This is a genomic window from Actinomyces timonensis DSM 23838, assembly GCF_000295095.1.
GTDB lineage: Bacteria > Actinomycetota > Actinomycetes > Actinomycetales > Actinomycetaceae > Actinomyces > Actinomyces timonensis.
The window spans coordinates 228,156-400,141 of record NZ_JH806634.1 but is presented as its reverse complement, the minus strand read 5'-3'; the positions used below and the strand labels follow the sequence as shown (position 1 = coordinate 400,141).

At 72.3% G+C, this 171,986-nt stretch carries 145 protein-coding genes, 1 tRNA gene and 2 pseudogenes; 77 read left to right on the top strand and 71 right to left on the bottom strand.

Going from position 1 to position 171,986, the window contains the following annotated elements:
* Positions 1-1,255: Nramp family divalent metal transporter (locus A1QA_RS0112065; RefSeq protein ID WP_017179166.1), on the top strand; the 1,255-nt coding region annotated here is incomplete at its 5' end.
* A gap of 55 nt (positions 1,256-1,310) precedes the next feature.
* Positions 1,311-1,386, top strand: a tRNA-Arg gene (locus tag A1QA_RS0112060).
* A 476-nt stretch (positions 1,387-1,862) separates the two neighbouring features.
* Here the strand turns inward: A1QA_RS0112060 and A1QA_RS0112055 are convergent.
* The 4 genes from A1QA_RS0112055 to A1QA_RS0112040 all read right to left on the bottom strand — a co-directional run bounded on the left by A1QA_RS0112055 (position 1,863) and on the right by A1QA_RS0112040 (position 6,927).
* The gene (locus A1QA_RS0112055) at positions 1,863-2,624 is read right to left on the bottom strand and encodes a glycerophosphodiester phosphodiesterase family protein (protein ID WP_026048919.1); all 762 of its coding nucleotides are present in this window, start codon (positions 2,622-2,624) and stop codon (positions 1,863-1,865) included.
* Entirely contained in the window at positions 2,621-4,261 is a 1,641-nt protein-coding gene (locus A1QA_RS16600; RefSeq protein WP_017179164.1) for a peptidoglycan DD-metalloendopeptidase family protein, read from the bottom strand. The genes A1QA_RS0112055 and A1QA_RS16600 overlap by 4 nt, the downstream gene beginning before the upstream one ends.
* Before the next feature lie 183 nt (positions 4,262-4,444).
* Positions 4,445-5,572, bottom strand: coding sequence for a hemolysin family protein (locus A1QA_RS0112045; protein ID WP_017179163.1), 1,128 nt, complete (start codon positions 5,570-5,572; stop codon positions 4,445-4,447).
* Positions 5,569-6,927: a hemolysin family protein gene (locus A1QA_RS0112040; protein WP_017179162.1), complete on the bottom strand. Its 1,359-nt coding sequence runs from the start codon at positions 6,925-6,927 to the stop codon at positions 5,569-5,571. The genes A1QA_RS0112045 and A1QA_RS0112040 overlap by 4 nt, the downstream gene beginning before the upstream one ends.
* Positions 6,928-7,197: 270 nt before the next feature.
* Here A1QA_RS0112040 and A1QA_RS0112035 point away from each other — a divergent pair, with 270 nt between their 5' ends.
* The gene (locus A1QA_RS0112035) at positions 7,198-10,914 is read left to right on the top strand and encodes a multifunctional oxoglutarate decarboxylase/oxoglutarate dehydrogenase thiamine pyrophosphate-binding subunit/dihydrolipoyllysine-residue succinyltransferase subunit (RefSeq protein WP_017179161.1); all 3,717 of its coding nucleotides are present in this window, start codon (positions 7,198-7,200) and stop codon (positions 10,912-10,914) included.
* Positions 10,915-11,001: 87 nt separating this feature from the next.
* Here the strand turns inward: A1QA_RS0112035 and A1QA_RS0112030 are convergent, their stop codons facing one another.
* A complete protein-coding gene (locus tag A1QA_RS0112030; protein ID WP_017179160.1) occupies positions 11,002-11,610 on the bottom strand; it encodes a TetR/AcrR family transcriptional regulator in 609 nt (202 codons plus the stop codon).
* Between the two features lie 79 nt (positions 11,611-11,689).
* Between A1QA_RS0112030 and A1QA_RS0112025 the strand changes: the two genes are divergently transcribed.
* The 3 genes from A1QA_RS0112025 (at position 11,690) to A1QA_RS0112015 (ending at position 14,984) form a co-directional block, all read left to right on the top strand.
* Positions 11,690-12,616, top strand: a complete 927-nt coding sequence (locus tag A1QA_RS0112025; RefSeq protein ID WP_043508581.1) for an ABC transporter ATP-binding protein — start codon at positions 11,690-11,692, stop codon at positions 12,614-12,616.
* Positions 12,613-14,250, top strand: a complete 1,638-nt coding sequence (locus A1QA_RS0112020) for an ABC transporter permease (RefSeq protein WP_017179158.1) — start codon at positions 12,613-12,615, stop codon at positions 14,248-14,250. The genes A1QA_RS0112025 and A1QA_RS0112020 overlap by 4 nt, the downstream gene beginning before the upstream one ends.
* A gap of 119 nt (positions 14,251-14,369) precedes the next feature.
* Positions 14,370-14,984 carry a GDSL-type esterase/lipase family protein gene (locus A1QA_RS0112015; protein WP_017179157.1) on the top strand — a complete coding sequence of 205 codons (615 nt, stop codon included), beginning with the start codon at positions 14,370-14,372 and terminating at the stop codon, positions 14,982-14,984.
* A 102-nt stretch (positions 14,985-15,086) separates the two neighbouring features.
* On the opposite strand, the gene A1QA_RS0112010 is transcribed toward A1QA_RS0112015, so the two are convergent.
* Complete coding sequence (locus tag A1QA_RS0112010) at positions 15,087-16,361, bottom strand: NlpC/P60 family protein (RefSeq protein WP_154652400.1); 1,275 nt, start codon at positions 16,359-16,361, stop codon at positions 15,087-15,089.
* 313 nt (positions 16,362-16,674) lie between these two features.
* Here A1QA_RS0112010 and A1QA_RS14695 point away from each other — a divergent pair, with 313 nt between their 5' ends.
* Positions 16,675-17,232, top strand: coding sequence for a hypothetical protein (locus tag A1QA_RS14695; RefSeq protein ID WP_017179155.1), 558 nt, complete (start codon positions 16,675-16,677; stop codon positions 17,230-17,232).
* Positions 17,233-17,273: 41 nt separating this feature from the next.
* Here A1QA_RS14695 and A1QA_RS16240 read toward each other — a convergent pair whose 3' ends face one another.
* From A1QA_RS16240 to A1QA_RS14690, 4 genes are all read right to left on the bottom strand, one after another.
* The gene (locus tag A1QA_RS16240; protein WP_017179154.1) at positions 17,274-17,420 is read right to left on the bottom strand and encodes a DUF6290 family protein; all 147 of its coding nucleotides are present in this window, start codon (positions 17,418-17,420) and stop codon (positions 17,274-17,276) included.
* A gap of 130 nt (positions 17,421-17,550) precedes the next feature.
* Complete coding sequence (locus tag A1QA_RS16830) at positions 17,551-17,625, bottom strand: 50S ribosomal protein bL37 (RefSeq protein ID WP_370427841.1); 75 nt, start codon at positions 17,623-17,625, stop codon at positions 17,551-17,553.
* Between the two features lie 161 nt (positions 17,626-17,786).
* Positions 17,787-18,200 carry a mycothiol system anti-sigma-R factor gene (rsrA, locus tag A1QA_RS0111995; protein ID WP_017179153.1) on the bottom strand — a complete coding sequence of 138 codons (414 nt, stop codon included), beginning with the start codon at positions 18,198-18,200 and terminating at the stop codon, positions 17,787-17,789.
* Positions 18,200-18,811: a sigma-70 family RNA polymerase sigma factor gene (locus A1QA_RS14690; RefSeq protein WP_082181262.1), complete on the bottom strand. Its 612-nt coding sequence runs from the start codon at positions 18,809-18,811 to the stop codon at positions 18,200-18,202. The genes rsrA and A1QA_RS14690 overlap by 1 nt, the downstream gene beginning before the upstream one ends.
* 664 nt (positions 18,812-19,475) lie before the next feature.
* On the opposite strand from A1QA_RS14690, the gene A1QA_RS15145 reads away from it, so the two are divergent.
* The 8 genes from A1QA_RS15145 (at position 19,476) to A1QA_RS0111950 (ending at position 27,661) form a co-directional block, all read left to right on the top strand.
* Positions 19,476-19,922 carry a PadR family transcriptional regulator gene (locus A1QA_RS15145; RefSeq protein WP_017179151.1) on the top strand — a complete coding sequence of 149 codons (447 nt, stop codon included), beginning with the start codon at positions 19,476-19,478 and terminating at the stop codon, positions 19,920-19,922.
* 1 nt (position 19,923) lies between these two features.
* Positions 19,924-20,694 (top strand): DUF5808 domain-containing protein, encoded by a 771-nt coding sequence (locus A1QA_RS0111980; protein WP_017179150.1) that lies wholly within the window; start codon positions 19,924-19,926, stop codon positions 20,692-20,694.
* The gene (locus A1QA_RS14680) at positions 20,691-20,972 is read left to right on the top strand and encodes a hypothetical protein (protein ID WP_017179149.1); all 282 of its coding nucleotides are present in this window, start codon (positions 20,691-20,693) and stop codon (positions 20,970-20,972) included. Before A1QA_RS0111980 ends, A1QA_RS14680 begins: the two co-directional genes overlap by 4 nt.
* Before the next feature lie 7 nt (positions 20,973-20,979).
* The gene (locus tag A1QA_RS14675) at positions 20,980-22,032 is read left to right on the top strand and encodes an ABC transporter ATP-binding protein (protein ID WP_017179148.1); all 1,053 of its coding nucleotides are present in this window, start codon (positions 20,980-20,982) and stop codon (positions 22,030-22,032) included.
* Complete coding sequence (locus tag A1QA_RS0111965) at positions 22,029-22,880, top strand: hypothetical protein (RefSeq protein WP_017179147.1); 852 nt, start codon at positions 22,029-22,031, stop codon at positions 22,878-22,880. The genes A1QA_RS14675 and A1QA_RS0111965 overlap by 4 nt, the downstream gene beginning before the upstream one ends.
* Positions 22,881-22,993: 113 nt before the next feature.
* On the top strand, positions 22,994-23,500 hold the full coding sequence (locus tag A1QA_RS0111960; RefSeq protein WP_017179146.1) for a DoxX family protein: 507 nt from the start codon (positions 22,994-22,996) through the stop codon (positions 23,498-23,500).
* Positions 23,501-23,589: 89 nt separating this feature from the next.
* Positions 23,590-25,935 (top strand): NADP-dependent isocitrate dehydrogenase, encoded by a 2,346-nt coding sequence (locus tag A1QA_RS0111955; protein ID WP_017179145.1) that lies wholly within the window; start codon positions 23,590-23,592, stop codon positions 25,933-25,935.
* A gap of 124 nt (positions 25,936-26,059) precedes the next feature.
* On the top strand, positions 26,060-27,661 hold the full coding sequence (locus tag A1QA_RS0111950) for an OmpA family protein (protein ID WP_017179144.1): 1,602 nt from the start codon (positions 26,060-26,062) through the stop codon (positions 27,659-27,661).
* A gap of 44 nt (positions 27,662-27,705) precedes the next feature.
* Here the strand turns inward: A1QA_RS0111950 and A1QA_RS0111945 are convergent, their stop codons facing one another.
* Positions 27,706-28,134 carry a type II toxin-antitoxin system VapC family toxin gene (locus tag A1QA_RS0111945; RefSeq protein ID WP_017179143.1) on the bottom strand — a complete coding sequence of 143 codons (429 nt, stop codon included), beginning with the start codon at positions 28,132-28,134 and terminating at the stop codon, positions 27,706-27,708.
* Positions 28,131-28,385 (bottom strand): type II toxin-antitoxin system prevent-host-death family antitoxin, encoded by a 255-nt coding sequence (locus tag A1QA_RS0111940; protein WP_017179142.1) that lies wholly within the window; start codon positions 28,383-28,385, stop codon positions 28,131-28,133. The genes A1QA_RS0111945 and A1QA_RS0111940 overlap by 4 nt, the downstream gene beginning before the upstream one ends.
* Positions 28,386-28,511: 126 nt before the next feature.
* Here A1QA_RS0111940 and aroA point away from each other — a divergent pair, with 126 nt between their 5' ends.
* Both aroA and rsgA read left to right on the top strand, forming a co-directional pair.
* Positions 28,512-29,969 (top strand): 3-phosphoshikimate 1-carboxyvinyltransferase, encoded by a 1,458-nt coding sequence (gene aroA / locus A1QA_RS0111935; RefSeq protein ID WP_017179141.1) that lies wholly within the window; start codon positions 28,512-28,514, stop codon positions 29,967-29,969.
* Complete coding sequence (rsgA, locus tag A1QA_RS0111930; RefSeq protein WP_017179140.1) at positions 29,969-31,108, top strand: ribosome small subunit-dependent GTPase A; 1,140 nt, start codon at positions 29,969-29,971, stop codon at positions 31,106-31,108. The genes aroA and rsgA overlap by 1 nt, the downstream gene beginning before the upstream one ends.
* 174 nt (positions 31,109-31,282) lie before the next feature.
* Here rsgA and A1QA_RS0111925 read toward each other — a convergent pair whose 3' ends face one another.
* Positions 31,283-31,795 carry a transposase family protein gene (locus A1QA_RS0111925; protein ID WP_017179139.1) on the bottom strand — a complete coding sequence of 171 codons (513 nt, stop codon included), beginning with the start codon at positions 31,793-31,795 and terminating at the stop codon, positions 31,283-31,285.
* Positions 31,796-32,233: 438 nt separating this feature from the next.
* On the opposite strand from A1QA_RS0111925, the gene A1QA_RS15140 reads away from it, so the two are divergent.
* From A1QA_RS15140 to A1QA_RS0111910, 3 genes are all read left to right on the top strand, one after another.
* On the top strand, positions 32,234-32,878 hold the full coding sequence (locus A1QA_RS15140) for a hypothetical protein (protein ID WP_082181244.1): 645 nt from the start codon (positions 32,234-32,236) through the stop codon (positions 32,876-32,878).
* A gap of 45 nt (positions 32,879-32,923) precedes the next feature.
* Positions 32,924-33,622: a GNAT family N-acetyltransferase gene (locus A1QA_RS0111915; protein ID WP_051000657.1), complete on the top strand. Its 699-nt coding sequence runs from the start codon at positions 32,924-32,926 to the stop codon at positions 33,620-33,622.
* A 72-nt stretch (positions 33,623-33,694) separates the two neighbouring features.
* Positions 33,695-34,456 carry a helix-turn-helix transcriptional regulator gene (locus tag A1QA_RS0111910; RefSeq protein ID WP_017179136.1) on the top strand — a complete coding sequence of 254 codons (762 nt, stop codon included), beginning with the start codon at positions 33,695-33,697 and terminating at the stop codon, positions 34,454-34,456.
* 58 nt (positions 34,457-34,514) lie between these two features.
* Here A1QA_RS0111910 and A1QA_RS0111905 read toward each other — a convergent pair whose 3' ends face one another.
* Genes A1QA_RS0111905 through A1QA_RS0111895 form a run of 3 tightly spaced genes read right to left on the bottom strand, consistent with a single transcriptional unit; the run spans position 34,515 to position 38,699 of the window.
* Entirely contained in the window at positions 34,515-36,032 is a 1,518-nt protein-coding gene (locus A1QA_RS0111905; protein ID WP_017179135.1) for a multicopper oxidase domain-containing protein, read from the bottom strand.
* Positions 36,025-37,548: a hypothetical protein gene (locus tag A1QA_RS14665; protein WP_208853922.1), complete on the bottom strand. Its 1,524-nt coding sequence runs from the start codon at positions 37,546-37,548 to the stop codon at positions 36,025-36,027. The genes A1QA_RS0111905 and A1QA_RS14665 overlap by 8 nt, the downstream gene beginning before the upstream one ends.
* A complete protein-coding gene (locus tag A1QA_RS0111895; protein ID WP_017179133.1) occupies positions 37,545-38,699 on the bottom strand; it encodes a hypothetical protein in 1,155 nt (384 codons plus the stop codon). The genes A1QA_RS14665 and A1QA_RS0111895 overlap by 4 nt, the downstream gene beginning before the upstream one ends.
* Positions 38,700-38,859: 160 nt before the next feature.
* Here A1QA_RS0111895 and A1QA_RS0111890 point away from each other — a divergent pair, with 160 nt between their 5' ends.
* The 3 genes from A1QA_RS0111890 to A1QA_RS0111880 all read left to right on the top strand — a co-directional run bounded on the left by A1QA_RS0111890 (position 38,860) and on the right by A1QA_RS0111880 (position 40,844).
* Positions 38,860-39,162 carry a DUF2249 domain-containing protein gene (locus A1QA_RS0111890; protein WP_017179132.1) on the top strand — a complete coding sequence of 101 codons (303 nt, stop codon included), beginning with the start codon at positions 38,860-38,862 and terminating at the stop codon, positions 39,160-39,162.
* Between the two features lie 130 nt (positions 39,163-39,292).
* On the top strand, positions 39,293-40,450 hold the full coding sequence (gene moaA, locus A1QA_RS0111885) for a GTP 3',8-cyclase MoaA (RefSeq protein WP_026048913.1): 1,158 nt from the start codon (positions 39,293-39,295) through the stop codon (positions 40,448-40,450).
* Positions 40,451-40,538: 88 nt separating this feature from the next.
* Entirely contained in the window at positions 40,539-40,844 is a 306-nt protein-coding gene (locus tag A1QA_RS0111880; protein WP_017179130.1) for a MoaD/ThiS family protein, read from the top strand.
* Between the two features lie 10 nt (positions 40,845-40,854).
* Here A1QA_RS0111880 and A1QA_RS0111875 read toward each other — a convergent pair whose 3' ends face one another.
* Positions 40,855-41,331: a molybdenum cofactor biosynthesis protein MoaE gene (locus tag A1QA_RS0111875; protein WP_017179129.1), complete on the bottom strand. Its 477-nt coding sequence runs from the start codon at positions 41,329-41,331 to the stop codon at positions 40,855-40,857.
* Positions 41,332-41,433: 102 nt separating this feature from the next.
* Between A1QA_RS0111875 and A1QA_RS0111870 the strand changes: the two genes are divergently transcribed.
* From A1QA_RS0111870 to mobA, 3 genes are read left to right on the top strand one after another with little or no spacing between them, the layout of a single operon-like run.
* Positions 41,434-42,882 carry a molybdopterin molybdotransferase MoeA gene (locus A1QA_RS0111870; protein ID WP_043508680.1) on the top strand — a complete coding sequence of 483 codons (1,449 nt, stop codon included), beginning with the start codon at positions 41,434-41,436 and terminating at the stop codon, positions 42,880-42,882.
* A 14-nt stretch (positions 42,883-42,896) separates the two neighbouring features.
* Complete coding sequence (gene moaC / locus A1QA_RS0111865) at positions 42,897-43,382, top strand: cyclic pyranopterin monophosphate synthase MoaC (RefSeq protein WP_017179127.1); 486 nt, start codon at positions 42,897-42,899, stop codon at positions 43,380-43,382.
* The gene (gene mobA, locus A1QA_RS0111860) at positions 43,379-44,071 is read left to right on the top strand and encodes a molybdenum cofactor guanylyltransferase (RefSeq protein ID WP_017179126.1); all 693 of its coding nucleotides are present in this window, start codon (positions 43,379-43,381) and stop codon (positions 44,069-44,071) included. The genes moaC and mobA overlap by 4 nt, the downstream gene beginning before the upstream one ends.
* Positions 44,072-44,143: 72 nt before the next feature.
* Here the strand turns inward: mobA and A1QA_RS0111855 are convergent, their stop codons facing one another.
* Positions 44,144-44,638 (bottom strand): MogA/MoaB family molybdenum cofactor biosynthesis protein, encoded by a 495-nt coding sequence (locus tag A1QA_RS0111855; RefSeq protein ID WP_051000672.1) that lies wholly within the window; start codon positions 44,636-44,638, stop codon positions 44,144-44,146.
* A 462-nt stretch (positions 44,639-45,100) separates the two neighbouring features.
* On the opposite strand from A1QA_RS0111855, the gene A1QA_RS0111850 reads away from it, so the two are divergent.
* The 7 genes and pseudogenes from A1QA_RS0111850 (at position 45,101) to A1QA_RS0111820 (ending at position 56,526) form a co-directional block, all read left to right on the top strand.
* Positions 45,101-46,432 (top strand): MFS transporter, encoded by a 1,332-nt coding sequence (locus A1QA_RS0111850; RefSeq protein ID WP_017179124.1) that lies wholly within the window; start codon positions 45,101-45,103, stop codon positions 46,430-46,432.
* 142 nt (positions 46,433-46,574) lie between these two features.
* Positions 46,575-50,314: pseudogene (locus A1QA_RS14660) on the top strand (nitrate reductase subunit alpha).
* Entirely contained in the window at positions 50,314-51,990 is a 1,677-nt protein-coding gene (narH, locus tag A1QA_RS0111840) for a nitrate reductase subunit beta (RefSeq protein WP_017179123.1), read from the top strand. Before A1QA_RS14660 ends, narH begins: the two are co-directional and overlap by 1 nt.
* Complete coding sequence (gene narJ / locus A1QA_RS14655; protein ID WP_017179122.1) at positions 51,987-52,748, top strand: nitrate reductase molybdenum cofactor assembly chaperone; 762 nt, start codon at positions 51,987-51,989, stop codon at positions 52,746-52,748. The genes narH and narJ overlap by 4 nt, the downstream gene beginning before the upstream one ends.
* Positions 52,745-53,536, top strand: coding sequence for a respiratory nitrate reductase subunit gamma (narI, locus tag A1QA_RS0111830; protein WP_017179121.1), 792 nt, complete (start codon positions 52,745-52,747; stop codon positions 53,534-53,536). Before narJ ends, narI begins: the two co-directional genes overlap by 4 nt.
* A 192-nt stretch (positions 53,537-53,728) precedes the next feature.
* Positions 53,729-54,559, top strand: coding sequence for a molybdate ABC transporter substrate-binding protein (gene modA, locus A1QA_RS0111825; protein WP_017179120.1), 831 nt, complete (start codon positions 53,729-53,731; stop codon positions 54,557-54,559).
* The gene (locus tag A1QA_RS0111820) at positions 54,556-56,526 is read left to right on the top strand and encodes an ATP-binding cassette domain-containing protein (protein WP_017179119.1); all 1,971 of its coding nucleotides are present in this window, start codon (positions 54,556-54,558) and stop codon (positions 56,524-56,526) included. The genes modA and A1QA_RS0111820 overlap by 4 nt, the downstream gene beginning before the upstream one ends.
* Positions 56,527-56,677: 151 nt before the next feature.
* Here A1QA_RS0111820 and A1QA_RS0111815 read toward each other — a convergent pair whose 3' ends face one another.
* Together A1QA_RS0111815 and A1QA_RS16595 are read right to left on the bottom strand one after the other, a co-directional pair.
* The gene (locus A1QA_RS0111815; RefSeq protein WP_017179118.1) at positions 56,678-57,706 is read right to left on the bottom strand and encodes a FecCD family ABC transporter permease; all 1,029 of its coding nucleotides are present in this window, start codon (positions 57,704-57,706) and stop codon (positions 56,678-56,680) included.
* A gap of 59 nt (positions 57,707-57,765) precedes the next feature.
* Positions 57,766-58,743 (bottom strand): FecCD family ABC transporter permease, encoded by a 978-nt coding sequence (locus A1QA_RS16595; RefSeq protein ID WP_051000653.1) that lies wholly within the window; start codon positions 58,741-58,743, stop codon positions 57,766-57,768.
* A 126-nt stretch (positions 58,744-58,869) separates the two neighbouring features.
* Between A1QA_RS16595 and A1QA_RS16590 the strand changes: the two genes are divergently transcribed.
* From A1QA_RS16590 to A1QA_RS0111790, 4 genes are all read left to right on the top strand, one after another.
* Complete coding sequence (locus tag A1QA_RS16590) at positions 58,870-59,733, top strand: ABC transporter substrate-binding protein (RefSeq protein ID WP_017179115.1); 864 nt, start codon at positions 58,870-58,872, stop codon at positions 59,731-59,733.
* Entirely contained in the window at positions 59,730-60,623 is an 894-nt protein-coding gene (locus A1QA_RS0111800; RefSeq protein ID WP_017179114.1) for an ABC transporter ATP-binding protein, read from the top strand. Before A1QA_RS16590 ends, A1QA_RS0111800 begins: the two co-directional genes overlap by 4 nt.
* Positions 60,624-60,728: 105 nt before the next feature.
* Entirely contained in the window at positions 60,729-61,790 is a 1,062-nt protein-coding gene (locus A1QA_RS0111795) for a zinc-binding dehydrogenase (protein ID WP_017179113.1), read from the top strand.
* A gap of 143 nt (positions 61,791-61,933) precedes the next feature.
* Entirely contained in the window at positions 61,934-62,311 is a 378-nt protein-coding gene (locus A1QA_RS0111790; RefSeq protein ID WP_017179112.1) for a DUF2255 family protein, read from the top strand.
* A gap of 53 nt (positions 62,312-62,364) precedes the next feature.
* Here A1QA_RS0111790 and A1QA_RS0111785 read toward each other — a convergent pair whose 3' ends face one another.
* Positions 62,365-62,907, bottom strand: a complete 543-nt coding sequence (locus A1QA_RS0111785; protein WP_017179111.1) for an NAD(P)H-dependent oxidoreductase — start codon at positions 62,905-62,907, stop codon at positions 62,365-62,367.
* 228 nt (positions 62,908-63,135) lie between these two features.
* Complete coding sequence (locus A1QA_RS0111780) at positions 63,136-64,206, bottom strand: hypothetical protein (protein WP_017179110.1); 1,071 nt, start codon at positions 64,204-64,206, stop codon at positions 63,136-63,138.
* A gap of 318 nt (positions 64,207-64,524) precedes the next feature.
* Between A1QA_RS0111780 and hisN the strand changes: the two genes are divergently transcribed.
* The 3 genes from hisN to A1QA_RS0111765 all read left to right on the top strand — a co-directional run bounded on the left by hisN (position 64,525) and on the right by A1QA_RS0111765 (position 67,548).
* Entirely contained in the window at positions 64,525-65,337 is an 813-nt protein-coding gene (gene hisN / locus A1QA_RS0111775) for a histidinol-phosphatase (RefSeq protein WP_017179109.1), read from the top strand.
* Between the two features lie 95 nt (positions 65,338-65,432).
* Entirely contained in the window at positions 65,433-66,557 is a 1,125-nt protein-coding gene (locus A1QA_RS0111770) for an ATP-binding protein (protein ID WP_026048905.1), read from the top strand.
* Positions 66,558-66,711: 154 nt separating this feature from the next.
* Positions 66,712-67,548 carry an undecaprenyl-diphosphate phosphatase gene (locus A1QA_RS0111765; protein ID WP_017179107.1) on the top strand — a complete coding sequence of 279 codons (837 nt, stop codon included), beginning with the start codon at positions 66,712-66,714 and terminating at the stop codon, positions 67,546-67,548.
* Positions 67,549-67,614: 66 nt separating this feature from the next.
* Here the strand turns inward: A1QA_RS0111765 and A1QA_RS0111760 are convergent, their stop codons facing one another.
* Both A1QA_RS0111760 and A1QA_RS0111755 read right to left on the bottom strand, forming a co-directional pair.
* Positions 67,615-67,869 (bottom strand): type II toxin-antitoxin system RelE family toxin, encoded by a 255-nt coding sequence (locus tag A1QA_RS0111760; RefSeq protein WP_017179106.1) that lies wholly within the window; start codon positions 67,867-67,869, stop codon positions 67,615-67,617.
* 25 nt (positions 67,870-67,894) lie between these two features.
* The gene (locus A1QA_RS0111755) at positions 67,895-68,143 is read right to left on the bottom strand and encodes a type II toxin-antitoxin system Phd/YefM family antitoxin (protein WP_017179105.1); all 249 of its coding nucleotides are present in this window, start codon (positions 68,141-68,143) and stop codon (positions 67,895-67,897) included.
* 125 nt (positions 68,144-68,268) lie between these two features.
* Here A1QA_RS0111755 and A1QA_RS0111750 point away from each other — a divergent pair, with 125 nt between their 5' ends.
* Both A1QA_RS0111750 and A1QA_RS0111745 read left to right on the top strand, forming a co-directional pair.
* Positions 68,269-69,636, top strand: a complete 1,368-nt coding sequence (locus A1QA_RS0111750) for an exonuclease SbcCD subunit D (RefSeq protein WP_017179104.1) — start codon at positions 68,269-68,271, stop codon at positions 69,634-69,636.
* Complete coding sequence (locus tag A1QA_RS0111745) at positions 69,633-72,803, top strand: AAA family ATPase (RefSeq protein WP_017179103.1); 3,171 nt, start codon at positions 69,633-69,635, stop codon at positions 72,801-72,803. The genes A1QA_RS0111750 and A1QA_RS0111745 overlap by 4 nt, the downstream gene beginning before the upstream one ends.
* 58 nt (positions 72,804-72,861) lie before the next feature.
* On the opposite strand, the gene A1QA_RS0111740 is transcribed toward A1QA_RS0111745, so the two are convergent.
* The 3 genes from A1QA_RS0111740 to A1QA_RS0111730 are packed head-to-tail and all read right to left on the bottom strand — an operon-like array spanning position 72,862 to position 75,542.
* Positions 72,862-73,332 carry a DUF6912 family protein gene (locus tag A1QA_RS0111740; RefSeq protein ID WP_017179102.1) on the bottom strand — a complete coding sequence of 157 codons (471 nt, stop codon included), beginning with the start codon at positions 73,330-73,332 and terminating at the stop codon, positions 72,862-72,864.
* 16 nt (positions 73,333-73,348) lie between these two features.
* Positions 73,349-74,776 (bottom strand): CpaE/TadZ family protein, encoded by a 1,428-nt coding sequence (locus A1QA_RS0111735; protein ID WP_017179101.1) that lies wholly within the window; start codon positions 74,774-74,776, stop codon positions 73,349-73,351.
* A 1-nt stretch (position 74,777) separates the two neighbouring features.
* Positions 74,778-75,542: a hypothetical protein gene (locus tag A1QA_RS0111730; RefSeq protein WP_017179100.1), complete on the bottom strand. Its 765-nt coding sequence runs from the start codon at positions 75,540-75,542 to the stop codon at positions 74,778-74,780.
* A gap of 114 nt (positions 75,543-75,656) precedes the next feature.
* Here A1QA_RS0111730 and A1QA_RS0111725 point away from each other — a divergent pair, with 114 nt between their 5' ends.
* Positions 75,657-75,878 (top strand): helix-turn-helix domain-containing protein, encoded by a 222-nt coding sequence (locus A1QA_RS0111725; protein WP_026048904.1) that lies wholly within the window; start codon positions 75,657-75,659, stop codon positions 75,876-75,878.
* Between the two features lie 16 nt (positions 75,879-75,894).
* Here the strand turns inward: A1QA_RS0111725 and A1QA_RS0111720 are convergent, their stop codons facing one another.
* Complete coding sequence (locus A1QA_RS0111720; protein WP_244266152.1) at positions 75,895-76,428, bottom strand: Fis family transcriptional regulator; 534 nt, start codon at positions 76,426-76,428, stop codon at positions 75,895-75,897.
* Between the two features lie 149 nt (positions 76,429-76,577).
* Between A1QA_RS0111720 and A1QA_RS16065 the strand changes: the two genes are divergently transcribed.
* Positions 76,578-77,501: a LysM peptidoglycan-binding domain-containing protein gene (locus A1QA_RS16065; RefSeq protein ID WP_017179097.1), complete on the top strand. Its 924-nt coding sequence runs from the start codon at positions 76,578-76,580 to the stop codon at positions 77,499-77,501.
* Between the two features lie 99 nt (positions 77,502-77,600).
* Positions 77,601-78,131: an Rv3235 family protein gene (locus A1QA_RS16585; protein WP_244266151.1), complete on the top strand. Its 531-nt coding sequence runs from the start codon at positions 77,601-77,603 to the stop codon at positions 78,129-78,131.
* Positions 78,132-79,043: 912 nt separating this feature from the next.
* On the opposite strand, the gene secA is transcribed toward A1QA_RS16585, so the two are convergent.
* Positions 79,044-81,878: a preprotein translocase subunit SecA gene (gene secA / locus A1QA_RS0111705; RefSeq protein ID WP_017179095.1), complete on the bottom strand. Its 2,835-nt coding sequence runs from the start codon at positions 81,876-81,878 to the stop codon at positions 79,044-79,046.
* Between the two features lie 322 nt (positions 81,879-82,200).
* Between secA and A1QA_RS14635 the strand changes: the two genes are divergently transcribed.
* Together A1QA_RS14635 and hpf are read left to right on the top strand one after the other, a co-directional pair.
* Positions 82,201-83,115, top strand: coding sequence for a ComF family protein (locus tag A1QA_RS14635; RefSeq protein ID WP_017179093.1), 915 nt, complete (start codon positions 82,201-82,203; stop codon positions 83,113-83,115).
* A gap of 261 nt (positions 83,116-83,376) precedes the next feature.
* A complete protein-coding gene (hpf, locus tag A1QA_RS0111690) occupies positions 83,377-84,006 on the top strand; it encodes a ribosome hibernation-promoting factor, HPF/YfiA family (protein ID WP_017179092.1) in 630 nt (209 codons plus the stop codon).
* 93 nt (positions 84,007-84,099) lie between these two features.
* Here the strand turns inward: hpf and A1QA_RS0111685 are convergent, their stop codons facing one another.
* From A1QA_RS0111685 to mtrA, 3 genes are read right to left on the bottom strand one after another with little or no spacing between them, the layout of a single operon-like run.
* Positions 84,100-85,830 carry an LpqB family beta-propeller domain-containing protein gene (locus tag A1QA_RS0111685; protein WP_026048902.1) on the bottom strand — a complete coding sequence of 577 codons (1,731 nt, stop codon included), beginning with the start codon at positions 85,828-85,830 and terminating at the stop codon, positions 84,100-84,102.
* Positions 85,827-87,638, bottom strand: coding sequence for an MtrAB system histidine kinase MtrB (gene mtrB, locus A1QA_RS0111680; protein ID WP_051000652.1), 1,812 nt, complete (start codon positions 87,636-87,638; stop codon positions 85,827-85,829). Before mtrB ends, A1QA_RS0111685 begins: the two co-directional genes overlap by 4 nt.
* Before the next feature lie 3 nt (positions 87,639-87,641).
* A complete protein-coding gene (gene mtrA, locus A1QA_RS0111675; RefSeq protein ID WP_017179089.1) occupies positions 87,642-88,322 on the bottom strand; it encodes an MtrAB system response regulator MtrA in 681 nt (226 codons plus the stop codon).
* A gap of 190 nt (positions 88,323-88,512) precedes the next feature.
* On the opposite strand from mtrA, the gene A1QA_RS0111670 reads away from it, so the two are divergent.
* From A1QA_RS0111670 to A1QA_RS0111650, 5 genes are all read left to right on the top strand, one after another.
* Entirely contained in the window at positions 88,513-89,697 is a 1,185-nt protein-coding gene (locus A1QA_RS0111670; protein WP_017179088.1) for a DUF7847 domain-containing protein, read from the top strand.
* A gap of 31 nt (positions 89,698-89,728) precedes the next feature.
* Positions 89,729-90,448 carry a DUF4129 domain-containing protein gene (locus A1QA_RS0111665; RefSeq protein WP_017179087.1) on the top strand — a complete coding sequence of 240 codons (720 nt, stop codon included), beginning with the start codon at positions 89,729-89,731 and terminating at the stop codon, positions 90,446-90,448.
* Complete coding sequence (locus A1QA_RS0111660) at positions 90,445-91,668, top strand: DUF4350 domain-containing protein (protein WP_017179086.1); 1,224 nt, start codon at positions 90,445-90,447, stop codon at positions 91,666-91,668. The genes A1QA_RS0111665 and A1QA_RS0111660 overlap by 4 nt, the downstream gene beginning before the upstream one ends.
* A complete protein-coding gene (locus A1QA_RS0111655) occupies positions 91,665-92,708 on the top strand; it encodes an AAA family ATPase (RefSeq protein ID WP_017179085.1) in 1,044 nt (347 codons plus the stop codon). Before A1QA_RS0111660 ends, A1QA_RS0111655 begins: the two co-directional genes overlap by 4 nt.
* Positions 92,709-92,781: 73 nt before the next feature.
* Positions 92,782-94,074, top strand: coding sequence for a DUF58 domain-containing protein (locus A1QA_RS0111650; RefSeq protein ID WP_017179084.1), 1,293 nt, complete (start codon positions 92,782-92,784; stop codon positions 94,072-94,074).
* A gap of 110 nt (positions 94,075-94,184) precedes the next feature.
* Here A1QA_RS0111650 and A1QA_RS0111645 read toward each other — a convergent pair whose 3' ends face one another.
* Positions 94,185-95,198 carry a stage II sporulation protein M gene (locus tag A1QA_RS0111645; protein WP_026048901.1) on the bottom strand — a complete coding sequence of 338 codons (1,014 nt, stop codon included), beginning with the start codon at positions 95,196-95,198 and terminating at the stop codon, positions 94,185-94,187.
* A gap of 15 nt (positions 95,199-95,213) precedes the next feature.
* Between A1QA_RS0111645 and A1QA_RS0111640 the strand changes: the two genes are divergently transcribed.
* Positions 95,214-96,095 (top strand): RDD family protein, encoded by an 882-nt coding sequence (locus tag A1QA_RS0111640; protein ID WP_017179082.1) that lies wholly within the window; start codon positions 95,214-95,216, stop codon positions 96,093-96,095.
* Positions 96,096-96,188: 93 nt separating this feature from the next.
* Here A1QA_RS0111640 and A1QA_RS0111635 read toward each other — a convergent pair whose 3' ends face one another.
* Positions 96,189-96,632, bottom strand: a complete 444-nt coding sequence (locus tag A1QA_RS0111635) for a DUF3499 domain-containing protein (RefSeq protein WP_026048900.1) — start codon at positions 96,630-96,632, stop codon at positions 96,189-96,191.
* Positions 96,633-96,831: 199 nt separating this feature from the next.
* Here A1QA_RS0111635 and A1QA_RS0111630 point away from each other — a divergent pair, with 199 nt between their 5' ends.
* Positions 96,832-97,188 (top strand): metallopeptidase family protein, encoded by a 357-nt coding sequence (locus A1QA_RS0111630; protein ID WP_017179080.1) that lies wholly within the window; start codon positions 96,832-96,834, stop codon positions 97,186-97,188.
* 62 nt (positions 97,189-97,250) lie between these two features.
* Here the strand turns inward: A1QA_RS0111630 and A1QA_RS0111625 are convergent, their stop codons facing one another.
* The 3 genes from A1QA_RS0111625 to A1QA_RS0111615 are packed head-to-tail and all read right to left on the bottom strand — an operon-like array spanning position 97,251 to position 103,020.
* Positions 97,251-98,768: a DUF5719 family protein gene (locus A1QA_RS0111625; RefSeq protein WP_017179079.1), complete on the bottom strand. Its 1,518-nt coding sequence runs from the start codon at positions 98,766-98,768 to the stop codon at positions 97,251-97,253.
* Positions 98,765-102,769 carry a glycosyltransferase gene (locus tag A1QA_RS16715; protein ID WP_017179078.1) on the bottom strand — a complete coding sequence of 1,335 codons (4,005 nt, stop codon included), beginning with the start codon at positions 102,767-102,769 and terminating at the stop codon, positions 98,765-98,767. The genes A1QA_RS0111625 and A1QA_RS16715 overlap by 4 nt, the downstream gene beginning before the upstream one ends.
* Complete coding sequence (locus tag A1QA_RS0111615; protein WP_188640695.1) at positions 102,766-103,020, bottom strand: WhiB family transcriptional regulator; 255 nt, start codon at positions 103,018-103,020, stop codon at positions 102,766-102,768. The genes A1QA_RS16715 and A1QA_RS0111615 overlap by 4 nt, the downstream gene beginning before the upstream one ends.
* A gap of 271 nt (positions 103,021-103,291) precedes the next feature.
* Between A1QA_RS0111615 and A1QA_RS0111610 the strand changes: the two genes are divergently transcribed.
* Complete coding sequence (locus A1QA_RS0111610) at positions 103,292-104,026, top strand: TIGR03089 family protein (RefSeq protein WP_017179076.1); 735 nt, start codon at positions 103,292-103,294, stop codon at positions 104,024-104,026.
* A 20-nt stretch (positions 104,027-104,046) separates the two neighbouring features.
* On the opposite strand, the gene manA is transcribed toward A1QA_RS0111610, so the two are convergent.
* Positions 104,047-105,240 carry a mannose-6-phosphate isomerase, class I gene (gene manA / locus A1QA_RS0111605; RefSeq protein ID WP_017179075.1) on the bottom strand — a complete coding sequence of 398 codons (1,194 nt, stop codon included), beginning with the start codon at positions 105,238-105,240 and terminating at the stop codon, positions 104,047-104,049.
* Positions 105,241-105,309: 69 nt separating this feature from the next.
* Here manA and rfbA point away from each other — a divergent pair, with 69 nt between their 5' ends.
* From rfbA to A1QA_RS0111585, 4 genes are all read left to right on the top strand, one after another.
* Complete coding sequence (gene rfbA / locus A1QA_RS0111600; RefSeq protein ID WP_017179074.1) at positions 105,310-106,182, top strand: glucose-1-phosphate thymidylyltransferase RfbA; 873 nt, start codon at positions 105,310-105,312, stop codon at positions 106,180-106,182.
* A 108-nt stretch (positions 106,183-106,290) separates the two neighbouring features.
* Positions 106,291-108,117: an NTP transferase domain-containing protein gene (locus A1QA_RS0111595; protein WP_017179073.1), complete on the top strand. Its 1,827-nt coding sequence runs from the start codon at positions 106,291-106,293 to the stop codon at positions 108,115-108,117.
* A 1-nt stretch (position 108,118) separates the two neighbouring features.
* Positions 108,119-109,120, top strand: coding sequence for a DMT family transporter (locus tag A1QA_RS0111590; RefSeq protein ID WP_017179072.1), 1,002 nt, complete (start codon positions 108,119-108,121; stop codon positions 109,118-109,120).
* Positions 109,121-109,137: 17 nt separating this feature from the next.
* A complete protein-coding gene (locus tag A1QA_RS0111585) occupies positions 109,138-110,016 on the top strand; it encodes a LicD family protein (protein ID WP_017179071.1) in 879 nt (292 codons plus the stop codon).
* On the opposite strand, the gene A1QA_RS0111580 is transcribed toward A1QA_RS0111585, so the two are convergent.
* From A1QA_RS0111580 to A1QA_RS14625, 3 genes are read right to left on the bottom strand one after another with little or no spacing between them, the layout of a single operon-like run.
* The gene (locus tag A1QA_RS0111580; RefSeq protein ID WP_017179070.1) at positions 109,986-111,269 is read right to left on the bottom strand and encodes a lipopolysaccharide biosynthesis protein; all 1,284 of its coding nucleotides are present in this window, start codon (positions 111,267-111,269) and stop codon (positions 109,986-109,988) included. The genes A1QA_RS0111585 and A1QA_RS0111580 overlap by 31 nt on opposite strands.
* Before the next feature lie 7 nt (positions 111,270-111,276).
* The gene (locus A1QA_RS0111575; RefSeq protein WP_017179069.1) at positions 111,277-112,209 is read right to left on the bottom strand and encodes a glycosyltransferase family A protein; all 933 of its coding nucleotides are present in this window, start codon (positions 112,207-112,209) and stop codon (positions 111,277-111,279) included.
* Positions 112,199-113,044: a LicD family protein gene (locus A1QA_RS14625; protein ID WP_017179068.1), complete on the bottom strand. Its 846-nt coding sequence runs from the start codon at positions 113,042-113,044 to the stop codon at positions 112,199-112,201. The genes A1QA_RS0111575 and A1QA_RS14625 overlap by 11 nt, the downstream gene beginning before the upstream one ends.
* A gap of 220 nt (positions 113,045-113,264) precedes the next feature.
* Here A1QA_RS14625 and A1QA_RS0111565 point away from each other — a divergent pair, with 220 nt between their 5' ends.
* A complete protein-coding gene (locus A1QA_RS0111565; RefSeq protein ID WP_017179067.1) occupies positions 113,265-114,374 on the top strand; it encodes a glycosyltransferase family 4 protein in 1,110 nt (369 codons plus the stop codon).
* A gap of 71 nt (positions 114,375-114,445) precedes the next feature.
* Here the strand turns inward: A1QA_RS0111565 and A1QA_RS14620 are convergent, their stop codons facing one another.
* The 4 genes from A1QA_RS14620 to A1QA_RS0111545 all read right to left on the bottom strand — a co-directional run bounded on the left by A1QA_RS14620 (position 114,446) and on the right by A1QA_RS0111545 (position 118,899).
* Entirely contained in the window at positions 114,446-114,901 is a 456-nt protein-coding gene (locus tag A1QA_RS14620; RefSeq protein ID WP_017179066.1) for a DUF2304 domain-containing protein, read from the bottom strand.
* Positions 114,898-115,668 (bottom strand): glycosyltransferase family 2 protein, encoded by a 771-nt coding sequence (locus A1QA_RS0111555; protein WP_017179065.1) that lies wholly within the window; start codon positions 115,666-115,668, stop codon positions 114,898-114,900. The genes A1QA_RS14620 and A1QA_RS0111555 overlap by 4 nt, the downstream gene beginning before the upstream one ends.
* Positions 115,658-117,328 carry a DUF2142 domain-containing protein gene (locus A1QA_RS14615; protein ID WP_167320660.1) on the bottom strand — a complete coding sequence of 557 codons (1,671 nt, stop codon included), beginning with the start codon at positions 117,326-117,328 and terminating at the stop codon, positions 115,658-115,660. The genes A1QA_RS0111555 and A1QA_RS14615 overlap by 11 nt, the downstream gene beginning before the upstream one ends.
* Positions 117,329-117,468: 140 nt before the next feature.
* Entirely contained in the window at positions 117,469-118,899 is a 1,431-nt protein-coding gene (locus A1QA_RS0111545; protein WP_017179063.1) for a sugar nucleotide-binding protein, read from the bottom strand.
* 264 nt (positions 118,900-119,163) lie between these two features.
* Between A1QA_RS0111545 and A1QA_RS0111540 the strand changes: the two genes are divergently transcribed.
* A complete protein-coding gene (locus tag A1QA_RS0111540; protein WP_017179062.1) occupies positions 119,164-120,081 on the top strand; it encodes a glycosyltransferase family 2 protein in 918 nt (305 codons plus the stop codon).
* Between the two features lie 75 nt (positions 120,082-120,156).
* On the opposite strand, the gene A1QA_RS0111535 is transcribed toward A1QA_RS0111540, so the two are convergent.
* The 6 genes from A1QA_RS0111535 to A1QA_RS14610 all read right to left on the bottom strand — a co-directional run bounded on the left by A1QA_RS0111535 (position 120,157) and on the right by A1QA_RS14610 (position 127,637).
* On the bottom strand, positions 120,157-122,220 hold the full coding sequence (locus A1QA_RS0111535; protein ID WP_017179061.1) for a glycoside hydrolase family 99-like domain-containing protein: 2,064 nt from the start codon (positions 122,218-122,220) through the stop codon (positions 120,157-120,159).
* A 16-nt stretch (positions 122,221-122,236) separates the two neighbouring features.
* Positions 122,237-123,106 (bottom strand): rhamnan synthesis F family protein, encoded by an 870-nt coding sequence (locus A1QA_RS0111530; protein ID WP_017179060.1) that lies wholly within the window; start codon positions 123,104-123,106, stop codon positions 122,237-122,239.
* On the bottom strand, positions 123,103-123,342 hold the full coding sequence (locus A1QA_RS0111525; protein ID WP_017179059.1) for a hypothetical protein: 240 nt from the start codon (positions 123,340-123,342) through the stop codon (positions 123,103-123,105). Before A1QA_RS0111525 ends, A1QA_RS0111530 begins: the two co-directional genes overlap by 4 nt.
* Positions 123,339-124,700 (bottom strand): ABC transporter ATP-binding protein, encoded by a 1,362-nt coding sequence (locus tag A1QA_RS0111520; protein WP_244266150.1) that lies wholly within the window; start codon positions 124,698-124,700, stop codon positions 123,339-123,341. The genes A1QA_RS0111525 and A1QA_RS0111520 overlap by 4 nt, the downstream gene beginning before the upstream one ends.
* A gap of 1 nt (position 124,701) precedes the next feature.
* Positions 124,702-125,535, bottom strand: a complete 834-nt coding sequence (locus A1QA_RS0111515; RefSeq protein WP_017179057.1) for an ABC transporter permease — start codon at positions 125,533-125,535, stop codon at positions 124,702-124,704.
* Between the two features lie 128 nt (positions 125,536-125,663).
* Positions 125,664-127,637, bottom strand: a complete 1,974-nt coding sequence (locus A1QA_RS14610) for an N-acetylmuramoyl-L-alanine amidase (protein ID WP_017179056.1) — start codon at positions 127,635-127,637, stop codon at positions 125,664-125,666.
* Positions 127,638-127,979: 342 nt separating this feature from the next.
* Between A1QA_RS14610 and rfbB the strand changes: the two genes are divergently transcribed.
* A complete protein-coding gene (gene rfbB, locus A1QA_RS0111505) occupies positions 127,980-128,975 on the top strand; it encodes a dTDP-glucose 4,6-dehydratase (RefSeq protein ID WP_017179055.1) in 996 nt (331 codons plus the stop codon).
* A 143-nt stretch (positions 128,976-129,118) separates the two neighbouring features.
* Here rfbB and A1QA_RS0111500 read toward each other — a convergent pair whose 3' ends face one another.
* The 4 genes from A1QA_RS0111500 to A1QA_RS0111485 all read right to left on the bottom strand — a co-directional run bounded on the left by A1QA_RS0111500 (position 129,119) and on the right by A1QA_RS0111485 (position 136,879).
* A complete protein-coding gene (locus tag A1QA_RS0111500; protein WP_017179054.1) occupies positions 129,119-131,278 on the bottom strand; it encodes a DUF6541 family protein in 2,160 nt (719 codons plus the stop codon).
* The gene (locus A1QA_RS0111495; RefSeq protein WP_017179053.1) at positions 131,275-133,383 is read right to left on the bottom strand and encodes a DUF6541 family protein; all 2,109 of its coding nucleotides are present in this window, start codon (positions 133,381-133,383) and stop codon (positions 131,275-131,277) included. The genes A1QA_RS0111500 and A1QA_RS0111495 overlap by 4 nt, the downstream gene beginning before the upstream one ends.
* A 112-nt stretch (positions 133,384-133,495) precedes the next feature.
* Positions 133,496-135,487 carry a DUF6541 family protein gene (locus A1QA_RS14605; protein ID WP_017179052.1) on the bottom strand — a complete coding sequence of 664 codons (1,992 nt, stop codon included), beginning with the start codon at positions 135,485-135,487 and terminating at the stop codon, positions 133,496-133,498.
* Between the two features lie 69 nt (positions 135,488-135,556).
* A complete protein-coding gene (locus A1QA_RS0111485) occupies positions 135,557-136,879 on the bottom strand; it encodes a nucleotide sugar dehydrogenase (RefSeq protein ID WP_017179051.1) in 1,323 nt (440 codons plus the stop codon).
* A gap of 144 nt (positions 136,880-137,023) precedes the next feature.
* Here A1QA_RS0111485 and A1QA_RS0111480 point away from each other — a divergent pair, with 144 nt between their 5' ends.
* Positions 137,024-138,238, top strand: a complete 1,215-nt coding sequence (locus A1QA_RS0111480) for a glycosyltransferase (RefSeq protein ID WP_017179050.1) — start codon at positions 137,024-137,026, stop codon at positions 138,236-138,238.
* A gap of 71 nt (positions 138,239-138,309) precedes the next feature.
* A complete protein-coding gene (gene wecB, locus A1QA_RS0111475; RefSeq protein WP_017179049.1) occupies positions 138,310-139,377 on the top strand; it encodes a non-hydrolyzing UDP-N-acetylglucosamine 2-epimerase in 1,068 nt (355 codons plus the stop codon).
* A 91-nt stretch (positions 139,378-139,468) separates the two neighbouring features.
* On the opposite strand, the gene A1QA_RS0111470 is transcribed toward wecB, so the two are convergent.
* The 4 genes from A1QA_RS0111470 to A1QA_RS0111455 form a co-directional block, all read right to left on the bottom strand.
* On the bottom strand, positions 139,469-141,562 hold the full coding sequence (locus A1QA_RS0111470; protein WP_017179048.1) for a DUF6541 family protein: 2,094 nt from the start codon (positions 141,560-141,562) through the stop codon (positions 139,469-139,471).
* On the bottom strand, positions 141,559-142,653 hold the full coding sequence (locus tag A1QA_RS0111465; RefSeq protein WP_043508649.1) for a glycosyltransferase family protein: 1,095 nt from the start codon (positions 142,651-142,653) through the stop codon (positions 141,559-141,561). The genes A1QA_RS0111470 and A1QA_RS0111465 overlap by 4 nt, the downstream gene beginning before the upstream one ends.
* A 32-nt stretch (positions 142,654-142,685) precedes the next feature.
* A complete protein-coding gene (locus A1QA_RS14600; protein WP_017179046.1) occupies positions 142,686-143,981 on the bottom strand; it encodes a glycosyltransferase in 1,296 nt (431 codons plus the stop codon).
* Positions 143,982-144,075: 94 nt separating this feature from the next.
* Complete coding sequence (locus A1QA_RS0111455) at positions 144,076-145,365, bottom strand: lipopolysaccharide biosynthesis protein (RefSeq protein ID WP_051000650.1); 1,290 nt, start codon at positions 145,363-145,365, stop codon at positions 144,076-144,078.
* A gap of 90 nt (positions 145,366-145,455) precedes the next feature.
* Here A1QA_RS0111455 and A1QA_RS0111450 point away from each other — a divergent pair, with 90 nt between their 5' ends.
* Positions 145,456-147,054 carry an asparagine synthase-related protein gene (locus tag A1QA_RS0111450; protein WP_017179044.1) on the top strand — a complete coding sequence of 533 codons (1,599 nt, stop codon included), beginning with the start codon at positions 145,456-145,458 and terminating at the stop codon, positions 147,052-147,054.
* An 85-nt stretch (positions 147,055-147,139) separates the two neighbouring features.
* On the opposite strand, the gene A1QA_RS0111445 is transcribed toward A1QA_RS0111450, so the two are convergent.
* Complete coding sequence (locus A1QA_RS0111445; RefSeq protein WP_017179043.1) at positions 147,140-148,174, bottom strand: glycosyltransferase family protein; 1,035 nt, start codon at positions 148,172-148,174, stop codon at positions 147,140-147,142.
* Between the two features lie 303 nt (positions 148,175-148,477).
* Between A1QA_RS0111445 and A1QA_RS15135 the strand changes: the two genes are divergently transcribed.
* The 4 genes from A1QA_RS15135 (at position 148,478) to A1QA_RS15120 (ending at position 151,638) form a co-directional block, all read left to right on the top strand.
* The gene (locus tag A1QA_RS15135) at positions 148,478-149,284 is read left to right on the top strand and encodes a PrsW family intramembrane metalloprotease (protein WP_017179042.1); all 807 of its coding nucleotides are present in this window, start codon (positions 148,478-148,480) and stop codon (positions 149,282-149,284) included.
* A 45-nt stretch (positions 149,285-149,329) separates the two neighbouring features.
* Entirely contained in the window at positions 149,330-149,977 is a 648-nt protein-coding gene (locus A1QA_RS15130) for a hypothetical protein (protein ID WP_154652398.1), read from the top strand.
* Between the two features lie 69 nt (positions 149,978-150,046).
* Positions 150,047-150,688 carry a hypothetical protein gene (locus A1QA_RS15125; RefSeq protein ID WP_154652397.1) on the top strand — a complete coding sequence of 214 codons (642 nt, stop codon included), beginning with the start codon at positions 150,047-150,049 and terminating at the stop codon, positions 150,686-150,688.
* A gap of 305 nt (positions 150,689-150,993) precedes the next feature.
* The gene (locus A1QA_RS15120) at positions 150,994-151,638 is read left to right on the top strand and encodes a hypothetical protein (protein ID WP_017179039.1); all 645 of its coding nucleotides are present in this window, start codon (positions 150,994-150,996) and stop codon (positions 151,636-151,638) included.
* Positions 151,639-151,838: 200 nt separating this feature from the next.
* Here the strand turns inward: A1QA_RS15120 and A1QA_RS0111420 are convergent, their stop codons facing one another.
* The 4 genes from A1QA_RS0111420 to A1QA_RS0111405 are packed head-to-tail and all read right to left on the bottom strand — an operon-like array spanning position 151,839 to position 155,905.
* Entirely contained in the window at positions 151,839-153,074 is a 1,236-nt protein-coding gene (locus tag A1QA_RS0111420) for a glycosyltransferase (protein WP_154652396.1), read from the bottom strand.
* On the bottom strand, positions 153,071-154,117 hold the full coding sequence (locus A1QA_RS0111415) for a Gfo/Idh/MocA family protein (RefSeq protein WP_017179037.1): 1,047 nt from the start codon (positions 154,115-154,117) through the stop codon (positions 153,071-153,073). The genes A1QA_RS0111420 and A1QA_RS0111415 overlap by 4 nt, the downstream gene beginning before the upstream one ends.
* Position 154,118: 1 nt before the next feature.
* The gene (locus A1QA_RS0111410; RefSeq protein WP_017179036.1) at positions 154,119-155,240 is read right to left on the bottom strand and encodes a DegT/DnrJ/EryC1/StrS family aminotransferase; all 1,122 of its coding nucleotides are present in this window, start codon (positions 155,238-155,240) and stop codon (positions 154,119-154,121) included.
* Complete coding sequence (locus A1QA_RS0111405) at positions 155,240-155,905, bottom strand: acyltransferase (protein ID WP_017179035.1); 666 nt, start codon at positions 155,903-155,905, stop codon at positions 155,240-155,242. Before A1QA_RS0111405 ends, A1QA_RS0111410 begins: the two co-directional genes overlap by 1 nt.
* A gap of 210 nt (positions 155,906-156,115) precedes the next feature.
* Between A1QA_RS0111405 and A1QA_RS0111400 the strand changes: the two genes are divergently transcribed.
* Positions 156,116-156,820: a glycosyltransferase family 2 protein gene (locus A1QA_RS0111400; protein ID WP_051000649.1), complete on the top strand. Its 705-nt coding sequence runs from the start codon at positions 156,116-156,118 to the stop codon at positions 156,818-156,820.
* 47 nt (positions 156,821-156,867) lie between these two features.
* Positions 156,868-157,236 (top strand): DUF2304 domain-containing protein, encoded by a 369-nt coding sequence (locus A1QA_RS0111395; protein WP_017179033.1) that lies wholly within the window; start codon positions 156,868-156,870, stop codon positions 157,234-157,236.
* A gap of 46 nt (positions 157,237-157,282) precedes the next feature.
* Here A1QA_RS0111395 and A1QA_RS0111390 read toward each other — a convergent pair whose 3' ends face one another.
* Entirely contained in the window at positions 157,283-158,251 is a 969-nt protein-coding gene (locus A1QA_RS0111390) for a glycosyltransferase family 2 protein (RefSeq protein WP_017179032.1), read from the bottom strand.
* A gap of 130 nt (positions 158,252-158,381) precedes the next feature.
* Between A1QA_RS0111390 and A1QA_RS0111385 the strand changes: the two genes are divergently transcribed.
* Both A1QA_RS0111385 and A1QA_RS15570 read left to right on the top strand, forming a co-directional pair.
* Positions 158,382-159,668 (top strand): LCP family protein, encoded by a 1,287-nt coding sequence (locus A1QA_RS0111385; RefSeq protein WP_026048897.1) that lies wholly within the window; start codon positions 158,382-158,384, stop codon positions 159,666-159,668.
* Between the two features lie 291 nt (positions 159,669-159,959).
* Positions 159,960-161,222, top strand: coding sequence for an LCP family protein (locus A1QA_RS15570; protein ID WP_017179030.1), 1,263 nt, complete (start codon positions 159,960-159,962; stop codon positions 161,220-161,222).
* Positions 161,223-161,348: 126 nt separating this feature from the next.
* Here the strand turns inward: A1QA_RS15570 and A1QA_RS0111375 are convergent, their stop codons facing one another.
* Complete coding sequence (locus tag A1QA_RS0111375; RefSeq protein WP_017179029.1) at positions 161,349-161,987, bottom strand: response regulator transcription factor; 639 nt, start codon at positions 161,985-161,987, stop codon at positions 161,349-161,351.
* Entirely contained in the window at positions 161,984-163,210 is a 1,227-nt protein-coding gene (locus A1QA_RS16060; protein ID WP_017179028.1) for a sensor histidine kinase, read from the bottom strand. The genes A1QA_RS0111375 and A1QA_RS16060 overlap by 4 nt, the downstream gene beginning before the upstream one ends.
* 143 nt (positions 163,211-163,353) lie before the next feature.
* Between A1QA_RS16060 and A1QA_RS0111365 the strand changes: the two genes are divergently transcribed.
* From A1QA_RS0111365 to A1QA_RS0111355, 3 genes are read left to right on the top strand one after another with little or no spacing between them, the layout of a single operon-like run.
* Positions 163,354-164,451: an ABC transporter ATP-binding protein gene (locus tag A1QA_RS0111365; protein WP_244266149.1), complete on the top strand. Its 1,098-nt coding sequence runs from the start codon at positions 163,354-163,356 to the stop codon at positions 164,449-164,451.
* Position 164,452: 1 nt separating this feature from the next.
* Positions 164,453-165,640 carry an ABC transporter permease gene (locus A1QA_RS0111360; protein WP_017179026.1) on the top strand — a complete coding sequence of 396 codons (1,188 nt, stop codon included), beginning with the start codon at positions 164,453-164,455 and terminating at the stop codon, positions 165,638-165,640.
* Entirely contained in the window at positions 165,627-166,844 is a 1,218-nt protein-coding gene (locus A1QA_RS0111355; protein ID WP_017179025.1) for an ABC transporter permease, read from the top strand. Before A1QA_RS0111360 ends, A1QA_RS0111355 begins: the two co-directional genes overlap by 14 nt.
* Before the next feature lie 154 nt (positions 166,845-166,998).
* Here the strand turns inward: A1QA_RS0111355 and galE are convergent, their stop codons facing one another.
* The 4 genes from galE to A1QA_RS0111335 all read right to left on the bottom strand — a co-directional run bounded on the left by galE (position 166,999) and on the right by A1QA_RS0111335 (position 171,121).
* The gene (gene galE, locus A1QA_RS0111350; protein WP_017179024.1) at positions 166,999-167,988 is read right to left on the bottom strand and encodes a UDP-glucose 4-epimerase GalE; all 990 of its coding nucleotides are present in this window, start codon (positions 167,986-167,988) and stop codon (positions 166,999-167,001) included.
* A 168-nt stretch (positions 167,989-168,156) separates the two neighbouring features.
* The gene (locus A1QA_RS0111345) at positions 168,157-169,200 is read right to left on the bottom strand and encodes a PH domain-containing protein (RefSeq protein ID WP_017179023.1); all 1,044 of its coding nucleotides are present in this window, start codon (positions 169,198-169,200) and stop codon (positions 168,157-168,159) included.
* A 64-nt stretch (positions 169,201-169,264) separates the two neighbouring features.
* Positions 169,265-169,819 carry a 5-(carboxyamino)imidazole ribonucleotide mutase gene (gene purE / locus A1QA_RS0111340; RefSeq protein WP_017179022.1) on the bottom strand — a complete coding sequence of 185 codons (555 nt, stop codon included), beginning with the start codon at positions 169,817-169,819 and terminating at the stop codon, positions 169,265-169,267.
* A gap of 72 nt (positions 169,820-169,891) precedes the next feature.
* Positions 169,892-171,121 (bottom strand): 5-(carboxyamino)imidazole ribonucleotide synthase, encoded by a 1,230-nt coding sequence (locus tag A1QA_RS0111335; RefSeq protein WP_017179021.1) that lies wholly within the window; start codon positions 171,119-171,121, stop codon positions 169,892-169,894.
* Positions 171,122-171,179: 58 nt separating this feature from the next.
* Here A1QA_RS0111335 and A1QA_RS16235 point away from each other — a divergent pair.
* A pseudogene (locus tag A1QA_RS16235) lies at positions 171,180-171,986 on the top strand (hypothetical protein); the annotation flags it as partial.

Below are 171,986 nucleotides of genomic sequence, written 5' to 3'. Positions count from 1 at the left end.
CCGGCTCCTGGCGCTGCTGGGCCCGGCCTTCGTCGCGGCGGTGGCCTATGTGGACCCGGGGAATGTGGCCGCCAATATCACCGCGGGGGCGCGTTACGGCTACCTGCTGGTGTGGGTACTCCTGGCGGCCAACACCTTCGCCATCCTCATCCAGTACCAATCGGCCAAACTCGGGATCGTCACCGGGCGCTCGCTGCCCGAGCTCCTGGGTGCCCGGCTGTCGCGCCCTGTCCGCCTGGCCTACTGGGCGCAGGCCGAGCTCGTGGCGGCCGCCACCGACCTGGCGGAGATCATCGGCGGGGCCATCGCCCTCCACCTGCTGACCGGGATGTCGCTCATCGCCGGCGGCGTGACCATCGGCGTCGTCTCCATGGCACTGCTCGCCCTCCAGGAGAGGCGCAGCCAGCGGACCTTCGAGGGCGTTGTCATGGGGCTCCTCGTGCTCGTGACCATCGGCTTCGTGGGCGGGCTTATGGTGGCGCCGCCGGACTGGGGCGCCACGGCCAGCGGGATCGTGCCGCGCCTGGAGGGCAGCGGAAGCCTGCTGGTGGCGGCCTCCATGCTGGGGGCCACGGTCATGCCCCACGCGATCTACCTGCACTCCTCCCTCGTGCGGGACCACCACCGCGAGCTCGGCGCCGGGAGCCGGGGCGCCAGTGGGGAGGCTCACGAGGGCGTCCGCGGTGGCGGCGATGGGGACGCCCCGCGCACCCGGCGCCTCATCCAGGCCACGCGCGTCGACGTCGTCTGGGCCCTCGCGGTGGCGGGAAGCGTCAATATCGCGCTGCTGCTCCTTGCGGCCTCAGCGCTTGCGGGCGAGGAGGGGACGGACACCATCGAGGGCGCGCACGCCGCCATCGCCGCGCACCTGGGGCCCGTGGTCGGCGTCGTCTTCGCCGTCGGGCTGCTGGCCTCGGGGCTGGCGTCGACGTCGGTGGGCGCGTACGCGGGCAGCGAGATCATGGCGGGGCTGCTGCGCCTGCGGGTCCCCCTGCTCGCCCGGCGGGCCGTCACCCTCATCCCCGCGCTGCTCATCATCGGGGCGGGGGCAGAGCCCACGTGGGCGCTGGTGCTCAGCCAGGTGGTGCTCTCCTTCGGGATCCCGCTGGCGATCGTCCCGCTCATGCGCCTGACGGGCTCGAAGGAGGTCATGGGCGCCTGGCGCGACGGCGCCGCGCTGCGCTGGTCCTCCCGCGCCGTCGCCGCGCTCATCATCGTCCTCAACGCGGCGCTCGTGGTCCTCACGCTCGCCTGATACGCGCGCCGTCGGTTTCTCCCCGGGGCCGGGCGCTGGTACAGTCGCGCATCGGGCCCCGGTAGCTCAGTGGATAGAGCGTCTGCCTCCGGAGCAGAAGGTCGCAGGTTCGAATCCTGTCCGGGGCACCAGTTCCCGCCGTCGGCCCGCTGGAGTCATCGCGGAAGACACAGCGGGAGAAGAGAGTCGAAGGCCCGTGGGCCCAGGCTCTCGCCCGGGCCCACGGGCCCTTCGCTCACGAGGCCGCTCGACTCCCCCGGTTCCCATGACAAGGGAGGAGCGGTCCTCCTTCACCGAAGCGACCAGGACGGGCTCCCTAAGACCCGCACCGATCTCGATCCGAAGCGGTCGCGGGGTTCCCCAACCCTCACGCCCCGCACCGTTCGGCGGCAGTGACTATGTAACTCGTCGGACCTGGGAGCACACCCCCTGTTGCACTGGGAAGCACCTGGGAAATGACGGCGGGCGGTGATGGGGCGGCGCACGGCCGTGACTGAGAAGCTCGGGCGCGGAACCACAGGCCCGCTCGCGCCGTCGCGACGGCCCGTCCGGTGGAGGGCGGACCGGTCTCGGCGTGCTGTTCGCCCGGTCTCGGCGAGAGGGAGGGTCAGAGGGAGCGCAGGGCCAGGGAGGGGCGGTCGGTGATGATCGCATCCACGCCCAGGCCGGCCAGGCGCCGCATCTCGTGCGGCTCGTCGACGGTCCACACGTGGACCTCCATGCCCGCGGTATGGGCGGCGGCGATGAGGCGCCGGGTGGTCACGGGCACTCCCCAGTGCGCCACGGGGATCTGGACGGCGTCGGCCCGGGCGCCGTGGGAGAGGCGGTCGAGGACCGCGCGCCGCACCAGCCGGCTCGGGAGCGCGGCCTCGGCGGCCAGGAGCAGCGCGGCGATCTCCCGCGTCCCCAGGGAGGAGCGGATGGAGGGCTCCAGCGCCCGGGCCCGGCCGAGCCTGCGCGAGGAGAAGGAGGAGAAGCGCACCCGGTCGAGCGCCCCGGCCCTCCTCACCGTGGCGATCGCGGCCTCGACGACGCCGTCGGCCTTGAGATCGGTGTTGAGGGCGAGGCCCGGGTGCTCCTCGAGGGCCTCGTCGAGGCGCACGGGCGGGCGCCCGTCACCGGCGTCGACGGCGGCCAGGTCCGCCCAGCGCATCTCCTCGATCCGCCGGGGATCGCCCGTGGTGCGCTCCAGGCCCGGGTCGTGGGCGAGGACGACGACGCCGTCGGAGGTGGCGCGCAGGTCCGTCTCCATCCAGTCCAGACCGAGTTTGGCCGTGTGCTCCAGGGAGGACCAGGTGTTCTCCGGGGCCTCGCCTCCCCCGCCCCGGTGAGCGATGACGGCGCAGCGGCGCCGACGACGAGGCCTCACGAGCAGTCCGTGGTGAGCTCGGCCGCCTGGTTCTGCTGGAGCCAGGTCCACGGGTTGACGGTGGAGGAGTCCGCGGTGTCGTTCTTCGTGCGGATCTCGAAGTGGAGGTGCGGGCCGGTGGAGTAGCCGGTGGAGCCCACGCCGGCGATGAGCTTGCCGGCCTCGACGGTGTCGCCCTTCTTGACGTAGATCCCATCCTCGTACATGTGCAGGTAGGAGGAGTACCAGGTGGTGCCGTTGATGCTGTGCTCGATCGTCACGGTGCCGGTGCCGTCCACCATGCCGGCCTCGACCACGGTGCCCGCGGCCACCGCGTAGATGGGCGTGCCCACCGGGGCGGACATGTCCTGGCCGGCGTGGAGCTTCTGGTAGCCCAGGGTGGGGTGGATGCGGTAGCCGTAGTCGGAGGAGAGCTCGTAGGTCCCCGAGACCATCGGGTAGAAGATCTCCGGCGCCTTGGTGAAGGCGCTGGTGTTCCCGGAGGCGCCGGAGGACTGGGCGGCGCAGGTGACGGCGGCGTTGTCGTAGGCCTCGCGGATACGGGCCAGGGTGGCGGCGTCAGGGGCGTTGGACAGCTCGGCGTCCGTGCCGGGTGTCAGGTCGGCGTCGGAGCCCAGCACTCCGGCGGAGACCGACGACGGGGTGCCCGCGACGCCCGGGTAGGTGGGGGCCACTGCGGAGGCTGAGGAGGCGCCGATCCCTCCTCCGAGCACGCGGGCCTCCATGGGTGCGACGACGGTAACGACGGCGAGGACGGCGAGGACGGCGACGCGGCTCGTGGTGCCGCGCAGAGTGCTGCGGCTGGCTCGTGCCGGCGCGCTGAGGGCCTCTGCGTCGTCAGGGTCCCCCTCGAAGTCGGCGGGGGTGGGCTGCTCGGAGGCGGGGATCTCCACCGTGGGACCGTCGGAGCCGCGGCGCGGGCGCTCGGCGGGGGCCGCGGGGGCCACTTGGGCGTCAGTGCCCGGCGAGTCCCACGAGTCCTCGGCGGGCGCCCTCAGGGGCTCGAGGGCCTCGAGCGCGGCGGGCTCGGGGGCGTCGCGGTGGGCGACCATCGCGGGGGCGTCGTCGACGGCGGACAGGGAGCGCCAGCTGGGCCGACCAGCCTCGGCCCGCGGCTCCCAGCGCTCGGGCGCCCAGGCCGCGGACGATGGCGCCTGCTGAGGCGCGCGAGGCTCCCCTGTCTGGGGCATCGCGGCCTCGGGCAGGGCCGCGACGGGCTCGTTCGCGCTGGCGTACAGGGGTGAGTCGGGGAACTGGAGGGCGGCGTCGGCGGTGCGCGCGGTGTGGAGGGCGCCAGCGGCGCTGAGCGCGGTGCTCGCGGCCTCCCGCTCGGCCTGGAGGCGCGCCTGCCGCAGGCGCTCGCTGCGGGTGAGAGGGGCATGGGGCGCCGCGGGGGCGGCATGGGCGGACGCGCCCGGCCCGGAGGCGGCGGTGAGGGTGGGGACGCTCGGGGAGGCCGCCGCTGGTCCCGCGGAACGGTGCGCCATAGGTCCCATCGAGGCGATCGAGGCGCTGGCGGGGCCGTCGGCGTCGGGGATGGTGTCCTCGACCTGGCCGCCCCCGGAGCCCGCGAGCGCGGCCTGAGCAGCCCGCTCCGCATCGCGGCGCTGGCGGCGTGTCAGGGGAGGCTGGCTCACGCGGGATTCTCCAGATCGTTTCGGGGATATCCCCGGTCACTACCGGGGGAGGCAGAGGTCGGGTCGGGCCGACGATCGGCTCGGCCTCATTCACCTTAGCGAGCCAGCGCCACAAGCGCCACGTGGGGTACGGCACGGGCGGATCCGGGCAGGTCAGTGGTCCTCAGTGGTCCTCGGCGGCCTTCAGTCGCGATCCCTGCGCTGGTACCCCTCGCGCTGCATGGCGTCGTTCACCTCGCCGACGAGTTCCTCGAGGATGTCCTCCAGGAAGACCACGCCGATGGTCCGCCCGCCGCGCCCCGGCCCGGCGGGCTCGAGGACGCGCCCGAGATGCGCGCCGGTGCGCTGCATGGCGGCGAGCACCTCCTCGACCTCGTCGTCGGCGCGCACGGGGACGAGGGCCCGCGAGCGCCAGGCGGGGACGGGCTGGTGGCGCTCGTGCTCCTCGGCGCCCAGGATGTCCTTGAGGTGGATGTAGCCGGTGATGATCGGATTGGCGCCGCTCGCGGCAGCGCCGTCGGGCCGATCAGCGCTCCCGGGCCCGCCCGCCTGGGTGATCGGGAAGCGGGAGAACCCGGTGGAGGCGACCAGCCGCTCCACGTCCTCCGGGGTGCCATCCTGGGGCAGGGTGACGAGCTCGCCGAGCGGCACCATGGCCGAGCGCGCGGTCTCCTCGGAGAACTCGATCGTGGAGCTCAGCAGGCCGGTGTCGTCGTCGAGCACGCCCTCGGCGGTGGAGCGCTCGACGATCGCGGCGACCTCCTCGACGGTGTAGACGGCGGCGACCTCGTCGCGCGGCTCCATGCCGAGCGCGCGCAGCACCCCGTTGGCGATCCCGTTGAGGCCTGTGATGATGGGGCCGAAGAGGCGGGAGATGGCCACGAGCGGCGGGGCGAGCCAGCGCACGGCGGACTCGGGCGCGGCGATGGAGAGGTTCTTGGGGACCATCTCACCGGTCACGACGTGCAGGAACACGACGATGACGAGGGCGACGACGACGGCCGCGGCGTGGGCACCGGACTCCCCCACGCCGATGGCGAGCAGTGGCCCGGCGAGCAGGTGGGCCAGGGCGGGCTCGGCGATGACGCCCAGTCCCGTGGAGCACAGGGTGACGCCGAGCTGGGCGGTGGCGAGCATGGCGGAGATGTGCTCGAGGGCCCAGAGGGCGGTGCGGGCGCGGGCGTCGCCGGACTCGGCCAGGGGCTCCAGGGCGGCGCGCCGGGAGGAGGTGACGGCGAACTCGGCGCCGACGAAGAAGGCGTTGCCCACGAGGAGGGCGACGGCGATGACGAGGGCGAGTGGGGTGCTCATGCGCGCGCTCCCCCATCGGCCGCGCCGTCGGCGGGCTCGCCGGAGGACGCGGGGGCGGGCCGCGTGGGGCGCACGCGCAGGCGGGTGATGCGGCGCCCCTCCATGGCCTCGACAACGAGCTCGGCCCGGGGCAGCGCCAGGCGGTCCCCGATGGCTGGGATGCGGGCGAGCTCGGTCATGACCAGGCCGCCGAGAGTCTCGTAGGGGCCGTCATCGGGGACGTGGATGCCGGCGCGGGTGGCCAGCTCGTCGGGGCGCATCCATCCCGGGACGATCCAATCCCCGGAGGCTTCCAGGTGGGCACCGCCCCGGCGCCGGTCGTGCTCGTCGGCGACATCGCCCACGATCTCCTCGACGGCGTCCTCCAGGGTGACCACCCCGGCGGTCCCGCCGTACTCGTCGACGACGAGGGCCATCTGGGCGCCCTGGGCGCGCAGCTCGACGAGGAGTGAGGCCAGGGGCATCGTCTCGGGCACGCGCGGGGCGGGGGTCATGAGGGAGGACGAGGCCACGGGCACCTCGGCGCGCTTGGCGTAGGGCACGCCGATGGCTCGGCGCAGGTGGACGATGCCCTGGATGTCGTCGACGTCGTCGCCGGTGACGGGGAAGCGGGAGTGCCCGGTGGCCCGGGCGAGGGCGACGACGTCGGCGGCGGTGGCATCGGTGGGAAGGGTGTGGAGGCGGCCTCGGTCGGTCATGACGTCGACGGCGGACAGGTCGGCGACCCGGATGGAGCGGGTGAGCAGGGTGGCGGTGGAGGCGTCCAGCGCCCCCTCCTGGGCGCTGTGGCGCACGAGGGCGGCGAGCTCGCCGGCGGAGCGGGCGCCGCTGAGCTCCTCGGCGGGGGTGACCCCCAGCCAGCCCAGGACGATGTTCGCCGTGCCGTTGAGGACGCGGATCACCGGGGACAGGAGCCTGGTGAAGCCGGAGAGGAGCGGGGTGACCAGGCCCGCGGCGCGCAGGGGGTCGGTCAGGGTGACGTTCTTGGGGATGAGCTCGCCCGCGAGCATGGAGAAGGCGTTGACGAGGACGAGGGCCAGCGTGACGGCGGCGCCGCCGGCCACGGACTGGGCCAGCCATCTGGACAGAAGGTCGTCGAGGAGATTGGCCAGGGCGTCCTGCATCGTGTAGCCCAGCAGGATCGTGGTCAGCGTGATGCCGACCTGCGCGCCGGACAGGAGCGTGGACAGGCGGCCCAGGGCGAGGCGGACCCTCTCGGCGCGGCGGTCGCCCGCGGCGGCGCGGGTCTCCACGGTGGAGGGGTCGAGGGCGACGAGGGAGAACTCCCCGGCGACGAAGACCGCGGTTCCCGCGGTCAGGAGGATGCCGACAAGGATCATGAGCGCGTCGCGCACGTCTCCCCTTTCCTGTGGTGGTGGGCCGCACGCTACCACCGGGGGGCCTGTGCCCCGCTGGTCGACGGCCGGGGCGGGCGCCCGGCGCCGCGGCGCGGCCAGGCGGATCGCCTTCCGGTTCCCGGGACCAAAGCCTCATGTGCCCGTAGACTTGGGCCACCGCTTGGGCGCCGTTGCTCCGGCATCGCGCCCCGGCTCCGCCGTCGCCTCGACCAGGAGAGATGAGCCGTGACTACCCCGCAGACCGCAGATTTCGGCGCCAATGAGTGGATGGTGGAGGAGATGCGCGAGGCCTGGCTGGCCGACGCCTCCTCCGTGAGCGCGCCGTGGCGCGATTTCTTCGACGCGGCGGGCACCACCGGCGGGGCGCCGCGCGAGCCCTCCGGGGCGGTCCAGGACGTCACGCGCTCGGACCTGCCGCCGGCGCCGCCGTCGAGCACGGAGCCGCCGACCTCCCCCTACGCCCTGCGCCTGGCGGCCAGCCCCCGCTCCCCGCATGAGGGCCCCGCCTCGGACACCGACACCCGATTGCGGGGCGCGGCAGCCCGCACGGCGAAGAACATGGAGGCCTCGCTGGAGATCCCCACAGCGACGTCGGCCCGCGCGGTGCCCGCCAAGGTCCTCATCGAGAACCGGGCGATCATCAACGCCCATCTGGCGCGCACGCGGGGAGGCAAGGTCTCCTTCACCCACCTCATCGGCTGGGCCGTGGTGGAGGCGCTGGTGGAGATGCCGGCGATGAACGTCTCCTACCGGCTCGACGCCGATGGCCGCCCCACCCTGCGCTCCCCCGCGCACGTGGCCTTCGGGCTGGCGATCGACGCGCCGTCGTCCAAGGGCGAGCGGCGCCTCCTCGTGCCCTCCATCAAGGAGGCGGACCTGACCGACCTGTCGGGGTTCATCGCCGCCTATGAGGGCCTGGTGCGCAAGGCGCGCGCCGGGGCGCTGGAGGTCGAGGACTTCGCGGGCACCACGGTGACCCTCACCAACCCGGGCATGATCGGCACCCTGCACTCGGTGCCCCGGCTCATGAGCGGGCAGGGCCTCATCGTGGGCGTGGGCTCGATGGCCTACCCTGCGGCCTTCGCGGGGGCGAGCGAGGAGACACTGGCCCGGCAGGGCATCGGCAAGGTCCTCACCCTGACCTCCACCTACGACCACCGTGTCATCCAAGGGGCCACGAGCGGGGAGTTCCTGCGCCTCGTGGAGCGCAAGCTCATGGGGCTCGACGGCTTCTGGGACCGCGCCTTCACCTCGATGCGCGTCCCGCACGAGCCCGTCGCCTGGCAGCGCGACACGACCTACGACCCCGAGCTGGAGACCGGCAAGCCCGCGCGCGTGGCCGAGCTCATCCACGCCTTCCGCCAGCGCGGGCACCTCGCCGCGGACACCGATCCGCTCACCTACCACCAGCGCCACCACCCCGACCTGGACCTGACCACCTACGGGCTGAGCCTGTGGGACCTGGACCGCCCCTTCCCCACCCGGGGACTGGGCGGGGCCAGCCGCGCCACGCTGCGCGAGATCCTCTCCCTGCTGCGCGAGGCCTACTGCGGCACGGCCGGCATCGAGTACATGCACATCCAGGACCCCGCCCAGCGGGCCTGGTGGCAGGAGCGGCTCGAGGGCCCCCGCGCGGCGGTAGGAGCCGACGAGCGCCACCGGATCCTGACCAAGCTCGCCCAGGCGGAGGCCTTCGAGACCTTCCTGCAGACCAAGTACGTCGGCCAGAAGCGCTTCAGCCTCGAGGGCGGGGAATCGCTCATCGTTGCCCTCGACCGCCTCCTGGACGCCGCCGCCCACGACGGCCTGGACGAGGTGGTCATCGGCATGGCCCACCGCGGGCGCCTCAACGTGCTGACGAATATCGCCGGCAAGTCCTACGGCCAGGTCTTCGACGAGTTCGAGGGCAACGGCGTCATCGTGGGGGCGGGCACCGGGGACGTGAAGTACCACCTGGGCACGGAGGGCGTCTTCTCCGGAACCGACGGCGTGAGCACCCGGGTGTCACTGGCGGCCAACCCCTCGCACCTGGAGACGGTCGACGGCGTCGTCGAGGGGATCGTGCGCGCCAAGCAGGACCGCATCGGCCTGGGCGAGCGCGGCTACACGGTCATGCCGGTGCTCGTCCACGGCGACGCCGCCTTCGCCGGCCAGGGGGTCGTCTACGAGACCCTCAACATGAGCCAGCTGCCCGCCTACCGCGTGGGCGGGACGGTGCACATCATCGTCAACAACCAGATCGGCTTCACCACGGGGGCGGCCTCGGCGCGCTCGACGAACTACGCCACGGACCTGGCCAAGGGCCTGCAGGTGCCGATCTTCCACATCAACGCCGACGACCCGGAGATGGTGGCCCGGGCCGCGCGCCACGCCTACGAGTACCGCGCGGCCTTCCACAAGGACGTCATCATCGACCTCATCTGCTACCGGCGCCGCGGCCACAACGAGGGCGATGACCCCTCGATGACCCAGCCGGTCATGTACCGGCTCATCGACTCCCTGCCCTCCACGCGCGCCGTGTACACCACCGACCTGCTGGGGCGCGGGGAGATCACCGCCGAGCAGGCCGAGCAGATCGAGTCCTCCTTCCGCGACGAGCTGGAGCGGATCTTCTCCTCCACGCGCGCTGAGGCGTCTGCCCGCCCCGAGGGGGCCACCGCGCGGGACACCACCCTCCTGGCCGAGGGCGCGTCCCTGGCTGACCCGACGACGGTGGGCCGCTTCCCCGGGGGCCTGGACGTCCCCGCCTCCCAGGAGGCCGGCGCCGGCATGATGATCGGCTGGACGAGCGCCGTCGAGCCGGGCGTCGTCGAGCGCATCGGGGACGCCCAGGTGGCCTGGCCCGAGGGCTTCACCGTCCACCCCAAGCTGGAGCCGATGCTGCGCCGCCGCCAGGACTCCAGCCGCGCCGGCGGCATCGACTGGGCCTTCGCCGAGCTCGTCGCCCTGGGCTCGCTGCTCATGGAGGGCGTGCCGGTGCGACTGGCCGGGGAGGACGCGCGCCGCGCCACCTTCGCCCAGCGCCACGCCGTCCTGCACGACCACGCCACGGGCGCGGAGTGGACGCCGCTGGACTTCCTCACACCCGGCCAGGCGCCCCTGGAGATCTACGACTCCCTACTCAGCGAGTACGCGGCCCTGGCCTTCGAGTACGGCTACTCCGTGGAGCACCCCGAGGGGCTGACGCTGTGGGAGGCGCAGTTCGGGGACTTCGCCAACGGGGCGCAGTCGGTCATCGATGAGTACGTCACCTCGGCCACCCAGAAGTGGGGGCAGCGCTCGGGCCTGGTCATGCTCCTGCCCCACGGCCAGGAGGGCCAGGGGCCGGACCACTCCTCGGCGCGGATCGAGCGCTACCTGCAGATGTGCGCGCAGGAGAACATGCGCGTCGTCATGCCGTCGACGCCGGCGAACCACTTCCACCTGCTGCGCGAGCAGGCCTACTCCCGGCCGCGCCGACCGCTCGTCGTGTTCACCCCCAAGCAGCTGCTGCGGCTCAAGGCCGCCACGAGCCCGGTGGAGGATTTCACCTCGGGGGCCTTCCTCCCCGTCATCGGGGAGACGGATGCGGGGATCGCGCGGGGAGGGGGCGTGGACCGGGTGCTCATGTGCTCGGGGCGGGTCTACTACGACCTCCTCGCGGAGCGGGAGCGGCGCGGGGACGCCTCGACGGCGATCGTGCGCCTGGAGCAGCTCTACCCGCTCGACGGCGAGGCGATCGAGGCGGCGCTGGCCCCCTTCCGCGGCGCGGAGGTCGTCTGGGTGCAGGACGAGCCGAGGAACCTGGGCGTGTGGCCCTTCCTGGCGCTCGCCGCGCCCGCCGGCCTCGCTCGGCGCCTGAGGCCCGCGGGCCACCGGGGCGGGCTCGACGACGACGCCCACTGCGTGTCGCGCCCGGCGGCGGCCTCCCCCGCGCCGGGGACGGCGGGCCTGTACAAGCGCCAGCAGGAGGTGCTCGTCGCCGCCGCCTTCGACCGGTCCTGAGCGCGGCCGCAGCGCGCCGCCTAGGCTCCAGGCGCTCCGGGGCGAGGGCCGCCCCGGGGCGGAGCTGTCCGCCCGGCGCCGACGGCGCTACCGGGCGCCGTCGCCGCTCTCGATGAGCCGCAGCCAGGAGAAGGCCTCCTCGACGCCCTCGCGCAGGTCGGCCATATCGGCCGGGCATCCGGCATCGAACCAGTTGCGCATGGCGCCGATGACCGCCCAGACCATCGCGGAGGCCGCGATCCTCGCCCGGGGGAAGGACATGCGCCCCGAGTCGGCCACCACCCCCGCGATGGCGTCGACCTGATCGTTGAGGGCCAGGGACATCGCCCCCTGGATCGCGGGCACCTCGAAGCACAGGCGCGCGCGGCGCTCGGTGGCCCCGGCGTCGTCGACGAAGTGCTCGCGCCAGATGTCCTCAAGGGCCGAGGACGCGCACTCGGCGAGGCCGAGCCCGTCCGCGAGGCCGCGCCGGAAGGCGTCGAGGAGGCGGTCGTCGTACTCGTCGTGGACGACCAGGCCCTCCTTGGTCCCGAAGTACCGGTAGACCGTGCTCGGCGAGACCTCGGCGGCCTCGGCGACCCGCTCGATGCTCACCGCGTCGAAGCCGTCGGCCTCGAACATGTCCAGCGCGACGGCTTGGACATGGCGCATGGTCGCGGCCTTCTTGCGCTCGCGCAGGCCTGGTTGTCGCGCCACAGCGCCCTCCTCCGCCCTCCTCGCCCCAGCTGGGCGTCCAGCCCTTGACGCCCCGAGACTACCAAGTACAGTTACTGTCATGAGCAAGTCACTGTCAGATTTGATCATCGAGGCGCACGGGCTCGTCAAGAGCTTCGGCCGCGTGACGGCGCTCGACGGCCTCGATCTGCGGGTGGAGCGCGGCGAGGTCCATGGCTTCCTCGGCCCCAACGGGGCCGGCAAGTCCACGACCATCCGGGCCCTGCTCGGGCAGATCCGCCTCGACGGCGGCAGCGCCAGCGTCATGGGCATGGACCCCTGGCGCAGGGCCGTGGACATCCATGAGCGACTGGCCTACGTGCCCGGGGACACGGCGCTGTGGCCGGGGCTCACCGGCGGTCAGTGCATCGATGTTCTCGGCGGCATCCACGGCGCGATGAACCAGAAGCGCCGCGATGAGCTCGTCGAGCGATTCGAGCTCGACCCCACGCGGCGCTTCCGGACCTACTCCAAGGGCAACCGCCAGAAGGTCGCGCTCGTGGCGGCACTGGCCTGCGACGTCGATCTTCTCATCCTCGACGAGCCCACCTCCGGCCTCGACCCGCTCATGGAGGCCGTCTTCCAGGGGGTCGTCACCGAGCTGGCCAACCAGGGAGTCTCCGTCCTCCTGTCCAGCCACATCCTGGCCGAGGTCGAGACGCTCTGCGGGCGGGTCACGGTGGTGCGCTCCGGGCGCGGCGTGTTCTCCGGGAGCCTGGCCAGCCTGCGCGCCAGCGCGCCGAGCGCCATCGAGGCGGTCACCGAGCGAGCGCCCGAGGGCCTGGAGAGGATCGACGGCGTCGCCGATCTCATGGTGTCCACTGACCCCCACGGAACGAGGATCACCGCGCTCGTCGATGCCCGGGGGCTGCCAGCGGCACTGGCACAGGTCGCGCGGGCCCGGCCGCTCCAGGTCGCCGTTCGCCCGCCGAGCCTCGAGCAGCTCTTCCTGGAGCAGTACTCGGACGAGGGCGGTGAGCGCCCATGACCGCCGGCAGTGCCGCCCGCGGGGGCTCGGCGCGCTGGGCGCCGGCGCTCCCAGGCCGCCCCCTGGCCGGCCTCGGCCACGCGACAGCCGTGAGCCTGCGCGCCTGCTGGGGAGCCCTGGCCGTCGCCTGCGTGACGATGCCCGCGCTCGTGACCGCCATCGCGACGAGCATCACCGGCCTCTACCCCACCCTGGAGGACCGGATCGCCTATGCGGCGAGCGCCGGGGCGTCGACCGTGCAGGCGGCGTTCAACGGACTCCCCTACGGGCTGACCACGCTGGGCGGGATCACCGCGATCGAGGTGGGGTTCATGGGGCAGATCATCTTCCCCACCGTGGGCGTCCTGCTGGGGGTACGGCTGACCCGCCGCGAGGAGGAGGACGGGCGCGTGGAGCTCCTCACCGCCTCGCGCGTCGGACGCCTGGCCCCGTTGGGCTCGGCGGCGCTCCTGCTCATCGCCACCGCGCTCGTGGGAGGAGCGGCGATGACGGCCGGGATGGTGGCGGCGGGGCTGCCAGGGCGGGGATCGTCCTGGTACGCGGCCTCGGTGGCGCTGTGCTCGCTGTTCTTCGGCGCCGTTGGACTGGTCCTGGCCCAGATGTGCCAGCGCGCCCGCACGGCCCAGCACCTGGGGATCGGCGTGGTCAGCGCGGCCTTCCTCATGCGCTTCGCCATCGATGGGCTGCAGTGGCGGGCCGCGTGGGCGAGTCCGCTCGGATGGCTGCCGGAGGCGAGGGCCTTCGACGGCCCACGCCTCTGGCCCCTCATCGCGTACGGCGCTTGCGCGGCGCTCCTCACGATTCTCGCCGCCGTCATCGCCGGGGGCCGTGACACCGGCGCGGGGATCGTGGCGCCGAGGCCCGGGCCCGCCCGTGGTCCGAGCCGTGCCATGCCCGCCTGGAGGCTGGCCCTGGGCCTGCAGCGGGGCGGAGCTGCCGCGTGGCTCATCGGCGCGGTGCTGTGGGCGCTCGTCATCGGCCTGTTCAGCGACGAGGTGACGAGCACCGTCGCCTCGAACCCGCAGCTCCTGCGGTCCATCGGGCTCGAGCGCGCCACTGACATGGTCACCATGCTGGCCGCGGTCATCGTCGTGTCCGCGGCGAGCATCGTCGGCGTCCAGGGGGCCACGAGGCTGGGAGGTGAGGAGACCAGCGGGCGGCTCGGCGCCCTGCTGTCGACCCGCCTCGGGCGCGCGCGCCTGTGGCTCGGGTGGTGGGCGACGACGCTCGCGGCGTGCCTCATCGTCCTCGGCGCCTCCGCGCTCGCGCTGGCCGGCGGGATCTGGGCCGTCACCCGCGACGCTCCTGCGGCATGGGCCGCGCTGGAGGTTGGCGGCGCCTACGCCGCGCCGGTCCTCCTCGTCGCCGCTCTCGATGCGCTGCTGAGCGCGATCGGCCCGCGTTGGAGCGTGGCCGGCTGGGTGATGGCGGCCTGGATGGCGGTGGTCATGCTCCTCGCCGAGGCCCTGCGCCTGCCGGAGTGGGCCCGGGATCTCTCACCGGCGCATATGGTGGGAGTGCTGCCCGTGGACGACCCGGATCTGGGAGTGATCGCCGTCCAGGGAGCCGCGGCGCTCATCCTCCTGGCAGCCTCGCTCATCCTCTTCCAGCGCCGGGACCTTCGTGCGGGATGAGCCCGTGGCCGCGATGCTCCCGCCCGCTCCCGGCAGCGCGCCGCCGGGAGCGGGCGGGCCGGGTCGGTAGTCTGGGGTCCACCGATCGGGAGGACTCCCACACGAACAGGAGACCGTCAATGAGCGCAGCAGCCGTCCCTGGAGCAGCCGACGCCAACAGGATCCACTTCATCGGCGATGAGATCGTCGCCGGCTACGGCGACGCCCGGGCACTGGGCTGGACCGGCCGCGTGCTCGCGCGCACGCCGCAGGAGGCGGACCTGCTCCCCTCCACCCTGGCGATCCCGGGCGAGACCCTCGCCCAGCTCGCCGAGCGCTGGCATGACGAGGTGGCGCCGCGCTCCACCCACACCCGGGAGAACCGGCTCGTCATCGGCATCGGCGTCGGCGACGTGCTCGCGGGCATGTCCGCCGCGCGCTCGCGCCTGGCCCTGGCCAATATCCTCGACAAGGCCTCCAGCGAGCACCGGCCGTGCTTCGTCGTCGGCCCGCCGCCGCTGCCCCACGCCGACACCGACGCGACGGCGGCCCTGTCGCACGCGGCGGCCGAGGTCTGCCGGCGCCGCTCCACGCCCTACGTGGAGGTCTTCGACCCACTGCGCCACCACGACCAGTGGCTCACGGATGTGGCCGGTGGCGCCGGGCACCCGGCCCAGACCGGCTACGGGCTCATGGCCTGGCTGGTGCTGCACCGCGGCTGGTACGAGTGGCTGGGGGTCGAGGCCCCCGCCTGAGGCGCCTGACGGCCCGCGACGACGGGCGGCGCCCCTCGCCGAGAGCCTGGCTCTCAGTGAGGGCGCCGCTGATCGTGGTCGCCCTTGGCGCGTGGCCGCTTCTCAGCTCGCGCGCTGGGAGCGGCGCCGGAAGAGCACGAGCAGCACCGCGCCAGCGGAGAGCAGCACGAGGCCGGCGATCAGCGCGTGGCCCGAGATACCGGTGCTCGCGAGCAGGCCGCGGTCCTTATTCGGGTCAGCCGCGCTGGCCTTCTCGTTGGCCTCCGGGGAGGGTTGGGGGGTCGTGCCCTCGGCCGAGGGGGCGCCGGCGCCGACCGCCGTGGGCGCGGCTGTGGCGGCGACCGTCGCCTCGGACGCGGAAGGAGCCTCGCCGTTGCCGGACGACGCCTCCGGGGAGGCTGGGGCCGGCTGCGCGGCAGTGCTGCTCGAGCCGCCGGAGGCCTTCCCCGACGGAGCGCCGGAGTAGGAGGGCCGGGCGACCAGGGTGATGTCGTCGCGCAGGGAGCCGGACAGGGAGTCGATGGTGACGCCCTTGCCCGGGCCCGTGGCCTGCATGACCTTGCCGTCACCGATGTAGATGGCGGTGTGGTAGACGTTCGCGAAGTAGGTGGGGATCTGGCCGCTGCGGACCCGGCTGTTGTTGCCCTCGGGGTTCTGCTGGGAGAAGAAGAGGATGTCGCCGGGCTGGTAATCGCCGGTCGTGTCCAGCCACATGTCCCCATGGGCGTAGAACCAGGAGGCGAGGTGGTTGGCCTGCCAGAGCTCCGAGCCCTCGGCGCGCTGGCCGAAGTCGACGGTGTAGCCGACCGGGGTGTTCTTGTCCGCCACGTACGTGCTGTGGTTGTAGTCCAGGCCCACCAGGACCATGCCGACGAAGTTGGCGCAGGTCACCGCGTAGGGGGCGCTGGTGAGCTGATGGACCGGCTTCGGCCCGCTCAGGGGCGTGGGGCGCGAGGCGTCCCAGGTGATGCTGTTGCCGGCGTCGACGAAGGTCTGGGCGCGGGCGACAGCGTCGCTCGTCGCCGCGGCGTTGGGGGTGGTCGCAGGCTGGGTCCTCAGCCCCTCTGGGACGGCGTACATGCCATCCTCGAGCGGCACCGCCATGCGGCCGAGGTCGCCGTCAGGCAGGCTGGCGACGATGGAGTAGGTCATGGACATGCCATCACCCGCCTTGCGATCGGCCGTCGTCGTCACCTGGCCGGGCAGGTCGCGCCCGTTGGAGCGCATGAGCTCGTAGGTGGCGACGTAGCCGTCACCGTTCTTGTCGGCCGCGGTGGGCGCCGCGTGTGCGGGCGCGGCCTGCGCGCCGACCGCGGCCAGCGCGGCCGCGGCGACCACGGAGAGGGCGCATGAGCGTGTTCTTCGCAAGGTTGGCATAGCGGAACCTATTCAGGGTTGGATGCGCACCGACTCCCCAGCGGGGAGCGCTCCTCGGCCCCAGCGGATGGCTGGCCGGTGCGCGTTGTGGCAGGGCGTGAGACGGCGCATCAACTCGCCTGGACATCCTTGACCCTACCGGTTCGTGACCTTCTCGTAACCGTCTCCCCCGCACGGCGTTCGCCACATTTGCTCCGCCGCGCGCTTATCGGGCCTCGTGCAGCGCCTCGGGGCGGTGGCGCTGGCGGAGCCACTGACAGGCACTGCTGCGAGGAGCCTTGACACACGCCTCGCCTGCCTCAAGACTGGACGAATGCCGACCCGTGACCGGCTCAGCCAGCCTCCGCCCCGGTGGGCGCGCCTCGCCTGCTGGCTGTGCTTCCTGTGCCCACTGCCGTCGGCGCTCTGGCGCGTCGCCATGCTGCTCGGCGCCGACACGGGCTTCCGGCTCGCCCACATCTACCGGGAGAGCGCCGACGGCACCGCCTACGTGCTGAGCCTTGAGGCTGTGCAGATCGGGGCGGCCGCCGTGTGCCTGTGCCTCTGCGGCTCCTGGAGCGAGCGCCTGCCGCGCTGGCTGCCCTGGATCGGCGGCAGGGCGATTCCCCGATGGCTGCCCATCGTGGTCGGGGGCGCCGGTGATGCCCTGCTCTACGCCATCATCTACGGGGTGACCGCCCTCTTTACCCTGCGGTGGTTGGGACTGGCTGAGGGCTTCACTCCCACGCCGGGGATGAGCCTCATCCAGGTCCTCGTCCTCGCGCTCGCCTACGCGCCCATGCTGGTCTGGCCGCCTGCGCTCACCGTGGCGCTCGTGGGCTATTGGAGACGGACCGAGCCGGGGCCGTCGGCGGTACCGACCGCGGTCTGAGAGCGCCGGATGCGGGGGCTGGGCGGACAAGCGCCGGAGGCTCATGCGTACTTGCGCGCCATCGCATCCGAGGTCACCGTCACAGGATCGGCGTCATACTCCGCTCGCGCCTCCTGCCATGCCTTGAGATCAACCTCATCCTCGATACGCTCCTCAAGCCCATCGGGATCCTTCTTGGGCACGGGCATGCCCCTATCCTTCCGTGGAATCCGAGCCACCACAACACCGAGATCACCCACCTCCACCGCAGCGCGACGGCGGCCGATCACCGATGTGACCGACCGCCGTCGTCGAATGCTCTGGGCGATGCCGCCCGGCTCAGGCGTTGGGGCGCTTGCCGTGGTTCGCCCCGCCCTTGGCCCGGGCCCTGCGCTTGCGACCGCGCTTGCTCATGGTTGCCTCCTCGTGTCAGATCTGCCCCACGAGGGGGCAAGGAACGTGGGTCATCTTCCCACACCGCGCCGAGGGCCCGCTAATCGGGGGCGATCCCGACGGCGTGCGCCTGGACACAGCCCTGGCCCGGCCCTGAGGTCCGGGCCCTGCGGGAAGGCGGCTCAGTCCCGCTCGACGCGCAGCGAGCTCGTCCGGGTGACGGTCACCTGGGCGCCGTCGCTGGACACGGTGGTGGACGTCGTCCGGGAGACGGAGGTGACGGTGACCGTCCCGCGCAGAACGGCGAGGCGCCCGAGGACACGGGCACGGAGCTCGGGGGGCGCCTGCTCGGCGCAGCGCGAGCGGATGATGGCGCGCAGGTGCTGCTCGGCGTCGGCGATCTGGGCGCAGTGCTCGCATTCGGCCACGTGCCGCGCCAGGCGCTCAGCGACGGACTGCTCGCACTCGTGGTCGAGGAAGGCCTGGAGGTGGGCGATCATCTCCTCGCAGGAGGTACAGCCGCCCTCCGGGGAGGAGGAGGCCTGGGGCTCGCTCGCCCGCGTGCCGCGCGCGGCGGTGGTGTCGGGGGTGCTCATCACTCGCCCTCCTCATCGTCGGCAGAGCCGGCGGGGAGGTAGCCGAGCTGGCGGGCGTGGTCGGCCAGAAGCTCGCGCAGCTGGCGGCGCCCGCGGTGCAGGCGGGACATGACCGTGCCGATCGGGGTGCCCATGATCTCGGCGATCTCCTTGTAGGCGAAGCCCTCGACGTCGGCGAGGTAGACGGCCAGGCGCCTCTCCTCGGTCAGCTCGTTGAAGGCGGCCTTGATCTCGTCGTCGGGGAGCTCGTCGAGCGCGAGGGACTCGGCGCTGGGCAGCCCGACGGAGTCATGGGAGGCGGCGCGGTGGAGCTGCCAGTCCTCGACGGCGTCGGCGTCGGACTGCAGGGGCTCGCGCTGCTTCTTGCGGTAGGAGTTGATGAAGGTGTTGGTCAGGATCCGGTAGAGCCAGGCCTTGAGGTTGGTGCCGGGGCGGTACTGGTGGAAGGAGGCGAAGGCCTTGGCGTAGGCGTCCTGGACGAGGTCCTCGGCGTCGGAGCGGTTGCGCGTCATGCGCAGGGCGGCGCCGTAGAGCTGGTCGAGGTAGGGCAGGGCCTCGGCCTCGAAGCGGGCTGCGCGGGCCTCGGCGTCCTCATCGGCGGGGGCGCGCATGGGGTCGTCGCCGTAGTCCTCGATCTCCTGGATCTCCTGGGAGGTATCGAGAACGGCGTCCGCGGGGCCGACGGTGTCCGCGGGAGTCGGCGCCGAGGAGGGCTCGCCGATGGGGCGGCCCTCGTGGTCGATCGTGCTCACGGGGCGCTCGCCGCTCTGGTTCTGCTGCTGGGTCATCACCGGCGAGCCTAGCGCGATGCGCCGGGCCGCGCGGGATGGCCGGCGCGGGCCGCCCGTGAGGGCATCGAGGACGGGGGTCATCAGGGCCACAGGGCTGGGGCGCGTGGCCGTCTCGGTCATCACAGTCATCGCTCCCTCCAACGACGACGGCGCCCCGCTTGTTCCCGCGCTCAGCGACCAGCGCTCCCGTCCGCGGCAGCCTCGTTTTGCGCCCTCACCCCCGCGTTGCCGTCTCGGCCCGCCCCCGCTCCCTCACCCCCGTGTTGCGCCCTCATCCTCGCAGCTTGAGGGCGCAAGGGCGGGGCGAGACGGTTTCTGCGGGCCCAGGGCGCGAGGGCCGGCCATGGGCACGGGGTGTGGAGCCGGCGCAGGACCGGACACCAGCCCGCGCTCGCCCACACCGAGCTGTTGACACCAGGTACCTTGTGTTGCAAGATAGATGGTGAGACAAGGAAGTTGCGAGCACACGAGAGGCGGGGACGCCATGGCCAAGGCGGCGAAGGCAGCGAAAGCGGCCAAGACGACAAAGCCGGCCAGCGCCGCCGCCCCGTCAGCGGGCGGCACCGCTGAGCCGCAACTGCGCAAAGGAGCCCTCGAGCTCGCCGTCCTGGCGCTCGTCGAGCGCGCCGAGCCCGACGGCATCTATGCCGGCGCCCTCGTCGAGGAGCTCGCCGCCTTGCCCACCCTCGCCGCCCCCCAGGGCACCGTCTACCCGCTCCTGTCCCGCCTGCGCGCCGCCGGAGTCGTGGAGACCACCTGGCAGGAGTCGCCCAGCGGGCCGCCCCGGCGCTACTACCTGCTCACCGAGGCCGGCCGCGAGCGCCTGGCCGCCCAGCGCCGGGTCTGGCTGGCTCTGAGCAGGGACATGGCCACCATCCTGGGCGGCCCAGCATCAACCACCAGAGCACGCGACATGAGGACGGAGAACTGAGATGAGCACGGATAAGACCAGCAGCCCCGCGGACAGCGCTGCGGACGCTCTGGAGCCCACGCCGTTCGTGGAGCCCACCGTGTGGGAGGAGGCCGCCTGGGACGCGGGCGAGTACCCCGCGGTCCACCGCGTCCTCGGTGTCCCCGTCTCCCTCGATCCACGAGGCCTGCGCGAGCGCTCCGCCCGCCACTACTCCCCCACCGATCCCATTCTCGTGCCACGCGCCTGGGGCATCGGCTGGGACGTCAACCTCGGGGCTCTGGCCGTGCGCGCGGGCTGGGCCCACCCGGATGACCTGGGTGACGACCTCCGCCTGGGGCCCGTGGGCATGGCGGCGCTCAGCCTGGCGCCAGCGGCGCTCGCCGTGGGCGCGGCCGCCAGCGCGGCCGTCGGCAGCCGGTGCGCCCCGGTAGCGGCGCGCGCGGCAGCGCCCAACAGGGGCGTCACGAGCACCCTGCCCACAGTGCCCACAGCGCTCACCTCAACAGTGCCCGCCGCGCTCGTCTCCACCGCGCTCGGCGCCGTCGACCTCGCGCAGGGCGCTCCCCTCCCCCAACGACTCGGGCACGCCGCCACCTCCCTCATGCTCACAGGCGCCGGGATCGCCGGCGCGCTCCAGGCGCGGGGACAGGCCTGCCGCGCCCAGCAGGCCGCGGTCGTGGCCGGGGCCGCCGCCGTCGCGACCGGCCTCGCCGTCGCCGCGACGCGGTCCGCGATCCACCGCGCCATGAGAACCACCACCCCCATCACAAGCAGCGAGGAGCAGTCATGAGCAGCACCACCATCGCCGCGCTGGCCGTCGCGGCGACGATCCAGATCATCCTTCTCCTCGTCGCGCTGCGGCTCTGGTTGACAACCCCTGAGGACCGCTTCACCCTGGGCCGCTGGCAGTGGCTGGCGATCATCGTGTGCCTGTCGATGGTGGGGCCGATCGCCTTCCTCGTGGCGGGCCGGGCGCCCGCCCCCGTCGTCGAGGCGCCCCGGGCGGAGCGGTCTCGGGGCTCCGTCGAAGACGCCGTGGCCGACATCTACGGGCCAGGCCCGAGGTGAGGCCCCGATGAGCGATCCCACCCCCGCGGACGGCGCGGCGGCCCCCGCGCCCGACGGCGCCCCAGCACTGCGCCTGAGCGGCCTGACCAAGCGCTACGGGGAGCGCGCCGTCGTCGATGACCTCGACCTCGCCGTCCCCGAGGGATCGATCTTCGGCTTCCTCGGCCGCAACGGGGCGGGAAAGACCACGACGATCCGCATGGTGCTCGGGCTCAGCGCGCCCACGTCCGGCGCCATGAGCGTCCTGGGGCAGGACGCCTCCCGGGCGCTCGCCGCCGGGACCATCGGCTACCTGCCCGACGTCCCCGGATTCCACGGATGGATGCGGGCCGACGAGGTGCTCGACCACGCCGGGAGGCTCGCCGGCTTGGAGGCCGCCCTGCGACGCCGTCGCGCGCGCAGCCTGCTCGCCCTTGCCGGTCTCGAGGGCGTCACGCAGCCCACCCGCGCCTACTCGCGCGGCATGCGCCAGCGCCTCGGCCTCGCGCGGACCCTCATCAGCGCGCCGCGCCTCCTCATCATGGACGAGCCCACCTCCGCGCTCGACCCCGTCGGCCGCCGGGAGCTGCTCGACCTCATCGCCTCCCTGCGCGGGCGCACCACGGTCCTGCTCTCCACGCACCTGCTCGACGACGCCGAGCGCGTCTGCGATCGCGTCGCCATCATCGACGCCGGCCGCCTCATCACCGCCGGGAGGACCGAGGAGCTGACCGCCGGGACGCGGGCGACGAGCATCGAGCTGCGCACGGCCCGCGACGCCGTCCCCGTGGCCGAGGTCCTGCGCCGCCAGGAGTGGGTGGCGGGCGTGGAGATCGGCGCGGAGGACCCGCAGCGCGTCTCGGTGCGCACGGCCGCCCCGGAGACGGCGCACCTGCGTCTCCCCGGCCTGCTGGCCGAGGCCGGTTGCGGCCTGGTCTCCATGGACGCCACCCGTCACGGGCTGGAGGAGGCCTTCCTGCGGGCCGTCGGCGAGGCGGGCGACGGCGCCCGCTCCCAGGCGGGAGGAAGGCACGCCGCCGCGGCGCCACAGGACGGCAAGGGTGAGGGAGGCCCACGATGAGCGCGATCACTGGACGTGGCGCGGGAGCAGTCCTCGAGACCATGCGCGTCGAGCTGCGCGGGACGCTGCGCACCTGGCGGGGCCCGGTCCTGGCGGCCGCCGCTGTGCTCACCGGCGTCGGATCCCCGCTCCTGGCCCATGTCATGCCGGAGATGCTGGCCTCCACCCTCGGCGAGGCGGCCGCTGGCGCCATCGCGGAGCCGACCGTGGGGGACGCCTGGTCGCAGTGGGTGAAGAACGCCTCCTCCCTGCTGCTCATCGTGCTCGTGGTCATCGCCGCCGCCTCGATCGCGGGTGAGCGCTCCGAGGGGATCACCGGCGCTGAGCTGGCCGGGCGCGGGGCGCGCGGCCGGGGCCTCCACGTGGTGGGCAAGGCCCTCTGGCTCCTCGCGCTCACGACTGTGGCCACCGTGTTCTCCGCCCTCGCGTGCCTGGCGACGACGCCGGTCCTCTTCGGCGGCAGCGCCACCTGGGGCGCGGGCGGGGCCGGGGCGGCCGACGGCGCGCTGGCGGCGGGGCTGTGGGCCCTGGGGGCGCTGACGATCCTGGGGATCACCCTGCTCGTCTCCGCCGCCTCACGATCCACGGTCCTGCCCGCCGCGGTCGGGATCGTCCTGTCCCTGCTGGGGCCGACGCTCGCCCTGTGGCAGCCGGTGGCCGACTGGACCCCGCTGGGCCTGGGGGCGGCGGCCTCCGACGTCGCCGCTGCGGCCGCGGGCTCCACTGGCCCGGCCGCAGCCGCCGACGCGCTCGATCACCTCACCGCGGCGCCCCTCCTGGCGGGGATCGCCGTGCCCGTGGCGCTCGCGGCCGGGGCCGTCGTCGCCCTGCGCCGGGCTGAGCTCTGAGATGCCTTGAGATGCTCTGAGCGCCCCAGGGAGCCGGGGCCGTGGCGCGAGGGGCGCGGACTCGCGGGGGCCTGGGCCTGGCCCGGGGCGCGATGGTGGGCCAGGATAGGGGCATGGATCTTCTGCGCGCCGTTGCCCGTCCTCTGCTCGCCGCGAGCTTCGTCGTCGATGGCATCGACGCGATCGCCCGCCCCAAGCGCCACGTCGAGAAGATGAGGAAGGTGACGCCCACCCTGGAGCGCGTGGGCGTGCCCCCGGTCATGGACTCCGACGCCGCCCTGGCCACCCGCGCGCTCGGCGCGGTGAGCGTGGCAGCGGGCGTGGGGCTGGCCACCGGCCGCGCACCGCGCACGAGCGCCGCCGTGCTGGCCGCGATCAACGTGCCGCTCGCCGTCGTCAACCACCCGGTGTGGGCCGTCAAGGGCAAGGAGGCCCGCCTCGACGCGTTCTCCGGGCTCCTGCGCCGGGGAGCCCTGGGCGCGGGACTCCTGCTCGCCTCCGTGGACCGCGCCGGCCGCCCCTCGCTGGCGTGGCGCGCCGCGAACAAGCGGGAGCACCGCAAGGCGATCCAGGCTGCCAAGGACGCCGTGCGCCAGCGCTACGAGGGCGCCTCCGCCTGACCCCGCCCGCGGGCCCCGTGGGCTCGCCCCGCCCGTTTCCCACCGCGCTTCCACCGCGCGCCGACGCATCGAACCGAGGAGCCGATTCCGTGTCCGATTCCGTGACCGATCACCAGACCACCGCCGCCACGCCGGGAGCCGACGAGCCGGACATCGTCTGGACCCGCACCGATGAGGCCCCCATGCTGGCCTCCGCCTCCTTCCTGCCGATCGTGGAGGCCTATACGCGGGCGGCGGGGGTGAGTGTCGGCGTCGCCGATATCTCCCTGGCGGGACGCATCCTGGCGGCCTTCGGCCTGGCCGACGACGGCCTGGCCCACCTGGGGGATCTCACCTCCTCCCCGAGCGCGACGATCATCAAGCTCCCCAACATCTCCGCCTCCCTGCCCCAGCTCAAGGCCGCGATCGCCGAGCTGCGCGAGCAGGGATTCGACATCCCCGAGTACCCGGATGCCCCGGCCTCCCCGCTTCAGGAGGAGGTCCGAGCCGCCTACGACGCGATCAAGGGCAGCGCCGTCAACCCCGTCCTGCGCCAGGGCAACTCCGACCGGCGCGCCCCCGCCTCCGTCAAGGCCTACGCGCGCTCCCACCCGCACTCCATGGGCGAGTGGTCCCCCGAGTCGCGCACCCGCGTGGCCACGATGGAGGAGGGGGATTTCAAGCACAACGAGCGCAGCGTCGTCGTGAGCGAGGACGGCGCCCTGGAGGTCCGGTTCGTGCCCGCGGGCGGCGGCGAGCCCCGCGTCCTGCGCGACCACCTGCCCGTCACCGCGGGAGAGGTCGTGGACGCCACGCGCATGAGCGCCACCGCCCTCGACTCCTTCCTGGCCGCGCAGGTGGCCGCCGCCAAGGAGGAGGACCTGCTGCTGTCGGTCCACCTCAAGGCCACGATGATGAAGGTCTCCGACCCGGTCATCTTCGGGCACGCCGTCGCCGCCGTCATCCCGACCACGCTGGCCGAGCACGGGGACGCGCTCGCCGCCGCCGGGCTGCGGGTGGAGGACGGGCTCGCCTCGATCCTGGCCGGACTGGACGGCCTGGAGGGCGGCGCGGCGATCCACGAGTCGATCACCGCCGAACTGGCCAACGGCCCCGCGATCTCCATGGTGGACTCGGACAGGGGCATCACCAACCTGCATGTGCCCTCCGATGTCATCATCGACGCCTCCATGCCGGCGATGATCCGCCGCGGGGGCACCCTGTGGGACGCCGACGGCGAGCTGCGCGACACCCTCGCCGTCATCCCCGACTCCTCCTACGCGGGCGTGTACGAGGCCGTCATCGAGGATTGCAAGGCCAACGGCGCGCTCGACCCCACCACCATGGGCACGGTCCCGAACGTGGGGCTCATGGCCCGCAAGGCCGAGGAGTACGGCAGCCACGACAAGACCTTCATCATGGACGCCGCGGGCACCGTGGAGGTCGTCGCGATCGAGGGGGCTGGGGTGGAGCCCGGCACCGTGCTGCTCTCCCACGAGGTGGAGGCCGGGGATATCTGGCGCGCCTGCGCCACGCAGGACGACCCGATCCGCGACTGGGTGCGCCTGGCGATCGCCCGCGCCCGCGCCACCGGGGCGCCCGCCGTGTTCTGGCTCGACCCTGAGCGCGCCCACGACGCTGAGCTCATCACCCTGGTCACGCGCTACCTCGCCGAGGAGGGCGTGAGCCTCACCGCCGACGGCGAGGACGAGCCCGACTCCCCCACCGACAGCGAGGACGAGGCCTCGGAGGAGTCGGCGGAGGGCGACGGGCCCGAGATCCGCATCCTCGATCCCGTAGCGGCCACCCGCCTGTCCCTGGAGCGGGCCCGGCGGGGCGAGGACACGATCTCGGTGACCGGCAACGTCCTGCGCGACTACAACACGGATCTCTTCCCGATCCTGGAGCTTGGCACGAGCGCCAAGATGCTCTCCGTGGTGCCGCTGATGAGCGGCGGCGGCCTGTATGAGACGGGCGCGGGCGGCTCGGCCCCCAAGCACGTGGCGCAGCTGCTGGCGGAGAACCACCTGCGCTGGGACTCCCTGGGCGAGTACCTGGCCCTGGCCGAGGCCCTGCGTCATGTGGCGCAGTGCAACGACAAGCCGTCGGCCGCGATCCTCGCCGATGCTCTCGACGCCGGGACCACCGCGTTCCTGGAGGCGGACCACTCACCCGGGCGCGCCTGCGGGCAGATCGACAACCGCGGTTCGGCGGCCTGGCTCGCCCTGGAGTGGGCGCGCGCCCTGGCCGCGCAGTCCGAGGACTCCGAGCTGGCCAGCACCTTCAAGCCCGTCGCTGAGGAACTCGACGCCGTCATGTCCACCATCCAGGAGGAGATGCTCACTGTCCAGGGAAGCGCCGCCGACATTGGCGGCTACTACCACCCGGACAAGGACCTGACGGCCGAGGTCATGCGCCCCAGCGCCGCCCTCAACGCCGTCATCGACGGGATCTGAGACTCCACGGGGACGCGTCCCCATGCGCAGCGCGCGCGAAGGGCCTTGTCAGAGGGGTTTCCGCCGTTAGGGTGGAAGCAATGCACGGGCCACGCGCCCTCCCCATCCTCACCTGGAGGCTCCCATGCTTCCCTCCCGCCGCTCCGTCCTCCTCGCCCCCGCGATCGCCGCCCTGGCCGGCGCCGCCGCCTGCTCGTCCAAGGACGGAGGTGGCGAGGGCGCTGCCAGCCCCACCAGCAGCGTCCCGTCCGCGCAGCCCTCGGCGACGTCCTCCATCGCGGCCGTGGACGGCGTCGTCTCCTGGACCACCGGCTTCTGGGACGACGAGCTGAAAGTGGAGATCGGCCCGGCGATCCGGGGCGCCTCCAACACGGTGCTGCCGGTGCGGGTGACCAAGACCGATGGCGGCAAGCTGTCGCTGACCACCAGCCCGCTCGGCGTCGAGCCCTTCGAATCGACAACGATGCTGGGCGCCCGGCTCATCGACGCCGCCGCGGGCATGGTCTACCCCGAGCTCGACACCTCTTCTCCCAAGCAGTACGGCGAGGAGCTGACCATGAGCCCCGTCTTCGCGCCGCTCCCGGAGTCGGCCACCGAGATCGCCGTCCTCATCAACAACCTCGGCGTCGCCCCAAGGGTTCCCGTGGTGGCCGAGGGGGACCCGCTCGCCAAGGGCGTCACCGTGGACTCGGTGGTCTCGGCAGCGACAATGGACACCTCCCTGGCAGGGCCCTATCAACTCGGATGGCTCACCGCCGCGGCGGATGGCTCCTCCGACACCACGACGACCGACACGACCGTCACCGCGACCATCGCGGGGGACGTCACCTTCGAGAGCGACTCGGCGGCCCTCAGCGCCCAGGCGGATAGCGTCCTGGCCACCGCCGTCAGTCAGCTGGCGCAGTACCCCTCCGGCGGGAGCCTCACGATCGTGGGCCACACCGACGACGTCGCCGATGACGCCCACAACCAGGCTCTTTCCGAGCAGCGCGCCCAGGCGGTCTCCGACCGCCTCGCCCAGCTCACCGACATGAAGCCCTGGAGAGTCTCGGTCAGCGGCAAGGGGGAGAAGGAGCCCCGCGTCAACGACACCACGGATGAGGCCCGGGCGGCCAACCGGCGCGTCGAGCTCACTGCGACGCCGGCGAAGCCCGACGAGGCCAGTGCCTCGACCGCGTCGGCCACGCCCTCCGCGTCCGCCGCGGCGTCGAGCGCCCTCCCCACCCCGGCGGGCCCCGCGGGCACCGGCGCCGACGGCGTCGACGTGGCGGACACGGGAGAGAAGGACACCACCCTCCACCTCTCCCTCGATCAAGTGGTCCGCAGCGGGGGCTTCCTCTTCGGCAACGTCAAGGTGACGTACTCCGAGACGAGCCCGGGCGCCACCGGCGGATTCGTCGCCCCATCCGAGCAGCGCTTCGGAGTCCCTTACCCGGCCCTCGCCCGTTGGACCAGCGAGTGGTCGAACGCTGGCGTGGTCGGGATGACCCTGCTGGCGGGCACGACCCGCCTCTACCCAGTGGACTTCGACGGCAACGGGGATGGCAAGCCGGCGATGGTCACGGGACTCACGAGCACCGCCAAGTTCGGGGCCACGATGACCATGCCGGTCGTCTGGGCGGACGCTGGCCAGGACACGGTCACCCTGGACATCCCCGGCGGGAAGTACCACGGCAATCCGCTCCTAGCGGCCCGTCTCACCGACATCCCCGTCATGGCCGCCTGAGCGCGCTGATCGCCGCTCCACGGCTCGCGCTCCACTCCTCCCGATCAGGCGCGCTCCCCGTCCCAGGGATTGAAGAGTTCGACTCCTGTGGGGGCGAAGCCGGAGATGTTCCTCGTGACCACCACCAGGTCATGCTCCAGGGCTGTGGCCGCTATCCACGCGTCCCGGTCCGGGCGAGAGTCGGGGACATGCAGCTCGACGCATCGCCGCGCCACTGCGGGAGTGATGGGCAGCGTCCGCTCGGCGAAGCCGTCAAAGATCGCCCGCTCGTACCAGTCCCGCAACCGGGCGCCCTGGGCGGGATCCTTGCGCGACAGCCGGGCGACGCCGAGCCCGACCTCCAGCACAGTGATGACGCTCAGCGCCATGTCCTGCTCATCCTGGGACGAGGCCCAGGCGAGAACCCCGGGATCAATCCGCCCGGGCGCTTTCCTCAACTCGCTGATGACATTGGTGTCGAGCAAGTACCTCACAGGTCCGCCGCCCTCGGAAGAGCGCCGGGGTTCACCGGGCCGAACTCGATATCGATCTCCCCGCCGCCGTCATCCATCCGGAGAGCCTCGGCCAGCGACCTTTTCGGCCGCAGCGCGCGGTAGTCATCGATGGACATGAGGACGAACGACGGCCGCCCCCGGTCGGTGATGATCACCGGCCCACGGGCAGCGGCGCGCTTGGCCGCGCTCACGTCCTGGTTGAGCGCCCGCGCCGTCATCGTGCTCTGCACGTCGACCCCTCCTCAATGTAGGTACGTGCCTACAAGTGTAGGCGGGTCCCGCGAGTGACGCCAGGTCCCGCTGTCGCCGCGCCATCGTCCCGAAAGGAGCCGCTGAGGCGCCGTAGAGTCTGCCCCGTGCATGACGAGCTGACCGACGCCCCTGCCTGGGACGCGCCGCGCGCCACGGGGCCGCTCGACGCCGTCGTCGAACTGCCGGGATCGAAGTCCCTCACCGCGCGGGCCCTCGTGCTCGCCGCCATCGCCGCCGGGCCGAGCACGCTCACCGGAGTGCTGCGCTCGCGCGACACCGAGCTCATGATCGCGGCCCTCACCACCCTTGGCGCGCGCATCGTGGAGGACGGCTCCCCCACACGCCTGCGCGTCACCCCCGCAGCGCTCCCCTTCCCCGTCAGCCAGGCAGCGGGCCGGGCAGGTGGGGCCGACGGGGACGGCGCCCCCGCGCGCATCGACTGCGGCCTGGCGGGCACCGTCATGCGCTTCATCCCGCCGCTGGCCGCGCTCGCGGACGCCCCCGTCCTCCTCGACGGCGACGAGGCCGCCCGCGCCCGTCCGCTCGGCCCCCTGCTCGACGCCGTCGCCTCCCTCGGGGCGCGCGTCGACTACCAGGGGGAGCCCGGTTTCCTGCCCGTCCTCATCACCCCCGGCGCGCTGGGCATCGCGGCGCGGGACACCGGGGCGGAGGGCGCGGGGACAGGGCCGCGGCCGATCGCCGTCGACTCCTCGGCGTCCTCCCAGTTCCTCTCCGCGCTCCTGCTCACCGCGCCCCTCCTGCCGGGCGGCGCGCGGATCACCCCCACGGGGCCCGTGCCGTCCCTGCCGCATGTGGCGATGACCCTGGCCTCGCTGCGGGAGCGGGGCGTGGACGTCGAGGAGCCCGTGCCGGGGCAGCCCGAGGGCGAGCGCGCCTGGACGGTGGCGCCCGGCAGGCCCACGGGCGGGGAGGTCGCCATTGAGCCGGATCTGTCCAACGCCGGCCCCTTCCTCGCCGCCGCTCTCGTGGCCGGCGGGCGCGTGCGCGTCCCCAACTGGCCCGCCTCCACGACGCAGGCCGGGGACGCCTGGCGCGAGCTCCTGCCGAGGCTCGGCGGTGCCACGCGGTTCATCGACGCCCCCGATGGCTCCCTCACCCTCGAGGCCACCGGCACCGGGAGGCTGGCGGGTATCGACGCCGATCTCTCCGCCGTCGGCGAGCTCGCGCCCACCGTCGCCGCCCTCGCCATCCTCGCCTCCGCGCAAGGAGGCGCGTCGCGCCTGCGCGGCATCGCCCATCTGCGAGGGCATGAGACGAACCGGCTCGCCGCGATCGTCTCCGAGGCCCAGCGGCTCGGCGCCTCGGCCCGCGAGACGGCCGACGGCATCGAGATCGACGCCCTGGCCGGGCCGTCCCCGCTGCGCCCCGCGCTGCTTCGCTCCTACGCGGACCACCGCATGGCGACCCTCGCCGCGATCATCGGGCTGGCCGTCCCCGGAACCCGGCTCGACGACGTCGCCTGCACCTCCAAGACCCTGCCGGGCTTCATCGGCCTGTGGGAGCGCATGCTCGCCAGCGCGCCAGATGAGGAGGCGCGCTGATGGCCCGCCGCGATATCGGCACCGATGACCCCCGCGTGCGCGTGCGCCCGGGCAGGGGCTCGCGGCCGCGCACCAAGCAGCGCCCCGCGCACGCCGACGCCGCCGAGGGCATGGTCACCCGCATCGACCGCGGCCACTACCGCATCCGCCTGGCCGACCCCTCCCCCACACTCGACGGCACCGGGGACATCACCGCGATGAAGGCCCGTGAGCTCGGGAGGGGCAAGATCGTCGTCGGGGACCGGGTGTCCGTCGTCGGGGACCTCAGCGGCCGGGACGGCTCTCTCGCCCGCCTCGTGCGCATCGAGGAGCGCGCCTCCCTCCTGCGCCGCAGCGCCGAGGACGGCGACGCCGCCGGGACGGAGCGGCCGGTCGTCGCCAACGCGGACCTGCTCGTCATCGTCACCGCCGTGGCCGACCCCGAGCCGCGCCCGCGCATGATCGACCGCTACCTCGTGGCCGCCTACGACGCCGCCATGGAGCCCCTCCTCGTCCTCACCAAATCGGATCTGGCCGACGCCGGGGCGCTCTTGGCTCTCTATGAGCCCCTCGGCGTGCGCTCCCTGCCCACCCGCCTCGACCCCGCCTCACGGGCGGAGGCCTCCCGGGCCGGGGAGGGGGCCGACGCCGTCCGCGAGGCGATCGCGGGGAGGACCGCCGTGTTCGTGGGCCACTCGGGGGTCGGCAAGTCCACGCTCATCAACGCGCTCGTGCCCGGCGCGGATCGCGTCACCGGGCAGGTCAACGAGGTCACCGGACGGGGGCGGCACACCTCCACGAGCCTGCAGGCCCTCGAGCTGCCCGGCGGGGGCTGGGTGATCGACACCCCCGGGGTGCGATCCTTCGGGGTCTCGCATGTCTCCAGCGCCGACGTGCTGCGGGGCTTCCCGGACCTGGCCGCCGTGGCGGAGGACTGCCCCCGTGGCTGCACCCACGAGGCCGGCGTCATCGACTGCGCGCTGGACGACTGGGCCGCCGGGCGCGAGCCCTGGGAGGCCGACGGCGCGAGCCCGGGAAGACGCGAGAGCACGGGGAGAGAGGCAGAAATGGAGGCGCGCGCCGCGCGGGTCGATTCCTTCCGCCGCCTCCTCGCCCCCTCTCTGGAGGCCGAGGACCCCACGAAGCCGGCATTGAGATAGCCCGATTCGCCCAGTTCCTCTGGCGCGAGGAGGTGTCACTACTCTGCGCGACGAGGCCAACACGCAATCGCGCTGGAATGCCTCGACCTCGGCCTCGCCTTCTTCGCTTTTCAGGGCGGTTGGCTCTTGACATTGGGGGGACGTATTCCTTTATCGTCATTTCTTGAGGCTTATTCATAGGGTGTAAGTGAATATGAGTCCGAGGACTGCGGTAATGGTTTCCGGGAAGGTTTCCGGTGGTCTTCTGCAGCCGGTGCGCAGGACTCTCCAGGTCTTGATGTTGGCGATGACTCGCTCGATCTTGTGGCGGATCTGGTTGACGGCCCGGTTGCAGGCCTTGTCGTCTGGGTTGAGGGGAAGTCTCGCGGGTTTTCTTCTCGGGGTGATCATGCCCAGTCCGATGCACCCCTTGTCGCCAATACGCCTGGGTGGTGACGCCCCGTCGGGCAGGCCGGTGGCGGGAACGTCGAGCAGGCCGCTGCGGCGCAGGGCCTGAGCGTCGTGCGCGCATCCGTCCTGGGGGTCGGACACCCAGGCCAGGGCCCCTGACAGGGCGCAGGCCACCTGGACGCTCAGCCCCGTGGTCTTGTGCTCACCGGAGCACAGCTCGCAGTGGTCCTTCCAGGACCAGCACTGAAGCAGGGTGGAGTCGATGATCAGCTGGGCCGTGGCATCCAGGTCCTCCACCGTTGGAGCACTGCCGTTCAGGCATGCGGCAATCAGGGGCGTGCAGGTGCTGATGACGCGAAAGACGGTGGCCTGCCAGACGCCGTAGAGCTCGGCGAGCAGCTCCTGGGGCAGGTTGTGCCGCAGCCAGGATCAGGGTCAGGCGCGCGCACAGGAACAGCCCCAGCGCCCTCGCCCCGAAGACCGGCAGATCGGGGTTCTCGGCGAAAATGGCCTCGCACAGGCCCATAACCTCACACCGAGGGATTCTCGTGCTACTATTCGTCATGGCGGTTTGCTTCTTGGTTGGATTGGCTTAAGCACCAAAGATTCTCTCAAGAGCAAGCCGCCACCCTGCTTAGCGACACGCTATTACCAACAAAACACCCTAAACACCCCTATGAATAAGCCTCCTAGGCCGTCATCACCTATGTCTTATACCACGGACCCGGAGGAACCATGCGCTGGAGACTATCGACAACATGGATCAATCGTGCCTACGACCCCGCCCTCGAGGCGGCGCGGATGTGGGACTGGATGGAGGAACTCCACCGCCTCCACCCGCCCCTGCACACCTGGCGCCTGGTCGCCGACACCCGCGAACAGGCCTACGCCAACCCACCCCTGACCAAGGACACACTCACCCAAGGACTCCTCAACGAGCAAGAGCTCAACGCCCTCACCGGCAAACCATCCACCATGCTCTACTTCTTCTGCGACACGCCCGGCGGCGAATCACAACTCTCCATCGCCCTCGACCTGCTCGAGGAGGGACGGGGCATTGCCAGCTGGCAGATCGATCAAGGCCTAGGAACCTACTTCGACCAGGACGAGGGCCTCGTCGAAACCCTCTTCGCATCGGCCATCGAGGCCATGGGCCCCTGCCACGTCGGCAAAGTCTCCAGAGTCGGCCACCCCCTGCGCGCCGACCACTACCCCTTCGAGTACTCCCCGGGATGGAAAATGTTCTTCGCCACCACCAACCCCCACCACGACCAAGGACTCGCCCTGGCCACCAAAACCCGCCCCCTGGCCAACGGCACCCTCATGACCTTCGGCACCCCCGACACCTACCCTCACATCCTCGACGCCTGGCCCCGATAACCCCGGACAGCGAGACAGATCAGCACACGCAGTAGCATGAGCGCAATGAATGCTGATCGTCTTGCGGCTGGAGATTCCAGAACGTCGTTGGAGCTCCGCCCCGGTGGACCGGGCGACCTCGACGCCGTCGCCGTCCTGCTCACCGGCGCTTTCGCGGATGATCCGGTGGTGCGGGTCATCATCGCCGCCGCGCCCGACCCCCTGGCAGCCCTCGACCATCTGCACCGCGTCACGCTCGGCAGCGAGTACCTCGTCGCGGACGACGAGGAGTCGGCCAATGGGATCGCGGGGGACGCCGTCGTTGACCTCGCGGTGGACGGAGACGGCCGAGTGCTCGGCGCGGCCCTGTGGGATCGGATCGACCGCGCGCCGAAGACCCCCGCGGACCTGGAGGGTGACGGCGCGGGAGGTGGCATCGACCTGGCCCTGCTCGGTGACGCCTGGGGGCTCCTCACCCGGGACACGGCGGCCTGCCTCGCCGAGCGCCCCGCGCGCCCGCACTGGTACCTGTACCTGCTCGCCGTCGACGCAGGCGCACGCGGCATGGGGATCGGCTCAGCGCTCCTGGACCACGGCCTCGCGAGGGCCGACGCCTCGGGACTGCCCGCCCACCTGGAGGCCACGAGCGAGGGGGCCGCCCGGCTCTACGAGCGCCACGGCTTCCGCACCACCGCGACGATCGCCCCCGGAGCGCCACTGCCCTCCTACCGGGTCATGACGCGCGAGGCCAGCGCCACTTCGTAACCCCGAGCTTCATTGCCGTTTCGGGACCTTAGAGACTGTCTTCCGACCTGCGGTAAGCCATAGGCTCCTCCCATGCCCGACTCACCAGCGGCACCAGCCGCTCCTGACACCACGGCGGACCTCCTGCCCCGGCCCACATGGTCGGACCTGTCAGCTAGGGCCGACCTCACCGTGGCGCGCCGCCGGGTCCTCGAGCTCGTCGAGGCTTCCACTGTCCCATTGACCGCCGCAGAGTTGGCCGACCGCCTCGACCTCCACCACAACACGGTTCGCGAGCACCTCGACGCCCTCGTCGAGGCAGGCTTCGTCACCGCCTCGACGCGGCCCACCGGCAGGAGGGGCCGCCCCGCGCTGCTCTACACAGCGGTCTCCCCGGACCCGATGATCGTCATCGATTCCTACCTCACCCTCCTCGACGCGATCGTCGAGACCTTCGGCAGCGGCCCCGAGGCCCAGGACATCGCCCTGCGCGTCGGGCGCCGCTGGGCCGAGCTGAGCCCGTCACCCGCCAGCGACGATCCCCTCGACCCGCTCCCCGAGGACGCCAGCGCCTCGGACCGCCTCTCCGCGCTGCTCCCCGACCTCGCCCTCATGGGATTCGCCCCCGAGATCGAGGGGGAGAAGGTCGTTCTCAAAGCCTGCCCGCTCGTCACCCGCTCCCGGGCGCCCCACCCGCTGGTCTGCGCGATGCACGAGGGCTTCCTCAACGCCGTCGCCCAGCGCCAGGGCCTCCTGCCGAAGCCGCCCGAGGGAGCGCCCGATCACGAGGACCGCCCCCTGCTCGCGGTCTACCCCCTCCTCGACGACGGCTGCCACGCTCGCTTCGAGGAGTAGCCCGGCGCGGCGCTCCCAGGCCGCGCCCAGAGGCCGGCGACGGGGAGGCGCGCAGCCCCTATTCGCTGGCCTTGAGGATCGCCTTGGCGCCCTTCTCCATGTCGGCGAAGGCGTGCGTCACCGCCGCGTAGCTGCCAGCCGCCGGGACGACGGCCTCCACGAAACCGCCCTGCGCCGGCTGCAGCCCGAGCGCCTGCGAGCCGCCCCGCCAGGAGCGCCCGACGCCGTCGGGACCGCCCAGCTGGTAGGCGCCCTCGAAGAAGACGGTGTCGAACTGGAGCCCCACCACATGGAAGGACGTGGGCAGCGAGGGGCCGGCATCCATCACCCAGAAGCGCACCCGTTCCCCCGCCTTCGCCGCCAAGGGGGCGAGCGCGTACTGGAAGGCCACTCCGTTGAAGCACATGAGGTCCGGTGTCTTGGCCGCCACCTTCGCGGCGTCAGTCTGCCCGCCCTCGGGCCCCAGGTAGAGCTCGGACTGGATGAGGACGTACTCGCGGTCCACGGCGGCGAGCCCATCGGGGTCGATGATGACGGCGCCGTGCATGCCGGAGGCCAGGTGGACGCTCATGGGCGCCGTCGAGCAGTGGTAGAGCCAGATGCCCGCCTGCTCGGCGGTGAACGAGTAGACGAGCGACTCCCCGGGGTTGATGGACCGCATGACCTTGTCCGGGGACACGATCCCGGCGTGGAAGTCGATCGAGTGACTCATCGAGCCGTTGTTGACCAGGGTGATCTCGAAGGTGTCTCCCACCTTGCCACGCAGGACGGGGCCGGGGGCGGTGCCGTTGAAGGTCCAGCGGGTCTGGGTGACGCCCGCGCCCACGTAGGCGCCGGGCACCTCGGTGACGGTGAAGGTGTGCTGGTGGACGGTTCCCGCGGGAGCGGGGGCGAGGGCGGCGTCGAAGGGGGTGAAGCCGTCGGGCAGGGGCACCTCGAGGTTCGGGGTGGCGCTCGGGCCCGACGCCGCCGCGCCGTGCGCCCCGTGGTCATGGCCGGCGGCCGTCTGACTCGGCTGGGCGGCGCCCGCCGCCTGCCCGCTGGCGGTGATGTGCAGGACCATGCCCTGGGCGCGGTGCCCGGCGATGGAGCACCAGCCCTCGACGGGCCCGGAGATGACCCCGGCGTCGAGGCGCGCGCTGGCGCCCGCCGCGACGCGCCCGGTGGTGGCGCCTCCCTCCAGGACGAGGTCGTGGACCTGGTCCCCGGTGTTCTCCAGGGTGATGACGAGCCGGTCCCCGCTGGCCACGTCGATCGTGTCGGGCACGAAGCGCATGCCCTCAACGGTCACCGTCACCTCGGTGGTGGCGCCGGACCCGGTGGCGCCGCCCTGGGAGGCGCCGTTCCAGGAGTGGATCGCCGTTCCGACGACGACGGCGGCGCCCGCGGTGGCCACGCCGAGGATCGCCCCGCGCCGGTCGAGGGTGCGAGCCGGAAGCGCGCCCGCTGCCTTGGGAGCGCCGGGGGCGCTTGGTGCGCTGGACGCGCTGGCAGTGCCGGGAGAGGCGGCAGTGCTGGCGGCAGTCGGCTCGCCTGCGCCGCTGGCGGCGCTGGGCTTGTCAGGGGTGTCAGTCATCGTGGTCTCCAGTGGTGGGAGCGCCCGCGGGCGCGGGCCGGGACGGGGCTTTGCCGGGGCGGTGGGAGCCAGGGGCGCCGCGGGCGGGAGCGCCGGCCCCCGAGCCCCGGCGCCTCAGTTCGAGCGCGCAGCGCGCCATGCCCACGGGCACGAGGGCCGCGAGCGCGCCCGCCAGCAGGGCCCCGGCCAGGCGCACCGGCGTCGTGAGGACGGGGGCGAGGGCGATGAGGAGCCCCGCGTTGGCGGCGGTGACGCGGTAGGAGGCGGCGCGGTCGAGGATCGCGTTGGTGGCGCGCGTGGCCGCGGGTCCGCCGCCGAGCATGACGGGGGTGAGGTAGGACAGCGCGCCGATGAGCACCTGGAGGGCGAAGCCGGTGGCGAGCGGCAGGCGCAGCCCGTGGATCGTCTGGCGGATCGCGGCCGCCTGCGCCGCCGCTCCGTGCCCCGCCCCGGCGGCCGCGCTGGCGCCGCTGCCTGCTGCTCCGCCGTCAGCCAGGGCGCCCACGATCCCGATGCCGAGCAGGACGACGCTGGCGAGGAACCAGCCGACCGCTGCGGCCGTCGAGGCCGTGGCGTAGGAGTTCGGCGGCACGCGGCGCGCGGTGCGCAGCGCGGGGACGAGGACGCTCGCGGCGCCCAGCAGGTAGACGGCCACGCCCAGCGCCCCAAGCGGCAGCCAGGCGCCGGAGGCCGCGGCCAGGACCGTCCCGGCCACGAGGACCGGCAGGCCCCGGGCCGCCCAGCGCGGGGCGACCGGCTCCATGCGGGTGCGCAGCATGGTGGGCCAGAGGACGGTGAGCGTGCCCAGCACGGTGATGCCGACGAAGCCCAGGAGCATCGTCGTCGTGTGGGCGATGTAGAGGGCGTCGACCAGCCGCGCGCTGGCCCCGCCCCCACCGCCCAGCCCGCCGGGCTCCCCCGCCCAGCTGGTGAGCCATCCCAGCAGCGCCCCAGCGGCCAGGGCGGTCAGCGCGACGGCGTAGTGGAGGGCGAGCGCCCCCATCCGCGGGGCGACGGCGCGGCGGCGCTGGACGGCGATCGCGGCCACTCCCAGCAGCGCCTGGGCGAGGACGGCGACGGCGCCAGCCAGGGCGAGCCGGGCCAGGCCAGCGGTGATGCCGGTGAGCACGGCGATGGCGCCGAGGCTGTGGACGGCGAGCCGGGCGTCCAGGAGCACGGCGCCGCCCCAGGCGGGCCGGTGGAGTAGGGTGTCGGCGAAATGCGCTGACCAGGTGGTGATCGCCGAGCCGATGCCGCCGAGCAGGAGCGCGTGCAGGGGGAGCCAGGGCCCCCAGGTGGCCAGGGGCCCGGCGAGCACGCCGACGGTGAGCGCGCCCGCCGCCGCGAGCCAGGCCAGGACGACGGCGTTGCGCCTCACCTGCGTGGCGCGCCGGCTAGCGCGCTTGCCACCGGGAGCGCCAGGCGCTGCGCCAGCGGGCCTGCCCGCGGGACCGGGGCGCTGGGGCGGCTGGCCAGCGGCCCGGGCGGACGGGCCGGGCATGGGGGTCGGCATCATGGGCGGCTCCCGATCCGTCCCGAGGTGGCCACGCGGGTGACGGCGATGAGCATGAAGGCGAGGATGGCGACGATCCCCACCACTCCGCCAGCCTGCCACGGGACCAGCGCCCCGGCGGCCAGCGCCCCCACCCGCAGCGCCAGGCCGCCGTGGAGGAGGGCGAAGGGCAGCCACATGAGCCGGTGGTAGGGCAGGTTCCGGTGGACGACGGCGGGGATGATCGTGGGGGCGTGGGCCAGGATCATGGAGAAGGCGAAGCCCAGGCTGAGGCAGTGGATGATGATCTCGTAGGCGGCGCCGTCGAGGCCCCAGACCGTCCAGGCCGCCCCGGCGATCGCCAGCCAGAGGTAGCCGGCGAGCATGGAGGCGGCGGAGAAGCGGACGGCGCCCGCAGCCCGGCCCCGGGAGCGGATCGTGCGGCGGGCGACGTCGTGGTACGCCATGGTGACGGCGAGGCCGAGGAGCGCGGGGCCGATGATGATCGTCGCCCACCCGCCCGCGGGGTGGAGGCAGGCCCCCAGCAGGGCGACGGCGGACAGTCCCGCCACAGTGGTCTCGACGGCGTCGTCGAGGAAGGCGATGCGGGCGAGCTCGAGGCGCTCGCCGACGATCGTGAGCGTGGGCAGGAGGAGCCAGAGGGGGACGCAGTCCTCGATGGGGACGCCCGCGATCCACAGGAAGACCCCGAGGATGAGGGCGATGGCTCCGAGCGATTCGACGTCGCCGGCCACCGAGGGGGCACGGCGGTGGACGGCGATGTAGATGGCGCCCAGGGCGAGCGCTCCGGCGAGCATGACGAGGCGGCCCACGGTCTGCGGCGCGCCAGCCAGGAGGAGGAGCGATCCGAGGGCGAGGCCGGCGGGGGCGAGGAAGGCCCAGGCGGCCCGCGCCGCCACAGCGCGCTCCAAGGAGATGACCGAGCCGAGGAAGCCCACGAGCATGAGGGGGCCGTGGAGCAAGGCCAGTGAGCCGGGGGCACCCCCAGCGGCGCGCACCGGCGCGGGGAGGCTGAGGCGCAGGAGCGCGGCGTCGAGGCCGGCGAGAAGGCAGGCCCCGGCCATGGCCAGGGCGAGGAGTCGGGGCGCGAGCCGGTGGGACGGAGCGCCCAGCCGAGCGCCCTGAGGAGCCCGCGGCTCGCCCCGGCCCAGCATTTTAATCACAGGGCGTACCGTATTAAAGTCGCTAGCAGGCGGGCAACGCCCGTGGCAGCGGTCCTGCTCACCAGGCACCCGCTCGCCCGCCGCCTCACAGCCATTCGGCAGCCGGATGGCCCCTCGGGCCCATCGGCCCACTCACCCCAAGGAGCACCGCATGAGCGAGAACCCCAACCTCCTGCCGATCGAGGAGAAGAAGTCCGGCGGCTGCGGATGCGGCTGCGGGTGCAGCGACGAGCGCCTCGCCCTCGATGCGCGCGCGATCCCCCACCGCCTGCGCCACGCCGCCGTCCTGGGGGCGGCGTCGAGCCTGACGGTCGGCGAGTCCTTCGACCTCATCGCCCCGCACGTGCCCACCCCGCTGCTGGCGCAGATCGACCAGCTCGACGGAGCCTTCTCCCACGAGCTGCTCGAGGCCGAGGACGGCTACGCGCGCGTCGAGATCCGCCGCACCGCCTGAGTCCCGCGGCGCTCCCGTGGGCGGGGGCCACGGCCGGGCACTGCCCGGCATTGCTCGTCACCGCCGGTCGCGGTCCGTCGTGACCCGCTGTGATTCCCGCCCACGGGGGCGCCCCGTATTCTTTGGTTCCATGACCCCCGCCCCTGCTCGCGCCCCGGGCCCCGGCACCGCCAGGACACTCCTGCCGATGCCGCGGCTGCGCGCGCCCGAAGGACTGGGCGCGCCCGAGGGGCTGGGCGCCCTTCCGACCGGGCTGACCGACCGCTACGGGCGCACCGTGCGGGACCTGCGCCTGTCCATCACCGACCGCTGCAACCTGCGCTGCACCTACTGCATGCCGGCCCAAGGCCTGGACTGGCTCGACTCCGCCTCGCTGCTCACCGCCGATGAGATCGGCCGCCTCGCCCGGATCGCGGTGACCCGGCTGGGGGTGGAGCGCATCCGCATCACCGGCGGGGAGCCGCTCATGCGCCGGGACCTGGAGGAGATCATCAGCGCGATCGCCTCCCTGCGCACCCCCGGCGGCGCGGTGCCAGACATCGGCCTGACCACCAACGGGCTCGGCCTGGACAAGCGCGCCGCCGCGCTGAGGAACGCGGGCCTGGCCCGCGTCAACGTCTCCATCGACGCCCTGGAGCGCGAGGCCTACGCCGCCCTCACCCGCCGCGATCGCCTCGACGACGCTCTGGCCGGCGCCGCCGCAGCGCAGGCCGCGGGCCTGTCCCCCATCAAGGTCAACGCCGTCGCCCTGCCGGGCACGCTCCACGCCCAGGCGCCCCGGCTGCTCGCCGAGTGCCTGAGGCGCGGGTGGCAGCTGCGCTTCATCGAGCACATGCCGCTGGGGCCGCGAGAGTCCTGGAGCGCCGACGACGTCGTCGGCGCCGAGCAGATCCTCGCCGCGCTCAGCGACGCGGGATTCACCCTGGCCGAGGCCGGCCGCCCGGACCGCCGCCCCGCCGCCCTGTGGCGCGTGGCCGCGGGCGAGCACGACGGCGCCGCCCACCCCGCCGGGAGCGTGGGGATCATCGCCTCGGTGACCGCGCCGTTCTGCGCCGACTGCGACCGCGCCCGCATCACCGCGGACGGGCGCCTCATGACCTGCCTGTTCTCCACCACCGAGACCGATCTGCGCGGCCCCCTGCGCTCGGGGGCGACGGACGAGGACCTCATGCGCGTCTGGGCGGCCGCCGCCTGGCGCAAGCCCCTCGCCCATGGATCGGATGATCCGGCAGAACTGCCCTCGGGCTTCGAGCGGCCGGGCCGGACGATGTCCGCCATCGGCGGGTAAGGCCGGCACCTGCCCGCGACGTCGACGAGCGCCTGGCGCGCTCAGCCGCCTCCCCTCCCACTCCCGACTAGCTCTTGGAAGGACCACCATGACCGCATCCGAGCCCGCGCCCGCGGTGTCGCCAACCCCAGCCGCGCTCCCCGTGGTGATCGAGCTGCGCTACTTCGCCGCTGCCGCGCAGGCCGCCGGCCGCACCGAGGAGCGCCTGGAGGCCACCGGCCCCCTCACCCTCGCCGGCCTGCGCGAGCACCTGGCGGGGCGAGGCATCGAGATGGCCCGGGTCATCGGCATCTCGACCTTCCTCGTCAACGGCCTGTCCACCCCCGCGGACTCCCTGGCGCCACTGGTCGACGGCGACCGCGTCGACGTCCTGCCGCCCTTCGCCGGGGGCTGAGGCGCGCCGCTCAGGCGCAGTTGCTCCACTCGGTGGTGCCGTCGGAGAAGCGCTGGTTCTTCCACACGGGCAGGCGGCGCTTGACCTCCTCGACGGCGTCGGCCAGGGCCGCGAAGGCCTCGGCCCGGTGGTCGGCGCTGATCGCCACGCCCAGGGCGGTGTCCCCGATCGCGAGCTCGCCCGTGCGGTGGACGATCGCCAGGGCGCGCAGGCCCGGGCGCGCCGCGATATCGGCGGCGATCCGCTCGATGACCTCCCCAGCGCTCGGGTGGCAGGAGTAGGTGATGGAGTCCACGGAGCGCCCGTCGTCGTGGTCGCGGACCATCCCGTCGAAGGTGACGACGGCGCCCGCCGCGCGATCGGCGACCGCGCGCGCCAGCTCGGCGACGCTCACCGGTGCCTCGGTCATCTCGGCGCGCACGATCCGCGCGCCCGCCGGGGCCGCCGCGCCGGTAGCCTCGTGCGAGTGGTCCGCCTCCCGCGTCATAGCGCCCTCCTCGTATCGCCCATGGACGCGCCAGACCCTACACCGCCCCCATCACCCATGCCGAAGCCGCCTGAGGAGAAGACGATGCCGACAATGCCGACGATGCCGACACTGATCCCGCCGGAGCATTATGTCCGCGAGGCGCTGGGAGCCCTGCGCCCGCTCGACGCCGTCGCCACGCCACTTCAGGCCGCGCACGGGCTCGTCCTGGCCGAGGACGTCACCGCCGCGCTGCCCGTCCCTCCGTGGACGAACTCCGCGATGGACGGCTACGCCCTGCGCGCCGAGGACGCCGCCGGCGCCACCAATCAGGCGCCCGTCGTCCTGCCGGTGGCGGGCGATGTCCCGGCGGGCACCGCCCCCGCGCCACTGGCCCCCGGGACCGCCATGCGCATCATGACCGGCGCGATGCTGCCCGAGGGCGCTGACGCCGTCGTGAGGGTGGAGGACACCGACCAGGCCCCGGGCCCGCGCCCGCTGCCCCAGCGGGTCGCGATCCACGCCGCGCCGAGTACCTGCCTCAATGTCAGGCGCGCCGGGGAGGGCTGCGCCGTCGGGGACCCGGTCATGGAGGCGGGGACCCTGCTGGGCGCCACCGCGATCTCCGCGCTCGCCTCGGTGGGCCGGGCCGAGGTGCTCGCCCGCCCGCGACCGCGCGTGGCGGTCGTGTCCACCGGCGCCGAGCTCGTCGACGCCGGGCAGGGGCTCGCGCCGGGCACGATCCCGGACTCGAACTCCCTGCTGCTGGCCGGGCTCATCCGCGAGTGCGGCGCGGCCTTCGCGGGCGCGCGCCGCAGCGCGGACACCGCGGAGGCCCTGGCTGCGGTCCTCGCCGAGGCGGCTGAGGACGCGGACCTCGTCGTCACCTCGGGGGGCGTGTCCGCGGGGGCCTTCGACCCGCTCACCATGCTCGCCGAGAGCGCCGGCGGCCCCGCCGCCGCCCGCGGCAGCACCCTCAACGCGGCCCCCACCGGCGGCGACGGGCCGGGGGCGCGGGTGCGGATCAGCTTCGCCAAGGTCGCCATGCAGCCGGGCAAGCCCCAGGGCCACGGGGCCATCCGCGCCCGCGACGGGCGCGACGTGCCGCTGCTGTGCCTGCCGGGCAACCCGGTGAGCGTGCTCGTCTCCTTCACCCTCGTCGTCGCCCCCGCCCTGGCGATCCTCGCCGGACACCGGGAGGCCGCGGGCATTGGGGCCACCGGGTCGCGGGCCTCCTACGCGCGGGCCGCCACCGCCTGGAAGGGCCCGGTGGGGCGGCGCCAGTACGTCCCCGTGCGCGTCGTCGACGCGCCGAGCCCCCTGCCCGAGCCGCTGCCCCCGGCGCCCGAGAGCGCTGGCCCGGCCCAATCGGCACTATCGGCACAGCCGGCCACGGCGGCCCCGTCCGCCCTGCCCTGGGTGGAGCCCACGCACCGGCTCGGCTCGGGCTCGCATCTCGTGTCGTCGCTGAGCTCCGCCGAGGCGCTCGCCGTCGTCGATGAGGAGACCGCTGGGGCGCGGCCCGGCGACGTTGTCGGCCTCATCCCCCTGCCCTCCCCCGCCCACACGTGACCAAGGAGCCTGTGATGAGCACTGATCCCATCCGCCTGACCCACCTCGATTCCTCCGGCGCCGCGTACATGGTGGACGTCACCGAGAAGGCGTCGACCGCGCGCTCGGCCAGCGCCGCCGCCATGGTGCGCTGCTCGCCGGCGATCGTGGAGGCGCTGCGGGCCGGCACCGTCCCCAAGGGCGACGTGCTGGCCGTGGCGCGCATCGCGGGGATCGCCGCCGCCAAGCGCGTCCCGGAGCTGCTGCCGCTGGCGCATGTCATCGGCGTGCACGGGGCGAATGTGGACCTGGAGATCGTCGACGACGGCGTTCAGATCCGCGCCACCGTGCGCACCGCGGACCGCACCGGGGTGGAGATGGAGGCGCTGACCGCCGTGACGGTGGCCGGCCTGGCCGTCGTCGACATGGTCAAGGGCGTCGACCGAGGAGTGATGCTCACCGACGCCCGGGTCACCGCGAAGTCCGGCGGGCGCAGCGGGGATTGGACGCGCCCCGAATGACGGGCGCGCTCGACGCCATCACCGGTGTCAGCACTATCAGCGTCACCGGCACGATCGGCGCGCTCGACGCCGTCGTTCTCGCGGGCGGGACGGCCCGACGCCTCGGAGGGGTCTCGAAGCCCGATGTGCTGGTCGCTGGGCGGCGCCTTCTCGACCACGTCCTGGAAGGGCTGGCCGCGCTGCGGGGCAGCGCGGCCCTGCCAGCCGGGCGGACCGTCGTCGTCGCCCCACCCGAGGTGGCGCTGCCCCCGGGGGTGCTCCGGGCCCTGGAGGACCCACCGTTGGGAGGGCCTGTCGCGGGGATCGCCGCCGGGCTCCAGGCCCTGGCCGCCGGACGTGGGCAGGAGGAGACGGGCGGGGGCGCGCCAGCCCCCGTCACGGCGGTCCTCACCTGCGACGCGCCGGGCGCCGCGGCTGCTCTGCCCCCGCTCCTGCGGGCGCTGAACGGGGTCCCAACGGCACCGGGAGTCGATGGCGCCTGCGCCTGGGCCGGGGACCACACGCAGTACCTGCTCGGCGTCTACTGGACCCCCGCTCTGCTCGAGGCGGTGGCCCCGGGGGGCTCACCGCTGCGCGACAGAGCCGTCCACCGGACACTGGGTGCGCTGCGCGTGCTGGAGGTGGCGGGCACGGAGCGCGCCGCCGTCGACCTCGACACCTGGGAGCAGGTGCGCGCCTGGAAGGGATGAGCCGCTGCCAGCGCAGCCGGGCTCCCGGGGCGCCTGGTGCGGCCGGGGCGCGCCTGGGCTCAGCGACCGCCCTCAGTGGTCCCCGCCGCCGAGCTGCTCCAGCACATGCGGGACGAGCGGCCCGACGACGGCGATCGAGTCCTTGACCCCGCCCTTGGAACCGGGCGCGTTGACGACGAGGGCGCCGTCGGCGTCGCGCGAGGTGACACCCACATAGCCCCGCGACAGGCCGGCGAGCGGCGTCTTGCTCAGGCCGTGGGCGCGGATCTGGGCCTCGATGCCCTCCAGGCGCGCGGCCAGGAGCGGCGCTGTCCCCTCCGGGGTGAGGTCCCTGGGGGTGACGCCGGTGCCGCCGGTGGTGAGGATGACGCGGGCGCCGTCGGCGATGGCCTCCTCGATGGCGGCGCGGACCTCCTCAGCGCCGTCGGGGATGAGGCGGACGGCCTCGACGACGACGCCGTGCTCGGCAAGGAGGCGCTGGGCGAGGGGGCCGGACTCGTCGGGGCGGGAGCCGGACGCGCAGCGGTCGGAGACGGTGATGACCGCCCCGGGCACGGTGCCGATCATCGGGGCGAGGCGCTTCTGCGCGATCGGCTCGTCCGCCGGCGACGGGGCGGTCGAGGCTGCGGGGGCGCCGTCGGTGGAGGCAGCGCTTCCGGTGCTGACTGGGCTGGCAGTGGGGGGCGTCGTGGTGCTCATAGCCTCACGGTAGCGGCGCGCGACCCGGTCTCGCCGTGCTGTTCGCCCGGTTTCGGCGTGCTGTTCGCCCGGTCTCGCGGGGAGGGGCGGGGTGATTATGTGATTCGCCTGTGACTTTAAGCGGAGGGCCGCGACCTCGGGCGACGCGCCCCTTCCGGCACGCCGCCAGCGCTTTCCTTTTTACGCCGGTCGACTCCGGCATATTTCGGGCATCATGGTGAGAGCCCCGTTCGCGGGGTTTCTCGCCGTGCGTGGTCGCCGTGAACGATCACGATGCGCGCCGCCCGGCGATGACGCCGCCGTCCACCTCCCAGGAGACCAGGAGACATCTTGCCCACGCTCGACACCACCGGCCGGACCCTCGTCGGATGGAACCCCGAGGAGCCCGAGAGCTGGTCCTCGTCCATCGCCTGGCGCACTCTGGCCATCACGACCTACTCGATGATCCTGGCCTTCTGCGTGTGGTTCCTCCCCAGCGCGATCGCCCCCAAGCTCAACGAGGTCGGCTTCCACCTGAGCAAGGGCCAGCTCTACTGGCTCACCGCCATGCCCGGCCTGTCCTGCGGGCTCATCAGGCTCGTCTACATGTTCCTGCCGCCGATCGTCGGCACGCGCAAGCTCATCGCCTGGTCCTCGCTGCTCTACGCCCTGCCCATGATCGGCTGGTTCTTCGCCGTCCAGGACAGCTCCACGAGCTACGGCGTCCTGCTCGGCCTGGCCTTCGCCTGCGGGATCGGCGGCGGCTCCTTCTCCGGCTACATGCCCTCCACCGGCTACTTCTTCCCCAAGCGCCTGTCCGGCACCGCCCTGGGCCTCCAGGCCGGCGTCGGGAACCTCGGCATGAGCGTCATCCAGCTCCTGGGCCCCTGGCTCATGGGCTTCGGCCTGCTCGGCATCACCTTCATCGCCCCGCAGCGCACCTCGGCGGGCACTGACATGTGGGTCCACAACGCGGCCATCTTCTTCATCCCGTGGACGATCGTCGCGGCGATCCTCGCCTTCGCCATGCTCAAGGACGTGCCGGTCAAGGCCAACATCCGCCAGCAGATCGACATCTTCTCCAACCCGGACACCTGGTACATGACGCTCATGTACGTGGCCACGTTCGGGCTCTTCTCCGGCTTCGCCGCCCAGTTCGCCCTGCTCATCAACAACAACTTCGGCGCGGCCTCCTCCCTCGCGGACGCCGGCTTCACCGGGCTGCCCAAGGGCACCGCCTACGCCTTCCTCGGCCCCCTCATCGGCTCGGTGGTCCGCATGCTCTGGGGCCCCCTGTGCGACCGCTTCGGGGGCGCCATCTGGACCTTCGTGTCAGTCGTCGGCATGGCGGCCACCCTCGGCGCTGCCACCTTCTTCCTCGACCCCACCGACCCCTCGCAGTTCACGGGCTTCCTGTGGCTCATGCTCGCCATGTTCTTCTTCTCGGGCCTGGGCAATGCCGGCACCTTCAAGCAGATGCCGATGATCATGCCCAAGCGCCAGGCCGGCGGCGCGATCGGCTTCACCGCCGCCATCGCCTCGCTGGGCCCGTTCATCGTGGGCGTGGCCATCGCCTCGCTCGGAGCCGTCGCCTGGTTCTGGATCTCCGTCGCCTACTGCCTGGTGTGCGGCGTCATCTGCTGGCTGCGCTACGCCCGCCCGGGCGCCCCGTTCCCGGGCTGATCCCGCCGGGCGCCGCCAGCGCGGCGGCGCCCGCGCCGGGGCCGCCCGCGCGCCTCATCCACCCACTCCACCCACTCTCAGTGAAGGACCCCAGATGACCAGTCCAGCGGACCCGAGGCACCTCGCCGAGCCGAGCGCCCCGATGATCTCCGAGGATGCGGCTGCGGTGGCCGAGCCCGGCGCGTCCCTGTACAACCTCGGCTCCTACCTGCGCCGGGGCAAGGCCTCCAACGACGCCCGCCGGCTCTTCCTCGAGGGTGGTCGCGAGGCCGACGCCTTCTACCGCCACCGGTGGAGCCACGACAAGATGGTCCACTCCACCCACGGCGTCAACTGCACCGGGTCCTGCGCCTGGGAGGTCTACGTGACCGACGGCGTCATCACCTGGGAGAAGCAGATCACCAACTACCCGGAGACCCCGGCGGATATGCCGGACTACGAGCCCCGCGGCTGCCCCCGCGGCGCGGCCTTCTCCTGGTACACCTACTCGCCCACGCGCATCCGCTACCCCTACGTCCGCTCCGTCCTGCTCGACGCCTTCCGCGCCGCCAAGGAGCGCAACGGGGGCGACGCCGTCGCCGCCTGGGCCGAGATCACCGACACCCCCCAGATCTCCCGGGCCTACAAGTCCGCCCGGGGCAAGGGCGGCATGGTGAGGGTCGGCTGGGACGACGCCATGGAGATCATGGCCGCCGCCTACGTCCACACGATCCGCACCTGGGGGCCGGACCGCTGCGCCGGCTTCTCCGTCATCCCCGCCATGTCGATGATCTCCTACGGGGCGGGCGCCCGCTTCCACGAGCTCATCGGCGGCACGATGCTCTCCTTCTACGACTGGTACGCGGACCTGCCGCCCGCCTCCCCCCAGGTCTTCGGGGACCAGACGGACGTGCCCGAGGCCGGCGACTGGTACAACTCCGAGTTCCTCATCATGTGGGGCTCCAACATCCCGCTCACCCGCACCCCGGACGCCCACTTCATGGCGGAGGCCCGGTACCACGGCACGAAGGTCGTGGCGGTCTCCCCCGACTACACGGACAACACGAAGTTCGCCGACCAGTGGCTGCGCGTGGCACCGGGCACCGACGGCGCCGCCGCCATGGCCATGGGCCACGTCATCCTCACGGAGTTCCACGAGGGGGCCCGCACCCCCTACTTCCTGGACTACATGCGCAAGCACACCGACGCCCCCTTCCTCGTCGAATTGCTGCGCGCCCCCGACGGCACCGGCATGATCCCCGGGCGCTTCCTCACCGCGGACCGCGTGCCGGGCGTGGCCGAGGGCATGCCGAAGAACGAGTTCCGCCCCCTGGTGTGGGACCGCGCCTCCGGCCCCGCCGACCCGCGCGGCACCCTGGCCGACCGCTTCACCGATGAGGGCCTGGGCCACTGGAACCTGCGCATGGACGGCGTCGACCCGGTCATGAGCATCGCGGACCTGGCCGGGGGCGAGACCCGCGTGGAGCCCACCGAGATCCTCCTGCCCCGCTTCGACCTGCCCGCCTCGTCCACGCCCACCGGCACCGTCGGCGGCGGCATCGTCCACCGGGGCGTGCCCGCCACGCGCCTGGCCGACGGCACCCTGGTGACCACCGTCTACGACATCCTGCTGGCCAACTACGCCGTCGAGCGAGAGGGCCTTCCGGGCGCCTGGCCCACGGACTACCAGGACGCCACCGTCCCCGGCACCCCGGCCTGGGCCACCGAGCAGTGCGGCGTCTCCGGGCCCGCCCTCATCCGCGCGGCGCGCGACTTCGCCACCAACGCCGCCCAGACCCATGGCCGCTCCCAGATCATCATGGGCGCCGGCATCAACCACTACTACCACGCCGATGAGATCTACCGGACGATCCTCGCGCTGACCTCCATGTGCGGCACGCAAGGCGTCAACGGCGGCGGATGGGCGCACTACGTGGGCCAGGAGAAGGTCCGCCCCATCGGCGGATGGCAGCAGTGGGCCTTCGCCCTGGACTGGGCCCGCCCCCCGCGCCACATGATCTCCACCGGCTTCTGGTACCTGACCACCAGCCAGTGGCGCTACGACGCCACTCCCGCTGACCGTATCGCCTCACCGCTGGGCCCGGGCACCCTGGCCGGCAAGTCCACCACCGACGTCATGGTCGAGGCCATGAAGCGCGGTGGACGCCGTCGTACCCCACCTTCAACCGCTCCCCCCTGCTGCTGGGCCAGCAGGCCAAGGAGGCGGGCATGGATCCCAAGGAGTACGTGGTCTCACAGCTCACCAGCGGGGACCTGCGCTTCGCCTGCGAGGACCCCGACGCCCCGGAGAACTTCCCGCGGATCCTGGCCAACTGGCGCACCAACCTGCTGGGCTCGTCCGCCAAGGGCACCGAGTTCTTCCTGCGCCACATGATCGGCGCCGATAACGACGTCAACGCGGCCGAGATTCCGGAGGCCCTGCGCCCGGCCTCGGTCACCTGGCGCGAGGCCCCCAAGGGCAAGCTCGACCTCATGTGGACGGCGGACTTCCGCAACACCTCCACCACGCTGCACTCCGACATCGTCCTGCCCGCGGCCACCTGGTACGAGAAGTACGACCTGTCCACCACGGACATGCACCCCTTCATCCACTCCTTCAACATGGCGATCGACCCGCCGTGGGAGGCCCGCAGCGACTTCGACATCTACCAGCAGCTCGCGCGCATGGTCTCCGAGTGGGCCCCCGCCTACCTGGGCACGCAGACCGACGTCGTCGCCGCCCCCATCAACCACGACACCCCCGAGGCCCTCACCATGGCCCACGGGGACATCTCGGGGCTGCCGGGTGGATGGGTGCCGGGGGTGACCATGCCCAAGCTCGTGCCCGTGGAGCGCGACTACACCCAGATCCTCAACAAGTTCAACGCGCTGGGGCCGCTGGCGGACAAGGCCGGCATCCCCGCCAAGGGCATCATGCTCATCCCGGACAAGGAGATGGACAAGCTCGCGCTCGCCCACGGCACGGGCTCGGGCGCGGCGGCGGGCCGCCCCCTCGTGGACACCCCCATCCGCGCCTGCGACGGCGTCATGCACATGTCCGGCGCCACCAACGGGCGCCTGGCCACCCAGGGCTGGGCCACGCTCGCCAAGCGCACCGGCACCGAGCTCATCGAGCTGAGCGAGGAGGAAGCCGGCAAGCAGATCACCTTCCGGCAGACCCAGGACGCGCCGGTCGGCGTCATCACGACGCCCGAGTGGTCCGGCTCCGAGCACGGGGGGCGCCGCTACACCGCCTTCTGCGTCAACGTGGAGCATGACAAGCCGTGGCACACGGTCACCGGCCGCATGCACTACTACCTCGATCACGACTGGATGATCGACATGGGCGAGTCCCTCCCCCAGTACCGGCCCCCACTGGACTTCACGGCCCTGTACGGGGAGAAGCCCGTGGGCCACGTGGGCCCCTCCGAGGAGGGCGCCGTCGAGGTGGCGGTGCGCTACATCACCGCGCACAACAAGTGGGCCATCCACTCCCAGTACTACGACAACCTCCACATGCTCACGCTGGGCCGAGGCGGCCAGCAGGTGTGGATGAGCCCCGCCGACGCCGCGAAGATCGGGGTGAGGGACAACGACTGGGTGGAGGCCTACAACCGCAACGGCATCGTGGCTGCCCGGGCGAATGTCTCGCACCGCGTGCCCGAGGGCATGGTCCTCATGCACCACGCGCAGGAGCGCACGATGAACACCCCGCTCACCGAGCGCTCCGGGCGGCGCGGCGGCACGCACAACTCGCTGACCCGCATCGTCCTCAAGCCCAGCCACTTCACCGGCGGCTACGGCCAGTTCACCTACGCGTTCAACTACATCGGCCCCACGGGCAACAACCGCGACGAGGTCACCCTGATCCGCCGTCGGACCAACCAGGAGGTGACGTTCTGATGAAGGTCATGGCCCAGATCGCCATGGTGATGAACCTGGACAAGTGCATCGGCTGCCACACCTGCTCAGTGACCTGCAAGCAGGCCTGGACGAACCGCGAGGGCACCGAGTACATGTGGTTCAACAACGTGGAGACGCGCCCCGGCGTCGGATACCCGCGCACCTGGGAGGACCAGGAGCGCTGGAAGGGCGGATGGGTGCGCACCCCCGGCGGGCGGCTCAAGCCGCGCTCCGGCGGGCGCCTGCGCAAGCTCGCCACGATCTTCTCCAACCCGGACATGCCCGTGGTGGAGGACTACTACGAGCCGTGGACCTACGAGTACGACAAGCTCCTGTCCGCGCCCAAGGACTCCCCCGCCCTGCCGGTGGCCCGCGCGAAGTCCCAGCTGACGGGCGAGTACATGCCCACGATCTCCTGGGGCCCCAACTGGGATGACAACCTGGGCGGCTCCATGGAGACCATGGCCGAGGACCCGGTGCTGGCCAAGATGAACGAGCGCGTCTCCACCGAGATCGACCGCACGTTCATGTTCTACCTGCCGCGCATCTGCGAGCACTGCCTCAACCCCACCTGCGTGTCCGCCTGCCCCAGCGGCGCCATGTACAAGCGCGCCGAGGACGGCATCGTCCTGGTGGACCAGGACGCCTGCCGCGGCTGGCGCATGTGCGTCTCGTCCTGCCCCTACAAGAAGGTCTACTTCAACCACGCCTCCGGCAAGGCCGAGAAGTGCACCCTGTGCTACCCGCGCCTGGAGATCGGCATGCCGACGGTGTGCTCCGAGACCTGCGTGGGCCGCCTGCGCTACCTCGGCGTGCTCCTCTACGACGCCGACCGCGTCTCCGAGGCCGCCGCCGTCGAGGACCCCCGGGACCTCTACAAGGCCCAGCGCGACATCCTCCTCGACCCCCACGACCCGGAGGTCATCAAGGGTGCCCGCGCCGAGGGCGTGCCGGAGACCTGGATCACCGCGGCGCAGCAGTCGCCGGTGTGGGACCTCATCTCCACCTACGAGGTCGCCCTGCCGATCCACCCCGAGTACCGCACCCTGCCGATGGTCTGGTACATCTCGCCGATCGTGGACGAGGCGGTCGCCGCGGGCCTGGACGGTGAGAACCACAAGGTGCTCCTCACCGCCGTGTCCGAGATGCGCATCCCGCTGGAGTACCTGGCGGGCCTGTTCACGGCCGGTGACACCGACGTCGTCGAGCGGGTCCTGCGGCGCCTGGCCGCCATGCGCTCCTACATGCGCGATGTGCGCACCGGTGAGGAGCCCAATGAGGAGATCGCGGCGGCCGTCGGCATGACCGGCGACTCCCTCAAGGCCATGTACGAGCTGCTGGGCATCGCCAAGTACGACGACCGCTACGTCATCCCCACTGCCAAGCCGGAGATCCCCCGCGGCATGGCGGCCATGGGCGAGGACGTGCGCATGCTGCTGGGCGACGGCGCGCCGTCGGCCTGCCACTCGGACGCCTCGGGCTTCCACGGCCAGGCGGGCAACGGCCCCGTGGCCCTGCCCCTGCCGACGATCCGCCGCTCCCCCGTGCCCGCGGCCGGGCCGGACGCCCTCGGCGCGGCGCAGCGCCCCGGCATGCCCGTCCTCGGCATGCCCCTGGAGGACGACGACACGCGCCCGGTCCCGGTGGTCGAGCGCCTCGGGGAGGCGCCTCGATGAGCGCTCCCGGCGCCCTCTTCGTGCGGGCCCCCCTGGCGCTGGAGCCCCTGGGGGCGGTGGAGATGACCGCCTCCCAGCGGGCCGCGGTGCATATGTGCGCCTCGCTCCTCCTGGACTACCCGTCCGAGGGGGAGCTGGCGGCGCGCCTGGACGCCGTCGAGGAGGCGCTGGTGGGCCTGCCCGAGCCCGTGCGGGAGCGCCTGGCCGGTTTCGTGGCCGATGCCCGCGAGCGCGGGGAGCGCGCACTTGCCGAGCACTACGTCGACGTCTTCGACCGGCGCCGCCGCTGCTGCCTCTACCTCACCTACTACGCGGTGGGCGACACCCGCCAGCGCGGTGCTGCCATCGTGGCCTTCAAGCAGGCGCTGGCCGCCTCCGGCTACGAGATGGCCAGCGATGAGCTCCCCGACTACCTGCCGGTGGTCCTCGAGCTCTCCGCGCGCAGCGCCGAGCAGGGCGATGAGATCGCCGGCGCCCTGCTCTCCTCGCACCGCGAGGGCATCGAGGTGCTGCGCAGCGCGCTGACGGATATCGGCTCCCCCTACGCCCGCCTCATCGAGGCGGTCTGCATGACCCTGGAGCCGCTGGACGAGCCGACGGCGGAGCGGATCCGCCGGCTCGTGGCGGCGGGCCCGCCCACGGAGACCGTGGGCGTCACCGAGGTCCTGCCCTTCCCGTCCATGCCCGTCGCGGGCCCCTTCCAGCAGTTCCAGAGCGAGGCCGTCCTCGGCGTCGCCCCAGTCCAGGAGAGAGCATGAGCACCTTCGAGCACTACGTCCTGTGGGTCGGCCTGCCCTACGCCGCCTTCTTCCTCCTGGCCGTGGGCCTGTGGTGGCGGTGGCGCACGGACCAGTACGGCTGGACCTCCCGCTCCTCGCAGTGGAATGAGAACCGGATCCTGCGCTGGTCCTCCCCGCTGTTCCACTTCGGGGTGCTGTTCGTGGCCCTCGGGCACGTCATGGGGCTCGTCATCCCCAAGTCCTTCACCGAGGCGGTGGGCATCCCCGAGCACGTCTACCACCTCATGGCGGTCATCCCCGGCTCGATCGCGGGCGTCATGACCCTCGTGGGCCTGGCGGGGCTGCTCTACCGGCGCATCGTGGTCAAGTCCGTGCGCCTGGCGACCACGCGCAACGACATGATCATGTACGTCATGCTCCTCATCCCGATCTGCCTGGGCGCCGCGGCTACCCTGACCACCCAGCTCTTCGGCGGCGATCACGGCTACGACTACCGCGAGACGATCAGCCCCTGGTTCCGCTCGATCTTCCTGCTGAGCCCCGAGCCCGGCCTCATGGTGGACGTGCCGATGGTCTTCAAGCTGCATATCGTGGCCGGCCTGCTGCTCTTCGCGATCTGGCCCTTCACGCGGCTCGTCCACGTGGTCTCCGCCCCCGTGGGCTACGTGACCCGCCCCTACGTGGTCTACCGCTCCCGCGCGCCGCGCACCTCCGCGGTGGCGCCCCGGCGCGGCTGGACCCCGGTGCGCACCCAGGGCACCGGGAACCAGGGCACCGACGACGTCACCGCCTCCCAGGGGGCGTAGGGACCTCTCATCCGTCTCATGCGGGGGCGGGATGGCGCGACGGCGCTGTCCCGCCCCCGCTTCGCCGCCGGTAGCATGGCGAGTGGAGACCGCGTCCCATGCGCGCCGGCACGCGGATCGGCGGCCTCCCGGGGGGCCGCCGGCACGATGCGCCGTCGGCCTCGCAAACGCACTCTCCTCGAAAGGAACGCCATGCGCACCATGCACCGCGCAGCCCTGCCCGTACTCGCCCTCGCCTCCGCTGCCGCGCTCGTCGCGTGCGGTGGCGGCTCCTCATCATCCACCGCCTCTGCCACAGCCACCGCCTCGGACGCGGCGATGGAGGCCTCTGCTGGGGCCAGCGCGCCGGTGTCCGGCCAGCTCACCGTCTTCGCCGCCGCCTCCCTCAAGGAGGCCTTCGAGGAGATCAAGACCGAGTTCACCAAGAAGAACCCCGACCTGACGATCACCTACGACTTCCAGGGCTCCCAGGACCTCGTCTCGAACCTCGCCAACGGCGCGGCGGCCGACGTCCTGGCCACCGCCGATGAGAAGTCGATGACCTCCGCCACCGAGCAGTCCCTCGTGGCAGAGCCCTCCGAGTTCGCCACCAACCAGCTCACCCTCATCGTCCCGCCGGGCAACCCCGGCGGCATCACCGGCCTGGACTCCTCGCTGGACGGCAAGGACCTCGTCATCTGCGCCGACGCCGTCCCCTGCGGCAACGCCACGAACAAGCTCGAGGAGGCCCTGGGCATCACCCTGAGCCCGGCCTCCGAGGAGCAGAAGGTGACCGACGTGCGTACCAAGGTCGAGTCGGGCGAGGCCGAGGCCGGCATCGTCTACAAGACCGACGCCGCGACCTCGGGCGACAAGTCCGATGAGATCACGATCCCCGACGGAGGCGTCGTCAACCACTACCCGCTGGCGGTGACCTCCTCGGCCTCCAACACAGCGGCCGCGCAGGCCTTCGTCGACTTCGTGCGTGGCAGCGAGGGCCAGGCGATCCTCGCCAAGTACGGCTTCGGCGCTCCCACCAAGTGACGGGCGCCCGGGCGGCCCGCTGGCCGCTGCCGCGCCGCTCCCGGGCCGCCCGGGCCCCGCTGCCGCTCGCGGTGGTGGTGCTCGGGCTGGCCGGGGCGGCGCTCATCATCCTGCCCCTGGCGGGCATGGGGACGAGGGTCGCCTGGGGGCGGCTGCCGGAGCTGCTGTCCTCGTCCTCGGCGCGGGCGGCTCTGGGACTCTCGCTGCGGACGAGCCTCGCCTCGACGGCGGTCTGCGTGGCACTCGGGGTGCCGCTGGCGCTGCTGCTGTCGAGGCAGTGGCGGGGCGTGCGGGTGGCGCGGGTCCTCGCGGTCCTGCCGATGACGATGCCGCCGGTGGTGGCGGGTATCGCACTGCTGTCGACGCTCGGCAAGAAGGGTGTGCTGGGCGGCGTCCTGGACGCCTGGGGGCTGCGCATCGCCTTCTCGACGACGGCGGTGGTCATCGCGCAGGTCTTCGTCGCCATGCCGTTCCTCGTCGTCACACTCGAGGCGGCGCTGCGCTCGCGCGACACGCGAGCAGAGACGATCGCCCGCACGCTCGGCGCCGGGCCCTGGCGACTGCTGGCCCGCATCACCCTGCCGATGGTCGGCCCCGCGCTTGCGCGCGGAACAGCACTGGCACTGGGGCGGGCCCTGGGCGAGTTCGGCGCGACGATCGCCTTCGCGGGCTCCAAGGAGGGGGTCACGCGCACGATGCCGCTGGCCATCTACCTCCAGCGTGAGGAGGACACGGCCACCGCGCTCGCCCTCGCCGTCGTCCTCATCGCCGCCTCCTTCCTCATCGTGGGGGCGACGACGGTGCCGTGGGGGACGCTGGTGCGGCGGTGGTCCGCAGCGGGGTGGGCCCCCCACCCCGCACAGCCCGGCAATACAACGCACGCGCCCAGAAGGCCCTTGCCGCTCGCGCTCTCGTTCACCTCGGCGGAGCGCGACGTGTCGGTCTCCTTGGAGATCGGGGCGGGGCGCGCGCTGGCTCTCATCGGGCCCAATGGCTCGGGCAAGTCCACGGCCTGCCTCGTGGCGGCGGGGCTCCTCGACGCCACGGGCGGCGAGGTCCGTCTCGGCGAGCGCGTGCTCGATGGGGCCGAGGACTTCGTGCCCGCTGGGCGCCGCGACGTCGCCCTGCTCTCCCAGGTCCCGGGGGTGTTCACCCATATGTCGGTGCTGGAGAACGTCGCGTTCGGGCCGCGCTGCCAGGGGCAGGGGCGCCGGGAGGCGCGGGAGCGCGCCTGGGCGGAGCTGGCGGCGGTGGGGGCGGAGCATCTCGCCGGCCGGTCGGGCGCCGAGCTCTCCGGCGGCCAGGCCGCGCGGGTGGCCCTGGCTCGAGCCCTGGCGACCTCGCCCCGCGTGCTCATCCTCGACGAGCCGATGGCCGCCCTCGACGTGGGCGCGCGCCAGGAGATGCGGGACCTCGTGGCGCGCAGATCCGCTGAGGAGGGGCTGACGGTCCTCCTCGTCACCCACGACGTGCTCGACATCGCCTCCCTGGCGGACGACGTCGTCGTCCTGGAGGCCGGGCGGGTCGTCGAGAGCGGAGAGGCGGCGCGGGTCCTGTCCGCCCCGGCGAGCGACTTCACGGCGCGCCTGACCGGCACCTCGATCCTCATGGGCAGCGCCGCGGGCAGTGAGGAGGAGCCACGCGTGATCCTGGAGGGCGGGCTGGTCATCCATGGGCGCCCGGGCCAGGCCATTCGGGAGGGCGCGCCCGTAGCCGCGCTCGTCCCGCCCGACGCCGTCGCGCTCTACGAGGAGGCGCCCTCGGGCTCTCCGCGCAACGCGCTGCCCGTCGTCGTGCGCTCGATGGAGCGCTCGGGCGCTTTGGTCACAGTGGGTCTGGAGGCGGGCGAGCACCGCCTGACCGCCTCAGTGACCGCGGGCGCCGTCGCTCAGTTGGGCATCGCGCCCGGCCGCGAGCTCATCGCTGTCATCAAGGCCGTCGAGGTCCGCGTCGTCCCGCGCGCCTGACGCTCAGCCCAACCGACGTGGCCAGGTTTGAGGATTGCTCGGGCGATCCGGAGCTCCGGACGAGCCTGCCCACACCATCGCACCTCTCTGACCTGCACCAACACACGATGTAACATCATGTCAGGAAAAGGAATCCTCAAACCTGGCCACATCACTGCTCCTGCCGGCGCAGGCCCACGAACCACAGGAGGTACAGGCCCCCGCAGGCCGCGCTCACCAGGCCCACCGGGATCTGGAACGGGGAGAGGAGCCTGGCCGCGAGGAAATCCGCCAGAGCGAGGAGGAGGGCGCCCATCGCCGCCGAGGCCGCCAAGGCGATCCCCGCGGAGCGGGAGGCCCGGCGCGCCAACTGGGGCGCTGCGAGCGCCAGGAAGGCAATGGGGCCGCTCACCGCCACGCACACAGCGGCCAGCACCACCCCGTAGCCAAGGAGGGTCCCGCGCGCCCGCGCCGCGCCCAGCCCCAGGGAGTTGGCGGCGTCGTCGCCGAGCTCGAGGATCCCGGCGGGACGGCCGAGCCACGCGATGAGCGGCAGGAGGAGGAGCGCGGCGACCATGAGCGGGCGCACCTGCGCCCAGGTGATCGCGTTGAGGGAGCCGAACTGCCAGGCCTTGGCTGTCTCGGCGCTCTCGATGGTGGCGGGGGTGAGGAGGTAGTCGTCGCCCGCGGCGAGCATCTGCGACAGGGCGATGCCGGCGAGGATGAGCGCGTCGCCGCTCGCGCCGCGCCGCAGGGCCACGAGCACCACGAGCGCGGCGGTGGCGAAGCCTCCCAGGATCGTGCCCAGCGCGATCATGGACAGGGATGAGGCCGAGGCCAGGAGGATGACCACCAGGCCACCGGTGGTGGCGCCTCTCGTGAAACCGACGATATCCGGGCTGCCCAGGGGGTTGCGGGATAGGGATTGGAAGACCGCGCCGGACAGCGCGAGCATCGCCCCGACGAGCAGGGCGGCGAGGGCGCGGGGCAGGCGCTGGTCGAGCACGATGAACCTGTCCAGGTCGCTGCCGGAACCGGCGAGGACGGCGAGGGCGTCGGCGGCGGAGAGGCGGTAGGCGCCGGTCAGGAGGGATCCGAGGCTCACGGCCAGCGCCGCGAGGAGAAGGAGGGCTGCGGTCGCCAGGGCCCGCCGGTGGAGGAGGAGTGAGCGGCCCCGCCGCAGCGGGACGACGATCTCCACGCTCGGCGCGCCGAGGAGCGCCCCTGAACGAACGGCGCCGCCTTCTCCCGGCCGCGCCCTCACGCGCGCCCCTTCGGCCGGGCGAGCACGAGGGCCAGGAGGACGGGGCCGCCGAGGAAGGCGGTGACCACGCCCGCCTCCAGCTCGTCGGGCCAGATGAGCCGCCTCCCGACGACGTCGGCGAGCAGGAGCAGCGCGGGCCCGGCGACGAGCGAGGCGGCCAGGATGCGGCACTGGTCGGCCCCGAGGAGGAGGCGCAGGACATGGGGGACGACGAGGCCCACGAAGGAGATCGGGCCGATGGCCGCCGTCGTCGCCCCGCACAGGAGGGTGATGGAGACCAGCGCCAGCGCGCGGACCGCGCCGATGCGGGCCCCGAGCGCGGCGGCCTGCTCCTCCCCCAGGGCCAGCGCGTTGAGGGCGTGGCCGGAGGCGATCGCCAGGACGAGGCCGGCCACGAGGAAGGGCGCGACCCAGGCCAGGACCTCGGCGCCGCGCCCCTCCAGGGAGCCCACCACCCAGAAGCGGTAGGAGTCGAAGACTTTGGTGTTGCGCATGGTGATGGTCCCGGTGATGGCGCCGAGCGAGGCGCCCAGGGCGACGCCGGCGAGGATGAGGCGCGTCGGGCCCGCCCGCCCGGAGCGGCCCGCCATGAGGTGGACGAGCCCGGCAGCCGCCGCGGCCCCGGCGAAGGCGAACCACAAGTAGCCCGTGACATCGGTGAGTCCCAGCAGGGAGATCGACAGGACGACGGCGAGGGCCGCCCCCGCGTTGACGCCCAGGATGCCCGGCTCGGCGAGCGGGTTGCGGGTGAGCGCCTGCATGACGACGCCCGCCACGGCGAGCCCGGCACCGGCGCCTATAGCCAGGAGCGTGCGCGGCATGCGCAGTTGCCACACGATGATGGAAGGAACGCTGCGGTCGTGGGCGAGCAGGCCCCGAACCGTCTCAGCCAGGCCCAGCTGGCGCGAGCCGATGGCGAGGCTCAGCACCACGAGGAGGGCGAGGATCAGTGCTCCCGCGGTGGCCAGGAGCAGGAGGCGCGCGCATCGTCCAGTAACAGCGGCGCCTCCGCCTCGAGCAGCGCCTCCGCCAGCGCCTCCGGCACCCCGGGCGCCTCGAGCGCGCCTACCTCATCCATCCCCACCACGATCCCCGAGGGGATGGGATCAGGTCAGGCCGACGGCGTCTTCCCCCGGACGGTCGCCCACTTCCAGGGCTCGACGACGATCCAGGCGGCCCCCGCCAAGGTCGTCATCATCTCCACCGGCCAGCTCGACGCCGCGCTCACCCTCGGCATCGTCCCGGTGGGCGCCGCCGCCGGAGATGGGGCGGCAGCCGTCCCCGACTACCTGACCAAGGCCTTCCCGGAGCAGGCCAGCGCCCTGGGAGCCATCACCGAGGTCGGCTCGCGCAAGGAGCCGAACGTGGAGGCGATCTCGAACCTCGCCCCGGACCTCATCCTCGTCAACAACACCGGCAAGGATCCGGCGGCCCTGTACGCCACGCTGTCCAACATCGCGCCCACCGTCGTCACGCAGGGCACGGGCCAGTACTGGAAGCAGGACTTCCTCCTCCTGGCCGACGCCCTGGGCAAGGCCGACGCCGCCCGCACCTGGCTGGACCTCTTCCACACCGACGCCGCCAAGGCGGGCGAGGCGATCGACGACGCCACCACTGTCTCCCTGCTGCGCAAGAACGGTGACCGCACGAGGATCTTCGGGACGATCTCCTTCGCCGGCTCCGTCCTGGCGGACATGGGCGTGGCCCGGCCGGGCACCCAGGAGTTCAACGATGACACCTCCCACGACATCTCCGCCGAGCAGCTCGACCAGGCCGACGCCTCCTGGATCCTCTACGGGGTCCAGGGCGACGCCTCCTCCCTGACCTCCGCGGCCCTGTGGCCCACGCTCGGGGCCGTCACCGCCAGCCAGGCCGTCCAGGTCGAGGACGATCCCTTCTACCTCAACGCCGGGCCCACGGCCGCCCGCTTCGTCCTGACCACCGTCTCGACGACGGTCAAGTGAGGCGGGGCACGCGCCGTCGCCGGCCGCCTGTCAAGCTGGGGGCGCCCGGCGACGGCGCGGCGCTCGCCTCGCAGGAGGGCGCCCCCAGCGCCTCCCCGGGCGCGCCTCACCTGGCAGCCAAGGGGGTCACCCTCTCCTACAACCCTCAGAACCCGGTCATCGAAGACCTCTCGGTGGACATCACCCCTGGTGAGGTGACGATGATCGTCGGCCCCAACGCCTGCGGCAAGTCCACTCTCCTGCGGGCGCTCAGCCGGGTCCTCTCACCCGACGCCGGCGCCGTCGTCCTCGATGGCACGCCCGTCGCCCAGATGCGCCCCAAGGCCTTCGCGCGGCGCGTGGGGCTGCTCGCCCAGTCGTCGATCGCCCCGGAGGGCATCACGGTCCATGAGCTCGTGGCGCGAGGGCGCTACCCCCATCAGTCGGTGCTCCACCAGTGGTCGCCCGAGGACGACGAGGCCGTCAGCGAGGCCATGGATCGCACCGACGTGACGGGCCTGGCGGGCCGCCGGGTCTCCTCGCTGTCCGGGGGCCAGCGCCAGCGGGTGTGGATCGCGATGGCACTGGCCCAGCGCACGGACATCCTGCTCCTGGACGAGCCCACGACCTTCCTCGATCTGGCCCACCAGGTGGATGTCCTCGAGCTGTGCCGCGAGCTCAATGAGTCCCTCGGCACGACGATCGTCGCCGTGCTGCACGACCTCAACCAGGCGTGCCGCTACGCGGACCGCGTGATCGCCATGCGCTCGGGGCGGATCCTGGCCCATGGGGCGCCGTCGGAGGTCATCACGGAGGAAGTCGTGGAGGAGGTGTTCGGCCTGCCCGTGCGGGTGGTGGACGATCCGCTCACAGGCACGCCCATGGTCCTGCCCCTCCCCCGCCGGCCCTGAGCCCCTCCCGACTGGCCCGCCTGGCACTGGGAGGGCCTGGCTGCGGGCGCCTCCTCCTCCGTAGGCTGTGACGCATCGACGGATTCTTATCAGAGAGGCACCGCCATGAGCACCACAGCACCGACGTCCCCCACCATTCCCGTCACGATGCGCGCCGTCGTCATGAACGCGCCCGGCGACGTCACGGTGGAGACCATCGAGACCCCGCGCGTCCAGGGACCCGGCGACGTCGTCCTCAAGCTCGCCGCCGCCTGCGTGTGCGGCTCCGACCTGTGGCCCTACCGGGGCGCGCAGCCCGTCGACCACCAGTACATGGGCCACGAGTATGTGGGAACGATCGTCGAGAAGGGCGCGGAGGTGACAACCCTCGAGGTCGGCGACTTCGTCATCGGCTCCTTCATGCTCTCCGACGGCACCTGCGAGATCTGCCAGGCCGGCTACCCCTCGCGCTGCGCCAACGCCGGCCACTACACCGGCAGCCAGGCCGAGTACATGCGCATCGAGCTGGCGGACGGCTCCCTGGTGAAGGTCCCCGGAGGCGAGCCGACCGACCCCGAGCGCCTCGCCGACTACCTCGCCGCCTCCGATGTGCTGGGCACGGGCTGGTACGCGGCCGTCGCCGCGAACGCCGGCCCGGGCAAGACGATCGCCGTCGTGGGCGACGGCGCCGTGGGGCTGTCCGCGGTGCTGGCCGCCAAGGCGCTGGGCGCCGAGCGGGTCATCGCCTTCTCCCGTCATGAGGACCGCGCGGCGCTGGCACGCGACTTCGGGGCCGACGTCGTCATCGCCGAGCGCGGCGAGGAGGGCGCGGCGAAGGTCAAGGAGCTGACGAATGGCTACGGCGCGCACGGCGTGTGCGAGGCCGTCGGCTCCCAACTGTCCATGGACCAGGCGCTGGCCTCGTGCCGTCCCGGCGGCTACATCGGCTTCGTCGGCGTCTCGCACGACCAGACGATCGACGGCCTCAACCTGTTCTTCCGCGAGGTCCACCTCGAGGGCGGCCCCGCCCCCGTGCGCCGCTTCCTGCCCGACCTCATCAAGCGGATCGACGCCGGCGAGATCCACCCCGGCCGGGTCTTCACCAAGCGCGTCCCGCTCGACGAGGCCGCCGAGGCCTACAAGGCCATGGACGAGCGCCGCGAGATCAAGGTCCTCCTGGAGATCTGAGCCCACTGCCGCTGCTTCCCGACGGCGCCCGTCGTCCCCACATGGGGCGGCGGCGCCGCGTTTCCGGCGCGCCAGTGATCGCCTGCCCAGCCTGGCCCTGCCAGGGCCTGGTCGCGCGGGCGGCGCGCCCCTAGCGTGGGGGCATGAGCACATGGGATTCCGCGACGATCGCCGCGATCGCCGCATCTGACGACCTGCACATCTACCCCTACCGCGCCGACGGCGTCACGCTGGGCACGCCCACGTGGATCTGGTCGGTGGTCGTGGACGGCCGACTGTTCGTGCGCGCCTGGAACGGGACGCGCGGCCGCTGGTACCAGGCGGCCATCACCCAGAAGGCGGGGCGCATCGACGCGGCGGGCGCCACCCACGACGTCGACTTCGCCCCGGCCGACCCGTCCCTCGCCGACGCCATCTCAGCGGCCTACGAGGCCAAGTACGCGGGGAGCCCGTACCTGCCGCCCATGCTCGCCGCGGGCCCGCGCGAGGCCGCCGTCGAGATCACGCCGCGCTCGGCCTGAGCCGCCCGGCCGCCCCTCCGCCCTCGCTGAGACGCCCCTTCCTTGGCCGCCACCTATTCGAGGCGGCCGAGGATGGGGCGGTTCGTCGAGGTCAGAACAGTGCGGTACTCGGCGCAGCGCGCCATGAGGTCGGTCTCCATGATGCCGAGGCAGCCCATGACGATGAAGGGCACGAGGTAGGTCATGGAGCAGGTGGCGGCCGAGGCCTGGAAGGGGCGCAGGAGCTCGGTGAGCGAGTAGCCGACCATGCGCTGGCGACCGTACTCGGCGGCGCCTGCCGTGGCGGCGATCATGAGCTCCTTGCCGAGCAGGGCGACGCCGTCGGGCCCGTGCGCCCACCCGAAGGTGAGGACGTCGTCGAGCCACTGCTGGACCAGCGGCGGGGCGGAGAACCAGTGGAGGGGGAACTGGATGACGATGCGGTCCGCGCCGTCCATGGCGGCCTGCTCCGCCGCGACGTTGATGACGCCGGTGGGATAGAGGTCGTACATCCGGCGCACGGTCACACCCTTCACGCCCTCCGCCTCGGCGGCGAGGGCGCGATTGACCACGGAGGAGGTCATATCAGGGTGGAAGACGAGAACCAGGGTGTTCACGACTGCTCCTTCAGTTGTCCATGAACCCGGGCAGGACCAGAGGCCGGGTCGTCCTGGTTCGAGCCTATCGGGCAGCCACCCCGGATGAGACCCCGCCGTTATATAGGTGAGCAGGCCCACCCCGACTCGCCGACCCAGAGCCTTGCCCCGCGACGCTTCCCGACGGCGCGTCCGGCCCTCGCGACGCCCTCTCCCCCGAACCGTCCCCATAGCGCGGCGGGAGGAGGGTCACGCGACAGCGTTCTTCCACTCCTCGATGCCCTCACCCCATGCCGTCGCGGGGACGAAGGCGGTTGTCGTCCAATATCCCCAGGCGCTCAGGCCCGCGAGGCCGACGCCGCCCACGACGGCGATCCGCCCGGCCTCGGCCCCGTCCGCGGGATCCCAGCACACGAGCTCGCCTGCGCCCGAGGCGTCATCCCCCACCGACCGGGGCCACAGGAGCCCGCCGTGCTCGACCAATGCCTCGTAGCCGAGGTCGTCGCCAGGCGCGATGGTCACCCCAGCAGTGGCTCCTGGCGAGTGGGCCTCCCCCAGCACGACGTGGGAGCCCTTCTTCCTCCCGCCCGGAGTCTCCTCGATAATGACGATCCCGTTCTCCAACCGCGCCCCGTTCATGAGGCAGCGCGCCGGGAGCGCGTGATCGACCTGTACCGCGTCATGCGAGCGCAGGTTGACGGCTCTCCAGGGAGCGGAGGCGTCATCGAGCTTCCCGTCCTCGTAGGAGTACAGCCAGTCGCCGAGGACCCGTGCCGGTGTCCAGCCCTGCTCGGCCTCGATGCGCTCGCCCGAGCGCATATCCACAAGGATCCGGGAGGTGGGCTGATTGCGCTCGTCCCAGATGGTGCGGCGGAGCACCCCCTCCCCGAGGTGATCCAGGGTGTAGGAACCCTCAGGGGCATCGACGACGCTTGTCGCGTCGAGTCGGGCGGTCATGGAATCGGGGTCCACCACGACGGCGAGGGCGAAGCGCGGCTGCCCCACAGTGCTGGTCACGAGGATCGCGCCGTCACTCATCCGGGTGAGGCTCCCGCCCAGGCCGGGGACCCTGGCCACCACCACGGCTTTGTCCGCCAGCGCGAGGGATCCCGCGATCTCTCCGTCGGCCAGGTTCATGCGCACCAGTTCCAGACGGCAATCCAGCACGCCCGTTCCAGGCTCCTCAGACTCGGGGGACGGCGCGTACCACCCGAGGAGGGCGAAGAGCGTCTCGTCGTGGACGAGGACATCCACGATCATGAGGCGCTCCCCGGAGGAGTTGAGTGCCAGGGGATCGAGGTCACTGCCGATCGAGCGCACGCGCGCCTGGGCGGTTGAAGAGTCGGCGGTCAGCGCCCAGTCCCGCCACGACGGCGCCCCCTCCCAGGGCGAGCAGGAGGGAGCGCCTGCTCAGCCGGCGGCCGCGCGGCTGGCCCCCTCCTTCCCCAGATGCCGCAGGCCCTGAGGCCACAGCGGGGTCCGCCGTCGACGACGAGGCCGATCGCGGGGACGGAGCGGAAGGAGCGGGGTGATCCGTGGACATGGCACCAGCGTAAGAATGGCCATGAATCCCAGCGATGGTGCGGACTCACCACCCGCCTGCCGGGCCAGGCGGTGCTCGGGCGCTACGGTGGTGCTATGAGCGCCCCCACATCGCCCGAGCGCCGCTGGCGCGACGACCTGCACCTGGCCCACACCATCGCGGACCAGGCGGACGCCCTCACACTCCCTCGCTTCGAGGCCCAGGACTTCAAGGTCGAGACCAAGCCCGACCTCACCCCCGTCACCGAGGTCGACCGCGCCACGGAGAAGCTCGTGCGCGACTACCTCGCGCGCGCCCGCGGCCGCGACTCGGTGCTCGGCGAGGAGTTGCCGCCCACTGGCCACGCCCCCCGCCAGTGGGTCATCGACCCGATCGACGGCACGAAGAGCTTCGTGCGGGGCGTGCCCGTGTGGGCCACGCTCATCGGGCTCGTCGAGGACGGCGAGGTCGTCGTCGGGCTGGTGAGCGCGCCAGCACTGGGCAAGCGCTGGTGGGCCGTGAGCGGCGGCGGCACCTGGACCGGTCGGTCCCTGTCCTCGGCCAAGCGCCTGGAGGTCTCGAGCGTCACCTCGCTCGGGGACGCCTCGCTGTCCTACTCCTCGCTGTCCGGGTGGGCCGAGCGGCGCCGCCTGCGCGGGATGCTCTCCCTCATGCAGTCGTGCTGGCGCACGCGCGCCTACGGCGACTTCTGGTCCTACATGCTCCTGGCCTCCGGGGCGGTGGACCTGGCCGCCGAGCCGGAGCTGGAGCTCTACGACATGGCGGCCCTCGTCCCCATCGTCACCGAGGCCGGCGGCACCTTCACCTCGCTCGACGGCGAGCCCGGCCCCTGGGGAGGCAGCGCCGTCGCCTCCAACGGCCGCCTCCACAAGGCGATCATGAAGCACCTCGGCTCCGAGACCGACTGAGGGCCGTCGAGTCGAGCACCGCCTCGCGCTTGCCATCACCTGCCACGGAAGTTATAAAAGATCTAAAAGATCTAAACCCCGCAAAGGGAGCGCCGATGCCCAACCCTTTCAAGCCGACAGCAGGAGCCACTCCTCCTCTCCTCGTCGGACGCGATCAACTCATCGATGAGTTCCGTGAGAGCCTTGACGATGGTCCCGGAGCTCCAGGACTTCTCACACTGGTGACCGGCGCGCGGGGTACTGGAAAGACGGTCATGCTCACGGAGATGGGCGAGGCTGCCCGGACCCAAGGCTGGGTCGTCATAGACGAGACCGCGCGGGATGGCCTGATGGATCGGCTGAGGAGCCAGATCGACGGCTGTCTGGCGGCCCTCGACAACCCCCAGCGGTCTCGCTGGACATCGCTCAGCGTCACGACACCTCTTGGCGGCGGGGGCATCACGCTCGACCGGCCACCTCGCGAATCACGGTCATGGCGCTCATCCGCATCCGCTCTGACCGCAAGACTCGCCGAGAACGAGACCGGCTTGCTCATCACCGTCGACGAGATCCACGCGATCCCACGCGCCGAGTTGCAGGCGCTTGCGGCGGAGGTCCAGCATCTGATCCGCGACCGCGCTCCGATCGGCCTCATCATGGCGGGCCTTCCGCGAGCGGTAGAGGATCTCCTCAACGACGAGATCACCACCTTCCTGCGACGCGCAGAGCGACTCACCTTGGGCGAGGTCCCACTGGATGAGGTCCAGAGCGCTTTCCAGTCCACCTTCTCCACTGCAGGACGCCCCCTTTCTGAGGAACTCGCCCACGACTGCGCGCTCGCCACCGAAGGCTATCCATTCATGATCCAGTTGGTGGGGTACCACGTGTGGCGCCGCTGTCCTGAGGAGGTCGTCGTTCCCGACGCCGTCTCCGCCGGGATCGCAGCAGCGCGGAGCCGGCTGGGAGACCTCGTTCATGCCCCAGCGCTCCAAGACCTGTCGGATACCGACCGCTCCATGCTTGTGAGCATGGCCGAGGACGACGGTCCGTCCCGGATCGCGGATGTCGCCACTCGCATGGGGCAGACAAGTGGCTACGTCTCCGTGTATCGAGCCAGGCTCATCGCCGCTGGGATGATCAGACCCGCCGGGTATGGGCTCGTGGACTTCGCAGCGCCATATCTGAGGGAGTACCTCCGCACTCATTCGTCATCACTATCCACCGCGCCCCGAGCCTGGTGACCGCGCAGCCCCCCATCGGCGGAGCGCTCCATGGTGAGGGCCGTTCCACACTCGTCAGGATGGCCGCGGGATGCCGCCGGAGGCCTCGCGCCGGTAGCCTTCCGTGAGCATCGCGGAGCCACGGGCCCCGCCGTCGTTCCTTGATGGGAGTCCCATGAACTGGCTGCACGCCATCCTCCTCGGCATCGTCGAGGGCATCACCGAGTTCCTTCCCGTGTCCTCCACAGGGCACCTCAACATCGTCGAGAAGCTCCTGGGTTACAGGATCGACGACGTTGGCATGACGGCCTTCACCGCCGTCATCCAGGTGGGGGCGATCCTGGCCGCCGTCGTCTACTTCTGGCACGACATCGTGCGGATCGTGACCGCCTGGTGCAAGGGGCTGGCCAACAAGAAGGCCCGCCAGGACCCCGACTACACGCTGGGCTGGGGCGTCATCCTCGGCTCCATCCCGGTGGCCGTCATCGGCCTGCTGTTCAAGGACTTCATCGAGGTCACGGCGCGCTCCCTGTGGGTCATCGCGGGCGCCCTCATCATCTGGTCGGCGGTCATGTGGCTCGCTGACACCCGCACCGATCTGGACAAGGACATGAGGGACGTGTCCATCAAGGACGCCCTCGTCATCGGCCTCTTCCAGGCCCTCGCCCCCGTCTTCCCCGGCATCTCCCGCTCGGGCGCCACGATCTCCGCTGGCCTCTTCCTGCGCTTCGACCGCGTGACGGCCACGCGCCTGTCCTTCTTCCTCGGCATCCCGGCGCTCCTGGCCGCAGGCGCGCTTGAGGCGGTCACCGCGGCGGGCGACATCTCCGCCACCGTCGGCTGGGGCCCGACCCTTGTCGCGACCGTCGTCTCCGGCGTCGTCGCCTACGCGACCATCGCCTGGCTGCTGAAGTTCGTCTCCTCCAACAAGTTCACGAGCTTCCTCGTCTACCGCGTGGTGCTGGGCGGGATCATCGTCGCGCTCGTGGCCGCGGGCGTCGTCGCGGCCTGATCGCCCGAGACCCGTCGCAGGGGATCGTTCGGCCTGAGTGCCGGACGGTCCCCTGACCCTTATCCCTCAGCGGTATACCTCGCGGCGGTGCCCCACGGTCACGACGACGACGAGTAGCACGCCGTCATCGATCGTGTAGATGATGCGGTAGTCGCCCACGCGCGCTCGCCACGCCGGTCGGCCCCTCAAGGGCTTCGCGCCAGGAGGCCTGGGGTCGGCGGCCAGGAGGGCGATGGCGCCCTGGATGCGCGCGCGATCCTTGGCGTTGATGCGTCGCAGCGCCTTGAGGACGCTCGGGCGGACCTCGATGCGGTAGGCCATATGAGTTGAACGCTCAGCGCCGGGGTCAGTCCAGGCCGAGATCGGCCTTGACCTCTTCCCAGGGGATGTTCGGGCCCTCCTCGGCCATCGCGGCGTCGAAGGCCGCAGCGTCCGCCTGGTCCTCCAAGGCCTGGAGCATCCGCTCGTAGGCGTCAGGACTGATGAGCACCGCCGCAGCCGTTCCTCGACGGGAGAGGGTAACCGCCTCATCGCGCGCATGGTCGACGAGCGTGGGGAGCGTCGCCCTGGCCTCGGAGATCGTCACAGTCACCATGGAAGGAGTGTACAACGAGCATATTCAAATGTACATATTCTTCGGGCGGGGTCGATCCATCGACGTCGGCCCGCTCGCATCAAGGGCGGCGGATTCATGTCGGTGGGTTGTGAGACAGTGTCGGCATGCGGATCCTCCACACCTCGGACTGGCATCTGGGCCGGACCTTCCACGGCCGCGTCCTCGACGACGCCCATGCCTTCTTCGCCGACCACCTCGTCGAGCTCGTCGCCGAGGAGCGGATCGACGCCGTCGTCATCTCCGGGGACGTCTACGACCGCGCCATCCCGCCGAATGACTCGGTGGCCCTCCTCGATAGCGCCCTGCGCCGCCTGACCGAGCGGACCCGGGTCATCCTCACCCCCGGGAACCACGACTCCGCGCGGCGCCTCGGCTTCGCCGCGGACCTCATGGGCGAGCGCCTCCTCATCCGCGCCCGCACGAGCGGGCTGGACCGCGGCATCGTCCTGCCGGACGCCGACGGCCGGGACGCCCTCATCGTCCACGCCCTGCCCTACCTCGATCCCGACGCCGCCCGCGAGTCCCTGCCCCCACTGCTCGCCGCGCGCCTCGGGGAGCGGGTCGGGGAGGATGACGCTGGCGAGTCTGGCGCTGAGGCCCGGGAGGAGGGCGCCCCAGCGAGCGACGACGACGGCGCCCTGGGCGACGGGCCCGGCGACGCCGCTCCTCCCGCGACCCCCGCCCGCCTGCCGCGCTCCCATGAGGCCGTCGTCTCAGCCGCGCTCAGGCTCGTGGCGCCGGACCTGGCGCGCCTGCGCGCGGGACGCTCCTCCCGCCTGCCGAGCCTGCTCATGGCTCACGCCTTCGTCGTCGGCGGCCAGGCCAGTGAGTCCGAGCGGGATATCCGCGTGGGCGGGGTCGATTCCGTGCCGGCGGGCGTATTCGCCAACCTCGGCGGATCGATGGCGGCGCCGGAGGCGGGCGGGATCGATTACGTGGCACTCGGCCACCTCCACCGCCCCCAGGAGCTCGCCCGCCCCACCGCTCCCGGCGGCGCGCCAGGCCCGCGCCTGGCCTACTCCGGGTCGCCGCTCGCCTTCTCCTTCGATGAGACCGGCGCCAAATCATCGATCATCGTGAGCCTGGGGGCGCAAGGAGTGGAGTCCCTGGAGCGCGTGCCCGCACCGGTCACGCACCGTGTGGCCACCGTGCGCGGAACCATGGAGGAACTCCTCTCCCCCGCCCATGACGACGCCGCGGGCGCGTGGGTGCGCGCCATCCTCGTCGGCGATCGCCCGCCCGGCGCCCTCGCCAGGCTCAAGGAGCGCTTCCCCGACCTCCTCGCCTTCAGCCATGAGGCGCCCGAGCGCGCGAGGCGGGAGCGGATCGCCGTCACCTCCGCGGTCGACCCGATGACCGTGGCCGAGGGCTTCCTCGCCGACGTCACCGGCACCAGCCCCAGCCCCGACGACCTCGCCGTCATGCGCGGCGCCTACGAGGCCGCGCTCAAGACCGGGAGGAGCGCGCGATGAGGATCCACTCGCTCACCATGACCGCGATCGGCCCCTACCCGGGCACCGAGCGGATCGACTTCGACGCCTTCGGCGACTCGGGGCGCTTCCTGCTCACCGGCCCCACCGGCTCGGGCAAGACCACCATCATCGACGCCATCGTCTTCGCGCTCTACGGCGCCGTCGCCGACGCCGACGACTCCTCCAAGGACCGCATCCGCTCCACCCTGGCCAGCCCGGAGGTGGAGAGCGTCGTCGAGCTCGTCTTCTCCACGAGTGCCGGCATCTACCGGGTGCGGCGCACCCCCGCCTACGAGCGCGCCAAGAAGCGCGGCAGCGGGACCACCACCCAGGGCGCCACCATCAAGCTCTGGCGCCTGTCGGAGGTCGGCGGTGAGGCCCTCGACGAGCCCGTCACACGCGCCGAGGACGCCGGCGCGGAGATCACCCGCGCGGTGGGGCTCAGCCGCGAGCAGTTCACCCAGACCGTCGTGCTCCCGCAAGGGAAGTTCGCCCGCTTCCTGCGCTCCACCTCGGCCGACCGCCAGGAGCTCCTGCGCGATGTCTTCGGCACCGGCCTCTACCAGCGCATCGAGGAGCAGCTCAACGCCGACTCCGCGCAGGAGCGCAAGCGGGTCGAGGCGGCTCGCACCAGGCTTGCCTCAGCCGGGGCCGGCCTTGCCGGGCTCCCCCAGGTGGGCGCCGCCGATCTCCCCGAGGAGACCACCGCTCCCCTCGTCGCCAATAGCTCCGTGCCCGAAGCCGCCGCCATGCGCGGCGCAGCGCGGGCTATCAGTGAGGCCTCTGCCGCTCGCGCCGAGGAGGCGGGCCAGCGGCGCGCGGCCGCCGCTGAGGCAGAGCAGCGCTCCCGCGACGCGCTGGAGGCCGCGCGCACCACCCACGAGGCGCTTGAGCGGCGCGCCGAGCTCCTCGCCGAGCAGGCCGCCGTGGAGGCGCGGGCCGAGGAGGACTCATCACGCGCCGAGAGCCTTGCCGCGGCCGAGCGCGCCGCCCGGGCACTGCCCGCCATCGACGCCGCGGCCCGCGCCGCGCGGGCGGCCGGGGAGGCGGTGAGCGCCCTGCGCGCGCTGGTGGAGGCCCCAGCCGAGGACGGCGTCGCCGCCCATGTGGCGCAGCTGCGCGATCAGCTGACGGCTGCCGCCGCTCCCCTGCTCGCCCAGGCCGAGGCCGCTTGGCAAAGCCTGCCCGAGGCCGCTCCGAGCGGCGAGGCCGGGGGCGATGCCGCTGCCGGAGAGCCCAACGTCGGAGAGCCCGCCGCTCTGGAGGAGCTGGCGGCCAGCCTCGCCCAGGAGGAGGGGGCCCTGTCGGCCCTCGTGAGGACCGAGGAGGGCCTGGCGGGAAAACTCGCGGAGGCGGAGGCCCTTGAGGCCGCGCTGGAGCCGATCCGCTCGCGTGTCGCCGCCATCGAGGAGGAACTGACCACCGCCTTGCCCGAGCAGGAGCGCCTCCTGCGCGAGCAGCTCGAGGCCGCGCAGGAGGCAGCGGCCCGCCTCGACGGCCTCATCGCCGAAGAGAAGGCCGCCACCGCCCGCAACACGGCCGCGCAGTCCGTCCCCGCCCTCGCCAGGCGCGTCGAGGAGAGGGCGGCGGCGCTCACCGCCGCCACCGGGCACGCGGGCGAGGCCGCGCGGAGGGTCACTGCCGCCCGCGCGGCCTGGATCTCGTCGACCGCGGGAGCCCTGGCCGGTGAGCTCCACGACGGCGAGCCCTGCCCCGTCTGCGGCGCCGTCGAGCACCCCTCCCCTGCCATCGAGGGCGGCGAGCCCACCACCCGGGCCGATATCGAGGCCGCCGAGGCCGCCGCGAGGCAGGCCGAGGACGCCCTGGAGAACGCGCGCCGCGAGCACGACGCCGCCGAGCACGCCCACGCGCAGGCCCTTAAGGACGCCGAGGAGGCCACGCCCGAGGAGGCCGCCACCGCGCTGGCCGACGCGCGGGCGGCGCTCGCCAGGGCCCGCGAGCGCGCCGCCTCCCAGACGTCCCTTCGCGAGAAGCTGGAGCGGCACGGGCAGCGGGCGCAGGCGCTGCGCGAGGAGCAGACCGGGCTGAAGGCCCGCCAGGTCGAGGACGCTGAGCGCGCGCGTGCCCTGCGCGAGGCCCACGCCGCTGACGTCGCCGCCTGCCAGAGCGCCCGCGGCCCCTGGGAGTCCATCACCGCGCGCCGCCAGGACCTGGGCAGCGCCGCCGCATCGGCCCGCGCCACTGCCACCGCCGTATCGCGCGCCAGCGGCGCCCTCCAGGACGCCGGCCGGGCGCGCCAGGAGGCGCGCGCCGCGCTGGAGGCGGAGGAGTTCACGACTGAGGCCTCGGCGCGCTCGGCCGCCCTGCCCCCGAGTGAGCTCACTTCCCTGAGAACGGCGGTCGCGGCGGCGGTCGCGCAGCGCGACCGCGTCGCGCGGGAACTGGCCGCCCCCAGGATCGCCGGGCTGCCCGAGGACCAGGCCGATCCGCTCCCGGCTGCCCAGGACGTCCACGCCGCTGCGAGCGGGACCCTCCAGGAGGCGGCCGACGCCGCCTCGCGGGCCTCGGAGGCGCACCGCCAGGTGGAGCACGCCGTGGCCGGCGTCGTCACGGCGGCGGATGCCTACGAGGCCGCGCTCGGGAGCGCCGAGGCCCTCCTGCGCGTCGCCGATCTCGCGCGCGGCCACAACCCGGCGGCCACGCCCCTGTCCTCCTGGGTGCTGCTCAGCCGCTTCGAGGAGGTCCTGGTCTTCGCCAATGAGCGCCTGACCGAGATCTCCTCGGGCCGCTACGAGCTCATCCGGGTCGACGATGAGTCCGGGTCCCGCGCCCACCGCAAGGGCCTGGGGCTCGCCGTCGTCGATCACCTCGACGAGCACGACGAGGGGCGCGCCCGCGACCCCAAGACGCTCTCCGGCGGGGAGACCTTCTACGTCTCCCTCGCGCTGGCCCTGGCGCTGGCCGATGTGGTGAGCGCCGAGTCCGGCGGGGTCAGCCTCGACACCCTGTTCATCGACGAGGGCTTCGGCACGCTCGACCCGGCCACGCTCAGCGCCGTCATGGCCCAGATCGATCGCCTGCGGGCCGGTGGGCGGACGGTCGGCATCGTGTCGCATGTGGCAGAGCTGCGCGAGCAGATCCCGGACCGCATCACGGTGCGCCGCCTGGGAGGCGGGGCCTCCTCCCTCACCGTCACCGGCGCCTGAGCCCGCGCGGGACCGCTCGGTCCTCCGCGCTGGCTGCGGCGACGCGGGAGAGGCGGGATCAGAACCCGAGCTCGGAGGCGAGGGCGGGGCGCTCGGAGACGTCGTACCAGAGGAGGTCCGCCTCGGCGGCGCGCTCGAAGGCCTCCTCGTCACCCGTGCGGGCGGAGCGCACATCGGGCTCCGCCTCGGGGCCGTCGATGAGGATCGCGGCGACGTCGTCCCATGAGACATCCGCCTCCAGGCCCACCGTGCCGGGAAGCACGTCCTCTGAGGGCTCGAGCTCGCGCGCCGAATCGGCGTCGACGTCGGCCGCGATGACCACGCGGCGGTCCGCCAGGCCGCTCGCGCCCGGCTCGGCCAGGAGCAGGACGGAGGCGTCGGCGGCGCACAGGCTCGCCGAGACCTCCAGGCCCTCCTCATCCTCATCAGGCAGGGCGGCGGCCAGGGAGGCGGTCGCGGCGTGAGCCCGGCGGGCGGTGATGGGATCGGCGGCGAGGTCGGCGGCCGTGGCGGGCAGGTAGATGCGCATGGGCCTAGTGTGCCCGTCAGCGGCTGTGTCGCCCGCCCCCGGCGACGCGCGTGTTCCCACCGCTTCCACCAGAGGCCTCCTTCCTCCGGCCCCACGATCCTCGCCGCGTGCGGGAGCGGGCGGGCCGCGAGCAGTCGGCGGACGGGTCGAGGGCGTCCACCAACCCGGCCAGTGCCCTGCCCAGCGGGGATCCGGGGCACAGGTCGAGGACGGCGCGGGCCTCCAGGAGGCAGCGGTCGGCCGTCTCAGCATCCTCGGGCAGCAAGATCAGATCGGCGACGCCGCCGAACCTGCCCAGGGACTCGCGCACCGCCCGCGCCGGCGAGGGCCCGGCGGCCGAGGAGCGCACCCGGTTGACGACGACGCGGGGCGCGCGCCCGGCGCCCAGCGCCTCCTCGCAATCGGCGAGCAGCTGGAGGAGGCGGCGAACGCCGATCGGGTCACCCGACCCCACGAGCAGGACCTCGTCGGCCTGGCGCAGGAGCTCGGCGGCCATGGCCCCGCGCCCGGGCTCCAAGGAGTACTCGTCAACGGCGTCGTCGATCGGCCCGCCCGCGAGGTCCACCACCGTCCAGGCGGCGGCGCGGCGGGCCCGCTCCCAGACGGCGCTCATCGCCACCGGTGGCAGCTCCCTCCAGCGCCCCGGCCTGCCGAGCCCGGACAGCAGGCCCGCCCCGGCGCCGATCGGCATGATGAGCCTGGCGAGGGCCTCGTCATCCAGGCGCCCGTGGGCGGCCAGGCGCGCGGCTGTGGCCAGCGAGGAGGAGTCCTCGGGCAGGCCGAGCATCTCTGTCAGGCTCGGGGCTTCGATGTCGGCGTCGACGAGAAGCGCCCCACCGGCGGCTGCCAGGCCGTGCGCGAGGCTGGCGGCGATCGTGCTGCGCCCGGGCGCGCCGTGGGGCCCCCAGACCGCCACGATCCTCCCCCGCCGATCACTCGCGGGAACCGGGGCGGGCGCCTCCGGAGGAGGCGGCTCGGGCTCCCCCGCGAGCCGCGCCGCCGGCTGGCCAGGGGGCGCAGTGCTGACGGTGCTGGCGGCGTTGGCAGTCATCGCCGCGCCGCCCCAGCCCCCGGCGGGAGGCGGGGGGACCGCCTGGCGGGCCAGGGCCAGGAGGGCGCCGCGCACCTCGGCTGGCTGGGCGCCCGCGCCCAGGACCGTCCAGCCGGGCATGGACCACTGGCGCTCCTCGCCGGCGGGCACGAGGAGCACGCCGACGGCGCCGCAGCGCGTGATCCGGTCGATGACGGCCCGATCGACGTCGTCGAAGGCCGTCTCGAGGACGACGAGCGAGGCGAGCCCGGCCATGGCAGCGCCCACGAGGTCGGTGAGGTCCGCGCATCGGCGCACGACTCGGAGCCCGGAGCCGGGTGCGTCGATGGCCCGCAGCGTCTCCGTGTCCGAGCCAGCCAGCCCTAGGAGAACGCCGCTCGCTGGCGCCGCCATATCAGGAGCCCTGCCCGGTGGGCACGATCACGAGGGGCCGCCCCGAGCCGACGGCGGTGAGGACGTCGGCGACGGCCTCCTCGGGCACGAGCACTTCCACCGTGGTGGTCTCGGTGGACACGAGGCTGGCGCGCTCCTGGTTGACGGCGCGGATGACGAGGCCCTGGGCCACCACTCGCGCCTGGCCATCGCCACCCTGGGCGGCGCTGCCCGCGGAGGCGGCGCCGGGCGAGGCCTGGGGCGTCGCCGCGCCGGCCGCGGGGGCCGCTGATCCGGCGGATCGCAGGGAGCCCCCGTCCGGCAGCTGCCACAGGTCGACGCCGTCGCCCGCGCCGGTGCCCTTGGGCAGTCCGAGGGAGGCCTCGATGACGATCGAGCGCTGGGAGGTGCCGGAGGCGGGCGCGACGGCGGCCGAGGGCAGCAGCTCGCCCTTGCCCAGGGATCGGGTGGCGACAGCACCGGCGGGCAGGCTCCCCGCGGACACGTAGGAGCCCGAGCCCGGGTGGGAGTCGACGAGGGTGAGGACGCCGTCGGCGGTGAGGTCCGTGCCGGGGGCGACGTCGCGCGTGAGGACGTAGACCTCCTGGGTGCCCGCGGCGGAGTCGACCGCCCAGGTGCCCAGGGCGACGGCGGCGCCGACGAGAGCGAGCCCGCCGGCGAGGCGCGGGTCGCGCCAGCCGGGGCGCCGCCAGCGCGCGGGGGCCGAGGATGGGGAGGTCGGGGATGGGATGGGGGTGGTGGCCTGGGAGCGCCGGGCGGCTGGCACGAGATCCTCCTTGACGATTCGCAGCCGATCCTGATGATCGTTGATGGCTTTTCGTTATCCACAGGGATGCTCGATGGGTAGCGCGCCCAGGGTGCGCGGTGAGACCATCGTGCCATGCCCAGACGCTTCTTGACTATCGCTGATGTGGCCGACCAGCTCCAGCTCTCAGCGCAGGGCGTGCGCGCGCTCATCCAGTCCGGCGATCTGCCCGCGATCCAGGTGGGTGCGCGCCACCTGTGGCGGATCGAGGAGGCGGCGCTGGATGAGTACATCGACCGCCAGCTCAGCGCGACCCGCGAGATGATCGCCTCGGGCCGCCTGTCGGGCGAGTCCTGAGGGGCCCGAGCCCTGCCTATCGGCTCCGGACGAGGTCGATCTCGGCGAAGGCGACGCTGATCCTGGCCGGCCGCCCGGCGACGGCGGCGTCCAGGAGGTCGACATGGTCGGCGCCGACGCGCACGATCCGCCCGACGACGTCGCCCGCGGGCATCGCCAGGCGGACCCGTGATCCTCTGCGCCCGAGCTCCCGGAGCACGGTGGCCAGGGTCGCGCGCGAGGGGCGCCGCGGATCCGGGGCCGCCGCGGCGAGCCCGGTCACCAGGGCGATCGAGGCGAGGGGGACGACCGCCTGAAGCCCGTCGGGCTCGTCGATGAGCGCGATCCCGTCCCCCATCTGGGCCAGGACGCCGTCGACGTCGTTGCCGCAGCGGGTGCGCAGCCGGATCTGCTGCCCGACGCGCCCCCGGAGCCGATCGACGAGGCGGATGAGCGCGGCGTCGGCGGCGGCGCTCTCGACGCTCTGGGCAGCGATCTGCGCCCGCCGCTCGGCGTCGAAGCGGTTCTCCAGATCGTCCAGCATCCGGCTCCAGCCCGCGGCTCCATCCATGGGCGTAGCCCACCACGGCCGGCGCTCGCCAGCAAGACCGGCGGGTCGGGAAGCGGGAAGGACACAACGCCCAAGCCATCCTCTTGACGCATCTCACACAATCATGCATCCTTAAACATCATCAAACATGATCGTGAGGGGATGGGAGCATGACCGTCACACGTCGCCTTCTTCTCGTGGCCGCCGCGAGCGCCGCCGCCACCATCGCGCTCGTCCTGGCCAGCGCGGACGCACTGAGCGCACTGGCGCGCACGGATCCCACCTGGTGGGGACGCGCCGAGCTGAGCGCGGCACTGGTGGCCGCTCTCGCCGGGATCGGGGCCCTCGGTGCCGCGTGGCACCTGCTCTCCGCGGTTGTCGCGATCGCCGCGACCCGGGAGCCCCGGAACCGCCTCACCCGGACGGCCCTGGATCACTGGGGAGCACCGCTCGTCCGGAGGATCGCCGTGGGCGCGCTCTTGGCGGGCATGGCCGCGGCGCCGGCCGCGGCGGCGGAGAACCCCGGCCCGGAGTCACCGGATCTGGGCTGGCAGCCCACGAGCACTCAGACCGAGCCCGCCGGCATCCCAGCCGGCCCTGGCTCACCAGCCCCAGAGGCGCCCTCCGACTCCTCGACAGGCTCCGGCTCCGCCGCACCGGCGGCCGCCGCCCCGGACGCGTCCGCCCCATCCTCGCCGTCAGGGGCGCCCGGCACTGCCCCGGCCGCCGAGCCCTCCAGCGCGGGCGCCGCCGACGGCAGCGGTGGTCAGCAGGGCGGCGGGCCGGCTGACCAGGCCTTCGGAGCGCCGTCGTCCCAGGAGCGGGCGACTGGTCCCGCCCAGCGCGCTGGGGGCGATGCCTCGTCGGGCGCGGCCGGGCACCAGGACACGCTCGTCGTGGAGCCCGGGCAGAGTCTGTGGTCGATCAGCGCGGCGAGACTCGGGCCCCAGGCCTCCGCTGCGGATATCGCCCGGGCCTGGCCGCGCCTCTACCAGGCCAACAGGGAGGCCATCGGCCCTGAGCCCGGCCTCATCCATCCTGGCCTCAGGCTCGCCGTTCCCGACGGCATCACTGCCTCGGACCAGGGCTCCTAGCGGCGCCCGCACCGCCGTCCGTCTCACCATTCTTCCCGATCTCCCGCGAAGCCCTGACACGCGCATCCACCCATCACCGACGATGAAATGGAGCCCGTCATGAGCGCCCTCCTCGAAGCCCCCGCACCGTCCCTCGAGCTGCGCCAGACCCATGCCCTGGCCTCCCCGCTGGTTCCCGCGAGGCCGGCGCGTCGCGTCGTCATCGGCGCGGCGCGGGTGCCAGCCCCCGCACCAGCCCAGTCGCGGGCCAGTGCTTCGGCGTTCCCCCGGTCGGCGCGCGCCGATCGTGCGGATCCTCCTCAGGGCGCGGATGCCGCCCGCGCTGCGCGCGTCCTCATCACCGCGGCCGTGGAGGTGCTCCTCGGGCTGCGGGCGCCGAGCCAGCTCGACCGCTGGACGGAGCCGGATCTCATGGACGCCCTGCTACGGCGCGCGGGACTCGCCCTGAGGCACTCGGGGGCGGCCCGCAGGCCCGGGCCGATCGTCCGCTCGGTCCACACCCAGCCGACCGCCAACGGGGAGTGCGAGGCCACGGTGCTCCTCGACTGCGGGGGCCGTGTCCGGGCGGCCGCCGCCCGCCTCGTCCCGCGCCGGGAGAAGTGGGTGCTGGCGAGCCTGGAGGTGATCTGAGGTGAGTCCTGGCACATGTGAGTCTCTGGCGCTCTGGCGGCGCCGAGCTCGTTCCATGAGCCACGAACCGCTTGGATGTGAGGCGCCTCACTCGACTTTTCCGCATGACCTGGTCGAAAACCGGGTGACGGGACCTCCCGGGAAGCATCGCTGGCGCTGTGGCGCCGACCTGCGACGATGTGCTCTAATGGTCTCGGTGTCGAAGCGGTCTGAGCGGTGCCCGAGGGCCGCCTGTGCTACCTGTCGCATCGCCCCTGGTCAGCAAGGGCGATTTCCGGGGTGGGTCAGAAGGCACCACGCGCCAGAAGGTGCATTCGCCGCCAACTCGCCGCCCCGTCGCCCCGGCCGAATGACACGCTCAGCGCGGGGCGGCGCCGCCTTTTCCTTGAGATCACGTCGGCTCGCTGCCCGCTCGCAGGCTCCCATGTGCAAACGGCCTGTCAATGCACATACGAGGCTTCGGGTTCCTCACCCCTCCCGCGCCATTCCAACGTTTCGCCTGCCGGACCCCGCCCTGAGCGTGTCATCTCCCGCAGTTCCGCTCCAGCATTCATCGAGAGCAGCACTGGGCCATCCAGGGCAGCGGTCGACCGTTGAAAGCAACGCTCCCCGTGATGCTCCCGAGGGCCTAGGGTCGCTCACGACCGCCCAGCGCCGCCCAGGCCCCTCTCCGCCTCGGCTGTCTGGACGGGGGTTCGAGCAACAGACCGGGGTCTTGCACCTCTGGACGGGGTCCCTACCCCCGTCCAGATGGGGAAGACCCCGGCCAGAGGGCCGAAACCCCGTCCAGAGGGTCACAGCGCGCCTATCGGGGGATGGTTCACCGGGCAGGCCCGCAACCCCAAGGCGCATCCACAACGACGCGACTCCCGCGTGCCGCCGCGGTTCACGCCCGCGCGGCGGGCTGGCGCGTCAGTGGCGCCTGCGCTTCTTCTTCGCGGCGCGGCGCTCGGCGCGGTTGGCGCCCTGGGGCGCCTCGCCGTCGTCGCTCGCGGCGGGGATCGCCTCAGCCGCGGGGATCGGGCCGCCCATGGCGGAGGTGGCCTCACCGTCCTCAGCGGGACCGGAGTAGGAGATCCGCTGGCTCATGGCCTCCTGGCCCATGTCCCCCATGACGGTGCCGCGCAGGCCAGCCGCAGCGCCGGTGGCGTCCGCGGCGGCCACCATGCGCGCGGCGTCGGCGGTGCCGTCGGCCTCGGCGCGCTCGGCGGCGGCCTTGAAGCGGGCGGCGTTGGCGAAGACCTGCTCGACGGTCTCCTCGCGGATGCCCTCCATCATCGCCTTGAACATGTGGGCGCCCTCGTTGGCGTACTCGACGAGCGGGTCCCTCTGGGCCATGGCGCGCAGGCCGATGCCCTCCTTGAGGTAGTCCATCTCGTAGAGGTGCTCGCGCCACCGCTTGTCGACGACGGCCAGCAGCACCCGGCGCTCCAGGGTGCGCATGGGCTCGCCACCGAGCTGGGCGTGGGCCAGGGCGTTGCCCTCCATCTGGGCCTCGGCGTCCTCGTAGGCGACGGCGGCGTCCTCGGTGAGCTCGGTGGCAAGGCGCTCGGGGGTGAGGCGGTCGATGCCGCCCACAGCGTCCTCGAGCTCCTCGGCGGTCAGGCCCACCGGGTAGAGGTGGCCCAGGTCGTTCCACAGGGCGTCGAGGTCCCACTCGTCAGGGCGACCCTCGGCGGTGCGGGCGGCCACGATGGTCTCCACCGCCTGGGAGCGGAAGTTCGCCATCTGGGGCTCGAGGTCCTCGCCGTCGAGCACGCGGCGGCGCTCGTCGTAGACCTTCTCGCGCTGCTCGGTCATGACGTCGTCGTACTTGAGGACGTTCTTGCGGATCTCGTAGTTGCGGGACTCCACCTGGCGCTGCGCCGAGGCGATGGCGCGCGAGACCATCTTGGACTCCAGGGGGACGTCGTCGGGGTAGGCGCCCGAGGACATGATGCGCTGGGCCGCCCCGGAGGCGAACATGCGCATGAGGTCGTCCTCCATGGACAGGTAGAAGCGGGACTCGCCGGGGTCTCCCTGGCGGCCCGAGCGGCCTCGCAGCTGGTTGTCGATGCGGCGGGACTCGTGGCGCTCAGTGCCCAGGACGTAGAGGCCGCCGAGCCCGACGACCTCGTCGTGCTCCTCGGAGCAGGCCTCCTTGGCGGCCGCCAGGGCGGCGGGCCAGGCCTTCTCGTACTCCTCGGAGTCTTCCTCCGGGTCGAGGCCGGCCTCCTTGAGGGCGGCGACGGCGATGTGCTCGGCGTTGCCACCCAGCATGATGTCGGTGCCTCGGCCGGCCATGTTGGTGGCCACCGTGACGGCGCCCTTGCGGCCGGCCAGGGCCACGACGGCGGCCTCGCGGGCGTGCTGCTTGGCGTTGAGGACCTCGTGGGAGATGCCGCGCTCGGTGAGCATGGCGGAGAGCTGCTCGGACTTCTCCACGCTCGTGGTCCCCACGAGGACGGGCTGGCCGGCCTCGTGGCGCTCCTCGATGTCGTCGACGACGGCGATGAGCTTGGCCTTGACGTTGGTGTAGACGAGGTCCGGCTGGTCGACGCGGATCATCGGCTTGTTCGTGGGGATCGGGACGACGCCGATCTTGTAGGTGCCGGCGAACTCGGCGGCCTCGGTCTCCGCGGTGCCGGTCATGCCGCAGCGCGAGCCCTCGGGGTAGAGGCGGAAGTAGTTCTGCAGGGTGATCGTGGCCAGGGTCTGGTTCTCGGCCTTGATCTCCACGCGCTCCTTGGCCTCGATGGCCTGGTGCATGCCCTCGTTGTAGCGGCGCCCGGGCAGGACGCGGCCGGTGTGCTCGTCGACGATGAGGACCTCGCCATCGCGCACGATGTAGTCCTTGTCCCGGTGGAAGAGCTCCTTGGCGCGGATGGAGTTGTTGAGGAAGCCGATGAGCGGGGTGTTCTCGGACTCGTAGAGGTTGTCGATGCCCAGGTAGTCCTCGACGCGCTCGATGCCGCGGGCCAGGACGCCCACGGTGCGCTTCTTCTCGTCGACCTCGTAGTCCTTCTCCGCCCTCAGGCGCTCGGCGATGGTGGCGAACTCCTTGTACCACTTGTTGACGTCCCCGGTGGCGGGCCCGGAGATGATGAGCGGGGTGCGGGCCTCGTCGATGAGGATGGAGTCGACCTCGTCGACGATGACGAAGGCGTGGCCGCGCTGGACGAGGTCCTCAGGGCGCTGGGCCATGTTGTCGCGCAGGTAGTCGAAGCCGAACTCGTTGTTCGTGCCGTAGGTGATGTCGCAGGCGTACTGCTTGCGGCGCTCGGCGGGGGTCTGGCCGGTGAGGATGCAGCCGGTGGTCAGCCCGAGGAAGCGGTGGATGCGGCCCATGAGGTCCGACTGGTACTCGGCGAGGTAGTCGTTGACCGTCACCACGTGGACGCCCTTGCCGGTCAGCGCGCGCAGGTAGGAGGGCAGGGTGGCGACGAGGGTCTTGCCCTCACCGGTCTTCATCTCGGCGATGTTGCCCAGGTGCAGCGCCGCGCCGCCCATGAGCTGGACGTGGTAGGGGCGCATGCCCAGCACGCGCTCGGCCGCCTCGGTGACGGTGGCGAAGGCCTCGGGCAGGAGCTCGTCGAGGGTCTCGCCCTCGTCGTAGCGCTTCTTGAGCTCGTCAGTGGCTTCGCGAAGCTCGTCATCGGTGAACTCGCTGTAGGCGTCGGCGAGGGCCTCCACCTGGGTCGCGAGGGCGTCGAGCCTCTTGAGGGTGCGTCCCTCACCGATGCGAAGGATCCGGTCGACGATCGACACGCTGCTTACTCCCTTGGACGTGGATGGGCCGCCCAGCCCCGAGCCACTGGATGAGTCCAGATGAGCCCAGAGCGCGGGCCTTGCACATGCTAGTGGACCGCCGCCCCGCTCCCCAAGGTGATCGGGACCTCCTCCCCAAACCGAGACCCGGCGCGGCCCCATCGGGCCGCCGCCTCCGACACGGCCGGCACGACGACGCCGGCCCGCCCGCGGCTCCACCGCATCGGGGCGCCGGGAACCACAGGGCGCGCGGCGCGGGCCATCCGACGCCCCTCGTGGGGAGCACCGGCCGCGGCCCGCCCCACGACCCGACACTGGTGGCGTGGCACCACTGGCATCATCGAGATCGCTGGCATCCCTGGCATCACTGGCGCGCCAGGCGCGGAGGGCCTGGCCCGCAGCGCTCCCTGCGGCCCTGGGGCTCGCGCTGCCCACGTCCTGCGCGGGCTGCGGCCGCTGGGAGACGGCGCTGTGCCCCGAGTGCGCGGCGCTCCTCCAGGCGTCCCTCGCCGAGGTCCGCGGCGCGCCAGCGGCGGAGGACCTGCGTGTCCACACGGTCCTGGCCTATGCCGGGCCCAGCCGCGCCCTCATCCTCAGCTGGAAGAACGGGGCCCGCGAGGACCTCGCACCCGCGATGGCCGCCGCGGGCCGGCGCGCCGGCGGCCAGTGGGTGGAGCTCTCCGGCTGGCCGGGCGCCGTGGGCGACGACGAGGCGCCCGGTCCTCCCCGCCTCCTCGTCGTCCCCGCGCCCTCCGGGATCGCGCGCCGGGCTCGCGGCAGGCTCGTGGCCGCCGACCTCGCCGACGCCGTCGCGCTGGGGATCTCCCGCGGCATCGCGCCGCCCCCGCCTCCTCAGCCCGGTGGGCCGGATATCCCCGCCCCGCTCATCGTCAGCGCGGACATCCTCCGGCGGGCGAGCGGGCGAGCCCTCGTAGGGGCGCACCAGGCGGGACTGTCCGCCGCGCAGCGCCGTCGGAACCGCTCCGCGCCTCCCAGGGTCCTGGCCGATGCCCGCGGCTGGGACGCGCTCATCGTCGATGACGTGGTGACCACCGGCGCCACGCTGCACTCCTGCGCGGTGGCGCTGTCCGGGGCGGGCGCGCGCCCACTCGGGGCACTGGTCCTGGCGGCCACGCCTCCCCCGGCCAGCACTGCCACAAGGGTTCCCGGCCCTGCTCCGGCGGGGGTGCCACACGAGCCCGCGCCGATAGGGCGCAGCGGAGCGAGCGCCTTCTGACATGCCCCTTCCGCCCCGGGCGATCGGGGCCCTGGACTGCCCAGGGAGAGCCCCAGAATGGTGTAGATTATGTGTCACAAGACACAAGGAGCGCGAGGGTCCGACGGAGGGTCCCATGGCCGGCGAGGACGCCGCGCAGCGCTCCCCCGCGACGCGCAGGAGGTGAGACCACCGCTCCAGAGCCCGCCGCGAGGCGCGGCGGGTGCCCCACCGCATCGGGTCCCGGTTCCCGGGCAGCCCAGGTTCCAGAAAGGTTCCACCATGGACATCACCGTCGTCGGCCGTAACGCTGAGATCAGCTCCCGCCTGCGCGACTACATCGAGGAGAAGGCCACCAAGGTCGAGCAGTTCGACCCCCGCGTCCAGCGCGTCGAGGTCGAGGTCACCCACGAGCGCAACCCGCGCCAGGCGGACACCGCCGAGCGGGTGGAGATCACCGTCATCTCCAAGGGCCCGGTCATCCGCGCCGAGGCCAGCTCCTCCGACCGCTTCGCCGCCTTCGACATCGCCATGGGGAAGTTGACCGAGCGACTGCGCCGTGCCCGTGATCGCAAGAAGGACCACCACCGCACGGACGCGGTTCCGGCCCCCAAGGACCTCCCCGTGGTGGAGGAGACGGTCGAGGTCGTCGAGGAGGTCGACGAGGCCCCCAAGGTTCCCACCAAGAAGGGCGTCGCCGTCGAGTCCCAGCTCGGGGACTCCCCCGTCGTCGTGCGCCAGAAGCTCCACGACGCCACGCCGATGACGGTTGAGGAGGCCCTCGACCACATGGAGCTCGTCGGCCACCCGTTCTACGTGTTCATCGAGAAGTCCACCAAGCAGCCCTGCGCGGTCTACCACCGCCACGGCTGGACCTACGGCGTCATCCGCCTCGACGCGCAGGTGCTCTGAGCGCTGGGCCGCCCAGCGCGCCAGCATCAGTCGGGCCCGCCCTCCCGTCAGGGGAGGGCGGGCCCGCGCCGTACCGGGCGATCCACCCGGCCGCTACATGATGGGGTAGCCGGCGTCTGTCACGGTGGTGGAGATGACCCGCCAGGTCCCCGAGCCCCTGCTCCACAGCTGGCCGTTGGGGTCGGACAGCAGCATCGTCTGGTCGAGGCGGTTGGCGGCGATCCCGGTGACGCCCGGCGGGCCCGGGGAGCGCGTGGCATCCAGTCCGCCCAGCGCCGCGACGGCGAGGCTGGGAGTGCCCTGATCCTCCTGGGCAGGCTCGAGGGCGATGAGCTCGGTGACGGAGTACCAGGCGAGCTCATGGGCGCCCTGCCCCGTCAGGCCGGTCACGGAGTAGGGGTCGCCCAGGGCGGTGGGGCGCCCGTCGCCGTCGCGGATGATCTCGGCGACGTCGACCCTCTCGCCGGAGGAGTCGGAGGGATGGGCGGCGTCGCGGTGGCGCACGGCGATCCGCGCGGACTCCGCCGAGATATCCATGCTGATGACACTGCGGCCCTCCAGCCAGGGGGCGGCCACCTCCGCCCTCACGCCACGGGCGTCGACGACGATGAGCCCGCCTTGGCTGGCGGTCCAGATCCATCGGTGCCTGTCCTGGCGAGGCGGGAGGAGGACGGCGGCATCGGCCGGGGAGTCGCCGACGGACAGGATCGAGGCGGCCTGCGTCCCACCGGGCGCGACCCGCAGAATGCTGGGCCCGGAGACGACGCAGACGCCCCCATCGACGCCGAGGGAGGGGTAGCGGGCCGCGGGTGTGCCCAGGGTGGAGGGCTGCATGAGGACGGCGCGGGTCGTGCTCGTGCCGCGCACCACCGCGCCGCCGCTCATCCCCACGACGGCGCCGGGCTCGGCGGCGGCGTCGAGCTGGGTGACCTGCGCCGACAGCCGCTGCTCGCCGGCCGTGACGACGACGGTGTCGATCCCGCCGATCCCCTTCATGGTGTCGGTGATCTGGGCGACGGCGAGGGCCTGCGTCTCGGAGTCCCAGGAGGAGGCGTCGGCGTGCAGGCGCACGGTGGCGGCGCGATCGACGATCTTGACGTCCTGGAGCCTGGTGCCGCTGGGGATCGCGCTGGTCGCCACGTCCTCCAGCCAGGCCGCCGGGCCCGCCAGGAGCGCCTCAATGGAGGCCTCCTCCAGGCGCTTGCGCGGCAGCCAGCGGGGGTCGGGGATGGCGCGGTCGCGCGCGGCGTTGAGGAACCAGATGCTCTGCTGGGTGAAGGCCGTGCGCAGCACGGAGCCCTGCACGAGCGCACCGGGCGGCGGCGAGGCGATCCGCCACTGCCCCGCCGAGGTGGTCACGAGGGTCAGGGTCGTCGAGTAGTCGACGCCCTCGGCGCTCAGCACGCCGGTGGAGTCGAGGCGGCCCTCCAGCCTCCCGGAGATGGAGACACCGCCGTCGTCGGCGCGCTGGACGGTGAGCTGCTGGGCGTCGGAGGCGAGCAGCAGCGGAGCGAGGGGCTGCCAGGAGTCGGCGGCGGAGTCGACGAGGAACTCGCGCGCGGTGGCGAATCCGTCGGAGAGCCCAGCGGTGCAGGCCCGTAGGAATCCCTCGACGATCGCCACCGGGTCCGCGCCGTCGACGGGACCGGGAGCCGTCTGCACGAGGACGTCGCCGCCCTCGTCGACGGCGTCGGATTGGAAGACGTCCCCGTCCATGGGGAGGCTGGAGCACGCCGCGAGAGAGCCCGTCCCTCCCAGGGCGAGCAGCGCCATGACCGCGCGCCTGCTCGGCGCGGGGGCCGGCGGCACGGGATCCCGGCTCATGAGGCCCTCCCGCCGGACACCTCCGGGGTGCGGGCGGTGGGAGCCTGGCCAGGAGCGATCACGGTGACATGCCCTGGCGCCGCTGGCGCGTCGGCGGCGGCCAGGGGCGTCTCCTCGTCCCCGTGGGCGCGCGCGGAGCGGCGCGAGACGGGCCCTGGGCCGAGGACCGTCCCGCCGACGGCCTCGGGGGCGCGGCGGGGCTTGACACGCGCGACCGCGGGAGCGTCGTCGGGGACGCACGGCAGGGGGCCGGGCTCGGCGTAACGGCCGGGGGCCCCACCCTCGCCGAGCTCGCGCGGGAGGGTGAGGAGGAAGGAGGCGCCGTCGGCGGGCCAGCCCCATGCCTGGAGCGAGCCGCCGTGGAGGTGGGCGTCCTCCGCGGAGATCGACAGGCCGAGCCCCGTCCCCCCCAGGGTGCGCTTGCGGGAGGGGTCGGCGCGGTAGAAGCGGTCGAAGACGCGACCGACGACGTCGGGGCTCATGCCCACGCCGTGGTCGCGCACGCGCACGGCGACGGCGTCGTCGCTCACGGCCATGGTGATATCGATCGGCTCGGACTCGGCGTGCTCGATCGCGTTGAGGATGAGGTTGCGCAGGATCCTCTGGACGCGCACGGAGTCCACCTCGGCCGTGGCGTCCTCGTCGGGGACCTGGAGGCGGATCTCGCAGCCCGAGGCCTGGATGTGCACCTCGTTGTCCTCCAGGACGCTGGAGAGCAGGTCGCGCAGATCGACCGTGTCGGCGCGCAGGGTGACCCGCCCGGAGTCGATGCGGGAGATCTCCAGCAGGTCGGTGAGCATGGTCTGGAATCGGTCGACCTGGCCGTGCAGGAGCACCGCGGCGCGCCGCACCAGGGGGTCCTCGATCTCCTCGCGGCCCTCGAAGATGTGCTCGGCGGCCATCTTGATCGTGGTCAGCGGGGTTCGCAGCTCATGGGAGACGTCGGAGACGAACAACTGCTGGGAGACGGACATGGCGTTGAGCCGGTCGATCTGGAACTGGATGGACTCCGCCATCATGTTGAAGGACGTGGCCAGAGCGGCCAGCTCGTCCTCCCCGTTGACGGCCAGCGGCTCGTCGAGCCTCCCCTCCGCCAGGCGCTTGGCTGCCAGGGATGTGCGCCGGACGGGGATGAGGACGCGCCAGGTGAAGATCGCGACCGCCAGGATGATGATGAGGAGGAAGCCGACGCCGGTGAGGACCACGGAGCGGGTGACCGTGTCCACCACCTGCTGCTGCGATTCCAGGGAGTAGACGATGTAGAGCTCGTAGTCGCCGGCCAGCGGCAGGGAGACCCGCGAGCCGACGACCATGCCGGGCACGGTCCCGGCCCGCTCACCCGGCACGGTCACGGACTGCCAGTACTGCCTGCCCGTCTGTCCGTTGCGGACCTCCCGCTCCATGCGGTCCGAGATGAGGCTGGTCAAGCGGTCATCGGTGGACAGGGTGTTGATGGACACCGAGGAGGACTCCCCGCTGCCCTGGACGACCGCGCCGATCGCCCCCGCGCCCGACGCCGAGTCGCTGATCCCCGACAACTCGGCCTGCACGGCGGCGGAGACCTCCTCGGAGGTGGAGGCCGTCGTCGTCGCGAGGGCCGCCTGGGCGGCGACGATGCGCTGCTGGGCGTTGGAGAGGATGGCGTCGCGCCGGTCGTTGAAGACGTGCTGCCGGATGGTGACGCTGACGATGCTCAGGAGGATGGCCGTGGCCAGGGCGCCGATGATGACCGCGCCCAGGATCATCCTGGCGACGAGGCTACGGCGGAAGAGGATCGTCGGGCGCCACCGGGCGCGCCGGGAGCGCACGGGTCAGCGGGCGTCGCCAGCGCGGTACCCGACACCGCGGACCGTCAGGACGATGGTCGGATGCTCGGGGTCCTGCTCGATCTTGGCGCGCAGGCGCTGGACGTGCACATTGACGAGGCGGGTGTCCGCGGTGTGGCGGTAGCCCCAGACCTTCTCCAGGAGCTCCTCGCGGGTGAAGACCTTCCAGGGGGTGCGGGCGAGGGCCAGGAGGAGGTCGAACTCCAGAGGGGTGAGCGCGATGCGCTGGTCGCCGCGGCGGACCTCGTGCCCGGCGACGTCGATGTCGAGGTCGCCGGCGCGCACGTGCTCGGCAACCGGGTCGACGCCGCGGCGCAGGCGGGTGCGGATGCGGGCGAGGAGCTCCTTGGAGCGGAAGGGCTTGGTGACGTAGTCATCGGCGCCGGCCTCCAGCCCGGCCACGACATCCATCGTGTCTGTGCGGGCGGTCAGCATGATGATCGGGACATCCGACTCGGCGCGGATGAGGCGGCAGACCTCGACGCCGTCGAGGCCGGGGAGCATGAGGTCGAGAAGCACCAGGTCCGGTGTGTTCTCGCGGAAGGCCTCGAGCGCCCGCGAGCCGTCCGTGCAGAACGACGGCATGCATTCCTCGGCCTCGAGCATGATCCCGATCATCTCGGCCAGGGCGGTGTCGTCGTCCACGACGAGGATACTGGTGCTCATGGGGCGTATCTTGGCACGACCATCCCACCTGGGAACACGCTGACACCCCGACTGATTCCTCCTTGTGATACGCGGGGGCCTCCTGGGCCCTCTGAGCGCCCGGCGCCCGCTTCCCGGCCCGGGGCCGCGCGCGACCGATTCCTCCTCAGGATGGAGGAGAGCGCTCCGCGCCGCGTGACAGCATGGGGCCATGAGCAATGACAGCACTGATTGGCTGCCCCCATCCCAGCCCGAGGTCGAGGGCGACGGGAGCATCGGCGGCGGGGAGCAGGCGGTGCCGTCCGCGCCGTTAGAGGCGGGCGCTCCCGCGCGGCCCGCCTATGGCGCCTATGGGACCCCTCCCGCTGGCCAGGCCGCCCCCGCCGACGGGCTGAACCCCTACAGCGGGCCGAACGACTTCTTCGTGGCCCCCAAGCCGGGCATCATCCCCCTGCGGCCGCTGGGCGTCGGGGACATCATCTCCGGCGCTTTCGAGTCGCTGCGCGCCAATCCGAAGGCGATGTTCATCCCGGCGCTGCTGACCATGACGGTCATTGGCGCGATCAACGCCGCCGCCAGCTATGTCATGTGGGTCTCATCGCTCGACATCCTCCTGACCTCGAGCACAGGCCAGCCGGCCACCCCAGAGGAGCTCAAGGAGCAGATGCCCTCCCTCCTGCTCGGCCTCGCCTCGGAGCTCGGCTCGCTCGTCGTGACCCTGCTGGCCACGACAGTGCTGACAGGGCTGCTCATCATGACAGTCTCCCGCTCCGCACTGGGACGGGTCGTGAGCGCGGGCGAGGTGTGGAGCCGGGTCAAGGGACGGGTATGGGCGCTCATCGGCCAATCGATACTCGTCGGCCTCATCTCCTTCACCACCATCGCGCTCCTCGGGGGCCCGACCGCCGTGGCGCTCGTGGGGATCGTGAACACGACCTCGTCCCTCCCCTCATGGCTGGCAGTGCTCGTCATCCTCTTCGTCATCGCCGTCGCGATCCTCATGATCGCGCTGTCCCTGGTGTTCATGGTCCGTTTCACATGTGCCTCCAGCGCTCTCATCCTCGAGGACATCGGGATCATCGAGTCGCTCAAGCGCTCCTGGGGTCTCAGCCGGGGCTCTTTCTGGCGGGTGCTGGGCACGCTCCTGTTGGCGGGGCTCATCACCGGCACCGCCTTAGGCCTGCTGTCGCTGCCGATCTCCTTCCTGACCTTGACCAGCCCGATCGTCGGGGAGGGGGCGCTCCCGCTCATGGCCGCCATCCAGTCCTTCCTGTCCGCTCTTCTCCAGGCGATCGTCCTCCCGTTCAGCGCCGCGGTCTCCGCCCTGATCTACATCGATCTGCGCATGAGGAACGAGGGCCTCGACGTCGAACTGCGCCGCGCGGCGCAGGCCTGACCCCTGTCAGCGGAGTGATGGCGAAGCTCGCATGATCGCACTGGAGCAGGCGGCCTTCCTCACCGGAGGCCTGTCGGGAGCCGCTGGGGCGAGCGGTCCCCCGGCGACTCCTGACGCCTCGCAGGCGCGCGAGGCGGCCGAGCGCGAGCTCTCGAAGCCCGCCTACGCGGAGAAGACGGACCCGCTGAGCGCCGCCTGGCACTGGATCACGCACCATGTGGATCTTGGCGCCATGATCCCCGGCGTCCCGCCGTGGCTCTCCGCGACGATCGTGCTGCTCGCCCTGACAGTCCTCATCGTCGTCATCGGCGCGATGGCGAGGAGGCTCACGATCGCCAGGATCAGCGGGGATCCCCGCGGCTCGTTGTTCGAGGACGACCGCGACGCCGCGGCCCTGGCGAACGACGCGGACCTCGCCGCCGATCGGGGCGACTTCGCCGCAGCCGTCGTCGACCGCTTCCGGGCGATCATCCGCTCCCTCGACGAGCGGGGCCTCCTCGAGGACTACCCGGGACTGACCGCCCACGAGGCCGCGGGGCTCGCCGCGAGCGCGATACCAGCGCTGGCCACCGACCTTGGTGAGGGCGCTCGTCTGTTCGACGCCCTGCGCTACGGGGACGTGGTGGCGAGCCCCGACGAGGACGCCCGGATGCGCGCCCTGGCCAGAGCTGTCGAATCCCAGGCGGATCACGCGCGGCGCGATGCCCAGGCCCGGCACGCCAAGCGCGCCGCGAACGAGGCGCGCCGATGAGCGTCCCCGGCTCCCGGAACAGGACCGCGGCCCCCATCCCACGCGCCCAGGCCTCGGAAGCGCCTGCGAGCCCCAGCGGCGACCAGGTCGTCGGGGCGACCATCCGCCAGCGCCTGCGCTCCTGGCGGGGAGTGCTCCTCACGCTTCTCGCCCTGCTCGTCCTGGCCATCATCACCCAGTCGCTCAAGCCCACCGAGTCCTCCGTCCCCCTGGCGATCGACAACCCCCACCCCAATGGCGCGCAAGCCCTCGCGACGCTCGTGGAGGACTCGGGCATCGACGTCGATCCGGTCTCCAGCGCGCGCGCCGCCCGCGAGGCCTCGGCCGAGGGGGCGACCGTCGTCCTCATCAACGCGGGCAGGCTCAGCGACGAGGATCGTGAGGCCCTGGCCTCCGGCGGCGGCGACGTCGTCGTGCTCGGCGCCCTCTACAACAGCCTTGACGGGCTCTCGGGCGTGAGCCCCAGCGGCGTCAGCGTGGCCGCCGGAACGTCCCTCAGCGCCCAGTGCGACGACGCCGATGCCCAGGCCGCCCAGACCATCCCGGCCGGGAGGGGATCGGTGAGCCTGAGCGGTGTCGAGGGCGCCACCGGATGCTTCCCGGTCGCCGAGGGCAAGTACGGCTATGCCACCGCCCCGCTTCCCTCGGGCGGCACCCTGCGCGTGCTGGCCTGGCCCGACCCGGCCATGAACTCCCATCTGGCCAGCCAGGGCAACGCGGCCCTGACGATCCGCGCGATCGGCACCACCAAGCGCGTCGTGTGGTACGACGCCGCCAAGGCGTCGAAGCCGAGCATCTGGAACACACCGTCGATGCCCCGCTTCCTGCCGGTCGTCCTGGCGCAGCTGATCATCGCCGCGCTCGCCCTGGCCATTGCGCAGGGGCGCCGCTTCGGGCGCGTCGTCGTCGAGGCCCTGCCCACCGTCGTCCGCTCCACGGAGACCACGATCGGCAGGGGCCGCCTCTACCGGCGGGCCCGCGACCGCGACCGCGCCGCGACCGCCCTGCGGGCCGGGACGGCGCTGCGGCTCGGCAAGCGCCTCGGACTGCCCGAGGGCGCTGGCCGGGGCGAGCTCATCGATGCCCTGTGCCGCGGCGGGCGGCTGCGGCCCGACGACGTCGACCGACTCCTCTACGGCCCCACACCCCCCGACGACCGGTCCCTCGTGGATCTGGCCACCCAACTCGACCGACTCGAGAGCGAGGTCCACTCATCATGAGCACCACTGACGCCGACCAGCCCAGTCAGCCCGACCAGGCAGGCCACTCCCCCACGGCGCCTGCCGCGCCCGGGAGCGCGGCGCGCGCCAGCACCGATCCCCGCTCCCGGCTCGTCGCCCTGCGCTCGGAGATCGGCAAGGCGGTGGTCGGCCAGGACGCCGCGGTCACCGGGCTGGTCATCGCGCTGCTTGCCGATGGGCACGTCCTCCTCGAGGGCGTGCCGGGCGTGGCCAAGACGCTGCTCGTGCGCTCCCTGGCCCAGGCCCTGGAGGTCGACACCAAGCGCGTGCAGTTCACTCCCGATCTCATGCCGGGCGATGTCACCGGCTCCCTCGTCTACGACGCCCGCAGCGCCGAGTTCTCCTTCCGCGCTGGTCCGGTCTTCACCAATCTGCTGCTGGCCGACGAGATCAACCGCACCCCGCCGAAGACCCAGGCCGCCCTCCTGGAGGCGATGGAGGAGCGCCAGGTGAGCGTCGACGGCGAGCCCCGCCCGCTGCCCTCGCCGTTCATGGTCATCGCCACCCAGAACCCCGTCGAGTACGAGGGGACCTATCCCCTGCCCGAGGCGCAGCTCGACCGGTTCCTCCTCAAGCTCGTCCTGCCCCTGCCCGAGCGCGGCCAGGAGGTGGAGGTCCTCAGCCGCCACGCCAGTGGCTTCGATCCCCGTGATCTGGCGAGCGCGGGCCTGGACGCCGTCGCCAGCCCAGCGGATCTCCTCGCCGCCCGCGAGCAGGTACGCACCATCGGCGCCTCCCAGGAGATCCTGGGCTACATCGTCGACCTCGTGCGGGCCACGCGCGACGCCCCCTCGGTCGCCCTGGGTGCGTCCCCTCGTGGCGCGACCGCGCTCCTGGCGGCCGCGCGCGCCTGGGCGTGGTTGTCCGGCAGGGCCTTCATCACGCCTGACGACGTCAAGGCGCTGGCGCTGCCTGTCCTTCGCCATCGCATCGAGCTGCGCGCGGAGGCCGAGCTCGAGGGCGTGACGGCGAAGGCGATCGTCACCGGCGCCCTGCGCTCCGTCGCCGTTCCCCGCTGAGAAACGCCATGCCCGAGCCGGTAACCATTCGCCGATTCCCGCCATCGACAGCACCGTCGAGGGAGGAGCAGCCATGTTCCTAGCGCGGCGCACCGCCGTCGTCCTCGCCCTCGGGGCGCTCCTCGGCCTGCTCTGGCCCAGGCCGGCGACCATCCTGCTCGTCGTCGCGGCGACCGCGCTGGCCGTGGGCGCCGACGTCGCGCTGGCCGCCTCGCCGCGCCGCCTGCGCGTCGCGCGGAGCCTGCCCGGGGCGATCATGCTCGGCGAGACCGCGATCGCCACGCTCACCGTGACCAACACCGGCCCGCGGACCGCGATGGCCGAGGTCCGCGATGCCTGGGCGCCGTCGGCCGGGGCGACCGGGGAGCGCAGCCGGATGACGATCCCGGCAGGGCAGCGGCGCAAGACTCGCACCGCGCTCACGCCCACGCGGCGCGGGGACCGGCAGGCCGACCTCGTCACCGTGCGCCTGCTCGGCCCGCTGGGACTCGCCGGGCGCCAGGCCTCCCTGCTCGCCCCCGCGCGCCTGAGGGTGCTGCCGCCCTTCTCCTCCCGGCGCCATCTGCCCAGCAGGCTGGCGCGCCTGCGCGAATTGGACGGGCGCAGCGCCGTCATGGTGCGCGGCGCGGGAACCGAGTTCGACTCGCTGCGCCAGTACGTCGTCGGCGACGACGTGCGCTCCATCGACTGGCGCTCCACAGCGCGCCGTGGGGAGGTCGTCGTGAGGACCTGGCGGCCCGAGCGGGACCGCCGCGTCCTCATCATCCTGGACACCGGGCGCCGGGCGGCTGCGAGGCTGGGCGACATGCCGCGGCTCGACGCCCAGATGGAGGCCGCGCTGCTCCTGGCGGCACTGGCCTCGCGAGCGGGCGACCGCGTCGACGTCCTCGCGCTCGACAACACCGTGCGCGCCCAGGTGCGGGGCGCGTCCGGCGCCGCGCTCATGAGCTCGCTCGCCGACGCCTTCGCCCCTCTCGAGGCCTCCCTGCTGGAGATGGACTGGTCGCTGCTGGCCTCCACGGTGGCCCAGCAGCTCTCCCAGCGGTCCCTCGTCGTCGTCCTGACCGGGATCGACGGCGCGGGCGCCGATGCGGGCATGCTGCGCGCCACCACCGCGCTGGCCAAGGACCACGCCCTTGTCATCGCCTCCGCCATCGACCCCGGGCTGGGCGAGCTGCGGGCGGAGCGGGGCGACACCGCCTCGGTGTACTCGGCGGCCGCCGCGGAGAGCGATCTTGTGGAGCAGCACGCGGTGCGCGCTCGCCTGGCGCGCGCGGGGGCGGAGGTGGTCCAAGCGGATCCCGCTGGCCTGGCGCCGGCCCTTGCCGACACCTACCTGGCGCTCAAGGCCTGGGGGCGGCTGTGACGGCGGCCATGCCCGTGCGAGTGGCAGGCGTCCCGCCTCGCAGGGCGGGGAGGCCCGGGGAGCGGTCATGCCCTGCGGGCGGCGCGCCCGGCCGCCGCGTCCGCCAGCGCTCAGCCGGCCTCGGGCGCGGTGTAGCCCATCTCGTCCGCGAGCAGGGCGTTGTCGCCGCCGTCTCCGCCGTCGGCGATGACGCGCTCGGCGCGGCGCCCCAGGATGAGGGTGTACGCCCACAGGACCGCCAGGGCGAGAAGCCCCAGGGCCCCTTTGAGCAGCCATGGGATCTCGGCGGCGGTGACGAAGCCCTCGAGGAGGCCCGCGACGGCGAGCGCTCCCGTCAGCCCCACGGCGGCGGTGATGAGCAGCCGCCCATCCTCGGCCAGCGCCCTTCCACGCGAGCGCGGCCCGGGGGCCAGAAGGGTCCAGAAGAGCCTGAGCCCCGCGCCGCCCGCGAAGAACACGCAGGTCAGCTCGAGCAGCCCATGAGGTGTGATGAGCGCGAGGAACTGGCCGAAGCGCTCGTGGTCGGCCATGATGGCGCCGGCCTGGCCGATGCGCATGGCGTTGGCGAGCAGGAAGTAGGCGGGCACGACGCCGGTGATTCCCGCGCCGATGCAGATCGCCACGAGTCGGGCGTTGTTCGTCCATACCAGGGCCGCGAACTCGTGGGAGGCGTAGGTGGAGTAGTAGTCCTCGAAATGCTGGTGGGCGTAGGCGTCCCGTGCGCTGGGCGGCGCGAGGGCGCTCATCGCCTCCGGACTGCGCAGGGTCCACACGCCGACGATGACGGCGATCAGCGTGAACGCCGTCCCCACTGCGATGGTCCACCAGCGCACCCGGTAGAGGGCCAGTGGGATCGTCTCGGTGAGGAAGCGGGTGACATCCCGGCCACGGATCTCCCGGGCACCGGTGATCCGACCCCTCGCATGGGCCACGCGCGCCGACAACTCGGTGAGGAGCTGGGGATCGGGGGCGGACGCCCTCAATCTGGACAGGTGCTGCGCGGTGACCCTGTACAGGATGACGAGCTCATCGGCCTCGGCCCCGCTCAGGCGGCGCCTGTCGACCAGGGCGTCCAGCCTCTCCCACTCATCGCGGTGGGCAGCGGTGAAGGCATCGATATCCACGGTTAGGAGCATGGCATGGCGCAGCAAACAACCGCCTCATCCGAGCGGATGATGGAGGAGGTCCGGATCGTCACGGGCGAGGCGGTGCTCCTCGACGCCGCCCCGGCCTCGGCCGCCGCGCGCATGCTCTCCGGCCTCATCGACTACGGGTTGACGACGATCGGGCTCATCCTGTCGATCATCACGCTCCTGGCCGTCCGACCTGTGAGCACCTCGGGCCCGGACCCACTGGTCATGATCGCGTTCTCCCTCCTCATGCTGGGCTGGATAGTCCTGCTCCCGTTGACGGTGGAGGTGGCCTCGCGCGGCTCTTCCATCGGTCGGTGGGTCATGGGACTGCGGGTGGTGCGGGACGACGGCGGCACTGTGAGTCTGCGGCACTGCCTGGTCCGGGTGCTCGTGGGCGTCGTCGAGATCTACGCCGCCCTGTCGATCCTGGCGATCGCCTCATGCACCGTCACCAGGCGGGGCAAGCGGCTGGGCGATCTGCTCGCTGGGACCTACGTGGTCCGCGATCAGTTGGAGGCGGCGACGGCGCCCCCGATCCTCATGCCGCCCGAGCTGGCGTCCTGGGCCGAGCAGACCGACCTGCGCGCCCTGCCGGGGAACCTGGCACTGGTGGCGCGGACCTTCCTGCAGCGCGCCTCGACGATCGAGCCGCGCTCACGGCAGCGGCTCGGCGCCGAGCTCGCCGAGAGCCTCTCGTCCTGCGTCTCGCCCCCGCCGCCGAAGGGCACGCACCCGGAGAGGTTCCTCGCGGCGGTGCTGGCGGAGCGCCGGGACCGCGAGCTCGCGCTGGCGATGCGCGACCGCCAGGTGGCCGAGGAGACCCGTGCCCAGATGGCGCTCCTGCCCCACGGCGTCGGCGGCCAATCAGGCGCCCCCACCTCCCCATAGCCCCTCCCTATAACCGAGACCGGTCGATATCAGGATCGAGACCGGTGGCGGAACCCGCCTCCGGATATCGACCGGTCTCGGTGGGACGAGGGGTCAGTCCTCTTTCTCGCCGCGCAGGACCCGCAGGTGGCCGCGGCGGGCGATCTCCCCGTCCCCCAGGCCCGTGAGGTGGTCGGGCAGGACGTCGGGATCGTGGGTGAGCGGGGAGGGCATGATGCCTCCCGGCCGCCCCTCGCGCTCAGCCGGACGCGCCGGGGGCCGGGGGGCGCGCGAGGCCTCGCGGACGGCGTCGGCCAGGGCGAGCAGGTCGTCCTCCGACGGCGGCGCGGGGGCGAACTCGGTGGCCAGGCGGATGATCTGCCAGCCCCGGGGGGCGTTGAAGGACTCGACGTGCTTGGCGCACAGGTCGTAGGCCTCGGGCCTCCGCTCCGTGGACAGCGGGCCGATGACGATCGTGGAGTCCGCGTAGACACTGGTCAGCGTCGCGACAGCAGGGTTCTCGCAGCCGGGCCTCCGGCAGCTCCTCACATTCCTCACCAGCGCAGGTTATCGCGCCCGGCCGCCGGGAATCACTCCGGGCGACGGCGGGGCGCGCACGGGAGCCCGTCGGCCCGCCACGTATGGTGGCCGCGTGAGACGCTCCCGCTCCTTCCAGCCCCGAGGCCTCCCGGCGCCGGCCCCACGGTCGGCCAGGCGCCACCGGGACCGCCACGGGCACGGCCTGCGAGGCCCGCTCATGCCCCCCGTGCTGCCGGCCTGGCGGACCCGCGCCGAGCGCTTCGACGCCCTCGTCATCGAGGTCGCCGACGATCTGGCCCGGCGGCATCCCTTCGTCGCGGATGTGCAGTTCGCCGTCGAGGAGGTTCCTCCCTCCGACCCCGCCCCCTGGGAGCCGGGGGTGGTCCTGGGGCGCGGCTTCGCCCCGGAGCCCCGAGCGGGATTGCCTGGGCGGGTGGTGATCTACCGCCGGCCCGTGGTCTCCCGGACCCGCGACATCACCGAGCTGCGCGCTCTCGTGCGCCACGTCGTCGTCGAGCAGGTCTCGACGATGATGGGCCGTCGGCCCGAGGAGATCGATCCGGACTTCTTCTGAGAACCGGCCTCCCGGCCGGGGCGCGCCCCCGACGACGACACGGGGTCGCGGCCCGGGGCGGGTCAGTCGAGGCTGATCCGAGTGGAGGCCCGCGAGGCGGAGTCGGCGATGACCGGTAGGACGGCGATGAGCGGGCCAGCAGCATCCCCGGAGGCCTTGCGGGTGAGCAGCACGGCGGCGCTCAGGCCATCGGGTGCGGCGGCGCTGAGCCGCACGGCGCTCACACCTGCGGGGACCTGAGCCGTCACGCTCGCCCCCGCCGGGATGTCGAGGGTGGTCGACCATGAGCCGTCGGGGCTCGCCAGGGCGACGGTCCTGGCCTCGCCCGCCGTCGAGGAGATGACGAGGCCCGGGGAGACGCCGTCGCGGGGCATGGGGGCGGTCGCCGAGGCCAGCGCCCCGGGCGAGGCGGCCTGGCTCCAGGCGACGTCGTGGACGAGGGAGCCCGAGCCCGCGGGAAACTCGCCGCCGACCCGGACCATCCTGGCGGCCGCGGCCACCGGCGCGTCGGAGGTGACCTGGATGCCGTAGACGCCGGGGTCCACCCCGGTCAGGGTGATGTCGAAGACAGAGCCGGGGTCGATGGTGACGGCCTGCGCGCCGGGCAGCGGGGTCGAGCCATCACTGCCCGAGAGGGCGACGGAGACGGTGGCCGGGGTCTCCCCGGGGTTGACGACGCGCAGGACGGGCTCATCGGAGGAGGACGCCCCGTCGACGGCCTCGGAGCCCTGCTCGGCGGACTTCGCCACGGCGACAGTCGGGATGGTCTGCTCGGTGGCGGGCGCGGCGCCCGGGGTGAGCATCTCGACCCCGGCGGGCGTCTCGCCATCGAGCCCCTCGGTGACGAGGGTGGGGACGACGCTGCCGCCGTCGGACTCGACGGACAGGGCGATCCTGGGGTCGCCCGCCCCGGCCGATTCCAGGAGGACCGAGGAGGTCTTCCCCGGCTCGACGACGACCTCCCCGTTGGAGGGCAGGGAGATCGCCCCGGCCGATCCGTAGAGGCGCACGCGCGCGGTCACGGTGGTGACGCCGGGGTTGGTCAGGCGCAGCTCCGCGGAGGAGCCCAGGGCCGTCGAGCCGCCGACGATCCAGGCCGCGGAACGCGCGGGCGCGCAGGGCGCCGCCGCCAGGCCGCGCAGGTCCCCCGCATCGGTGACCGACGTGACGACGCCCGCTGCCCCGACCATCTGGCCATCACTGGAGGGGGTGGCTGTGAGAATGCCGCCGCCGGAGCCCTGAGCGCCGGTGAGGGTCGTGGGAGAGGACGGCGCCGCATTGAGGGCCTTGCCGCCGTAGGTCAGCGAGGCGGGCGAGCCGACGGGGGTGATGGAGGTCGTCGAGGTGGCCTGCCGCACGTCGATGCCACCGAGGGTGTTGGTGGGGGCGGCGGGGCAGCCGTAGGTCGCGGCCACGGCCGGGGCGTTGATCTCGGCGATGCCGACCGCCTGGGTGGGCGCCGCGGGGGCGGGGCCTGCCCAGGCGGTCAGGGCGACGGCGCCCGCCACGAGGAGAGCCCCGGTTCCCAGGCCGGCGGCGCGTCGAACCGGGTTCGGCCCGAGGCTGGGATGCGGGCTCATGCGAACCTCCTGCGGCGCAGCGGGAGCGCGGCCAGGGCGGTGATGGCCCAGACCGTCATGATGGCGGCGGCGAGGATCCGCGCGTCGAGCGTGGAGTGGGCGAGGGCGAGCTCGCCACCGTGGGCGGGGATGACGAAGGCCTGCTGCCACTGGCCCCGGCCATTGGTCACAGTGGTGGTTTGGAGGCTCTGTCCGTTGAGGGTGGCGCTCCAGCCGGGGTCGGCGCGCTCGGCGAGCACGAGGACGCGATCGCCCCCGGAGGCGGAGTCGGGGATGGTCGTGGTGGTGGCCTGGCCCGCGAAGGGGACGGCGGACGCGCTCGGGCCGTCTCCGCTGGCGGTCTCGGTCAGGACGGCGCGCGCCGACTGGGCAGCGTCGCCGGGGCTGACCCGCCAGGCGACGCCGGCGTCCGTGCGCGCGAGCTGTTCCAGGCCGGGGGTGGAGGCCAGTCCCGCGCGCGCGGTGGCGGTGGTCTCGTCGCCCTGCCTCGTCGTCAGCAGGACAACGCCGATGCCGTGGGCGGCGAGCTCGTCGGCGGCGGTCTCGCCCTGCCCCGCGACGGCGTCGGCGATGGCGGCGGCCAGGGAGGAATCAGCGGCATCCGTGAGGTCCACGGGCTCACCGGCGGTGGGGGCGGCCGAGAGCGCCTGGCCGGAGCGGGACTGAAGGCGCGCGCCGGTGGGCCCGGGCAGCGCGTCGGTGAGCATGAGGCCGTCACCGCGCCAGAGGGACGCGGTGAGGGCTGATCCGTCCCCGGTGCCCGACGAGTCCAGGACGAGGACGCGGCTGGCCTCGGGGGCGCGCTGGAGCTCGCGCGCGATGAGCGGGATCTGCTGCGTCGCGGGCCGCAGCGCCATGAGCGGGGCGCCCGGGTTGGTGGCCCGCGCCTGGCCGGGGACGCGGTCGCCATGCGCGACGGCGAGGGCCCATCCCCCGCCGAGCAGGAGGGGCAGGGCGAGGACGAGGGCGGAGGCCACCGGGGCGGCGATCTGGAACCAGCCGCGAGAGCGCTGGACCAGCGCGGCGCGAGCGGCATCGGCTCCGGCGAGGCCCGCGGCGAGCATCCCGGCCAGGGCGAGGCTCTGCGCGGCGCCGGGCCAGCCGGCCACGGTCATGCGGGCGCCGCTGGGCGCGAGGCCGGTGCCGACGATGGTCCCGGTGGTGACGACGGCGAGGGCGAGGGCGCCGAGCGCCACGAGGACGCCCGCGCGGGCCTTCCCACCCCGTCGCCCGGAGGCCAGAAGGCCTGCGAGGGCGAGGATGGGGACGAGCGCGAGGAGGAGGCGGACGGCCAGGAGCGCGTGCGCGCCGGGGATGAGCGAGGCCAGGTCGATGGGCGAGCCGAGGAGGAGGTCCGTACGGCCGGGCGCCGGGGCGACGACGGGCGCGCCGGGATCGGTGACCAGGAGCCGGAGGGCCGAGGCGCCGTCGCCCGCCTCGCGCAGGCGCCAGGCGCGCCACCACACTGGCGCCGGGGTGATGGCGGCGGGGATGAGGGTGAGCAGGAGGCGGCGCGCGCCGCCGGAGGCCTGGCGGGGGCCGAACGCCCGCTGGAGCGCCTTGACGGCGATGAGCAGGAGGAGCGCCGGGACGATGACGGCCGCTGTCGCGGGCACGGCGGCAGTGATGGCGGCCAGGAGCAGGCCGGCAACGGCGGCGGCCGTCGGCGAGCCGGGGCCGTAGTGCTCGACGGCGGCCGTGGCCCGTGCCGCGGCGGCGGCCCGCCGGATCCTGGCGGCGAGCCGCTCGGACAGGGGCTGCCTCGGCGGGGCGTCGACGGAGGGCTCGTCGCCGGCGCCATCGGCGCCGCCCTCCTCCGGCACGGTCTCGTCTGCACCAGCGCTCTCGGCGTCCTCGGCGCCGTCCGCGCCCTCAGCGGGCTCTCGCTCGCCGTCGACAGCGTCGGCGGGCGCCTCCGCGCGGGAGTCATCCGTCCGCGGGCGGGAAGCGTCGGAGGCCTCGAACTCGTCGGGCTCTCCGGGCTCACCGGATTCTCCATGCTCGCCGAGCTCCCCCAGCTCCTCGATACGGGCGGTGCTGATCCCCTCGGCCTGGGCGAGCTCGTCGTCGGAGATGAGGTGGGCGCCCACAAGGCCGGAGAGCACGCGATCACGGCGGTCGGCGCCGACGGCGCGCGCGAGCGCCACGAGCGCCCAGGGCAGGAGGAGGTGGACGATCAGCGAGGCCAGGCGCCCCTGCCCGACGGCGAGGAGCAGGCTGGGCGCGGCGGCCCAGGTGAGGGCGGCCCAGGCGCGCAGGGCGATGCGGCGGGTGACCGTGCCCGCGGCGAACCAGGCGCCGGCGGCGGCCAGCGGCAGCGAGACGAGCAGGAGGAGGTGGACGAGAACGTCCCCGCTGATCCCCACTGCGCCCGCCAGCGCCATCGGCAGCGAGAGCACGGCGAGGAAGGGCGTCATCGCGGTGGGATAGCCGTCGGCCGAGTCGGCCCAGGTGCTCCACGCCGAGTCCCACAGCGCCCGCCAGCCCTCCCCGAGTGAGGCGAGCGCCCCGCCCATGACGGAGCGGGCGGTGAGCACGTCGCTCAGGGCCGCCAGGCCGCAGACGGCGGACAGGACGAGGACGATGCCCAGGGTCCGACGACGGCGGGTGGCCAGTGCCGCGAGCTCGCGCAGTTCCAGTTCGCTGGGCGCGGCGGCGCGGGCGATGCGCTGGCGCTCCTGGCGGTCCCGGTCCCTCCTGGCCGCGCGGATCTCAGCGGGGTCGAGGTAGAGCTGGGCGAGCACGCTGCGCGGAACGGCGGTGAAGGAGGCCAGGCGCCGCCTGCCGCGGCGGATGCGGGCGGGCCGGGAGGCGACGGTGAGGGCGGCGGCCAGCTCGTCGCTCGCCAGGCCCGGGTCCTTGGTGAGCAGGCGCCAGGCCGCCCGCCCGAGGGCGAGGAGAATGATCCAGGCGAGAAGGGGCGTCAGGGGCCTGGTGGAGATCGTGGCCCAGGCGGCGAGCTGGGCCGTGCGGCGGGCACGGAAGGAGCGGTCGAGATCCGCCAGGTCCTCCGTGGCCGCGGGGCTCGGGGCCCCGGCGGCATCGGGAGCGTCGGCGCCCTCTCCCGGGGCGCTCTCCTCCGGGGCGCCCGCGCCACCAGACACGTCGGCACTGGCGGGGACAGGGGCAGCCCCCTTGGCGCCGCGCAGGCCGAGGTAGGTGGCGCGGCGGTGGCGGATGACCGCGTTGGGGACGACGACGACCCTGTGCCCGGCAAGGCGCAGGGCGTGGGAGAGCTCGAGGCCCTCGGCGAGCATGGGCATATCGGAGGAGGTGCCGCCGACCTCCTCCCAGGCCTGGCGGGAGATGAGCGCGCCCGCGGTGCCGACGGCGAGCACGTCGCTGCGGTCGTCGTGCTGCCCCTGGTCGATCTCGCCGGAGACGATGTCGTTGGCGCGGCGGGCCGAGCCGGTGGCCCGCAGTCCGACCTCGAGGAGGAGGTCGGGATTGTCCCAGTCCACCTGCTTGGGACCGGCCAGGGCGATCGAGCGGGCCGTGGTGACGGCCTGGAGGAGCTCGGCCAGGCAGCCGGGCTCAGGAGCGGAGTCGTCGTGGAGGAGCCAGAACCACTGGGCGTCGGAGGGGTCGAGGTCGAGGCTGAGGAGCGGGCGGCCCTCGTCCTCCTCACTGGTCTCCGGGCGGGGCCGGGCGGCGGCCCGCTCCTGGGCGAGTGCGAGGCCCCGGGCAACGGCGCCGCCGAGGGTGGGAGCGGCGGGCGCCCGCAGGATGCGCACGGCGGTGACGAGGTCGAGGCCAGAGGCCTCCACGGCCTCCTCGACAGGGGTGCCGTCCCCCAGGCCGTTGGCGCGCGAGGCGACGTCGACGATGAGAACGGCGGCAGGGAGGGCGCTCTGCGCCGCGAGCGCGGCAAGGGCGCGGGGCAGGAAGGCAGTGACCCCCGCGGTCACAACGACGGCGAGGGTCTCATCCTGCGCGCGACCAGCACCCGCGCCGAGTGCGCTCTCGGCGCCGGAGGGGGCTGCGGGGGCGGGCGAGGTCATACGGCCCGGCGCTTGAGCTTGCGGCGCTCCCGCTCCGACAGGCCACCCCAGATGCCGAAGCGCTCGTCATTGGCCAGGGCGTACTCGAGGCACTCCTCGCGGACCTCGCAGCTGGCGCACACGCGCTTGGCCTCGCGGGTGGAACCACCCTTCTCCGGGAAGAAGGCCTCGGGATCGGTCTGGGCGCACAGGGCGCGCTCCTGCCACGGCAGCGGGCCAGACTCGTCCCCACCCCCGAAGAGAAGGATGATCGCTGCGTCGTCAGCATCATCGGACAGCGCCAGAGGCCCGTCGCCGAGGATGTTCCACACGATGGCTTCCCTTCGGAGAGGTTCAAGTGGTGAAACCAAACTACACGCCTGTAAGACCAGGGATCAAGCCAAGAAAGGCCACATGATCTGCTGAGACCGAGTTGAGACGCTGCGCTCAGGCCCGCAGATCACCCGCTGTTCTGCGGAAATCTCGTCTCTCACACCCCTTGGGGGATCCTCCGAAGCGGCCCGACTCTGATTGAATCTAACTATGAACGATTCCCTCTCCCCGCTCCTCCCGACCGCCGCCGACGGCGACCGCCCCTGGCTGATCTGGTACGCGCCCGGCGAGCGCATCGAGCTGACGGGGCGCGTGCTGGCGATGTGGGCGTCGAAGACCGCGGCCTTCCTCGACGCCGAGGCGGGCCCCGCGCCCCTCGTCCACTGCGCGCTGACACCCCACTGGCGATCGGTGGCCTGGTGGCTCGGCGCCTGGCAGGCCGGCGGCGGCATTCTCGACGGCGGCGCCCCGGGGGCCGACATCGAGATCGAGCCCGCCGTCAGCGTCGCCTTCAGCCAGGACCAGCTCCGCCCCGACGCCGCCGTCCAGGCGCTCGTGGCCCGGGCCTCGCTCGCCCTGCGCTGGCCGGACGAGCTTCCCCCACTGGTGAGCGACGGCGTGGCCGATCTCATGGCGCACCCCGATTCCTTCCCCGCGCTCCCAGCGGCCCCCGGTGTCCCCGCGCTCATCGAGGCCGCGGACTCACCCGGCGCCGAGCGCTCCCTCGACCGCGACGCGCTGCTCGCCTCCCTGCCGGGCGGAGCGGGCTCGGCGGGCGCCCCCGCCGGGGCTCCCGGCGCGGTCCTCGTCCGCCAGGCGACGACGCCGGCCGCCATGCGCGCGATCCTGGCCGCTTGGCGCGATGGGCGCGCCGCCGTGCTCCTCGCGCCGGGCGCGGACGATTCCCTCGCGGCCTCGGCGGCCCGCCAGGAGGGGGCCGCCTGAGCGCGGGGCTCGTCAGGGGCTCAGGGCACGTCCGCCTGGACGACGCTCCCGCTCCCCTCGACGGTGAGCGCGCGCTCGTCCGCGCCGACGAACAGGGCCTGTCCGCGCCCAAGGCGCTCGCGCCCAGCCGTCGTCGAGACCTCGACCTCGCCGTCGATGGCGAGCAGGATGCGGGGGCCGCGCCCGGGCACGCCCACGGCGCCATCGGCCCGCGACACGTCGGTGACGAGCAGCTCGAAGTCATCGACGGGCGCGTAGTAGGCGCGGGTGGCCCGCGAGAGGTACTCGGGGGCGGGGCGCACCGGAGGCGCGGCCACATAGTCGACGCAGGCGAGCATCTCCGGGATGTCGATGTGCTTGGGGGTGAGCCCAGCCCGCAGGACATTGTCGGAGGAGGCCATGATCTCGACGCCGAGCCCGCCGATGTAGGCGTGGACGGAGCCCGCGGGGACGAAGAGGGCCTCCCCCGCGCGCAGGGTCACCGGGTTGAGCAGGAGGGCGGCGGCGATCCCGGGGTCGCCCGGGAAGGCGCGCGCCATCTCCACCGCGTTGGCGTCGGCACGCCGCGACGGAGAGGCCCCAGAGGCGAGGCGGGCCGCGAGCTCGTCGACGAGCTCGTCGATCTCCTCGCCGCTGGGGCGGCTGTCCACGGAGACGATGTCGGTGAAGACCTGGCGGATGCCGAAGCGGCCGGGGGCCAGGCGCAGGGTCCGGCGCATGCGGCGCGCCAATGGCGAGGAGAGCCCGGCGAGGACCTCGGCCACGCGGCGGGGCGCCCGGAAGCCCGCGACCGCCTCGAAGTCGGTCAGGGCCAGAACCATCTCGGGCTTGTGATTGCGGTCCTTGTAGTTGCGCACGGGGCTGGCCAGGTCGATCCCGGCCCGCTCCTCGGCCTCGTAGCCCTCGACGGCCTGCCCGATGGAGGGGTGGACCTGGAGGGACAGGGCCCGCGCGGGGGCGATGATCTTGAGGAGGAAGGGCAGCTGGGGCCCGAAGCACAGCATGACGTCCTCGCCGAGGAGCCGGGCGGGCTCAGCGGCGATGCGCTCGGCCAGAGTGGCGCCCCCATCGCCGACGGCGGTGGGGCCGAGGGGATGGGCGCCGAGCCACTGCTCGGCCCAGGGCTCCCCGTCGGGACTCTCGCCCAACAGCTCGGGGATCGCGGAGCAGTGCCCCCAGTCGTACCTCTGCCGGAAGCCGTGGAGTCTCTCCATGGGCACACCGTAGCGGCCGCACCGGCGGTTTTCATGCATGAGGATGCGGGATGGTACACACTGGGCCCTATGCGAGGCATCATCCTGGCCGGCGGATCCGGCACACGACTCAACCCGATCACCCTGGGCACCTCCAAGCAGCTGGTGCCGGTCTACGACAAGCCGATGATCTATTACCCGCTGTCCACCCTCATGCTGGCGGGCATCCAGGACGTCCTGGTCATCACCACCCCGCACGACGCCCCCAGCTTCCACCGACTGCTCGGCGACGGCTCGCAGCTCGGCGTCAACCTGTCCTACGCGGTCCAGGAGGTCCCCAACGGCCTGGCGCAGGCCTTCGTGCTCGGCGCGGACTTCATCGGATCCGAGAGCGCCGCCCTCGTCCTGGGCGACAACATCTTCTACGGCCCCGGCATGGGCACCCAGCTGCGCCGCCACACGAGCCCCGACGGCGGCGTCGTCTACGCCTACCAGGTGGCCGACCCCACCGCCTACGGCGTCGTCGAGTTCGACGAGGGCTTCAAGGCCGTCTCCATCGAGGAGAAGCCCGCCCACCCCAAGTCCGACTACGCGGTGCCGGGCCTGTACTTCTACGACAACGACGTCGTGGCGATCGCCCGCGACCTCAAACCCTCGGCCCGCGGCGAGTACGAGATCACTGACGTCAACCGCGCCTACCTGGAGGCCGGGCGCCTGACCGTGGAGGTCCTCCCCCGCGGCACCGCCTGGCTGGACACCGGCACCTTCGACTCCCTCGCGGACGCCACCGCCTTCATCCGCACGATCCAGCACCGCCAGGGCCTCAACATCGGCTGCCCCGAGGAGATCGCCTGGCGCATGGGCTTCATCGACGACGACGGCCTGCGCCAGCGCGCCGAGCCGCTCGTCAAGTCCGGCTACGGCCAGTACCTCCTCGACCTCCTGGCCCGCGAGCGCCGCTGAGGACTGCCGACGAGACGAAGGCAACACGGCCCCCTGTTCATATTCCGACCAAACGAGACTAATCTCGAACGCGAGAACGTCCCGCTCGATCCCGAACAGGAGGCCGCCATGCCCGGCGCGCTCACCCAGCCACAGTTCGATGTCCTCACCGCGCTCCTGCGCGCGGATGCGGCCCTGACCCAGAGACAGATCCAAGAGTCCACGGGAATGTCCCTGGGCAGTGTCAACGCGGCCGTGCGCGAGTGCGAGGCCGCTGGCTACATCGCCGAGCGCGCCCTGACGGAGGCCGGGCGGGCGGCCCTCGAGCCCTACCGGGTCGACAACGCGATCATCCTGGCGGCGGGACTGTCCAGCCGCTTCGCCCCGATCTCCTACGAGCGCCCCAAGGGCATCCTCAGGGTGCGCGGCGAGGTCCTCGTCGAGCGGCAGATCCGCCAGCTCCAGGAGGCCGGGATCACCGACATCACGATCGTCGTCGGCTACAAGAAGGAGTACTTCTTCTCCCTGGCCGAGCGCTACGGGGTGCGGATCGTCGTCAACAAGGAGTACGCGACCCGCAACAACAATGGCTCCCTGTGGGTGGTCAAGGAGGAGCTGGCCAACACCTACATCTGCTCCTCGGACGACTACTTCACGGCCAACCCCTTCGAGTCGCACGTCTACCAGGCCTACTACTCGGCCACCTACGTGGACGGCCCCACGGACGAGTGGTGCCTGACCACCGGCGCGGGCGGGCGGATCACCGGGGCGACTGTCGGAGGGGCGGACGCCTGGACGATGCTCGGCCACGTCTACTTCGACCGTGCCTTCTCCACCGCCTTCCGGGCGATCCTGGAGTCCGTCTACGACCTGCCCGAGACCGCCCCCAAACTGTGGGAGGACATCTACCTCGATCACATCAAGAACCTCGACATGGTGATCCGGAAGTACCCCGACGGCGTCATCCACGAGTTCGACTCCATCGACGAGCTGCGCTCCTTCGACCCCGCCTTCATGGAGAACCTCGACTCGGAGGTCTTCGAGAACATCTCGGCGACGCTCGGCTGCGAGCGCGGCAAGATCGGCGCCTTCTACCCCCTCAAGCAGGGCATCACGAACCTGTCCTGCCACTTCTCGGTGGGCGACGACGAGTACGTCTACCGCCACCCCGGCGCTGGCACGAACAAGCTCATCGACCGCCGCGCGGAGATCGAGGCCCTCCGCCTGGCCGGGGATCTCGGCCTGGACTCCACCTTCCTGGCAGGGGACCCGGAGCAGGGCTGGAAGATCTCGCGCTACATCCCCGACTGCCGCAACCTCGACGTCTCCATTCCCACCGAGCTGGAGCAGGCCATGCGCATGGACCGCGCCCTGCACGATTCGGGCAGCCAGCTCACGCGCAGCTTCGACTTCGTGGCCGAAGGGCTGCGCTACGAGTCCCTCCTGGCGGCCAGGGGCCCCATCGATATCCCGGGCTACGACGAGCTGCGCGCCAAGGTGCTGCGCCTCAAGGAGTTCGCCGATGCCGATGGCTTCGGGCTGGCCCCCAGCCACAACGACTTCTTCCCGCTGAACTTCCTCGTGGACGCCTCCGGGGAGCTCTCCCTCATCGACTGGGAGTACGCCGGCATGTCCGACGTCGCCGCGGACTTCGGCACGATGGTGGTCTGCGCGCAGCTGGGCGCCGAGCGCGCCGAGGACGCCCTGGGCTACTACTTCGGCCGCACGCCCACCCCCGTCGAGCGGCGCCACTTCTGGTCCTACGTCACCTTCGCCGGTTGGTGCTGGTACGTGTGGTCCCTGGTCAAGGAGGCCGAGGGCGACGACGTCGGCGAGTGGTTCCTCATCTACTACCGCCACGCCGTCGACTACGTCGACGCGCTCCTGGCCTCCTACGAGTCCGGCGAGGACCTCATGAGCGCCCCGGCGGCCCTGAGCACGAGGAGGAGCGCCTGATATGCGTTACGGAGTCATCAGCGGGGCCACCTGGGGCCTCGACACCGTCATCCTGGCCATGGCCGTCGCCCTGGCACCCTTCGTCGGAGCCGGGCAGGCCCCCATCGCCAGCGCGCTCATCCACGACGTCATCTCCGCGCTGTTCCTCGTGGTCTACATGGGGGCGCGCGGCCGGCTGGGGCACACGCTCGCGGCGATGCGCACCCGCTCCGGGAGGGTAGTCGTGCTGGCCGCCCTGCTGGGCGGGCCGGTCGGCATGAGCGGCTACCTCATCGCCATCAACAACATCGGGCCCTCCTACACGGCGATCATCTCCACCTTCTACCCGGCCCTGGGCACGCTGCTCGCCTTCCTCATCCTCGGCGAGCGCATGAGGCCGCGCCAGATCGTGGCCCTCCTCGTGGCACTGACGGCGATCATCGCCATCGGCTGGTCCTCCTCGGCCGAATCCGGCGACGGCAACGCGATTTTCGGCATCATCGCGGCTCTGGCCTGCGTCTTCGGATGGGGCTCCGAGGCCGTCATCCTCACCTGGGGGATGCGCGACGACTCCGTGGACAACGAGACCGCGCTGCAGATCCGCCAGACGACCTCGGGCCTGACCTACCTGATCGTGGTGGCGCCGATCGCGGGGGCCCTCGGGTTCTCCGCGCGCGCCGCCCTCACGCCCGCCACCGGCGTCATCGCCCTGGCGGCGATCGCCGGCACCACCTCCTACCTCTTCTACTACAAGGCCCTGGGGACGATCGGCGCCTCGAGGGGCATGGCCCTCAACATCTCCTACTCCGCTTGGGCGGTCATCTTCGCCCTCGTCCTGCAGGGGACCATCCCCACGCCTTTGCAGGTCGTGTGCTGCGTCGTCATCCTCGTGGGGACGGTCCTGGCGGCCACCGCCGAGTGGTCCGACCTGCGGCTGACCCGCCGGCCCGCCAGCGCGCCGGCCAGCCCGGCACAGACGGCCCCGGCCGGGGCCGCGACCGTGAGTACCGAACCACTGCCCTGAGAGGGCAGGATGGGCGCATGAGCACCACCGGCTACGACGACCCCGCCCTCCTCAAGCGCGTCCAGAGGGCCACCGCGCACGCCCTGGCCGAGCTCGACCGCGTCTGCGTCGAGCTCGGCCTGGAGTACGCGGCCTACGGGGGCACCGCGATCGGCGCCGCTCGCCACCAGGGCTTCATCCCCTGGGACGATGACGTCGACGTCGTCATGCCGCGCCCGGACTACGAGCGCCTGCTGGCCGAGGCCGACCGCGTCATCGACCCCGATTTCGTGGTGCTCAGCTCTAAGAACTCCCCGGATTACCCCAAGACCTTCGCCGTGCTGGGCCTTGCCGGGACCGCCTTCGTCCCGGAGATCGCCCGCAACCGCGCCTACCGGGTGCCCATCGGCGTCGATATCTTCCCCCTCGATGTCCTGCCCGACGACGAGCGCGCCTTCAAGCGGATGGCGCGGCGGACCTGGGTGTGGGGGCGGCTCATGTACCTGCGCGGGACGCCCACCGCCGAGGTTCCGCTGCCCGCGCCGGCGAGGCAGGCGGCCGGGCTCGTCCTGCACGCCGTCCACTGGGGGCTGCGGGCCGCCCGGGTCTCCCCGCGGGCCCTGTACAAGCGCTGGGACCGCGCCGCGCGCTCCCACGAGGGCGAGGACTCGGAGTGGCTGGGAGACTTCTCCACCCAGGAGCCCAAGCGCTGGTCCATCCGCCGCGATGAGCTGCTGCCCACGCTCGCCCTGCCCTTCGAGGACATGACGATCCGGATGCCCCACGCCTATGACGCGGTGCTCACCCGCGGCTATGGCGACTACATGGCCGTCCCGCCGCCCGAGCAGCGGGTCAACCACAAGCCCTCACTGGTGGACTTCGGGGATCACGACTTCGCCGACGACGCGGAGGCCTGAGGGGGCGGCCCGCCCCACTGCGAGCCGAGCCGCCGGTAGTCGCGGGCCAGGAAGAGGGACAGCAGCGCGACGGCGAGAGCGTAGGACAGCACGCCGACCCAGCTGACCCCGTTCATCCCGAAGGCGTCCACGAGCGCTTTCATCGACACCAGGGAGCCCACAGCCGCGAGCGCATTGCCCAGGAAGCCCGCTTTGAGGTCGCGCACGGCGATGAGCAGGTCGTTCATGAACCAGGCGAAGGCCGTCATGACAGTGCAGATGATGGCGGGCAGCAGCAGGTCGGTGTGCCCGATGATCTTGTCCCCGAAGATGAGCCGCAGCACCGGATCGCCCAGGAGCAGCAGCAGGGCCGCCGCCACGGCGGTGACCACGAGGATGCCCCCGATGGTCCGCCACAGGAGGGCCAGGGCCGAGCGCTTGTTGGTGGAGTGGAAGCGGTCCGCGAACTCCCCCATGAGGGGGCTGTAGACGTAGACGGCGCCCATCTGCACGATGACGACGGGCGAGGCCACGGAGTTGTAGATCCCCAGTGCCTCGCTCCCGGCGGAGGACTCCAGGTACTGGCGGGGCAGCGTGAGGACGGAGGAGCTGCAGACCTGCGCGATGACGAGGGGGAAGAGCGTGACCAGCAGGGACAGGGCGGGGCGGATGTCGATGACGGGCCGCAGCCGCTCGAACTGGGCCGAGCGCGGGACGTCGTAGACGACCCCCACGAGGATGGTGGCGACCGCCATGGCGACGATGGCCGCCATGAGGGAGTTGGCCAGCCACAGGACGACGCAGAAGGCGGCGAGGGTGGTCACGCCCTGGAGGATGTAGGACTTGCCGATGTAGTCCATCCTGCGGTGACGCTGGTCGATCGCGTGGAGCACCTCGATGAAGTTCGTCGCCAGGGAGTAGACGAGGTACATGGCGATGAGCGGCAATAGGTTGAACGCGGCGGTGGCCAGGGAGTACACGACACCGATGACGAAGGCCAGGGCAGTGGTCAGCACGCGGAGGCCCACGTACTCCCCGGCGCTCCTCTCCCCCTTGGTGTCGGTGACCTGGATCGTGCGCAGGCGGTAGTCGGCGAAGGGGTTGATGAGGTTCGCGATCGCCATGACGAGGGCGAGCCCACCGGCGGCATCGAATCCGTGCGAGAGGCGCACGACGGCGACGCCCACCAGGTAGTTGCAGGCCAGCCGGGTGATCGACCCGGCCGAGCTCCACAGCATGTTCGTCCTGAGGGACAGGGCCTCGGGCTGTGCCATCGTTCTCCTACTTGAACAGCGTGTAGCGCGCCACGAGCGCGGGGAGGTAGCAGGCCAGCGCGACCGGTTTGTTGGGAGCCATGCGCAGCGCGCCGGACTGCCCGGCCAGGCGGCAGCCCACCAGGTACAGAAGGGTCTCGCGCGCCACTCCCTTGAGAGTGGTGGAGCGCTGGGCGCAGTAGCGCTTGTGCTTCCAGTAGCCGATGGGGTTCCGCTTGGCGTTGGCCGCGAAATTGTGGGTCAGCCCATCGGGCAGGTAGTGGCAGATCGTGAGGATCGTGTTGTCGGCCAGCATGACGTAGCGCTCGTCGAGCCGGTAGTAGACGGAGGTCTCGGCGATGAAGATCTCCCCGGGGGCGACGTCGTAGGGGTAGTCCCGCAGGACCTCGGTGCGGTGGATGAGGGAGGTGTCCCCCCGAAAGCCCATCGTCTCGAAGAGGTCCCAGTACTTGACGTCGCGGGCGCCTTCGGGCATCCAGGTGTCCATCGGCGTGTGGTCATCCGTGCCGCGAAGGGCCACGATCCCCGCGTAGCGGTCCTGCCCCTTGATGGTCTCCCACGTTGCCAGCACATGCTCGATGGCGCCGGGAAGCAGCCAGTCATCGGAGTCGACGACGAAGAACAGCGGGTTGGCGGCCCGCTCCACCCCGAGGTTGATCGCCCGCGGCTTGCCGCCATTGGCGGTCTTGACATAGTCGATCTCGATCTCGCCGCACTCGATCCAGGAGGCGACGAGCTCCTCTGTGCCATCGGTCGAGCCGTCGTCGACGATCATCCACACGAAGTCATGGGAGGTCTGGGCCACGAGGCTGTCGTAGAGGACGGGCAGGATATAGGCCCGGTCGTAGGTGGGGGTGAAGACGCAGACGGTCCTGGGGCTGTCCTGGCCCTGGCCGCCGGGCCCCGCGCCCGCCTGGCTCCCAGTGCTCTCAGGCGCCATGGCCGGCCCCCTCCACCCAGGTGACGGCGCGCAGGTGCGCGGGCGGGCGCTCCTCGGCGGGCGGGATGCGCTGCCAGTCGCCGTAGTAGTCGGTGAGCACGTCGCCGGCCTTGGCGGGCACCGGGAACATCTCCCCCTCGAAGACCGCCCGCGCCGGCGGGAAGAGGGCCTGGGGCTCCAGGGTGTTCTTATCCATGTGATCGTCCACGAGAAGGACGTAGCGGATGTCGTCGCCCTGGGAGGAGCCGTCCTTGATATTCGCGCCGCGGGCGAGGGCATCGGCCTTCGCGGCGATCTGATAGGGGTCGAGACGGCGGGTGACAGGGTGGATGACGCGCTTGACGAGTTTGGCCGCGCCGGAGGTGGCGTATCGGGGGTCGGTGGCCGCCAGCGAGCGCCACCAGACGAGCCGGGCGGCCTTGGCGCGCACTCGGCGCATGCGCGGGTCGCTCAGCCTCACTCGCTCCAGGGGGAAGATATCGACCCACAGGCCCAGTGCGCGCTCCTCGTCGATGAAGGTCTCCTCGGCGCGCGTGCGAGTGTCCACGAGTTTGAAGAAGGGGTAGATCGAGGTGCGGTCGCGGTAGGAGACCAGCCTGTAGTGATCCGCGAGGGCGCCCGTGCGGCACAGGCGGAAAAGGGCCTCGTAGTCGTCGCGGGGCATGACGACGTCGATGTCGTCGTCCCAGGGGATGAATCCCTCATGGCGCAGCGCGCCGATGAGGGTGCCGTAGACCAGGAAATAGGTGAGGCCGTGCTCGGCGCACACGCGATCCAGCTCGCGCAGCGCGTCGAGCTCGACCTTCTTGATCTCCTCTTCAGAGAGCGCTTCCATCGCTGGCCTTTCTCATCGTGGCACCGGATCAGGCGAGAATCGAGCGGGACGGGCGCCCCGGTCGCACAGGTACGTGCGCCGTCGATGCTACCCGTTCCCCGCCCCGCTCCCGGCGCCTGCCGCGCGCGGTCCCACGCGCTGCCCCGGCGGGGCCCGGGCGTGTGAGAGCATTCCTCTCACAATCCCCACCGCCGCCCCTGCCCGACCGATAGAAGCACGTATGAGACTCGCCCTGGTCATCAACACCTATCCGCCCCGGCTGGGCGGCCTCGAGAACCATGTCGCCGCACTCGCCCAGGGGCTGCGCGATCTGGGCCACGAGGTCTGGGTCCTCACGCTCTCGGACGCCCCTGACCTCCGAGACGACGACGGCGTGCGGGTCCTCACGGGACGCGGCTACCTCCCCATCGCGGAGGTCATCAGCTTCCCGCGCGTGGGCACCACGCGGCGGATCGCCCGGTTCCTGCGCGAGAAGCGGATCGACATCGTCGGCACGCACACGCGTTTCTTCCCCATGAGCCTCGTCGGGCTGCGGGCGGCCCACATGGTGGGGATCCCGGTGATCCACACCGAGCACGGCTCGGGATTCGTGGCCAACCCCTCCCCCATCATCTTCGCCGGATCGCGGGCGGTCGATCTGACGATGGGCCGCTACGTGCTGCGCCACGCCGATCGCCTGCTGGCGATCTCGGCCCAGTCCGCGGCCTTCGTCAAGCGCCTGGGTGGAGTCGACGCCGAGGTCTTCCACAACGCCATCCCGGCGCCGGAGCCCTCTCCCTCGGCCCCCGAGCGGCCGGGCCACCTCGTGTTCGTCGGCAGGGTCGTGGCGGGCAAGGGCTGGGACGCCTTCCTCGCCTCCGTGGCCGCCCTGCGAGAGCGGGGCATCGACGTCGACGGCGAGCTGCTGGGCGCGGGCGCCCAGCTGGAGGAGGCCCGTGCGATGGCCCGCGAGCTGGGCATCGACGGCGTCGTCAAGATCCCGGGCCGCGTGCCGCCCAGCCAGGTGCGCCAGGCGCTGGCCGGGGCGACCCTTGTCAACCCGACCGTCCTGTCCGAGGGGTTCCAGACCACGCTCCTGGAGGCGATCGCCGAGAACGGGCGCGTGGTGACCTACGAGGTGCCCGGAGCGCAGATCCTGGCCGATGAGGGGGCTCCCGTCGTCATCACGCCCGGGCGCAGCGCCGAGAGCCTCGCCGATTCGCTGGCCGCCATGCTGGCATCGCCACCGGCCCTCGCGCCCAGCGAGCTCATCGAGCAGTGGACCTGGCCGGTGCGCTCGCGCCAGTACGCCGATATCCTCGCCGAGGTCATCCGCGATCATCGCGGCTGACGAGGCTGAGGGCGGCTCGGTCGCGGTCTCGGGCCGCGGACGGGGCGGGCGCGCCCACGCGGCCGCGGGCTTCAGGACTCGTGATCCTCCCGGGGCGCCGGGCCCCGCGAGGATGACCCCGTCTCATCGCCGCTCCTCGCGTCCTCCCCGGGCGAGGACTCGCCGATGCCGGCCCGGTCGATCCGGGACGTGAGCCGGTCGACCTCGGCTCGCAGGATGGCGATCTCCTCGGCGAGCCGGCGCCGGTCCTCGGCGTTGTGCGACAGGTCCACGCTGAAGCGCAGCGACAGCAGGAGCATGATGATGCCCGCGACGAAGAAGCCCAGGTTGAGCGGAACCTCCACGCCCAGCCGGCTGGAGACCGCGCGCAGTCCGCCGGGAATGAGGGCGAAGACGACGCAGCCGAGCGAGATGACGATCCACCACGTCGCGTACGCCTCCTTCATCCCGGAGTTGCGCATGCGCAAGAAGATCGAGACCAAGACGATCATCGCGAAGATGATGCCGAGGATGTAGGTGGGGCTCATCGCTGTCCCTCCTGGTCCGTCGGAGAGGGAGGCTCGCCGGGGACCGCCCGGTTGGGCCGGCTGAGCGCGATCCCCAGGGCGAGGAACGCCCGCATGAGGAAGCGCGCGGCCTTGAGCGGGTTGTGGGAGGGCTCGCCACCAGCGCGGGGGCGCATCCTCGCGGCCACCTGGCGGACTGTCAGACCGGATCGCTTGGCGATGACGAGCGCCTCGATGGTGTCCCCCAGGTACTCGGCCGGGTAGTCCCGGGAGAACACGGCCAGCGCCCGGCTGTTGTAGAGCTTGAAGCCGCTGGTCGTATCCGTCAGCCGGGTGCCACTGACGCGGGAGAGGATCGCTGAGAGCACCTTCATCGCCCACTGCCGGGGACCGTGCACCGAGTAGTCGCCCTTGCCCGCGAAGCGCGCGCCAATGACGAGGTCCGCGCCCGTGGCGCGCGCGCCCTCGAGCATCGCGGGGATCTCCGCGGGATCGTGCTGGCCATCGGCATCGAGCTGCACCGCGTGGGAATAGCCGTAACGCGTGGCGTAGACGAATCCGGCGCGCATGGCGCCGCCGACCCCCAGGTTGACCGGCAGTTCGAGGACGGTCACCCCGGCCTGGCGGGCGAGCGCGGCCGTGCGATCCGTCGAGCCGTCGGAGACGACGACGATATCGGCGATGGCGCCGACCGTCGCCTGGACCTCGGCGATCACTCCGGGCAGCGCGACCTCCTCGTTCCACGCGGGGATGATGATGAGAAGGTCGTGGGCGCGCTCAACACTCATGGGAGTCCTCAGCGGCAGGGGCGCCCATCGGCCGGGTCGGTGCCGGGCGCGCGGCGTCGGCGAGCGGCTCCTGGGGGAGCTGGACGCGCGCGTGCCGCCCGGGCGATGTCCTGCTCACGAAGGCCTCGGTCGGCTCCTGGCGCTCCGGCTCAGCCTGGGGGCGGTCACTCCGGGGAGGAGCGCTCGCAGGAGCTGTCGGCGCGGCGAGGGCACGCGCGGGCCGGCGCCAGAGCACGAGGGACATCGCGACGATGGCGATGGCGTAGATGAGCACGAGGAGGCGCCAGGTGTACTCCGGCGTGAGGGGGACGTCGGACCACCACCATTTGAGGAAGAGGTCGAGGCTGTAGACGGGGTGGTCGAGGTCGAGGCGCCCATGCGTGTAGCGCTCCATGACCCGCCGCAGGGCGTAGGCATCGACGATCACCGAGCTGATCCCGATGAACCAGATCTGCAGGCCGGTGACATGCCGGTCCTTGACGGACATGGCGAGCCAGAGGAAGAGCAGGACCGCCAAGAGCGGCAGCATGTAGCGGGGCTGGTACTGGTAGACCCGCGAGTAGCCCGCCTGCAGGGAGATGACGAGGGGGATCCCGGCGATGGCCCCGAGGACGATGAGGGCGCTCAGCGCCTTGCGCCAGCCCACTCGTCGGGCGCCGAGGAACAGGCAGATGGCGGCCAGTCCGACCGCGATACTGGCAGGGGCGCCGTCGAAGGGGACATCGAACCAGCCCGCGCCCCAGCGCTGCCCGTAGAACCCCGCGAAGTAGTCGGGAAGGGAGGTGATCAAGGAGTTGAGCCGCTTCATCAAGGGGGAGGAGTCCTCGGGTGACGAAGCCGAGGCCAGCGCTGTGGCCTGGCCCGTGGATCGCATGATCCAGAAGCCGATGGCGCTGGCGACCAGGGCGAGGGTGGCCTCCGGGACGATCCTCCTCGTCCACGGGGCGCCGACGAGCACGGCGAGCGAGATGACGAGCACGAAGAAGGCCGAGTCCCCGCGCGCGGAGCATGAGATGAGCGCTCCAAGCGCCGCGAGCCCGAGGAGCGCCCAGCGGCGCCGCCCTTCCGCCCGCAGTGAGCCGAAGAGCGCGGTGGCATAGGCCAGGCCGCCCGACAGGGCCCATGACGTGGGATTGTTCGAGGCGACGAAGTAGGCGCCCATGGGCATCCATGCCACGACGATTGCCAGGGCCAGGCTCTCCCTGTAGCGCGAGGGCAGGAGCCATCCGATGGAGCCGAGCAGCACCATCGCGATGAGGATGTTGACCCCGCGCATGATGAGCACGGAGGCGGTGACATCGTCACTGACGAACAGGTGGTGGAACCAGTAGTACCCGCCCGGGTAATTGCCGGCGTCGTAGCGGCGCGAATAGGTGTACTCGTGGTCGGACAGGGCGCCCTTGCAGAGCATCGTCCCGTCGCCGTCGGGGTAGGCGAAGCAGGAGGTCCGCTGGGAGACGGTCTGCGGCACGTAGACCTGGACCTCGTTGTTGATGACCTTGGTGGCGCAGCCCGAGGACTCCACGGGCGGGGGGCACCAGATACTGCCCAGGTGGTAGTCGTCGTCCGGGGAACCGCCGACCGGGGAGGCCAGCGCCCACCCGAGACCGGTGGCCAGCACGCTGAGTGCCAGGAGGGCGCCGAGGATCCACCGGGTCATGGGCCGGTCCAACCAGGCGAGCCTCCCGGAGGGCGGCGCGGCTGCCGGGGACTCGCCCCCCTCGCGGGTGTCAGCGGAGGGAGTGGGGGCCGCCGAGGCTGTGGGCGGGCGGTCATCCCGGTCCCCCATGCTGCCGTGCCTCATAGGCTCGCGATGTAGGCGTCGAGGCGCTCCATCGAGTCGCCTGGGGTGAAGCCGGTGGCCTCGATCCGGCTGAGGTCGAGGGCGGACTTGAGGGGGCGGGGGGCCACGTCCTGGCCTGCGAAGTACTCCTCAGTGGTGATGGGGGTGACCTCGGCTGGGTCGTGGCCGAGGCGCTCGTAGACGCGCTTGGCCACATCGGCCCAGGAGACCACGGGGCCCTCGCCGGAGAGGTTGTAGGTGCCGTAGGGGGCGGAGGTGGACAGCAGGTGGATGATGCCCGCGGCCAGGTCCGTGGTGAAGGTGAGGCGCCCGGTCTGGTCGGCGACGACCTTGGGGGCGATACCGCGCTCGGCCAGCGAGGCCATGGTGCGCACGAAGTTCTTCCCGTCCCCCACGACCCAGCTGGTGCGCACGAGGTAGTGGCTCGGGGCGGCGACGACGGCGGCGTCCCCGCCGGCCTTCGACTGCCCGTACACGCCCAGGGGGCTGGGGGGCTCGTCCTCCGTGTGGGGCTCGGTGGCGCCGTCGAAGGTGTACTCGCTGGAGATGTGGACGAGGGCGAGGCCGTGCTTGGTGGCGGCGCGGGCGAGGTTGGCCGGGCCGGTGGCGTTGGCGCGCCAGGCCGCGGGCCGGCCCTCGGGGGTCTCGGCGCCGTCGACATTCGTCCAGGCGGCGGCATTGATGATGATGTCGTAGGCGGACCAGTCGAGCGCGTCCATGGCGGCGGCATCGGAGATGTCGAACTCGGGCAGGTCCACGCCGGTGGCCGTGTAGCCGGCGTCGGCGAGCTGGCTCATGAGCTCGCGGCCGAGCTGGCCGTTGGCGCCGGTGACGAGGACCCGGCGGCCCGGGGCGGCGGCATCACTGGCGGCCGGGAACGGGGTGACGTCGGCCAGGCGCGGGTGGGCCTTGTCCTTGTCGGACCGGATCGCGTCGTCGAGGGCGATCGGCCAGGGCACCGCGACGGTCTCATCGGCGAGGTTCAAGAAGGTGTACTGGGCGTCGGGCGACCAGTGGTCGTTGACCAGGTAGGTGTAGGCGGTGCTCGGCTCGAGGGTCTGGTAGGCGTTGCCCACCCCGCGGGGGACGAACACGGCGACGGACGGGTCGATCTCGCAGGTGTAGACCGTCCCGAAGCTCGGGCCCTCGCGCAGGTCGACCCAGGCGCCGAAGACGCGCCCGGTGGCAACGGATACGTACTTGTCCCATGGCTCGGCGTGGATGCCGCGGGTCACCCCGACCTCGTCATTGAAGGAGATGTTGTTCTGCACCGGGCCGAAGTCGGGAAGGCCGAGGGCCACCATCTTCTCGCGCTGCCAGTTCTCCTTGAACCAGCCGCGGTTGTCCCCGTGGACGGTCAAGTCGATGCGCAGGAAGCCAGGGATGGGGGTGGTCTCAACACCGAGGGGCTTCGCAGTGGTGGTCATGGGCGGGTGATCCTCTTCCTCGTTGCGCTCAGCGCGGGCCGTGGGCGGGGTTGGAATGAGTCTAGCCTCCGCTCAGGGCGCCGGGCACCGTGATCGCCGCTACCACCGGGCCGCGCACAGAGGTCCCCCGACCAGGGCGGGCGAGCGGCCGACGGCGCGGGCGCCGGGGCCCGGGCACAGCCGAGCGGAGCGGGACCGCCTGGCGCTAGGCTGGCGCGGCCAGACCCATCCCCCGCATCACGCGCGCAGCCTCGGGAGACGCCCATGACCCGCCCCACGACCACCGCCGTCGTCGTCACCTACGAGCCCGGGCCCCTGGGGGGACTCCTGGAGGCGCTCGCCCCCCAGTGCGACGCCGTCCTCGTGGTTGATAACGGATCGGCCGCTCCTGGGCTCGGCCGCGCCCGCGAGGCCTGCGCGGCCCACGGCGCGAGGCTCATCGAGCTCGGCGAGAACCTCGGGATCGCCGCCGCGCAGAACCGCGGCATCGCCGCCGCCCGGGAGCAGGGCGCCCAGTACGTGCTGCTGTCGGACCAGGACTCGATCCCCTCGCCGACCATGGTTGCCCAGCTGCTCGAGGCCATCGAGGAGGATGGGCGGATCGCCGCCGTCGGGCCACTGCCGGCCGAGGAGCGCGAGGGGGCCGACGAGCTCGTCTACGTGGACCGGGGCTGGAGCCCCAAGCGCGCCACCAAGGCCGAGCTGGCCCGGCCGAGGCTGGAGGTCGCCTTCCTCATCGCCTCGGGCTGCCTCGTGCGCATGAGAGCCCTGGAGGAGATCGGGCCGATGCGCGAGGACCTGTTCATCGATCATGTGGACCTGGAGTGGGGGGTGCGGGCGCGGCGCGCGGGCTGGCGGCTGGTCGCGGTGCCGGCGGCCCGGCTCGCCCACTCGCTGGGCGACGAGGTCGTGCGCCTGCCCGGTCGGGCGCAGCCGATCCACGTGCACGCGCCGATCCGCAACTACTACATCCTGCGCAACACGCTCGCGCTGGTGGGCCGCGGCTCGCCGCTGCCGGCCCGCTGGCGCGTCCGGTACTCCTACTGGGCCACGAAGTACGCGGTCTTCAACGCCGCCCTGCCGGATCGGCGCGGGGAGCGGCATCGGATGCTGCGCCAGGGGCTGGTCGACGGCCTGCGCGGCCGCCTTGGCCCCTACCCCTCCCGCCACCCCCAGCGCTGATCCCTCCCCCTCGCCGAGACCGGGCGATCAGCACGGCGAGACCGGTTCGGCCGCGCTCCTCCGGCCTGCGGCGCCTCAGCTCCAGATGGCCTGGCGCAGGGCGAGGAGGTAGGTGCGCCCGTAGCGCGTGGTGGGCTCCAGGACGGCGGACTCGGCCCACTCGTTCCAGGCGTTGATGAACACGAGGCGGTCGGCCTCCTCGCGCCCGGCGACGGCCCGGATGAGGCCCGCCACCCAGCGGTGGAAGCTGTAGGGGTTCGAGCCGTACCAGGCGTCGGCCTTCCACTGTCGGCGGGCGGTGTTGTCGAAGGTGACCATGGCGCCGGGGTACTCGTGCTCGGTCAGGCGCACCGCGTTGCGCAGGGAGGCCTTGAGCGTTCCCTGGTAGCTCATGAAGTTGCCGCGCCAGCGCTTGTCCAGGCCGACGTCGAGGGCCGGGCCCGCGATCCACGGCAGGTTGTGGGGGGCGAACTCCAGGATGCCGTCGAGCCCATTGGCGTGGTAGTCCTCGCCGACGCCGTCGAACTCCTTGGCCACCGACACGGCGATGACGTGGAGCTCGCCGACGCCCGCGGCACGGGCGCGCTCGCGCCAGGCGGCGACGACCTGCGGGAAGTTGTCCATCTGGGCGGGGCGGTAGACCGCGATGAGCGCCTTGCCGTCCACGCGCATGTAGCGGGGGTCGAGGAGGAACTCCATGACGTCGTCGATGAAGTCCTCGGCGGGGACCTTGTCGTAGTCCTGGCCGATGAGGACGTCCTGGCTGCGCCCGTCCCAGCGGCGGGTCCAGTTCTCGTTTGCCCACATGATGCAGTACGGGAAGTCCAGGTCCGAGGCGTGGAGTTTCTCGATGGGGCGGTTGAGGATCCGCTCGCCGGAGAACCAGTAGTAGTAGTACATGAACCCGGCCAGGCCGTGGGAGCCGGCCAGCTCGGCCTGGGCGGCGCGCACCGAGTCCATCTCCAGGTCGTAGTAGCCCAGCTCCGTGGGCTGCTTGGGCTGGTAGTGGCCGCGCCAGGCGGGCACGGCCCCCACGACGTTGGACCACTCGGTGAAGCCCTTGCCCCACCACACGTTGTTCTGCGGCGAGTCGTGGAACTGGGGCAGGTAGAAGGGGATGACGGTGGCGGCGGGGACGCGCTCGGCGTCGCGGTCGAAGCGGTGCCAGCCCTGCGAGTCGGTGCCGGGGGCGGTGAGGATCTCCTGGATCGTCGCGGGCTCGACGGTGCGCAGCCCGGCCTCCTTGGTGACGATGCCGACGATCCTCTCGACGGCGTGCGCGGTGGTGCCGTCCACCTGGCCCGCCTCGGGGTCGAAGTCGGCGGCCTGGAGGTTGAGGGCTCGCAGGCCCTGGAGGACCAGGCCGCGGCACCAGTACATGGAGCCGGAGGCGAACTCGAGCTCGTCGGGGTCGATCGTCAGCTCGAGGCGGCGCAGGAGCTGCTCGACAATGCGCTGGTCCCCGCCCCAGAACTGCTTGCCGACGATGGAGTCGGTGGCGGTGAGCACGCCGAGGGCCGGGTCGGCGGCGAAGGCGGCGAGGACGCCCTCGATCGTCTCGCGCGAGCCCGCGAGGTCGCCGAGGAACTGCTGCTTCCAGGTCTCGCCGCTGCCGGCGAGCTCGGCGTGCTCCTCGCGCCAGGGGCTGCGCTTGGTGTGCATCTTGAGGATGAGGTCGTAGGGGTCGAGGATCCCGGAGTTGACGAGGTTGACGGTCGGCAGGATGTCGCGGCCGTGGTTGTCGACCTCGACGACGACGCTGGCCCCCAGGCGCTCGATCCCGTCGGGGATCTCGATCCCGGTGCCGGAGGCGTTGGTGATGAACAGGTCGAAGTCGACCGGCATGAAGCGCAGGTGCTCGAAGAGCTCGTCGATGAGCTCGGGGTAGAAGCAGTGGATGACGACGGCGATGCGCGCCGGGGAGTCGACGTGGAAGGCCGGGTCCACGCGCCACTTGTCCGGGAAGCCGGAGTCCTGGCGCCCGCCGAGGCGGTCGACGTAGGCCGCGAAGTCCGCGGGGTGCTTGGGGCGGTAGCCGCGCACCGAGCCGGTGGCGATGAGGTTGGCGGCGGCGTTGCGGCCGCGGGCCGCGAAGTAGGTGGCGCGGCGAGTGGCGCCGTGCTTGGAGATGCGGGTCATGTCTCGTGCCTCTTGCTCACCACTGGTGGATGTCGATGTTGTACAGGCGCTGCAGGTACTCGGCGCTGGCGGCCGCCTCGGCCGTCAGGTCCGGGTGGGTCAGGATCGTGCGCTTGAGGAAGGGGGCGCCCGAGGCGATGATCCCCTGCCAGGCGCGGATCGTGGGATTCTCGTAACCGGCCCCGATATCCGGGCCGGTGACCCACTCGTCGGTGGAGTACGACTCGGAGAAGGCGAGCCGGGACAGGCCCAGCTCATAGGCCATGACGACGTCCTCCTTGGTGGACTGGACGCGGATGCCGTCGAAGAAGCGCCTCCAGACGGGATCGGCGAGGATCCCTCCCCGGAAGGACAGGAAGTAGCTCTGCATATGGCGCCCGAACTGGAAGGAGCTCGTCAGGCAGCGGATGTCGGGACCGGGGGGCTCGGCCGCCCACTCCAGGAGCTCGTCGATGGGGGCGAAGGGCCCGAGCATGGAGTCATTGGTCAGCAGGACGACGGGCTTGGATCGCACGCCCGGGATCCAGCCGAGCCCGGTGGTCCACGAGCCGAAGTCATAGCCGAGGTTGGGGCGCCGAATGACGACGGTCCGATCGGGGACGCCGTGCGGGAACTCCAGGGGCTCGTCGAACTCGGCGGTCGAGACCACGGCGGTGGCGTAGCCGGAGGCGTCCAGGGCGGCCAGGTAGCGGCTCAGCGAGAGCGGCTGGACGGGGGTGGCCGAGTACTGGGCGACGATGGCGACCCGCTCGGCGGCGTCGATGGCGTCCCTCGACCCGCGCTCGAGGCGGATCTGGCCCCGGGTGACGTCGACGACGAGCGGCCCCTCGTTGAGCCTCTGGCCGCGGCGCTGGGCGCGCTGGAGCCGCTCCAGGAGGCGGCTCACCGGGGCAGCCTCATGCGGACGGCCGACTTGGCGAGCCTCACCGGCGCGGTGAGGTGCCAGGACGTGGAGTGGCGGATATCGGCGAGCTGCTCCCAGGCGCCGTCGAGCTTGCGCTGCATGATGCGCTGCTCCTTCTCCAGGCGCTGGATCTCGGCGTGGAGCTCCCCGGCCTCGGCGTGCGCGTGGCGCAGCGCGGCCCGCAGGCGGCGGATCTCGTCATCCTGACTGGCGGTCATCGGTCCTCCTCGTTCCGGGGCTCGGCCTGGGATGCGCCCGTGGCCTCGACGCTCAGGGCGGGGCTCCAGCGCCCCTCGGGCATGGTGATGAGGCCCGGCTCGTCAATGACCCGGCCCTCGTGGATGAGGAGCTCGGTCTGGCGGTCCGAGTAGTCGTAGGTGGCGCCGTCGCGCAGGAAGCAGGTGGTCAGCCACAGGCGGCCGGGGTGGAGGACGACGGGGTCCATCGTGTAGTCGACGAAGCCGTCCTCGCCGGCGGCGAGGTTGTAGAGGTGCCCGGCGTGGCGCGAGTTGGGCCCGGAGATCATGACCCCGCCGTCGGTGATGAAGGCGAGCCCGAGCTCGACGTCGTGCAAGTCCTTGCGGGCGTGGACGTGGATGCGCAGGGTGGCGGGCTTGCCCGTGGTGAGGAAGGGGACCTTCTTGCCCTCGCCGTCGAAGATCTCGACGCCGGTCATGCGGCACTCCCCCGAGCCCTGGTTGAGCCGGAAGTCCTTGTCCGCCTCCCGCTCCTCCTCGGTCTGCTCGGCGGCGCGCTTGGCGGCCTCCTTGGCGTTGACGGCGGCGATGTAGGCCGAGACGCCCTCGTCGGCGGGGCCGATCATCTTGACGCGGCCGTGGTCGAGCCAGACGACCTCGTCGCACATCTCCTTGGCCAGTGACAGGGAGTGGGTGACCAGGGCGATGGTGGTGCCGTGGTCGCGCAGATCGCGCATGTACTCGAAGCACTTGCGCTGGAACTCCTCGTCGCCCACGGCGATGATCTCGTCGACGATGAGGATCTTGGGGCGGATAGCCACGGCGACGGCGAAGCCCAGGCGCACCGTCATGCCCGAGGAGTAGACCTTGACGGGCTGGTCGATGAAGGCGCCGATATCCGCGAAGTCGATGATCCAGTCGATGGTGGACTCGATCTGCTTGCGGCTGCGCCCCAGGATGGCGCCGTTGAGGAAGATGTTCTCCCGTCCCGTGAGCTCGCCGTGGAAGCCGGCGCCGAGCTCCAGGAGGGCATCGACGTTGTCCGAGACGGTGACGGTGCCGCTCGTGGGCCGGTAGACGCCGGCCAGGAGCTTGAGCATCGTGGACTTGCCCGAGCCGTTGTGCCCGACGAGCCCGAAGGTCGTGCCCTTGCGGATCTTGAAGGAGACGTCGTCGAGGGCGTGGAAGACGCGCTGCTCGGAGGTGGCGCGCCCGCGCACGAAGCGCTCCTTGAAGGTGGAGCGGCGGTCGGCCTGCATCTCGAAGCTCTTCGAGACGTGGTCGACGACGATGGCGTAGTCCTCCGGCCCGGCGGCCTCGGTAGCGGTCTGGGAGGCATCGGCGGCAGAGGCCGCGGCCTGGATCATGTCAGCGCTCATCTCAGATCATCTCCCCCAGGTCGGCGCCCCACTTGCGGACCACCAGGCGCGCCCCGGCGTAGGCCAGCAGGGCCCATCCCAGGCAGCCCGCCCATTGCGTCCAGGCGCCCACCTGGCTGGAGTAGGCCAGGGAGCGGAAGAGCTCGATGTACTCGGCGATCGGCATGTGGTTGACGAGGAACCGCAGGGGGATGCCCCACTGCTCCTGCGGGACGATGTTGACGTTGTAGATGATCGGCGTGGCGTAGAACATGAGCTGGAGGATGACGCCGACGAGCTGGGCGAGGTCGCGCATGTAGACGTTGCCGATGGACAGGATGACGGAGATCGCCTGGACGAAGACGACGACGAGCGCGAAGAGCGCCGGGATGAGCAGCCATGACCAGGCGAGGAATCCCAGGAGCCCGAGGACCACGAGGAGGAGCCCCACCTCGATGGCGCTCTGGATGCCGACGGCCAGCCCCGCGCCGAGCACGGGGGCGTAGGCGGGGAAGTAGACCTTCTGCAGCAGCCCGCCGGAGGAGAGGAGCCCGTTGATGCCCGCGTTGATCGAGTTCTGGAAGTAGCCCCAGACGGTGAGGCCCGCGAAGAGCCACAGCGCGAACAGGGCGATCCCACCCGTGCGGTTCTCGACGGTGGGGGCCTGCATCTTGAACAGGCCGCCGAAGATGACGGCGTAGATGCCCAGCGTGGCCAGGGGAACCACGAGGGACCAGACCCAGCCCAGCAGGGTGCCATTGAACTTGGCCTTGAGGTCCCTCTGCCCGAAGGCGTTGATGAGGCTCGCCTGCTGGCCGAGGGTCAGGGGCGCCCTCACATCGATATGCTCCGCCATGGCCTCACTCATCCGGGTCTGGGTGCCAATCCGCCGCCCTGGGAGAAGGCGACTCGAAGGCTCAGTCTAGACCAGGGCGATTGCCGCGCGGGCAACCTGGGCTGTGCGACGGGCTACGGCCCGCGCGATCAGCCGATCCACGCGCCGGAGGGGGCGAAGCGGTAGGTCTTGCCGCCGATGCTCTGCGTGCCGGTGACCATGAACCCGGCGTCGGGGCGCAGGTAGTACCAGGTGCCGCCGATGCGGTGCCAGCCCGTGGCCATACCGCCCCAGTTCTCCGCCAGGTAGTACCAGCCCCCATTGATGAACCGCCAGCCGGTGGCCATGGCCCCGCTGGAGAGGTCGAGGTAGTACCAGTCGGGGCCGACCTTCTGCCATCCGGTGAGCATGGCGCCGCTGGAGTGCAGGTAGTACCAGCGACTGCCGTCCTTCTTCCATCCGGTGGCCATGGCCCCGCTGGAGGGGTTGAGGTAGTACCAGGCCTTGCCGTCCCACAGCCAGCCGGTGGCCATGCGGCCCGAGCCGGGCGAGAGGTAGTACCAGGCGGAGCCCTCCTGGAGCCAGCCGGTGACCAGCTCGAGGTCATCGGTGTAGTAGTACCAGGCGGATCCGGACTGCACCCATCCCGGCTTGGGAGTGGGGGCGCCGCCCATCTGCGTGGCGGCGATGGAGCGGATCTGGTCCATGCGCGAGTAGCCGACATTCCCGGGGCAGGCGGTGTAGCCGACGTCGCGGTGGCCGAGGATGCGGGGAAGGGAGACGACCTGTCCGGCGGCGTACTTCTGCGTGGAGCGGATGGTGAAGCTCGCCCAGCCGCCCGCGTCGGTCACCCCGCCGCGGGCGAGGAACCAGCCGGCGAGCCGCCCGACGCGATCGAGCTGGGCCTGGCTGGGGGCGGCGGCGGAGTAGTCGCCCATCATGGAGATGCCCATGGTCCCGGTGTTGGCGCCGTAGGCGTGGCCGCCCACGGCCATGGTCCCGGGGGCGGAGTCCAGGGTGCCCAGGCGGCCCTCGTAGACGGTGCCGTACTTGTCGACGAGGAAGTTGTAGCCGATGTCCCCCCAGTCCAGGGTGACCGAGTGGTAGTGGTAGATGCCCTGGATGATGCCCATGGACTGGGCGGCGGTGTAGTTGTTGGTCCCCGCGGTGTGGTGGACGATGACGTGCTTCGCGGTCGCGTACTCGACGTCCCAGTCGGAGCTGGAGGAGGCTCCCCAGGCAGAGCGCGGGGTGACCGAGAACGGCAGGCCGGCGACGGCGACCGCGGCGGCCAGGCCCTGGGGCAGGGGGCCCAGCCCGGTGCCGCCGGCGGGCGCTCCCGCGGGGGCGGGGGTCTCAATGGTCCCGGCGGCGGCGGTCTGGCGCGCCGTGGCCGACTGGTCGACGGGCGTTGTGGGCGCGGTGACGGACGCGAGCTCGGAGGACTCGATGGTCTCCTCGGAGCCGCTGGGGGCATCGGGGACGAGGTGGAGGCGCAGGCCCGCGGGAATGGAGCGGGCGTCGTCGATGATGAGGGCGGCCTGAACGGCGTCGGCGCCGCCGGTGACGAAGGGCTCGGTGCCGGTGGGGCGGGCGGAGCCGGAGTCGCGCCCCTCGGCGCTCTCGACCTCCAGGAGGTGCCAGGTGGACCACTCGCCGCCCTCGCGCACGCGCAGGTAGGCGCTCGCGCCGTCGGGAAGGCCTCCCCCGCTCCAGGTGAAGCCGGCCACCACGAAGCCGTCGACGGCGAGGGGCTCGGTCAGGAGGGTGGCGTCGCGCTCGGGGTCGACGTCGGAGGTCAGGTCCGCCGTGGCCAGCGAGAAGTGGGCCGTTCCCACGCCGGTGCCGGACGCGGCCGCCGGAGCGCTCGCGGCAGGGCTGGCAGTGGCGGACGGAGCGGCGGAGGGCGAGGACTTGAGACCGGCCTGGGCGAGCGAGGTGAGGGCCCCGTCACCACCGGTCAGCTCCAGCACCTTCGCGGGGGCGCCGTCGGCGGACAGGGCGAGGGGGCGGGGGGCGGTCGCCGACGCCGCGGAGGCTGAGGACGCTGAGGACTCACTGGCGAGGCCGAGGGCGATCAGGGGCAGGGTGGACATCATCCCGAAGGAGCGACGGCTGAGCATGGGGTCCTCTCGTTGCGCACGACCAGCACGATGATACCGGTGTGACGAATGGGGTTGATGAGGCTATTGGGGTCAACTCGACACCCTACCCGCCACCACCTCCGCTCTCCACTGTGAGCCTGGCAATGCTCATCGAAATGCAATGTTCCCTGTGACGGCGGTGACCCGCTTCCAGGGGCCTTTCGCCGGCGCACGCCCTTCCGGATCCAGTGCGCGGCGCCGCCTCGCGCCAGCGCCGCCACCGAGGCCTGTGGCATGATGGCGGGCGGAAGAATTCGGCGTTTTCACGGCATCGCATATCCCATGCCTGCTGGCCGAGCAGTGTCGACCACGGAGTCCCTCATGAACGTCCTCATCACCGGCGGCGCCGGCTTCATCGGCGCCAACTTCGTCCACCAGACCCTCTCGCGCTACCCCGACGCGCGCGTCGTCGTGCTCGACAAGCTCACCTACGCGGGCAACAAGGGATCCCTGGCGGATGTGTCGGACCGCGTCGAGCTCGTCGTCGGCGACATCGCCGATATGGACACGGTGGACCCGCTCGTGGCGGACGCGGACGTCGTCGTCCACTTCGCCGCCGAGTCCCACAACGACAACTCCCTCAACGACCCCTCCCCCTTCATCCGCACCAACCTCGTGGGCACCTTCACCCTCCTGGAGGCGGTGCGCCGCCACAAAACGCGCTTCCACCACGTCTCCACCGACGAGGTCTACGGGGACCTGGAGCTCGATGACCCCGCCAAGTTCACCCCGGAGACGCCCTACAACCCGTCCTCGCCGTACTCGTCGTCGAAGGCCGGCTCGGACCTGCTCGTGCGCGCCTGGGTGCGCTCCTTCGGCATCGAGGCCACGATCTCCAACTGCTCGAACAACTACGGGCCGTACCAGCACATCGAGAAGTTCATCCCCCGCCAGATCACCAACCTCATCGACGGCGTGCGCCCCAAGCTCTACGGCGCGGGCGAGAACGTGCGCGACTGGATCCACGTCCTGGACCACAACGACGCCGTGTGGGACATCGTGGAGAAGGGCCGCATCGGCGAGACCTACCTCATCGGCGCCGACGGCGAGAAGAACAACAAGGAGGTCGTCGAGCTCATCCTGGAGCTCATGGGCTTCGACAAGGACGACTACGAGCATGTCAATGACCGTCCCGGCCACGACATGCGCTACGCCATCGACAACACGAAGCTGGTGCAGGAGCTGGGCTGGGCCCCGAAGTTCACGGACTTCCGCTCCGGCCTGGCCGCGACCATCGACTGGTACCGCGAGAACGAGGCCTGGTGGCGCCCGCTCAAGGCGGAGGTCGAGGCGAAGTACGCCGCCCAGGGCCAGTAGCCCCACCCCTCCCTCTCACCGAGACCGGGCGAACAGCACGCCGAGACCGGTTCACTATCCACAAGGATGATGGCTGTCACGAGACAGCGAACCAGCCTGTGGATAACCGCCCGGTTTCGCGGTGCTGATCGCCCGGTCTCGCGTCAGGAGGAGCAGGCGGTGATGCGCCAGAGCGTCGCCGTGGAGCCACTGCCCGACGGCGCGGAGTCGACCTCCTCCAGGTACTCGCGGGGCACCTGGTCCATCCGCCATCCCCACAGGGGCTGGCGTCCGCCCCCGGTGGCGCCGTCGGGGCGGACGTCGTCGGAGTAGTAGTGCGTCACCCCGCGCTCGGTGAGGATCCGGCACACCTCCGGGTCGGAGCCGATCTGGTCGAGGTGCTCCCCCAGCCACTCCAGTTCTGGGCTGATCGGCAACAATCGCGTCGGGTAGACGGTGCGCACGCCAGCCACGCTCCACAGGTAGGCGCTCCCGTTGGAGGGGTTCCCGATGACGAGCGCGCCCGCGGGGAGCTCCTGGGGAGCACGGCGGATCATCGCCAACTCGGCGTCGGAGAGCATCGTGCCGTAGGAGATACGGGCCGGGTCATGGACCGCCTCCATGATCTCCATTCTCAGCCCCCACCTCCATGCCGGAGCGAGGACGAGTGAGACGGCGAGCGCGGCCAGCGCCAGGCGCGCGGGGCGGTCCCCCAGCCACCCGCGCCACCCGGGAAGCGGGCGCCAGGCGCGGATGAGCTCCCGGGCGCCGAGCGTGGCGAGGACGAGGAGGCCGATCGTCACCAGGACGATGATGCGGGCGCGCTGGGTGTACCACGGCCCGGCCAGGACGCGCAGGGGCCATCGGGGCCCGGCAGCGAGGAGGAGGATGAGCGCCGCCACTCCAGTGCCGATCGTCCACAGGCGCGCCTGCTGCGCGCCGCTCCCCCGGGAGCCCCTCCACGCCCCGACGACGGCGACGAGCGCGAGGACGAGCACCAGGATGTTGCCCGGGATGTACGGGGAGAAGCGGGCGAGCAACGGGTGATCGGTGGCCAGGGCGTAGACCGTCTCGGCAAGATTGCTGGGAGGGCGCTGGTAGGTGATGACATCCGCCAGCGAGTCGCGCACCGTCCAAGCGACCCCGGCCACGAGGGCCGCGCCCACAGCGGCAACGCCGATGAGGATGCTCCGTCCTCGCCCGCCCCGGCGCCAGGCGCTGGAGACCGGCCCCCACAGGCCGCGCATCACCAGCGGTCCGGCGAGCACGGCGAGGTTGAAGGCAGCGGCACCGTGCGCGCCGACGACGCCGATCACCCCCAGCCCCGCCAGCACGAGGGCCTGCGCGCGCCGCCAGGCGCCCAGGGCGCCGGGTTCGCAGGCGCGCGTCACCAGGGCCAGGCATCCGGGCAGGAGGCAGACGGACAGCGCGTAGGGCCACACGCTGGTCAGCAGCAGGAGGATGGAGATCACTGAGCCGGACAGCGCGGTCCCCAGGGCCAGGACAGCGCCGTCGCCCCGGTCCCCCTCGGGACTGGCGCGCCTGAGGGTCTCGCGCACGAGCGCGGCCATGCCGAGCGGCCAGACCGCGGATGAGAGCACCACGACAAGGGTGTTGGAGCCCTCGATGACTCCTCTGGGCAGGAGCGCCGCGATGGCGTGCCAGACCATGGGGTAGTAGATGCTCTGGCCGTCGTAGAGCGGCCAGGTTCCGCCGAAGGAGCTCGCATCCCCCGTGAGGCGCACGAAGGCGGTGGCGGCAAGGTGGTAGACGGAGTCCGATGCCTGCATCGGGGAGTCGAGCGCCCCGGTCGAGTGGATCACCGGCACCGCGGTCATGATCGCGGCGAGCCCCAGGGCGGCGCCGAGCGCGAGCCTGCTCCGGAAATCGAGGGGGGTCGGGCCGGCCGGCGGACGAGCGCCGGGCGCCCGGAGCGGGCGGCCCGCGAGCACACCAGCGACGGCGCCCACGACCCACAGCCAGCCGACAGGGCCGATGAGCAGGTGGGCGCGATCCCAGGGGATCCCAAGGAACTGTGCGACGATGCCGCCGACGGCGACGATCCCCGCGGTGATCGCGGGCGCGGCGCCCAGGGCGGTCACGCCGCGCGCTCCCCAGGCATAGGCGATCGACCAGCCGGGGATGATGAGCCCTCCGAGGACCGCCACCGCGATCGGCAGAGCCGCCATCCACGACGAGCCGCCGCCGAGCCAGAGCATGAGGGCAAGCACGGCGAGCGCTGCGATCCCCAGCAGTGGCACGACGACGGCGCGCAGGACGAGACCGTACCAGGCCGCCCGATGTGAGCGCCAGGGTCCGCTCATGGGGTCCTTCCCTTCTCCTCGCAAGCGGTGATGCGCCATAGTGTCGCACCGCCGACGTCGGCGACCCTCACGAAGCCCTTCGAGGTGTCGACGTCCCAGAAGCCCGGGTATCGGTCGAAGGCCTCCGGGGGCAGATCAGGCTGCTCGTAGTACATGGGCACACCGCCCTGGGCCCTGATGATGGCGCATACCCTCGGGTCGGTGCGGATCTTGGAGAAGTTCTGCGCCAGGTACTGCTGCTTCCAGTTGATGGGAGCGCCGTAGTGCCGGTAGAAGGAGGTGCCGTCGGTGAGGACAGCGACGTAGGTCGCGCCCGTTTCCGGCGATCCGTACACCATGGCCCCTGCGAAGGCGTCCCGGTTCTCCCCCTGGAGCTCCTCGGCCTCGTCGGCGTCGAGCCACTTGTAGTGCGTGAACCATTGGTAGGCGTAGTAGGACCAGTACTCCGAGGCTTCGGCGCCCACGCGGCAGGCGGGGATGCTCATCCCCAGCGCGGCGCAGACGGCGAGTGCCCCGGCCACATGCGGCGCGCGCACGCCCCTGCCCCTCCAGGAGAGGGAGGGGCCGATCCTGGCAGGCCATGCCCTGGCGCCGAGGGCTCCCAGCTCCTGGACGCAGCCCGCGGCGATGACGCCGTCGACGAGCACGAGGAGCGCGAGGACGCGTAGGAGGTCACGCCACCACGCGCCAGTGAGGGCTCCGAGCCCGGGGTCGGCCGACGCGGTGGTCAGCGCGAGTGCCACAAGCGTCCCCCATACCGTCACCGGCGCCCAGCGGCCGCGGAGCGCCAGGAGGACCGCACCGGCGACAGCCAGGGCACCGAGGGCCTCGAGCCAGCCGGATGGGGCCTGTCCCTCCAAGGGGGTCAGGAGGAAGCTCATGGAGGCAGTGTCCCCGATCGTGCGGCCATCGCCGGGGAAGCCCGACATGGTCCGCAGCGCGGGGACGAGCGGCATGATCCCAACGGGCAGCAGGCATCCCACCGCGCCGAGGAGGCGCAGGAGGGCGTTCCTCCTTTTGCCGGCCCGGGCCTGCCTCGCGGCGGCGCGCGAGAGCCGGACGGCTCCGAGCACGCACAGAATGACGAGCAGCGCCTGGGCTCCTCCAGGATGGGCCGCGCCGACACCTCCGAGGCCGGCCAGCGCCAGCGCCGCGAGCGCGGCCAGGTGGCGGCGGCCGTGACCCGGCAGGGCCAGGAGGGCGGCGACGACGCCCAGGAGCGTGACCATCGCGAGCGCTGCCGCCATCAGCGCGTTGAAGAAGACCATGTAGGCCGGGACCCACATCGTGGCGGTCCCCAGGAGAGCGGCGAGGCTGGCCGCCCACCAGCGCAGGCCCACGGCCCGCGCGAGCAGCACGACGGTCAGGGGCAGGAGGATCGCGCCGACGGCGATGAGGGAGGCGTTGAGGATCTGCGAGGAGTTCGCCCAGGGGCGCAGGACGACGGCGATGGAGTGGAAGCCATCGGGGTAGATCGCCCCGTTGATGCTTCGTGCGGCGGTGAGGATCGAGGAGTTGCCCGTGCGGTAGATCTCCTCGATGAGGTTCATATGGAGCACGGAGTCCATGTTCTGGTGAACGGTGTCCGGCTCCCCCATCTGGCGGGTCAGGGCAAGCGCGTGGATGAGGCCTGCGGGCAGCGCCGCCAGGATCGCCGCGACAGCGGTCAGTAGAGTCCTGGGCGCGCTGACCGAGTGGAACAGGCGGGAGGCCCTGAGGGCGCGGAGGCCGCGCAGCGCACGGATCAACCAGCCCGCTGCGACGGGGGTGCTCCCAGAGGAGCTCTCCACAGCCAGCTCCGCAGAGGCCTCATCAGGCGAGGCCGCCGCAGGGCAACGGGCGGCGAGCCAGCGGTGCGCGAGCCGGGCGACCAGGGGCGAGGCGAGCACCGCCGCGCCCAGGGCGCTCTGCGATCCAGTCCCCCACCCGATACCGACAGCTTCGAGTCCGATTCCTGCGATCGCGACGATCATGAGGGTGATCGCGGGGCCCGCGCTCAGGGCGGCTAGCGGAGGCGCGCCCAGGGCGCGCAGCAGGATGGCTCCGGGAACCACGATGAGCGCTGCCAGTGCCCAGGCGAGGAGGACCAAGGCGTTCCAGTCCACTGGGCCCTCCCTCACCGCGCTGCCGGGAACTCAACCCCGCCGATCATAGACGGCAGGACCTCCAGGGTCAGGGCGAGGGCGGCGGATGGCGCGTTTCAGGGCGCATCGCCACTCAGCCGCAACCAGTGATGCGCCACAAGGTGGCGTCCCCCTCGGAGTCGACGAGCTCGACGCCTCGCAGGGGCGGGCGGATGAGCGGCGCGTCCCACCACGCCGTGGCGGCACCGTACTCGGCGCCGGCGGCCATCGGATCCTCCTGGGCGAGGAAGTACTCCACACCCAGTCTCTCCAACTGCGCGCAGACCAGCGCCGTCGTCGACTCATCGGCGCCGAAGTCGGACCACAGAAGAGCCACGCTCCCCATGTCGGAGGGGTAGTAGGGCTCACTGCGGGACATGTAGACCCCGTGGAGCCCTGTCATGGGCCACACGTACCCGGCACCTCTGGCTGGCGCGCCCAGGACCACCGCGTCGTCGGGAAGGACGCTCCTCGACCTCTCCAGGAGGACGAGCTCGTCGACAGTGGCCAGCGTGCCATGCTGGATATGGCGTGGGTCCCACACCGAGGCGACCAGGCTGTGCAGCAACGGCACCCGGCATGCCACTGCGGCGAGCACGACGGCGGTGGCGAGCGCGCTGCCTCGCAGTCGAGCCCTGCCTCGGCGCCGCATCGGGCCGCGCTGCTCGAGAGCGGCGAGCAGACCACTGAGACCGCGCGCGGCGAGGAGGATCGCGGGGAGTGTCGCCAGGGGCATGATCCGCGCTTCTTGGAGGTACCAGGGGGCGCCGATCTGGCGGCCGGGCCAGGCGGGGCCGGAGGTGAGCAGGACGATCATCACGGCCATGAGCCACAGCGCGACCCAGGGGCGCAGGGAGGCGTCGTGGTGGGCCTGCCAGGCGCCCATGAAGACGAGGATGGTGAACAGCGCGCCCGCCGGTATCCACGCGATGGGTGGCACGACGCCGTACTGCGGAACGTCGAGGAGGATCCTCTTGACGGTCTCGGCGGCGCCATCCCAGCCGCCAGCGGGCCGCTGGTACGACAGCACCGAGGCCACCTGCTGGCGCATCACCCAGCCCCCGATCAGCGCGCCGGCGGCGAGCAGCGGCAGGACTCGCAGCATGATGCGCCGTCCTCGCCCTCCCAGGCGGAGGACGTGGTGCATCGCCGCCGCCACGAAGGGAAGGCTGATCGCCAGGACGTTGAAGGCGCCCGCGCCATGGGCGAGGACCGCCCCTGCCCCGATGACGATGAGCGCGCCCAGGCTGGTGCCGGGAGTGCAGGTCCGGTCGAGGATGTCGCGCAGCGCGGTACCCAGGACGGCCAGGATGCCCGGCAGGGTGAGGACGGACAGGACGTAGGGCCACACCGTCAGCGAGGTCATGAGCACCGGCACTGCGGCAGTCGTCGAGGCCAGGGCGACGGTGAGCCCGGTCGTCCTGGCCCATCCCTCGCCCAGGGTCCTGCGCAGGGCCGCGAGCATGCCTGTCAGGAGAGCGGGCCAGACGAACAGGGCGCATCCCAGGAGCAGGGCATTGGTGGCCTGGATGGCACTGCCCGGGATGAAGACGGCGATCGCGTGCCACAGCGTGGGGTAGAAGACGCGGTAGCCCTGGTAGATCGGCCACAGCCCGCCGAAGGGGGAGGCATCGCCGACCTCCCGCATGACGGTGATGGCGTTGACGTGGAAGGTGACGTCGTAGGCCTGGGCTGGCCAGGAGGCCTTGGGGGCGGCCGTCGCCGCGGCGACCGCCACCGCCCCGGCCACGACGGCGCCCCCGAGCAGCCAGGCGCGCTGGTCCGCCCGCAGCCTCGTGGACCCCGCCAGGGTAGGGCCGATCCGTATCCATCCCTTGCGCCGCATGACGCGCGCGGGGAAGCCGAGGGCCGCTATGAGGCCGATGACGACGGGCGGCCCCCAGGCCATCCAGTGCAGCGATAGGGCGCTGGTGAGCACTTGCGCCGCCGAGAGGATCACGGCGCTGATCGCCGGGGCGAGGGCGAGCGCCGACAGCCTGCCGACACCTGCGGCACGGGCGACGGTCCAACCGGGCGCCAGGAGGACGATCGCGCCGAAAAGCGCGCCCAGGAGGAGGGTCAGCACGCGCGTTCCCCTCTCCCCCGCCGTTCCTGGACCCAGTCCCTGGCCGATCCCGCGCGAGAGGCACGGGCCTCAGCCGAGGCGCTGGCCACCGCCGATGGTCAGGCGGGGCGTGCCCGCCCACTTCTCGGCGTCGGTGGCGCGCCGCCCGTCGAGCAGGAGTCGGATGCCGGGAAGGTCGGCGGGGGTGAGCCCGGCGTACTCGGCGTGGTCGGCCTGGACGATGGCGGCGTCGACCTCCTCGCCGAGGTGGTAGGGGGTCCAGCCGAAGGCGGCGAGCTCTGAGTCGGTGTACATGGGGTCGTGGACGGCGACGACGGCGCCGCGGCCCCGCAGGGCCTCCACGGTGGGGAAGACGCCGGAGAAGGCGGTCTCCTTGACCCCGCCCCGGTAGGAGGCGCCGAGCACGACGACGCGCAGGCCCGCCAAAGCCCCGAGGACCTCCTCGGCGCGGGTGACGACGTACTCGGGCATGGTGGCGTTGAAGGTCCGGGCCGTGCGCACGACGGAGGCGTCGGGGTCGGTGGACAGGTAGAGGCGCGGGTAGACGGGGATGCAGTGCCCGCCCACCGCGATGCCGGGCCGGTGGATGTGGGAGTAGGGCTGGGAGTTGCAGGCCTCGATGACCCGCTGGACATCGAAGCCGCGCTTGTCGGCGTAGACGGCGAACTGGTTGGCCAGGCCGATGTTGACGTCGCGGTAGGTGGTCTCGGCGAGCTTGGCCATCTCGGCGGCCTCGGCGCTGCCCATGTCCCACACGCCGTTGGGGCGCGGGAGGTCGTCGCGCTCGTCGAAGTCGAGGACCTGCTCGTAGAAGGCGATGCCGGCGCGGGTGCCGGCATCGGTGAGCCCGCCCACGAGCTTGGGATAGCGGCGCAGGTCGGCGAAGACCCGGCCGGTGAGGACCCTCTCGGGGCTGAAGACGAGGTGGAAGCCGCGCTCGCCGTCGCCCTCGGCAAGGCCGGAGATCTTCTCGATCATCGGCTTCCAGCGCCCGCGCAGCGTGCCCACGGGCAGGGTGGTCTCATACGAGATGAGGGTGCCCGGGCTCAGGTGCTCGGCCAGCGAGGCGGTGGCGGCGTCCATCCAGGCGAAGTCGGGCTCCCAGGTGGCGTCGTCCACGAAGAGCGGGACGACGAGGACGATCGCCTGCGCGCCGGGAATTGCCTCGGCGTAGTCGGTGGTGGCCCGAAGCGCGCCGTTGCCGGTGGTGGGGCTCAGGGCGGCGAGCTTCTCCGCGAGGTGGGCCTCGCCGGGGAAGGGCTCTTTCCCGGCGTTGACGGCCTCGACGGTGGCGGCGTTGACGTCGACCCCGATGACCTCGTGGCCCTTCTCGGCGTACTGGACGGCCAGGGGAAGTCCGATCTTTCCCAGGGCGACGACGGCGATGCGCATGATGGTCCTTCCATGCCGGGCGGCGGGTCTCCCCGTATGCTACGGCCTTCCCGCGCCGCTCCTGGCAGGAAGACCCGTGGTGGCGGGCAACAAGCCGGTATCCGGTGCTGAGCGCGCTGATCCCCGCTCCTCTAGAATGACCAGGTGCCCCAGCGCCCATCGTTCTTCCCACGGATCCTCGTCCTGTCGTTCTCCCCGATCCATCGCGACGCCCGCGTCCTGAGGGAGATCCAGGCGCTGGCCGAGGTCGGCGAGGTGACCTCCGTGGGCTACGGGCCCACGCCGCCCCATGTCGCCAGGCATGTGCGCGTGCCCGACTCCGCGCCCTCCCTCCCCCAGACACCCCTGGGCGTGGCGCGCCTGGCACTGCGCCGCCTGCGGGCCAGTGAGACGGCCGCGCCAGCCGCCCGGGCCGCCCTGCGCCTGGTGCGCGAGGCCCGCCTCGGGCGCTTCGACATGGTGGTCGCGAATGACGCCCGCTCGATCCCCACGGCCTTCGCGATCGCCGACGGCGCACCGGTCTGGGCCGACATGCACGAGTGGGCACCGGAGGAGCGCACGCATGTGACGAGCTGGCGGCTCCTGGTGGCCCCGCTCATGGACCACATCTGCCGTTCCTACCTCCCCCGCTGCGCGGCGGTGACCACCGTGGGCGGCGAGATCGCCGACCTGTACCGGCAGCGATACGGCGTCGAGCCGCGCCTGGTGCGCAACGCGGCGGCCTTCGCGGATCTGAGCCCCAGTGAGCCGGCCCCCGGCCGCATCAGGCTCGTCCACTCCGGCGGGGCCGTTCCCGGGCGCACCATCGAGGCGATGATTGACGCCGTCAAGGCCTGCGATGAGCGCTTCACACTCGACCTCTTCCTCGTGCCCGGCGGCGACGGGGGCGCCTACCTCGACCAGCTCAAGGCCCGCGCCGCCGACTGCGAGCGGATCTCCTTCCCCGCCCCGGTGCCCCCGGGCGAGCTGCCGCGCGTGCTCAACGCCTACGACGTCGGCGTCTTCTGGATCCCGCCCTTCAACACGAACGCGCGCCTGACCCTGCCCAACAAGATCTTCGACTACGTCCAGGCGAGACTGGCGGTCGCGGTGGGCCCGACGACGGAGATGGTGCGGCTCGTGGACGAGCACGGATTGGGCGTCCATTCACTGACCAACGAGGCCGCGGATATCACCGCCACCCTCATGGCCCTCACGCCCCAGAGCGTGGCCGACTACAAGCGCGCCTCCCATGCGGCGGCGCGCGAGCTCAGCTTCGAGCATGAGAAGGAGACGATCCACGCGATCGTCTCGCAGTTGACAGGATCACCCGCACCGGGGCCAGGGACCCGGGGCGATGAGGAGGACTCGCAACGATGAGCCAGGCAACCGCCCCCAGGGCATCCCATATCCCCCAGGGATCAGCGGCATCACGCTCCCCGCTCACGGTCATGTCGGTCGTCGGGGCCCGGCCCCAGTTCGTCAAGCTCGCCCCGATCGACCGCGCCTTCCGCGCGGCCGGCATCGAGCACGTCATCGTCCACACGGGCCAGCACTACGATGCGCTCCTGTCCGATGTGTTCTTCTCCGATCTGGGGATCTCGGCCCCGGACGAGCACCTGGGCATCGGCTCGGGGTCGCATGGGGCGCAGACCGGGGCAATGCTCGCGGCGATGGACGAGGTCATCACCGCGCGCGCGCCGCAGTGGGTGCTCGTCTACGGGGACACGAACTCCACGTTGGCCGGGGCCCTGTCCGCCGTCAAGATCCATGTGCCGGTGGCGCACCTGGAGGCGGGTCTGCGCTCCTTCGACCGCCGCATGCCCGAGGAGATCAACAGGGTCCTCACCGATCACGCCGCTGACCTGCTCCTGACGCCCACGGAGGTGGGGGCCCGCCACCTGGCCGATGAGGGGCTGGCGGACAAGACCGTCGTGGTCGGCGACGTCATGACCGATGTGCTCCTGGACGTGCGCGACCGGGTCGCGGGATCGCCCTCGCCCATCGCGGCTGGCATGGGCCTGGAGGCGGGCTCCTACTCCCTGGCCACGATCCACCGCGCGGAGAACACCGACGACGCCGCGCGCCTGTCCGCCATCCTCGACTCGCTCGCGGGAGCGGACCACCCGGTGGTGCTCCTGGCCCATCCCAGGCTCGTGGCCAAGTGCTCCGAGCACGGGATCGCCCTGGCTGATCGCGGAAGCCTGCGGGTCCACCCGCCCCTGCCCTACCCCGAGCTCATCGCCTCGGCGCTGTCGGCCCGGGGCATCATCACCGACTCCGGCGGCCTGCAGAAGGAGGCCTTCCTCCTGCGGGTGCCCTGCACGACGGTCCGCCCGGTCACCGAATGGGTGGAGACCGTGGAGGTGGGCTGGAACGTCCTGGTCGAGCCGGGCCCGGGCCTCGTGACCGCGGCCTGCCGCCCCAGGCCCGCCGAGCCCGCGCCCGAGCAGGCGCATCCGTACGGGGATGGGCGGGCCGCCGAGCGCGTGGCCGTCGAGCTCCTCTCCCGGGCCTGATCGTCGACGCCGGCGCGCCTCTCGCCCTGCCCTGCCCCTCAGCCCGATAGGCGGGCCTCCCAGGCTCGGGAGCCCTCAGGGCTCCGCGTCCTCAGGGCTCCGCGTCCTCAGGGACGAGGGGAGGATTGATGTCGAGGAGCGGCTCCTCGGCTGAGTCCAGGGTCCACGGGTAGCGGTCAGTGCTCACCGGGCCGCACGCGGTGATCCGGTAGATCGTCGCCCCACCGGCGCTGGCGACCTCCTCGAAGCCCTCCGAGACGTCGACATCGTAGAGGCCGGGAGCCCGTTTGACCGGGTCGATGCCGACAACACGGCCAGGGGGACCGGCGTAGTAGTAGCCGATTCCGTAGTGGCGCACGATCTCGCAGACATGGGGGTCGGTGTGGATCTGCGAGAAGTGCTTGGCGAGGTAGAGCGCGTCAGTGTCCAGGCCGCGGAACATCATATGGGGGAACACGGAGCGCTGCCCGCCCAGCGCCTGGACATACGCCGCGCCCGCCGCCGGGTCGCCGAGCACCATGAGATCAGGATCGAGGCGCCCGGGCAGGGAGCGGATCATCTCCGCCTCATCGGCGCCGAGGACCGTGACGAGGGTCGGCACGTCGGCGTCGTACGCCGAGCGGCTGGCGAGGAGGCGCGCGGGCATCGCGCAGAGCCCGCCGATGATGAGCGCGCAGATCACGGAGATCGCCGGGATCGCGGTCATCGTCCTCCTCTGGACGCTGTCGCGCCTGCGCGCGGCGAGCCTGGCCATCAGCGTGTCGAGGGCCGCCGCGCCGAGCAGCGCGATCGCGGGGATGACCAGGGGAATGATCCGGTAGGGGTCGTTATACCACAGGCCGGTGAGGGAGGTGAGGGGGCTCAGGGGGAAGTAGGCGGCCGCCAGGACGAGCATGGGCGCCGCCCAGGCCAGGGCGATCCATCGCCAGTCGCGCCTGCGCGCCGTGATGACGAGGCCGAGGAGGATGAGGAGCGACTGGATGGCGAGGGTGAGGAGGAAGGGGATCCTCCCGCCCCCCATGGGCCACAGGGTGATCATCGCGGCGACCCTCAGCAGGGGTCCGGAGAACCCAGCGTAGGAGGAGCGGCCCAGGCGCCCGAGGACGGCCGGGTCGAGGATGACGATCGCCGCCGACCCCAGCACCCCGAGGACGACGCCCCCGATGAGCCACCTCGTCGCGCGCGCCCCGATCCGGCGTCGGACCCCCCGGCCGAAGGCGATGAGGATCCGGCCCAGCAGGGGCAGGCCGGTCAGGAAGAAGGCGAACAGCGTCGAGGGGTAGACGGCGACGGCGCCCATGAGGGAGACGGTGAAGATGGCCAGGGTGATGACCACGCGGCGCCGTCCCACCTCCTCTTGGTGCTCCAGGAGCCGGACCACCCGGAGGAGCATCGCGAGGATCGCCGGGAGGACGGCGTAGCCCAGGGCGTTGGGCCACAACTGCCGGAAGGCGAGCATGTAGACGGGGTAGGCGGGCAGCAGCGCGGCCACCAGCGGCGCGGTCACCGGGGCCCAGCGGGAGGCGGGGAAGGCCTCGCGGGCCAGGACGGCGATCCCCAGGGTCCAGATGAGCGGGACGAGGATGACGAGCGTGTTGGTGGTGCCCACGATGTCCCCGCGCCCGGCCCCGGCGACGACGGCGTGCCAGATCAGCGGGTAGTAGGCGGGGATGGCGCGCAGGCTGAAGGACCAGGAGGCCCCGGCCAGCAGCGAGGCGTTGCCCGTCTGCTCGATGGTCCAGGCCAGGTTGTAGTGGAAGACGGAGTCGATCTGCTGGGCGGGCAGGGCGGGGTCCCACTGCAGGACGATGGGCGCGGAGATGATGAGCGCCGCGCCCAGGGCCGCGGCCAGGACGGCGTACCCCGATGAGAGGCGGGGCGGGGCGAGCCCGTAGGGCGATTGTGAGGGAAGGGGGCCCAGGGCCTTGCGGGTCAGCAGCACCGTCAGGCCCACGATGACGAGCGCGCCGATCGCCAGGGTCCACTCGTTGTAGCGGACGGAGAAATGCCGGAGCACGACGCCGATGAGAGCCACGACGCCGAGGCTGATCGGTGGCGCGGCGCCCAGCGCGAAGAGCCTGCGGTGGCCGGCGCCGCGCAGGATCGCCATGCCGGGGGCGAAGAGGATGACCAGGAGCAGTGCCGCTCTCCCGGTGTACGGCAGCCATGCCAGGAGCGCGCTCATCGGCTCTCCCCGGCGAGGACCCTGGCGACGGTCCGGGCGCGCTCGGCCCAGGTGTTCTCGGCGGCGGCGCGCCTGGCGGCCTCGGCCCTCTCGGCGATCTCCTCGGGGTTGCCGCGCAGGCGGGCCAGGAGCTCTCCGATGGCGCGAGGGTCGTCGTCGACCACCCAGCCGGCGCCGTTGGCCTCGATGATCCGCCCAGCCTCGGTTCCCCGGGTGGCCAGGACGGGCCGCCCGTAGGAGAGGTACTCGAAGAGCTTGACCGGAACGGCGATATCCCGGTACTCGGTGGGGGTGACGAGCAGGACGCCGACATGCGCCGAGGCGTAGAGCGGGGTGAGCTCGCCTGAGGAGAGGTGGTGGGCCGTGATGGCGGGGGAGCTCAGGCGCTCGTCGCTGGCGCGGGCGGCCTCCCACAGCTGGGGGCGGGTGACGAGGTCGAGGCGCACCGACGGCGTCGTGCTCAGGGCGATGAGGAAGGAGTCGAGGTCGTAGTGCCCGCCGAGGCCGCCGACGTAGACGAGCCGCAGATCCTGCCCGGCTGGCGGCAGGGGCAGCAGATGGCCGGGGTCCCCGGCCGGGGGCAGGGCGGAGAAGGAGTCGCTGGCCCCGAGCCCCACCATGGCGGACATGGGCTCGGAGGGGAGGAAGAAGTGGACCCTGTTGTGCTTGTAGCCGGCCAGGTCGACGCGCTGAAGGGCGTCGGAGCAGCGCCGGTAGGCCCCGCGGCTCCTTAAGGAGGGCACCCTCCAGTAGGCGTCGCGGTAGAAGACGCCCACGGGGATGCGGTGGCGGCGGGCCAGCCGCATGATCGAGTAGTCGAGCAGGGGCGCCACACCCGTGCGGATGGACGTGGCCAGCAGGTTCGGCTGGGTGGAGTTCTCCGAGTAGAGGAAGTCGGGGCGCTGGCCGCCGTCGAGGGCGCGCCGCAGGGAGCGCAGCGCGGCGCGGCGCTGGGCCACGGTCCCGGAGACGTCGATGACCTCGTAGCCGATGTCCTCGAAGGCCTGGCGCATCCGCGCCGGGCGCAGGCGGGAGGCGGCGGTCGGGTTGGGCTCCATCGGGTAGGGGGCGTGGAAGACCATGCTCCTCATGCTCGCCCTGCTCGTCGTGCTCGGGCGCTCGCTCATCGCGCTGCCCCCTCATGGCCTGCCTCGAGCCCGTCGGCCAGGGAGCGCAGGCGCTGGGCCATGGCCGCGTACTGGACGGGGGCGTTGAAGCCCTCCTCCCAGGTCCGCCGGGAGCCCGCGCCCATGGCCGCGTAGTCGACCGCGCTGGCGTCGGCCAGGCTGAGGATCGCCGAGGCGATCTCCTCCCCCGTGGCCTCGGCGCTCACGAGGCGCCCGTTGACGCCGTCGTGCACGATCTCGGCGGTGCCTCCCACATCGGTGGCCACCACGGGCAGCCCGGCGGCCATCGCCTCCATGATCGAGACCGGCACGCCCTCCCCGCTGGAGGTGTTGACGAGCGCCGTGTAGCCCTCGCCGGCCAGCAGCTCGCGGGCCCGAGCGTTGGGGACGTAGCCGGGCAGCTCGATCCGGGCTCCCGGGGCGCGCTCGGCGGCGTAGGCGCTCAGGGCCTCGCGGCGGGCGGCGTCGCTCTCCCCCAGGTGCGTCCAGCGCACGGCGCGGCCCGAGCGCGCGATGACGCCGACGGCGTCGGCGAGGCGGTCCACGCGCTTGTAAGGGGCCAGGTGGGACAGGCTGACGATGTGGAGGGGGTCCTGCCGTCCGCCGTCGCCCTCGATGGGCGGCACCCCGAGGTGGCGGATCTCAATGCGGGCGCTGTCGCTCACCTGCGCGTAGGGCAGCAGGAAGGACTCGGCGTAGCGCGAGATCGGGTAGATCTCGTCGAGCCCGCCCACGAGGCGGCGCCGCCCGGGCACGTGGCCCTGGGGGGCGTCGGCCTCGTCGACGTCGTAGGCGTGGGCGCGGCTGACCGCCGCGACGGGGGCGTCGTGGCGGGCGCGCAGCATCTGGGCGACGCCGCCCGCGTGGTGGAGCCAGTAGCCGTACGCCACGAGCGGCCGGCCCGCCAACTCCTCGCGGTAGGCGCGGGTGCGGGCCAGGGCCTCGAAACGGTCGAGGACGTCGACGGCGTAGTGGAGCTCGCGGATGGCACGGGTCGCGCTGGCGCGGGAGCCTCCCCATTCCACCCGGCCCGGGCCGAGGGCCAGGCGGGCGGCGTGGCGCGGGGCGCGGCGCTTCCAGGTGCCCGTGGGGGGCAGGGGGAGGAGGATGGCGGTCGCGCCGCGGGGCAGGCGGCGGGTCTTGACCGCGCCGCTGGTGGCGCGCATGGGGATGATCCATATCCGCTCGAACTGCTCGGCGAGGTAGTTGATCTCCTGCTCGAAGAACTCCTCACCGGTGTCGAACGGGTACTGATCGGTGAGGACGACGAGAGGAACCTGGGATGGGCTCACAGCGCGACTCCTTGGGAGAGAACAGGCCAGTAGGGCCATTGGTGCATTCTCGCATGTGACGGCCTCCAGCCCTCCCCGATGCCGATGGGGCAGCTCATTCGGGGGCAGGACCCGCATCGAAGCGGCGCGCGACCGCGAGCGCCATGACGATCATCCCCGCCAGGAGGAGCGCCATGAGCGCCCCGAGAATCGTCAGGGTCGTCATGAACGGCAGGGGGCTCAGCCACAGCCAGGCCAGGGGCGCCGCGCAGTAGACGATCGCGAAGGCGAGAAGCCGGGACTGGGTCTCGGTGACCACGAAGATATTGGAGATCGGCGAGGTCAGGACGGTCATGAGGAGCCACGGAGTCAGCGCCCGCGCGCAGTATCCGGCGTCCACCCAGGTCGGTCCGAAGACCAGCGGGAAGAGCCAGGGGGCGAGGATGTAGAGGATCGCGAAGGGGACCGTGGCCGCCAGCAGGGCCCTCCACAGCACGTAGCGGACGAGCGGCACCATCTCGCCCGGCGCGAGGTCGGAGAGCTTCTTCAAGAAGACCTGGGACACCGATCCCGCGATGAGCGCCACCGGTACCTGGAGGATGTTCCAGGCGAGCTGGAACTGGCCTAGCGCCGCCACGGATACCGCTCCGATGAGCAGATTGATGCCGTTGTTGCGAAGGGAGTCGACGACGGCGTTGGGGCCGTTGAGCAGCGGCATCCGCCGGTAGCGCGAGGCCATCTCGACAAGGCTCGGAGCGCCGTCGCCGATGGGCTCGCGCAGGTCGGGAGTGCGCCGCCACAGGCCGGCGTAGGTGAGCAGCTGGCCGGCGATCGTGCCCAGGAGGAGGGCGGAGATGCCGCCGTGCAGGGCGAGGCCGAAGGCGAGTTGCAATCCGGCCACAGCCGTGGATTGGAGCACCCGGTTGCGGGCGATGGCTCCGAATCTCCCCTGCCGGGTGAGCCAGTACTGGAGGTTGGTGACCTGGGCGACGAGGAAGACCGTGGCGCCCGATCCCATGAGCCACCACATGAGGGGCCCGGAGTGGTGGTAGTGGTCGCGCAGGAGGCGCGCCAGGGCGATGCAGGTCAGGGAGGTGAGCAGGGAGGTGAGCACGATGCACCGGGTGGCGAGCCTGGTGAGGACCCGCGCGGCGCGCTCGGAGGTGGGCAGGACGATGGCGAGGTCGAATCGCAGCGCGGCGAAGGTGATGACGAAGCCCGTGACGGAGCCGTACATGCCCAGCAGGCCCTTGTCGACGTCGGAGTAGACGCGCGCGATGAAGATCTGGAGGAGGAGCGTGATGCCCTGGGCGGCGGCGGTGCCCGTCATGAGGGTGAGGATCGCGCCGAGGACCGGGCTGCGCGCGGTCAGGCTCTGCCATCGCCTCGCCACCGCCGCTCTCATGGCGAGTATTGAACCACGGCAGCCTCCGATGAATCGCCGCTCGGGCCCGGTCTCCAGCGGCCCGGGCCCGGGCACACGGATAATGGGCGCGTGAGCGGCACCGACAGCACGACGCCCGAGATCCTCCTCGCCTCCCCCGGGTGGGCCTCGCAGGGCGGCGCCCACCTGTGGCGGCCGCTGCGGGACCAGGGGCCGATCCCGCCGGGACTGGCCGCCAGCGCCCCGGCCACGCGCGCGGGGCAGTGGACCCTCATCGAGCACGATGGCGAGGACCTGGTCCTCACGACCGACCGTCCCCGCTCCCACCACCTGCTCTTCACCCGCCTGGAGGGGCGCTGGGTCGTGAGCGATGACTCCCGCCTCCTGCGCGAGCGCCTGCCCGCGGGGGCCTGGCGCCGCGATCGGGGCGCCGCCGAGTCCTTCCTCCACCTGGGATTCACCCCGGGGACGAGCACTCTCATCAGCGGCGTTCACGCCACGCCGGCGGCCTCCACCACCCTCCTGCGCGCCGATGGCTCCTGGGAGTCCCGCGCGTGGGAGGACTACCGCTTCGCCTCCTCGCCGATCTCCGACGGCGAGGAGTACGCCGAGGCCTTCGCCGGGGCCATGGACGCCGCCGTGTCGAGGCTCCTCGACGCCGTCGGGGAGCGCCAGCTGGTGCTGCCGCTGTCCGGGGGGCTGGACTCGCGCCTCCTGGCGGCCTGGCTCACGCGCCTGGGGGCCGGCAGGATCACCGCCTTCACCTACGGCAAGGCGGGCGCCCGGGAGACGGCCGTCTCCCAGCAGGTGGCGGAGGCGATGGGACTGCCCTGGTTCAGCGTTGAGCTCGACCCCGCCGAGATCGCCGGCGATTGGGCGGGGCGGGGCGGGGCGCGGTTCCGGGCGAGCACCTGGGGGGCGACGTCCCTGCCCCATCCGCAGGACTGGTACGCGCTGGAGCGGATGCGCCGCGAGGGGCTCGTGGACGACGACGCCGTCTTCCTCCCCGGCCACACGATCGTCGGGAACATGCATGATGAGAGCCTGCTCGACGGCTCCCCCGCCCGGGCGCGGGTGCTCTCGACGATCGCCTCGCACCACGCCGTCCTCCAGGGCCGCCCGCGCGCCTACCGACGCCTGGAGGGGCTGCGCGCCGCCGTGCTCGGCGCCGCCCGCGAGCTGGGGGTGGGCGCTGATCTCGCCCCCAGGGACGCCCAGCGGCTCATCGAGTGGTTCAACCTGCGCGAGCGGCAGGCCAAGTACATCAACAACTCGATGAAGGGCTACGAGGCATTCGGCTACGACTGGGCGCTGCCCATGCTCGACCGCGAGCTCTGGGATGTCTGGCTGCGCGGCTCGGAGGGGCTGACCGCCACCCGCCAGTGGTACGCCGGGTTCACGATGAGGACCTACGCCGAGGTCACGGGGCAGGAGACCGCCCTCTTCGCCCCTGCGGCCACGCGGCTGCCGGCGCTGCCCAAGCGCGCGCTCCTGGCGGGCCTGCGGGCCACCCGGGGGGATCGGGCGCTCTCGCGCTACCGCTCGGTGCGGACCATGCTCGACCATCCCATGGCCTTCGAGGCGTTCAGCGAGCCGATCCCCCGCCGTGAGCAGGTGGCGCGCATGGTCCTGGGGACCTCCACGCTCGGGCTGTGGACCCGCCTGTTCCTCGACGGGGGCTGGGCTCCGGGCCTCGTTCCCGCGAATTGATCCCGAGGTGCTCCCGGCACCCTACGCCGCGCTCCCGCCCGGCGGGCTCGGGCGGGGCGATGGGGCCCACTGCGCGGTGGCGGGGTCAGGCGGGGGCGTCCCCGAGGCGGGCGAAGCGCTCGGTGAGGCGGGCCACGGCTCGCCGGGGCGAGTGGTTGGCGTCGACCCAGGCGCGCCCGCCGGTGATCCGCGCGCCGTCCATCGCCCGGCCCACGCCGTCGACGATCGCGTCCACGAAGTCGGCCCGCGCCACCGGGCCGCCGAGGACCGGCACGTCCCGGGTGGTCTCGTGGGAGCCGTCGTACCAGCGCTCGTCGAGGGCCATGATGGTGGTGACGCCGACCCCGATGGCCTCGATCTCGGAGACGCCCATGCAGCCGGTCATCTGCCCGACGGCGGCCGAGGCCCCCGCCAGCCAGCGGATGTAGTCCGCATGGGGCATCCTCGGACGCAGGATGAGGCCGTGCTCGCGCGCGATCCGGGGGGCGTTCTCCCCCCAATCCAGGCCCTCCAGGATGATCCGATCCCCGTAGGCGCGGCGCAGGGCGGCGACGGCCCGCTCCTGCTCCTCCCCTCCCTTGGCGGCGTCCCACCGGGAGGGGAAGACCACGGTGAAGGGCCGGGGCCCGCCGGGGCCAGCGGTATCGGAGGGGGCGTCGGAGGGGAGGGCGGGGAGCTCGGCGGGGTCGATGACGACCGGCTGGAGGGTGGCGCCGGGGCTCAGGTCGAGGGTGTGCTCGGCCAGATCGGGGGTGGTGTAGTAGACGTCGAGGGCCTCCCTCACGGAGCGCTCGACCAGCGCGGCGGACGCCTGCTCGTAGCGCCGGACGCGGATGTCCGTGCCGTGCAGGTGCAGGACGTAGGGGCGGCGGGTCCAGCGGGTGTGCGCGGGCACGGTGCCGCCGTGGACGTCGAGCAGGTCGGCGCGCCGGGCCCGACGGGCCAGGCCCACGGCCCAGAGCCCGCCCCGCAGGGCGCGGCGGGCGGCGCGGGTGGCCGGGTGCCAGGCGGGGTCCGCCCGGGCGGTGTCGTAGAGGTCCCAGTCCATGCCCTCGCTCCGGGCCTGGCGCACGAGGGCGGAGCCGATGCGGGCGACGTCGTTGATGTGGAGAACCTTCACGGCGGGAAGTGTCCCATGGCGCCCGGGGTTACCGGGGTGGGTGGTGGGCGCGGTCCTTGTCTTGCCCGTTGAATCGTGGTGTTTTGTCAATTGTCTTTCGTAGGGGTTAGCGGTGGTGCTTTAGTCGGTCGGGTGCGGGGCGCTTTTCGGGGCGGTCGGCTCTTGACGGGCGGGTGTTGTGTTCTTTTATCATCATTCTGATCCTGTTTGTCCCTGAGTTTTGGTGATAGTGATGCGATGAGCGAGTACGGGTGGGGGCCGTCTCCTGGCCCTGAGGGAGGCCCGTGGGGGCGAGGAGTCCCTATGGCGGGGTATGGGGCGCCCGCGGCGGTCGCGTCGGCGTCGTCCGGTCAGGTTCCCCAGTGGTTCGGGCCGGCGCCCATTGATGAGGGCGGCGGCCTGGAGTGGTGGGAGCGCCTGGGACGGCGCGTCATGGGATGGCGAGGGGTCGTTGTCCTTGTGCGGCTTCGGGCGTTCGCGGTGTGGGCGGCATTCCCGGTTGTCCTGGTGGCGCTGATCGCCAGTGAGGACCTGCGCCTGGCGCTGATGGCGTGGATGGGCGCGATGTGGCTCGCCTTCGCGTGGTTCTGGTTGGCCCGCTTCAAGACGGTGCCCTGGTCCCTGGTGGGCGGGGTGTTCGCCGTTGCGATGCCGTGGGCGGGGGTGATCGCGTGGGTGTCGTCCGGACTCGCGGGCAGCGCCGGCGTCCCCGTCGATGCTTCGGCCGCCCAGGTGGTGATCGCCTCGATTGTCGAGGAGGTGCTCAAGCTGGCGCCCCTGGCGGTGATCGCCCTGGTCGCGCCGGGGCGGGCGCGCCGGTCCCTGATCAGTGATTGGCTGGTGCTCGGGGTGGGCCTGGGGGCGGGCTTCGAGGCGGTCGAGGAGACAATCCGCCGCCTGACCTTCCTGAGCGGCGCGATGAGTGGTGGGCTGTTGGACCGCTTGCTGTGCCCCAGTGAGGGGTCGGCGGCGTTGGAGTGCCTGGGCTTCCCGATGTTCGGCCTGTCGCCGTTGTCCGGGGCGGGCGGCCAGGCGTACGCCTATTGCGGGCACGCGATCCTGACCGGGATCGTGGCCGGCTCGATCGGCCTGGCCCGGCACGCCTGGTGACGCAGCACCGGCCACGGGCCCGCCTCGATCGCTGTCGTCCGGTCTTTGTGCGCGCTGTTGCCGCTGGGGGCGCTGTGGCTGGCGGTGGTGGACCACATGGGCCGCAACGCCTCGGGATACGAGCCGTGGGACCTCATCGGCGGCGAGGCGCCGTGGGGCCTGGTCGGGTTCACGGCCGATCTGGCCGGCAACGGCTCGGGGCGGGGCCGGCTGCTGGTGTGCCTGCTGGTGGTGGGGGCTGTTCTCGATGCGCGCGTGCTGCACCTGGGCGGCTACAGCGACCGGCTGGTGGTGGACGTGGACGTGTGCGAGGGCCGCTTGGGCGGGGGCGTGGCGGGTTCGGCCCGCTGGGAGATCCTGCGCTCCCTTCCCACTGGCGCCGTCGGGCGCGGCGTCGCGGACGTGGTCGACACGCTCGTGCTGCCGTGGTTGGAGTGGCGCATGGCATGGCGGGCGGTCGCCGCCGGGCACGCTCTGCGAGCGCCGCGCCTGATGATCGCGACCGTCATGGGGCTGCGCGAGGAGCGTGAGAGCGCCGCCCGCGCGGTCCTGGACCCCAGGGCCGGGCGCCGCTGGCCCACGAGGATCATCGCCATCGGCGCGGCCCTCCTGGCCGTCCTGCTGCTCGCGCGGGTGCCCGGCCTGACCCAAGACCTGGCACGGCGCACCGGCAGCCCTCTGGACGATGAGTGACTGGCTGGCCTCCTGGAGGCCCTGGGGCTGTGGTGGGAGTCACTGTCTCCAGTGGATCAGGGGCTCTTCATGCTCTTGGCTGGCGCACTCGTCATCCTCTCCGGCGGGGGGCTGGGCCTGGCCTTCAACGTCGGCATGGGTCTGGCGATGCTCGGCAGCGCTCGCGACGCCGCGGACTTCCTGCGCGATCCGAAAGGAACGATCCGCCATTACCTGGCGACACATACTCCCTCCGAGATCCTCGCCTACGGCGCCATGTGGCTCGCGGGCGAGCTCATCGGCGGCGGACTCGGCCATATCGGCGGCCGCCTTGTCAGAGACGCTGGCGAGGAACTCATGGAGTCCGGCCTGTGGCGCAAGGGCATGGGATACCCCGTCCCTGCCCGGCGCCCGGCGTACGCTGGCCCCGATCCCCGCCATCACTCTCGCGCCCACCGGGCGCGCCCGAAGGCGCACGACGGCGTCGCACACCGCACCGGGGCCTCGAAGTCGGGCGCGGCATCCTCCCCCGGCTTCGACCCCCGGGGAGGCAAGCACATTCCCGGCCTGAGAAAGGTCGAGGTCGGCGACTCCGCTGGTGGGCCCGGCGCATGGACCGACAAGGGGAAGAACCACGGCAGCGCCCGCTCCCAGGTCTACGAGGAGGAGATGACAGGCGTCCCCATCGAGAACTCCTACTACGTCGACGGCGTCGAATTCGACGGCGATTAGGACGGCGTCCTCATCGATGCCAAAGGCCCCGGATACGCCCACCTCATCGGCCACGACTGGAACACAGTCGAAGACGAACTCATCGACACCGCCAACAGGCAGGCACGGGCGGCCGCCCGCACACGAACCCCCATCGAATGGAGAATCGCCGAACCAGAACTAGCAGCACACCTCCACAAACTACAAGGACGAGGCAGATTCTCTCCCTCGATCAGGATCATCCAGGTCCCACCCACCTACATGAAATAGACCGCACCACCCCAATCATCACCACTAACCACCCGCTCCGGACAGAAGGAGACCCCATGCGCTGGTCATTGGCACTGACATGGATCAACCGCCCCTACGACCCCATCGCGGAAGCAGCACGCATGTGGGACTGGATGGACGAGCTCCACCGCATCCACCCGCCCCTGCACACCTGGCGACGCACAGCAAAGACGCGCGAGCAGGCCTACGCCAACCCACCCCTGACCAAGACCACCCTCACCCAAGGACTCCTCGACCGCCAGGAGATCAACGGCCTGACCGGAGCTCCCTCCACCAGGCTCTACTTCTTCTGCGCGAACCCCGGCGGCGAATCCCAACTCTCCATCGCCCTGGACCTGCTCGAAGAAGGGAAGGGGAATATCATCTGGCAGATCAACCACGGCCTAGGCGCCTACTTCGACCAGGACGAGACCCTCGTCGAGGCCCTGTTCACCTCCGCCATCGAGGCCATGGGACCCTGCCACGTCGGCGAGGTCTCACGCGATGACCATCCACTCTCCCCGAATCCAGAGCCTTTCGACTACTCCCCTGGCTGGAAGATGTTCTTCGCCACCACCAACCCCCACCACGACCAAGGACTTGCCCTGGCCACCAAAACCCGCCCCCTGGCCAACGGCACCCTCATGACCTTCGGCACCCCCGACACCTACCCCCAAATCCTCAACACCTGGCCACGATAATCACCCACCGGCTCGGTCGGGCTGTTACTCGGACGATCCTCAGGCACAGGGATCACGCCTGTTACCTTGTTGGTGGTCGCCGGCGAAGGAGTGCCGTCGACCATTAGCAAAGTAATGGGGCGCTGGCCGGTGAGACCACCGACCCGGGAGCCGGGATCGAGTAGTAGCCCGTCACGTTCCGGACCGGCGCATCCCCACTGTCAGGAGGAGATCTCAAGGATCTCGTCTGCGGCTCGGCCCATCGCGGCGCGCATGGAGCGGTTCTCGACCACCCATGCCCGCCGCCTGGCGGCCTCGGCCTGGCTCCCGGGAGCCGCGGCGTCCGCGAGCGAGCGGAGCATCGCCTCGGCGACGGCGCCGGCCTCGTGGTCGCAGGCGTGACCGAGGCGGTTCGCGCCCAGGTCCTCGCGGGCCGGGCCGGGGCCGGCGTAGACGACGGGCGTCCCGCAGGCCAGGGCCGCGAGGATCTTCGTGGGATAGGCGAAGTCGTAGCCCAGGCCCGGCCGGATGGAGACGACCGCGGCTGCCGCGCCGCGCAGCCAGGCGGCGGCCTGATCAGGGGGCACGAGCCCGCTGAACCCGATCCGCTCGTCGCCCTGGGCCCGGGCGATGAGACTCTCCCAGTCGCTCCCCTGGCCGAGGAAGACCAGGCGCGCCTCGGGATGGGTGAGGTGGACCTGGTGCAGCGCCTCGATGAACACACCGGCGCCCTGCCACTCCGAGGCGGTTCCCGCGTAGACGAAGTAGGGGGCGGCGGGCGCGCCCGGATGGGGCGCCCCCTCAAGGGTGAAGACGTCCGTGTCGATGCCGTTGGGCACGATCTCCACGTCGCGCGCCCCGAGCTCGCCGACGCGACTGGCGACGCCGTCGCTCACCGCGATGACCCGCCGCGCGCCGCGCAGGGCGAAGCGCTCCACGAGGCGCAGGGAGCTCGCCACCCATGCCGGGGCTCCGATGGACTGCGAGGCATCGGACCAGACGTCCGCCGCGTAGTAGGCGTACGGGATGCCGCGCAGCGCGCAGACCGCGCGCACAACGGCGCCGGTCGTGGGCGGGGGCTCGGCGATGACGACTCGGGGACGGCGCCGCGCCAGGAGCCGGACGGCCAGAGGAGCGTCCACGCTCATGTAGTGCGCGTAGCCGCGCACGTAGCCGGACTCATCGCGCAGCGCGGGCACGGAGCGCACCTCGACACCCGGATCATGGGGGGCCTCCATTCCCGGCGGGGTGGAGGTCAGCACGGTCACCCGCTCGCCGCGCTCCGCCAGGGCCAGTGCCAGGCCGCGCAGGCGCTGGGCCGCGGCGGCGGCCTCGGGGGCGTAGAGGCGGGTGGCGATAACGGCGCCCCGCGCGGGTCTGGTCCGGTCCCAGGCCGCCGCGGCGAGGGCCCCGGCGGCGCCCACCGCGAGCGCGCCTCGCAGCCGCGGCAGTCTCACAACTCGACCGTCCGGTTCTCGGCGGCGGAGGCGAGGACGGCCTCGACGACCTCGAGGGTGGCCACGCCCTCGGCCATGGTGACGATCTCGTTGCCGGGGGCGCCCGCGCCCGCCAGGACGGCGTCGCGGAAGCGCTCCTGCTCCAGGGCCAGGGGCTCGCGCTTCTCGATGGCGTAGCGCACGACGTCGCCCTCGCTCACCCCGCGGAAGGCGGCCACCTGGTCCCAGTCGGTGGCCACGGTGCCGTTGGCGTAGAAGGTGAGGTCCCCGGTGAGGGTGTCGGCCACGTAGGCGCCCTTCTCCCCGGTGACGATCGTGACCCGCTCCTTGGAGGGGGTGAGCCAGTTGACGACGTGGCTGACGATGACGCCGTTGGCGAGCCGCCCGACGGCCACGACCATGTCCTCGTTGTCCCGCCCGGAGCGGTGGGCCACATGCGCACTGATAGAGGTGTAGCGGGAGTCGGCCACCCAGGCGGTCAGGTCGATGTCGTGGGTGGCCAGGTCCTTGACGACGCCGACGTCGCTGATGCGCGCGGGGAAGGGACCCTGGCGGCGGGTGAGGACCTGGTAGACCTCGCCCAGGTCGCCGGCGTCGAGGCGGGCGCGCAGGGCTCGCAGCGCCGGGTTGCAGCGCTCCACGTAGCCGACGGCGCCCACGAGCCCGCGCGAGGCGAAGGCGTCGGCCACCCGGTGGCCGGCCTCGACGCTGTGGGCGATGGGCTTCTCCACCATCGCGGGGACACCGGCCTCGGCCAGGGCGAGGGCGACCTCCTCGTGGTAGACGGTGGGCACGGCGACCATGGCGGCGTCGAGCCCGGCGTCGATGAGGGCGCGGACATCGGGCAGGACCGGCAGGCCGTCGGCCACGCCGAAGCGGTCGCCGCCGGGATCGGCCACGGCCACGAGCCCCATGCCGGGGGTGGCGCGGATGACGCGGGCGTGGTGGCGGCCCATGGAGCCCAGGCCGATGAGGCCCACGCGCAGCGCGCGCTCGGCGCCCTGGGTGGCGGGGGCTCCCTGAGGGGCGGTGGTCGCGCTCATCTCAGGCACCCGCCTTCGCGACGGCGCCGACGGCCTCGATGATCCGGTCGAGGTCCTCGGGGGTGAGCGAGGGGTGGACGGGCAGGGAGAGGCACTCGCGGGCGGCCTTCTCCGTGCCGGGAAGCTCCAGGCCGGGGGCGAAGCGCTCCAGGGAGGCCAGGCGGTGGTTGGGGATCGGGTAGTAGACGCCGGTGCCGATCTGCCACTCCTCGCGCAGGACGCGGGCGATCTCGTCGCGCGCGGCGCCCTCGATGCCCTCGAAGCGGACCGTGTACTGGTGGTAGACGTGGCGGTAGCCGTCCGGCACATGCGGGGTGACGACGCCGTCGACGCCCGCGAGGCCCGCGTCGAGGGTGGCGGCGTTGGAGCGGCGCTGATCGGTCCAGGCGCCCACCTTGCCGAGCTGGACCCGCCCGACGGCGGCGCTGACATCGGTCATGCGGTTGTTGAGCCCGATGACCTCGTTGGCGTACTGCTTCTCCATGCCCTGGTTGCGGATGAGGCGGCAGGTGCGCGCGAGCTCTGCATCGCGAGTGGAGATGAGGCCGCCCTCGAGGGTGGTCATGTTCTTCGTGGGGTAGAAGGAGAAGGAGCCCCAGGCGCCGAAGGTGCCCACGGGAGTGCCGTCGATGGCGGCGCCGTGCGCCTGGGCGCAGTCCTCGTAGACGGCCAGGCCGTGGCGCTCGGCGATCGCCATGATGGCGGGCATGGTGGCCGGCAGGCCGTAGAGGTGGACGACCTCGATGGCGGCGGTGCGCTCGGTGATGGCGGCCTCGACGCTGGCGGGGTCCAGGGTGAAGGTGACCGGGTCGATGTCCGCGAAGACGGGGGTGGCGCCAGCGGCGGCCACGGAGTTCGCGGTGGCGGCGAAGGTGAAGGAGGGGACGATGACCTCCGCGCCCTCGGGAAGGCCGGCCGCGAGCGTGGCCACGTGCTGGGCGGAGGTGCCGGAGTTGACGGCCACGCAGTGGGCGCCGACGACCATGGCGGCGGAGAACTCCTCCTCGAAGGCGGCCACCTGCGGGCCCTGGACGACCATCCCGGAGTCGATGACGGCGCCGGCCGCCTCGCGCTCCTCGGAGCCGATGATCGGCTTGGCGGCGGGGATGAAGCTGCGTTCCATCAGTGGGAGACCTCTCGGATCGTGGTGTCGGACTCTTCGTAGACAGTACCGGTGGCGGGGCAGCGCCACCTGGGGGCGGGATCGCCGTCGGGCCCGGCAGGACCAGTGGACTCAGCGGACTCGACGGACTCGACGGACGCAGGGACATCAATGGGCTCGAGGGGCTCGCCCGCGCGGCCCACCCAGCCGATGCGGCGAGCGGGCACCCCCGCGACGAGGGCGTGCGGGGGGACGTCCTTGGTGACGACGGCGCCCGCGGCGACGGTCGCCCACGCGCCGATCGTCACCGGTGCCACGCAGACGGCGCGCGCGCCGATGGAGGCGCCCTCCTCGATGGTCACGCCCACGGGCTCCCAGTCGGAGGCGGATTTGAGGCTGCCGTCGGGGTTGACGGCGCGGGGGAAGTGGTCATTGGTCAGCGTGACGGCGGGGCCGATGAAGACGCCGTCGGCGAGGATGGCGGGCTCGTAGACGAGCGCGTAGTTCTGGACCTTGCAGTTGTCCCCCATGCGCACGCCCTCGCCGATGTACGCCCCGCGCCCGATGACGCAGCCCGCGCCGAGCACCGCGCGCTCGCGGACCTGGGCGAGGTGCCAGATGCTGCTCCCCTCGCCGATCACGGCCTCGGGGGACACGTCGGCTGACTCGGCGATCCGGACTGCCATTGCGGCTCCTTGCTGCCCGGCGGAATCATCCCGGCCAGGCGCCGTCGTTGGTATGGGCGGGTCAGAGACCGCAGGGGATCGCGGCGCCAGACCAGGTCGCGCCGCGACCATCGCCCCATGGTACCGCCCCCGGGGCCACGGCCTGCGACGATCGGCTCGCGGGAGGCCCATCCGCGGGGCGGATCGGCGCGCGCGTGCGACAATGCCGTAGTGAGCACCCCCGCACCCGCTAGGCAGGACTCCTCCCCGGTGACCGACGCCTGGCTCGTCATCCCGCTGTACAACGAGGCCCAGGTCGTCGCCGACGTCATCGAGTCGGCCCGCGAGGTGTTCCCCTACGTCGTCGCCGTCGACGACGGCTCGAAGGACGCCTCCGCGCGGCAGGCCGAGCGCGCCGGGGCGATCGTCGTGCGCCACCCGATCAACCGGGGCCAGGGAGCCGCGCTGCAGACCGGCATCGACTACGTCCTGGAGAAGACCAACGCGGACTACATGGTGACCTTCGACGCCGATGGCCAGCACTCCCCCGACGACGCCAGGGCCATGGTGGCGGCGGCCAGGGCCGAGGGTCTCGGCTTCGTCCTCGGCTCCCGCTTCCTTGAGGGCCCCTCCCCCGTGGGCCCGGCCAAGCGCCTCGTGCTGGCGCTGGCAGCCAAGGCCTCCTCCCGCTCCTCGGGGATGCGGATGACGGACGCGCACAACGGGCTGAGGGTGCTGCGGCGCGACGCCGCCGAGCAGATCAGCCTGCAGCAGGACCGCATGGCGCACGCCTCGGAGATCATCCGCCAGCTCGCCGCCACCGGCCTGCCCTGGCGCGAGCACCCCGTGACCATCACCTACACCGACTACTCCAAGGCCAAGGGGCAGTCGCTGTGGAACTCCATCAACATCCTCGTCGACCTGCTCTTCAGCTGAGCGCCCATCGCCATCCCGCACCCGCCGCCCATCCATAGGAGCAGCCAGTGAGCCCCCAGATCATCATCCAGGCGATCCTCGTCATCGCCGTCGTCGCGATCGGCTGGACCATGCTGCGCAGCCCGGGCGGGGCGCGCCACCAGGCCAGCCGGCGCCTCCTGACCCTGACCTTCGTGCTCTTCGCGGTCATCGCGATCAGCCTGCCCCGCCTGACCACCCAGGTGGCCAACGCCGTCGGCGTGGGCCGCGGCGCCGACCTCCTCCTCTACGCCCTCGTCATCGCCTTCCTCCTCAACGTCCACTCCTCCTTCCGCCGCAAGGCCTCCTTGGAGCGGCAGATCACCCGGCTGGCGCGCCGCGTCGCGATCGACGCCGCGCCGGAGCCCCCGGCCGAGGCACGACGGACCCGCCCCTGAGGGCGGGCGCGCCTCTGAGGGCAGGAGGGCGGCAGGCTCAGTGCGCTCAGCCGCGCCGGGCGGCGCGCACCGCGATCTCCTCGCGCGCGCGCAGGCCACCGGACAGGGCCCAGCGCAGCGGCGCCTGCCAGGGCGCCGGGTGGGAGGCGCTCATGTAGCGGCGCGCCGAGGCGTGGTGGGCGCGGATCATCCGCTCGGGGCGGGCCTTCCAGCTCGCGCCCTGCTCGTGGACGACGACAGCCTCGGGCACCTGGAGGTTGACCTTCCCCAGGGCCCCGACCCTCGCGCCGAGGTCGACGTCCTCGAAGAACATGAAGTAGCCGTCGTCGAATCCGCCCAGCTCGCGCCACACGTCGGCGGGCAGGAGGAGGCAGGCGCCTGAGAGCCAGCCGACGGCGTGCGTGACGTCCTCATTGCCGCCGTGGTAGCGGGCGGAGAAGGGGTTGGAGGGCCAGACCCTCCCCAGGAGGGCGTGGCCGGTGCCCGCCGTCAGCGAGGGCAGCGCGCGCCCGGAGGGGTAGACGGTGCCGTCCTCGTTGAGGAGGCGGGGGCCGAGCGCGCCAGCCTCGGGGTGGGCGATCGCGGCGTCGATAAGGACATCGAGGCTGCCCGGGCGCCACACGAGATCGGGATTGGCCACGACGATCCAGTCCTCCGCCAGGCCCTGGGCGGCGAGGTTCGCGCCCCCGCCGTAGCCCCGGTTGACGCCGTCGCCGATGACGCGGGCGCCATGCGCGGCGGCGACGGTCTCGACGACGTCGTGCTCCTCGCCGTTGTCGGCGATGACGACGGCCATCTCGCGGGAAGTGGCGTCCGCGAGGGAGACGAGGAAGCGCTCGAGCTCGTCCCCGGGGTTGTAGGCGACAGTCACCACGCGCACGCGTCCGGGCCGGGCGCCCGGCTGACCGCTGCCGGGCTCGGGCGCGGCCTGGCCGGGCTCGGGCAACACGCCGGGCTGACGGTTCTCATCGGCCGGATCCAGCCGATCGGAGGGCGCGGGGACGAGATCCTTCACGGGGTTGAGCCTAGACGAGACGGGGCCCCGCCGAGGCGGTGTGACGCCAGTCATCCAGACCTGAGGAAGATCATGTCTCGACGGCGTCACGGCGCTAGGCCTCGCTTGGCTGATTCTCTAGACTCGACGCGTGCCCAACATCGAGAAGCCACACGCACGGCATTCGATCAAAGACCTGGGGAGGCGAACAGCCCGCCGGGTCGGCTTGGTGTTCCTGTCGCTCGCCCTGTTCGTCACCTCGGCGGCGGGCTTCGCGTACATGGACCTGCAGGGCCAGATCACGCGCATCAACATCGACCGCTACCTGGACGGCTCCGTCACGCGCACGGACGCCATCGGCGACTCCTACGACGGCCACGCGCTCAACATCCTCGTCCTGGGCACGGACACCCGCAGCGGGGCCAACAACGTCGATGGCTCCGACGGCAGCGACGACACCGCCGTCGCCCGCTCGGACACGGCGATGATCATGCACGTCTCCGCGGACCGCTCCCGCGTGGAGGTCGTCTCCATCCCCCGCGACCTCCTCGTGGACATCCCCAAGTGCAAGACCTATGACGACACCGAGTCCGCGCCCCAGTCGGACACCATGTTCAACAACGCCTTCGCCACCGGCGCCGGCACGGGCACGGACGCGACGGCGCTGGCCATCGGCGCCGCCTGCTCGATCAACACCGTCGAGAAGATGACCGGCGTCAACATCGACGAGTTCATGGTCGTCGACTTCCACGGCCTGGAGACGATGGTCGACGCCCTGGGCGGCGTCAACCTCTACGTCTCCGAGGAGATCGACGATCCGGACTACACCCAGCTGCACCTGAGCGTCGGCTGCCAGCACCTCAACGGCACCGATGGCCTCAAGTACGCGCGCGCCCGCCACGGCTACGGCAACGGCTCGGACATCGGGCGCATCCAGCACCAGCAGAACCTCATGGGCGCGATGATCCGCACGGCCCAGAGCAAGAACATCCTGTCCAACGCCAACGAGCTCTACTCCTTCGCCCGCACCGCCCTGGGGGCGCTGACCACCTCGGAGAAGATCGGCGATCTCAACAACCTCCAGGGACTGGCCAGCTCGATCCAGTCGATCGGGATGGACCACATCACCTTCCTCACCGTCCCCAACGCGCCTGCCGAGTCGGATGCCAACCGCGTCGTGGCCACCGATGACGCCAAGCCGATCTGGAAGGCCCTCAAGAATGACACCGCCGTGCCCACCAACTCGGTGAGCGGCAAGGCGGATGGCTCCACGGCCTCCCCGGCGCCCGACTCCACAGGCGCCGCGGCGACGGACCCCTCCTCGACCGACGCGGCGGAGAAGACCCAGGCCCCCGCCGCCAAGCCCAGCGACGCGCCTGCCTCACAGGCGCCCGCCTCCGAGACTCCCTCCAACGACCCTGCCGCCCAGTGCAAGTGAGGCGCACGCCCTATGACGTCAAGCGACGATCTCCCTCCCAGCGTCACCCCGGGCTCAGGAGGACGGGCGCCACGGCCCCCGAGGCCGCCGCGAGCGGTGAGGCAGGCCCAGCAGCCGGACCCCAGACCCGCCCCTGAGGCCCCCGTGCGCCACAGCGTGCTCGGAGGGGCCGGTGGCGGCCAGGGGCGGTCGGGGCAGCAGGCCCCGCCCCCCGCGCCGACGGCGACCCCGCGCCAGCGCCCGACGCCGCCCCCGCAGCCGGGAGCCGCCAGCGGCGCTGCGGGAGGCTCGGTGGGAGGCAGCCACGCCAGGCCCGGATCGTCGGCCCGTCCCCTCGGCGCAGCGCCGCAGCGCCCCTCCCCCGATGCCACGCAGGCCCTCCCCTCCGGGTACCCGCCCGCTGGCCAGGACTACGGCGCTGGGGCCTCCGGCTTCCCGGGCTCCTTCCCCGCGTCCTACGGCCCCTCCTCAGCCGACTGGCAGGGCCAGCCCCTCCCGGGCGCGGTCCCCACTGGCCCGAGCGGCCCCATGGGACCCGGATACCCCTCAGGGCCCGAGCCCCTCGGCCCGGGGCGCGGCAAGCCTCGCCGCCGCCGCTGGCGCCGGGTCCTGGGCTGGTCGGCCCTCGTCATCATCCTCGTGCTCGGGGTCATCGTGGGCCGGGTGGCCTGGCTCGCCCATGAGGTCGATGACAAGCTCGGACGGGTGGACGCCCTGTCCGGCGCGAAGGACACCGCCGGGGAGACCTGGCTCATCGTGGGCTCGGATGCCCGGGGCGACGGCGGCGTCGCCGAGGACGGCACCGAGGGCGCCCGCGCCGACTCGATCATGCTGCTGCACAAGAACAACGGCCAGTCCTCCCTGACGACCCTGCCGCGCGACACCTATGTGGAGATCCCGGGCTACGGCGGGGACAAGATCAACGCCGCCTACTCCTATGGCGGCGCGAAGCTGCTGGTCAAGACCGTCGAGGATCTCAGCGGCCTGACGATCGACCACTATGTGGAGGTCGGGATGGCCGGCGTCAAGGAGACGGTGGACGCCGTCGACGGCGTCGATGTCTGCCTCGACTACGACGTCGACGACCCCGACTCCGGGCTCGTCTGGGACACCTCGAAGGGCACCTGCCAGCACGTCGACGGCGAGAAGGCCCTGGCGTACTCGCGCATGCGCAAGTCGGACCCCACGGGGGACATCGGCCGGGGCCTGCGCCAGCGCGCGGTCATCAGCGCCGTCGTCGACAAGGCGGTCTCCGCCAAGACCATCATCAGCTGGCCGCGCCAGGACAAGCTGGTGGACGCGGGAACGAAGGTGCTCACCGCCGATAACGACACCGGCCTGACGGATATCGGGCAGATGGTCCTCGGCTTCCGCTCGGCCTCGTCGGACGGCCTCACCGGCGCCCCGCCGATCGACTCCCTCGACTACGAGCCGGGCGGCATCGGGGCGGCCGTGCTGCTCAGGGACACCACCGCGCCGGACTTCTTCTCCAAGCTGCGCGAGGGCAAGCTCTCCTCCTCCGACTTCAACAAGGTCGAGACCTCCACCAACTAACCCGCGAGACCGGGCGAACAGCACGGCGAAACCGGGCGAACAGCACGGCGAGACCGGTTCAGGACGCGCGAGCGGGGCGCGGGCGGTCTGCCACCCGCGCCCCGCCGTCGTCTGTTGGCCCGGGCGTCAGCCGGCCTCGGCGCGGTAGTAGCGCACGGCGATCTGCGTGCGATTGCGCAGCCCCAGCTTGGCCAGGATCGAGCTGATGTGGTTGCGCACGGTGCCCACGCTCATGAAGAGCCGCTCCGCGATCTCCTCGTTGTCCAGCGCCTCAGCCACGCCCTGCACCACCTCGAACTCCCTGTCGGTCAGGGGCGCGAAGGCCTGGGCGCGCACCTGCTCCCCGCGGTCGGCACCCGCCCGCAGCACCGTGGTGCGCTCCAGCACCTGGCCCTCCAGGACGCTCACCCCCGCCATGACGCTGCGCAGCGCGGGGGCGATCTGCGCGATGTCCTGCTTGATGAGGTACCCGCGCGCGCCCATCCGCAGGGCGCGGACGATGTAGTCGTCGTCGGCGAAGGTGGTCAGGAAGACGATCCGCGCGCCGGGGGACTCGGCCAGGATCGTCTCGGCGGCGGCGAGCCCATCCATGCCGGGCATGCGTATGTCCATGAGGAGCGCGTCGGGGGCCAGCTCGCGATGCTGCTCAATCGCCTCGGCGCCGCTGGAGCCGGTGCCGACGACGTCGATGTCGGGCTCCGCGCCGAGGATCGTCGCCAGCGACTGGGCGATGAGGGCGTCGTCGTCGATCACCAGGACCCTCACGGCTCGCTCCTCCCGCTCTTCGTGATCGTCGCCGTGACCGTGAACACCGGGCGCGGCTGCACGTGGAGCGTACCGCCCAGGGCGCGCAGCCGCTCGCGCATCGAGCGCAGCCCCATACCTTCGCCGTCGGAGCCGTCGTCGATCCCCGTGCGATCCGACGCCCCGCCGTCGTTGCTCACGCTCACCCGCCAGAAGCCGGGGAAGTCGGCGACCGCCACGCGGGCACTGGCCGCCTGGCCGTGGCGGGCCGCGTTGGTGAGGGCCTCGCGCACGACGGCGACGATGCAGCGCGACACGGGCGCGGGCGGCGGCGCCTCCACCTCGCAGTCGACGTTGACCCGGGGCACGGGACTGGAGGCGGCCAGGGTGTGGAGGGCGACCGCGAGGTCGACGCCGTCATCGGACAGCGCGTGGACGGAGGCGCGCATGGCGCTGAGGGACTCCTCCAGCCCCGAGCCGAGGCCGTCCAGCGCCCCGGTCATCTGGGGCTCGCCCGCGTGGACTGTCTGCAGGGCGCGCACCTGGAACAGGAGCCGGGTGAGCTGGTGGCCGACCGTGTCATGCATGTCGTGGGCGATGCGCGTGCGCTCGGCGAGTGTGGCGGCGCGCGCCTGGTACTCCTGGGCCTCGACGAGCTCGGCGCGAGAGGCCCGCAGAAAGCGGATCTTGGCGCGCAGGTCGTCGTGCGCGGCGAGCAGGCGGGCGCGCTGCCTCTGCTCATCCGCGCTGCGCACCGCGAGAAGCGACGCCGCGCAGGCGAGGACGCCGGTCAGCGCGAGCTCCTGGCCCGCCCAGCGGAGGGTCGAGGCGGACAAGAGGGCGGCGCCCACGGCGACGACGGCGTCGAGGCTGGCGAGGGGGCTGTCGAGGGGCCCGGCGACGGGGCTCTGCTCGGGAGCGGTTGAGGTGGCGCCCTCGCCGTGGCCGGTGGAGAGGCGGAGGCGGCGCACGACGTCGTACGCGGCCAACGGAGCTCCCGACAGTCCCAGCGGGCTGAGCGCGGCGATCAGCAGGGTGACCAGGGGGATGGGAGCGGCCCACGCGCGCGTCTCCCAGGCGGAGGCGACCGCGCTCAGGACGACGGCGAGCAGCAGGCAGGACACGGCCAGTGGACCCGGGGCAGTGGCACTGACACTGGCACTGGCAGTAGCACCGGTGGCGACGCCGGCCAGCACCAGCGACCCGCCGGCCAGCAGCACCGCTTTGTCCGCCAGAACCTTCACGGGCCCGATGATGGCACAGCCCGGCCGCCAGCGCCGCCGTCGCGCGAGGGATCCCCCGATCGAGCTACCCCTGACAGAAGTCACCCCTGGGGCGGCGATCCGGTGAGTCCAGGCACTGGGCGCGACGCCGCGCTCCCGGGACCATGGAGTCATCGCATCCCCACGCCCCTGGGAGAGGAACCATGAACGCGACTCAGCGCCCCGGCCCGCCGGCTGCCCCTGCATCACCTGCACCGGCACCCCCCGCGCCCACTGCTTCTAGCCCCGAGACCACCGCTCCCGCCGTCGAGGTGACGGGCCTCGTCAAGCGCTACGGCGACCTGACCGCCGTCGACGGGCTCTCCCTGCGCATCCCGCGCGGGCAGATCCTCGGCCTGCTGGGCCCCAACGGCTCGGGCAAGACCACCACCATCTCCTGCCTGCTCCAACTGCTCACCTACGACCGCGGCGAGGTGCGCGTCTTCGGCAAGAAGATGGCCGCCACCGCCTACGGCCTCAAGCGCCGCATCGGCCTCATCCCCCAGGAAGTCGCCGTCATCGACGAGCTGACCGTGCGTGAGAACATCGACGCCTTCTGCGCCCTGTACGTCACCGACCGCGCCCGTCGCCGCGAGCTCGTCGAGGAGGCCATCGCCTTCGTGGGCCTGGAGCGCTTCACGAAGTTCCACCCCAAGAAGCTCTCCGGCGGCCTCCTGCGCCGCCTCAACATCGCCTGCGGGATCGCCCACAAGCCCGAGCTCATCATCCTGGACGAGCCCACGGTCGCCGTCGACCCGCAGAGCCGCGAGTCCATCCTCCAGGGCATCCGCCGCCTCAACGCCGACGGCGCCACCATCATCTACACCTCCCACTACATGGAGGAGGTCGAGGAGCTGTGCGACCGGATCGTCATCATGGACCACGGCCGCGAGGTCGCCTCCGGCACCTCCGCCGAGCTCAAGGCCATGATCGGCACCGGCGAGCGCATCACGGTGGAGGTCGTCGACCCCACGCCGCTTCCCGACGCCGCCCTGGAGTCCGTCCGCTCCCTGCCCTGCGTCCGCTCTGCCACCACCAGTGCCGACGCCGCAGCCTCCACCGAGCTGACCGTCGAGTGCCGCCCCGGCGGGCACAACCTGGCTGACGTGCTTGCCGCGCTGGCGGCCTCCGGCGCGGTGGTGGGTCGCGTGACCTCCGAGCCGCCCACCCTCAACGAGGTCTTCCTGGAGATCACCGGGCGGGCCCTGCGGGACGAGGCCTGACATGCGCACGGCATTCAGTTACCAGCTGCGCGCACTCGTGCGCGACAGGTCCATGCTCGTGTGGACCCTCATGTTCCCCCTCATCCTGGCCACCGTCTTCATGGCGATGTTCCAGCGCATCGACAACGCCGAGCTGACCCCCATGCCGCTCGGCGTGGTGACCGACCAGGCCTACTCCGACGCCCCGGGCCTGAGCGACCTCATGACTGGCATCTCCGCCCCCGACGCTGAGCACCGCCTGGCGATCGTCACCGAGTACTCCAGCCAGGAGGCAGCCCAGGCCGCCGCCGACAAGGGCACGATCCAGGGCTACATCGTCGTCACGGACCGCACACCCGACCTGCGCCTGACCGGTGAGGGCGCGGCAGCGGAGACCTCCGTGGTGCTGCGCTGGGCCATGGACTCCTACGCGCGCACCGCCGCCATGGGCGAGTCAATCGCCATCGACACCGCTAAGGGTGCCACCTCCCCGGAGGACGCCCAGGCCCGCCTGGCCCCGGTGCTGCAGATCCTGGACAAGCCCGGCCACGGCCAGGAGCTGACCAGCGAAGTTCAGGTGACGCCGTCGTCGGGCTCGTCGACGGCCCGCTACTACTTCGCCCTGCTGGCCTTCGCCGCCGCCTCCGGCATGGTGATGGCGATGGTCTCCGTCCGCTCGGTGGTGGCCGGCTCCTCCCCGACCGGTACCCGGCGGACCATGGCCGCAATCCCCAGGTGGAGGATCCTGGCCGGTGTCATGGCCGCCGTGTGGGTCGCGCTCACCGCCTGCCTGACGATCGGCTTCCTCTACATGCGGTGGGTGTGCAAGGTGAACTTCGGGGTCCACTGGCAGTGGTCGTTCCTGGCGGTGGCCATCACCGCGCTGCTGTTCAGCGCCGCTGGCGCGGTCCTGGGGACGGTGCCGCGCCTGAGCACCGGGATCGTCACCGCGCTGAGCACCATCTTGTCCCTGTTCACCGGCCTGTACGGCCGGCCCTCCCAGACCCTGGCGGACAAGGTGGAGACCGCGGTGCCGTGGCTGGCCCACGCGAACCCGCTGTGGCAGTCCACCCGCGCCTTCTACAGCCTGCTCTACTACGACACCCTGTCCGCCTTCGCCACCGCGATCGGGATCATGCTCGCCATGACGGCGGTGCTGGCCACCCTCGCCACCATCCGCATGAGGAGGATGAGTCATGCGCACCTTTAAGACTGCTCTGCGCATTGCCCGAGCCCACAAGGTCTATGCCATCGCCTTCCTGGTGGCGGTCAACATGCTGGGTCTTATCACCGGAATGACCCAGGGCGGGCAGACCAGCGACAAGCTGCTGGACGCCAAGGTCAACCTGGCGGTCGTCGACCGCGACCACTCGCCGGTCTCCCAGGGCCTGGCTGCCTACATGGAGGGCTCCGGCAACGCCGTGGAGGTGGCCGACTCCCGCCGTGCCATGCAGGACGCCCTGGCCCGCGACGAGGTCGAGCTCATCGTCATCATCCCCGAAGGGCTGGGCGACGCCGTCGAGAACGCGGCCACCCAGGTCCGCTCCGGTACCTCCATCTCCGACGCCGAGTCCACCCTCCCGCGTGTGGGGACGGTTCTGGCGCCGAGCTCTGCGGCTGCTCCCCTCATGGCGCAGCAGGTCACCACGTATGTGGGGCAGGTCCTGACCTACCGGTCCACGACAGCGGCCTCAGCGGACCAGGCGGTGGGCTCCACGGGCATCTCCATGAAGGAGACGGCACCTGCCTCCGTCATCAAGGGCGAGGGGATCTCCATGCCCCAGGGACTCCTCGTGTTCTTCGGCATGGCGCTCTACTCGCTGTTCGCCTTCACCACGAACATCGTGTGCCTCATCATGCGGGTGATGGGCAACCGGCCCCTGCGCATCCGGCTGGGTGTCTCCCCGGAACCCGTCATGAAGCGCAACCTGGGGATGGCGGCTGCCTTCGCGGTGGTCGGTGTCGTGGGCTGGGTGCTCACCTACGAGCTGGGCATGCAGGTGCTGGGCGCCGACTCGACGGGCGAGAGCCTGCCCCGGTACGTGGTCGCGGCGACCGCGCTGCTGGCCTACACGATGGTGGGGATCGCCTTCGGCTTCTTCATGGGGCAGCTGAGGATGAGTGAGAACGCGACGAACGCGGTGGCGAACATCGGTGGCCTGGTGTTCTCCTTCCTCAGCGGGGCGTGGATCCCTTTGAGCCTCATGCCCGACGTCGTCAAGCAGATCGGCAAGCTCACCCCCGCGTACTGGGCGAACCAGCCGATCCGCGACGCCTTCGCAGCCTCGTCGACCTCTATGGATACGCTGGCTCCCATGTACGGGCAGATCGGGGTGTGCGCCCTGTTCGCCGTGGCGATCGGTGCAGTGGCACTGGCGATCGGCCGGGCCCGCATGCGCTCCGCCGCCGCCTAACCCGCCGAGACCGGGCGAACAGCACGGCGAAACCGGGCGAACAGCACGGCGAGACCGGTTCAGGACGCGCGAGCGGGGCGCGGGTGGTCTGCCACCCGCGCCCCGCCGTCGTCTGCTGGCCCGGGCGGCTCGCCGAGGCCCGCCGCGCCGTCGGTCAGGCGAAGTGCTGCCGGTTCGGGTCGGCCTGCCAGGCCGAATAGGAGGAGGCGACGATATCGTCGAGGTCGTGCTCGGCCTTCCAGCCCAGGACCGCGCCGATGCGCTCAGCGTTGCCGATGAGCTGGGGCGGGTCGCCGGCGCGGCGGGGCAGCTCCTCGGGAGCGATGCCGAGGCCGGTGGCGGCGATGACCTTGGCGACGACGTCGCGCACGGAGGCGCCCACGCCGGTGCCCACGTTGAAGACGTGCTCGGCCATCTCCTTGCCGCCGGCGAGGTAGTCGAGCGCGGCGATGTGGGCGGTGGCGAGGTCCCGCACGTGGATGTAGTCGCGGATGCAGGTGCCGTCCGGGGTGGGGTAATCGGTGCCGAAGATCTTGGGGGTCTCGCCCTTGGCGAGGCGGTCCATGACCATGGGGATGAGGTTGAGGGTGGCCATGTCGCCCAGGTCGTCCCAGCCGGCGCCGGCGACGTTGAAGTAGCGCAGGCCAGCCCAGCGCAGGCCCCAGGCGGTCTCGGCGTCGGCCATCATCCACTCGCCGATGAGCTTGGTCTCCCCGTAGGGGTTGATGGGGTGGCAGTCGATGTCCTCGGGGACCACCTCGATGGGGGGCATGCCGTAGACGGCGGCGGAGGAGGAGAAGATCATCTGGTCGACGCCCGCGGCCTCCATGGCGAGCATCATGTTGGCCAGGCCGCCGACGTTCTGCTGGTAGTACCAGGCGGGGCGGGCGACGGACTCGCCGACCTGCTTGCGCGCGGCGAAGTGGATGACGGCGGTGACGCCGTGCTCCTTCATGACCTCGGTCAGGCGCTCGGGGGCCTGGCCCGAGGCGACGTCGAGCTCGACGAGAGTGGCGCCCTTGACCCGCTCGGGGGACCCGTAGGAGAGGTCATCGACGACGATCACCTCATCCCCGCGCTCGAGCAGCAGACGGACAACGTGGGCGCCGATGTAGCCAGCGCCACCTGCGACAAGAATGCTCATGCGCCCAGTCTAGGTGTTGTGGGTCATGACGTTGGCGATGCAGGACGAAATGGCCAGGTTTGAGGATTGCTTTTTCTGACCTCTCGTCACGTCATACGTAGGCGCAGGTCACAGGGCCCTGCTGTCCGCCGCCCACACTCCGCGCCGCCTCAATCCCAGGTGCAATCCTCAAACCTCGCCACTGGCCCGCCCGGGCGTCATCGGATCGGAGCCACTGGCCACCAAGCCGATCAGGCGCAGGCGCTTCCCGTCGGGCGCCGCGCAGGCGGCCATCGCGATGACGAGGGATGAACCGCGGATCATGAACACGAACAGGTCATGGCGCGAGGCCGGCCAGGGCAGATGGGCCGTCCGCACCACACGGGAGTGGATGCCATCACCGTCGACGACGACTCGCACCCGCATCGCGACCGCGAGCGCGGCCAGCGACAGCGCGCAGGGCATGAGCACCTCGATGCCCAGGAACACCGTGTCGACGACGTTTCCCCGCTTCAGGACCCGGATAGCCGCGAGCGCCGCGCCCCCGCAGATCAGCGCGGCCAGGGCGAGCACCGCCCAGCGCGGCAGGAGCTCCTGGCGGAACACGAGGCGGTCCGCGGCGGGATCGGGCGGCGCGGCCAGAGGACCGGGGCTGGCAGCGGGCATCACCCCGTATGCGGCGGGTGCGGGGCGGGCGTGGGCGCTGGGGGTCACAGGCGCCGGGCGCTGGGCTGCCAGCGTCCCCTCGGGCGGCTCGGCCCGGGAAACATAGCCGCGAGCGCTGGCCCATTCCCATAGATCCACGATCTCCTGGATCGCGCGCTCCTCACCGCGCGAGCGCCTCCGGAGCGCCCAGATGAGGACCCGCCTCCCACCGTCGGCAGGGCAGTACTGGACCGTGTAGCGGACCATGCCGTTCCCGCTGAGCGCGGCCACGAGGAAGCCGCGCGCCGGCGGCCAGGCGAGGTGGTGGGTGCGAAAGCCGTTGCGCGCATGGAGGCCGGCCGCGTCAGCGACGAGCCGCGACGTCGCCGCCCTCCACCCCAGCCAGGCCACCGCCAGGAGCAGGAGGCTGAGCGGGATCGACGCCGGCCACGCCCCCGGCGGGGTGGAGTCCAGCCGCGCCGAGGCGACGAGGCAGGCAATGCTCAGCGCGGTGGCGAAAACGAGGATCAGGGAGCCTGCGAGCCTGTCGAGGATCGGCAGGCGGCGGACATAGATATCAGGGGCCACACTTGTATCGTGCCACGGGCGGGGCCCGGATCTCCCGGGACCTGGGGCGGTCTCTCAGCTCCCGTCAGTTCCTCCGAGCCCGCTCGCGCAGCGCCGCTCCCTTGGCGTGGGCGACCTCGGAGAGGTCGGCCTGGAAGGCGCGCATGGCCTCCCGCAGGCGCTCGGCCTCCGCTCCCTGCCCCGCGCCGAGGATGCGCGCGGCCAGCAGTCCGGCGTTGCGGGCCCCGCCGATGGAGACGGTGGCCACGGGCACGCCCGCGGGCATCTGCACGATGGACAGCAGGGAGTCCATGCCGTCCAGGTGCTTGAGCGGCACGGGCACACCGATGACCGGCAGCTCGGTGACGGCGGCGAGCATCCCGGGCAGGTGGGCCGCTCCCCCGGCGCCGGCGATGATGACGCGCAGGCCCCGCGCGGCCGCCTCACGCCCGTAGTCGATCATCTCGGTGGGCATGCGGTGGGCGGAGACGACGTCGGCCTCGTAGGGGATGGCGAACTCGTCGAGGGCGTCCGCGGCGGCGCTCATCGTGGGCCAGTCGGAGTCGGAGCCCATGACGAGGCCAACGAGCGGCTGGGGGGCGGCAGCGGAACCGCCGAGGGCGGTGGGGGTCTCGGGCATGGCGGGCCTTTCGCTGGACGGGGTTGTCGGGACGAGGACGAGCGGACGGGGGAAGGACGGCTGCGCGGCGGTTCAGGCGTCCCCGCGCAGGATGGCGACGACGGCGCGGGCCCGCTCGCGCAAGTCCTCCTCGCTGCCAGCGGGGCCGGTGAGGTTGACGTGCCCGAGCTTGCGGCCGGGGCGCCAGGACTTGCCGTAGAGGTGGATGCGCGCCTCGGGGTCGGCGGCCATCGCCCGGGCCAGGGCGCCGTCGTCCGGCTCGCGGATCCCGCCGATGAGGTTGACCATGACGCAGGCGTCGGCGGTGGGCGCGGGCGACCCTAAGGGAAGGTCGAGGACGGCACGCAGGTGCTGCGCGAACTGGCTGGTCACGGAGCCGTCCTGCGTCCAGTGGCCGGAGTTGTGGGGGCGCATGGCGAGCTCGTTGACGAAGAGACGGGTCGGCTCCCCGAAGGCTTCGACGGCGAAGAGCTCGACGGCGAGCACACCGGTGACGTCGAAGCGCTCGGCGATCTCGCGCCCGATGCGGGCGGCCTCGTCGGCGGCGGCAGGGTCGAGCCCGGGGGCGGGGGCCAGCACCTCGGAGCACATGCCGTCGGCCTGGATGGTCTCCACAACGGGCCATGAGGCGATCTGCCCGCTGGGCGAGCGGGCCTGGAGGGCGGCGAGCTCGCGGGTGAAGGGGATGGCCTGCTCGATGAGGAGGCTGGTCACGGCCCCTCCCCCGAGGCTCCCTCCGGCACCGGTGGCGCCCCCGGAGGCGACGGCGTCGATCCACTGGCCGGCGCGGCCGGCCTCGAGCTCGCGGTCCTGGCGCACGAGGAGGACGCCGTGCCCGTCGTAGCCGCCCCGAGGGGTCTTGAGGACGACGGGCCATCCGTGCTCGGCGGCGAATGCTCGCACGGCCGCGCGGATGGCGGCGGCGTCCCCGGTTGCCTCGGCCCAGGCGGGCTGGGGAAGGCCGGCGGCATCCATGGCGCGGCGCATGGCGATCTTGTCGCGGGCCAGGAGCAGGGCGTCAGGGCAGGGCCGCACGCCCACTCCCTCGGCGGCCAGCTCCCGCAGGAGCGCGTCGTCCTGGTGCTCGTGCTCGAAGGTGAGGGCACCGGCGCCCGTCGCGAGCGCGCGGACGGCCGCGGCGTCGTCGGCGGCGCCCACGGGTGAATCGGCGGTGACCTGCGCCGTCGACCCATCGGGGGCCTCGACGAGGGCCCGTAGGCGGATGCCGAGGGCGGAGGCCTCCTCCTGCATCATGCGGGCCAGCTGCCCGCCCCCGATGACGGCGACAATGGGTGCGCTCACAGGCACAGGCTACGGCAGGGTGTCGATGTCCGCATGATCTGCCCGTACCCTGGCCCCCGTGTCTGACAGCCATTCCCCGACGGCGCCGATCCCCCGGCCCGTCCCGGTCGCGCCCGCCGGCCCCGCTCCGCTGCCCGGCCCCGCCGTCGGCGTTTCCCAAGCCCTGCGGCGAGCGCCTCGCGCTCTTCAGGTCCTGGGGGTCTGGGCCGCGGCGAGCCTCCTGACCTTCGTCATGCTCAGGCTCGGGGCGCAGGATGCTCCGGCGACACCGTGGGCGGGGCCCGCGCCGTCGTGGAGCGAGCACATGTCCTTCTGGGACGCGGGCTGGTACGAGCGCATCTTCCGCGAGGGCTACCCGGCCGTCCTGCCGAAGGGCGATGGCGGCGCCGTCGCGCAGAACTCCTGGGCGTTCATGCCCCTGCTCCCACTGCTCGCCACCCCGCTGACCTGGCTGGGCCTGTCCTTCTACCCGGCGGCGGCTCTTGTGTCGATCGCGGCCTCGGGGGCGGGCGCCGTCGTCATGGACCGCTGGCTGGCGCCGCGGGTCGGGAAGACGGCCTCACTGTGGGGAGTGGCGCTGACGTGGACCTCCATGTGCGCCGCCGTCCTCCAGGTCCCCTACGCCGAGTCGCTGGGGCTGCTGCTCGTCGCGGGCGCGCTCATGGCGGCCGAGCGCGGGCGCCTCGCCCTCGCGGCGCTGCTCATCATGGTGGGCTCCGTTGCCCGGCCGATCGGACTGCCCCTGGCGCTCGCCCTGGGCCTGTGGTGGGTGTGGGAGCTGGCCTCCAGGCGCGGGCACGGCGGCGATCGCGACGACGGCGCGCGCGGCGGCAGCCAGCTCGGGCGCGACGACGACGGCAGTGGC

Coding starts and splice junctions, on each gene's coding strand:
- A1QA_RS0111415 (WP_017179037.1), bottom strand. CDS start 154,117: ATGAGCGCGACCACCGCCCCTCAGGGAGCCCCCGCCACCCAGGGCGCC.
- A1QA_RS0111875 (WP_017179129.1), bottom strand. CDS start 41,331: ATGACGCGGGAGGCGGACCACTCGCACGAGGCTACCGGCGCGGCGGCC.
- A1QA_RS0111765 (WP_017179107.1), top strand. CDS start 66,712: ATGAACTGGCTGCACGCCATCCTCCTCGGCATCGTCGAGGGCATCACC.
- A1QA_RS15125 (WP_154652397.1), top strand. CDS start 150,047: ATGCTCTTGGCTGGCGCACTCGTCATCCTCTCCGGCGGGGGGCTGGGC.
- A1QA_RS0111355 (WP_017179025.1), top strand. CDS start 165,627: ATGCGCACCTTTAAGACTGCTCTGCGCATTGCCCGAGCCCACAAGGTC.
- A1QA_RS0111855 (WP_051000672.1), bottom strand. CDS start 44,638: ATGATCGGCACCGTGCCCGGGGCGGTCATCACCGTCTCCGACCGCTGC.
- A1QA_RS0111585 (WP_017179071.1), top strand. CDS start 109,138: ATGAGCACCACCGGCTACGACGACCCCGCCCTCCTCAAGCGCGTCCAG.
- A1QA_RS0111405 (WP_017179035.1), bottom strand. CDS start 155,905: ATGGCAGTCCGGATCGCCGAGTCAGCCGACGTGTCCCCCGAGGCCGTG.
- A1QA_RS0111580 (WP_017179070.1), bottom strand. CDS start 111,269: ATGGCACAGCCCGAGGCCCTGTCCCTCAGGACGAACATGCTGTGGAGC.
- A1QA_RS0111895 (WP_017179133.1), bottom strand. CDS start 38,699: ATGCTGGGCCGGGGCGAGCCGCGGGCTCCTCAGGGCGCTCGGCTGGGC.
- A1QA_RS15120 (WP_017179039.1), top strand. CDS start 150,994: ATGCGCTGGTCATTGGCACTGACATGGATCAACCGCCCCTACGACCCC.
- A1QA_RS0112035 (WP_017179161.1), top strand. CDS start 7,198: ATGGTGGAGGAGATGCGCGAGGCCTGGCTGGCCGACGCCTCCTCCGTG.
- moaA (WP_026048913.1), top strand. CDS start 39,293: ATGACCCCCGCCCCTGCTCGCGCCCCGGGCCCCGGCACCGCCAGGACA.
- A1QA_RS0111755 (WP_017179105.1), bottom strand. CDS start 68,143: ATGGTGACTGTGACGATCTCCGAGGCCAGGGCGACGCTCCCCACGCTC.
- A1QA_RS0111540 (WP_017179062.1), top strand. CDS start 119,164: ATGACCCGCCCCACGACCACCGCCGTCGTCGTCACCTACGAGCCCGGG.
- A1QA_RS0111520 (WP_244266150.1), bottom strand. CDS start 124,700: ATGAGCGCTGACATGATCCAGGCCGCGGCCTCTGCCGCCGATGCCTCC.
- A1QA_RS0112010 (WP_154652400.1), bottom strand. CDS start 16,361: ATGCCAACCTTGCGAAGAACACGCTCATGCGCCCTCTCCGTGGTCGCC.
- A1QA_RS14665 (WP_208853922.1), bottom strand. CDS start 37,548: ATGATGCCGACCCCCATGCCCGGCCCGTCCGCCCGGGCCGCTGGCCAG.
- mobA (WP_017179126.1), top strand. CDS start 43,379: ATGACGGGCGCGCTCGACGCCATCACCGGTGTCAGCACTATCAGCGTC.
- rsrA (WP_017179153.1), bottom strand. CDS start 18,200: ATGAGCACCCCCGACACCACCGCCGCGCGCGGCACGCGGGCGAGCGAG.
- A1QA_RS14690 (WP_082181262.1), bottom strand. CDS start 18,811: ATGCGCGCCCCCGCCGATGAGGACGCCGAGGCCCGCGCAGCCCGCTTC.
- A1QA_RS14675 (WP_017179148.1), top strand. CDS start 20,980: ATGAGCGATCCCACCCCCGCGGACGGCGCGGCGGCCCCCGCGCCCGAC.
- A1QA_RS0111365 (WP_244266149.1), top strand. CDS start 163,354: ATGGAGTCATCGCATCCCCACGCCCCTGGGAGAGGAACCATGAACGCG.
- A1QA_RS0111650 (WP_017179084.1), top strand. CDS start 92,782: ATGTTCCTAGCGCGGCGCACCGCCGTCGTCCTCGCCCTCGGGGCGCTC.
- A1QA_RS0111770 (WP_026048905.1), top strand. CDS start 65,433: ATGCCCAACCCTTTCAAGCCGACAGCAGGAGCCACTCCTCCTCTCCTC.
- galE (WP_017179024.1), bottom strand. CDS start 167,988: ATGAGCATTCTTGTCGCAGGTGGCGCTGGCTACATCGGCGCCCACGTT.
- A1QA_RS0111500 (WP_017179054.1), bottom strand. CDS start 131,278: ATGAGCGGACCCTGGCGCTCACATCGGGCGGCCTGGTACGGTCTCGTC.
- A1QA_RS0111665 (WP_017179087.1), top strand. CDS start 89,729: ATGATCGCACTGGAGCAGGCGGCCTTCCTCACCGGAGGCCTGTCGGGA.
- A1QA_RS0111790 (WP_017179112.1), top strand. CDS start 61,934: ATGAGCACATGGGATTCCGCGACGATCGCCGCGATCGCCGCATCTGAC.
- A1QA_RS0112015 (WP_017179157.1), top strand. CDS start 14,370: ATGAGCGCAGCAGCCGTCCCTGGAGCAGCCGACGCCAACAGGATCCAC.
- narH (WP_017179123.1), top strand. CDS start 50,314: ATGAAGGTCATGGCCCAGATCGCCATGGTGATGAACCTGGACAAGTGC.
- A1QA_RS0111910 (WP_017179136.1), top strand. CDS start 33,695: ATGCCCGACTCACCAGCGGCACCAGCCGCTCCTGACACCACGGCGGAC.
- A1QA_RS0111630 (WP_017179080.1), top strand. CDS start 96,832: ATGCCCCCCGTGCTGCCGGCCTGGCGGACCCGCGCCGAGCGCTTCGAC.
- A1QA_RS0111545 (WP_017179063.1), bottom strand. CDS start 118,899: ATGACCACCACTGCGAAGCCCCTCGGTGTTGAGACCACCCCCATCCCT.
- A1QA_RS0111960 (WP_017179146.1), top strand. CDS start 22,994: ATGGATCTTCTGCGCGCCGTTGCCCGTCCTCTGCTCGCCGCGAGCTTC.
- A1QA_RS0111525 (WP_017179059.1), bottom strand. CDS start 123,342: ATGACCGCCAGTCAGGATGACGAGATCCGCCGCCTGCGGGCCGCGCTG.
- A1QA_RS16585 (WP_244266151.1), top strand. CDS start 77,601: ATGAGCGCCCTCCTCGAAGCCCCCGCACCGTCCCTCGAGCTGCGCCAG.
- A1QA_RS14615 (WP_167320660.1), bottom strand. CDS start 117,328: ATGACCCGGTGGATCCTCGGCGCCCTCCTGGCACTCAGCGTGCTGGCC.
- wecB (WP_017179049.1), top strand. CDS start 138,310: ATGTCGGTCGTCGGGGCCCGGCCCCAGTTCGTCAAGCTCGCCCCGATC.
- A1QA_RS0111660 (WP_017179086.1), top strand. CDS start 90,445: ATGAGCGTCCCCGGCTCCCGGAACAGGACCGCGGCCCCCATCCCACGC.
- A1QA_RS0111455 (WP_051000650.1), bottom strand. CDS start 145,365: ATGAGAGCGGCGGTGGCGAGGCGATGGCAGAGCCTGACCGCGCGCAGC.
- A1QA_RS0111465 (WP_043508649.1), bottom strand. CDS start 142,653: ATGAGGAGCATGGTCTTCCACGCCCCCTACCCGATGGAGCCCAACCCG.
- A1QA_RS0111590 (WP_017179072.1), top strand. CDS start 108,119: ATGCGTTACGGAGTCATCAGCGGGGCCACCTGGGGCCTCGACACCGTC.
- hpf (WP_017179092.1), top strand. CDS start 83,377: ATGGACATCACCGTCGTCGGCCGTAACGCTGAGATCAGCTCCCGCCTG.
- A1QA_RS15140 (WP_082181244.1), top strand. CDS start 32,234: ATGCGCTGGAGACTATCGACAACATGGATCAATCGTGCCTACGACCCC.
- rsgA (WP_017179140.1), top strand. CDS start 29,969: ATGGCCCGCCGCGATATCGGCACCGATGACCCCCGCGTGCGCGTGCGC.
- A1QA_RS0111685 (WP_026048902.1), bottom strand. CDS start 85,830: ATGAGCCGGGATCCCGTGCCGCCGGCCCCCGCGCCGAGCAGGCGCGCG.
- A1QA_RS0111535 (WP_017179061.1), bottom strand. CDS start 122,220: ATGACCCGCATCTCCAAGCACGGCGCCACTCGCCGCGCCACCTACTTC.
- A1QA_RS14680 (WP_017179149.1), top strand. CDS start 20,691: ATGAGCAGCACCACCATCGCCGCGCTGGCCGTCGCGGCGACGATCCAG.
- A1QA_RS0112020 (WP_017179158.1), top strand. CDS start 12,613: ATGACCGCCGGCAGTGCCGCCCGCGGGGGCTCGGCGCGCTGGGCGCCG.
- A1QA_RS15145 (WP_017179151.1), top strand. CDS start 19,476: ATGGCCAAGGCGGCGAAGGCAGCGAAAGCGGCCAAGACGACAAAGCCG.
- rfbB (WP_017179055.1), top strand. CDS start 127,980: ATGAACGTCCTCATCACCGGCGGCGCCGGCTTCATCGGCGCCAACTTC.
- A1QA_RS14695 (WP_017179155.1), top strand. CDS start 16,675: ATGCCGACCCGTGACCGGCTCAGCCAGCCTCCGCCCCGGTGGGCGCGC.
- A1QA_RS16240 (WP_017179154.1), bottom strand. CDS start 17,420: ATGCCCGTGCCCAAGAAGGATCCCGATGGGCTTGAGGAGCGTATCGAG.
- A1QA_RS0111870 (WP_043508680.1), top strand. CDS start 41,434: ATGCCGACACTGATCCCGCCGGAGCATTATGTCCGCGAGGCGCTGGGA.
- A1QA_RS0111890 (WP_017179132.1), top strand. CDS start 38,860: ATGAGCGAGAACCCCAACCTCCTGCCGATCGAGGAGAAGAAGTCCGGC.
- A1QA_RS14610 (WP_017179056.1), bottom strand. CDS start 127,637: ATGCTCAGCCGTCGCTCCTTCGGGATGATGTCCACCCTGCCCCTGATC.
- A1QA_RS0112025 (WP_043508581.1), top strand. CDS start 11,690: ATGAGCAAGTCACTGTCAGATTTGATCATCGAGGCGCACGGGCTCGTC.
- A1QA_RS0111905 (WP_017179135.1), bottom strand. CDS start 36,032: ATGACTGACACCCCTGACAAGCCCAGCGCCGCCAGCGGCGCAGGCGAG.
- moaC (WP_017179127.1), top strand. CDS start 42,897: ATGAGCACTGATCCCATCCGCCTGACCCACCTCGATTCCTCCGGCGCC.
- A1QA_RS0111745 (WP_017179103.1), top strand. CDS start 69,633: ATGAGGATCCACTCGCTCACCATGACCGCGATCGGCCCCTACCCGGGC.
- A1QA_RS16065 (WP_017179097.1), top strand. CDS start 76,578: ATGACCGTCACACGTCGCCTTCTTCTCGTGGCCGCCGCGAGCGCCGCC.
- A1QA_RS16590 (WP_017179115.1), top strand. CDS start 58,870: ATGGGATCAGGTCAGGCCGACGGCGTCTTCCCCCGGACGGTCGCCCAC.
- A1QA_RS0111720 (WP_244266152.1), bottom strand. CDS start 76,428: ATGGATGGAGCCGCGGGCTGGAGCCGGATGCTGGACGATCTGGAGAAC.
- narJ (WP_017179122.1), top strand. CDS start 51,987: ATGAGCGCTCCCGGCGCCCTCTTCGTGCGGGCCCCCCTGGCGCTGGAG.
- A1QA_RS15135 (WP_017179042.1), top strand. CDS start 148,478: ATGGCGGGGTATGGGGCGCCCGCGGCGGTCGCGTCGGCGTCGTCCGGT.
- A1QA_RS0111655 (WP_017179085.1), top strand. CDS start 91,665: ATGAGCACCACTGACGCCGACCAGCCCAGTCAGCCCGACCAGGCAGGC.
- A1QA_RS0111575 (WP_017179069.1), bottom strand. CDS start 112,209: ATGGCGCCTGAGAGCACTGGGAGCCAGGCGGGCGCGGGGCCCGGCGGC.
- A1QA_RS0111795 (WP_017179113.1), top strand. CDS start 60,729: ATGAGCACCACAGCACCGACGTCCCCCACCATTCCCGTCACGATGCGC.
- mtrA (WP_017179089.1), bottom strand. CDS start 88,322: ATGAGCACCAGTATCCTCGTCGTGGACGACGACACCGCCCTGGCCGAG.
- modA (WP_017179120.1), top strand. CDS start 53,729: ATGCGCACCATGCACCGCGCAGCCCTGCCCGTACTCGCCCTCGCCTCC.
- A1QA_RS0111915 (WP_051000657.1), top strand. CDS start 32,924: ATGAATGCTGATCGTCTTGCGGCTGGAGATTCCAGAACGTCGTTGGAG.
- A1QA_RS0111880 (WP_017179130.1), top strand. CDS start 40,539: ATGACCGCATCCGAGCCCGCGCCCGCGGTGTCGCCAACCCCAGCCGCG.
- A1QA_RS16715 (WP_017179078.1), bottom strand. CDS start 102,769: ATGACCTCGCCCGCCCCCGCAGCCCCCTCCGGCGCCGAGAGCGCACTC.
- A1QA_RS0111360 (WP_017179026.1), top strand. CDS start 164,453: ATGCGCACGGCATTCAGTTACCAGCTGCGCGCACTCGTGCGCGACAGG.
- hisN (WP_017179109.1), top strand. CDS start 64,525: ATGAGCGCCCCCACATCGCCCGAGCGCCGCTGGCGCGACGACCTGCAC.
- A1QA_RS0111410 (WP_017179036.1), bottom strand. CDS start 155,240: ATGGAACGCAGCTTCATCCCCGCCGCCAAGCCGATCATCGGCTCCGAG.
- A1QA_RS14620 (WP_017179066.1), bottom strand. CDS start 114,901: ATGAGCCCCACCTACATCCTCGGCATCATCTTCGCGATGATCGTCTTG.
- A1QA_RS0111725 (WP_026048904.1), top strand. CDS start 75,657: ATGCCCAGACGCTTCTTGACTATCGCTGATGTGGCCGACCAGCTCCAG.
- A1QA_RS0111740 (WP_017179102.1), bottom strand. CDS start 73,332: ATGCGCATCTACCTGCCCGCCACGGCCGCCGACCTCGCCGCCGATCCC.
- A1QA_RS0111625 (WP_017179079.1), bottom strand. CDS start 98,768: ATGAGCCCGCATCCCAGCCTCGGGCCGAACCCGGTTCGACGCGCCGCC.
- A1QA_RS0111735 (WP_017179101.1), bottom strand. CDS start 74,776: ATGGCGGCGCCAGCGAGCGGCGTTCTCCTAGGGCTGGCTGGCTCGGAC.
- A1QA_RS0111750 (WP_017179104.1), top strand. CDS start 68,269: ATGCGGATCCTCCACACCTCGGACTGGCATCTGGGCCGGACCTTCCAC.
- A1QA_RS0111595 (WP_017179073.1), top strand. CDS start 106,291: ATGCCCGGCGCGCTCACCCAGCCACAGTTCGATGTCCTCACCGCGCTC.
- A1QA_RS0112045 (WP_017179163.1), bottom strand. CDS start 5,572: ATGAGCACCCCACTCGCCCTCGTCATCGCCGTCGCCCTCCTCGTGGGC.
- A1QA_RS0111555 (WP_017179065.1), bottom strand. CDS start 115,668: ATGAGTGTTGAGCGCGCCCACGACCTTCTCATCATCATCCCCGCGTGG.
- A1QA_RS0111640 (WP_017179082.1), top strand. CDS start 95,214: ATGGCGCAGCAAACAACCGCCTCATCCGAGCGGATGATGGAGGAGGTC.
- A1QA_RS0111760 (WP_017179106.1), bottom strand. CDS start 67,869: ATGGCCTACCGCATCGAGGTCCGCCCGAGCGTCCTCAAGGCGCTGCGA.
- A1QA_RS0111980 (WP_017179150.1), top strand. CDS start 19,924: ATGAGCACGGATAAGACCAGCAGCCCCGCGGACAGCGCTGCGGACGCT.
- A1QA_RS0111470 (WP_017179048.1), bottom strand. CDS start 141,562: ATGAGCGCGCTCCTGGCATGGCTGCCGTACACCGGGAGAGCGGCACTG.
- A1QA_RS0111610 (WP_017179076.1), top strand. CDS start 103,292: ATGAACGATTCCCTCTCCCCGCTCCTCCCGACCGCCGCCGACGGCGAC.
- A1QA_RS0111485 (WP_017179051.1), bottom strand. CDS start 136,879: ATGCGCATCGCCGTCGTCGCCCTGGGAAAGATCGGACTTCCCCTGGCC.
- A1QA_RS14625 (WP_017179068.1), bottom strand. CDS start 113,044: ATGGAAGCGCTCTCTGAAGAGGAGATCAAGAAGGTCGAGCTCGACGCG.
- purE (WP_017179022.1), bottom strand. CDS start 169,819: ATGCCCGAGACCCCCACCGCCCTCGGCGGTTCCGCTGCCGCCCCCCAG.
- A1QA_RS0111515 (WP_017179057.1), bottom strand. CDS start 125,535: ATGGCGGAGCATATCGATGTGAGGGCGCCCCTGACCCTCGGCCAGCAG.
- A1QA_RS0111670 (WP_017179088.1), top strand. CDS start 88,513: ATGAGCAATGACAGCACTGATTGGCTGCCCCCATCCCAGCCCGAGGTC.
- A1QA_RS0111565 (WP_017179067.1), top strand. CDS start 113,265: ATGAGACTCGCCCTGGTCATCAACACCTATCCGCCCCGGCTGGGCGGC.
- A1QA_RS0111965 (WP_017179147.1), top strand. CDS start 22,029: ATGAGCGCGATCACTGGACGTGGCGCGGGAGCAGTCCTCGAGACCATG.
- narI (WP_017179121.1), top strand. CDS start 52,745: ATGAGCACCTTCGAGCACTACGTCCTGTGGGTCGGCCTGCCCTACGCC.
- manA (WP_017179075.1), bottom strand. CDS start 105,240: ATGGAGAGACTCCACGGCTTCCGGCAGAGGTACGACTGGGGGCACTGC.
- rfbA (WP_017179074.1), top strand. CDS start 105,310: ATGCGAGGCATCATCCTGGCCGGCGGATCCGGCACACGACTCAACCCG.
- A1QA_RS0111950 (WP_017179144.1), top strand. CDS start 26,060: ATGCTTCCCTCCCGCCGCTCCGTCCTCCTCGCCCCCGCGATCGCCGCC.